The organism is Leucobacter sp. cx-328, assembly GCF_014530035.1.
In the GTDB taxonomy this organism is placed as follows: Bacteria; Actinomycetota; Actinomycetes; order Actinomycetales; family Microbacteriaceae; genus Leucobacter.
On the sequence record NZ_JACVMX010000001.1, the window covers coordinates 346,028 to 576,713 of the forward strand.

At 61.4% G+C, this 230,686-nt stretch carries 196 protein-coding genes, 2 tRNA genes and 1 riboswitch (2 of these 199 cut by a window edge); of the genes, 125 read left to right on the forward strand and 73 right to left on the reverse strand.

Translation table 11 applies throughout. The features are described from left to right. Positions 1 to 476, forward strand: partial view of an AAA family ATPase gene (locus ICL81_RS01415; RefSeq protein WP_188033196.1) — the end only. The gene continues 1,870 nt to the left of window position 1, outside the view; only the last 476 of its 2,346 coding nucleotides appear in the window; its start codon lies off the left edge, out of view; it ends in the stop codon at positions 474 to 476. Positions 477 to 1,111: 635 nt separating this feature from the next. Here the strand turns inward: ICL81_RS01415 and ICL81_RS01420 are convergent. Beyond that, complete coding sequence (locus ICL81_RS01420; RefSeq protein WP_188033197.1) at positions 1,112 to 2,755, reverse strand: thiamine pyrophosphate-binding protein; 1,644 nt, start codon at positions 2,753 to 2,755, stop codon at positions 1,112 to 1,114. 99 nt (positions 2,756 to 2,854) lie between these two features. After that, positions 2,855 to 3,760: a LysR family transcriptional regulator gene (locus ICL81_RS01425; protein ID WP_188033198.1), complete on the reverse strand. Its 906-nt coding sequence runs from the start codon at positions 3,758 to 3,760 to the stop codon at positions 2,855 to 2,857. A gap of 122 nt (positions 3,761 to 3,882) precedes the next feature. Here ICL81_RS01425 and ICL81_RS01430 point away from each other — a divergent pair, with 122 nt between their 5' ends. Both ICL81_RS01430 and ICL81_RS01435 read left to right on the forward strand, forming a co-directional pair. Further along, positions 3,883 to 5,232 carry an MFS transporter gene (locus ICL81_RS01430; protein ID WP_188033199.1) on the forward strand — a complete coding sequence of 450 codons (1,350 nt, stop codon included), beginning with the start codon at positions 3,883 to 3,885 and terminating at the stop codon, positions 5,230 to 5,232. Positions 5,233 to 5,261: 29 nt separating this feature from the next. Continuing rightward, entirely contained in the window at positions 5,262 to 6,893 is a 1,632-nt protein-coding gene (locus tag ICL81_RS01435) for an amidohydrolase (protein WP_188033200.1), read from the forward strand. A gap of 140 nt (positions 6,894 to 7,033) precedes the next feature. On the opposite strand, the gene ICL81_RS01440 is transcribed toward ICL81_RS01435, so the two are convergent. Beyond that, positions 7,034 to 8,521, reverse strand: coding sequence for a 2-isopropylmalate synthase (locus ICL81_RS01440; RefSeq protein WP_188033201.1), 1,488 nt, complete (start codon positions 8,519 to 8,521; stop codon positions 7,034 to 7,036). A 186-nt stretch (positions 8,522 to 8,707) separates the two neighbouring features. On the opposite strand from ICL81_RS01440, the gene ICL81_RS01445 reads away from it, so the two are divergent. Beyond that, a complete protein-coding gene (locus tag ICL81_RS01445; RefSeq protein WP_188033202.1) occupies positions 8,708 to 9,400 on the forward strand; it encodes a FadR/GntR family transcriptional regulator in 693 nt (230 codons plus the stop codon). Positions 9,401 to 9,415: 15 nt separating this feature from the next. Here ICL81_RS01445 and ICL81_RS01450 read toward each other — a convergent pair whose 3' ends face one another. The 5 genes from ICL81_RS01450 to ICL81_RS01470 form a co-directional block, all read right to left on the reverse strand. Beyond that, positions 9,416 to 11,074: a zinc-dependent metalloprotease family protein gene (locus ICL81_RS01450; RefSeq protein ID WP_188033203.1), complete on the reverse strand. Its 1,659-nt coding sequence runs from the start codon at positions 11,072 to 11,074 to the stop codon at positions 9,416 to 9,418. 227 nt (positions 11,075 to 11,301) lie between these two features. After that, a complete protein-coding gene (locus tag ICL81_RS01455) occupies positions 11,302 to 12,744 on the reverse strand; it encodes an ABC transporter ATP-binding protein (RefSeq protein ID WP_188033204.1) in 1,443 nt (480 codons plus the stop codon). Further along, positions 12,741 to 13,589, reverse strand: coding sequence for an ABC transporter permease (locus tag ICL81_RS01460; protein ID WP_188033205.1), 849 nt, complete (start codon positions 13,587 to 13,589; stop codon positions 12,741 to 12,743). Before ICL81_RS01460 ends, ICL81_RS01455 begins: the two co-directional genes overlap by 4 nt. Further along, on the reverse strand, positions 13,586 to 14,557 hold the full coding sequence (locus ICL81_RS01465) for an ABC transporter permease (RefSeq protein ID WP_251381607.1): 972 nt from the start codon (positions 14,555 to 14,557) through the stop codon (positions 13,586 to 13,588). Before ICL81_RS01465 ends, ICL81_RS01460 begins: the two co-directional genes overlap by 4 nt. Further along, positions 14,558 to 16,213: an ABC transporter substrate-binding protein gene (locus ICL81_RS01470; RefSeq protein WP_188033206.1), complete on the reverse strand. Its 1,656-nt coding sequence runs from the start codon at positions 16,211 to 16,213 to the stop codon at positions 14,558 to 14,560. It lies immediately after the preceding gene. A gap of 113 nt (positions 16,214 to 16,326) precedes the next feature. Between ICL81_RS01470 and ICL81_RS01475 the strand changes: the two genes are divergently transcribed. The 3 genes from ICL81_RS01475 (at position 16,327) to ICL81_RS01485 (ending at position 20,276) form a co-directional block, all read left to right on the forward strand. After that, positions 16,327 to 16,902 carry a TetR/AcrR family transcriptional regulator gene (locus tag ICL81_RS01475; RefSeq protein WP_188033207.1) on the forward strand — a complete coding sequence of 192 codons (576 nt, stop codon included), beginning with the start codon at positions 16,327 to 16,329 and terminating at the stop codon, positions 16,900 to 16,902. 60 nt (positions 16,903 to 16,962) lie between these two features. After that, positions 16,963 to 17,748 carry an aspartate dehydrogenase domain-containing protein gene (locus ICL81_RS01480; protein WP_188033208.1) on the forward strand — a complete coding sequence of 262 codons (786 nt, stop codon included), beginning with the start codon at positions 16,963 to 16,965 and terminating at the stop codon, positions 17,746 to 17,748. A gap of 128 nt (positions 17,749 to 17,876) precedes the next feature. Next, on the forward strand, positions 17,877 to 20,276 hold the full coding sequence (locus tag ICL81_RS01485) for a hypothetical protein (RefSeq protein ID WP_188033209.1): 2,400 nt from the start codon (positions 17,877 to 17,879) through the stop codon (positions 20,274 to 20,276). A gap of 85 nt (positions 20,277 to 20,361) precedes the next feature. Here ICL81_RS01485 and ICL81_RS01490 read toward each other — a convergent pair whose 3' ends face one another. The 4 genes from ICL81_RS01490 to ICL81_RS01505 form a co-directional block, all read right to left on the reverse strand. Beyond that, complete coding sequence (locus ICL81_RS01490) at positions 20,362 to 21,597, reverse strand: DUF4192 family protein (protein WP_188033210.1); 1,236 nt, start codon at positions 21,595 to 21,597, stop codon at positions 20,362 to 20,364. Positions 21,598 to 21,715: 118 nt separating this feature from the next. After that, on the reverse strand, positions 21,716 to 22,189 hold the full coding sequence (gene sufU, locus ICL81_RS01495) for a Fe-S cluster assembly sulfur transfer protein SufU (protein WP_188033211.1): 474 nt from the start codon (positions 22,187 to 22,189) through the stop codon (positions 21,716 to 21,718). After that, positions 22,186 to 23,502: an aminotransferase class V-fold PLP-dependent enzyme gene (locus tag ICL81_RS01500; RefSeq protein WP_188033212.1), complete on the reverse strand. Its 1,317-nt coding sequence runs from the start codon at positions 23,500 to 23,502 to the stop codon at positions 22,186 to 22,188. The genes sufU and ICL81_RS01500 overlap by 4 nt, the downstream gene beginning before the upstream one ends. Positions 23,503 to 23,565: 63 nt before the next feature. Then, the gene (locus ICL81_RS01505) at positions 23,566 to 24,837 is read right to left on the reverse strand and encodes an MFS transporter (protein WP_188033213.1); all 1,272 of its coding nucleotides are present in this window, start codon (positions 24,835 to 24,837) and stop codon (positions 23,566 to 23,568) included. A gap of 33 nt (positions 24,838 to 24,870) precedes the next feature. Here ICL81_RS01505 and rsmI point away from each other — a divergent pair, with 33 nt between their 5' ends. From rsmI to ICL81_RS01540, 7 genes are all read left to right on the forward strand, one after another. Further along, complete coding sequence (gene rsmI, locus ICL81_RS01510; protein WP_188033214.1) at positions 24,871 to 25,719, forward strand: 16S rRNA (cytidine(1402)-2'-O)-methyltransferase; 849 nt, start codon at positions 24,871 to 24,873, stop codon at positions 25,717 to 25,719. Positions 25,720 to 25,803: 84 nt separating this feature from the next. Beyond that, complete coding sequence (locus tag ICL81_RS01515) at positions 25,804 to 26,319, forward strand: hypothetical protein (protein WP_215394725.1); 516 nt, start codon at positions 25,804 to 25,806, stop codon at positions 26,317 to 26,319. 91 nt (positions 26,320 to 26,410) lie between these two features. Next, positions 26,411 to 27,436, forward strand: coding sequence for an FKBP-type peptidyl-prolyl cis-trans isomerase (locus ICL81_RS01520; protein ID WP_188033215.1), 1,026 nt, complete (start codon positions 26,411 to 26,413; stop codon positions 27,434 to 27,436). Between the two features lie 64 nt (positions 27,437 to 27,500). Beyond that, positions 27,501 to 28,589 (forward strand): 1-deoxy-D-xylulose-5-phosphate reductoisomerase, encoded by a 1,089-nt coding sequence (dxr, locus tag ICL81_RS01525; RefSeq protein ID WP_188033216.1) that lies wholly within the window; start codon positions 27,501 to 27,503, stop codon positions 28,587 to 28,589. A 63-nt stretch (positions 28,590 to 28,652) separates the two neighbouring features. Continuing rightward, complete coding sequence (locus tag ICL81_RS01530) at positions 28,653 to 30,026, forward strand: RIP metalloprotease (protein ID WP_188033424.1); 1,374 nt, start codon at positions 28,653 to 28,655, stop codon at positions 30,024 to 30,026. 57 nt (positions 30,027 to 30,083) lie between these two features. Beyond that, positions 30,084 to 31,214 carry a flavodoxin-dependent (E)-4-hydroxy-3-methylbut-2-enyl-diphosphate synthase gene (gene ispG / locus ICL81_RS01535; protein WP_188033425.1) on the forward strand — a complete coding sequence of 377 codons (1,131 nt, stop codon included), beginning with the start codon at positions 30,084 to 30,086 and terminating at the stop codon, positions 31,212 to 31,214. Between the two features lie 77 nt (positions 31,215 to 31,291). Beyond that, on the forward strand, positions 31,292 to 32,341 hold the full coding sequence (locus ICL81_RS01540) for a TIGR00730 family Rossman fold protein (protein ID WP_188033217.1): 1,050 nt from the start codon (positions 31,292 to 31,294) through the stop codon (positions 32,339 to 32,341). Between the two features lie 3 nt (positions 32,342 to 32,344). Here the strand turns inward: ICL81_RS01540 and ICL81_RS01545 are convergent, their stop codons facing one another. Next, positions 32,345 to 34,711 carry an excinuclease ABC subunit UvrA gene (locus tag ICL81_RS01545; RefSeq protein ID WP_188033218.1) on the reverse strand — a complete coding sequence of 789 codons (2,367 nt, stop codon included), beginning with the start codon at positions 34,709 to 34,711 and terminating at the stop codon, positions 32,345 to 32,347. Between the two features lie 83 nt (positions 34,712 to 34,794). On the opposite strand from ICL81_RS01545, the gene ICL81_RS01550 reads away from it, so the two are divergent. Further along, positions 34,795 to 35,712 (forward strand): type II CAAX prenyl endopeptidase Rce1 family protein, encoded by a 918-nt coding sequence (locus tag ICL81_RS01550; protein ID WP_370566821.1) that lies wholly within the window; start codon positions 34,795 to 34,797, stop codon positions 35,710 to 35,712. A 27-nt stretch (positions 35,713 to 35,739) separates the two neighbouring features. On the opposite strand, the gene aroQ is transcribed toward ICL81_RS01550, so the two are convergent. After that, on the reverse strand, positions 35,740 to 36,183 hold the full coding sequence (aroQ, locus tag ICL81_RS01555) for a type II 3-dehydroquinate dehydratase (RefSeq protein WP_188022747.1): 444 nt from the start codon (positions 36,181 to 36,183) through the stop codon (positions 35,740 to 35,742). Between the two features lie 62 nt (positions 36,184 to 36,245). On the opposite strand from aroQ, the gene trmB reads away from it, so the two are divergent. Both trmB and ICL81_RS01565 read left to right on the forward strand, forming a co-directional pair. Then, on the forward strand, positions 36,246 to 37,016 hold the full coding sequence (gene trmB / locus ICL81_RS01560; protein WP_370566815.1) for a tRNA (guanosine(46)-N7)-methyltransferase TrmB: 771 nt from the start codon (positions 36,246 to 36,248) through the stop codon (positions 37,014 to 37,016). Between the two features lie 197 nt (positions 37,017 to 37,213). After that, positions 37,214 to 38,575 carry an MFS transporter gene (locus tag ICL81_RS01565; protein WP_188033219.1) on the forward strand — a complete coding sequence of 454 codons (1,362 nt, stop codon included), beginning with the start codon at positions 37,214 to 37,216 and terminating at the stop codon, positions 38,573 to 38,575. Between the two features lie 225 nt (positions 38,576 to 38,800). Here the strand turns inward: ICL81_RS01565 and trxA are convergent, their stop codons facing one another. Together trxA and ICL81_RS01575 are read right to left on the reverse strand one after the other, a co-directional pair. Continuing rightward, a complete protein-coding gene (trxA, locus tag ICL81_RS01570; RefSeq protein WP_188033220.1) occupies positions 38,801 to 39,184 on the reverse strand; it encodes a thioredoxin in 384 nt (127 codons plus the stop codon). 81 nt (positions 39,185 to 39,265) lie between these two features. Further along, the gene (locus tag ICL81_RS01575) at positions 39,266 to 39,451 is read right to left on the reverse strand and encodes a hypothetical protein (RefSeq protein WP_188022744.1); all 186 of its coding nucleotides are present in this window, start codon (positions 39,449 to 39,451) and stop codon (positions 39,266 to 39,268) included. A 178-nt stretch (positions 39,452 to 39,629) separates the two neighbouring features. Between ICL81_RS01575 and ICL81_RS01580 the strand changes: the two genes are divergently transcribed. Then, a tRNA-Arg gene (locus ICL81_RS01580) sits at positions 39,630 to 39,702 on the forward strand. 78 nt (positions 39,703 to 39,780) lie between these two features. Here ICL81_RS01580 and ICL81_RS01585 read toward each other — a convergent pair. The 3 genes from ICL81_RS01585 to ICL81_RS01595 form a co-directional block, all read right to left on the reverse strand. Next, positions 39,781 to 40,530: a site-specific integrase gene (locus ICL81_RS01585; RefSeq protein WP_188033221.1), complete on the reverse strand. Its 750-nt coding sequence runs from the start codon at positions 40,528 to 40,530 to the stop codon at positions 39,781 to 39,783. Positions 40,531 to 40,639: 109 nt separating this feature from the next. Then, entirely contained in the window at positions 40,640 to 40,819 is a 180-nt protein-coding gene (locus ICL81_RS01590; RefSeq protein WP_188033222.1) for a hypothetical protein, read from the reverse strand. A 2,095-nt stretch (positions 40,820 to 42,914) separates the two neighbouring features. Beyond that, the gene (locus tag ICL81_RS01595) at positions 42,915 to 43,667 is read right to left on the reverse strand and encodes a DUF4238 domain-containing protein (protein WP_188033223.1); all 753 of its coding nucleotides are present in this window, start codon (positions 43,665 to 43,667) and stop codon (positions 42,915 to 42,917) included. Between the two features lie 159 nt (positions 43,668 to 43,826). Between ICL81_RS01595 and ICL81_RS01600 the strand changes: the two genes are divergently transcribed. Together ICL81_RS01600 and ICL81_RS01605 are read left to right on the forward strand one after the other, a co-directional pair. Next, positions 43,827 to 44,405, forward strand: coding sequence for a DUF1643 domain-containing protein (locus tag ICL81_RS01600; RefSeq protein WP_188033224.1), 579 nt, complete (start codon positions 43,827 to 43,829; stop codon positions 44,403 to 44,405). A 176-nt stretch (positions 44,406 to 44,581) separates the two neighbouring features. Next, positions 44,582 to 45,082 (forward strand): hypothetical protein, encoded by a 501-nt coding sequence (locus tag ICL81_RS01605; RefSeq protein WP_188033225.1) that lies wholly within the window; start codon positions 44,582 to 44,584, stop codon positions 45,080 to 45,082. Between the two features lie 245 nt (positions 45,083 to 45,327). Here ICL81_RS01605 and ICL81_RS01610 read toward each other — a convergent pair whose 3' ends face one another. Both ICL81_RS01610 and ICL81_RS01615 read right to left on the reverse strand, forming a co-directional pair. Then, positions 45,328 to 45,576, reverse strand: coding sequence for a hypothetical protein (locus ICL81_RS01610; RefSeq protein ID WP_188033226.1), 249 nt, complete (start codon positions 45,574 to 45,576; stop codon positions 45,328 to 45,330). Between the two features lie 81 nt (positions 45,577 to 45,657). After that, positions 45,658 to 46,014 (reverse strand): hypothetical protein, encoded by a 357-nt coding sequence (locus ICL81_RS01615; protein WP_188033227.1) that lies wholly within the window; start codon positions 46,012 to 46,014, stop codon positions 45,658 to 45,660. A gap of 521 nt (positions 46,015 to 46,535) precedes the next feature. Between ICL81_RS01615 and ICL81_RS01620 the strand changes: the two genes are divergently transcribed. Together ICL81_RS01620 and ICL81_RS01625 are read left to right on the forward strand one after the other, a co-directional pair. Then, on the forward strand, positions 46,536 to 48,326 hold the full coding sequence (locus ICL81_RS01620; protein WP_188033228.1) for an integrin alpha: 1,791 nt from the start codon (positions 46,536 to 46,538) through the stop codon (positions 48,324 to 48,326). Further along, positions 48,323 to 49,534, forward strand: coding sequence for a hypothetical protein (locus tag ICL81_RS01625; RefSeq protein ID WP_188033229.1), 1,212 nt, complete (start codon positions 48,323 to 48,325; stop codon positions 49,532 to 49,534). The genes ICL81_RS01620 and ICL81_RS01625 overlap by 4 nt, the downstream gene beginning before the upstream one ends. A gap of 91 nt (positions 49,535 to 49,625) precedes the next feature. Here ICL81_RS01625 and ICL81_RS12115 read toward each other — a convergent pair whose 3' ends face one another. Then, positions 49,626 to 49,922, reverse strand: coding sequence for a lactococcin 972 family bacteriocin (locus ICL81_RS12115; RefSeq protein ID WP_188022679.1), 297 nt, complete (start codon positions 49,920 to 49,922; stop codon positions 49,626 to 49,628). A gap of 279 nt (positions 49,923 to 50,201) precedes the next feature. On the opposite strand from ICL81_RS12115, the gene ICL81_RS01635 reads away from it, so the two are divergent. Continuing rightward, entirely contained in the window at positions 50,202 to 50,825 is a 624-nt protein-coding gene (locus ICL81_RS01635; RefSeq protein ID WP_188033230.1) for a hypothetical protein, read from the forward strand. An 11-nt stretch (positions 50,826 to 50,836) separates the two neighbouring features. Here the strand turns inward: ICL81_RS01635 and ICL81_RS12120 are convergent, their stop codons facing one another. Further along, entirely contained in the window at positions 50,837 to 51,031 is a 195-nt protein-coding gene (locus ICL81_RS12120; protein WP_353055381.1) for an OsmC family protein, read from the reverse strand. Further along, on the reverse strand, positions 51,028 to 51,519 hold the full coding sequence (locus ICL81_RS12125) for a hypothetical protein (RefSeq protein WP_353055382.1): 492 nt from the start codon (positions 51,517 to 51,519) through the stop codon (positions 51,028 to 51,030). Before ICL81_RS12125 ends, ICL81_RS12120 begins: the two co-directional genes overlap by 4 nt. A gap of 525 nt (positions 51,520 to 52,044) precedes the next feature. Between ICL81_RS12125 and ICL81_RS01645 the strand changes: the two genes are divergently transcribed. After that, a complete protein-coding gene (locus ICL81_RS01645; RefSeq protein WP_188033231.1) occupies positions 52,045 to 53,421 on the forward strand; it encodes an NAD(P)-binding domain-containing protein in 1,377 nt (458 codons plus the stop codon). Between the two features lie 74 nt (positions 53,422 to 53,495). Here the strand turns inward: ICL81_RS01645 and ICL81_RS01650 are convergent, their stop codons facing one another. Then, positions 53,496 to 53,969, reverse strand: coding sequence for a DUF3817 domain-containing protein (locus ICL81_RS01650; RefSeq protein WP_188033232.1), 474 nt, complete (start codon positions 53,967 to 53,969; stop codon positions 53,496 to 53,498). 95 nt (positions 53,970 to 54,064) lie between these two features. Between ICL81_RS01650 and argS the strand changes: the two genes are divergently transcribed. From argS to ICL81_RS01690, 8 genes are all read left to right on the forward strand, one after another. Beyond that, complete coding sequence (argS, locus tag ICL81_RS01655) at positions 54,065 to 55,726, forward strand: arginine--tRNA ligase (RefSeq protein WP_188033233.1); 1,662 nt, start codon at positions 54,065 to 54,067, stop codon at positions 55,724 to 55,726. Continuing rightward, positions 55,723 to 56,490 carry a DUF2993 domain-containing protein gene (locus ICL81_RS01660; RefSeq protein ID WP_188033234.1) on the forward strand — a complete coding sequence of 256 codons (768 nt, stop codon included), beginning with the start codon at positions 55,723 to 55,725 and terminating at the stop codon, positions 56,488 to 56,490. Before argS ends, ICL81_RS01660 begins: the two co-directional genes overlap by 4 nt. Positions 56,491 to 56,713: 223 nt before the next feature. After that, on the forward strand, positions 56,714 to 58,159 hold the full coding sequence (locus ICL81_RS01665; RefSeq protein ID WP_188033235.1) for a diaminopimelate decarboxylase: 1,446 nt from the start codon (positions 56,714 to 56,716) through the stop codon (positions 58,157 to 58,159). 29 nt (positions 58,160 to 58,188) lie between these two features. Then, the gene (locus ICL81_RS01670; RefSeq protein ID WP_188033236.1) at positions 58,189 to 59,499 is read left to right on the forward strand and encodes a homoserine dehydrogenase; all 1,311 of its coding nucleotides are present in this window, start codon (positions 58,189 to 58,191) and stop codon (positions 59,497 to 59,499) included. Beyond that, the gene (gene thrB, locus ICL81_RS01675; RefSeq protein WP_188033237.1) at positions 59,496 to 60,452 is read left to right on the forward strand and encodes a homoserine kinase; all 957 of its coding nucleotides are present in this window, start codon (positions 59,496 to 59,498) and stop codon (positions 60,450 to 60,452) included. Before ICL81_RS01670 ends, thrB begins: the two co-directional genes overlap by 4 nt. 144 nt (positions 60,453 to 60,596) lie before the next feature. Next, complete coding sequence (locus ICL81_RS12130) at positions 60,597 to 62,642, forward strand: hypothetical protein (protein ID WP_188033238.1); 2,046 nt, start codon at positions 60,597 to 60,599, stop codon at positions 62,640 to 62,642. Positions 62,643 to 62,690: 48 nt separating this feature from the next. Further along, the gene (gene prfA, locus ICL81_RS01685) at positions 62,691 to 63,758 is read left to right on the forward strand and encodes a peptide chain release factor 1 (RefSeq protein ID WP_188033239.1); all 1,068 of its coding nucleotides are present in this window, start codon (positions 62,691 to 62,693) and stop codon (positions 63,756 to 63,758) included. A 79-nt stretch (positions 63,759 to 63,837) separates the two neighbouring features. Further along, positions 63,838 to 65,217, forward strand: a complete 1,380-nt coding sequence (locus ICL81_RS01690; RefSeq protein WP_188033240.1) for a nitrate/nitrite transporter — start codon at positions 63,838 to 63,840, stop codon at positions 65,215 to 65,217. Here ICL81_RS01690 and ICL81_RS01695 read toward each other — a convergent pair. Continuing rightward, the gene (locus tag ICL81_RS01695; protein WP_188033241.1) at positions 65,214 to 65,663 is read right to left on the reverse strand and encodes a MarR family winged helix-turn-helix transcriptional regulator; all 450 of its coding nucleotides are present in this window, start codon (positions 65,661 to 65,663) and stop codon (positions 65,214 to 65,216) included. The two genes, ICL81_RS01690 and ICL81_RS01695, sit on opposite strands and share 4 nt — an antisense overlap. A gap of 101 nt (positions 65,664 to 65,764) precedes the next feature. Between ICL81_RS01695 and ICL81_RS01700 the strand changes: the two genes are divergently transcribed. Beyond that, positions 65,765 to 67,180: an MFS transporter gene (locus ICL81_RS01700; RefSeq protein WP_188033242.1), complete on the forward strand. Its 1,416-nt coding sequence runs from the start codon at positions 65,765 to 65,767 to the stop codon at positions 67,178 to 67,180. A gap of 73 nt (positions 67,181 to 67,253) precedes the next feature. On the opposite strand, the gene epsC is transcribed toward ICL81_RS01700, so the two are convergent. Both epsC and cysK read right to left on the reverse strand, forming a co-directional pair. Then, the gene (gene epsC, locus ICL81_RS01705) at positions 67,254 to 67,823 is read right to left on the reverse strand and encodes a serine O-acetyltransferase EpsC (RefSeq protein ID WP_188033243.1); all 570 of its coding nucleotides are present in this window, start codon (positions 67,821 to 67,823) and stop codon (positions 67,254 to 67,256) included. Positions 67,824 to 67,946: 123 nt separating this feature from the next. After that, positions 67,947 to 68,882, reverse strand: coding sequence for a cysteine synthase A (gene cysK / locus ICL81_RS01710; RefSeq protein WP_188033244.1), 936 nt, complete (start codon positions 68,880 to 68,882; stop codon positions 67,947 to 67,949). 135 nt (positions 68,883 to 69,017) lie between these two features. Here cysK and prmC point away from each other — a divergent pair, with 135 nt between their 5' ends. From prmC to ICL81_RS01785, 15 genes are all read left to right on the forward strand, one after another. Continuing rightward, entirely contained in the window at positions 69,018 to 69,923 is a 906-nt protein-coding gene (prmC, locus tag ICL81_RS01715; RefSeq protein WP_188033245.1) for a peptide chain release factor N(5)-glutamine methyltransferase, read from the forward strand. 56 nt (positions 69,924 to 69,979) lie between these two features. Continuing rightward, positions 69,980 to 70,795, forward strand: a complete 816-nt coding sequence (locus ICL81_RS01720) for an L-threonylcarbamoyladenylate synthase (RefSeq protein ID WP_188033246.1) — start codon at positions 69,980 to 69,982, stop codon at positions 70,793 to 70,795. A gap of 3 nt (positions 70,796 to 70,798) precedes the next feature. Further along, complete coding sequence (locus ICL81_RS01725; protein WP_188033247.1) at positions 70,799 to 72,013, forward strand: MraY family glycosyltransferase; 1,215 nt, start codon at positions 70,799 to 70,801, stop codon at positions 72,011 to 72,013. Next, the gene (locus ICL81_RS01730; protein ID WP_353055383.1) at positions 72,010 to 72,489 is read left to right on the forward strand and encodes a 3-oxoacyl-ACP reductase; all 480 of its coding nucleotides are present in this window, start codon (positions 72,010 to 72,012) and stop codon (positions 72,487 to 72,489) included. The genes ICL81_RS01725 and ICL81_RS01730 overlap by 4 nt, the downstream gene beginning before the upstream one ends. 192 nt (positions 72,490 to 72,681) lie before the next feature. After that, on the forward strand, positions 72,682 to 73,506 hold the full coding sequence (gene atpB, locus ICL81_RS01735; protein ID WP_251381609.1) for a F0F1 ATP synthase subunit A: 825 nt from the start codon (positions 72,682 to 72,684) through the stop codon (positions 73,504 to 73,506). A 53-nt stretch (positions 73,507 to 73,559) separates the two neighbouring features. Continuing rightward, positions 73,560 to 73,784, forward strand: a complete 225-nt coding sequence (gene atpE, locus ICL81_RS01740; RefSeq protein ID WP_025133963.1) for an ATP synthase F0 subunit C — start codon at positions 73,560 to 73,562, stop codon at positions 73,782 to 73,784. Between the two features lie 37 nt (positions 73,785 to 73,821). Beyond that, complete coding sequence (locus ICL81_RS01745; protein ID WP_188022653.1) at positions 73,822 to 74,370, forward strand: F0F1 ATP synthase subunit B; 549 nt, start codon at positions 73,822 to 73,824, stop codon at positions 74,368 to 74,370. Then, positions 74,370 to 75,146, forward strand: coding sequence for an ATP synthase F1 subunit delta (gene atpH / locus ICL81_RS01750; protein WP_188033248.1), 777 nt, complete (start codon positions 74,370 to 74,372; stop codon positions 75,144 to 75,146). Before ICL81_RS01745 ends, atpH begins: the two co-directional genes overlap by 1 nt. A gap of 55 nt (positions 75,147 to 75,201) precedes the next feature. Then, the gene (gene atpA / locus ICL81_RS01755; protein WP_188033249.1) at positions 75,202 to 76,827 is read left to right on the forward strand and encodes a F0F1 ATP synthase subunit alpha; all 1,626 of its coding nucleotides are present in this window, start codon (positions 75,202 to 75,204) and stop codon (positions 76,825 to 76,827) included. A 78-nt stretch (positions 76,828 to 76,905) separates the two neighbouring features. Then, positions 76,906 to 77,793: a F0F1 ATP synthase subunit gamma gene (locus tag ICL81_RS01760; RefSeq protein WP_188033250.1), complete on the forward strand. Its 888-nt coding sequence runs from the start codon at positions 76,906 to 76,908 to the stop codon at positions 77,791 to 77,793. Positions 77,794 to 77,817: 24 nt separating this feature from the next. Next, positions 77,818 to 79,275, forward strand: a complete 1,458-nt coding sequence (gene atpD, locus ICL81_RS01765; protein WP_188033251.1) for a F0F1 ATP synthase subunit beta — start codon at positions 77,818 to 77,820, stop codon at positions 79,273 to 79,275. 3 nt (positions 79,276 to 79,278) lie between these two features. Next, a complete protein-coding gene (locus ICL81_RS01770; protein WP_188022648.1) occupies positions 79,279 to 79,539 on the forward strand; it encodes a F0F1 ATP synthase subunit epsilon in 261 nt (86 codons plus the stop codon). Positions 79,540 to 79,612: 73 nt separating this feature from the next. After that, positions 79,613 to 80,386 carry a YaaA family protein gene (locus tag ICL81_RS01775; RefSeq protein ID WP_188033252.1) on the forward strand — a complete coding sequence of 258 codons (774 nt, stop codon included), beginning with the start codon at positions 79,613 to 79,615 and terminating at the stop codon, positions 80,384 to 80,386. 52 nt (positions 80,387 to 80,438) lie between these two features. Then, complete coding sequence (locus ICL81_RS01780) at positions 80,439 to 81,284, forward strand: protein phosphatase 2C domain-containing protein (RefSeq protein WP_188033253.1); 846 nt, start codon at positions 80,439 to 80,441, stop codon at positions 81,282 to 81,284. 119 nt (positions 81,285 to 81,403) lie between these two features. Further along, a complete protein-coding gene (locus ICL81_RS01785; RefSeq protein WP_188033254.1) occupies positions 81,404 to 84,172 on the forward strand; it encodes a hypothetical protein in 2,769 nt (922 codons plus the stop codon). 75 nt (positions 84,173 to 84,247) lie between these two features. Here the strand turns inward: ICL81_RS01785 and ICL81_RS01790 are convergent, their stop codons facing one another. Beyond that, positions 84,248 to 85,588 carry an aminotransferase class III-fold pyridoxal phosphate-dependent enzyme gene (locus tag ICL81_RS01790; RefSeq protein WP_188033255.1) on the reverse strand — a complete coding sequence of 447 codons (1,341 nt, stop codon included), beginning with the start codon at positions 85,586 to 85,588 and terminating at the stop codon, positions 84,248 to 84,250. Between the two features lie 109 nt (positions 85,589 to 85,697). Between ICL81_RS01790 and metG the strand changes: the two genes are divergently transcribed. The 7 genes from metG to ICL81_RS01825 all read left to right on the forward strand — a co-directional run bounded on the left by metG (position 85,698) and on the right by ICL81_RS01825 (position 92,856). Continuing rightward, positions 85,698 to 87,284, forward strand: coding sequence for a methionine--tRNA ligase (gene metG, locus ICL81_RS01795; protein ID WP_188033256.1), 1,587 nt, complete (start codon positions 85,698 to 85,700; stop codon positions 87,282 to 87,284). Then, positions 87,281 to 88,150 carry a TatD family hydrolase gene (locus ICL81_RS01800; RefSeq protein WP_188033257.1) on the forward strand — a complete coding sequence of 290 codons (870 nt, stop codon included), beginning with the start codon at positions 87,281 to 87,283 and terminating at the stop codon, positions 88,148 to 88,150. Before metG ends, ICL81_RS01800 begins: the two co-directional genes overlap by 4 nt. Beyond that, a complete protein-coding gene (gene rsmA, locus ICL81_RS01805) occupies positions 88,143 to 89,024 on the forward strand; it encodes a 16S rRNA (adenine(1518)-N(6)/adenine(1519)-N(6))-dimethyltransferase RsmA (protein WP_188033258.1) in 882 nt (293 codons plus the stop codon). Before ICL81_RS01800 ends, rsmA begins: the two co-directional genes overlap by 8 nt. A 30-nt stretch (positions 89,025 to 89,054) precedes the next feature. After that, positions 89,055 to 89,984 carry a 4-(cytidine 5'-diphospho)-2-C-methyl-D-erythritol kinase gene (locus ICL81_RS01810; RefSeq protein WP_188033259.1) on the forward strand — a complete coding sequence of 310 codons (930 nt, stop codon included), beginning with the start codon at positions 89,055 to 89,057 and terminating at the stop codon, positions 89,982 to 89,984. A 42-nt stretch (positions 89,985 to 90,026) separates the two neighbouring features. Beyond that, positions 90,027 to 90,695 carry a DsbA family oxidoreductase gene (locus ICL81_RS01815; protein ID WP_188033260.1) on the forward strand — a complete coding sequence of 223 codons (669 nt, stop codon included), beginning with the start codon at positions 90,027 to 90,029 and terminating at the stop codon, positions 90,693 to 90,695. 32 nt (positions 90,696 to 90,727) lie between these two features. Next, on the forward strand, positions 90,728 to 90,913 hold the full coding sequence (locus tag ICL81_RS01820) for a hypothetical protein (RefSeq protein WP_188033261.1): 186 nt from the start codon (positions 90,728 to 90,730) through the stop codon (positions 90,911 to 90,913). Positions 90,914 to 90,999: 86 nt separating this feature from the next. Further along, complete coding sequence (locus tag ICL81_RS01825; RefSeq protein WP_188033262.1) at positions 91,000 to 92,856, forward strand: ABC-F family ATP-binding cassette domain-containing protein; 1,857 nt, start codon at positions 91,000 to 91,002, stop codon at positions 92,854 to 92,856. Positions 92,857 to 93,147: 291 nt separating this feature from the next. Here the strand turns inward: ICL81_RS01825 and ICL81_RS01830 are convergent, their stop codons facing one another. The 3 genes from ICL81_RS01830 to ICL81_RS01840 all read right to left on the reverse strand — a co-directional run bounded on the left by ICL81_RS01830 (position 93,148) and on the right by ICL81_RS01840 (position 96,800). Next, positions 93,148 to 93,462 carry a hypothetical protein gene (locus ICL81_RS01830; RefSeq protein ID WP_188033263.1) on the reverse strand — a complete coding sequence of 105 codons (315 nt, stop codon included), beginning with the start codon at positions 93,460 to 93,462 and terminating at the stop codon, positions 93,148 to 93,150. Between the two features lie 273 nt (positions 93,463 to 93,735). Beyond that, complete coding sequence (locus ICL81_RS01835) at positions 93,736 to 95,208, reverse strand: amino acid permease (RefSeq protein WP_188033264.1); 1,473 nt, start codon at positions 95,206 to 95,208, stop codon at positions 93,736 to 93,738. Between the two features lie 77 nt (positions 95,209 to 95,285). After that, entirely contained in the window at positions 95,286 to 96,800 is a 1,515-nt protein-coding gene (locus tag ICL81_RS01840) for an aminotransferase class I/II-fold pyridoxal phosphate-dependent enzyme (RefSeq protein ID WP_188022635.1), read from the reverse strand. A gap of 90 nt (positions 96,801 to 96,890) precedes the next feature. Between ICL81_RS01840 and ICL81_RS01845 the strand changes: the two genes are divergently transcribed. Both ICL81_RS01845 and ICL81_RS01850 read left to right on the forward strand, forming a co-directional pair. Beyond that, positions 96,891 to 97,826 carry a LysR family transcriptional regulator gene (locus ICL81_RS01845; RefSeq protein WP_223160544.1) on the forward strand — a complete coding sequence of 312 codons (936 nt, stop codon included), beginning with the start codon at positions 96,891 to 96,893 and terminating at the stop codon, positions 97,824 to 97,826. 82 nt (positions 97,827 to 97,908) lie between these two features. Beyond that, on the forward strand, positions 97,909 to 99,576 hold the full coding sequence (locus ICL81_RS01850) for an amidase (protein WP_188033266.1): 1,668 nt from the start codon (positions 97,909 to 97,911) through the stop codon (positions 99,574 to 99,576). 108 nt (positions 99,577 to 99,684) lie between these two features. On the opposite strand, the gene ICL81_RS01855 is transcribed toward ICL81_RS01850, so the two are convergent. Beyond that, positions 99,685 to 100,221 (reverse strand): MarR family winged helix-turn-helix transcriptional regulator, encoded by a 537-nt coding sequence (locus ICL81_RS01855; protein WP_188033267.1) that lies wholly within the window; start codon positions 100,219 to 100,221, stop codon positions 99,685 to 99,687. Between the two features lie 77 nt (positions 100,222 to 100,298). Between ICL81_RS01855 and ICL81_RS01860 the strand changes: the two genes are divergently transcribed. The 8 genes from ICL81_RS01860 to mfd all read left to right on the forward strand — a co-directional run bounded on the left by ICL81_RS01860 (position 100,299) and on the right by mfd (position 109,558). Next, a tRNA-Gln gene (locus tag ICL81_RS01860) sits at positions 100,299 to 100,370 on the forward strand. 102 nt (positions 100,371 to 100,472) lie between these two features. After that, positions 100,473 to 101,915, forward strand: coding sequence for a bifunctional UDP-N-acetylglucosamine diphosphorylase/glucosamine-1-phosphate N-acetyltransferase GlmU (gene glmU, locus ICL81_RS01865; RefSeq protein ID WP_188033268.1), 1,443 nt, complete (start codon positions 100,473 to 100,475; stop codon positions 101,913 to 101,915). A 5-nt stretch (positions 101,916 to 101,920) separates the two neighbouring features. Then, positions 101,921 to 102,898, forward strand: a complete 978-nt coding sequence (locus ICL81_RS01870; RefSeq protein WP_188033269.1) for a ribose-phosphate diphosphokinase — start codon at positions 101,921 to 101,923, stop codon at positions 102,896 to 102,898. A 226-nt stretch (positions 102,899 to 103,124) separates the two neighbouring features. Continuing rightward, positions 103,125 to 103,580 (forward strand): MarR family winged helix-turn-helix transcriptional regulator, encoded by a 456-nt coding sequence (locus tag ICL81_RS01875; protein WP_188033270.1) that lies wholly within the window; start codon positions 103,125 to 103,127, stop codon positions 103,578 to 103,580. Positions 103,581 to 103,670: 90 nt separating this feature from the next. Then, positions 103,671 to 104,465, forward strand: a complete 795-nt coding sequence (locus ICL81_RS01880) for an SDR family oxidoreductase (protein WP_188033271.1) — start codon at positions 103,671 to 103,673, stop codon at positions 104,463 to 104,465. 158 nt (positions 104,466 to 104,623) lie between these two features. Next, positions 104,624 to 105,196 carry a 50S ribosomal protein L25/general stress protein Ctc gene (locus tag ICL81_RS01885; RefSeq protein ID WP_188033272.1) on the forward strand — a complete coding sequence of 191 codons (573 nt, stop codon included), beginning with the start codon at positions 104,624 to 104,626 and terminating at the stop codon, positions 105,194 to 105,196. Positions 105,197 to 105,296: 100 nt separating this feature from the next. Next, the gene (gene pth, locus ICL81_RS01890) at positions 105,297 to 105,926 is read left to right on the forward strand and encodes an aminoacyl-tRNA hydrolase (protein WP_188033273.1); all 630 of its coding nucleotides are present in this window, start codon (positions 105,297 to 105,299) and stop codon (positions 105,924 to 105,926) included. Next, the gene (mfd, locus tag ICL81_RS01895) at positions 105,923 to 109,558 is read left to right on the forward strand and encodes a transcription-repair coupling factor (protein ID WP_188033274.1); all 3,636 of its coding nucleotides are present in this window, start codon (positions 105,923 to 105,925) and stop codon (positions 109,556 to 109,558) included. Before pth ends, mfd begins: the two co-directional genes overlap by 4 nt. Positions 109,559 to 109,644: 86 nt before the next feature. Here mfd and ICL81_RS01900 read toward each other — a convergent pair whose 3' ends face one another. After that, on the reverse strand, positions 109,645 to 110,172 hold the full coding sequence (locus ICL81_RS01900) for a hypothetical protein (protein ID WP_188033275.1): 528 nt from the start codon (positions 110,170 to 110,172) through the stop codon (positions 109,645 to 109,647). A 133-nt stretch (positions 110,173 to 110,305) separates the two neighbouring features. Here ICL81_RS01900 and ICL81_RS01905 point away from each other — a divergent pair, with 133 nt between their 5' ends. Beyond that, on the forward strand, positions 110,306 to 111,004 hold the full coding sequence (locus tag ICL81_RS01905; RefSeq protein WP_188033276.1) for a MazG nucleotide pyrophosphohydrolase domain-containing protein: 699 nt from the start codon (positions 110,306 to 110,308) through the stop codon (positions 111,002 to 111,004). Here the strand turns inward: ICL81_RS01905 and ICL81_RS01910 are convergent. Beyond that, the gene (locus ICL81_RS01910; RefSeq protein ID WP_188033277.1) at positions 110,994 to 111,845 is read right to left on the reverse strand and encodes a response regulator transcription factor; all 852 of its coding nucleotides are present in this window, start codon (positions 111,843 to 111,845) and stop codon (positions 110,994 to 110,996) included. The genes ICL81_RS01905 and ICL81_RS01910 overlap by 11 nt on opposite strands. 105 nt (positions 111,846 to 111,950) lie before the next feature. Here ICL81_RS01910 and hisS point away from each other — a divergent pair, with 105 nt between their 5' ends. The 6 genes from hisS (at position 111,951) to ICL81_RS01940 (ending at position 118,321) form a co-directional block, all read left to right on the forward strand. Next, on the forward strand, positions 111,951 to 113,261 hold the full coding sequence (gene hisS / locus ICL81_RS01915; protein ID WP_188033278.1) for a histidine--tRNA ligase: 1,311 nt from the start codon (positions 111,951 to 111,953) through the stop codon (positions 113,259 to 113,261). A 123-nt stretch (positions 113,262 to 113,384) separates the two neighbouring features. After that, the gene (gene eno / locus ICL81_RS01920; protein ID WP_215394736.1) at positions 113,385 to 114,665 is read left to right on the forward strand and encodes a phosphopyruvate hydratase; all 1,281 of its coding nucleotides are present in this window, start codon (positions 113,385 to 113,387) and stop codon (positions 114,663 to 114,665) included. 25 nt (positions 114,666 to 114,690) lie between these two features. Further along, a complete protein-coding gene (locus ICL81_RS01925) occupies positions 114,691 to 115,182 on the forward strand; it encodes a septum formation initiator family protein (RefSeq protein ID WP_188033280.1) in 492 nt (163 codons plus the stop codon). A 72-nt stretch (positions 115,183 to 115,254) separates the two neighbouring features. Then, entirely contained in the window at positions 115,255 to 115,737 is a 483-nt protein-coding gene (locus ICL81_RS01930) for a DUF501 domain-containing protein (protein WP_188033281.1), read from the forward strand. Between the two features lie 228 nt (positions 115,738 to 115,965). Continuing rightward, positions 115,966 to 117,309, forward strand: a complete 1,344-nt coding sequence (locus ICL81_RS01935; RefSeq protein WP_188033282.1) for an FAD-dependent oxidoreductase — start codon at positions 115,966 to 115,968, stop codon at positions 117,307 to 117,309. A 10-nt stretch (positions 117,310 to 117,319) separates the two neighbouring features. After that, positions 117,320 to 118,321 (forward strand): glycerophosphodiester phosphodiesterase family protein, encoded by a 1,002-nt coding sequence (locus ICL81_RS01940; RefSeq protein ID WP_188033283.1) that lies wholly within the window; start codon positions 117,320 to 117,322, stop codon positions 118,319 to 118,321. Here ICL81_RS01940 and ICL81_RS01945 read toward each other — a convergent pair. Next, entirely contained in the window at positions 118,311 to 119,315 is a 1,005-nt protein-coding gene (locus ICL81_RS01945) for an asparaginase domain-containing protein (protein ID WP_223160510.1), read from the reverse strand. The two genes, ICL81_RS01940 and ICL81_RS01945, sit on opposite strands and share 11 nt — an antisense overlap. A 94-nt stretch (positions 119,316 to 119,409) precedes the next feature. On the opposite strand from ICL81_RS01945, the gene ICL81_RS01950 reads away from it, so the two are divergent. The 11 genes from ICL81_RS01950 (at position 119,410) to ICL81_RS02000 (ending at position 133,514) form a co-directional block, all read left to right on the forward strand. Beyond that, complete coding sequence (locus ICL81_RS01950; RefSeq protein ID WP_188033284.1) at positions 119,410 to 121,983, forward strand: ATP-dependent helicase; 2,574 nt, start codon at positions 119,410 to 119,412, stop codon at positions 121,981 to 121,983. A 121-nt stretch (positions 121,984 to 122,104) separates the two neighbouring features. Further along, the gene (gene sucC / locus ICL81_RS01955; RefSeq protein WP_188033285.1) at positions 122,105 to 123,289 is read left to right on the forward strand and encodes an ADP-forming succinate--CoA ligase subunit beta; all 1,185 of its coding nucleotides are present in this window, start codon (positions 122,105 to 122,107) and stop codon (positions 123,287 to 123,289) included. 33 nt (positions 123,290 to 123,322) lie between these two features. Next, a complete protein-coding gene (sucD, locus tag ICL81_RS01960) occupies positions 123,323 to 124,231 on the forward strand; it encodes a succinate--CoA ligase subunit alpha (protein WP_188033286.1) in 909 nt (302 codons plus the stop codon). A gap of 113 nt (positions 124,232 to 124,344) precedes the next feature. Further along, positions 124,345 to 126,426 carry a DUF6350 family protein gene (locus ICL81_RS01965; protein ID WP_188033287.1) on the forward strand — a complete coding sequence of 694 codons (2,082 nt, stop codon included), beginning with the start codon at positions 124,345 to 124,347 and terminating at the stop codon, positions 126,424 to 126,426. Positions 126,427 to 126,433: 7 nt separating this feature from the next. Continuing rightward, a riboswitch (TPP riboswitch) is annotated at positions 126,434 to 126,543 on the forward strand. After that, the gene (locus ICL81_RS01970) at positions 126,540 to 127,631 is read left to right on the forward strand and encodes a thiamine ABC transporter substrate binding subunit (protein ID WP_188033288.1); all 1,092 of its coding nucleotides are present in this window, start codon (positions 126,540 to 126,542) and stop codon (positions 127,629 to 127,631) included. It overlaps the preceding riboswitch by 4 nt. Beyond that, complete coding sequence (locus tag ICL81_RS01975; protein WP_353055384.1) at positions 127,628 to 129,325, forward strand: iron ABC transporter permease; 1,698 nt, start codon at positions 127,628 to 127,630, stop codon at positions 129,323 to 129,325. Before ICL81_RS01970 ends, ICL81_RS01975 begins: the two co-directional genes overlap by 4 nt. Then, entirely contained in the window at positions 129,319 to 130,035 is a 717-nt protein-coding gene (locus tag ICL81_RS01980) for an ABC transporter ATP-binding protein (protein ID WP_353055385.1), read from the forward strand. The genes ICL81_RS01975 and ICL81_RS01980 overlap by 7 nt, the downstream gene beginning before the upstream one ends. Next, positions 130,032 to 130,595, forward strand: coding sequence for a hypothetical protein (locus ICL81_RS01985; protein WP_353055386.1), 564 nt, complete (start codon positions 130,032 to 130,034; stop codon positions 130,593 to 130,595). The genes ICL81_RS01980 and ICL81_RS01985 overlap by 4 nt, the downstream gene beginning before the upstream one ends. A 77-nt stretch (positions 130,596 to 130,672) precedes the next feature. Beyond that, complete coding sequence (gene purN / locus ICL81_RS01990; RefSeq protein WP_188033289.1) at positions 130,673 to 131,269, forward strand: phosphoribosylglycinamide formyltransferase; 597 nt, start codon at positions 130,673 to 130,675, stop codon at positions 131,267 to 131,269. Between the two features lie 28 nt (positions 131,270 to 131,297). Further along, positions 131,298 to 132,977: a bifunctional phosphoribosylaminoimidazolecarboxamide formyltransferase/IMP cyclohydrolase gene (gene purH, locus ICL81_RS01995; RefSeq protein ID WP_188033290.1), complete on the forward strand. Its 1,680-nt coding sequence runs from the start codon at positions 131,298 to 131,300 to the stop codon at positions 132,975 to 132,977. 186 nt (positions 132,978 to 133,163) lie between these two features. After that, on the forward strand, positions 133,164 to 133,514 hold the full coding sequence (locus ICL81_RS02000) for a hypothetical protein (RefSeq protein ID WP_188033291.1): 351 nt from the start codon (positions 133,164 to 133,166) through the stop codon (positions 133,512 to 133,514). Positions 133,515 to 133,761: 247 nt separating this feature from the next. Here the strand turns inward: ICL81_RS02000 and ICL81_RS02005 are convergent, their stop codons facing one another. Both ICL81_RS02005 and ICL81_RS02010 read right to left on the reverse strand, forming a co-directional pair. Further along, positions 133,762 to 134,151: an META domain-containing protein gene (locus ICL81_RS02005; RefSeq protein WP_188033292.1), complete on the reverse strand. Its 390-nt coding sequence runs from the start codon at positions 134,149 to 134,151 to the stop codon at positions 133,762 to 133,764. Positions 134,152 to 134,248: 97 nt separating this feature from the next. Then, on the reverse strand, positions 134,249 to 135,280 hold the full coding sequence (locus ICL81_RS02010; RefSeq protein WP_188033293.1) for an agmatine/peptidylarginine deiminase: 1,032 nt from the start codon (positions 135,278 to 135,280) through the stop codon (positions 134,249 to 134,251). 223 nt (positions 135,281 to 135,503) lie between these two features. On the opposite strand from ICL81_RS02010, the gene ICL81_RS02015 reads away from it, so the two are divergent. The 3 genes from ICL81_RS02015 to ICL81_RS02025 all read left to right on the forward strand — a co-directional run bounded on the left by ICL81_RS02015 (position 135,504) and on the right by ICL81_RS02025 (position 138,460). Then, entirely contained in the window at positions 135,504 to 135,860 is a 357-nt protein-coding gene (locus ICL81_RS02015; protein WP_215394726.1) for a cupin domain-containing protein, read from the forward strand. Positions 135,861 to 136,096: 236 nt separating this feature from the next. Next, the gene (locus ICL81_RS02020; RefSeq protein ID WP_188033294.1) at positions 136,097 to 137,599 is read left to right on the forward strand and encodes an APC family permease; all 1,503 of its coding nucleotides are present in this window, start codon (positions 136,097 to 136,099) and stop codon (positions 137,597 to 137,599) included. An 81-nt stretch (positions 137,600 to 137,680) separates the two neighbouring features. Continuing rightward, a complete protein-coding gene (locus tag ICL81_RS02025) occupies positions 137,681 to 138,460 on the forward strand; it encodes a gamma-glutamyl-gamma-aminobutyrate hydrolase family protein (RefSeq protein ID WP_188033295.1) in 780 nt (259 codons plus the stop codon). On the opposite strand, the gene ICL81_RS02030 is transcribed toward ICL81_RS02025, so the two are convergent. Next, positions 138,457 to 140,223, reverse strand: coding sequence for a GAF domain-containing protein (locus ICL81_RS02030; RefSeq protein WP_188033296.1), 1,767 nt, complete (start codon positions 140,221 to 140,223; stop codon positions 138,457 to 138,459). The genes ICL81_RS02025 and ICL81_RS02030 overlap by 4 nt on opposite strands. Before the next feature lie 147 nt (positions 140,224 to 140,370). Here ICL81_RS02030 and ICL81_RS02035 point away from each other — a divergent pair, with 147 nt between their 5' ends. Genes ICL81_RS02035 through ICL81_RS02045 form a run of 3 tightly spaced genes read left to right on the forward strand, consistent with a single transcriptional unit; the run spans position 140,371 to position 144,019 of the window. After that, entirely contained in the window at positions 140,371 to 141,510 is a 1,140-nt protein-coding gene (locus ICL81_RS02035) for an alcohol dehydrogenase catalytic domain-containing protein (protein ID WP_188033297.1), read from the forward strand. Positions 141,511 to 141,557: 47 nt separating this feature from the next. Next, the gene (locus ICL81_RS02040; protein WP_188033298.1) at positions 141,558 to 143,042 is read left to right on the forward strand and encodes an NAD(P)/FAD-dependent oxidoreductase; all 1,485 of its coding nucleotides are present in this window, start codon (positions 141,558 to 141,560) and stop codon (positions 143,040 to 143,042) included. Then, entirely contained in the window at positions 143,042 to 144,019 is a 978-nt protein-coding gene (locus tag ICL81_RS02045; RefSeq protein ID WP_188033299.1) for an alpha/beta hydrolase, read from the forward strand. The genes ICL81_RS02040 and ICL81_RS02045 overlap by 1 nt, the downstream gene beginning before the upstream one ends. 79 nt (positions 144,020 to 144,098) lie before the next feature. On the opposite strand, the gene ICL81_RS02050 is transcribed toward ICL81_RS02045, so the two are convergent. Then, on the reverse strand, positions 144,099 to 144,566 hold the full coding sequence (locus tag ICL81_RS02050) for a flavodoxin domain-containing protein (protein ID WP_188033300.1): 468 nt from the start codon (positions 144,564 to 144,566) through the stop codon (positions 144,099 to 144,101). A 40-nt stretch (positions 144,567 to 144,606) separates the two neighbouring features. After that, complete coding sequence (locus ICL81_RS02055; RefSeq protein ID WP_188033301.1) at positions 144,607 to 145,869, reverse strand: FAD-dependent oxidoreductase; 1,263 nt, start codon at positions 145,867 to 145,869, stop codon at positions 144,607 to 144,609. A gap of 213 nt (positions 145,870 to 146,082) precedes the next feature. Between ICL81_RS02055 and ICL81_RS02060 the strand changes: the two genes are divergently transcribed. Genes ICL81_RS02060 through ICL81_RS02080 form a run of 5 tightly spaced genes read left to right on the forward strand, consistent with a single transcriptional unit; the run spans position 146,083 to position 150,961 of the window. Further along, positions 146,083 to 147,303 carry a cytochrome P450 gene (locus ICL81_RS02060; protein WP_188033302.1) on the forward strand — a complete coding sequence of 407 codons (1,221 nt, stop codon included), beginning with the start codon at positions 146,083 to 146,085 and terminating at the stop codon, positions 147,301 to 147,303. A 46-nt stretch (positions 147,304 to 147,349) separates the two neighbouring features. After that, entirely contained in the window at positions 147,350 to 148,786 is a 1,437-nt protein-coding gene (locus ICL81_RS02065; protein WP_188033303.1) for a glutamine synthetase family protein, read from the forward strand. Next, positions 148,783 to 149,511 carry an ABC transporter substrate-binding protein gene (locus ICL81_RS02070; protein WP_188033304.1) on the forward strand — a complete coding sequence of 243 codons (729 nt, stop codon included), beginning with the start codon at positions 148,783 to 148,785 and terminating at the stop codon, positions 149,509 to 149,511. The genes ICL81_RS02065 and ICL81_RS02070 overlap by 4 nt, the downstream gene beginning before the upstream one ends. Next, positions 149,511 to 150,242 carry a gamma-glutamyl-gamma-aminobutyrate hydrolase family protein gene (locus tag ICL81_RS02075; protein WP_188033305.1) on the forward strand — a complete coding sequence of 244 codons (732 nt, stop codon included), beginning with the start codon at positions 149,511 to 149,513 and terminating at the stop codon, positions 150,240 to 150,242. Before ICL81_RS02070 ends, ICL81_RS02075 begins: the two co-directional genes overlap by 1 nt. Then, the gene (locus ICL81_RS02080; protein ID WP_188033306.1) at positions 150,239 to 150,961 is read left to right on the forward strand and encodes a type 1 glutamine amidotransferase; all 723 of its coding nucleotides are present in this window, start codon (positions 150,239 to 150,241) and stop codon (positions 150,959 to 150,961) included. Before ICL81_RS02075 ends, ICL81_RS02080 begins: the two co-directional genes overlap by 4 nt. Positions 150,962 to 151,008: 47 nt before the next feature. Here ICL81_RS02080 and ICL81_RS02085 read toward each other — a convergent pair whose 3' ends face one another. Genes ICL81_RS02085 through ICL81_RS02095 form a run of 3 tightly spaced genes read right to left on the reverse strand, consistent with a single transcriptional unit; the run spans position 151,009 to position 156,282 of the window. Further along, positions 151,009 to 151,716, reverse strand: a complete 708-nt coding sequence (locus tag ICL81_RS02085) for a cache domain-containing protein (RefSeq protein WP_188033307.1) — start codon at positions 151,714 to 151,716, stop codon at positions 151,009 to 151,011. Further along, a complete protein-coding gene (locus ICL81_RS02090) occupies positions 151,713 to 152,534 on the reverse strand; it encodes a GntR family transcriptional regulator (RefSeq protein WP_188033308.1) in 822 nt (273 codons plus the stop codon). The genes ICL81_RS02085 and ICL81_RS02090 overlap by 4 nt, the downstream gene beginning before the upstream one ends. Positions 152,535 to 152,541: 7 nt before the next feature. After that, positions 152,542 to 156,282, reverse strand: coding sequence for a multifunctional oxoglutarate decarboxylase/oxoglutarate dehydrogenase thiamine pyrophosphate-binding subunit/dihydrolipoyllysine-residue succinyltransferase subunit (locus ICL81_RS02095; protein ID WP_188033309.1), 3,741 nt, complete (start codon positions 156,280 to 156,282; stop codon positions 152,542 to 152,544). Between the two features lie 248 nt (positions 156,283 to 156,530). Between ICL81_RS02095 and ICL81_RS02100 the strand changes: the two genes are divergently transcribed. Further along, positions 156,531 to 157,880 carry a hemolysin family protein gene (locus ICL81_RS02100; protein WP_188033310.1) on the forward strand — a complete coding sequence of 450 codons (1,350 nt, stop codon included), beginning with the start codon at positions 156,531 to 156,533 and terminating at the stop codon, positions 157,878 to 157,880. Continuing rightward, on the forward strand, positions 157,877 to 158,926 hold the full coding sequence (locus tag ICL81_RS02105; protein ID WP_188033311.1) for a hemolysin family protein: 1,050 nt from the start codon (positions 157,877 to 157,879) through the stop codon (positions 158,924 to 158,926). Before ICL81_RS02100 ends, ICL81_RS02105 begins: the two co-directional genes overlap by 4 nt. A 213-nt stretch (positions 158,927 to 159,139) precedes the next feature. Here ICL81_RS02105 and ICL81_RS02110 read toward each other — a convergent pair whose 3' ends face one another. Together ICL81_RS02110 and ICL81_RS02115 are read right to left on the reverse strand one after the other, a co-directional pair. Further along, positions 159,140 to 160,351 carry a homoserine O-acetyltransferase gene (locus tag ICL81_RS02110; protein ID WP_188033312.1) on the reverse strand — a complete coding sequence of 404 codons (1,212 nt, stop codon included), beginning with the start codon at positions 160,349 to 160,351 and terminating at the stop codon, positions 159,140 to 159,142. A gap of 166 nt (positions 160,352 to 160,517) precedes the next feature. Further along, a complete protein-coding gene (locus ICL81_RS02115; RefSeq protein WP_188033313.1) occupies positions 160,518 to 161,837 on the reverse strand; it encodes a bifunctional o-acetylhomoserine/o-acetylserine sulfhydrylase in 1,320 nt (439 codons plus the stop codon). 151 nt (positions 161,838 to 161,988) lie between these two features. Here ICL81_RS02115 and ICL81_RS02120 point away from each other — a divergent pair, with 151 nt between their 5' ends. Beyond that, a complete protein-coding gene (locus ICL81_RS02120; RefSeq protein ID WP_188033314.1) occupies positions 161,989 to 162,798 on the forward strand; it encodes an SDR family NAD(P)-dependent oxidoreductase in 810 nt (269 codons plus the stop codon). A 5-nt stretch (positions 162,799 to 162,803) separates the two neighbouring features. Beyond that, the gene (locus ICL81_RS02125; RefSeq protein ID WP_188033315.1) at positions 162,804 to 163,520 is read left to right on the forward strand and encodes a uracil-DNA glycosylase; all 717 of its coding nucleotides are present in this window, start codon (positions 162,804 to 162,806) and stop codon (positions 163,518 to 163,520) included. 11 nt (positions 163,521 to 163,531) lie between these two features. Here ICL81_RS02125 and ICL81_RS02130 read toward each other — a convergent pair whose 3' ends face one another. Further along, complete coding sequence (locus ICL81_RS02130; RefSeq protein ID WP_188033316.1) at positions 163,532 to 163,993, reverse strand: Lrp/AsnC family transcriptional regulator; 462 nt, start codon at positions 163,991 to 163,993, stop codon at positions 163,532 to 163,534. Positions 163,994 to 164,135: 142 nt separating this feature from the next. Between ICL81_RS02130 and ICL81_RS02135 the strand changes: the two genes are divergently transcribed. The 3 genes from ICL81_RS02135 (at position 164,136) to ICL81_RS02145 (ending at position 167,649) form a co-directional block, all read left to right on the forward strand. Continuing rightward, complete coding sequence (locus ICL81_RS02135) at positions 164,136 to 164,828, forward strand: cyclase family protein (protein ID WP_188033317.1); 693 nt, start codon at positions 164,136 to 164,138, stop codon at positions 164,826 to 164,828. A gap of 84 nt (positions 164,829 to 164,912) precedes the next feature. Next, positions 164,913 to 166,178, forward strand: a complete 1,266-nt coding sequence (gene kynU / locus ICL81_RS02140; RefSeq protein ID WP_215394728.1) for a kynureninase — start codon at positions 164,913 to 164,915, stop codon at positions 166,176 to 166,178. A 61-nt stretch (positions 166,179 to 166,239) separates the two neighbouring features. Then, entirely contained in the window at positions 166,240 to 167,649 is a 1,410-nt protein-coding gene (locus tag ICL81_RS02145; RefSeq protein ID WP_188033318.1) for an amino acid permease, read from the forward strand. A 100-nt stretch (positions 167,650 to 167,749) separates the two neighbouring features. On the opposite strand, the gene ICL81_RS02150 is transcribed toward ICL81_RS02145, so the two are convergent. Beyond that, a complete protein-coding gene (locus tag ICL81_RS02150; RefSeq protein WP_188033319.1) occupies positions 167,750 to 169,234 on the reverse strand; it encodes an amino acid permease in 1,485 nt (494 codons plus the stop codon). Positions 169,235 to 169,245: 11 nt separating this feature from the next. After that, positions 169,246 to 170,205 (reverse strand): arginase family protein, encoded by a 960-nt coding sequence (locus ICL81_RS02155; protein WP_188033320.1) that lies wholly within the window; start codon positions 170,203 to 170,205, stop codon positions 169,246 to 169,248. A gap of 203 nt (positions 170,206 to 170,408) precedes the next feature. Here ICL81_RS02155 and hutH point away from each other — a divergent pair, with 203 nt between their 5' ends. Beyond that, positions 170,409 to 171,983 carry a histidine ammonia-lyase gene (gene hutH / locus ICL81_RS02160; RefSeq protein ID WP_188033321.1) on the forward strand — a complete coding sequence of 525 codons (1,575 nt, stop codon included), beginning with the start codon at positions 170,409 to 170,411 and terminating at the stop codon, positions 171,981 to 171,983. A 79-nt stretch (positions 171,984 to 172,062) separates the two neighbouring features. Beyond that, entirely contained in the window at positions 172,063 to 172,905 is an 843-nt protein-coding gene (locus ICL81_RS02165; protein WP_188033322.1) for an IclR family transcriptional regulator, read from the forward strand. A gap of 23 nt (positions 172,906 to 172,928) precedes the next feature. Here ICL81_RS02165 and hutI read toward each other — a convergent pair whose 3' ends face one another. Together hutI and hutU are read right to left on the reverse strand one after the other, a co-directional pair. Beyond that, a complete protein-coding gene (hutI, locus tag ICL81_RS02170) occupies positions 172,929 to 174,140 on the reverse strand; it encodes an imidazolonepropionase (protein WP_188033323.1) in 1,212 nt (403 codons plus the stop codon). 18 nt (positions 174,141 to 174,158) lie between these two features. Beyond that, a complete protein-coding gene (gene hutU, locus ICL81_RS02175; RefSeq protein WP_188033324.1) occupies positions 174,159 to 175,856 on the reverse strand; it encodes a urocanate hydratase in 1,698 nt (565 codons plus the stop codon). A 203-nt stretch (positions 175,857 to 176,059) separates the two neighbouring features. Here hutU and ICL81_RS02180 point away from each other — a divergent pair, with 203 nt between their 5' ends. Continuing rightward, positions 176,060 to 178,087 (forward strand): DEAD/DEAH box helicase, encoded by a 2,028-nt coding sequence (locus ICL81_RS02180; protein ID WP_188033325.1) that lies wholly within the window; start codon positions 176,060 to 176,062, stop codon positions 178,085 to 178,087. Between the two features lie 147 nt (positions 178,088 to 178,234). On the opposite strand, the gene ICL81_RS02185 is transcribed toward ICL81_RS02180, so the two are convergent. Beyond that, a complete protein-coding gene (locus ICL81_RS02185; RefSeq protein ID WP_188033326.1) occupies positions 178,235 to 178,921 on the reverse strand; it encodes a TetR/AcrR family transcriptional regulator in 687 nt (228 codons plus the stop codon). A 150-nt stretch (positions 178,922 to 179,071) separates the two neighbouring features. Between ICL81_RS02185 and ICL81_RS02190 the strand changes: the two genes are divergently transcribed. The 5 genes from ICL81_RS02190 to ICL81_RS02210 are packed head-to-tail and all read left to right on the forward strand — an operon-like array spanning position 179,072 to position 185,915. Next, complete coding sequence (locus tag ICL81_RS02190; RefSeq protein WP_188033327.1) at positions 179,072 to 180,727, forward strand: amidohydrolase; 1,656 nt, start codon at positions 179,072 to 179,074, stop codon at positions 180,725 to 180,727. 60 nt (positions 180,728 to 180,787) lie between these two features. Then, on the forward strand, positions 180,788 to 182,437 hold the full coding sequence (locus ICL81_RS02195; RefSeq protein WP_188033328.1) for an ABC transporter substrate-binding protein: 1,650 nt from the start codon (positions 180,788 to 180,790) through the stop codon (positions 182,435 to 182,437). A gap of 12 nt (positions 182,438 to 182,449) precedes the next feature. After that, positions 182,450 to 183,406 (forward strand): ABC transporter permease, encoded by a 957-nt coding sequence (locus ICL81_RS02200; protein ID WP_188022569.1) that lies wholly within the window; start codon positions 182,450 to 182,452, stop codon positions 183,404 to 183,406. Continuing rightward, the gene (locus ICL81_RS02205) at positions 183,403 to 184,269 is read left to right on the forward strand and encodes an ABC transporter permease (RefSeq protein WP_188033329.1); all 867 of its coding nucleotides are present in this window, start codon (positions 183,403 to 183,405) and stop codon (positions 184,267 to 184,269) included. The genes ICL81_RS02200 and ICL81_RS02205 overlap by 4 nt, the downstream gene beginning before the upstream one ends. After that, positions 184,266 to 185,915, forward strand: coding sequence for an ABC transporter ATP-binding protein (locus tag ICL81_RS02210; RefSeq protein WP_188033330.1), 1,650 nt, complete (start codon positions 184,266 to 184,268; stop codon positions 185,913 to 185,915). The genes ICL81_RS02205 and ICL81_RS02210 overlap by 4 nt, the downstream gene beginning before the upstream one ends. Before the next feature lie 600 nt (positions 185,916 to 186,515). Here the strand turns inward: ICL81_RS02210 and ICL81_RS02215 are convergent. The 4 genes from ICL81_RS02215 to hrpA form a co-directional block, all read right to left on the reverse strand. Continuing rightward, positions 186,516 to 188,285, reverse strand: a complete 1,770-nt coding sequence (locus ICL81_RS02215) for a thiamine pyrophosphate-binding protein (RefSeq protein ID WP_188033331.1) — start codon at positions 188,283 to 188,285, stop codon at positions 186,516 to 186,518. A 115-nt stretch (positions 188,286 to 188,400) separates the two neighbouring features. Next, positions 188,401 to 189,759, reverse strand: coding sequence for an NAD-dependent succinate-semialdehyde dehydrogenase (locus tag ICL81_RS02220; protein WP_188033332.1), 1,359 nt, complete (start codon positions 189,757 to 189,759; stop codon positions 188,401 to 188,403). A gap of 200 nt (positions 189,760 to 189,959) precedes the next feature. Then, the gene (locus tag ICL81_RS02225) at positions 189,960 to 191,153 is read right to left on the reverse strand and encodes an MFS transporter (protein ID WP_353055387.1); all 1,194 of its coding nucleotides are present in this window, start codon (positions 191,151 to 191,153) and stop codon (positions 189,960 to 189,962) included. A gap of 83 nt (positions 191,154 to 191,236) precedes the next feature. Further along, positions 191,237 to 195,160: an ATP-dependent RNA helicase HrpA gene (gene hrpA / locus ICL81_RS02230; protein WP_188033334.1), complete on the reverse strand. Its 3,924-nt coding sequence runs from the start codon at positions 195,158 to 195,160 to the stop codon at positions 191,237 to 191,239. Positions 195,161 to 195,259: 99 nt separating this feature from the next. Here hrpA and argG point away from each other — a divergent pair, with 99 nt between their 5' ends. After that, positions 195,260 to 196,681 carry an argininosuccinate synthase gene (gene argG / locus ICL81_RS02235; protein WP_188033335.1) on the forward strand — a complete coding sequence of 474 codons (1,422 nt, stop codon included), beginning with the start codon at positions 195,260 to 195,262 and terminating at the stop codon, positions 196,679 to 196,681. A gap of 661 nt (positions 196,682 to 197,342) precedes the next feature. Here argG and ICL81_RS02240 read toward each other — a convergent pair. Then, positions 197,343 to 197,591, reverse strand: coding sequence for a WhiB family transcriptional regulator (locus ICL81_RS02240; protein WP_188022561.1), 249 nt, complete (start codon positions 197,589 to 197,591; stop codon positions 197,343 to 197,345). Between the two features lie 201 nt (positions 197,592 to 197,792). On the opposite strand from ICL81_RS02240, the gene ICL81_RS02245 reads away from it, so the two are divergent. Continuing rightward, the gene (locus ICL81_RS02245) at positions 197,793 to 198,236 is read left to right on the forward strand and encodes a hypothetical protein (protein ID WP_188033336.1); all 444 of its coding nucleotides are present in this window, start codon (positions 197,793 to 197,795) and stop codon (positions 198,234 to 198,236) included. A 414-nt stretch (positions 198,237 to 198,650) separates the two neighbouring features. On the opposite strand, the gene bcp is transcribed toward ICL81_RS02245, so the two are convergent. Genes bcp through aroA form a run of 3 tightly spaced genes read right to left on the reverse strand, consistent with a single transcriptional unit; the run spans position 198,651 to position 201,659 of the window. Further along, positions 198,651 to 199,124 carry a thioredoxin-dependent thiol peroxidase gene (gene bcp, locus ICL81_RS02250; protein ID WP_188033337.1) on the reverse strand — a complete coding sequence of 158 codons (474 nt, stop codon included), beginning with the start codon at positions 199,122 to 199,124 and terminating at the stop codon, positions 198,651 to 198,653. 10 nt (positions 199,125 to 199,134) lie between these two features. Further along, on the reverse strand, positions 199,135 to 200,232 hold the full coding sequence (gene rsgA / locus ICL81_RS02255) for a ribosome small subunit-dependent GTPase A (protein WP_188033338.1): 1,098 nt from the start codon (positions 200,230 to 200,232) through the stop codon (positions 199,135 to 199,137). Continuing rightward, the gene (gene aroA, locus ICL81_RS02260) at positions 200,229 to 201,659 is read right to left on the reverse strand and encodes a 3-phosphoshikimate 1-carboxyvinyltransferase (RefSeq protein WP_188033339.1); all 1,431 of its coding nucleotides are present in this window, start codon (positions 201,657 to 201,659) and stop codon (positions 200,229 to 200,231) included. Before aroA ends, rsgA begins: the two co-directional genes overlap by 4 nt. Before the next feature lie 99 nt (positions 201,660 to 201,758). On the opposite strand from aroA, the gene ICL81_RS02265 reads away from it, so the two are divergent. Both ICL81_RS02265 and ICL81_RS02270 read left to right on the forward strand, forming a co-directional pair. After that, the gene (locus ICL81_RS02265) at positions 201,759 to 202,364 is read left to right on the forward strand and encodes a sigma-70 family RNA polymerase sigma factor (protein ID WP_188033340.1); all 606 of its coding nucleotides are present in this window, start codon (positions 201,759 to 201,761) and stop codon (positions 202,362 to 202,364) included. After that, complete coding sequence (locus ICL81_RS02270; protein ID WP_251381612.1) at positions 202,361 to 202,621, forward strand: zf-HC2 domain-containing protein; 261 nt, start codon at positions 202,361 to 202,363, stop codon at positions 202,619 to 202,621. The genes ICL81_RS02265 and ICL81_RS02270 overlap by 4 nt, the downstream gene beginning before the upstream one ends. 13 nt (positions 202,622 to 202,634) lie before the next feature. Here ICL81_RS02270 and ICL81_RS02275 read toward each other — a convergent pair whose 3' ends face one another. The 9 genes from ICL81_RS02275 to ICL81_RS02315 all read right to left on the reverse strand — a co-directional run bounded on the left by ICL81_RS02275 (position 202,635) and on the right by ICL81_RS02315 (position 210,882). After that, positions 202,635 to 203,456 carry an ABC transporter ATP-binding protein gene (locus ICL81_RS02275; RefSeq protein ID WP_188033341.1) on the reverse strand — a complete coding sequence of 274 codons (822 nt, stop codon included), beginning with the start codon at positions 203,454 to 203,456 and terminating at the stop codon, positions 202,635 to 202,637. Next, positions 203,453 to 204,250 carry an ATP-binding cassette domain-containing protein gene (locus ICL81_RS02280; protein ID WP_188033342.1) on the reverse strand — a complete coding sequence of 266 codons (798 nt, stop codon included), beginning with the start codon at positions 204,248 to 204,250 and terminating at the stop codon, positions 203,453 to 203,455. The genes ICL81_RS02275 and ICL81_RS02280 overlap by 4 nt, the downstream gene beginning before the upstream one ends. Beyond that, positions 204,247 to 205,101 (reverse strand): ABC transporter permease, encoded by an 855-nt coding sequence (locus ICL81_RS02285; RefSeq protein WP_188033343.1) that lies wholly within the window; start codon positions 205,099 to 205,101, stop codon positions 204,247 to 204,249. The genes ICL81_RS02280 and ICL81_RS02285 overlap by 4 nt, the downstream gene beginning before the upstream one ends. Next, the gene (locus ICL81_RS02290; RefSeq protein ID WP_188033344.1) at positions 205,098 to 206,051 is read right to left on the reverse strand and encodes an ABC transporter permease; all 954 of its coding nucleotides are present in this window, start codon (positions 206,049 to 206,051) and stop codon (positions 205,098 to 205,100) included. Before ICL81_RS02290 ends, ICL81_RS02285 begins: the two co-directional genes overlap by 4 nt. 29 nt (positions 206,052 to 206,080) lie before the next feature. Next, positions 206,081 to 207,613: an ABC transporter substrate-binding protein gene (locus tag ICL81_RS02295; protein ID WP_188033345.1), complete on the reverse strand. Its 1,533-nt coding sequence runs from the start codon at positions 207,611 to 207,613 to the stop codon at positions 206,081 to 206,083. A gap of 153 nt (positions 207,614 to 207,766) precedes the next feature. After that, complete coding sequence (locus ICL81_RS02300) at positions 207,767 to 208,750, reverse strand: alpha/beta fold hydrolase (RefSeq protein WP_188033346.1); 984 nt, start codon at positions 208,748 to 208,750, stop codon at positions 207,767 to 207,769. 30 nt (positions 208,751 to 208,780) lie between these two features. Continuing rightward, a complete protein-coding gene (locus tag ICL81_RS02305) occupies positions 208,781 to 209,131 on the reverse strand; it encodes a Fe-S oxidoreductase (RefSeq protein ID WP_188033347.1) in 351 nt (116 codons plus the stop codon). Then, positions 209,128 to 209,982, reverse strand: coding sequence for an arginase family protein (locus tag ICL81_RS02310; RefSeq protein ID WP_188033348.1), 855 nt, complete (start codon positions 209,980 to 209,982; stop codon positions 209,128 to 209,130). The genes ICL81_RS02305 and ICL81_RS02310 overlap by 4 nt, the downstream gene beginning before the upstream one ends. A 54-nt stretch (positions 209,983 to 210,036) precedes the next feature. Continuing rightward, positions 210,037 to 210,882, reverse strand: a complete 846-nt coding sequence (locus ICL81_RS02315; protein ID WP_188033349.1) for a DUF3097 domain-containing protein — start codon at positions 210,880 to 210,882, stop codon at positions 210,037 to 210,039. Between the two features lie 67 nt (positions 210,883 to 210,949). Between ICL81_RS02315 and ICL81_RS02320 the strand changes: the two genes are divergently transcribed. The 5 genes from ICL81_RS02320 to ICL81_RS02340 all read left to right on the forward strand — a co-directional run bounded on the left by ICL81_RS02320 (position 210,950) and on the right by ICL81_RS02340 (position 216,393). Next, entirely contained in the window at positions 210,950 to 212,281 is a 1,332-nt protein-coding gene (locus ICL81_RS02320) for an MFS transporter (protein ID WP_370566817.1), read from the forward strand. Positions 212,282 to 212,346: 65 nt separating this feature from the next. Then, positions 212,347 to 213,435: a 3-hydroxyisobutyryl-CoA hydrolase gene (locus ICL81_RS02325; RefSeq protein WP_188033350.1), complete on the forward strand. Its 1,089-nt coding sequence runs from the start codon at positions 212,347 to 212,349 to the stop codon at positions 213,433 to 213,435. Then, on the forward strand, positions 213,420 to 214,925 hold the full coding sequence (locus ICL81_RS02330) for a PLP-dependent aminotransferase family protein (protein WP_188033351.1): 1,506 nt from the start codon (positions 213,420 to 213,422) through the stop codon (positions 214,923 to 214,925). Before ICL81_RS02325 ends, ICL81_RS02330 begins: the two co-directional genes overlap by 16 nt. 51 nt (positions 214,926 to 214,976) lie before the next feature. After that, positions 214,977 to 215,645, forward strand: a complete 669-nt coding sequence (locus ICL81_RS02335) for a metal-dependent transcriptional regulator (protein ID WP_353055388.1) — start codon at positions 214,977 to 214,979, stop codon at positions 215,643 to 215,645. Positions 215,646 to 215,721: 76 nt separating this feature from the next. Next, positions 215,722 to 216,393, forward strand: a complete 672-nt coding sequence (locus ICL81_RS02340; protein WP_353055389.1) for an asparagine synthase — start codon at positions 215,722 to 215,724, stop codon at positions 216,391 to 216,393. On the opposite strand, the gene ICL81_RS02345 is transcribed toward ICL81_RS02340, so the two are convergent. Next, positions 216,390 to 216,728 (reverse strand): GNAT family N-acetyltransferase, encoded by a 339-nt coding sequence (locus ICL81_RS02345; protein WP_188033352.1) that lies wholly within the window; start codon positions 216,726 to 216,728, stop codon positions 216,390 to 216,392. The genes ICL81_RS02340 and ICL81_RS02345 overlap by 4 nt on opposite strands. A 32-nt stretch (positions 216,729 to 216,760) precedes the next feature. On the opposite strand from ICL81_RS02345, the gene ICL81_RS02350 reads away from it, so the two are divergent. Together ICL81_RS02350 and ICL81_RS02355 are read left to right on the forward strand one after the other, a co-directional pair. Then, a complete protein-coding gene (locus ICL81_RS02350) occupies positions 216,761 to 217,387 on the forward strand; it encodes a hypothetical protein (RefSeq protein ID WP_188033353.1) in 627 nt (208 codons plus the stop codon). A gap of 137 nt (positions 217,388 to 217,524) precedes the next feature. Then, on the forward strand, positions 217,525 to 218,994 hold the full coding sequence (locus tag ICL81_RS02355) for an MDR family MFS transporter (RefSeq protein ID WP_188033354.1): 1,470 nt from the start codon (positions 217,525 to 217,527) through the stop codon (positions 218,992 to 218,994). A 43-nt stretch (positions 218,995 to 219,037) separates the two neighbouring features. Here the strand turns inward: ICL81_RS02355 and ICL81_RS02360 are convergent, their stop codons facing one another. Then, positions 219,038 to 219,946, reverse strand: a complete 909-nt coding sequence (locus ICL81_RS02360; RefSeq protein ID WP_188033355.1) for a LysR family transcriptional regulator — start codon at positions 219,944 to 219,946, stop codon at positions 219,038 to 219,040. Between the two features lie 77 nt (positions 219,947 to 220,023). Between ICL81_RS02360 and ICL81_RS02365 the strand changes: the two genes are divergently transcribed. Continuing rightward, a complete protein-coding gene (locus ICL81_RS02365) occupies positions 220,024 to 221,598 on the forward strand; it encodes an aminotransferase class I/II-fold pyridoxal phosphate-dependent enzyme (RefSeq protein ID WP_251381614.1) in 1,575 nt (524 codons plus the stop codon). Between the two features lie 198 nt (positions 221,599 to 221,796). Here the strand turns inward: ICL81_RS02365 and ICL81_RS02370 are convergent, their stop codons facing one another. Next, positions 221,797 to 222,036, reverse strand: coding sequence for a hypothetical protein (locus ICL81_RS02370; RefSeq protein WP_188033356.1), 240 nt, complete (start codon positions 222,034 to 222,036; stop codon positions 221,797 to 221,799). A 102-nt stretch (positions 222,037 to 222,138) separates the two neighbouring features. Here ICL81_RS02370 and ICL81_RS02375 point away from each other — a divergent pair, with 102 nt between their 5' ends. Further along, entirely contained in the window at positions 222,139 to 222,543 is a 405-nt protein-coding gene (locus ICL81_RS02375) for a YchJ family protein (RefSeq protein WP_188033357.1), read from the forward strand. 215 nt (positions 222,544 to 222,758) lie between these two features. On the opposite strand, the gene ICL81_RS02380 is transcribed toward ICL81_RS02375, so the two are convergent. Next, a complete protein-coding gene (locus ICL81_RS02380; protein ID WP_188033358.1) occupies positions 222,759 to 224,351 on the reverse strand; it encodes a DEAD/DEAH box helicase in 1,593 nt (530 codons plus the stop codon). A gap of 362 nt (positions 224,352 to 224,713) precedes the next feature. Here ICL81_RS02380 and ICL81_RS02385 point away from each other — a divergent pair, with 362 nt between their 5' ends. The 3 genes in view from ICL81_RS02385 to ICL81_RS02395 are tightly spaced (each overlapping or abutting the next) and all read left to right on the forward strand, a layout consistent with a single transcriptional unit that may run on beyond the window. Then, on the forward strand, positions 224,714 to 228,376 hold the full coding sequence (locus ICL81_RS02385) for a TM0106 family RecB-like putative nuclease (protein WP_353055390.1): 3,663 nt from the start codon (positions 224,714 to 224,716) through the stop codon (positions 228,374 to 228,376). Further along, the gene (locus ICL81_RS02390) at positions 228,373 to 229,524 is read left to right on the forward strand and encodes a hypothetical protein (protein ID WP_188033360.1); all 1,152 of its coding nucleotides are present in this window, start codon (positions 228,373 to 228,375) and stop codon (positions 229,522 to 229,524) included. Before ICL81_RS02385 ends, ICL81_RS02390 begins: the two co-directional genes overlap by 4 nt. After that, positions 229,521 to 230,686, forward strand: partial view of an aminotransferase class I/II-fold pyridoxal phosphate-dependent enzyme gene (locus ICL81_RS02395; protein WP_188033361.1) — the 5' portion only. Its footprint extends 70 nt past the window's final position; the window shows 1,166 of its 1,236 coding nt (coding positions 1-1,166); its start codon is at positions 229,521 to 229,523; its stop codon lies off the right edge, out of view. Before ICL81_RS02390 ends, ICL81_RS02395 begins: the two co-directional genes overlap by 4 nt.

Consider the following 230,686-nt stretch of genomic DNA (forward strand, 5'->3'; position numbering starts at 1 on the left):
TCTCGCAGGATGCGAACTCGCGACATGGAGAGGTGCGAGAACTTCCTCGAAGCCTGGTGCAACACCCTAGTGAATACCACTTCTTGTTCTTTCACGTGGCAGAAACATCTGTGGGAACTTCGCAAGAGTATCTACCGTTGGTCGGAAATGCGGCTCGGCGACTTCTTGAGGGTTTCCTCTCCTTTCGCGCCCCGGACAAAATCAATTTCCAGGAGAAGGTCAACGCTGTCGCAGCGAACGCGTCTATTGATGGAGCGTTGAAGGAGCGCGTCGTCAAGTTCCTCCATAGTCAATCCCATCGAGAAGAACCCCGGCCTTCGTCAGCGCTCGACTTTCCTTCGATTGAGGCGGAACTAGCCGCTACGTTGAAGTTCATCCATGCTGCAGACGGCCCCCATTTCGAAGCGATGTGCAAGTCAGTGGACCTCGACCCGGTCGCGATCCTTCAAAATTTAGCCGCGCAGCAGGTGGCGTAGACACGGAGAAACCTGCGTCGGCCCAAGCGATGTGGGCCACGGGAAACCCATGCCAATCAACCGTGACGAGTCAGAAATGACCGGGTACACTCGGAAGTGGCGTAGCGCCAATTCCCTAGATAACACCAGGGAACCGTTGCTATTCGCATGGTCTCGAAACTATTCGTGACCAGGGGTTTTAAGAGACGGGGTCGCAGGTTCAAATCCTGTCATCCCGACTGCTAACCCCCGGAACTTCATTGAAGTTCCGGGGGTTTTCTAGTTGGGAGCATACGTCCCAATTGTGCGGCGGCCTGCGCTGGCGAGGCGCCTCAGCACGTCCGTCCGTGAAGAGAGTGCACTTTGCGGGAGCCGGCGCCTCCGGGTATGAGCACGAGGTCAACCGCACTCGCCCCGTGCCCCGGTTTTCACGACCTAGGATGAGGGTGAAGTGGAATCCTCGGCGCTCGAATCTGCCAGCTGCGTGGGGCCGCCATGTGTATCTGGCAGGGCTCGCGTTTCAGGCCGTTCAGAAGGCACAGCGCCGCACGGCCACCAGTCAGGGCTGCAGCAGCAGCTGCGGTTCGAACACAGAGAACGGCTCCCCTCTCGAAAGAGGGGAGCCGTTCATGTATCAGGCGAGGGAAGTTGCCAGCTTACTCGGGGAGCAATACCGCAGGGTCGACGTGCACGTGCAGCAGGGCAACGCGGCCAGCCTCGACAGCAGCGATCGCACGGGTCACAGCGCCCGAGATCTGGTCGTCAGCCGAGATGTCTTCGGCGTGTGCGCCGTACGCTGCCGCAAGACCAGCGAAGTCTGGGCTCGTCACCTGCGTACCGGAGACGCGGCCGGGATATTCGCGTTCCTGATGGACGCGGATCGTGCCAAACTGCTGGTTGTCCATCACGACAGCGAGGAACGCGGCACCCTCCTGGACCGCGGTAGCAAGCTCCTGGCCGTTCATGAGGAACTCGCCATCACCCGCGAGCGCGAGGACGTTGCGGTTCGGGCGGGCGAGCGCCGCCGCGGTCGCCGCGGGAATCGAGTAGCCCATGGAGCCATTGCGGGGACCGAGCTCCGACTGGGGGCTCGTCGTATGTACGAGTGCACCCCATGCGCCGTGGTTGCCAGCGCCCATGGTCACGATGGGGTCGGCGAACTGCGCAGCGACCTGTGAGATCACGCGGGTCATGCTTGCGTAGCCATCGGGTGCAGCGGGGGCCTGTACTTCGCGGCTTGCGAGGTAGGCGGTGCGGAGCGAAGCGGACCAAGCCGTGCGCGACTCAGATGCGGCGATGCCGAGCGCCGAGATACCTGCAAGTGCCGCGGGCAGGACCTCTGGGGTTGCGAGGTAGTGGCGGTTGACACGTCCCATGTGACCGCGCAGCGCCGCGTCACCGCTGATGACGATCGTCTGTGAGCCGGCCGCGCGGGTGATGCGGAACGAGTCGGTTGGCGTATCGGTGAGCGTGCCACCGAAGCACACGATGAGGTCTGCCTCTTCGAGCGCCTTGGTCGCGTGGGGAGCTGTGCCGAAGGCGCTCTGGCCGATGCACGCCGGCGAGGTCGTGGGGATGCGCCAGGTGCCATGCCAATCGTTGATGACGGGCAGCTCATGCCGCTCAGCAAAGGTTCGTACGGCGGTCGCCGACGCGTCAGTCCAGCCTTCGCCTGCGAGGAACAGCAGCGGTCGCTCGGCGCCAGCGATGCTCGCTTGGAGCTCGGCGATGTGTTCGGGTGCGATTGCTCCGGTTGCTGTGGCGTACGGCTCAACGAGCCCGCCAGCGAAACCGCTTGCGACGACGTCCTCCGGCAGGCCGACGATGACGGGGCCTGGACGGCCGCTCCGGGCCGCGTGGAATGCCTCTGCGACGACTTCGCTTGCGCGATCCGCGTTGTCCAGAATCAGCACCCGCTTGGCCTGGCTACCAAACCAGGCGCGCGGATCAAATTCCTGGAACGCTTCGCGGTCACGGTCAGGTACGGGAACCAGGCCGACGAATAGTACGAGCGGAGACGCATCCTGCCATGCAGTGTGCACCGCGACAAACGCATTAGCTGCGCCCGGTCCGCGCGTCACCATTGCAACGCCAACCGAGCTTGTTGCGCGGCCGTAGGCGTCGGCCATGTATGCGGCGCCACCTTCCTGGCGGCAGACGACGTTGCGAATTCCTGTGTCGCGGAGTCCGTCGAGTACTGCGAGGTAGCTTTCACCGGGAACGGTGAAGACCCGATCTACCCCGTGCAGTTCGAGTGAGCGAGCAATCGCCAAGCCAACATGGCCCTCGTGAGTCGACATCCTTGTCCTTCCAGTCGATCAGTGGGCACAGATTCGTGCCATCGATCAGGAGCTTAGACCGACAGAACTATGACAACAACGACCAGAAAGGTCGACCCACTATGCGCTTTTGTTATGCCAGGGAAGGATGTAGTTTCGCATGAAGTGCGCGAGTCGGGTGGCGAGGCCCGCGAGCTGATCGGCCGCATAGTGTTCACGTTGCCAGCAGGCATACAGTGTGATGCGTAGTTCGGCGCCATCGGCTGTGGTGACCGGCGCAACCCAGAGTGGGGCGTCGAGCACCGAGGTGGTGATGACCACGCCGCGCCCCGAAGTAGCGAGCGCCAGCGCGGTCATATCTGAGGCTTCGACAGTATGGTTGCCGAGTGAGATGCCGTCCCGGCGATAGGCCCGGTCAAGCTCTTGTCTGCTCATGCTCGTGCTTGGCGGCAAGATGAGAAGTTCCTTGGTGAGATCCGAGATGCGGATCGAGCCGGGGTTTCCCTTGGCAATCGGGTGATCTGGGTGCGCGGCGGCGATCACCGGGAACGAGCCGAGGGGGAGCGACGCCACTTGGCTGGATGGCGGTGCGGGCGAGACCGCCAGATCCGCCCCCTTGAATAGCGCGCTCTCAACTTCCGCGTGGTCGACTTCTCTGCAGAGGAAGATCGGGTCATCTGCCTCGAGGGACTCAATGAATGGGGCGAGCAAGCTGTCTGCGGTGGCGCGAGCACTGGAACACACGAGCTGTTCTAGGTGGCCCGCGCGAAGGCTCTTGGTGGCGCGTTCCGCAAGACTTGCCTGGTCGAGCAGGGTGCGGGCGATCGTCTCCAGGCGATGTGCCGAAGGGGTTGGCTGGAGGCGGCCACGCTCGCGGTTGAAGAGCGCAAGCCCGAGCTCATCTTCAAGCGTGCGAATCTGGCGACTCAATGCTGGCTGCGCCACATGCAGTGCATCTGCAGCAGCCATGAGGGTGCCATGATCAATGACTGCCAAGAAATAGGTCAGGCGTCGCAAGTGCAGCATAACTATCACAATTCGGTATAGAGACCATGCGTTAATGGTCGTAGACAGTATGGGGTGTAGCAGGAATTCTAGTCTGGAACACTGGCGACGTCGCCAGCGCAAGACACCCAATGGAGGGAAACATGGGGAAAACCGAGATTACCGCCGATCAGCGGCGACGCAGAGCCGTCGTGGGAGCGTTCGTTGGCACCGCAATTGAGTGGTACGACTTCTTCATCTTTGGCACCGCAGCCGCACTGGTATTTGGGCCGGTGTTCTTCCCGGTAGCTGACCCAGCCATCGGCGTGCTCGCGAGCTTTGCCACCTTCTGGGTTGGCTTCCTCGCGCGTCCCATCGGCGGAATTCTCTTCGGCCACTTGGGCGACAAGATTGGGCGTAAGAAGGTCCTGGTGACCACCCTGTTCTTGATGGGTATTGGCACGACCGCGATTGGCCTGCTGCCCACCTACGCGCAGGTCGGAATGCTCGCGCCGATCCTGCTTATTCTCCTGCGCGCAATGCAGGGCCTCGCTGTAGGTGGCGAATGGGCGGGCGCAACGGTTATGGCGACCGAGAGCGCTGAAGGTGGCAAGCGAACTGGTGCAGGCATGTGGGTACAGCAGGGGTCGCCCGCTGGCTCGATCCTCGCAACGCTCGTCTTCCTGCTCGTTGGAAATCTGCCTGACGAAGCGTTCATGAGCTGGGGCTGGCGCGTGCCGTTCCTGCTCTCAGCTGCGCTCCTCGTGGTCGCGCTCGTGATCCGCTCACGCGTGGAAGAATCGGAAGACTTCACGAAGACCCAACAGCAGAAGCAGGTTGTGAAGGTGCCGCTGTTCGAAGTATTCCGCGAGATGCCTGGGATCGTCATCTTCGGTATCTTCGCCAGCGCACTCGGTATCTCGGCGGCGTTCTTCCAGAACACCTTCCTGGTTTCGTGGTGGACAAACGAGCTTCAGGGCGATCGCCAGACAATTCTGCTGCTCGTCTTTATTATGGCCGTCGGCCAGTTCATCTGGCAGCCCATCTCGTCGCTCATCGCGACCAAGATCGGCCGTGACCGCGTCATGTACTACGGCGTTCTACTTTCGATTGCCATCACGATTCCCTACTTCTTCGCGATCCTCAGCGGAAACATGGTGTTCCTCGTCATCACGATGTTCATCCTCATGATGGGTGGCGCGGCATACTACGCAATGCTCGCCGGCTTCCTCTCGTCGATGTTCCCACCGAACGTTCGATACACCGGCGTCGCGCTGGCGAACGGCCTCTGTGCAGTGCTCATCGGTGGCGCAACTCCCGTCATCGCCCAGGCCATTCTCACCGCCTCCGGTCCGTGGGGAGTCGCAGCGTTCTACATTGGCATTTCGGTGCTCACGATCATCGGCATCTGGGGCGCGACCCGGTCGCTTGCTCGCTACCAGGCCCGCGTCGGAGCCGCGGCTGATGCAGACGACGCCAAAGCAACCCACCCAGCGCAGCCTGCTGCCCGGTAACCCCTCCGCCACACTGAAAGGACATCAACATGCGCGTAGATGCGATTTATGAAAACGGACGAATCTGGACCGGTGACGCGGATCGCCCAGAGGTCACCGAACTCGGTGTGCTGCACGGTCGACTCGTATGCGTGGGAGACGTGTCGGAGCTTGTATCTGACGTGCGGATCGACTTGGAAGGCAAACGCGTCATTCCTGGTCTGCACGACGCGCACCATCACCTCGGTCTGACCGGTCGCCGACTGCTCAATGTCAACGTGCGACCTACCGCGATTTCTTCACTCGCAGAACTGTACGAGCGGATCGCGGAGCGTGCGGCCGAGACCCCCGCTGATGGTTGGGTCTTTGCGAGTGGGTACGACCAGAACTTCCTGGGTGGGGAGCATCCCACTGCTGAGGGCCTCGACCGAGTTGCCGGTGGTCGTCCGGTGCTGCTCGAGCACGTATCTGGCCACATGATCGTCGCAAACACTGCCGCGTTCGAGCGTGCAGGATACCCCGGTCGCGAGAACTACCCTGAGATTCCCGGTGGACGAGTCTTCCGTGACGCGGATGGCCTTCCCGAAGGACTGCTGCAGGAAACTGCAATGGACCCCGTGCGTTCGGCCGGTGCTGCAGCCTCTCGTGACCCCGAGGTGGTCGCTGAAGCGCTCCGTCTCGCGAGCGAGCAAGCCGTGCGCTATGGCTTGACGAGTATCACCGAGCCCGGCGTCGCAATCGATGGCGCGATTGGCGCCGGCACTATTGAGATGGATCACTATCTCCGGGCCGTGGCGAATGACACGATTTTGCCGCGCATGACGGTCATGCCGTTCCACACCGCGCTGCACTCGATCCCCGAGGCTCCTGAAGGCATGAAGTCGTTCGACTGGGGGATCCGCACCGGACTCGGCGATGATCGTCTGCGCATCGGTCCCGTCAAGATCGTGTCTGATGGCTCTCTCATTGGTCGTTCCGCGGCTGTGCACGAGTGCTACTGTGGCGAACCTGACAACTACGGCGTACTGCAGGTAACGCCTGAGGAACTGCACGACGCGATCCTCGCGTATCACCGCGCAGGTTGGACGGTCGCGACCCACGCGATCGGCGACCGTGCGATCGACAACGTGCTTGATGCTGTGGCTGAAGCCCAGGCAGCAGTGCCGCGTGAGGTGCGTCACCGCATCGAGCACTTCGCGATCGCGACCGACGAACAGGTCGCTCGCGGTGCGGAGCTCGGGCTCATTCCCGTACCGCAGGGCGTATTCATCTCTGACTTCGACGATGGCATTCTCGAGGCGATTGGTGAAGAACGTTCGGCGGGTACTTACCGCATGCGTTCGTTCCTCGACGCTGGCATGGTGGTGCCTGGATCAACTGACTCACCCGTTTCAGACGCGAATCCATTCGTATCGATTCACGATCTCGTGAACCGAGTGACGAGCGGAGGCAAGCCGTTTGGTCAGCACGAGTGCGTCACTGTCGAAGAAGCTGTGGTTGCCTACACCTACGGTTCGGCGTACGCGGTTGATGCTGATCACGAGCGCGGCCGAATCATGGATGGTCAGCTTGCTGACTTCATCGCCCTGAGTGATGACATCTTCGCAATTGACCAGACTACGATCCGCGACCTGACGGTCGAAACCACCGTCATCGGTGGCAAGGTCGTCTACGCGGCCTAACGCCAAAACCGCAAGCGCAGGAGGGGCTGGTTCCGTGTTCTGGAACCAGCCCCTCCTGCGCTATGTGAGAGGTTGATCTGCGGAAACTGGATTCGCATATGACGTACCTGGCCTCCTCGACACCGTCGCGCGTGAGGTCGCTAGTCTGCGCCGGTGACCGTCGTTGGGTTCTCGGCGTCGGCGAAGTTCGCTTCGGAACCGGGGGGCGCGAATGCCTCCTGATAGATCCGCCAAATGTCGGCCGCGCTTGCTTCGGCGCCGGATGCTTCGGTAGACGCCTGCACCGCGAGTGCCAGTCGCACCTGTTCATCGCGCGAGAGTGCGACACCGTATTCGGTCTCGAGTAGATACGCGATGCCGCCCTTGCCTGATTGTGAATTCACGCGGATCACGGCATCGTAGCTCCGCCCAATATCTGCGGGATCAATGGGGAGATAGGGAACGCGCCATGCGGTCTCCTGCTCTGAGGTGCCGAGTGCTTGTGCGCGCGCTCGGTGCTCGCTAAAACCCTTCTTGATCGCGTCCTGATGGGTGCCGCTGAAAGCGGTGTGCACGAGTGAGCCAACGTATGGGTGTCGCGCGTGCACTTCCAACTGATTGCAATACTCAACAGTGCGGCGTACCTCGTCAATGTCAGAAAAATCGATCATCGGATCCACACCCTGTGCGTGCAAATTCAGCGCGAGCACCGCGAGGTCCACATTGCCAGTGCGCTCGCCGTTGCCAAAGATGCAGCCCTCGACCCGCTGTGCGCCGGCGAGCACGGCGAGCTCGGCACAAGCAATTCCTGTACCGCGATCGTTGTGCGGATGTACCGACAAGATCACGCTCTCGCGACGAGCGAGGTGCTTGTGCATGTATTCGATCTGATCCGCATAGACGTTAGGCGTCGCGATCTCGACGGTCGCCGGGAGATTGAGAATCACCGGGCGCTCCGGTCGCGCATCCCACAGGTCCGTCATGGCATCACAGACGTCGAGTACATAACCGGGCTCGGTGAGATTGAACACCTCCGGCGAGAATTCAAATCGCACGTTTGGCATATCTTCTGCGAGATCGAGCACGTCGCGACCGCCGTTGAGAATGAGCCCGTGCAGACTCTCGCGGCTGTGGCCGAGTACGTGCTCACGCCAGGTTGGGGCGGTCGCGGTGTACAGGTGAATGACGACGTTGTTGCGGATCCCCTGAATCGACGCCACCGTTCGCTCGATGAGGTCCCGGCGGGCGGCCGTGAAGACGACGATCGTGACGTCCGGGGGAGCGATGCCGGTATCGGCAATCAACCGCACGAAATCGAAATCTGTTCTCGATGCCGATGGGTAGCCGACCTCGATCTCCTTGTAGCCCATGGCGACCATGAGTTCGAAGAATCGACGCTTGCGCGCGGGATCCATTGGCTCGGCCAGCGCCTGGTTGCCATCGCGCAGGTCGACCGGCACCCAGAGCGGGGCGGAGGTGAGCGTGTGGCGTGGCCAATCCCGTTCAGTGAGCGGAACGTCGACGCGGGAGAACGCATCGGTGTACCGGTATGACGGCATCTGTGACTGGCGCTGGGTGTTCCAGCGCGGTGCATCGGCCGGCACCGGGCCCGCTGGGGTGGAAATCGTGGGGAATATGTTGGTGTGCATTGTGAGTCCTTTGTGCGCGGATCGCCAGACCGGCCCATGGCTCAACCCCACGACGGGGAGCCGGTCTTGGCTACGCCCCGCCGTGGCGGCGAAGAAGAAGGAAACTCAAGCGGATCATGTGAACACCGTATCACAACTCCTCAGACAAGTAGACAGGTGGACAAGCTGACAAGTTATGCTGGACGCATGGCACAGGTAACGCGCGTCTCGCTCGCTGATCAGGCAGCCGAGCTGCTCCTCGAACGCATCCGGAGCGGCGAATGGGAAATCGGTGCAAAACTCCCGAGCGAAATGACGCTGGTCCCTGAACTTGGCGTCGGCCGATCCACGGTGCGCGAGGCGATCCGCCAGCTTGCTGGCCGCGGAATCCTCACTTCTCGCCAAGGGGCCGGCGTCTTTGTCACCGCGTTCGAGGCGTCGGAAGATCTTTCCGATGTGCTACGCCGTGCAGACATCGCTGCCGTGCTTGAGGCGCGGATCGCGATCGAGACCGAAGCCGCCGCGCTCGCCGCAGCACGACGCACGGGCGCGGATCTCGATGACTTGCGTGCGGCCCTCGCCGAACGCGAACGTGACTTCCCAGACGTGGTGAGCCTTGTCGCTGCCGACACGGCGTTCCATAGGGCCGTGATTGTTGCCTCGCACAACCCCGTTCTTGTGGAACTCTTTGACAGCTTCGCTCCCCGGCTGCGCGACGCGATGGTCGAGATGCTTGAGCTGCCGCGCGCAGGCGGGGTTGGCAGCGCTGACCGGGGCCACGAGATTGAACCAGACAATGAGGCCCACGAAGCGTTGATCAAGGCAATTATCGAGCGTGATGCCCAGACTGCGGCGCGAGAGAGTCGCTCGCACCTTGAGGAGTTGAAGGTTCGCCTATAGCGCTAGCGGGGTTACTCAGGGCGATCCAACGCACGCAGACTCCAGCGGCGCGCTCCCCGGATCCACCTCGTGTGTCACCTGTGCGATCAAGGTGTAGTTGCCAATGCTCCCGTAATCGCTGTATGCGTTCGCAGCCCCTCGTGTGACTTGAGAAGGATCCCCATAGCCAATTCCCTCGACTGTCAGGAAATAGGTTCCGGCTCGCAAGGCAACGGTGATGTCTGAGTTGAGGTCCTCTGAATGTCCTTCAGCTAGCACCTGGCCACACGCATTGATGAGTGCGAGCTTCGAGTGTAGGTTGGGGCCAATCGCTGCGACCTGGGCAAGCGCGGTGAGTGTGCCACCAGAAGTCTCGAACCTGTAGACATCGACATCGTCGCGGGTAATGATGACTCCCTTCTGCACCTTTTGTTCAGCGATGTCACCCAGGAGCCACGCCGTCGACGCATTGTTTCCCACTTCGTCAGTGATGAAATCTGCCCGGTCAAGGTAATGCCAGACAGGGAAGACCCGTTCGCCTGTGTCGTCGCAGCGAACGCTTGCATTCGGGAGATAAAGCTTTTGTCCGCTCTTTGGTGGCCAAGGGTCTTGTGGCTTGTCCCTGCACACACCGCCCAGTACCGGGGTGCCATCCGCTAGCTCAAGCGCCATGAGGCCACGTCGAATGGCCGTGCTGTCCGTGATGAGTGCGAGGTCATCCTCGTGATTTGTTGCGTGCGCATACTCGCCATTTGACCATTGAGTGATTGGCTGTGGGTAGGCGGAACCCATGATTGGTGCCCAGACTCCACCGCGACCTCTGTAGTACTCGTCTTCCTTGAAACCATCGTGCATCACGCCGAAGTTGTGACCGATCTCATGAGATACCAGCTCTGCAACGTTCTTTGCCGCGGTGGCTCGTGACATACCGCCGTATATCGCACCCTTGGTAAATACCAGCGCCCCTGTAAGCATTCGTGAACCGGCGCCGCCAAGGAAGGCGAGGCCGCCAGTGCCTTTCGCGTGGGGGAATGTGTCGGTGTACGTGTCTGTGATGACCGCCTGAGCGCCATATCGGTCGTCGGTGACTGACGTCTTGAATAGATCGTCATCGCTTGGTCGGGTGGTTGTGACATTGACGTTAAAGGGTGCGTAGTCCTCTGCCACACGGGCCCACACCAGGTATCGGAATTCTGTGGTGGCCATGCTGGCAGGTTCGAACCAGATACGCTCGATGTTGCTCAGCAGATTCCACTGTTGACGTTCGAAATACGCGCCATCGAAATTGAGAAAAATCGTGACGGGTGCATCTGGTCGAGACCCGGTCTCAGGGGTGCCGGGAATATCCGCCACGGCAACCGCCCCGTCTGCAGGGGCACCGTCTGCTTCGATTACGTCTGCGAACTCTTGCGATTGCAGTACCTCGGGCGACAACGCAGGGTCAATCGCAAACACAAAACCGTCAGGCATGACCTCAATCACGCCATCTTCTTCAAGTGCTTTAAGCTCTTCGCGCGTTCTATCTACGTTTGCGGCGGCAACTTCAAAACGGTCTTCGTTGTCGGTGGCGGCCGACGCCCGCGTGGTCTGCAGCGCCATTAGTGGAGGTCCGGGCAAAGCGCTGCCAGTGGCGCAGGCGACAATGACCCCGATCGCCAGTACCTGAGAGATTCGTCGTGCAATGATGTGATTCATGGCTTCCCAAGGTTGAAGTTCAAAATCCTTCGAAGCGCTGCCCTTTCAAGCCGGTAACGCACCGCGCGACGAAGGAACCAAGATGAGGCACCCCACAGGTGCGTCATATGCTGCATCATCGGCCCTGAAAGGGCGCTGCCGATGGGCGTGTAGGAAGCCTAGTTTCTTCGAAATGCGCGTGGCCGAATTGCGTCAATCCGGCGCTCGAAACCAATCACGTCGCGGGACTAGCGCTCGGAAACCACCCCACCACTCACCCGCACTTCGCGATCGCACAGTGCCTGCACAGCCTCGCGGTCGTGCGAGATAAACACAATCCCGTGGTCGTTGCGCAGCCCCGCGAGCAGCGCGAGCACGCTCGCCCGATGGTGCGGATCAAGCGCCGAAACCGGCTCATCACACACCAGCACGTCCGGCGAAGCCGCCAGCGCCCGAGCAATCGCCACTCGCTGACGCTCACCGCCAGACAACGTATTGGGGGAGCGCTTGAGCAACCCAGGCGTCAAACCAACGCGAGCCAGCAGAGACACCACTGTGTCAGTCGAACCGGGTCGCAGGGAGGTCCGGATGATCCGCGCAACACTCCAGCGCGGGTCGAACGTCGCACGTGGGTCCTGCGGAATTAATCGCACCCGCACCTGCCCGCCTGGTGTCGAGACGGTGCCGCTGTCGATCTTTTCCGCGCCAGCAATGATCCGCCCGAGCGTGGTTTTGCCGGCGCCAGAGGGGCCGGTGAGTCCGATGATCTCACCGCGGTGAATGTTGAGTGACGCGTCATGCAGGCCAATCGGCCGACCGTCGCGCTTTCCAAACTCACGAGTCACCCGATCGAGCGACATGAGCGGCACGGAACCGGCCTCACCGCGCGCACCCTCGCCTGAACCGCCTCGTAGCTCAGGCATTCGCAACCTCGTCATCAGCTTTGCCGCGGGCCGGGACCGCGCATCGGCCAAGACTCGGGCGGTTGGCCCGCTGTCGACGATCCGCCCCCGTGCGAGCACGGCGACGCGGTCAGCGATGCGAGCGACCGCGGCAAGGTCGTGGCTCACGATGATGAGCGCGGTTCCAGCGTCGCGCAGCCGTGCGAACTCGTCGAGCACCTCGACCGCGGTGTCACTGTCGAGCGAGGCAGTGGGCTCGTCAGCAATGAGTAGCGGCGGCTTGCCAATCATTGCCGAAGCGATGAGCGCCCGCTGTCGCATGCCGCCCGAGAGCTGCGGTGATCGCAGTCCAAGCAGCGCCTCGGGCTCGGGGAGCCCCGCGCGGGAAAGCGCATCGATGATGGCGGATCGGCGATCCGCACCACGTGGCCCGCCGTGAATGGCGAGCGTCTCGCCGACCTCATGCTCGATGGTGCGCAACGGATCGAGCGACTGGAGCGCGTCCTGGAGTACGAGGCCAACCTCGCGGCCGCGGATACTGCGCCAGGTGCGCTCTGAAGCGGCTGACACATCTTGTCCGCCAATGCGGAACGCCTGCGAAGTCTGTCGCCATGCCCCGTGCCGCGGAGTGAAGCCGAGCAGGGTGCGGGTAAGGAGTGACTTGCCCGCACCAGATTCGCCGATGATTGCGAGACATTCGCCAGGGGAGACCGCGAGTGACACGTCATCCACCAGCGGTACGCCGTGCAAACGGACAGAGAGGTTTTCGATGTGGAGGGCGTGGGTCATGACGGGTTCCGTTCGGCAAGGCGACGGCCGAGTACGGTCAGCGTCGTAGCGGTGAGCACGATCGCGAGGCCGGGGAAGACTGTCATCCACCAGGCCGAGCCGAGGTAGACACGGCCGGCGTCGAGCATCGCACCCCACTCTGGCGCTGGCGGCGCTGCGCCGAGGCCAAGGAAGCCGAGCGCCGAAACCCACACGATGGCCTGGCCGACACCGAGCGTCGCCGCCGAGGCGAGCGGCCAGAGCGAGTTTGGTGCAATGTGGCGGACGAAGACCGTGAGCCGCGGGACCTCATCGAGGAGTGCCCATTCCACGTAACCGCTCGCGGCGATCTCTCGCACGCGAGCCCGAAGCATGCGCGCGTATCCGGGAATGGTGGCGATGCCGATGGCGAGGATCGCGGGCGCGGATCCGCCCCCAAACACCGCAATAAACAACAGCGCGAGCACGAGCGTTGGCATGGCGAACATGACCTCGAACAGTCGGGAGAGCACGAGATCGAGCCAGGCTGGGCTCAGCGCAGCAGCGAAGCCAAGTGCGGCCCCGATGCCCACGCCGATTGCGGTTGCCGCGACACCGATACCCACGGAGTCGCGGGCGCCATGGACCACGCGGGTGAAGATGTCTCGTCCCGACTCGTCCGTGCCAAACCAGTGTTCGAAGGATGGCGGTTGCAAGCCGGCGGCAGGGTTGATGCTAAGCGGGTCACCTGGCGCAACAATGCTCGGCCAAGCCAAGACGAAAGCAACGACGCCGAGAACGGCAAGCGCAATCCACTCGACCACAGAGAACCTGGCCTGCGGAGCCACAGCAAGTAGACGCGTCGACTGGGATTCAGCCTGGCTCATGCGATCACCTCCCGTGGACGAACGATCCACTCGGCCACATCAGCGAGGATCATCACCGCAACGTAGAACAACGCGATCACCACGACCGCGCCAACGACGACGGGCACATCCCGCACGGTTGCGGCCTCCTGCAGTAAGCGTCCAAGGCCTGGTCGCGCGAACAGTACTTCAACGACGACCGCACCGCTGAGCAGTGAGCCGTATGCCCAGCCCGATAATGCAATTGCTGGCAACGCAGCGTGCCGCAACGTGTGTGAGAAAAGTACCCGCGTCTCGGAAGCGCCGCGCGCTCGCGCAGTGGTGGCAAATGGTGAGTTCGTTGCTTCGGTGAGCGGGCCGTAGAGCACGTGCGCGAGATATCCCGCGACCGGAACGGCGAGCGTCACCGTTGGCAACACGAGCCCGCCAGGTCCGGTACCCGTTGCTGGTAGCACTTTCCAGGTCATGGCGAACGCCAAGATGAGGAGTGCCCCGAGGAAGAACTGTGGGGTGACGCTCGCAATCGTTTCGATCGCGGTGAGCACGGCGCGGATCGCCCCACCAAACCGACCCCGCGCGTTCACCGCAATGACGACGCTGACAAGCGCCAAGGCCCAGGCCAACACAAAGCTCAGTGAAGCCAGGACGAGCGTGGGTGGAACGTGTGCGGTGAGGAGATCAGCGACTGGCTGCTTGCGGGCATACGAGTCGCCAAAATCGAGGGTCGCGATCCGCCACAACTGCAGGAAGTACTGCACGAAGATCGAACGGTCGAGACCGTATTCGGCTCGCGCCTGTGCGGTGGCCTCGGCTGATGCTTGCGAGCCGGGCCCACCCATGATCGCCTCGAGGGGGTCGCCCGCCGCGCGGAGCGCGAAGAACACGATGGTCGCGGTTGCCCAAACGACGAGCACAGCCGAGAGCAGACGGCGAATCACCGCGCGAACAACACGGTGTTCGCGCGGTGAAGCTGCCAGCTGACTAGTCAATTACTGAGTGAACTCCGTGTTGATGAACGTCGGCGTACTGATGGTGCCGAGCGTGGTGACTCCCTCGACCCCGTTGGTGAGGAAGTGGTTCTGCTGATCATAGAGCGGCAGAACGGCGAATGACTCGAGCACGCGCTGCTGTGCATCTGCATAGATTGCTGCGCGCTCGGCTTCGTCCTGAGTTGCTGCGGCCCGTTCGAGGAGCGCGTCGACTTCTGGGTCTGTGATTTCTGCGAGGTTTGAGAAGTAGCCGGAGGGTGCCGGGACAGTGTTGCTTGAGTGGAAGATCGTGCGCAGCACGTCAGGTCCGACCTTCGTGTACGGTGCGCTCACGGCCTCGTACTCGTGCGCGGCAAGCTTGCCGTACCAGGTCGACAGATCGACCGGCTCGAGCACAACGTTGAAGCCGACCGCTCCTGCGTTCGCCTGGATCTGTTCGAACAGCGACTGTTCTGCCGCGGTCGACTGGTTCGTGCTGACCGGGAATCGGACGGTGAGTTCCTTGCCATCCTTGGCGCGGATCCCTGCTGCTCCGGCGGGCTTCCAGCCTGCATCGTCGAGCAGCTTGGCAGCCTTGGTCGCATCGGTCTTGAAGAGCTCGGGCAGTGAAAGGCCTGCGGGTTCAACACTCGACAGTGCCGAGTATGAGCGGGTGGCCGTGCCCTGGAAGAGGGATTCGATGCCGGGTGACGGATCCGCCGCCAAGACGAACGCCTCACGGACTCGAATGTCATCGAACGGCGCCTGCGCCGAGTTGAGCTCGATGCGGTTCGATGCGCCGGGGCGAGGCGCATCGATGTGACCGAAGTCTGCGGCCTTCGCAGCGACGATGTCTGCTGGGAGCGGGTTGTCAATGACCTGCACTTCGCCAGACGTAAGGGCAGCGTAGCGGGTCGCGGCATCGGGGATGAAGCGCCAAACGATCTTCTCGAGCTTGGCAGCGCCGTCGTGGGTTGCCTCGGGGATGGTCGAGACATAGTCGTCATTGCGCACGAGCGTGATGCTCTCCTGCGGTTCCCAGCTTGAGACCTTGAACGGACCAGTGCCTACTGGCTCAGCGCAGTTCACGTCTTTACCGCGCTCCATGCCCGCGGGCGACTGCATTGCGGTCCACTGCTGGCTGAGCGACTCGAGCAGTGCCGAGTCTGGGGACGAAAGCGTGAAGCGAACGTGAGTGGCATCGACGGCCTCAGCCTTCACAATCTTCTGTACCGCGAGGTAGCCGGTTGAGGAGCCGGTGTCTGGGTCTTGCAGGTGTGCAATGTTCGCGATGACGGCTTTTGCGTCGAACGGGGTGCCGTCGGTGAAGGTGATGCCACTCTGCAGCGTGAAGTCCCAAACGAGGCCGTCTTCGCTCGTGGTCCAGCTCTTCGCGAGCCACGGGGTGATCTTGCCATCAGCGGTGCGGCCAGTGAGCGGCTCGAGGTACTGCGTCGAGATGAGCGCCTGCGGGTAGTTGCCGCCAACGTGGGGGTCAAGGCAGGTCGGCTCCGCGTCGCCGGTCGCGTAGGTCAGGGTTGAAGTGCTGGTCGCGGTTGACGTACCGCCTGCGCAACCTGTGAGCAGTAGCGCGGGGATCGCAATCAGGGCAGCGGCGCTGGTGCGGACCGCATTGCCCGGACGGCGTGACGCAGAATGGAGAACATTGTGAAGCATTTGGTGGGCACGCTTTTCATATTGTTGGACTGAGTGCAATTAAGTAGCTTACGGGATCCGTGAGAGAACACAAATTGGTGCGGAAATCTGATTGCTCGCTAAGCTCAAGCACTATGAGTGCACCAGTTTCTCGAGGCCGCCCGCAGGCTTCCACCCGTGAGGTTCTCGCAGAGGCGGCGTGTGAACTGTTTCTTGAACGTGGGTACGATGCCACCTCGGTTACTGATCTCGCGAAGCGTGTGGGGGTAAGCCGCTCAAGCTTTTTCAACTACTTTGATGGCAAAGATGCGATTCTCTGGTTTGCACTCGACGAGCGCATCACGCACCTGCTTGATGCCCTTGCTGATGATGCTGGCACGCTTGATGATGCACTTGGAATGTTCGGTACTGGCGCAGCCCCCGAGAGTCTGCTCATTGCGATCGTGAATGCTGACGCAATGGGGGTTGGGAATGAGCTTGCGCAGGGACGCGCGGTGCGGCAAATGCGCATCGCCGATGCGCTCGTAAGCAAGCTCAGGCGTACGGGAGTCGAAGGTCGAAAGGCTGAAATTATTGGTGCCGGAATTGCCGGCGCCCTGCTAGCTGCTGTCTGGGAATGGGCGAAAAGTGGATCCGCGCGCCGTGGGCTTGATGAAGTACTGGCCGAGTCTTTGAAGATCGTGCGCGAGATATTCGCTGGAGCAATCTGATTTCTTCTCTACAGCGTACGGATTTCCGGCTAGCCTGAATGGAAACCTCAGGAGGAACCAATGAGTCTTCGCGTAGCCGTATTTGGACATGGCGCAATCGGTGGCCGCATCGCTTCCGAACTCGCCGCTGGTAACGTTCCCGGCGTTGAACTGGCTGGAGTCATCGTGCGACGTTCGGGCTCAGGCGGTGGGCACCTCGAGATCACGCTTGACGATGCGCTCGCCGCGGGTGATCTGATCGTAGAAAGCGCAGGAATCCCCGCGGTGGAGGAGTATGGTGAGCGCATCATCGCCGCTGGAGGCGACCTTCTCCTCGTGTCTCTTGGCGCGCTCGCGGACCCAGCGCTCCGGACGGCGCTCTACGCGGGTCCAGGCGAGCTGTATCTCAGTACCGGTGCGATTGGTGGACTCGATTTGCTTGTCGCTGCGAGCCGTGATGGCGGTGTGAGTGAGGCAAGCATCACCTCTACGAAGAAATCATCAACCCTTGCTCAGCCTTGGATGAGCAATATGGAGCGCACACGTCTCGCAACTGCGACCGAACCATTCACGCTTTTCGAGGGCAGTGTTGCAGAGGCAGTGCAGCTCTTTCCGACCTCGCTCAACGTTGCGTGTGCACTCGCCACTGCCGTTGACATGTGGGACACAGTATCGGTGAGATTGGTTGCGGATCCGCAGGCCAAACTCACCCGGCACTCGATTGCAGCGCGTGGCTCAGCGGGCTCCTACTCTTTCGATATCGTCAATGAGCCGTCGCCCGCAACGCCGACGACGAGCGGTGTGGTTGCGGAGGCGATGCTTGCTGGAATCCGGCGGCTTGCTGGCCAGAACGGCACATTCATTTAGGGAAAGCGTTCGATTTCTTGTGAAAAACCTGTGTGTTGCGCGACACTTCGTCTTGGTATTTGTAGAGCCTGGCGTTTAAGCTTTTCTCACAGGGGGGCATTCATTTCACTCGAAAGATGGTGAACGCCTTGAAGAACACATCAGGTCGGTTTGGGAAGAAACCGACCAATTCCGCTCTGCGCGCGACCGCAACGACACTTGCTGTCACGCTGTCATGCAGCGCATTCGGGCTTATGGCCGCAGCAACACCCGCACAAGCGTCCGTCTATGGCGAACGACTTGTCACAACCATTGGTTCTTGGGGTGCTACGCCCGGTTTTGGCCCCGAAAACTCCAATGGACAAGTGCGTGCCGGACGCGACCAGCCCAACGCATTGTTTGAAATTCCGGCAATTGATAAGACGGGTCCCATCACGTACAGCGATGCCCACCGTTCTCGCACGTACTGTCTCGCAGCGGATCAGACTGCTGTGGGCGTCGAACTCACTTGGGCTGAAGTTGGCACTCGCAAGTGTGAGAATGTGAAAACCGTCCGCCGCGGCAAGCTCAATCAGTTTGGTTTCGTTGGCGCGGTCGGCTCGAACTGGGGTAAGAAGCTCGGGGTGCTGCCGGGCAGCGATGGAATCGGTTGGACCGGCAACCAGCAGTACTTCAATATTGAGGCTGTATCTGACCCGAAGACTGTGACTATTCAGGGCCCGGTCTCCACGAGTCTGTCGCAGAAGCCGGAGATCTTTGGCCGCGGGACGATACGCGCAACGATTCAAGTGTGGAACTCGACGACTGGTGTGCTGCTTGGCACGACGACAGTGCGCGATGACGGCTATTGGTTCCTTGATGCTGGGACGGTGTTCCAATCAGGACAGACCGTCGAAATTACGGCGAAGCAGGTTGCTCGATACAGCGTCAAAGCCTCTGAAGCTCACGCCACCTTTACCGTGTCGCAGCCCGTGACGATTCGGCTACGTTCTATTAGCACCCAGAAACAGCAAGCGGTGGTCTTTGGCACGGCGACACCGAATGCAAAGGTGCATGTGCGCGCAGACTCGACGGGCGAGGAAGCCTTTATTCTGGCGGACGCCCAAGGAAAATGGCGGGACCACACCTTTACTGGCCTGCCAAGCGGCAAGACCACCTTTACGGTTGTGCAGTACATCGATACGGTGAGGCCGGTACAGGGCGGATCGGCATCGATTGGGTTCAGCATTGAGGTGCCTGCTGTCGCAGAAAAGCCGGTGACGCCTGTTGTGCCAGAGAAGCCGGTTGAGCCGGTGACGCCTGTTGAGCCAGAAAAGCCGGTCGATCCTGTCGATCCGGTCGTCCCAGACTCGTCCGTTGTTGAAACGTTTGATCACGATCCAGGCGATATCACCACGGAGACAAGCGAGGAAGACGAATCCAGCGTCGAAGCAGTGACTGACGATGCGGTAGAACAGTTGCCGCTCGGCCCCTCCGCCAAAGCTGTGGAGGAAGCTCGCCTTGAAGAGGCGCGTCTCGCGGCGCTCGCCGAGCTTGAGGAAAAGCGCCTGGCCGCCGCACGGGAGGCCGAAGCGAAGCTTGCCGCTGAGCGGCGCGAACTTGAACAGAAGCAGCGCGAGCTTGAGAAGCTACAGCGAGAACTTGCCGAAAAGAAGCCCGAGACCGAGCTTGATCAACCGGCCGAAAGCGAGACGAAGCAAGACGTTGAGATCGGGTCTCATGCTGCCATTCAACCGGAGCCAGATGCCTCGCCAGAGACTGAGGACTCAAAGGCTGCCACTGGCGTGACTGCTGATGTTTCTGCCGAGGCAGATCGCCTTGAAGAGGCGAAACGAGTGCTTGAAGCCGAAAAGCGTGCCCTTGAAGAGCGCGCGGCTGCTGAAGCAGCCCAGCAAGAGGAGGGTGAGCAACCGCACGATATTGCACAAGCCGTCGCAGAAATCGATGTTGTGGCAGAAGCGGAGCTTGTCGCTGAAACGCTGCCAGCCGCTGAGAACGCTGAGGCCGCTGAGCCTGTGCCTGCTGAGCCTGTGCCCGCGCAGGTCCCAGCGAACGACGTGGCCGAAGCAGTACCCGGAGTAGACAAGCCAGTGTATTCGCCTGACAATACAACATTGCCGGCAGTAGGTCGCGTAGAGCTAACAGCCCCCTTGGAGCAGGCCGGTGGACGAGTCACGATAAACGTTCAACCGGCAAGGGCTCAGAATGTCGCTCCCGCGCCCCAGCCAGTCACCACGCTTGTGCGAGCTCAGGCTGAAGCAGCGCCGGTTGCCGCGGTACATACACGCGAATCGGCACGATCGGTGGCTTTGCCGATAGCAGCCTCGGCCCCGACCGCTCCGAAACCCGCGGCGGTTCCGATGAAATCTGTTGTCGCAGACAAAAGCGCCGCAATCGCGAGTGTTCGAGAGTCTGAAAGCGTGAACATGGGCGGTATTTACGTGCTCGGCTTCGGAGTGCTTGCAGCGGCTGGTGCGGCCGCATGCTCGCGCGAGGTGCTACGTCGACGCAATACTGCCGTGAACCAGGATGATGTCTCAGCCGCATAGCGTCGATTCGCGTGAAAGGTGGAAGGTGGGCAGGCGCAATCCTGCCCACCTTTCATCTTGAGCTATCGATTCTGAGCAGTTGAGCTCAAGCCACCCGACAGTCGCTCGCCTCAGCCTCAACTGAGGCATACGACTCGCGGCCAAACAGCGGTACGTCTACGAGCTCTTGCACCATTTGACTGACCTTGTGCTCCGGCTCGATTCGAAGCGCCTCAGAAATGTGCTGAAGTGCAATTGACTGCAACCCCGACGTCCACCAAATCCAGCTACTGAGTGCGAGCACCCGCGGCCGATCAGCTTCGGCGATTGAGGGGAGTACTTCAGTCATGCGTTTTCGCAGGTTCACGAAGATGTGTGGGTGCTCACACTCAGGTGAGAAGCTCGCCAGTATGGCGAACACGGTCCATCGATGGTTATCAACATCGTGTGGTTCATCTTGGCTGCCCAGTGGTACAAAGTCGAATGAGGTGTGGCCCCCGCCACGTACGATCTCCTCAGGGGATTCTGGCCGGGTGAGTAGCGCGAGCGCGAGTGCAAACCATAGGTCGGAGTCAGCTGAGAGCCGCAGCAAACGAGCGATCATGCGCGGCGGCATTGGGGTATCAAACTGCAGAAGCGCTCTGGTGACAGCGCATACTTCGCGCATGCGGCGATGAGCCTCGGGCACTGACCCGTGCTGTGAGCCAGCGGCCGGTAGCTCCTTGAGCTCGCGCCTGACTGAGGCAACCAACGCGACCTTTGACTCATTCGGTGCTGGAATGTCGCCCATATCTGTGAGGCTTGGCGGCGAAGAATCGCATGACGCGCGTTGCGAACTACCTGGCCCGCCAGTGCCAGTGTTGTGCGCCGACCCACGCAAATCGTCGCGCACTTCAATGGCTGAAAGTGGTCGACCACTGAGCGGGAGCTTCGGGTCGTCATACGCGCCCCAGCCATCGGCAGCAACGACGCACAGGTCACGCAGTACTACTCCGTCTCGCATGAGGCAACGCTGCAGGCGGTTCGCGAAACCGCGGTGCGGAGCACCCCCGCTGCCAGCGAAGGTCGCCGTAGTTGAAACGACGAGAACCGGTTCAGACGTTGCGTCAAAGCGGCTGCTGAGCTCGCGAATCATGTCGCTCACCCCTTCAACATATGATCGCTCAATGGCGCCGCCGAATGACTCTGGGAGATCAAGCCGTGCTGATCGCTTTGCGCGCTTCCCGGAGAAAAAGACAATGAACAAGCAGTTTGTTGCGGTGAACCCTGTGAGCTGGGGGAGTACTCGAAGGAAATCTGCGGTGCTACTGCACCTGATGGTTTCTGAACTGTTGGATGTCATGCACTGATCATTGCGAGCTCGATGAGGTGGCGATCAGTTGTGCACAGCGCGAAGGCGAGAAACGACAAAATCGGCGCCCACAGAAGCCTGTGAGCGCCGATAGTCGGAAAAGCGAAACCTATGCGGCTTGCTGCGCCTCAACCTTGGTGAGGTCAGCTTCGAGCGCAACCCAACCAAGCATCGCGCACTTCACACGCATGACGAACTTTGAGACGCCCTGCAGTGCAACGGCGTCGCCGAGCAGGTCTTCATCGGGCTCACCTTCGCCGCGCGCCTGGATCATCTCGCGGAATGCAGCAATGCGGGTGCGCGCCTCGTCCATGGTGAGCTTCTCGTCGCGCACGAGCTGCGCGAGAATCGAGACCGAAGCCATTGAGATTGAGCAGCCCTGGCCTTCCCAGGAGAGCTGCGAGATGTGGCCAGTCTCGGGATCGACCGCGATTGCGAGGTCGAGTTCGTCGCCACAGCTCGGGTTGAACTCGTGGTGCGACGCCGTAAGCGCCCCCTCAGCCGGCGTTAGCTCGCCCTTACCGATGGGTCGCTTCGAATGATCGAGAATGACCTCTTGGTACAGTCCGTCGAGCGAATTCACGCGGACACCTCCACTCCAAAGTACCGCTGAGCGCCGCGGAGCGCGTCAAGGAAACGATCGACCTCGTCCTTGGTAGTTGTCATGTGCACGCTCGCACGCGTCGATGACGCAATGCCGAACGCGCGGTGCAGAGGCTGTGCGCAGTGGTGGCCGACGCGCACAACAACGCCCTCCTGATCGAGGAACTGGCCTACGTCGTGAGCGTGCAAGTTCTCGACGGAAACTGCTGCGAGCGAGGTGCGCTGCGCAGTCGAGTTCGATGCTGGGCCGAGTAGGCTCACGCCGGGGATCTCTTCGATGCCTGCGACGAGGTGTTCGACGAGCAGATCCTCGGTCGCGGCGATTCGCTCCATGTCAGCAGCAACCAGGTAGTCGACAGCCGCACCGAGCGCCACGATCTGAGAGACAGGCTGCGTGCCGGGCTCGAAGCGGAGGGGCGGAGGCATGAACTCGGCACGCTCCATGGTGACGCGGGTGATGGCGGATCCGCCAGTGCGCGACGGGGGAAGCGCTGCGAGCATCTCTGGGCGACCGTACAAAACGCCAATGCCGTTCGGGCCGAGCATCTTGTGGCCGGAGAACGCCGCGAAGTCGACGCCGAGCTCTTCGAAGTTGACGGGGATGTGGGGGACCGCCTGGCAGGAGTCGAGCACGGTGACCGCACCAACCGCGCGTGCGAGCTCGACGAGCTCTGCGACGGGCACAATATAACCGGTGACGTTCGAGACGTGGCCGAATGCGAAGACGCGAGTGCGCTCGTTCAGGGCCTCGCGGGCGTCATCGACTGTCCAAGTGCCGTCGGGGCGAACCGGGATGTACTTGAGCGTTGCACCCGTCTTTGCCGCAAGTCGCTGCCACGGGATGAGGTTTGCGTGGTGCTCTGCCTCAGTCACGAGGATCTCGTCACCCGCGCCCAGCGCGAAGCGCTCGCTGCCCTCGGTGAGCGCGCCGAGCGCGGTGCTCGCCTCACCCATGCCCAAGGCCACGGTATTGAGTGCGCCAGTCGCATTGCCGGTCCACACGATCTGCTCGGGAGTAGCCGCACCAACGAACGCGGCAACCTTCGCACGTGCGCCCTCGAACGCCTCGGTCGCGGCACCAACGGCACCGCTCGTGCCGCGGTGAACCGCAGCATTGAGTTTCTCGAGGAAGTAGCGCTCGGTATCAAGAACCTGCGTCGGACGATGCGACGTCGCTACGGAATCGAGGTACGCAGCGCCGCCCTCGCGGTCCTGCGTAACAAAGTACGGGAAGTCAGCACGGAAGCCGGCGACCTCTGCTGGCGAAAAAGGCTCTCTGGACATGTTCTCCATTCTTCCATTGAACCCAACCACGGGGAAACAGTTTCTATTCCCTCCGTCACGGTTGGTAAAAACCTAGTCGTTGGTACCCGCACGGGAAGGGGCAGGCGTCAGGAACCAGTTCACCGCGCCGAGGATTAGGCCGAACACCCCTGCGAAGAGCGGCAGCATGAGCGAGAGACGCACCTCACCAGTGGCCTGCAGCTCACTCTCTGAGATTGTGCCGGTGAACGCGGCAGCGAGCGACTGGCCGAGGATGATGCCCGAACCGAGCATTGTCATAACGGTTGCCGAGCGACCGTGCGGACTGCGGGCGGTGCCAAAGGTGTAGAGCGTCACGAGCAATGGGCCGACACCGATACCCATGATGGTGAGTGCGAGGATGATCCGCGGCATACCTGCGTCGTGCGCGGTAGCGAGAATGACCCCGCCCACGGTGACAAAGACCGAGAATACGAGCCAGCGCATACGGAGCGTGAAGCGGGGTGAGAAGAGCGAGACCGCGAGGGCGAGAACGGCGGATCCGACGCCCATCGCGCCATATACGAGACCCGCGGCTTCAGGGTCGCTGTGCTCCTGCATATACGCGGTGAGCGAGGTAAGGGTGGTACCAAAGACCAAGCCAACACTGGCGATGCCAAGCACAATCACGATGAGACGTGGGCGGAACAGCTCGCTGACGGGTGCAGCCGGCTCTTTCTCGGAGCTTGTGGTCGGTGCGAGCTTGGCAGATGGGTGCAGCGCGAATGCCGTGACGCAGAGCAGTGTGAGTACTGCAGCGGCAATGATCGGCGCACCAGCGTTGAAGGTCGTTGCGAGCAGGCCAACGATGACGGGCCCGAACACGAACACGACCTCATCTGCCGCTGACTCGTACGCGAGTGTGCTCGACGTGACTTTGCCCTGGCGGTCAACCGGGAGGAACCGGCGGATGATCGCAACCAGGCGCGCACGCGACATCGGGGAAGTTTGAGGGCTTGTCGCGCCAACGGCGAAAGCCGCAGCGAAGACAGCAAGATTTGGCAGCTCGCTGTATGCCACCCACACCAGCGAGACGAGGGCAGCGCTGTGGAGAACAGCAGTAATGAGGAGTACCGGGCGCTGGCCGTAGCGATCCGCTGCCGCACCAATGAGTGGCCCGATCGCGGCAGAACCGATGCCGACCATTGCGGAGCCGAGACCACCAAGCTGCATCGATCCGCGCGCGGAAACGACGATCGTCAGCACACCGATCACCATCATGGCGAACGGCAGACGTGCAATGAGCGCGAGCGGGAAGTATGTGAAGCCGGTCTGAGCGATCAGGCCGGGACCCTGAGACGACGAGGAAGCGTTGGTGTTGGGCATAGCCTGCCCAGACTAACAGCGTACGATGGGAGCATGATCGTCCTTGCTGCGACCCCTATTGGAAACCTCGGGGACGCCTCCCTCCGTTTGCGCGAGACCCTGTCGAACGCGCGGGTGATCGCTGCTGAAGATACTCGGAAGACGATTCATCTCATGCGCCTGCTCGAGATCGAGAACCGACCCGAGCTCATCGCGCTGCACGACCACAATGAGCATGAGCGCGCTGCGTCGCTTGTGGAGCGTGCCCGCACCGAGGAAATCGTCCTCGTAAGTGATGCCGGTATGCCGACTGTCTCGGATCCCGGATTCCGCGTCGTCCAGCTCGCCGCTGAACAGGGCGTCGATGTCACCGTGATCCCCGGACCTTCGGCTGTCGTCTCCGCGCTCGCAATCGCGGGCCTGCCGACCGACCGCTTCGCCTTCGAGGGCTTCCTGCCCCGCAAGGCCGGCGAGCGCGAGCGCATGATCGCCGAGCTCGCTGGCGAACGTCGCACTCTCGTCTTCTTTGAATCACCGAACCGCATCGCGAAGTCGCTCGCTGACCTTGCGACCGGTTTTGGCGCGGATCGTCCAGCAGCGGTCTGCCGCGAACTCACGAAGATGCACGAAGAGGTTCGCCGTGGTGGCCTCGCAGAGCTCGCCACCTGGGCAGAAGACGGCGTGCGCGGCGAGATCGTGCTCGTTGTCGGTGGCGCCCCCGAGACGATCATCGACGAAGCTTCGGCGCTCGACGCCGTGCTCGCACGCGCAGATGCCGGTATGCGGTTGAAAGACGCAACCCGCGAGGTCGCTGCTGAGACCGGCCGCTCCGCCAGAGAGCTCTACGAAGCAGCGCTCGCAGCGAAGCCCGCTGGCAGCAAGCCAGGTAAAGCACGTAAGTAGTGTGCGGGGCGCGGATTTCACATCGAGCCTGGGCCCGTCTACAAGGAAACCGCAAGACCAATAGCCGCAGGAGGCACGAAACACATGGGACGCAATTCACGGCAGCAGACACCCAAGGCACCCGCTGTTCCGGTTGGGCTGATCCGCACGGAACTGTGGCGCTTCGCTATTCCCATTCTGTGGCTCGGCATGGTGCTCGCGATCTCATTCCTCGAAGCGCCGCTGAAATTCCAGGCGGACGGCATCACGATTCCGCTCGGGCTTGGTATCGGCCGCTTGGTCTTCGCAGCTCTCAATACCGCTGAGGGCATCCTGCTGCTCGCGTACACCGTGCTCGCGTTCTGGCCAGCGGCCTACCGCGCCGTCGGCGTACGCGTCTGGGTCTGGCTCGCGCTCGCCGCCGTGTTCGTGTTCAAGGTATCGGTCGTTCGTCCGCCGCTCAACGCCCGCACCGATCAGGTCATCGCAGGTGCCGCGCCAGGCGAGTCGCCCTGGCACTACATCTATATCGGCGCTGACATTGTGACCGTGCTGCTCTTGCTGCTGCTCACCGCGCTGTCAGGAAAAGCGCTCATGCAGCGCGTGACCCGGGCCGCATAGAGGTTTCTTAAGTTTCCCAGCCACTTCGCCACTCAACTACGAGAGAATAGCGAAGGCGCCCAATTCTCTACGAGTAAGGACACTCAATACTGTGAAGCGCAAACACGTCATCGTTCCCGCTGTGGTTGCGACCGCGGCACTTCTGCTGACCGGCTGCTCGTCGTCGAACGGCCCGAGCAAGGATGCACGCGGCGAAGCCTGCATCGCGTCAGGTTCCGTCAGTGACTCGATCAAGGTCAAGACGAGCGAAGATACTCCGTCGCTCGAAACCAAGACCCCGATCAAGGCCACTTCGGTAGAACGCACGGTTCTCAAGGCAGGCAAGGGTGATGTCGTCGAAGACGGCGCATCGATCAACATCTCGTTCCTCGTGTACAACGGTGCTGACGGTGCGGCAATCAACGGTGCGAGCGAGACGCCCGTGCAGAACACCCCCGGTCTCTACACCGGCACCGAGTGGGTAGATGACCTCATCCGCTGCGCCGTTCCCGGCCAGCAGGCGGCACTCACCATGCCCGCAACAGACTTCTTCGGTGAAGACCTCGCAGCAGCAGGTGCACCCGAGGGCGTGAAGAAGGACACCGCGATCGTGGTCGTCGCCGATTTCACCGCAGCAGCAGACACCGAGCCCGACACCGGTGGCAGCTCGGACTCGCTGAGCCCCGATCAGTTGCTCAAGAAGGCAGAAGGCACCGCAAAGGCGGCGCCCGAGGGCTTCCCCAAGGTTGAGCTCGCAGAAGATGGCGAACCCACCATTACCATGCCTGAGGGCGTAGCCGCTCCCACCAAGCTCGAGATCGCAACGATCATCGAGGGTGAGGGAGACGTCGTCAACCCCGGCGACACCGTATACGTCAACTACAAGGGTGTCATCTGGAGCACCGGCGAAGAGTTCGACTCGAGCTGGAGCCGTGGCGAGCCCACCCCGTTCCCGACGACCGGCGTCATCCCCGGCTTCCAGAAGGCGCTCGAAGGCCAGAAGGTCGGCTCGCAGATCATCTCGATCGTTCCTCCCTCGGAAGGCTACGGCGCAGACGGCCTCCAGCAGATGGGCCACGCGCCTGACGCGGTCATGGTCTTCGTCCTCGACATCGTCGGATTGCTTCCCGCGAAGTAGTCAGGTCTGACCCCGCCAAGGCGGGCGTCACGCAGACGAGAGACGCGCCTCATACAATTGCTGTATGAGGCGCGTCGTTATTTTGGGGTCAACTGGTTCGATCGGTGTGCAGGGGCTCGATGTGATTCGGGCGAACCCTGACAAGTACGAGGTCGTTGGCCTCGCGGTCGGCAACAACGTCGAGCGCATGCGCGAGCAGGCCGCAGAGTTCGGCGTGCGTCACTCCGCGGTCGGCGCTGACGAAGCCGCCCAGCTGGTGCGCGATGTTGATGCCGATGTCGTGCTCAACGGCATCACGGGTTCGGTTGGCCTCGGCCCGACCCTCGCAGCGCTCGAGAGCGGTCGCACGCTCGCGCTCGCAAACAAGGAATCGCTCATCGTCGGTGGCGATCTCGTCACGAAGCTCGCGAAGCCGGGCCAGATCGTGCCCGTCGACTCAGAGCACTCAGCGATTGCGCAGGCGTTGCGCTCTGGCGAGAAGCACGAGGTGCGCCGCCTCGTGCTGACGGCGTCTGGCGGCCCCTTCCGTGGCCGCAGCCGCGCTGAGCTCGCTGACGTGACCCCCGCGCAGGCGCTCAACCACCCGACGTGGGACATGGGTCGCGTCGTCACGACAAACTCCGCCACGCTCGTGAACAAGGGTCTCGAGGTCATCGAGGCGCACCTGCTCTTCGACGTGCCGTTCTCGGCTATTGACGTCGTGGTGCATCCGCAGTCCATCGTGCACTCGATGGTCGAATTCGTCGACGGCTCCACCATCGCGCAGGCGTCGCCGCCCGACATGCGTCTTCCGATCGCGCTCGGACTCGAATGGCCGAACCGCGTTCCCGGAGTTGGCGCACCCCTCGACTGGACCAAAGCCACCTCATGGGACTTCCAGCCCCTCGACGCAGAAGCCTTCCCCGCCGTCGACCTCGCGAAGCACGTCGGTCAGGCACGACTGACCTATCCCGCGGTATTCAACGCGGCAAATGAAGAGGCCGTTGATGCATTCCATGATGGGCGGATCGGTTTCCTCGACATCGTCGACACCGTGCGTGAAGTTGTCGACCAGCACGAAGCACCCGCGACCCTCACGATTGAGACGCTTTCTGAAGCTGAACGTTGGGCACGTGAGCGTGCGCAGGGCGTCATTGCCGCTCGCGGGAAGTGAACGTAGGGAAAGATCCGCGCCACTCGGCGCAGCCACAGTGTTGAGCGGTAGCCTGACACGGTGATGGACATTCTGCTGTACGTGCTCGGCATGCTCATTCTGGTTGTCGGCCTCGCCCTCTCTATCGGGTTGCACGAAATCGGACACCTGCTTCCGGCGAAGCTGTTTGGGGTGCGGGTTTCGCAGTACATGCTGGGTTTCGGCAAGACGATCTGGTCGAAGCGCAAGGGTGAGACTGAGTATGGCGTCAAAATGATTCCGCTTGGTGGTTACGTCGCGATGAGCGGCATGTACCCGCCGAAGAAGCCTGGTGAGGCGCCGCGCGACTCAACAACCGGCTTCATGAACTCCGTCGCCGAAGAGGGCGCGACTGCGGTGCGCAGCAAGGGTATTGGTGCGCTCGTTGACGATGCGCGCGAGGCGAGTGCAGAGACGATCGTCGACGGTGAAGACCACCGCAGCTTCTACCAGCTTCCCGTCTGGAAGAAGATCGTCATCATGCTCGGCGGTCCGTTCATGAACCTCGTGATTGCATTCCTCTGCTTCACGGTGTTCCTCACCGCCTTCGGTCTGCCGCAGAACACGACGACGCTTGGCAGTGTCAGCGCATGTCTTGTGCCAGCGAACAGCTCAGCAACAGAGTGCACGAACGAGTCACCCGCGGCCCCCGCTGCCGCGGCCGGCCTGCAGCCGGGCGACCGCTTGCTCGCACTCGATGGCGTTGAAGTTACTGACTGGGCGCAGTTCCGTGACACGATCGGGGAAAAACCAAACCAGGCAATCGAAGTGCTCGTCGAACGCGACGGGAGCGAGCAGACGTTCACGCTCGTCCCCGCGTCGAATGAACGCACCATGACCGATGCCGAAGGCAACGTGTTGAAGGATGCAGACGGCAAGGCGCGTACCGAGCTCGTTGGCATGGTTGGTGTGACGCCAGCCAGCGAAATGGTTCCACAGAGCATCACCGAGGTGCCCGCGTACGTTGGCAACAACATCGTGCAGGTGGCAAACGTGATCGTACGCATGCCCGAGCGCATGGTCGCTGTCTGGAACGCGGCGTTCGGACCAGACGAGCGTGAGGTTGACGGCCCCATCAGCGTCGTCGGGGTTGGCCGCCTTGCAGGCGAGGTTGCGTCTCTCGATGCGCCGGTATCTGCACGCGTGCAGACGATGGTCGGCCTGGTCGGCTCGCTGAACGTTGCGCTCTTCGTCTTCAACCTGGTGCCACTCATGCCGCTCGACGGTGGCCACATCATCGGCGCGCTGTATGAGGGCGTGAAACGCCGTCTCGCAAAGCTCTTTGGCAAGCCAGATCCCGGCCCGATTGACACCGCCAAGATGGTCCCCATCACTATGGTCGTGGTGGTTGTGCTTGGCGCAATGACCGCGCTGCTTATCTACGCAGACCTCGTCAAGCCAGTCTCGCTCTTCGGTTAACACCTCAGACACAGCCCAGATCGCTAGACTAGTGATGTGGCAGCAGTAAATTTGGGAATGCCGAAGGTCCCCGAGGTGCTCGCACCCCGGCGAAAGTCGCGCGAGATTAACGTCGGTTCGGTCAAGGTCGGCGGCAACGCACCGATCTCGGTGCAGTCGATGACTACGACGCCGACGACCAACATCAACGCAACGCTTCAGCAGATCGCTGAGCTCACCGCAGCGGGTTGTGACATCGTTCGTGTCGCGTGCCCGTCGCGCGATGACGCAGACGTGTTGCCGATCATCGCGGCGAAGAGCCAGATTCCGGTGATCGCTGATATTCACTTCCAGCCGAACTACGTGTACGCGGCGATCGACGCGGGCTGCGCAGCAGTTCGCGTGAACCCCGGCAACATTCGTAAGTTCGATGATCAGGTGGGTGAGATCGCGCGTCGCGCGAAGGCAGCGGGTACCTCGCTGCGTATCGGCGTCAACGCCGGCTCGCTCGATCGTCGTCTCCTCGAGAAGTACGGCAAGCCGACCGCAGAAGCACTCGTCGAGAGCGCTGTCTGGGAGGCTTCGCTGTTCGAAGAGCACGACTTCCATGACTTCAAGATTTCGGTCAAGCACAATGACCCCATCGTGATGGTGAAGGCCTACCGCATGCTCGCCGAGCGCGGTGACTGGCCCCTCCACCTTGGCGTGACCGAGGCCGGTCCCGCATTCCAGGGCACGATCAAGAGCGCAACCGCGTTCGGTGCACTGCTCGCTGAGGGTATTGGCGACACGATCCGCGTATCGCTCTCAGCTCCTCCCGTTGAGGAGATCAAAGTCGGCCTGCAGATCCTGCAGTCGCTGAACCTACGTGAACGCAAGCTCGAGATCGTCTCCTGCCCCTCGTGTGGTCGTGCGCAGGTCGACGTCTACACGCTCGCTGAAGAGGTCACCAAGGGACTCGAAGGCATGACCGTGCCGCTGCGCGTTGCCGTCATGGGCTGCGTCGTGAACGGCCCCGGTGAGGCGCGTGAGGCAGACCTCGGCGTCGCGTCGGGCAACGGCAAGGGCCAGATCTTCGTGAAGGGTGAGGTCATCAAGACAGTTCCCGAGTCGGAGATCGTTGCGACCCTTATCGAAGAAGCGAACCGCATCGCAGAAGAGATCGGTCACAAGACCGAGTCGGGCGCGCCTGACGTCTTCCTCGGCTAAATGCTTTTCTCAGGCCCCCTCGCGCACACGCTGCGAGGGGGCCTGAGTCGTACCCGGGCAGCTGCTAGGGTGCGAATATGAGTAAGCGACGAATTGCGGATCTTGGTCTCCACGCTGTTCTGAACGAGGAGATTGATCGGATCTTGACCGACGCTGGCATCGAAGCTGACAAAGATTTGGTGGCGCGGATCATCGCATCCGGTCTCGGTCTCGGCCAGGACGAAGCGAGCCGCTTGAATCTCAAAATCTCGGCGGCTGCGCTTGAAGAAATGCGCAAGGCGTTTCGTCTCTTCTCACCGTTCGTGGACAAGCCCAAGGCGACGATCTTTGGTTCGGCACGAACGAGTCCGACTGACCCGCTCTCGCAGCAGGCGGAGGAAGTTGCGCGCCAACTTGCTGACGCCGGGTGGATGCTCGTGACCGGTGCTGGCCCCGGAATTATGGCGGCTGCAAACCTCGGCGCCGGGCTAGACAACTCGCTTGGTGTCTCGATCAGCCTGCCGTTTGAAGCGCCGTCTGAAACCGAGCGCGAAGATCTTCGTGTCACGATGAAGTACTTCTTCACGCGCAAACTCATGCTGGTGAAGGAATCAAGCGCGTTCGTGGCGCTGCCTGGTGGTTTCGGCACCATGGACGAAGTGTTCGAATTGCTCACGCTGCAGCAGACTGGCAAGGCAGAGCCCGCTCCGATCGTGCTGCTCGACAGCTTCGGCGGGAACTACTGGGAACACTTCCGAACGTTCATCATCGATGAGCTGGAAGGCGGCGGTTACACGACGCCTGGTGATCTCGACCGCGTCCTTATTACGCACTCCGCTGACGAGGCTATTGCTGAGGTGCTGCGGTTCTGGCGCAACTACGATTCGATCCGTTGGGTCGGCGATGTACTCGTGTTGCGTCTGCGTGCGATGCCGAGTGACGCCGAAATGGAGTCGCTCAATGCGCGTTTCGGCAACCTGTGCGCCACTGGCGGAATCGAGATCACTGAACCGTTGCCGCCTGAGGTACGTGATGCAGATCAGCTCCACCTTCCGCGGATCAAGCTCACGCTTGAACCACGAAAGGTGGGGGAGCTGCATCGCCTCATTCGAATGCTGAACGACCTGCCCTCGGCTATGAGCGCGTAGGCGCTACTTCACGTACTCGGCGAGGTGTTGGGCAGTGAGTGTCTTGCCCTCGGCGATCAGGTCGGCAGGCGAGCCCTCGAACACGATCTTGCCGCCGTGCGTGCCAGCACCGGGGCCGAGATCGATGATCCAGTCTGCGTGTGCCATGACGGCCTGGTGATGCTCAATAACAATGACACTCTTGCCAGCGTCAACCAGCCGATCGAGCAGCGCGAGGAGGTTCTCGACGTCTGCAAGGTGTAGACCGGTGGTCGGCTCATCGAGCACGTAGAGGTCTGCGTCTTCGAGCATGTGGATGGCGAGCTTCAGGCGCTGACGTTCCCCGCCTGACAGCGTTGAGAGCGGCTGGCCGAGCGAGAGATAGCCGAGGCCGACATCGACGAGCCGGTCGAGGATCTTGACGGCCTTGGGAACCTTGCTCTCAGCAGCGGCGAAGAAGTCTCGCGCATCGCTCATTGAGAGTTCGAATACCTCGGCGATGTTCTTACCGCCGAGCGTGTACTCGAGCACGTCTGCTTGAAAGCGCTTTCCCTCGCACACCTGGCACACGTTCTCGACGGTTGCCATCATGCCGAGATCGGTGACGGTCGTGCCGGTGCCCTTGCACTCGGGGCAGGCACCCTCTGAGTTTGCGCTGAAGAGCGCGGGCTTGACGCCGTTCGCCTTGGCGAATGCCGTGCGCACGGGATCGAGCAAGCCCGTGTAGGTTGCGGGGTTCGAACGCTTGGAACCCTTGATCGCGCCCTGGTCAACCGCGACGACCCCTTCTTGATTGGCGACATAGCCATTGATCAGGGTGCTCTTGCCAGAGCCAGCAACGCCAGTTACCACGCAGAGCACGCCGAGCGGAATGTTGACGTCGACCGATTGCAGGTTGTGGCGGTCTGCGCCACGCACCTCAAGCGCGCCAGTTGCCGAGCGCACCGACAGCTTGAGCGCCGCACGGTCGTCGAAGTGACGGCCGGTGAGGGTATCGGAGGAGCGAAGCTCTTCGACGGTGCCTTCGAAGCAGATTTCGCCGCCACGGGAGCCCGCACCGGGGCCAAGATCGACCACGTGATCGGCAATCTCCACCATTTCTGGTTTGTGCTCGACGACGAGCACGGTGTTGCCCTTGTCACGAAGCTTGAGGAGCAGGCCATTCATGCGCTGAATGTCGTGCGGGTGGAGGCCGATCGAGGGCTCGTCGAACACGTAGGTGGCGTCGGTGATGGGCGAACCTAGGTGACGAATCATCTTGGTTCGCTGCGACTCACCGCCCGAGAGTGTGCCTGCTGCACGGTCAAGGCTCAGATAGCCGAGACCAATTTGCACGAATGAGTCGAGCGTATCGAGGAGCTTCGCGAGCAGGGGAGCGAGCCCCGGCTCGTCAATCGAACGCACCCACTCTGCGAGGTCAGAGATTTGCATAGCGCAGGCGTCAGCGATGCTTTTTCCGTTGATTTTCGACGAGCGCGCGCCAGCGTTCAGGCGGGTGCCCTCGCACTCCGGGCACGTGCGGAAGACGATCGCGCGATCAACGAATGCGCGCACGTGCGACTGCATCGCCTCGCGGTCTTTTGCCAGCATCGACTTCTTGATACGGGGAATCATGCCCTCGTACGTGAGGTTGGTGCCGTCGACCTTGATCTTGGTGGGCTCTTTGTAGAGCAGATCATCGAGCTGCTCGGGCGTGAAGTCACGGATGGGGATTTCCATCGGGAGGACTCCGCCGAACACGCGGCCGTACCAGCCGTCCATGCTGAAACCGGGCACCTTGAGTGCACCGTCACTGAGCGACTTCGAGTCGTCGTACACCTCGGTGAGGTCAAAGTCACTGACCGAGCCGCGGCCTTCGCAGTGCGGGCACATGCCGCCGACGACCTCGAAGCTGCGGCGTTCCTTGACCTTCTTGCCGCCCTTTTCGAACGTCACCGCGCCGGCACCTGAGATTGAGGCAACGTTAAACGAGAACGCATTGGGGGAGCCCAGATGCGGCGTACCGAGGCGCGAGAAGATGATGCGCAGCATCGCGTTCACGTCGGTTGCCGTGCCGACGGTCGAGCGTGGGTTTGCACCCATGCGTTCTTGGTCAACAATGATCGCTGTGGTGAGACCTTCAAGCACGTCGACATCAGGTCGATCTTGGCTCGGCATGAAGCCCTGCACGAAGGCGCTGTAGGTCTCGTTCATGAGACGCTGCGACTCTGCCGCAATCGTCGCAAATACGAGTGAGCTCTTGCCTGAGCCTGAGACACCGGTAAACGCGGTGAGGCGCCGCTTCGGGAGCTCAATGCTCACATTCTTCAGGTTGTTCTCGCGGGCGCCACTCACGATGATGCGTGTGTGGCTGTCAGCAGGGTGCAGCTGGGATTCGGTGCGATCGGTCATGGAAATAGCGTACTTCGGACCACTGACATTGAGCGGTACGAATTCACGTTTTCCTCAAGGCACTGGGATAGCCTCAGAGAGTGATCGACCCCATTGCGTCTGCAGCGCCTAGCACGTTCGTGCCCAGCGTCAAGTCGTGGCACGTCATTGCTGCGGTGCTGACGGTGCTCGCTGCTCCCGCGTTCTATGTCTTCGGTGACATCTGGGCCGGTGTCATCTTGCTCGGGCTTGGCCTCGCCGCGGCCTGGTACGCCGACCGTGGCGGCTGCGTAGACACGGCGACCGGTGCGAGTTGCTCGGTGCCGCTGCCGCGATCCGCGCCCGGTGAAGCACGCCCGCCCAGCCTGTTGCGTGACCTGTCGCTCATTGCGATAGGGCTCGGGATTATCAGGCTGATCCCGCTCGCGGCGGAACTTGACAACTGGTCGATGGTGCGGTTCACCCTCGCGCTCGGTGGCGCGGTTCTGGTGCCGTACCTGGTCTCGCGGTTTGTCTATCTCGATCGCGCGACCGGATTTCCGTGGCGACCGGGTCTGCCCTGGGGGCGCCTGCACTGGACCTGGCTCGCGGCCGTGGTCGTGCTCGCGTGGCTCATCCTGCCGTGGTACTTCATCACGTCGGGGGTATACGTGAACTGGCCCGTCGCCGACGATGCGAACCTCATCACGCGCCTGTTTGTTGGCGTTGGCGCGGTCGGGATCTGGGACGAACTCTTCTTCATCTGCACGGTCTTCCACGTGCTGCTGCGCCACTTCCCGGTCTGGCTCGCGAACATGCTCCAGGCGGTGGTGTTCGTGTCGTTCCTGTGGGAGCTTGGCTACCGGTCTTGGGGGCCGTTGCTCACAATCCCGTTCGCGCTCGTGCAGGGAATTATTTTCGTCCGCACCCGCTCGCTCGGCTATGTGGTGACGGTGCACCTCATCTTTGACGCGATTGTGTTTGCAGTGCTGGTGCACGCTCACAATCCGGGTATGCTGAATATCTTCCCGCTCGTGGGGTAGCGGGTATTGGCGGATCAGCGCCAGTGGCTATTGGCCCGCGAGCAGCGCCGCGATCCGCCGAACAGCGAACTCGTAGCCCTGCACGCCGCAGCCCACGATCACGCACTTCGCGATGGGGGAGACGTAGGAGTGGTGACGGAACTCCTCGCGCGCGTGCACGTTTGAGATATGTACCTCTGCGACGGGCAGTTCTGCGGCGATGAGCGCGTCGAGAATCGCCACCGACGTGTGCGTGAACGCTGCCGGGTTGATGACGATCGCCTCGCAATCCGTGCGCGCGGCATGAATCGCGTCGATGATGTCGCCCTCGTGGTTTGACTGCATCGCGCGCACCTCGAGGCCGAATTCGGCAGCGGTGTTGGTGACGAGATCAACTACGTCTGCCAGGGTCTCGTGGCCGTAAATGGCAGGCTCACGCGTGCCGAGCATGTTGAGGTTCGGGCCATTCACGAGCAGGATGCGGCGAGTCATAATCCCCATGTTAGTGCGCTCGCTTTGCGGTGTCTCAGTAAGCCCGACTACCGTTGTTCTTTGTGAGTGAAGATCAGAACCAGAATGTGGCCGCAGAGAACGAACACTCGGCCCGCCACAACAACCCCGAAACGTTCCGCGATGCCCCGGTGTCGTTCGTGCGCCGTAACGGCCGGACGACCGATTCGCAGGAGCGTGCGTGGGAGGAACTGAGCCCCCGCTTCCTGCTCGACATCCCGCACGGCCCCGCAACCGCGAGCCTCGCTGAGGGTGTCACGGGCGACCCCGAAGAGCTGTACGGCCGCAAGTCTCCGCTCATCGTTGAGGTCGGCTCGGGTCAAGGCCACGCGATCCTGAACGCAGCAGAGAACAACCCTGAAACCAACTTCCTTGCGGTTGAGGTCTACACGGGTGGCCTTGCGCGCACGATGATTCGTGCTGAGCGCCTCGATCTCGACAACCTGCGCCTCGCAGAGGTCAACGCACCCGAGCTGCTCGAGCGTTACCTCCCTGAGTCGTCGGTTGACGAGGTGTGGGTCTTTTTCCCGGACCCCTGGCCCAAGACCAAGCACCACAAGCGCCGCCTCATTAGCCCTGAGTTCGCTGCGATTGTGCACCGTGCGCTGAAACCCGGTGGCATCCTGCGCACCGCGACTGACTGGCAGGAGTACGCGGACCACATGCGCGAGGTCATGGACGCAGTACCGCAGTTTGAGCGCGCATTTGCGGGCGAATGGGCCGAGCGCTTCGACGGTCGCATCCTCACCGCCTTCGAGCAGAAGGGTCTCGACAAGGGCCGAGATATTCGCGATCTCACTTATCGTGCGGTCTAAGCGCCACTGAATGCATGGGGGCGGATCCGCCCCAGCGAACGAAATCCCGCCCGGTTCCAGCACGTGGACCGGGCGGGATTTCGCGTCTTTTCGGGGTGCGCTATCCCTGACTGACAGCGTGGGTAACATGATCCGCCCACTATGAATGTCATTAATATGTCGGACATGCTTGTGAAATCTGGCTTATGTTTCCAGGTATGTCCGAACCACACCAGACGACTCCAGAGTCGGTCTCGCAGCGCCTTGACGCGCTGCCCTTCACCCGTAAGCACCGCAAGATTCTTGTCGGCTCCGGCATTGGCTGGGCGCTCGACGCGATGGATGTCGGTCTCATCTCGTTCATCGTCGCCGCGCTCATCGCGCAGTGGGAGATTACCAAGGGCGAGGCTGGCCTCGTCGCTTCGATCGGCTTTGCTGGCATGGCGATCGGCGCAAGCTTCGGTGGCCTGCTCGCTGACAAGATCGGTCGCCGCCAGGTGTTCGCGATCACGCTCCTTATCTACGGTCTCGCAACCGGTGCGAGTGCGCTCGTTGGCGGCATCGGCGTTCTGCTTGTCTTCCGCTTCTTCGTTGGCCTGGGACTCGGTGCCGAGCTCCCGGTCGCATCGACGTACGTCAGTGAGTTTGCGCCGGCACGAATCCGCGGCCGCATCATCGTCATCCTAGAAGCGTTCTGGGCTGTTGGCTGGACCGCATCGGCACTCATTGGTTACTTCGTAGTCCCCGCATCTGACAACGGCTGGCGCTGGGCCTTCGCGATCGGCGCGATTCCCGCGGTGTACGCCCTCATTGTGCGCTGGGCACTGCCTGAGTCGCCGCGCTGGCTCGCCGGCCGTGGCCGCCTCGACGAGGCTGAGAAGATCGTTGCTGACTTCGAGAAGTCGGCAGGCACCGCACGTATTGCACAGGCTGCTCCCGAGGTCGAAGAAAACCCCGCAGAGCAGATTGGTGCCCCGGGCAAGTCACGCGTTGGGGCGCTCTGGTCGAAGGAATTCCGTGGTCGCACCGCGGCGATCTGGACCGTCTGGTTCTGCGTGAACTTCGCCTATTACGGTGCGTTCATCTGGATCCCGAGCATCCTCGTTGATGCTGGCTTCCCGCTCGTGAAGTCGTTCGGCTTCACCCTCATCATTACCCTCGCTCAGCTGCCAGGCTACGCCGTCGCCGCATGGCTCATTGAAAAGTGGGGCCGCCGCCTGACGCTGTCGGTATTCCTTGTCGGATCGGCCGCCTCGGCGATCGCCTTCGGCACCGTGCACAGCGAGCCTGCGATCATCGCCTCTGGCATGGCGCTGTCGTTCTTCAACCTTGGCGCGTGGGGCGCGCTGTACGCGGTCACCCCCGAGCTGTACCCGACCTCACTGCGCGGCACCGGAGCTGGCTGGGCCGCAGGCGTCGGCCGTATCGCGTCGATCATTGCGCCGCTGCTCGTGCCTGTGCTGCTCGTGGCTGGCGGATCGGGCGTCACCTTCGGCGTCTTCGCTGTCTTCTTCTTCATTGCGGCCGCGGCCGCTTGGGGACTGGTGGAGCGCGGTGGTCGAGCGCTTGATGCGCGCTAGCGGATCCGCCCACACATAACGAGGAGGGGCAAGCACCTAGCGGTGCTTGCCCCTCCTCGTATTCCAGCAACGCAATTAGGCGTTGCAGCTGCAGCGATCTGCCTCAGCGACGCCCGCAAGCGCCTCCTCGATGTGGCTGCCGCAGCCAGCCCAGGTCGGCTTGTTGCAGTTCTCGCAGGTAACTCGTGCGCACATGGTGTGATTCCTTAAATATTGTGTGAGTGATTAGTTGGCGGAGTCGGCGTTTGCCGCTTCCTGCTCAGAAATCTGGCGACGGACATCGTCCATGTCGAGGTCGCGAGCGCCCTGAATGAGCTGCTCAAGCTGCGGGCCAGGCAGTGCGCCGGGCTGCGCGAAGACCAGAATGCCATCACGGAAAATCATCAGCGTCGGAATCGACGTGATCTGGAACTGAGCCGCGAGCTGCTGCTCAGCCTCGGTGTCGACCTTGCCGAACACGATGTCGGCGTGCGTCTCTGAAGCCTTCTCGTAGGTCGGCGCGAAGTTGCGGCACGGGCCGCACCATTCTGCCCAGAAGTCAACGAAGAGGATGCCCTCGGCGTCGACAGCTGCCTGGAAGTTCTCAGTGGTGAGCGTTTTCGTAGCCATAATGATGATCCTTGCAGAAAGAGATAGGAAAAGTCAGTGTAAAAGCGGGTCGGCCGCTCGAAAAGTGCCCGCTGGGGTGACTTAGCGGCCGAACAGGCGCGCGAAGAAACCGGGGCGGCTTTCCTTGGCCGCATTGATTTCGGCCTGGGTGTGCTTGCCGTTGCACCACTGTGCCGCGGGAACGCCGCGCTTGACGGACGAGATGTGCTGGCCACAGCCAGCCCAGGTGGTCTTATTGCAGGTGCGGCAGGTAGTCGCTCGGCACATAGTGGGCGGATCCTTTCGGGGATGGTTCCCGCGCGGTCGCGGGGGTCGGTGTTCGGTGAATTAATAATACCCCTGGGGGTATAAGTTGTGTCAAGTGGGATGGCGTCAATCGGGGGAGATTGTGTGCGGGTGGCGTGGCGGCTTCTTGAAATGCGGTAGGCTCGTTTTGCAAGTGTCCGCCTCCGTAGCTCAGGGGATAGAGCATCAGTTTCCGGTACTGAGGGTCGGGGGTTCGAATCCCTCCGGGGGCACGAGCAAGATAGAGGCTCTGGCCAGGTATTTATTGCCCATCCAGAGCCTTTTTCTATGTGCTTGTGCCGTTCTGTGCGCTAAGCCTCCCCGAACAGGGCCGCGAAGCGATCCACCGCGGTGCGCTGCATGGTTGCAGTGACGTGGCTGTACAGATCCATCGTGATCGCGATAGACCCATGCCCTAGACGTTCCTGTACGATATTTGGATGCTCGCCCAGTGCTAGCAAGATTGTTGCGTGCGAGTGCCTGAGCCCATGCAGCGGCATCTTTGGGAAGGTGTCTTCCTCGAGGGTTTTGTGAGCTTGAGTGATGCGCCGCGTCCTAGTGTCTGTAATGCGTTTAGAGTTGCGCAGCTCACCAGCCTCATTGCCGAAGATGTTCACGCCGGGGCGAACTAGCTCACGGGAGATTTCGGCCTTCGTAGCGCGTAGTACCTTGATTGCCACAAGCAGTGCCGCATCTGCGTCAACGATACGCGCTCGCCCGCTCTTGGTTGACTTCGCCTGACCGCGTTCGGCGCTATCGGCAGCGCGTCTGATCGAAATGCGTGCTGCCTTGTGGTCAACGTCGCTCCAACGCAGCGCCAGGGCTTCACCGCGCCTCATGCCCGTGCTCGCGAGGGCTAGCCAAAGGGGGTGAGATTGGTCTTTGTATGTGTCGCGGTTCCATTCCAGGAAAGCCTTGAGCTGCGGGGCTGTCCACGTCACCATTTCTTCGCGCTCAGCGCGAATGTCCCTACCGGTGGGAAGCTTCACAATCTTCTTGAGGCGTGCCGGGTTCTTGGTGAGAAACCCGTCTTCCATTGCTGCGTCAAGGCTCGCTGCCAACGTGATTGAAGTTTTGTTGACCGTATTTGCGCTGAGTGGTGCGCCGTCTTTGCCCCCGCGCTCACGAAGAATCTTGTAGAGCTTTCAGACTGAGGGGCCGGTGAGCTTGTCAATCGGCCTGCTGCCGATGCATTGGGGAGATGTAGTTGTTGAACTGGCGACGGTATCCAAGCATTGTTGCGGGCGCGAGCGTGAGTGAATCTAGCCACTCCGCGCCGTACTTCTCGGGCGTGGGAACAGCGCCGTGGAATTGCTCATAATTGCTTCGCTTGAGGATCGCCTTCTGCATGGCTTCATCGGCACTCTCCACGTCTGGGAAGCCGCCACGCACAAGCCGCTTCTGGCCTTGCGGATCATCGGATGGGTCAACCGGGACGTAAATCAGGAAGCGCCAACGCTAGCCAGCCTTTGTCATGTAGGGCAGTAGTGAGCCTTCGCCGCGGCGACATGATCGCTTCGTCCCAACATTCGTAAAGCAGGCGACACCGCAAACCTCAGCCCGGGCTCAGCAGAATACGTCGTCAACTAAGGCACAGCAGAATACGTCGAAGAGGGAGTAAGAGGGAGTAAGAGGGAGTAGGAGGGTGGGGCGGTAAGCAACTGAACTGCTCCTCTGAAATTGGAACTGATTTATTCAGTCCAACTCCAGGGGACTAGTTCACAATCGTCCAATCTTGAACCCAGGATGCTTTCGACTCAGAAGGAGGCCCCAATCTGAACGAAGACTAGTGAGATTGAGCGGACGGCGCCTCCCGCTGAATAGCTACATGATGCGCGGAGGAACCCTCAGGGTCGCCGGTCGGATCCTCATCCACGCGAACAAACTCAGGGGCCCGAAACGATTCTCCGGCCTCAAGCGATTCGGGATCGATCATCCAAGTTCGGGTCTTATCCTTCGAACGCTCCCAACCAGCTAGTTCCCCAAACCGGAATCCCGCACCTCTAAGCGAGGCAGAAAGCCGAAGTTCAACTGTGCCTTCAGGTACGGGAGCGGGATTCTTAACCCCTGCTATGTGGCGATTCAATCCATTTGCATGTAGGGACTTGCATCGGCTGCACTTGCAACCGCATCCAGATACGGGGTGGGCCGGTGGCTGACAATCCGAGCAAGCACAAGTGCAGTCACTGTGTTGTTGCTGCTGTTTTGAGCGCTTAAAATTGTCGAGTCTCATGAATCCAAGGACGCATGCGGCTGCAACTAATACAATTACAACGGACGCTAGCAGTGCAAGGCAGGGAGAGAGAGGGGTGTCCCCGAGCTTGATGTTCTTGGCCAAGCCTGGGCCGGCTGCAATGAGGGCAAACGCTCCGGTGATGACTGCGGTGACATCTAGAAACCGCTTCGCGATCGGATACTGCGCAAGGTCTGATGCTGATTGGAATAGTTTGATAGCTCCAGTCAGCGCTGCGAGCCCTAAGGCGATCATTCCAGAGACGTAAGTTAGCCATTCTGCTGAACTATGTACGGTAGCGCTGAGTATCATGTCTGGATCCTATCTTGAAAGCAGTGATCAGCTATGTAGTTGCGTGTTGCCTCGATTTGCCTTGAGATCAAGACTTCGCTGGCAAACACTCGTCGCGATCATTGGGAAAGTTGGGTTTCCCTAGTGCGGTGCCTTGTCCTGCATGCTTGGGCTTGGCTGGGTGGGGGTACCTCCCAGGGGCCAGGGGCAGCACCCGCCGGATAGCAAGTCTCATTCTGCATGCGCTCTGTCGGTGTTTTTCAGCGCGGTTTTGAGCGCGCGCAGGATCGTCTCTGGCGGCATTTTCGTAGGCTGGTTGAGGGTTTATGCCTCCCGGTCTTTTCTGTAGCGTCGTTGGTTTTCGGCATTGCCACCGTGCATGAACTTTCGCATGATTCCGCCACTTATCCGTTACAAATGGCGAGATTGTGGCATAGATAAGCGTTGCGGGTTCTGCTAAGGTGACCTGCATTTGATGCGCGCTGATGCTCGTTACTGTTCGGGCGCTTGCAGAGTCGCAGCGCACCGTAAAAAGCGTTTACATAGTGGACAGTTCCCGCCGAATGTAACGGCTACGAAGCGCTTTGTGTGCGCAAAAGGTAAGATTCCGCTGCAGATCACGGGCCGCATTGCCAGCTCCATCAACCCCGAGACGTGGGAGACAAGGGTCGAAGTCTTGGCCTCAAACGTGGGCAGAGGCGGGGCGACGCCTCGGTGTTGATGAAGTACAAACCCGTCAGCCTATTCAGGTGTTCGTAAACGCGGCGCCTGGTATGGATGAGCAGGGGTTGACGCGATGCATTGTGCGCGAGTTGGAAGACCGGCTCTGACAGTGACCCTATAGCGAGAAGCCCTCGCATCTACTCTTCGGAGCGGGTGCGAGGGCTCTTTGCGTGCTTCCGGAATGCTCTAGGTTTACAACTACCTACTATTTCTCTGCTTACGAGTTCGAGTCCTCTTGTCGTTGGCGTGCACCCATTCTGGAGCGTCCTGCGGACGTCCGATTATCCATCTACGTGAAACTTGGGCAATGTAATTGGTCACCGAAAAGCTGAGGTCGTGCTGTACTTCCCCGACTACCAGCAACATAAAAGGGGAGAGCGGAAAGACTACTGTCGTCAGGTGCTCGTCACGCTTGATACAGATCACAGCGCCGTCACCTGTCATCATCGGATGGGGCTGCTCGACTACCGCCCAATTCCAATTCTCGATTCCCGCATCCCGAAGCGTCACATCGCTAGCGTTCAGATCTTTATGAAGCGAGATCATATCTCCGAGGTTGAACTCGACCTCTTCGAATTCATCCGAATCAAACGATCCGCGTATCACGGAGACTGATAAGTCATTTTGGTCCGCGTAAAGGCCGCGTTCGATAAACATGTCCATAAAGTCCGTCAGGTCTCTACGGTCAGACTGACTGAACTCGGGGTTGGTGCATGCGGCTCGGATTGCCCGTATGCCCCTTGCCTCGATCTGGGAGTAGTGCGCTTCCCTATCGTGTTTCAACACGGCAGTTTGGTAGGCGTACTTCACTATCGTCGCATTTGAAGCGCGGAGGATTAAGGCTCTCTCGTTCTGAATGTCGGCCACATAGATATCCCCGTTCTTATCAGCCCAAGGCAACATGTACGACCTTGGAATGATGTGCGCACGTTTCACTTGACTGCTGCTCATGAAGACATGCTGTCAGATTCAGACACATCGTGACGGGCACGTCCCCCGGCCCGATTTTTCCACACTGGCGGAAACCTGCACTCTGCTGTGCTGTTCGTGTCAGTGAATGTCGCATATGAAGGGTTAAGCCCCAATCCTTGTACTTGCTATCGTCGAATCATGGACGAGTGGACACAGGTATCAAATCAAGATGATTCAGCTAGATTTGAGCTTCACGATGGGAGCTCGAACCCATTGATTTTCATCGGATATAACCCGAGCACGGCAACCCCTGAAAAGTTGGATAAGACACTTGAGAAGCTGCGTGGTCTTGCTTCAAGGTTTCAGTCCGAGGGGACAGCAAACGGGTTTGGTGTGATTGGCGGGCTTCGGATGTTTAACGTCTATCCCGAGCGATCACCGAAGCCTGACAAATTATCTGATCCGGTGATTTCTGAGCTTCACACGGAAAATATGGCCCATATCGCAAAGTCGGTTGACGGGAAAGAGCTCAAGGTGGTTGCTGCGTGGGGAGCGCTGATTGAGAAATACAGGAAGCCTTCCTTGATCCCGCAGTTGATTGAGATTCTTGATTTGGCTGAACTCTCTAATTGCAGTTGGTGGAGTTTGGGGCCGTTAACGAAAAATGGGCACCCGTGGCATCCACGTTTTCGCGATGAAAATGCGGAGCTAACTCCGTTCGACCTTGGCGCCTACAAGTTGGTACTGCGTCGGATCCTTAAGGAACGTGCGAAGTAATTGTGGGAGAGTGGTTGTGAAGGGTTTGGAGATACTTCGTCTGTTTCCAAGCCCTTCACCTGTTTCAGGTGCGTCCCTAAACATCGGCACCATTTTCGCGGCGTCTAATGAATGCCCCCGCCTGTTTTCCCAAACGGGCCTCTCCAATGTGGGAGCGTTGAGTGTAGCCTCCGAGTATGGAGTTAGAAGAGGTGTTTGGCGTTTTGATCTCGGCCTTTGCGGGCTCGCTAGCCGCCGTATTGGTGTCATTTTGGATAGAAGCAAATAGGCAACGGGGCAGGGCGAAGGCTGACCTCATCTATGCGATTAGTCGACACTGTGAGCGCCTTGGCCAGTATTCCTCCGAGTTTTGGGCAGCTGAGGCGTTTGCGCGAACGAAATTTCAAGGTTCGGTTATTCCAGGTGCGCCCGAAAAGCCTTCAATTCGTATTTTGGAGGCGGCGCTTCTTAGCGCAGGAAGCTCAATGGTAGGAGACGCGAAGATGGCTTTAGCGCAAATCGTGAAGCTCGCGAAAGAGGCCGAATCCCAATCGCCAGAAAATCGAGAAGTCATTGCTGAGTGGGAAGCTGAAGCATCCAGGCTTAACGATCTTGCGATCCTCATCGGCCAATGGGACGGGCGTAAGGCGGCGTTACCGACACCTGCGGATCTAGGTCATGCTGCTGTTATGTCCTGATCCCATGCGCTAAGTCATGCACTACCGGCCAAGTATTCGCATGTTTCTCGATGTCAGTTCGGCAGAACACGGGCGTTCGAATCGTTGATTTCATGCTGATTCTTGCTCTTCGGTGTTTTAGCTTGCCGCTATGCCGTCGGGGGTCGAATCCCTCCGGGGGCACGAGTAGGTGCAGAAAGGCCCCTCAACTTCGTTGAATATCAGCGAGAGTTGAGGGGCGTTTCTTTGTTTGGGAGCTTTGTGCCCTATGCGCCATTTGGTTGCGGGACGACTTTGAACATTGGGGCCACTACATCGAGGATCTCGGTGAGGATTTGTTCGCCGCGTTCGGCATTGCCACCGAAATTTCCGGAGGCAACGAGATAGGCGCCACTGGCGGCAACAGCGCGTCGGCAAGCCGAAGCCTGACCGTCGTCCCATGACTCGCAAACGAAGGAATCCTCCGCGTGGCCAGCGTCTGGGGCGACCTCGATCTCAATCAGCCCAGGGTGCACGTAGCCTTCGTACGAGGCGTAAGGTCTAGTGTCGTAGCCCCAGCACTGGAAAACGCCACCGCTGTTGATCTCCTTGAGATGCTATATTGCCTCTTCGCTCGCGTATCGAATGTGCCAGCCGGCGTCCTCTATTCGGATGGGAATTTGGTCGCTGCAAGTTCCCGAGTCCTTGGCCTCGGGCTGTTTTAGAAGCGTGTATTCGCCTACCTGTAGGGGAATGTTCCGGAGGCGGAGCAGTTCATCCTCCGAGTAGGACGGTGCTTCGACCTCTTGTGCTTCTTCCTGAGCAGGCGCAGTAACCTCCTCTGACGCTTCAGGGGAGACATTTTCTGGTTTCGGTGAAGCTTGACCGTCGTTTGCGGTGAGGAGTGAGCAGCCGGCGACTAATAGTGTCGCGCTGGCCGCAAGTGCGGCTGCGAGTAGAGCGGGCCTCTTCATTTGAGAGCTCCTTGTCTGGGTGCCAGTGTTGGATTGTCAAGCTCGAATGCCTGAATTGTAAGCGTCATCGACGGAATCCAAAAGGGTCTCAGTGGATGGGTTGAATCTCAATCACCTTCGGTGGTAGTTCTAATTCAAACGAGGCCTTGATCGGTGGGCTCAAACTTGCGCGTGCCGATCGCTAAGTGGTCGAGATGTGAGCGCGCAGCGCCAAGCGGGATCTGTCAACACCGCTGTGCCGGGGTATCCTCGCGCCCGCAAAACCGAAATTATTAGGCAACACTACTTAACGTCTGATGTATCTGATAGGCTTCATCTGATGAATCCAGATTTGGTGACCTCAATTTCGGAAAACACCAGATCGCAGTACGAAAATCCTCGACTCTCGATTTCGTTTTTAGGCAAGCTTTACCTTATGCTTGGCGTCGCCTGTGTATCTACTATGCGGGAATTGATGCCCGTGTCATGCGCGGGCCGCGAACGAAATGGACCTCATGAGACAACGACATTTGCGGGGCAAAATGAGCCCCGCACTCGCGCTCACAGTGTGCGCGGGACTCGTCGCAACCGCAGGGTTGACCACCGCGTCGGTGCTGGCAACCCCAACACCCAGTGCCGCAGCAGAAGCAGACTTGACCGAGCCTGAACTGCTCCGCGCATGGACAGGTGCGAAGAAGGGCGCCGTCGGCACCGGCCTCACCCCGGAGTCATGCGACTTCACCGGTGACGGCAAGGACGACATCATCGCGAGTGCCTGGCTGTGGAAGCGCGCACCCTTCGGTGACATCGGCGCCGTGTACGTCATCCCCAACGGCACCGACTCTGGTCAGCTCGACGACCCGACCACCGGCATCACCCGCATCGAGGGCCCGCAGAAGACCGACATTTCGGTCGGCTTCCGCGTCTCATGCGGTGGCGACGTGAACGGTGACGGCTTCGACGACCTCCTCATCGACGAAGGCGAAAGCTCACGCGTCTGGGTGGTCTACGGCAACGGTGAACCAGAGAACATCTCGCTCGAATTCCTCGGCGACCGCGGATTCATCATCGACCGCGACGTCGACGTCGACGCCGGTTACGACACTCAGCTCGCTGCCGTTGGCGATCTTGACGGTGACGGCTTCGATGACATCGGCATTCTCTCGCCCCGTGCAAACGGTGGCGTAGGCCAGGTGACCATCGTCAAGGGTCGCGACGGTATCGCAACCGTCCACACGGAGAATGATGACGAGGTGCTCATGCGCCTGAACAACTCCGGCGTCAAGATGATGCGTCTCGCGTTGGCTGGCGATGTAGATGGCGATGGCACGGACGATCTCATCGTCGGCGCACCTGATGCGGCAACGGAAGCTGCCGGCCGTACCTACACCGGTGTCACCTGGATGGTGTCGGGCACGAGCCGCGGTGACGTCGACCTCACCGGCGACTTCGACGGCTTCAAGGTCGAATGCCCAGCGCTCGTCCGCAACCGACTCGGTATGTCGCTCGCGACCGTGGGCGATGTGAACGGCGACGGTTTCGATGACTTCATGATCGGTGGCCCCGGAATGAGCGTGCAGGGCGGATCAGCGATCGTGCTCGGCAGCGATTCGCACGACACCGTCTACACAGACCCCGAATCAACCAACAAGTTCTCGGTCTACAGCGGATCAGCCGACGAGCTGACCGACCGCGGCTGGTGGATCCAGGACACTGCCACAGGAGCATCGAACCTGCTCGGTTTCTCTGTCGCCGCGGATCCCGCACGCGAAGACTATGTCGGCACGCTGGTGGTCGGTGAGTTTATCAAGCACCAGGCATTCGCGCTTCCGACCACCGCACTTGGCGACGACAAGGTTATCGACCTTGCGCAGCTCGGCGAGGACGAAAAGGTCGTCTACAACGACGGCCAGAAGTACCTGGGCCGCACGATCAGCATCGTGCACCAGTTTGGAGCCGACACCTGCACGCAAATCGCGCTCGGCGGTGACGGCAAGGACGGCAATGGATCTTACAACCTCTTCACCGTGCCGTGGGCACAGGATGCAAACTGCCAGGCCACCGAGGAGCCAGGTGAAGAACCCGGTGAGGAACCTGGTGAAGGCGGCAGTAACGGCGGCACCAATGGTGGCGGCGACCAGGGCGGCGGATCCACGCCAAACGACAGCACCAACAACGAAGCTGGCGGATCCGCCAATACCAACAACAACGCAACCACTGGCGCACTGAGCAACACCGGTGCCGAGCTCGGTGGTTGGCTTACGGCTGGCGCCGCACTGCTGCTGATCGGTGGAGCAGTGCTCGCTATCCAGATCCGGAGGAAGACCCGATGAGTATTTCACTACGCAAGACTGGCAAGGTCGCGGCGCTTGCCGTGACCGCGGTCCTCATCGGTGGCGCGCTCGGTGCGACCACGGTTCCGATGGCGGCGACTGCGGTCGAAGGATCCGCGCTCCCGACCTGCTCCACCACCTTCCACGACTCGTTCCAGGCGACCGCCCAGGACGGATCGAAGTACCCCACCTGGCACCCCGCGACTGCGACCGATCCCGCCACCGGCGTCGAGTGTTCCTTCGGCCACGAACACGGTGACGATCCAAGCACGTCAAACATCGCTGCGTGGACGATCGAGAAATTGGGCGGATCGGCAACCGGCATCACCTTCGGTTTCGCTGCACACATGTCGATGATGATCGAGGGATCTCCGCATCGGCACGAGGATCATTACGGGCACAAAGTGTTTGTGTTGAACGACGTCAATCTCGTGCGCGAAGATCGTGAAGGGTACGTAACTTCGTCTGCAGGCACGCCGGTCACCTGCGACTACCTGATCTACACGCATCAGGGATCACACTCAAAAGATGCGCTGAGTAACAACCAGCACGAGATGCTGTATTCGACGAAATGCAACGATGGCACCGAAATGGTCGTGAACACGCTCACGGGATACGGCAACGCGAACGAATACACCGCGAACTGTGACCTTCGCACAGTCACAACTGGCGGATCCGCGCTCCCCAACGGCACCGGCGGCGGCCGCGAGATTCCCGATGCGCAGTGCGTGCAGCAGACGGCTGGGCAGTTCTGGGGTCCGTACGAACTCTGGAAGTCGGATCACACCATCGCGGCCGAGAACGGTGAGGCGCTCGTACGCTTCGATCCCTGGTTCGGCGTGCGCAACCCGTCACGTGTGGGTGGCGGGAGCGAAGCGCTTGCGACCGTGTCACTCTCGGACGCAAGCTGGACAACCTGGCCCTGGAACACCGTGACCGAGGGCGTACAGAAGGAAGACCCCGCGTCGCCCTTCGATGGCGCGCAGCGCGACGTCTACGTGCAGCACTCAACGCTGAACAATGCCGGCGGATCAACCACGGTTTACACCGATGCGTACGGCCAGCGGGCTTCTTCGACGCCGTTCGACGGTGCGATCACGCAGTACGTTGGCGCGGTCTCGAACGCGGATCAGGCCGAGAGCGAGCGCGTAGCTTCGGGCTTCTCGACTGACTACGGCAGCGGCAACGGGGTGCACGCCTCGAACTAAGCTTCGACGAAAAGTGAGAGCCCCCTGCAATGCAGTCTGAGCGTCATGTTGTAGGGGGCCCGCTCGTGCGCTGGAGTGTTAACGATGTCGCTTAGCTCCTATGGAAGTAGGCGGTGTTTCCTGTCTTTGTTCTCGCTACGGATGCGTGGGACCATCTTCCTCGACTGATACCCCATGCCTTTTCGGTCATTCCATACCCATTGCGTGCAGTTGACCCGTGGCGCTCACGTGGATGGTAATAGTCAGAATAAGTGGAAAGCCGGCCTACCCCATACGACCAGGTGCCTCCTTCGGCACCTCTAGTGACCGCATTTGCGGCGCTGCCGCCGGTGAGAGCAGCGCCTCCAATCGCGAGTACAAGGATCATGGCCTTCGTTTTGGTGTTCATTGCTTCACTTTCTGCGATGTGACTGCTTTAACGGAATGGCGCAGCTGGGACCTCTTCCAGGGAAGCACTGCTTTTGGTTCAGCGGTGAAAAGCCGTGAAATGTGCGCCAGTTCTCAGCGAGTATAGGTTTCCGCTTTCGGCGTGAATGGCAGGGCGAGCAACGCTTTCACCTGTCTTGGGAATGCTGTTTTTTGGCGTTCAGATTGCATCATCTGGGTGGAAGGCACGGTCTAGCTATTACTTTCTTGTAGTCACACGCACCAGACCGTGAGGAACACAATGAATGTTATGAACTATGCCAAAATGCCCGTCTTCATTGGCGTTCTTGGGATATCTGTTGCGTTCTTGGTCGGTTGTAGTTCGGTGGCTTCAAATACAGATTCAAGTGAAGTAGTCGCGCGTGATGGGACGACCTTTGAAGGGGCCTGGGCAGCGGAATTTGCAAGAGAATACGAACGCACTTCGGGTCAGGAAGTACGCGAAATTCTGAGTGATGGTCAGATTGCCGATGCTGAGCTGCAGTCGACAACAGAATCGTTTCGTTCCTGCCTAGAACAACTTGGAATAACCATTGTTGATTTCAGCAGTCCAACTGAAATCACCTACAAAGCTCCAAAGAGCCTGGGTGGTGCGGCACGTGAAGATGAACTTGTCACAGCTTGCCTGGATGAGACAGGGCAGGAGGTGGTCTCGTATCTTTACAAGGCGACCAGGGAGAACCCCACTAACAAGGACGAGCAGGAAGACTACGTCGCCTGCCTCATTCGGCTCGGAGCAGTCAGCCCAGATTTCACCGTTCGCGATTATCAATCTGCGTTACCACGTGACTGGTATACGGTGCCTGAAGAAGAGGGTGATGTGGCGCTCGATAAGTGCTACGCGGACCCGAAAGGCGCCAGATGACGAGCCGCCGCTCAGGCTACTTGCGCCTGGACGATCGTGACCTCGTGATGGACTGGCGTGTTCACTGAGCGGGCGATGAAACAGTAGTCAGCGACGCGAGCGTGAAGTTCCTCGGCGAGCTCGGGGTCGCTTTCGGCGGTGATCGTCACGGTCGGGTTGAGCGTGACGCTCTCAAACTGTCCCGCACCAGACATCTCTTCGATCATGACGCCAGTGGGTGATCTTCGTAGGCAGTTACAACCACGCCTGCCTGCGCGGCGAGGCCGAGGTGCCAGAGCATGTGGCACTGCGACAGGGCTGCGATGAAGAGCTGTTCGGGGTTCCATCGATCCGCGTCCCCTCTGAATGCTGGATCAGCCGAAGCTGCGATGGGTGGGAGGCCGAACGCCGAAATATCGTGATTACGCGAGTAGCCGCGGTGCTGCTTTGTGCCTTCTCCGGTGTTACCCGTCCACGTGATGGCGATTTCGTAGTTGTGGGTGCGCATGGTGTCCTTCTTAAATTCCAGTGAGAGCGTCGCGAGTTGCGAGAATGTGAAGCTCGGCAGCTTTGCGGGCTTCGCCTGGTTTGCCGGCGTTAAGCGCGTTGAGCATGGCGCGGTGTTCGCGGTCGACACTGGTGTCGAGCTCGGGGTGCCAAGTGTGTGCTGTGTGCTCACGGTGATGCGATCCCACCATCCCTCGAGAGTGCGCATGATCGCGGAGACCTGCGACGCTGAGCCGCGAGGTAGACGGCCCAGCCTTCAAGTCCAGCTCTGGCAGCCAGGTGCTCGGCCATCTCAGCCGAATCCATGATGCGCACACGAACACCCTTACCCTATGCGGTTACCAGGCCGGCACCTTCGAGGAGTTGCAGAGCTGCGGAGCTTCGATAACGACCGTCGTGACATGCCTTACATATAGGGGTGTTGCGGCGCCGTTCTGTGCATAAAACGACACGTGTTTTTCCACGAGCGGCGTAAGTCTTTCATGACTTGCGCGTCACGTCAATGGCGATACTCGCAAAAAGTGGCTGATCAGCGCAGATATTGCCAAAAACGTATCAACTGATACGGTGGAGAGGTTGCCAGTGTGTGAACGGTTGAGACTTCGCGCGTCTCCCGAACGCTGAGCGCTTCCCGTTTCGAACCTCCTTCGATCATCTCGCTGTTGTTTTGGACCGGGTGGCAGCTCGCGCTGCACTGGCGGCAGCTACGAATGAATGTGAGTGAGGTAGATAAATGCAAAGGAAGAAAGTAGCTATTATTGGCGCAGGTCCGAGCGGTATGGCTCAGATGCGTGCGTTTGAAGCAGCGGAAAAGCAGGGTGAGGCTATCCCCGATTTCGTGTGCTTCGAAAAGCAGTCCGACTGGGGCGGTCAGTGGAACTACACTTGGCGCACCGGCGTTGACGAGTTCGGTGAGCCGGTGCACTCCAGCATGTACCGCAACCTGTGGTCGAACGGCCCGAAGGAGGGCCTTGAATTCTCCGACTACACCTTCGACGAGCACTTCGGTCGCCCGATCTCGTCGTACCCGCCACGCACGGTGCTGTGGGATTACATCGCAGGTCGTCTCTCGAAGACCAACCTGCGGGACCACGTGCGATTTGAAACCATCGTGCGCCATGTTTCATGGGATGACGACACCCAGTTGTTCACGGTGCATTCCGAGCACCTGCCTACGGGAGACACCAAGGCGGAGACGTTTGACAACGTGATTGTTGCGAGCGGACACTTCTCGTTCCCGAACATGCCAGAGATTGAGGGCGTTGAGACGTTCCCAGGCGTCTTGAGCCATGCGCATGATTTCCGCGGTGCAGAGGGCTTCGATGGCCTCGATGTGCTGGTCATCGGCTCGAGCTATTCGGCTGAAGATATTGGCACGCAGTGCTTCAAGATGGGCGCAAAGTCTGTCACCGCGAGCTACCGTACCCAGGCAATGGGCTACGAGTGGCCGAAGGGCTTCGAAGAGCGTCCGCTCGTGCAGCGATTTGATGGATCGATCGCGCACTTCGCAGACGGCTCAACGAAGCGGTTTGACGTCGTGATCTTCTGCACTGGCTACGTGCATAAGTACCCGTACCTGCCGACTGAGCTCGCGCTCTCGGGCCCGAACACCGTGTATCCGGCGGGCCTCTACCGTGGTGTGGTCTGGGACAAGAACCCGAACCTGTTCTACGTTGGCGCGCAGGATCAGTGGTTCACGTTCAACATGTTCGACGCGCAGGCGTGGTTTGTGCGTGACGTGATTCTCGGTCGTCGCGAGCTTCCCACCGCGAGCGAGCGAGCGCAATCGATTACTGACTGGACGACTCGCTTCGAAGCAATTGGCGGCGACGTTGAGAGCATCGAGTTCCAGGGTTCGTACGTGCGTGACCTCATTGATGCCTCCGACTACCCAGATTTCAACGTCGAAGACGCTGCTGAGATCTTCATCAGTTGGAAGGGCCACAAGGCAAAGAACATCATGGGCTACCGTGACCTGACGTACCGCTCGGTCATCACGGGTACTCATGCGGCGAAGCATCACACCGCGTGGATGGATGAGCTCGACGACAGCGTCGAGCGCTACCTTGCCACCGATGTGGAGGCTGCCCGCGAGGCACGCAGCGCCTAAACCACGTAACGAGGGCGGCGGATCGGCGCTGACAAGCGAAATGTCAGCCGCGATCCGCCGCCCTGAAAACGTGTCTAGCTGAGCTGTACGGGAGGGCCGAGGAAGAGGAGCACGCTAAAGACGACGGCGAGCAGCACAACGACGAGGCAGATTGCAAGGATCGGGCGACGTAGTACCCACGCCTGGATGTGTTCGAAGAAGCCGACGGGATCTTCGCCGCCCTTGGCGAGACGCCAATCGCCTGCGAGCTTGCCCTTCTTGTCGATGGTGAGCTCGAGTGGCAATGTCGCGAACGGAATGATCGAGAGCGTGAGAGCCAGAATGCCGAGGCCAGCGCTCCACTTCTGGTTGATCCAGACGAATACGGTCACTGCGCAGTACGACAGGAACACGAAGCCGTGAATGCCGCCTGCGACGGAAACCGCCTCCTCAGTGACGCCTGTTGCGCGCAAGATGAGTGCGGCAATCAGTCCTGCCCAGGTCACCACCTCCGCCGTGGCAAAAATACGAAACAGGGCGCGGGGAGTCACAGCGACGCGAACAGACATGATGCCTAAGTTACTTGAGTATTTCTGTGGATGTTTTCAGTTCGTTTTGATCACACGGAAAGAATGGCGCGAGAGTGGCGGTAGACTGTGTGTTTGTGACGCCACAAGAACTCTCTGCAGTAATCGCCCGTATTCTCGCCGACATCGTCTCCGCAGGCGATAGCGGAATCGAGGTGACGGAAGCAGACACCCAGGTCGAGCGTCCGAAGAACCGAGATCACGGTGACTGGGCTTCGAACGCGGCAATGAAGTTTGCCAAGCGGATCGGCCAGAACCCCCGCGAGCTCGCTGAGCAGATCATCGCTCGTGTTGCCGAGGTAGAAGGCATCGCAAAGGCTGAGGTTGCAGGCCCCGGCTTCATCAACATCACGCTCGACGCTGCGAGTGCGGGCGAGACCGCGCGTCGCGTCGTTGAGCAGGGTGCGGCATACGGCACGAGCGATACGCTCGCTGGCCAGCACATCAACCTTGAATACGTGAGTGCAAACCCCACCGGCCCCCTGCACATGGGTCACACCCGTTGGGCAGCACTTGGTGACTCGACCGCCCGCGTGCTTCGTGCTGCTGGCGCAGACGTCACGACCGAGTACTACATTAACGATGCTGGCTCGCAGATGGACAAGTTCGCGCGCTCGGTGCTCGCGGCTGCCCTTGGCGAAGAGGCGCCCGAAGATGCGTACCCGGGTGAATACATCCAGGCCCTCGGTAAGAAGGTCGCTGAGAAGGTTCCGAACCTCGCAGAGCTGCCGCGCGAAGAGGCGCAGCACATCGCGCAGGAGCTCGGCTACGAGCAGCAGCTCGCAGAGATCAAAGACTCGCTTGAGCGCTTCAACGTGCATTTCGACGTCTTCTTCTCGGAGCGCACCCTGCACGCCAAAGGCGAGAACGGTGAGCCCAGCCCGATTGAGCTCGCTATCGATCGCCTGCGCGAGCAGGGCCACGTCTACGAAGACGATGGCGCTATCTGGGTTCGCACCACGACTTTCGGTGATGACAAGGACCGCGTCTTCACGCGCGGCAACGGCATCTACACCTACTTCGCTGCTGACGCTGCGTACTACCTGTCGAAGAAGGATCGCGGCTTCGGCGAGAAGATCTACCTCCTTGGTGCAGATCACCACGGCTACATCGGCCGTCTGACCGCAATCGCTGGCGCTGCTGGCGACAACACCGAGACCGATGTCACCGTCCTGATTGGCCAGCTTGTGAACCTCAACGGTGCGCGTCTGTCGAAGCGCGCCGGCAACATCATTGAGCTCGACGATCTGCTCGAGTGGCTCGGCAGTGACGCGCTTCGTTACTGGCTCGCACGCTACCCGGCTGATTCGCCGCTCGCGCTCGAGGGCGAAAAGCTTCGGAGCCGCACCAACGACAACCCGGTCTTCTACGTGCAGTACGCACACGCTCGTACCTGCGCAGTTGACCGCAACGCGGCAGCGGCAGGTGTCGACCGCAGCGCATTCGCACCCGAGCTGCTCACTCACGAGACCGAGACCGATCTCCTCGGCAAACTGCAGCAGTACCCCGGTATTGTCGCGGGCGCAGCAGAGCTGCGTGAGCCTCACCGTATTGCGCGCTTCCTTGAAGAGTTCGCAGCTGCGTACCACCGCTGGTACGACCAGTGCCGCGTGCTTCCCATGGGCGAAGAGCCTGTTGAAGACCTGCACCGTACCCGCCTGTGGCTCAACGACGCTGCTGGCCAGGTGCTGCGCAACGGTCTTGACCTGCTCGGCGTAACCGCTCCCGAACGACTGTGAGCGAGCGCAAGAAGCTGAAGCGCGGTACCAGGGTAGCCATTGGCGCCGCGGTTGGCGTTGTGCTTCTTGCTGGCATCGGCGAGGGCGCACTTCGCATGATTATTCCGGGAGTGCTTGAGGGCATCGTGCGCGATGAACTCTCACTCCCGACTGATCAGGAAGTTGCCGTAGATCTCGGCGGATCCGCACTCTGGAACGCCATTCGCGGCGGCGTTGGCGACGTCACTGTTGCGATCGACGATGCTCCTATCGCTGAGGGAACTCCGATGAGCGCGATCGCGCACGCGGATTTCGTGCCGTTCAACCCTGAGAAGGGCGAGATCACGGGCGGTACCGCACAGCTCACCGTCAAGCGCGACAACCTTGGCAGCATCATCAGCCTCGCTACCTCAGGTCTGGTTGATGACGGCCGCGTCGAAGACGGCGTGCTCGAGCTGAGTAAATCAGCGCCGGTGTTTGGTCAGGACGTCACCGTTTCTGCATCGATCCGCCTGTCAATCGACAACGGTGACCTGCACGTCGAGCCAGTGAGCGTGCAGGCAGCTGGCTTTGATTTCAATGCCGCTGAGCTGAAGCGTGCGACAGGCTCGCTCTTCGAACCCGTCATCGAGCCTCAGACGATCTGTGTTGGCGAGTACCTGCCCGCAGGTATCAAGCTCACTGATCTGGAGTTCGCGAAGTCGGGCGATGTCACGCTCAGCACGCGTTTTTCGCCTGACATTTTGGCGGATCCCGCAGCGCTCCAGCCGGGCACCTGCCCGTAACGCGCGCCGACACGCAACGCGGTCGCAAGTCATATTTCAACACCATGCGAGATCGGCATCTGCCATCCCGCTAAACTAAGAAAGTTCGTTCTGAGCATCCGCTCCGTTCGCACGGCTTCAGGGGCCAATCCGGGTCCGCTCGCCAACCACCGCAGATGGTGGTGTGTGAGCGTTGGAACGAAGAAAAAATCCCTAAAGCCTTCCGAACACAAAGGAGCGAACGATGACAGAGACCGCGGTCACCCAGACCCCAGCCTTCAATGCCAACGCAATTGATGCGCGAGTGTTCCCTCCTTCTTCACGACGGGGTTCGCAGTGCGAACAGCTGAAGATCGGCGAGATCCGCGCCACCGTGCTCACTGAGCGGTTCGGTTCCCCGCTCTATGTTGTTGATGAGCAGGCGGCTCGGTCGAAGGCGCGCGCCGTGCGCGAGGCACTGCAGCGTGAGGCAGAGCGCGTCGGCACTGAAGCAACCGTGTACTACGCAACCAAGGCGTTCCTCTGTGTAGAGGTCGCGAAGTGGATGATCGAAGAGGGCCTCGCCCTCGACGTCGCTTCGGGCGGCGAGCTACTCGTCGCGCTTGCGGCTGGCGCAGATCCCGCAAAGATCGGCTTCCACGGCAACAACAAGTCCGTGGCTGAGATTGCACGCGCGGTTGAGGTTGGCGTTGGCACGATCATCCTCGACAGCGAGATCGAGATCGAACGCGTGGCAGCCGCAGCGAAGGCTGCTGGCAAGGTGCAGCGCGTTCGTCTGCGCGTGAACAGTGGTGTCCACGCATCGACCCACGACTTCCTTGCGACCTCGCACGAAGACCAGAAGTTCGGCCAGCCGCTCGCTGCAGCGACTCGTATCGTTGGCCAGATTCTTACCCACGACAGCCTGGACTTCGTTGGCCTGCACTGCCACATTGGTTCGCAGATCTTCGCAACCGACGGCTTCCGTGAGTCAGCTCGTCGTCTTCTCGGTGTATACGCCGAGCTTGCTAAGCTCGCTGGTCGTCCGATTCCTGAACTCAACCTCGGTGGCGGCTTCGGTATCGCATACACGAGCGAAGACGCAGACGCTGCTCCCGATGTTGCGAAGATCGCAGCCGAGCTCGCAGACATCGTCGCCGCTGGCGCCAAGGAATACGGTCTCCAGATTCCCAAGCTCGCTTTCGAGCCCGGTCGATCGGTCATCGGCCAGGCAGGCGTGACGCTGTACACCGTAGGCACGACCAAGGCGGTCCAGCTCGGTGGTTCTGACGCAGAAGCAAACCCCGCCGACGTGGCCCTCGCGCCCAAGCTCGGCATCACAGGCGCACCATCAGAGCGCCTGTACGTGAGCGTTGATGGTGGCATGAGTGACAACGCTCGCCCCGCGCTCTACGGCTCGGATTATCACGTGCGGATCGCTAACCGCGTGAGCACCGCTGCCCCCGCGCTCGTGCGCGTCGTGGGCAAGCACTGTGAGTCCGGCGACATTGTTGTGCAGCGCGACGTGCTGCCTGGCGATGTGAAGCCGGGGGACACCCTGGCAGTTGCAGTGACGGGCGCTTATTGCTGGGCGCTGTCGAGCAACTACAACTATGTTCCGCGGCCGCCGGTCGTCGCAGTGCGCGACGGAGAAGCACGCATGATCGTGCGCGGTGAGACCGAAGAAGAATTGCTCGCCAAGAGCGTGTAACACCCCTTACGAATACACAGGAGTAATAAGTGAACGAGTACCGTGACCTTCGTGTCGCGCTGCTGGGCTGCGGCTCAGTAGGTGCACAGGTGGCCAGGCTTCTTCTCGAACACGGCGACGAGCTCACTGCTCGCGTCGGCGCAAAGCTGACGCTTGCAGGCATTGCCGTTCGAGACGTGAATTCGAAGCGTGACGTCGATCTTCCCATTGAGTTGTTTACGACTGACGCTGAGCGTCTCGTGCAGGGCGCCGACATCGTCGTCGAGCTCATGGGTGGAATTGAGCCTGCAAAGTCACTCATTACGCTCGCTCTGCAGGGTGGTGCTGATGTCATCACCGCAAACAAGGCACTCATCGCAGCGCACGGCAAGGAGCTCTCAGCGACCGCTGAGCAGGTGGGCGCACAGTTGCTCTTCGAAGCTTCCGTTGCAGCAGCAATTCCCATTCTGCGTCCGCTGAGCGAGAGCCTTGCTGGCGACCACATCACCCGCGTCATGGGTATCGTGAACGGCTCGACCAACTACATCCTCGACCGCATGGATCGCTTCGGCGACTCGGCGGAGGCTGCAGCAAAGGTTGCGAGCGATCTTGGCTTCCTCGAAGCAGATCCAACGCTCGATGTCGAGGGCTTTGACGCTGCGCAGAAGGCGACGATCCTCGCGAGCATTGCGTTCCACACCGAGGTTCCTGAGTCGGCAGTGCACCGCGAAGGCATCACCAAGATCACCGCTGAGCAGATCGAAGCTGCGAAGCACGCTGGTCTCGTCATCAAGCTGCTCGCGATTGCAGAGCGCCTCACCGGCACCGACGGTACCGAGGGTGTCTCGGTTCGTGTGTACCCGGCGCTGTTGCGTCGCGATCACCCGCTCGCGACGGTCTATGAGGGCAAGAATGCTGTATTCGTAGAGGCTGAAGCAGCTGGTGAACTGATGTTCTACGGCGCAGGCGCAGGCGGTGCTGAGACGGCCTCTGCCGTGCTCGGTGATCTTGTCTCGGCGGCTCGTCGACATGTCGTCGGTGGTCCTGGCATTATCGGCTCACTGCACGCTGATCTCCCGGTGTTGCCGGTGGGTGAAGTAATCACCGCGTATCAAATCATGCTCGAGGTTCGCGATGAGCCCGGCGTACTTGCGAAAGTCGCGACCATTCTTGCAGAGAATGGTGTCTCGGCAGCTAGCGTCGAGCAGAACACGAGTAAGGGCGCGGCAGGTCACGCAGCCCTCATCATCGGCACGCACTCGGCGCGCGAGGCAGATCTCGCAGCAACAGTCGCAGCACTTGCAGATGATTCGGCAGTATCCCAGGTACTCAGCGTACTTCGCATGGAGGGCGCAGCATGAGCGTAACTGCAGCAACCAACTCTCAGCTCTCACTACGCGTGCGTGTGCCTGCAACGAGCGCTAACCTCGGCCCTGGTTTCGACACGCTTGGACTCGGCCTCGCGTACGGTGACGAACTTGTCGTCACCACGCGTGAGACACCTGGCGCAACCGTCGAGGTGCACGGTGTTGGTGAGGGCGAAGTTGCCACCGACGAGTCGAACCTCGTGGTGCGCTCGGTTGCCTACGTTTTCGAGCAGGTCGGCCGTGAAATGCCTGGCCTGAACATCGTGGCAAACAACCGCATCCCGCACGGCCGCGGTATGGGATCTTCGGGTTCTGCAATTGTTGCTGGCGTGATGATCGCCGCAGGCATTCTTGAGCACGACGCGGTTTCGCCACTCCTGCTCACCGAAGATCAGCTGCTCAGCTTTGCGACCGCACTTGAAGGCCACCCAGATAACGTGGCACCAGCGCTGTTCGGTGGGCTCACCATCGCGTGGACCAACGATGCAGGACCGCGCTTCAAGCGACTGCTCGTGCATCGCGGTGTCGCGCCACTCGTGCTTGTCCCGTCGTTCAAGATGTCGACCGAAGAGGCGCGTAGCTTGCAGCCGAAGCAGGTGCCGCACGAGGATGCAGTGTTCAATGTCTCGCGATCCGCGCTCCTCATCGCAGCGCTGACGCAAAGCCCTGAACTCTTGTTTGAAGCTACCGAAGACCGATTGCACCAGAACTACCGCGGCCCCGCAATGCCCGCGACACGCGACCTCATTGGCGCGCTTCGTGACGCGGGATACCCTGCGGTGGTTTCTGGCGCTGGCCCTTCGGTGCTCGTGCTTGCGAATGGTCCGGCAGAGCGGCTTGCCGCTGCAGATCTGGTGGCGAAAGTCGCACCAGACTGGCAGGTTCTGACGCTCGCTGTCGATATTAAGGGTGCTACAGTTGAGGTGATCCCGGCAGATCTCGCGTAATATGCGCTTGTGTTTACGGTTCTCCCGTCAGTCCGTGGGTCGTTCATACCAGAGCGATTTTTGCTCTGAGTTTCCTCGCATGAATATGCACATTGGAGGCAGAGCCATGGGCCGCCTCCGCGATAACGTTCCGAAAGGAAGAACGTGGAAGAGAACACCGTAGACACTGCTGTCACTGTCGAAACAACAGCAAATGAAACCACTGAAGCGGCTGAGAAGCCGGTTCGCCGCCGTGCGTCGCGTCGCGTCTCTGCAGCTGCTGGTGCAGCTGCAGAGGTCGCGCCCGCGGCCGACGCGGCACCAGCTGAGGCAGCTCCGGCTGGATCAGCTACCGATGAGGCTCCGGCCGAACCAAAGAAGCGTGTGAGCCGTGCTCGCAAGAAGGTCGAGCCTGAGGCTGAGACCGCGACCGAGACCGCCGCGCCCGCAGCGAAGGCAGCACCTGCAGAGGCTCCCGCAGCATCTGAAGCTTCGGCACCCGCTGCTGATGAGGTTCCGGCCGAACCGAAGAAGCGTGTGAGCCGTGCTCGCAAGAAGGTCGAGCCTGAGGCTGAAGCAGCCGTTGAGTCGGCTGAAGCTGCGGCTCCCGCAGCGAAAGCCGAGGCAAAGACCGCAGCTCCCGTTGCAGACGCAGAGGCCCCTGCGGCTGAAGAGAAGCCAAAGCGTACTCGTCGCCGCCCAACCAAGGCCGATGCAGCTACCGAGGCACCCACTGCCGAAAACGAAGTAGCTGCTGAAAAGCCCGCTACCGAAAAGGCAGTGAAGAACGGTCGCGCCAAGCAGACTGCACAGCCCGCAGAAGCCACCCCCGCAGCAGCTGAGGTTGGCGAGCAGGCTACCGCTGCCGAGGGCGACGATAAGCCCGCGGAAGAGACAACTGGGCGTAACCGCCAGCGTCGCAACCGTAACCGCGACAACGCTGAGCAGACTGCAAACGAGTCGAACGAGAACAACGAAGACTCGAAGCAGCGCCAGAACAAGAACTCGAAGAACGACAACGCGAAGAGCGATAAGAACGACAACTCGCGTTCGAGTCGCACTCGTCAGCGTGACCGCAAGCGCCGTGGTAACGACGACATTGAGCTCGAGATCGCAGAAGACGATGTGCTGCTGCCGATCGCGGGTATCCTCGATATCCTCGACAACTACGCCTTCGTTCGCACCAGCGGTTACCTCCCCGGTGTGAGCGACGTGTACGTCTCGCTTGGCCAGGTCAAGAAGTACAGCCTGCGTCGTGGTGACGCAGTCGTTGGTGCGATCCGCCAGCCCCGCGAGGGTGACAACGGCAGCCGCCAGAAGTACAACGCGATCGTCAAGATCGATTCGGTCAATGGCCGTGCCGTTGACGAAGAGGCGAAGCGTGAAGACATCACCGAGATGACTCCGATCTTCCCGACCCAGCGCATCGCGCTCGAGGTTGGCGCAGATCGACTGCTCAGCCGCACGATTGATGCCGTCGCTCCCATCGGCCTTGGCCAGCGTGCGATCATCACCGTTCCCAAGAAGCAGTCGGGTGTTCAGGTGATTTCTGAGCTCGCAGCCGATATCTCGGCAGCAGCACCCGAGGCGCACCTCATGGTCGTCCTCGCAGACGCGCAGCCCGAGGCAGCCACTGCGCTGCAGCGTTCGATCCGCGGTGAGGTTGTAGCCGCAACATTCGATCGCGGTGCGGAAGACCAGGCGACAGTCGCAGAGCTCACCATCGATCGCGCACGCCGCCTCGTTGAGCTGGGCCACGACGTCATCGTGCTCGTTGACTCGCTCAATCGCCTTGCACGTGGCTACGCACAGGCACAGCCTGCAAATCACCGCCCGGCGCTCGACGTTATTGATGAGCAGACTCTGTCGCAGCTGAAGAAGCTGCTTTCTGCCGCACGCAACCTCGAGAACGCTGGCTCGCTGACGCTCATCGCGACGCTGCAGGCAAAGGCTGAGACCGCACTGGACGCGACGCTCCTGCGCGAACTCACGCCGCTTGCAAACTCGGTCATCACGCTCGCAAAGGACGCACCCTACGGTGTCGCAATTGCGAACGCGAAGAAGTCACACACGCAGAACATCGGCGCGATGCTGTCCGCTGAGGAGATCCGCGTACGTGACGCGATCCGCGCAAAGCTTGCCGACGCAGACGCAGACGACGTGATTGCACGTCTGCGCAAGGCGAAGACGAACTCGGCACTCACCGCCTAACACCGCATACGCGGCGGTACAGACGGTAACCCAATACGGAGAGGCAACATGTTTGAACAGGTTGCGGGGCTTCTCGCAGAACACGAGGAACTCCAGGAACAGCTCGCTGATCCCGCGCTGCACGCAGACGCGGTACGCGCAAAGCGAGTAAACCGACGCTACGCTGAGCTGAGCAAGATCAAGACTGCCCACGAGCAGTGGATTCAGATTGCTGAAGATCTTGAGGCAGCGCGCGAGCTTGCGAAGGAAGATGACGCCTTCGCTGAGGAAGTGCCCGTGCTCGAAGAGGCACTTGCAGCTGGCCAGGAGAAGGTGCGCCGTCTCTTGATTCCGCGCGATCCCGACGACGCTCGTGATGTCATTCTTGAGATCAAGGGTGGCGAGGGCGGCGCTGAGTCGGCGCTCTTCGGGGCTGACCTGCTGCGCATGTACATGCACTACGCAGAGTCCAAGGGTTGGAAGACTGAGATCATCGAGGCTGACGAGAGCGATCTCGGCGGCTACAAGAATGTTCAGGTCGCAATCAAGGCGAACCCCTCCGACCCCTCGCAGGGCGCATGGGCACACCTCAAGTACGAAGGTGGCGTGCACCGCGTGCAGCGCGTGCCTGTCACTGAGTCGCAGGGCCGCATCCACACTTCGACCACCGGCGTGCTCGTGTACCCCGAGGCCGACGCGCCTGAAGAGGTCGAGATGCACCAGAACGATCTCAAGATCGATGTCTACCGTTCCTCGGGTCCCGGCGGTCAGTCGGTCAACACGACCGACTCAGCTGTGCGTATTACGCACGTTCCGACCGGCATCGTTGTGGCAATGCAGAACGAGAAGTCGCAGCTGCAGAACCGTGAAGCGGCAATGCGCGTCTTGCGTGCCCGCCTGCTCGCGCGTCAGCAGGAGGAAGCGGCGGCCGAGGCCTCGGCGCACCGTTCGACTCAGATCCGCACCATGGATCGCTCCGAGCGCATTCGCACCTACAACTACCCGGAGAACCGCATCGCGGATCACCGCACCGGCTTCAAGGCATACAACCTTGACGCGGTGATGGATGGCGCGCTCGAACCGATCATCGAGTCTTGCATTCGCATGGACGAGGAGCAGCGACTCGCAGATCTCTAACGAGATTTCCCATTTGAACGGCGCATGATTGCTCGTCGTGCTCCTCCGGCTCACAGTTCGGAGGAGTACGATGAAGGTCATGCGCCGTTCGAATACCCTCTTACCTTGGGTGGTGTGGGGCGTAGCAGTATTCAGTTATGTCGTCGCCGTCGTTAACCGTTCGTCACTAGCTGCCCTCGGGCCGCAGGCCCAGTCTCACTTCGGCATTGACGCAACAACGCTCGCAATGTTCCCGGTGATCCAGCTCGCGGTATACGCGGGCATGCAGATTCCCGTGGGAATGCTTCTTGACCGTTTTGGATCGAGCCTGATGGTTCTCCTCGGCGGCGCATTCATGTTCATCGGCCAGACACTGATGGCCACGGTCACTGATCTTCCACTTGTCGTCGTGGCTCGTATCCTCGTCGGAGCGGGTGACGCGTGCGTGTTCGTAAGCGTCATGAAGATTCTTCCTGAGTGGTTCCCCATTCGGCAGATTCCGGTTGTGAGCCAGTTGACCGGCCTCCTTGGCCAGGCGGGCCAGCTCGTTTCGGTGATCCCGCTCGCGCTCGCAGTGGATCGGTTTGGCTGGCGTGCTGGCTTCCTCGGAATCGCAGCCGTTGCTTTGATCGCGATGATCTTGATCGTTGTTGTCATGCGCGATTCGCCGTATTCGCAGACTATCGGTGAGCGGATCATTGGCAAGGAACGGGTTCTGCCTGACTCAGCGCACACCAAGGCGCCACTCACAGGTGTCGTCGCGGCGCCGCCGGCGACGTCGATGCTCCCTGTTGTGCGTCAGCGCTTCGATCTCTTCAAAATGGTGCAACGGTCTCGTCAGATTGTGTCAATGCCCGGTGTGCGCCTCGCGTTTTGGATGCATTTCACCTCGCCATTCGCGATGAACGTCTTTGTGCTTCTTTGGGGCACGCCGTTCCTCGTCGGTGGACTTGGCGTGGAGCCTGCAACCGCCAAGGGCATGTTGAGTCTGACCATCGTTGCGTCGTCGTTTGCGTCGCTCGTACTCGGACCCGTGAGCTCGCGGTTCATGGAACGTCGCGTGGCAATCTATACCGGCATTACGATTGCGATTATTGCTGTGTGGACTGCCGTCATCCTGTGGCCGGGCAACCCGCCGATGCTGCTGGTCTTCGCCTTGCTCGTTATTATGCCTATCGGTGGCCCAGCTTCGATGCTTGCCTTCGAGGTGCAACGTTCGCACACCCCAAAGAGCTTTGTCGGCTTCGGTACTGGCTTGGTGAACACGGGTGGCTTCATCGCCAGCCTCATCGCTATTTACCTTGTCGGGCTCGTGCTTGATTTGGAGGGTGCTGGCACCCCCGAAACCTATTCGCTTGACGCGTTCAAGCTTGCGTTCGCAGTCCAGATACCCATCTGGTTGTTCGGTCTCGGCATGGTATTCCTTGAAGCTCGACGTACCAAGGGCTGGATGCGCCGCCACGACCGCAAGCTTCGCTAGCGTTCTTCCTTGCGTGCGCTCGCGTGCGCCTCAACGAACTCTTCGAGGAGTTCGACGAGTAGCCGTGCTCGATCCGCGCCCATCAGACTGAACGCAGTGTGGTACTCCTGGTAAAAGTACCCAAGGCTCTCCTCGAACTTGGCCTTGCCCAGGTCGGAAACGGTGAAGACGTACGCTGGACCGACCTCTCCTCGGCTCCGACTGAGGTACTCATGTTGCAGTGCCGCGTTTGCCTGTCGGTTAATCGTTGACTGCTCGAGGTGTAGCTCATCTGCGATTTGCTTGAGTGTTCGGGGGATTCCGTCAATGAGTAACGCAATGATGCGGAGCTCTGCAGCGCCGAGTGGCAGATGTGAGACGGCGACGCGGCGTTCACGCTCGTATCGGGTCGTTGCTGCGGCGAATCGCTCGGCGCTTTCCTGTAGGTGCTCTGGGGAATGTGGCATGGCGGAGTCCCTTCGATGGTCATTGCGACAATACCAGGTGTGTAGAATACATAATCTATCCATTATGTAGCTTACACAATGGTGTGATTTCGAAAGGACCTATGTCTTCCACGCATAACATCGAGACTGAGGAAGCGTATTCAACGGCGCGTTCGCGCCTCATTATCCTGGTGCTGGGCTTCTCAAGCCTGTGTGCATCGCTCATGCAGTCACTGGTTATCCCGGTGCAGAGCCAGCTCCCTGAACTGCTCCATACGTCGGCAGCAAATGCGTCGTGGGTGGTCACTGCAACGCTGCTTGGTGGAGCGGTGGTCATGCCAGTCGCAGGTCGCCTCGCAGACCTCATTGGCAAGCGACCCGTGCTCATTGCAACTGCATCGCTCATGCTGCTCGGCTCGGTGCTCTGCGCCGTGAGTGACGTGTTCGGTATTGTCATCGTTGGCCGTGTGTTGCAGGGCTTTGCGATGGGATACATCCCTGTAGCGATCAGCCTGGTGCGTGATGTCACCCCACCGCGGCTCGTGAACGGTGCCATCTCAGGTATCTCTGCGACGCTCGGTGTTGGTGGCGCCCTGGGGCTGCCAATTGCTGCGTGGATGGTGCAGTACTACAGCTGGAACATGCTGTTCTGGCTCGCTGCGACCCTCGCAGCGATTATGGTGGTGCTCGCGGCCACGCTCATTCCGGGCGTTAAGCCGGCGAAGAGCGGTCGGTTCGACTACCTCGGGGCTATTGGTCTTGCGGCCGCACTCGTTGCGATTCTCGTTGGCGTCACCAAGGGCAACGAGTGGGGCTGGGCTTCAATCTCGACACTCGGCCTTATCGGCCTTGGAGTCCTCTTGCTCCTCGCGTGGGGCTTCTTTGAACTCAAGCAAGACGAGCCTCTCGTCGACCTGCACACGACCGTACAGCTCCCGGTGCTCTTCACGAATCTTGCTGCACTGCTCGTTGGCTTCGGCATGATGGCGCAGACAATCGTGATGCCACAGTTGCTTCAGTTGCCGACTGAAACGGGATATGGCCTGGGTCAGAGCATGCTGCAAACCGGCCTCTGGATGGCGCCATCTGGCCTCATGATGCTGCTCTTTTCACCGATTTCGAGCAGGATGCTCACCCGTTGGGGCGGTCGAGTAACGCTTATTATCGGCGCGATCGTGCTTGCCGCTGGCTATGTGTCTGGCTTCTTCTTCCTCGAGCAGCCGTGGCAGTTGACGCTCGCAGGGTGTATTGCGTGTGCCGGTGTCGGTATCGCCTACGCATCCATGCCGACGCTCATTTTGGCAAACGTGCCGCGGCACGAGGCAGCGTCGAGCGTGGGCGTGAACTCGCTGATGCGTTCGATGGGTGGCGCGGTAGCCGGCGCAGTAATGGCCATCGTGTTGACGAGTCAGCTCAGTGAGCTTGGCGCGCCGACGGAGTGGGGGTTCAAGCTGTGCTTCCTCATCGGTGCGGGGGCGGCGCTCGGTGGCGCGCTCCTTACTTCGTTTGTGCCGCGCGGAAATCCTGCGCAGCACTAGGTCGGCGCGGATCCATACAGCAGCGGCCCCCGGTTCAATCGAACCGGGGGCCGCTGCTGTATGCGGGGGATCGCTAGATCACGTAGAAATCGGCTTCGTCTGGGCGCGGCACGAGTGGCGATCCGCGCCTCCGTCGTGGCTGGGCAGGAATGCCAGTAAGCGTCGTCCAGGGTTCCGAAGATCGCACGACGACCGCGTTCGACCCGATCGCCGAATCGTGCCCGATCTCAATGTTGCCGAGGAGCTTTGCGCCCGCCCCGATCACGACCCGATCGCCGACGGTTGGGTGGCGCTTGCCTCGATCGTGACCAGTGCCGCCAAGAGTGACACCGTGGTAGATGATGACGTCATCGCCGATAATCGCGGTTTCACCGATCACCACGCCCATGCCATGGTCAATGAAGAGCCGGCGACCGATCGTTGCGCCAGGGTGAATCTCGACGCCTGTGAAGAATCGTGCGATCTGCGAGATCGTGCGGGGGAGTGTGCGTGCCCCGCGGCGCCACAGGCCGTGTGCGGCGCGGTGCCACCAGACTGCGTGGAGCGTCGAGTAGAGGAAGAAGATGGAAACTGACCCACGCGCGGCAGGGTCGCCGACCTTTGCCGCGTTGATGTCTTCGCGAATGCGCGAGAAGAAGGCCATCGGAATCTCCTGGGGGGGTAGTGCTGACTTACGCACGAAATCGCAAGGCCAGTCACCTCGTGGTGAAGACCTTGCGATTCGTGGTTGAATTGCGATCATTCAGGGCGCGGATCGCCCCGCAGATTACGCGTTCAGGTGGTCGTACAGAGGGGTCGAGAAGTAGCGCTCACCGAAGTCTGGAATGATAACCACGACGGTCTTGCCTGCGTTCTCGGGGCGCTTCGCAACTTCGACAGCGGCCCAGACGGCTGCGCCGCCCGAGATGCCAGCGAGGATGCCCTCGCTGGTGCCGAGTGCGCGGCCCTTTGCGATTGCGTCTGCGAGTTCGACATCGATGACCTCGTCGTAAATCTCGCGGTCAAGGATTCCGGGAACGAAGTTTGCGCCAAGGCCCTGAATCTTGTGCGGACCAGCGGTGCCCTTGCTCAGGAGCGGCGAGTCGATCGGCTCGACAGCGATGACCTTGATCTCGGGGTTCTGCTCCTTGAGGTAGCCACCGGTGCCCGAGATGGTGCCGCCGGTACCGATGCCTGCGACGAAGATATCGACCTTACCGTCGGTGTCGTTCCAGATCTCGGGGCCCGTAGTTGCGCGGTGAATCGCAGGGTTTGCGGGGTTGTTGAACTGGCGAGCGAGCACTGCGCCGGGAGTCTCCGCGGCGATTTCTTCCGCCTTTGCAACTGCGCCCTTCATGCCGAGGGGGCCCTCAGTGAGTACGATCTCTGCGCCGTATGCTGCGAGCATCTTGCGGCGCTCGATGCTCATGGTCTCGGGCATCGTGAGGATGACTCGGTAGCCACGCGCTGCCCCGACGAATGCGAGAGCGATACCAGTGTTTCCGCTGGTTGCTTCGACAATGGTGCCGCCAGCGGGCAGCTCGCCCGAAGCCTCAGCTGCGTCGATGATGGCGATGCCGATACGGTCCTTGACCGAGCCTGCGGGGTTGTAGAACTCAAGCTTTGCGAAGACCTGTGCGCCTGCGTCTTCGGTGACGCGGTTGAGTCGCACCAGGGGGGTATTGCCAAACGCCTGGGTGATGTTCTCGTAAGTACGTGACATGTGGGTCGAACCTCTTCTGAATTGATAACGCGAAGCTACTGTAACTATATCCAAAACTAATGTCATCTTTTACGTCTCGTTATGGATGAGTCGAAAAGTTACAGGTGGCTCAAAGCTTGTGGGAAAGTTGTACCCATGACTAATGCCGCGGCTCCCTCCCTTGATTCCCTGTTGCATGAGGTTGCAGATCAGCTCGCCGCAGCCGGAATCGACCAGGCACGAATCGATGCCGAGGTGATGCTCGCCCACGTGCTGGGTGAATCACGCGGTCGACTGCAGGCGCTCGCAATTATGGGCAAGCGAACCACCCCTGAACAGGTCGCGCGCATTCGTGCGATGGCTGATGAGCGCGCGGATCGCGTCCCCCTCCAGCACCTCACCGGCAGGGCGCCGTTCCGCCGCATCGAGCTGTCGGTAGGCCCAGGCGTCTTTGTGCCCAGACCTGAGACGGAAACTGTCGTTGATTGTGCTCTTGCTGAGCTCGAACGCGCACTTGCGCTCCCTGAACGCGCCGGAACAGGAGCGCCAATTGTCGTCGATTTCTGCACGGGAAGCGGAACGATTGCGCTCGCGATTGCGAATGAGGTCTCTGACGCCCGCGTTTGGGCGGTGGAAAAAAGTGTGGAAGCGCATGCATGGGCGACGCGAAACGTTGCGGAATGGGGCGATGGACGTGTCACTCTCGTGCAGGGTGACATTGCGGCACTGGATCCTGAGGTCGTCGAATCGCTCACGGGGCGCGTCGATCTTCTGGTATCGAATCCGCCATATGTGCCCTCCGGCATGATCCCGAAAGATCCTGAAGTTCGCGACCACGACCCGGAGCTTGCACTCTATAGCGGGGAGGATGGCCTCGATCTCATCCGTATCATTGCGCGCGTTGGTCTTGGTCTGGTGCATGACGGCGGATCGCTCGTGCTCGAACATGCAGAGCATCAGGGGGAGGCGATCCGCGCCATTCTCACCGCAGCTGGCTGGCAAGATGCCGCAACATATGAAGATCTGACCGGCCGTGACCGGACAACGCTCGCACGGCGATAGCGTCCCGGTTGCAGACGTGGCGCGCGGTCAGGTACGCGCGAGTAGAATGAGTAGTTATGGCTGACCTCTTTGACTGCTCCGAACCCTCACAGCTCCTGAGTGGCGTGCGTGCCGCGCGTCAGGCAATTGGGCGCGGCGAGCTCGTGGTCCTGCCGACCGATACTGTCTACGGTGTTGGCGCAGACGCGTTTTCGCCAGAGGCCGTTGAGCGTCTACTCGCGGCGAAGGGCCGTGGTCGACAGTCGCCGCCACCCGTGTTGATTCCGAACACCGATACGCTCGCTGCGCTGGCCCGTGAAGTGACCGAGCCCCTTATGGCGCTCGCTGATGCTTTCTGGCCGGGCGCGCTCACGATCATTACGCACGCGAACCCCGCTCTTGACTGGGATCTCGGCGATACCGGTGGCACCGTTGCGCTGCGTATCCCGGCGCGCGACCTCACTATTGAACTGCTGCGGGAGACCGGTCCACTCGCGGTTTCGTCGGCGAACCTCACCGGTGAGCCGGCAGCTACCAACGCTGATGAAGCACAAGCAATGCTCGAAGACTCTGTCGCCGTGTACCTCGAAGGGGGAGTGGCTGATGGGCTTTCCTCGACGATTATCGACGCTACTGGCCTGAAGAGCGACGGAACTGGGGCAGTGCGTGTGCTGCGTGTGGGTGCAGTCTCTCCCGAAGCGATCAGCGACGTCCTCGAACTCGCTGACGTGCAGGTGGTCATCGCGAAGAAGGCGCAGCGCGTCGCACCTGCGGATTCCGCGAACACAGCTGATGCCCCTGCAGCTGATGCCCCCGCTGCTGACGCATCTGTGGCTGATGCATCTGTGGCTGATGCCGCTGCTGACGCAGCAGGCGAGGCGGCTGAAGGCTAAATTATGACCCCGTATCTTGTCGTTGCAGGCGTCGCGATTTTCGTGACGTTTGTAATGTCGTACGTGGTATTGCGACTCAGTCGTCGCTTTAACCTAGCCCCGGAGATCCGTGCGCGAGACGTGCATGCGACGCCGACGCCGAGGCTCGGCGGCATTGCGATGTACATTGGCTTGCTCGCGGCGTTCGGTGCCGCATACTTCCAGCCAGAGTTTTCCCCGCTTTTCACGCAAACGTCGATGGTTTATGCACTCCTCGGCGCGTGCACGCTCATCGCTGCGGTCGGAGTGCTTGATGATTTGCTCGAGCTTGACTGGATGGTCAAGCTCGGTGCCCAGTTCGTGGCCACCGGGCTCTTGGCCTGGAGCGGCGTTCAGATTGTCTCGCTGCCTTTCGGCGACACGCTCATCGTTGGCTCGCCGACAATGAACTTCGTAATCACGGTGTTCCTTATGACGCTGGTGATGAATGCGGTGAACTTCATCGACGGTCTCGACGGTCTCGTCGCAGGCGTAGCGCTCATTGCGAGCACGGCGTTCTTCATCTACACGCGCTTGCTCAACGCACAGCAGGGGCACGTCGATTCGATCATCTTTGCCGGCCTCATTGCGCTCATCATTATGGGTATCTGCGCCGGATTCCTGCCGTATAACTGGAATGGCGCCAAGATGTTCATGGGCGATACCGGCGCGCTGCTTGTTGGTCTGCTGATGGCAAGTTCAACGGTTGCCGTGACTGGGCAGGTAAATCCTGCGGCGCTCGATATCAAACTTGTTATCGCGAGCTATATTCCGATCATTCTGCCCGTCGCGGTGCTCGCACTGCCGCTCGCTGACTTCACCATGGCGGTGTTGCGCCGACTCCGGGCTGGAAAGAGCCCATTCGAGGCGGATCGAAAGCATCTCCATCATCGCCTGCTGGATATGGGGCATTCACCCGTTCAGGCGGTACTGGTTTTTTACCTCGGCACGGCAGTCGTTTCAGTCGCTGTGCTCTTAGTGTTTACGCTGCAGAGCTATGTGATTCCTAGCATTGTTGCAGTGGTTGGCACCGCAGCCTGCCTGGTGCTGCTGATGTTCCCCGTACAACGCTTGCGGGACGGCGCGGTGCGCCGAGGCTTGATACCTTGGAAACCTAGCGCCCACAAAGCGCCTGACCATACTTCCGTCATTTCTGCGGCTCCCGCAGCATCAATGACGAACGAAAGGACTCCAGAGTGAGCTCACCATTGCAGCCCGGTGCCGCAGAACAGGGTGCATCAGAGTACCCCATGCCGACGTCACAGCCGATGCTGTTGCGAGGTATTCGCTGGGGCATCATCACGACGATCGCCGCGATGGTCGTATTCGCTGGAGTTGGCTTCCTGGTCTCAGACACGCGCGGACTCTACGGCGGTCTGATCGGCGCTGCGATTGGCGGCGTCATGTTGTTGATGACTGTCGGAAGTATCGCATTCGGCAATCGCTTCGTTGCGAGCCCAATGTATCTCCAAATCTTCTTCATGATCGTGCTTGGTGCATGGATCGTGAAGCTCATCGGCTTCGTCGTTGCGGCGTTGCTGTTGAAGAACCAGCCCTGGCTGGATCCAAAGATGCTCTTTATCTCACTGGTCGTAACGGTGCTCGTTTCGATTGTGCTTGATGCGATCATCGTGGCGCGCGCACGCGTGCCCTATGGCGTATCACTCCCTGAGTAAGACAAAAACACCAATATTTCGCGTTTTGTTTGTGCAAAACGCGGTAAGTCCAAGCCCCGAGTTTCACCCGGGGCGAAATATTGCTAGGATATGTTCGTTCCCTGCCGGGCTTTGACGCTGTAGAGCGCGAGTCGCGGGCCGGGGCACGATCATCGTTCGAGCCGTGCGGTCAAGCCGCACCGAATCAGGAGAATGGCGCTGTTCGCTAAGGCTATGCACCTCGTTGCCCCCGGTCCTTTCAGTCTCGCAGAGGGTGGCTTCCACGGACCATCCCTGGATGACTTCTTCCCCCCAGCGGTTCTCTTCGAAGGTACCCCCTTCGAGATGAACCGCATCATGATCATTCGAATGATCATGGTTGTAGTACTGCTGGTCCTTTTCTGGCTGGGCACCCGTAACCTTCGAGTAATCCCGGGCCGCGGCCAGGGCGTACTCGAGTTCGCTCTCGACTTCGTTCGTAAGAACGTCATTGAGGAGCAGCTTGGTATCAAGGAGGGTCGCCGTTTCGCGCCCTTGCTGATGTCAATCTTCTTCCTGACGTTTGCGTTCAACGTCACGGGCATCATCCCGGGCTTCAACATTGCCGCATCGTCGGTTGTTGGTTTCCCGATCTTCATGGCACTCGTCGCGTACGTTGCCTTCATTTACGCGGGTCTCAAGAAGCACCCGGGTAAGTTCCTCAAGAACTCGCTCTTCCCCGCAGGCGTGCCCAAGGTTATGTACATCCTTGTCACCCCGGTTGAGTTCCTGTCGACGTTCATCATGCGTCCGGTCACTCTTGCACTGCGACTCCTCATGAACATGCTCGTCGGCCACATGATCTTGGTTCTGCTCTTCGCAGCTACCAACTTCTTCATCCTGAATGCTGGCGGTCTGTTCCCGCTGCTGGGTGTTGGTACTTTCGCCTTCGGCTTCGCGTTCACGCTCTTCGAGCTGTTCGTTGCTGGCCTTCAGGCGTACGTCTTTACTCTGCTCACCGCTCTTTACATCCAGCTCGCGCTGGCTGACGAGCACTAATAAACCCCTGAGTTCGGCTCCCGCCGCACTCATAACGGAAGGAAACACTTAACGTGTCTGTTCTCGCTGAAATCTCGGGCAACATCGCAACCGTTGGCTACGGCCTCGCAGCAATCGGCCCCGCAATTGGTGTGGCAATCGTTGTTGGCAAGACCATCGAAAGCACCGCTCGCCAGCCTGAGCTCGCTGGCAAGCTCCAGGGCATGATGTGGATCGGTATCGCATTCACCGAGATGCTCGCGCTTATCGGTGTTGCAACCTACTTCATCTTCGCTTAATCACCCCACCTTTCCCTAGTCTCGAAAGGGAGGCAAGATGAATCAGGCAGTGCAGTTTGCTGCAGAAGGCGCGGCTCAGAACCCGCTTCTGCCCGCAACGTACGATATCGTCTGGTCGGCGATTGCGTTCATCATCATCCTCGTCGCTTTCTGGAAGGTCTTCCTCCCGAAGGTGCAGGTCATGCTTGACGCACGCGCTGAGGCTATTGAGGGCAACATCGCGAAGGCTGATGAAGCTCAGGCCCAGGCTGAGGCGGCTCTTCAGGAGTACACCGCTCAGCTTGCAAGCGCACGACAGGAAGCAGGCGACATTCGCGAGTCTGCTCGCGTCGATGCAACCAAGATTGTTGCAAAGGCCAAGGACGACGCAGTTGCTGAGGCAACCCGTGTAACCCAGGCTGCTCAGGTTCAGATCGAAGCAGAGCGCCAGAGCGCAGTCGTTTCGCTCCGCAAGGACGTTGGCTCGCTCGCAATCGACCTCGCTTCTGGCGTGGTTGGCGAGTCGCTCACTGACGACCAGAAGGCTTCGGCTCTGGTTGATCGCTTCCTCGCTGAGCTCGAGGCTTCTGAGAAGGCGGCTAACTAATGGGAAGCGCGTCACGCGAAAGCCTCGCGGCACTGCGCGCGAACCTTGGTTCGGCAGCCGATCAGGGCGTCGGAACGTCGCTGCTCGTAGCAGCTGGTGAGCTTGAAAAGGCTCCCGCTCTCGTTGCAGCACTCGTCGATGCTTCTGCTTCGGCAGCTGCGAAGTCGGCGCTGGTTGCTCGCGTGTTCGCGCAGCTTCCCGCTGGCTCGCAGTCGATCCTCAGCGCCGCCTCGGCGCTTGGGTGGTCGAACAACGACGAGTTCGTAGCGGGCATTGAAGAGCTCGGCCTTCGCGCCGCAGCTCAGTCCTCGAACGAGATCGTCGACGAGCTGCTCGCTATCGCGGGCGTCATCGACAGCGATCACGAACTCGAGCTCAACCTCGGTAGCAAGCTCGCTCCTGCAGCAGACAAGGTTGCGCTTCTGCGTCGCCTTGTCGAGGGCAAGGTCAGCGAAACCGCTATCGCAGTTGCAACGCATCTCGCAGCATTCCCTCGCGGTCGTCGCCTTGGTGCGGCACTCCGTGAGGCAGCGCGCATCGCGGCAGATCAGGCGGGCTTCGAGCTCGCTACGGTCACCGTCGCCGGTGCGCTCAGCTCCGCGCAGCAGTCACGACTTGCTTCGATTCTCGAAGCAACCGCAGGCCGTCCGGTAAAGGTCACCACGGTGACCGATGCGACCATCATCGGTGGTATTCGCATCCAGATGGCTGACGACATCATTGACGGCAGCGTTCAGGCACGCCTGGACGATCTTCGTCAGCGTCTCGCAGCGTAGAGCACAATATACCTAACCCGGGGGCGGCGCTTCCGGACCAGACAGAGGAAACGAAATGGCAGAACTCTCAATCAGCCCGGATGAGATCCGCGACGCGCTGAAGGATTTCGCAGCGTCGTACGAGCCGGCTCAGGCAGGTAAGACCGAGGTCGGAACGGTCATCGACGCCGCCGACGGTATTGCTCACGTCGAGGGCCTCCCCGGCGTTATGGCAAACGAACTCATCCGCTTTGCGGATGGCACCCTGGGCCTTGCTCAGAACCTTGAAGAGAACGAGATCGGCGTTGTCGTTCTCGGTGAATTCGGCGGCATCGAAGAGGGCATGCAGGTCACTCGCACCGGCGAAGTTCTCTCGGTACCCGTCGGCGAGGGCTACCTCGGCCGCGTGGTGAACCCGCTGGGTGAGCCCATCGACGGTCTCGGTGAGATCGCTGGCATCGAGGGCCGTCGTGCGCTCGAGCTCCAGGCTCCCGGCGTTATGCAGCGTAAGTCGGTTCACGAGCCGCTGCAGACCGGTATCAAGGCGATCGATGCGATGATCCCCGTTGGCCGTGGCCAGCGTCAGCTCATCATTGGTGACCGCCAGACCGGTAAGACCGCAATCGCGATCGACACCATCATCAACCAGAAGGCTAACTGGGCTACCGGCGACAAGTCGAAGCAGGTTCGCTGCATCTACGTCGCGATCGGCCAGAAGGGCTCGACCATTGCTTCGGTAAAGGGCGCGCTCGAGGACGCAGGCGCAATGGAGTACACCACCATTGTTGCTTCGCCCGCATCTGACCCCGCAGGCTTCAAGTACCTCGCACCCTACACCGGTTCGGCTATCGGCCAGCACTGGATGTACGACGGCAAGCACGTTCTCATCATCTTTGATGATCTGTCGAAGCAGGCTGAGGCATACCGTGCCGTTTCGCTTCTCCTCCGTCGTCCGCCGGGGCGCGAGGCATACCCCGGTGACGTCTTCTACTTGCACTCGCGCCTCCTGGAGCGTTGTGCAAAGCTCTCGGACGAGCTCGGTGCAGGTTCGATGACCGGTCTTCCGATCATCGAGACCAAGGCAAACGACGTTTCGGCATACATTCCGACCAACGTGATCTCGATCACCGACGGCCAGATCTTCCTCCAGTCGGACCTCTTCAACGCTAACCAGCGTCCCGCAGTTGACGTGGGCATCTCGGTTTCGCGTGTTGGCGGCGACGCACAGGTGAAGTCGATCAAGAAGGTCTCGGGTACCTTGAAGCTTGAGCTCGCTCAGTACCGTGCACTCGAGGCGTTCGCAATGTTCGCTTCGGATCTCGATGCAGCAAGCCGCAAGCAGCTCGAGCGTGGCGCACGCCTCACCGAGCTCCTCAAGCAGCCCCAGTACTCGCCGTACGCTGTTGAAGAGCAGACCGTTTCGATCTGGGCTGGCACCAAGGGCTTCCTTGATGACGTCCCCGTTGAGGACATCCTCCGCTTTGAGCGCGAGTTCCTCGACTTCCTCGGCCGTAACTCGGACGCGCTTTCGAACCTCGCTTCGACGAACGTCCTCTCGGACGAGATCGTTGCAGAGCTCACCGCGAAGATCGAGAAGTTCAAGAGCGAGTTCCGCACTGCTGAGGGCAAGACCCTCGCAGAGCAGTTCAACGCCCTTGACGAGTCCGAGATCAAGCAGGAGCAGCTGGTCGTCAAGAAGTAGTTGCTGACAGGGTGGGGGCTTCGGCCCCCACCCGTCACCTCAACTTTTAGACACTAGCCTCAAGCAAACAGGAGAGACATGGGAGCGCAACTTCGGGTCTACCGGCAGCGAATTAAGTCTGCCCAGACGACCAAGAAGATCACCCGTGCGATGGAGTTGATCGCGGCTTCGCGCATTCAAAAGGCACGAGCCCGCGTCGACGCATCGAACCCCTACACCGACGCGATCACTCGCGCGGTGTCGGCGGTCGCCACGCACGCGAAGACCGATCACCCGCTGCTCACGGAGGCCGACAAGGTCACCCGCGCCGCTGTGGTGATTTTCACCTCCGACCGCGGACTCGCTGGCGCGTTCAACTCGCAGGTTCTCCGGGAAGCCGAAGAGCTCAGCGAGCTGCTTCGCTCAGAGGGCAAGGAAGTTAGCTACTACCTCGTTGGCAACAAGGCCAGGGGATACTTTAACTTCCGCCGTCGTTCTTCGGAGCGCATCTGGGCCGGCGATACCGAGAACCCCACATTCGAGACTGCACAGGAAATCTCTGAGGCTGTCATCGAGGCGTTCCTTCGCCCCGCAGAAGAGGGTGGCGTCCAGGAAATTCACCTGGTCTTCAACCGCTTCATCAGCATGGTGACTCAGGCCCCGCAGGTTACCCGCCTGCTCCCGCTGCAGATTGTTGACGGCGTCGACGAGAGCGTAGAGGCTCAGCCTCTGTACTCGTTCGAGCCCGAGGCAGACGTCGTTCTCGACAAGCTGCTCCCTGACTACATCGAGTCGCGTATCTTCAATGCGCTCCTTGAGTCGGCAGCTTCGAAGCATGCGGCGACGCAGAAGGCGATGAAGGCGGCAAGTGATAACGCGGATTCGTTGATCCGTGATTACACCCGCCTCGCGAACAACGCTCGCCAGGCTGAGATCACCCAGCAGATTTCTGAGATTGTGGGCGGCGCTGACGCGCTGTCCAACTAAGACACGCACGAAGAGAGAAGAGACATGACCGAAACCGCCGCAGTGGCGAATGAGGCCAAGGTTGTCGGGCGTATTGCTCGCGTAACCGGCCCCGTCGTCGACATCGAGTTCCCGCACGACGCAATTCCCGGCGTGTACAACGCGCTCGAGACCACCGTCGACATGGGCGAGGGCGCAACGCCTTTCACGCTCGTGCTCGAGGTTGCTCAGCACCTCGGTGACAATCTCGTTCGCGCGATTGCACTGAAGCCGACTGACGGCCTCGTTCGTGGCCAGGAAGTTGCTGACACCGGTGCACCGATCTCGGTTCCCGTTGGCGACATCACCAAGGGTAAGGTCTTTGACGTTGCAGGCAACGTCCTCAACCTGCCCGATGGCGAAACCATCGAGATCACCGAGCGTTGGGGCATCCACCGCACTCCTCCTGCATTCGACCAGCTCGAGTCGAAGACTCAGCTCTTCGAAACCGGCATCAAGTCGATCGACCTTTTGACCCCCTACGTTCAGGGCGGCAAGATTGGTCTGTTCGGTGGTGCAGGCGTTGGTAAGACCGTCCTCATCCAGGAGATGATCCAGCGTGTGGCTCAGGACCACGGTGGTGTTTCGGTCTTCGCAGGTGTCGGCGAGCGTACCCGTGAGGGTAACGACCTGATTCACGAGATGGAAGAAGCAGGCGTCTTCGACAAGACCGCACTTGTTTTCGGCCAGATGGATGAGCCCCCCGGGACGCGTCTTCGCGTTGCACTCTCGGCTCTGACCATGGCTGAGTACTTCCGTGATGTTCAGAAGCAGGACGTTCTCCTCTTCATCGATAACATCTTCCGCTTCACGCAGGCTGGCTCGGAGGTTTCGACTCTTCTCGGCCGCATGCCTTCGGCAGTGGGCTACCAGCCGAACCTCGCGGACGAGATGGGCATCCTCCAGGAGCGCATCACCTCGACCCGTGGTCACTCGATTACGTCGCTTCAGGCAATTTACGTGCCTGCGGATGACTACACCGACCCGGCTCCGGCAACCACCTTCGCGCACCTCGATGCAACCACCGAGCTGTCGCGTGAGATCGCTTCGAAGGGTCTGTACCCCGCGATCGATCCGCTGACCTCGTCGTCGCGCATCATGGATCCCCGTTACTTGGGCGAGGATCACTACCGCGTGGCTACCACCGTCAAGCAGATCCTGCAGAAGAACAAGGAACTTCAGGAGATCATCGCCATCCTCGGTGTCGACGAGCTCTCGGAAGAAGACAAGATTACGGTTGCACGCGCACGCCGTATCCAGCAGTTCCTCTCGCAGAACACCTACATGGCGAAGAAGTTCACCGGTGTTGAGGGCTCGACTGTTCCCCTCAAGGAGACCATCGAGTCGTTCGATGCAATCGCAAAGGGCGAGTTCGACCACGTTGCAGAGCAGGCGTTCTTCAACGTTGGTGGTATCGGCGATGTCGAGGAGAACTGGGCACGTATGCAGAAGGAAATGGCTTAGTCCATGGCTGCACTCAACGTCAGCGTGGTCTCCGCAACCAGCAAGCTCTGGTCGGGAGAAGCCACCCAGGTGGTCGCGCGGACCGTCGAAGGCGAGATCGGCATCCTTGCTGGTCACGAGCCCTTCCTCGCACTGCTCGCTCAGGGCGAGGTGCGTGTGAAGACTGTTGCAGGCGAGACCATTACGGTCAACGCTGAAGACGGTTTCTTCTCGGTCGACAACGACAACGTGACCGTGGTCGCGGGTACGGCAGTTCTGGCCTAACCCTCCCACGCGGTTACCGCAGGGCCGGTTCGCTTTACGCGACCGGCCCTGCGCCATTTCTAAGGAAAAATGTATGCGAGTTCTTCTGCCACCGTCTGAGACGAAACGTCTTGGCGGATCGGGTCTCTCGGAGACCCTGTCCTTTGCAGAAGATCTCTCGGCAGCACGCGCTGCCGTGCGTTCGGCGCTCATCGACTTGAGTGGCGATGAAGATGCGGCGATCCGCGTCCTAAAACTCGGCGTGAAAAACCGTGGCGAAGCCGCGCTCAATCTCGCCCTCAGCTCGGGGGAGCTACTTCCGGCGATTGAGCGCTACACCGGGGTGCTCTATGACGCGCTCGATGTCGACTCGCTGGCTCCAGGGGCGCGAACATGGGTTGACGCGCACGTGTTTGTGCAGTCGGCGCTCTTTGGGCTTATCGCGGCGACTGATGCGGTCCCAAGCTACCGGCTTTCGGCATCAACGCGGTTGCCGGCGCTCACAAAGCCGCTCAAGCGCACCTGGCAGGACGCTCACGCCAATATCTGGGACGAGGCTCCGTACGTACTCGATCTCAGAGCAAAGGATTACGCTGCGCTCGCTCCGCTTCCTGTGGGCGTTGGTGACATGGTTGAGGTGCTGAGTCGTGCCGAAGACGGCACGCTTCGCGCACTCAATCACTTCAATAAGGCTGGTAAGGGCTCGCTCGTGCGGGAACTTGCCCAATCGCAGGTTGACGTTCACTCCCGTGGCGAGCTGCTCAGTTGGGCTGCTGAGCGCGGGATTGAACTCAGTGAGGCTGAGGATGATCCGAAATCATCACCGCTTCGCCTCATTACCAACATTGGCGCGCCAGGTGTTCGGTAGCGCGAGATTCACAGAGAATAGAATGACAGTCCAGAATTCAGGAGGAGAACCGGTGATCGGTCGTGGAGAGAACGCTGTAAGACGGAGGCTTCAGGTCTCGGCGTCGAGCGAACTCGAAGTCGAACTATCATGGTTCTCGCTCACCGACGTTGGGCGCCGCCGCGAGGTAAATCAGGACAGCTATGTTGTGGCACCGCCGGTGTTTGCAGTGGCAGACGGCATGGGCGGTCACTCTGCTGGCGAAGTTGCTTCGGCAGCCGTAGTGAACCGACTTGCTGAGCTCAAGGACGATTGGGACGCAGGGGAGTCGAACATTGAAGCGCTCCTCACCCAAGCAGTGAGTGACATTCAGGTTGACGCTGGTGACACTGACCTCGGTGCAGGCACGACCGTCACCGGCGCACTGCTGTCGAGCGAAGATGACATGCCGGTTTGGCGTGTCTTTAACATCGGTGATTCCCGGGTCTACCAGTATTTCAAGGGTGCGCTGAGCCAGATCACTGTGGATCACTCCGTTGTACAGCACCTCATTGATACAGGAGCTATTACTGAGGAAGAAGCTGAGACGCACCCGCATGCCAACGTGATCACGCGTGCAGTTGGATTCAACGAACCTCCCGTTCCTGATTACACCTCGCTTGCAGCGATCGCTGGACAGCGTCTTCTGCTGTGCTCTGACGGTCTCGTAAAAGAGCTCACCGATCTCGGCATTCAGTATTTCCTCGCAAACACGAGCACGGCTGAGGCTGCGGCGCAGGCACTCGTGAAGGAAGCGCTTGACAACTCGGGCCGCGACAACGTCACGGTCGTTGTGATCGATATTCATTCTGTGGGTGACGTGGTTGACACCGGCAGCTTCATTCTCGAGGACGAGGCCGAGACTGAGGAAAACGCCTAGTCATCAATTGTCTACGCGCGAGCAATGTGAAACATATTGCCCCGGAAGTGACATGTTAGCCTGAAAGTTCCATCTCTGTCAGAAAATTGACAGATTGCAGCGACACTCAGGAGCGTGGCATGACAAGTCTCGAAGCACCAACCGGTCAGTATCTGAAGCGGATCTTCGAGAAATCAGGGTTGGTGACGGTCGCCTGGATCATGCTCATCGTCTTTGGTGTCGCACTCGTGATGTCGTTCATGATCGTAGGTGCGCTGCTCTCACAGGGGAGTAGTGGCATATTCACTGGTGGACTCGGCACGATCCTTGGAATGATCGCGACCGGCATGGCCGGCGTGCTCGGTGCGGGCTGGACCGGTGAGGGCGGCGTATCTGCGTTCTTTGCTGACGTTGATGGCTCGATCACTGTTTCGTTGTTCTCACTGACCACGCTTGCGCTCGTGGCTACCGGCGTTGTGCTTGTGCTTCGTAAGCGAGCACGCGGCGATGTGCCTGCACCCAATGTTGGTTTTGCTGCGATCCGCGCTGGTATTGAAGGCTTTGCGATTAGCATTATATTCACGCTCGCGCTCAGTCTTATTCGCGTGAACCTTGTGAATGTGCCCGGTGTCTCGGGTCAGATGCACGGCCGGCCGATTGCAATGCTCTTTACGCTCGGGGCTGTTCTCACGGTGACGACCCTCATCGCGCGCGAGGTGTTTAACCCTGCGAGTAAGTTGCGTCCGCTGCTTGCAAACCCGTTCGTGCGTGAGACTCACGTGTTCCTTGCCGCGACCGCAGCTACGTTCGTGCCGCTTACCCTCGCACTGCTCGTTGTTGCAATGGTGAAAACCAGCCCTATCGTGGTGCTGCTCGCGATTCCGTATCTCTTGAATCTTCTGCTCGCAGCCGTCTCATTTGGCTACCTCGGCGGCGCGGTTGCAGAGGTGCCGATGGCAGGCGGCGAGCTGCTCATGGTGTGGGACCTTGGTGTCTGGCCGACCGTGCTCGTATACCTGTCCCTAGTGTTGAGCATTTTCATCAGTGCCGTCGCAGTTGGCCTGCGTCGTCAACGCGCAGTGACCCTGCGTGCTTCACACATCTGGCAGCTTCCGGTCGGCGCGGTTGTCTCCTGGCTCGTGATTGTGTTGTTCATGCTCCCGATCTCGTTGACCGCGGGCGTCTCGATGTTCGGTTCGATGCGCACCGTGATTACGGTCACCTGGTGGGTGCCGTTTACCGCTGCGCTCGCTTCCTTTATCGTGGCGCTGCTCGCTGAGGTTGCTCCGCGTTGGGTGTACCTTGTGAACCCGACGATGCTGCGGTTGTTTGCGCCGCTTGTGACCGTGAATCACTGGCTCTCGGGGGCGCCGGTTGCTTCCGCGGCTGCGCCGCAGCAGGGCGCTCCGTATGCGCCGGCCGAGCCGGCAGCTCCCGTGGCTCCATATGCACCGGCTGCTCCGTACGCTGCGCCCATGCAGCCTACGGCTTACCCGTCGCCGGGGGCATACCCGCCAGCTGGCTACGACCCGAACGCATTACAGTATCCGCCACAGGTGGGCCACTCTGCCCCACCTGTGGCTCCTGTGGTGCACACAGTGCCGGTTGCTCCTCAGCTGCCAGTGGCGCCCACTGTGCAGGTACCGCCTGGTATGCCCACTGCTGATCAGGCTGAGACCACTCCGCTGCCCGAGGACCTTGCGGCCACGTTCACCGAGCAAGCAGCCGCACCAGCCCCAGGCGACCCGCTACCGCCGATCGACCAACAGCAGCAACTCACGCAGCCGCTCCCGCCACTTGGCGCGGCTCCCGGCCAGTCCTACGTTGACGCAACGCCGACGCTCGACCTCCCAGACCGCCAACCGATGACGCCAAAGAAGAAGCTTGGCCTGATTCTTGGCCTGGCTGGCGCGGTCGCACTCGTACTCATCATTGTCGCGAGCGTCGTGACGCTCAACGTGATCAACTCGAGCCGCAGCCCCGAAGCGGCGGTCAAGAGCTACCTGACGGATATCGCGAAGGGTGACGTTGAGGCAGCGACGCGAACGGTAGACCCCGGTATTCGCACTGCCGACCGAGGGCTGCTGACCAATGCGGTTGCCAACTCGGCGGATCACCGTATCGAGGTCATTGACGTGTCTCGCAACGAGTATGGCTCTTCCGAGAACGGTGCCTCGCACGTAGTTGATGCCGAGCTCAGTATTGATGGCGAACGCCAGAACGTGCAGTTTGCGGTGACCCGCGCAGGTAACTCCTTCGGCTTCCTGCAGAACTGGACGGTCACTACGCCGTTCATCCAGAAAGTGCGATTCGAGTCAGACGTGGAATTCTCTGCACTTGAGATCGGCGAGAAGAAGCTCGAAGTTCAGGCAGAGCCAAAAGGGGATGAGTGGCTGGATCACTACGTCTTCGAGACCTACCTGTACCCAGGTGAGTACACGATTAGTATCCCCGATACCGAGTTCACTGATTTCAGTGCGGAAACGGTGACGGTGATTCCAGAGAGCATGGAGCTCTACGAGTTGGATTACTACGAGCCAATGGATGTGTCCATTGAGGCGACCGGAAGCAAAGCGCTGCAGGCTGCCGTGCTTGAGCTCGCCAACGCTGAGTTCAAGAAGTGCGTGACGATCCCGACCAACATGGAAGACTACTGCCCGTACGATGTACGCAACAAGGACCTCGCCGTGCTTGAGCTGGGCTCATTGCCCGATGGGATCGAGGAGTTCACGCTCAACGAGTTCATGACGACCAAGGGGGTCATGCGCACTCAGCAGAACAAATCGATGTGGAACGATCCACTACTCGAAGAGCACGAGATCGTGATCTCTGGCAGCTACAAGATCGTCGACGGCAAAGTTGTCATCGACGACGTTCGTGCCCTGAGCAATTCCTATTGGGATTGGTAGGTCACTAGCCAGGTGAAATAGGTGTGGCCCCTGAGATCAATGTTCTCAGGGGCCACACCTATTTGCGCGTATGAGTTACGCAGCTGCGAGGGCCTCGTCCATAACGGTGATGACCTCTGCAATGAGCTCGTCGGTCATCTTGAGCGACGGCAGCAGGCGGATCGCCTGGTTGTAGACACCGGTCGAGAGCAGCAGTACGCCGTTCTTTGCCGCGTAGTCGACAACGTGTGCAACGAGATCAGCGTCGGGAGTCGTGGTGCCTGGCTTCGAGAACTCGATAGCGAGCATCGCGCCGTGACCGCGTACGTCTGAGACAGCTTCGTACTTCTCCTGGAGGCCACGCAGGCCAGCCATGAACGAAGCTTCGATGCGCTGAGCCTCTGCAAGGAGGTTCTGTGCCTCGATCTGCTCGAACACTGCAACGGCAGCTGCGCACGAGACGGGGTTACCGCCGAAGGTGCCGCCGAGGCCGCCGGGCTGCGACTTGTCCATGATTTCTGCACGGCCAGTGACGCCAGCGAGGGGGAGACCACCCGCGATGCCCTTTGCGGTGAGAATTAGGTCGGGCTGCACACCGAAGTGCTGGAACGAGAACATCTTGCCCGAACGAGCGATACCCGCCTGCACCTCATCAGCGATGAAGACGATGCCGTTTTCGCGGCACCACTCAGCGAGTGCGGGGAGGTAGCCGTCTGCGGGAACGACGAAGCCGCCCTCGCCCTGGATGGGCTCGAAGACCAGGCAAGCGAGGTCTTCAGCGCCGGCTGCCTTCTCGAGGTAAGCGATGGTGCGTGCTGCAGCTTCTGCGCCGGTCAGACCGTCGTGAAGCGGGTACGAGTTGGGAGCCTTGTAGATGTTGCCTGCGCGGGGGCCGTAACCCTGTGCGTAGGGTGCACCCTTGTGGTTCATGCTCGAGGTGAGGAGCGTACGGCCGTGGAATGCGTGCTCAAGCACAGCAACGCCGGGGCGGCCGGTGTGCTTACGAGCGATCTTCACGCCGTTCTCGACTGCCTCGGAACCCGAGTTCACGAGGACGGTCTTGTACTTCTCGTCTGCCGAAGCGTACTTTGCGAGGTACTCAGCGACCTGCACGTACTGCTCGTACGGGGTCATGGTGAAGAGCGTGTGGGTGACCTTACCCATCTGCTCGCGTGCCGCAGCGACGACAGCGTCGTCGGTGTGGCCGATGGTGGTGACGCCGATGCCGCCACACACGTCGATGATGCTGTTGCCATCAACGTCGATGATGATCGAGTCGTGTGCACGCTCGATGTAGACGGGAAGGAGGCTGTGAACGCCGGGCGGAACTACTTCCTGGCGACGTGCGTGCAGCTCCTGCGAACGGGGGCCGGGGATATCGGTCACGACGTTGCGCTTCTGGGGGATGGTGTTTTCCGTAACGATGGCTTCGCTCATGCGCCTAATCTTACTCCTGCGACCCGAAATTCCAGTGCGTTACGGGCGCGATCGTAAAGAACCGGTGCGTAAATGTGTGGTGTCGGACGCAGACGATAGAATGGTCGGTATGTCCAACGCTTCATCGTTCTTCTTGACGACGCCCATTTTCTACGTGAATGACGCCCCTCATATCGGGCACGCCTACACGGAGGTCGCTGCGGACGTCCTCGCGCGCTGGCACCGCCAGTCTGGCGATGACACCTGGTTCCTCACGGGTACCGATGAGCACGGCCAGAAGATCCTGCGCACGGCAACCGCAAACGGTGTTGAGCCCAAGGAGTGGGCGGATCGCCTGGTGGAGTCGGCATGGAAGCCGCTCCTTGACACGATCAACATCTCGAACGATGACTTCATTCGCACGACCGATAAGCGCCACGAAGAGGGCGTCGCGAAGTTCCTGCAGAAGCTGTACGACGACGGCCACGTGTACGCTGGCGAGTTTGAGGCGTTGTACTGCGTTGGCTGTGAAGAGTTCAAGCCTAAGAGCGAGATCGTCGACGGCGAAGGCGCATTCGAAGGCGAGAAGGTGTGTGCAATTCACTCCAAGCCTCTCGAGCTGCTCCAGGAGAAGAACTACTTCTTCAAGATGAGCGCATTCCAGGACCGCCTGCTTGCGCTCTACGAAGAGCGCCCCGACTTTGTCCAGCCTGCAAGCGCACGCAACGAGGTCATCGCATTCGTGCAGCAGGGCCTTGAAGACCTTTCAATCTCGCGTACCTCTTTCGACTGGGGTATCCCCATTCCCTGGGACTCGTCGCACGTCACCTACGTCTGGTTTGACGCACTCCTTAACTACGTCACCGCGACCGGCTATGGCGTAGATGAGGCAGAGTTCAACCGCCGCTGGCCCGCAACTCACATCGTGGGTAAAGACATCCTGCGTTTCCATGCCGTGATCTGGCCCGCGATGCTCATGGCTGCTGGCCTCGAGGTCCCCGCAAACGTGTTTGCTCACGGCTGGCTCCTCGTTGGTGGCGAGAAGATGTCGAAGTCGAAGCTCACCGGTATCGCACCGAATGAGATCACCGACACCTTTGGTGCTGACGCGTTCCGTTACTACTTCATGCGTGCGATCTCGTTCGGCCACGACGGCTCGTTCAGCTGGGAAGACCTTGACGCTCGCTACCATGCAGAGCTCGCAAACGGTTTCGGCAACCTTGCCAGCCGCACCCTTGCGATGAACCGCAAGTACTTCGGCGGAGTTGTGCCAGAGGCCGGCCCAGAAGAGGCAGCAGACGTCGCGATCCGCGAGCTTGCCGCACGCGTTGCTGGCGAAGCAGACGCTGCGATCGAGAAGTTCATGATCCATGACGCACTGTCGTCGGTCTGGCAGCTGGTTGATGAGCTCAACGGCTACATCACCCTGCAGGAGCCCTGGGTGCTTGCAAAGGACGAGGCAAAGCGCGACCGTCTCGGCCGCGTGCTGTACACCGTCAACGAGGGCCTGCGAGCACTCGCTGTGCTCCTCTCACCGGTCATTCCTGAAGCAACTACGAAGCTCTGGACTGCACTCGGCGCTGAAGCGACCCTCGGAGCGCTCGCTGAGCAGCCACTCCGTGAGGCAGGCACTTGGGGTCAGCTCAAGCCCGGCACCGAGCAGCATCAGCTTGCAGTTCTGTTCCCACGTATCGAAACGGACGCAGCGGGCGAGTGAGTCAGGCTACTTCCGGTTCTCGGGGCGAGCTGCCAGCGATTCCTGAATCGCTGCCGCTCCCGGTATACGACAACCACACCCATCTTGAGTTCGAGTACGGGTTCACCGTGCTCGAACCTGAGGACGCCCTCGCACGTGCGGCTCAGGCTGGCGTGCGAGGCATTGTCCAGGTCGGCACCGACCTGGAATCCAGCCGCTGGAGCGCGGCGCTTGCGGCGCGTGATCCGCGCGTTCTTGCTGCCGTTGCGCTGCATCCGAACGAGGCTCCCGAGCTGGCTTCACAGGGTGAGCTGTGCACACACCTTTCAGAGATCTCGCGGCTGGCGAGCGAACCACGCGTGCGGGCGGTCGGCGAGACCGGCCTCGACTTCTTCCGCACGGGAGAAGACGGTCGCGCCGCGCAGTACGAGTCGTTTGAAGCGCACATTGATATCGCGAAGGCGAACAAGATCGCGATGCAGATTCACGATCGTGATGCGCATGACGAGGTCGTTGCAACTCTGAAGCGTGTGAGCGCTCCCGCTGGCACGGTCTTTCACTGCTTCTCTGGTGATGCCGAACTCGCAAAGATCTGCAACGACAACGGCTGGTACATGTCGTTTTCGGGCACGATGACGTTTAAGAACGCGCCAGCGCTGCGCGAGGCGCTCGCGATCGCAGATCCAAAGCTTGTGCTCGTGGAGACGGATGCTCCGTTCCTCACGCCCGAACCGTTCCGCGGCCGTCAGAATGCGCCGTATCTTATGCCGCACACGGTGCGACGCATGGCAGACGTCCTTGCGCAGCCCCTCGATGAGCTGTGTGCACAACTGGTAGCGAATACCGAGCGAGTCTATGGCTCGTGGGAAGAGACTGAAGATGAGTGAGCGACTGCTCGGCCCCGCTGAGGTGCGTGAACTGGCTGAACGCCTCGACGTTTCGCCCACGAAGAAGCTCGGACAGAACTTTGTGATCGACCCGAACACGGTTCGTAAGATTGTCCGTCTTGCCGGGGTAGAAGCTGGTGATCGCGTGATTGAGATCGGCCCTGGCCTCGGCTCGCTGACCCTTGGCATCACCGAAGCTGGCGCAGACGTGACCGCAGTGGAGATCGATCCGCGACTTGCTGCAGAGCTTGGCGCCACGATCCGCACCATGCAGCCTGAGGTCTTCGAAGACCCAGAGGCGCCGCGCTTCCGCGTGATCCGCAGCGATGCGCTTGACGTGACCGCTGAGACGTTTGCTGAACTGCCCGCGCTCGAGCGTTTGGTCGCGAACCTGCCGTACAACGTGTCGGTGCCGATTCTCATGCACTTGCTTGAACTGATCCCGACACTGCGCTCCGGCCTCGTCATGGTGCAGGCAGAAGTCGGCTACCGCATCGCTGCAAAGCCCGGCTCGAAGGAGTACGGCGCACCGAGCGCGAAGGCTGCGTGGTACGGCGACTGGGGCATTGCCGGCACCGTGAGCCGTCGTATCTTCTGGCCAGTTCCCGGCGTTGATTCGGTATTGGTCGGTTACGAAAAGGCCGCTGAATCGATGGGCACCGAGGCTGAGCGCGTGCTCACCTTCTCGCTCATCAACGCCGCATTCGGTCAGCGCCGCAAGATGATCCGTCAGTCATTGCAGGCAGTGCTCGGCAACATGGAAGCGACCACGGCTGTCATTGAACGCGCCGGAATCGCTCCGACTATCCGCGCTGAACAGCTCAGCACGACTGATTTCCTCGCTATTGCACGCTCGGTTACAGTCGATGCATGACATGAGCCCGTCGTGCGCTACGGTGGCCATATGTTGACCACTCAGCGACGGTCTATCACCGTACGAGCTCCGGGAAAGATTAACGTCTTCTTCCGGGTTGGCTGCCTGCAGAAGGACGGCTACCACGACGTAGCTTCGCTGTATCAGGCCGTATCTTTGTTTGAAGAAGTCACCGCAACGCACGCAGACGATTTTTCGGTCACCTTTGGGGGCCCGATTGATGTCCAGGCACTCGAAGTAGATGACTCGAACCTTGCGATCCGCGCGGCGAAATTGCTCGCCGAACGTACCGGCTACACCGGTGGCGTCAGACTCGCGATTATCAAGCGCGTCCCCATTGCGGGCGGTATGGGTGGCGGATCCGCTGACGCGGCAGCAACCCTGCTCGCCTGTGACGAGCTCTGGGGCACCGGCCTCGGTCGTTCTGGGCTACTTGAACTTGCTGCCGAGCTCGGAGCCGACGTCCCGTTCGCGCTCGAGGGCGGCACCGCGGTCGGTACTGGCCGCGGCGACCAGCTCAGCCCCGCACTCGCGCAGGGCAGCTTCCACTGGGTACTCGCGCTCTCTGACCTCGGTCTCAGCACGCCTGAGGTGTACCGCATGCTTGATACTCACCGTGATGATCACTTGAGTGCACTCGGCCCGCAGCCTGAGTATGTCAAGGTCGAGACCGCGGTGCTGCAGGCAGTGCGTATCGGTGACCCCGAGTCTCTCGCTGACTCGATGCACAACGATTTGCAGGCAGCAGCGCTTCGGCTTGCACCTGAGCTCACCGAGCTTCTCGAACTCGGCGAATCGCACGGCGCCCTCGCAGGCATCGTTTCTGGTTCAGGGCCGACCATTGCGTTCCTTGCACACGATGCGCAGTCGGCCGCCGAACTGTGTGGCGTGTTGACGCGCCGCGGGATCCGCGCACTGACCGCCACCGGTCCCGTGCCTGGCGCTCGCGTAATCGAGTAAATACTTGGGAATAGATCGCGGCACATGCACGTTGGAGCAGATGTGAGCGAAAAGATTCGTGTAGACATTTGGTCCGACATTGCATGCCCCTGGTGCTACGTAGGTAAGCACCGTTTTGAGGCGGGTGTTGCGGCTTTCCAAGCAAGCAACCCTGACGTGGCGTTCGAAGTTGAATCGCACAGCTTTGAGTTGGCCCCAGATACGCCCCTCGATTTCGTTGGAAACGAGATCGACTTCCTCGTGAAGCACAAGGGCATGCCGCGTGAGTCTGTCGAGGGAATGCTCGGTCAGATGACCGGCCTCGGCGAAGACGAAGGCATCACCTTCAACTTCGGCGATATCCAGCACGTGAACACTGCCCGCGCACACCGTGCGCTGCACTTCGCGAAAGAGAACGGTCTGCAGCACGAGTTGCTCGAGCGTCTGTTCCGCGCGTACTTCACAGACGGTGAAAACCTGTCAGACGTTGACGTCATCGCGCGTCTTGCGAGCGAGGTTGGCCTCGACGCAGACGGGGTGCGTGCGGCGCTGAACGATGAGACGTACGCTGAAAAGGTAGAAGCCGACATCACTCGTGCCCGCATGCTCGGTGCGAACGGTGTTCCGTTCTTCCTCATCAACCAGAAGTACGGCATCTCTGGCGCGCAGGCGGCAGACGCATTCGCAGGCGCATTCGAGCAGGTCGTGCAGCTTGAGCGCGACGCTCAGTAGCGTTCACTAACGTTCAGTAAAAGGAGACACCAATGAGTGACACCAAGAATTTCATTGCAGCACCAGAGGCTTCGGCACCTGTTGCAGAGGAGACCACCGAGGCAGCGAATTTCGGCGCGGCAGGCTTTGCCGACGCTGAGACCCGCGAGATTCTCAACCTCCTCGGCACCGACGTTGAGAACGCCGGCTCGTGCTGCGGCGGATCCTGCTGCAGTTAATTATTTCCGCACCGAAGTTGCCGCACGAGCCGATCCTGGCTCGTGCGGCATTTTCATTGCCGCGACCGGCCTAAACTGGAGGAGCTATGGCACATCTTTTGGGGGCCGAGGCCCTACACCTCGAAGTACCGACCAAGGTTATTTTTGACTCGGTGACGCTTGGCGTCGCTGAGGGCGACCGCATCGGCATCGTCGGACGCAACGGTGACGGTAAATCATCGCTGCTCATGATGCTCGCCGGTCGTCGCAAACCTGACTCGGGCCAGGTGACGATGCGTGGCGGCACGACTATCGGAGTGCTCGACCAGGCTGACCAGTTCCCGGCTGACGAGACGGTCGGTCATGCGATCGTCGGTGACCGTCCGGAGTACGAGTGGGCAGGCGATCCGCGCGCCCGCGAGGTCATTGCCGGCTTGGTCGCGGATCTGCCGTGGGAAGCCCCCATCTCCTCGTTGTCTGGTGGCCAGAGCCGCCGCGTCGCGCTCGCGCGCTTGCTCGTCGGTGATCACGAGATGCTGTTCCTTGATGAGCCGACGAACCACCTCGATGTCGAGGGCATTGCTTGGTTGGCGGATCACCTCAAGCGCCGCTGGCCTCGCGGCCAGGGTGCGCTCCTCGTCGTGACCCACGATCGCTGGTTCCTCGATGAAGTCTGCACTGCGACCTGGGAGGTGCACGACCGTCTCGTCGAGCCCTTCGAGGGTGGCTATGCGGCCTATATTCTGCAGCGCGTTGAGCGTGACCGCCAGGCGGCAGTCGTCGAGCAGAAGCGTCAGAACCTCGCGCGCAAGGAGCTCGCGTGGCTTCGTCGCGGTGCCCCAGCGCGTACTGCGAAGCCAAAGTTCCGCATTGATGCGGCGAACGAGCTGATTGCTGACGTCCCCGAGATCCGCGACAAGGTGTCGCTGCAGTCGATGGCGGTGAACCGCCTCGGCAAGGAGGTCGTGAACCTCCTCGACGCTGGCGTCTCGTACGACGATGTGATGACGGGTGACGAGCGCGTCATTCTGAAGGACATCGAGTGGCGCCTCGCTCCCGGTGAGCGCACCGGCATCCTCGGTGTGAACGGAGCTGGCAAGTCAACCCTGCTCGGTCTGATTTCGGGCACGGTCGAACCGACCGAGGGCACTGTCAAGCGCGGCAAGACCGTGCAGGTCGCGACGCTCACCCAGCGCCTCGATGAACTGGTGGATCACCAGAACGAGCCCGTACGTGAAGTCATCGGTCGCCTGCGCTCGAACTTCACCGTGGGCAGCGGATCGAAAGCCCAGGAGCTTTCGCCTGGCCAACTGCTTGAGCGCATGGGCTTCACCAACGCTCAGCTGTCGACCCCCGTCAAGGACCTGTCGGGCGGACAGAAGCGCCGTCTGCAGCTGCTCATCATTTTGCTCGAGCAGCCGAACGTGCTCATCCTCGATGAGCCGACGAACGATCTCGACACGGACATGCTTGCCGCGATGGAAGACCTTCTCGATTCGTGGCCAGGCACCCTGCTCGTCGTCTCGCACGACCGTTACTTCCTCGAGCGCGTGACCGACCAGCAGTACGCGATCTTTGACCAGACGCTGCGCCACCTGCCCGGTGGCGTCGAGCAGTACCTTGAGTTGCGCGCGGCTGAGGATGCACGCGCAGAGGCTGGTTCTGCCGGTGGTTCGTCGGCGTCGTCGTCGAGTGGCGGATCGGCTGCTTCCTCTGCTTCGGCCTCGGCTGAGCCCGCGCTCTCGGGCGCGGAGCGTCGCGCCGCCGAGAAGGAGCTCAGCTCGATCGAGCGCAAGATGGAGCGCCTGCAGAAGGACATCGTGAAGACCCGAGACGGCCTCGCGACCCTCGACCAGGCGAACTACTCACTGCTGAATGCTGAGATGGCTAAGATTACTGCGGTTGAGGCTGAGGTTGAAGAGCTCGAAATGCGCTGGCTCGAGCTGAGCGAGCAGCTCGGCTAGTCTCCCTGCGCTTTTGCGCTTTTGCGCCTTTGCGCCTTGCGCCTTTGCGGGTCAACCCCGCGAGATCGATAGTTTCTCCCGAGAAGGATAGTTTCTGCCCGCAGAAACCCCTGTTTTCGAGAGAAAGTGGTCATCTCGCGGGGTTGACTTGTCTGTACAGCCCGCAACGACTTTGGCCCTGTGAAATAACGCAGGCCGCCCTGTGGACAGCCCATGCGGTTTCTTGTCAACGGCCTGTTTTGAGATGCTGTGGGCGCCGAGGCAGGTCACAGCATGCGAAGTGGGGGAGCGTTACGCCTGAAGCCGTGCCTCGAGTGCAGCGGCGATCTGCTCAGCGGTAGGCGCTCCCTTGAGGCCAGCTTCGGTTGGGTAGACCCGGCAGGCGAGCTGGTCGGTGCGCCCGCCTGACTCGAACAGATCGCTGCCATCGACGATGATAGTGGGTGAGCCAGCGAAACTGTGCGCTGCAGCACCTTCGGGTGTGCGGATGGTCACGTCAGCCACGACGACATCACTCAGGCCGATGGCCTCGAGCGCGCTTCGCGTGTGGGCAAGTGCTGCCTCTGCGCTTGGGCAGCCGTCGATGGAGAGAACCTGAACCTTCATGCTCCGAGTGTAACCCTGCGTGGGTGAGGCAACACCAAGAAAGCGTCACCGTCGAATCGAGACGGTGACGCTTTCTTGGGCCGCGTCGAATGCTGTGAATCTCAGCTACCTTACAGATGTATTCGTTCAGAGAAGGTCACACGCCCTGACGGGCATTCCCGCAACGCGATGGTCAGGCGAACGGCGACTGCAAAGGTGCGGGCGGATCTGCCAAAACACAAAACCCCCGGGCCTCATGCGAGGCGCCGGGGGCAGTGGTGATGCGAAGCAGGATTAGCGGTTTGCGTCCGCGTCCTCGTCGTCAGCTTCAGCCGCATCGAGCGGGTGAACCTGCGTCGGGATCGCGGCGGTCAGCGGACGGTTCTCCTTGATGAGCTTGCGCTTGCGCAGCTGCCACAGGATGGTGAGTAGCAAGAACCAGAACGGTGTCGCGAGGAACGGCGCGCGGGTGTCAGCGCCGTAGAGCAACGTGCCAGCGATGAAGACGAAGAATGCGAGCACGAGCCAGGGGGTCACGAGTCCGAACGGCATCTTGAACTGTGAAGCCTCATGACGTTCAGGGAACTTGCGGCGGTAAACGATGTAACTCACGACAATCGAGCCCCAGGTGAAGAGCACGAGGGTTGCGCACATCGACGAGACGAAGGTGAAGGCCTGCACGACGTTGTCTCCTGCGAAGAGCAGCGGCACTGCCGAGAAGAGGAACACCGAAGTGAAGAAGACCGCCTTCGACGGGACGCCTCGGTTATTCACCCAAGCAAAGCCGCGTGGTGCGTGACCATCCTTTGACAGGCCGAAGAGCATGCGAGTACCGGAGTAGAGTCCCGAGTTTGCACTCGATGCAGCCGAGGTGAGTACGACGAGCTGAATAGCAAAGGCCGCCATGCCGAAGCCTGCAAGTGACAGCGTCGACACGAAGGGACTCTTTTCAGGGTCGATCTGGTCCCACGGGGTGATGCTCATGATGACGCCAAGCGCGAGCACGTAGAAGAGCATAATGCGCATGACGATCGAGTTGATCGCCTTCGGGAGGTTCTTGCGCGGGTTCTCGGTCTCAGCGGCTGCGGTGCCGACGAGCTCAACGCCGATGAAGGAGAAGATACCCATCTGGAAGCCGAGCACGAAGCCGCTTGCGCCCATCGGGAACATGCCGCCGTGCGCCCACAGGTTGGTGACCGACGCAGTGTTACCCGAGGGAGACTGGAAACCAATGGCGATGAGGATGATGCCGACAGCAATGAGGGCAAGAATCGCGACAATCTTAATGATTGCGAACCAGAACTCGGTCTCGCCGAAGAACTTCACGGGTTGCAGGTTCAGTAGCAGCAGCACGCCAGCAGCAATGAGCGCTGGCAGCCAGGCTGGGATAGCGGCGTTGAACCACTGCACGTAGGCCGTAATCGCAATGATGTCTGCGACGCAGGCGATGACCCACGAGAACCAGTAGTTCCATGAGACGAAGAAGCCAGCCCACGGGCCGAGCAGATCCTTCGCAATGTCACCGAACGTGTGATAGTGGAGGTTTGACAGCAGCAGCTCGCCGAGTGCGCGCATGATGAAGAAGACGAAGAAGCCGATAATCATGTAGACGAAGATGATCGACGGGCCGCTGACACTGATGAGCTTGCCAGAGCCGAGGAACAGGCCGGTGCCGATGGCGCCGCCAATTGCGATGAGCTGCAGGTGGCGGTTCTTCAGCCCGCGCTGCATCTCTGTTGGTTGGGTGGTCGAGTGTGAGGTATTCATGACACTCCTTTGTGTTAAGTCAGAAAAAATTAAGGAGTCTGGGGTTGCCGCAGCCAGCGCAGGCAACCCCAGCTCAATCACACGACGACGCGGAATGTGTCGAGTGCAGGGTCGTTTGCGCCCCGGACATAACCGGAGGCTGCGGCAGCGGTGGCGCGCAGGAAGTCCACGGCAGCCTGACTGAGGATTTCACCCGGGAGCACATTCGGTACTCCGGGGGGATACGCCGCGAGCGGGTCAGCCGAAACTCGACCAACCGCGTCCTGATAGGAAACGGTCTCTACGCTACCAAAGAATGCCTCGCCAAGCCCCATCGCGCGCTCGCAGCTGGGCGGCAGGGTGAAGGGACGTTCCGGCTCGATCTCTGCTTCGGGGAGTGCCTGCAGCGAGTTCCAGAACCGATCAACATCGAGCGGCGACGTTGCGCCGATGAGCAGCAGCAGTGCTGACGGAGTGGAAAGTTCGCAGTAGATACGGTGATCGCTGAGCAGGAGTGAGTGTGCGTCATCGCCACGAATGCCGGCGCCGCGGGTGTCGATTGCGACCTTCAGGGGGTCAATCGCGATCGTGCCGGGGCTTGCCAGGATGTCTGCCGTGGCGTCGCGGTAGCGGCGATCGTTCTTGATCCGCGCCCGAATCTCGTTCGCCGATGCGACCGCAAGGCCGACGCGCTCCTGGTTCATGACGATGTGGCGGCGTGCTTCGTCGATCGAGGCGAGCAGCAGTGCGCTCGTGCTCGTCGACTGGTGCGAACGTACCACGCGATCGGTGAGTGATTCGAGCTTTTCAGCGAACGGGCCGTGGCCGAGCTGCAGCATTGCCGACTGCGTGAGCGAGCCTGCAGCCTTGTGGGTGCTCGAAACAACGAGGTCGGCACCGAGGCGCGCGGCATTGACCGGCAACTCTGGGTGCAAGCCGAAGTGTGAACCCCACGACTCGTCGACGATGAGCGGGACACCGTGCTTGTGTGCCACCTCAGAGATCGCCGCGACGTCAGAGACCGCACCGAAGTAGCTCGGAGACACGATGAATACTGACGACGCCTGCGGGTTCTCGGTCAGTGCGGTGTCGACCTGCTCAGCGGTGACGCCGTGGTTCGAACCGAGGCCGGTATCAACGAAGCCGTGCACGAAGTGCGGGGTGATGCCCACGCGCGCGATGCCGTCAATCACGCTGGAGTGCATGCTGCGCTGCACCACGATGTCGGTGCCGAGGCCGCGCGCGACGCTTGTCGCGATGTGGTTGCCGCCGGAAGCGCCGGTCGTGATGAACCAGGTGCGCGATGCGCCCCAGGCCTCAGCGGCGAGATCCTGGGCCTCCATGATCGGGGTGACGCGACCGGGGGTGGTGAGGCGCCAGGTCTCCTGATCGATGCTGCTGAAAAGCATCGGGAAATCAAGCGTGAGAGCGTGTTCGCCAACGAGCGAAGCTACGCCGGGCGCATTTTCTGCCTTCGCCTGGTGGCCGGGTACGTGAATACGCTGCCAGTCCTGCTGCGCGAGCGAGCGCAGCGCATCTGCGTAGGGGGTAACCGAGTGACGTTCAAGGAACGCGGATCGGTCACCTGGGGTGTCTGAGTCTTGCATTGCCATGCAAGCAGATTCTCACCAATGTTCAACGTACGGAATATCAGACACCCCGAGGGGCGTGTAATACACCGTATGTCATACGATAGGAGTGTGATGAATCTTCAACAGTTTCGTGTGCTGCTCGCGGTGCGCGATACCGGCAGCCTGACCCGTGCAGCGGAGTCGCTGCACTACGGCGTGCCCACGGTTGCCCACCATCTCCGCACACTCGAGGCGCACCTCCAAGCGCCGCTTGTTGAGCGCACCAGGGGTGGCACGACGCTCACGCCCATTGGCGAGTTCTTCGCAACGGAAATGGCTTCCGTGCTTGATCGCCTCGATGCGGCAGAGCGCGCAGTGGCGGATCGCCGTGACGCCGGCGTCGTCACCCTGCGCGTCGGCACGTTCGCCTCGATCGGTTCCCGGCTCCTGCCGCCGGCCATGGCCGAACTGCAGCAGCAGACCTCGGTGCGGATCGAGATTACTGAGGGTGAGCCGACCGAGATCGTGCGCCTGCTTCGCGCGGGCGACCTGCACGCCGGGATCATCTACGACACCTCGGATGAGCCGGCATTCGAGAGCCCGGATCTCAGCTCGTTGCCTTTGCTCTCTGAACCCTATCGCGTGCTCGTTGGCGAGGGGAGCGAGTGGGCAAAGCGTGGCATGCTCGATCTCACTGAACTCACCGATGTCGGATGGATGACAAGCCGTGCAGGTGATGAAGCATCAGATCGCGTACTCAAGCGTGTGTTCGGTGGAATCGGCAGCGAGGTCCGTGCACTCGTACGCACGGACGATGCATACATGATCCATGGCCTTGTTGAATCGGGTCTCGGCCTTGCCCTCACCACCAGAGCGGCAGTAGATCTCGACTTCGACGTCGACCTGCGCGCCACGGTTCAGCCGCTTGGCGATCGACGCGTGTCTTTCGTCACGCGCAGCGAAGGTGCCCCGCCTGCGACCCAGTGGCTTGGTGAGATTATGCAGCGGATCGCGGCAGCGCGATCCGCGCCCCCTGAAATGCACCCAGCGCATGGCAGAGCGCAGTGAACACGCGAAAATGAACGCGATTCGCCACAATTTCGCAACTGTGGAACACTTGTCCCAATCTCACCGTCGAGTAGGAGGCGAAATGACCAAGTTCGAGATTGTCGAAGCGTCGATCGAGGATGTGCTGGGTGCGCTCAGTGCAGGAAATACCACCAGTGTGGAACTCGTTCGCGCATCGTTATCGCGAATTGAGGCGTACGACACCGGCGCTGATGGCCTCCACGCGGTCGTGGTCATGAACCCCGATGCGCTCGCTCAGGCAGAAGAATCTGACCGCCGCTGGGCGGCAGGCACTGCGCGCGCGCTCGAAGGCGTCCCCTTCACCGTCAAAGACTCGTACATGGTTAAGGGTCTGACCGTCGCATCGGGTTCGCCTGCGTTCGAGCACCTCACCGCGCAGTGGAATGCCTTCTCTGTTGAGAAGCTCCTGGAGGCAGGTGCAGTGCTCATCGGCAAGACCAACATGCCTCCCATGGCAGACGGTGGCATGCAGCGTGGCGTCTACGGCCGTGCGGAAAACCCGTACAACCGCGACTACCTCGCCGCGGCATACGCGTCGGGTTCGTCGAACGGTTCTGGCGTCGCAACGACCACGAGCATGGGCGTCTTCGGCATGGGTGAAGAGACCGTATCGTCAGGCCGTAGCCCCGCTTCGAACACAGGCCTCTGTGCCTACACTCCGTCGTGGGGCGTGCTATCGATCCGCGGCAACTGGCCGCTGTTCCCTGCGCGCGACGTCGTCGTACCGCACACCCGCTCGATGCCGGACATGCTCCGCCTCCTCGACGTCCTCGTGCAAGACGACGAGAACACCCGCGGCGATTTTTGGCGCAACCAGTCGGTAGTGACCCTGCCCAAGCCGAGCGAGCACCGCCCCGAGAGCTACCTCGCGCTCGCCGCAGATGCGTCGCTCGCTGGTAAGCGCTTTGCGATCCCGAAGATGTACCTCGGCAAAGACCCGAACTTCCCAATCGAGGTTCGCCCCTCGGTCATCGCGCTCTGGGAGACCGCGCGTGCGCGCTTCGAGGAGCTCGGTGCGACCGTCGTCGAAACCGACTTCCCGCTCATCGAGCGCTACGAAGGTAACCGTCCAGGTCAGGAAAACGTTGGCGAGCTCGGCGTGCTGCCCGAGGGCTGGATGGACACCGAGTTCACTGACTTCCTCGCGTTCGGGTGGGACGACTTCCTCCGCGCGAATGGTGACCCGACGATCCCGAACCTCGGTGAAGTAGATCCTGACACCATCTTCCCGCAGCCGCCAGGCACCTTGCCGGATCGCTACGAAGAGGTTGCGGACTACGAGAACCGTTACCGCGCGACTGTCGCGTACGCACGTGCCGGCATCCCGGATCCGCGCACACGCGACGACTTCGCCGATGGCCTCCGCGCGCTCGTCCAGCTGCGCGAAGATCTCTTCGAGAAGTGGCTCACTGAGAACGACCTCGACGGCGTGGTGTTCCCCGCAAACGCTGACGCTGGTCGAGAGAACGCAGAGCGTGACATCGATGCCGCTGATCACGCGTGGTCAAACGGCGTCTTTTTCTCGAACGGCAACTACGCGATTCGCCACCTCGGCGTGCCGACGGTGACCGTCGCGATGGGCATCATGTCTGACATCGGCGTTCCCGTCGGCTTGACCTTCGCTGGTCGCGCGTACTCGGACCCCGAGCTGCTCGCATACGCTGCCGCATTTGAAGCTGGCGGATCGGGCTCGCTCCGCCAGGCGCCGGCAGCAACCCCCGCCCTGTAACACCGGGCGACCTCATTGCACGAAAGTGGGGGCTGATCGTAGAAAATTACGATCAGCCCCCACTTTCATGTCTGGAAGTGAGAACCAGAACACGTCACCACTGAGGGGTCAGACGCCCTCGACAATCTTGATTGGTTCGGTGATTGGTTCATAACGGTCAATGCTCTGCCCGAGCTTGCGAAGCAGCGCGGCGAGGCGCTCACGTTCACCGCGTGACACGCCGCCGAGCATCTGTTCCTCAGCATTGGTGAGTCGGGTCATTGCGGCGTCAACGAGGGTGAGTCCATCAACCGTCATTTCGACGAGAACGCCGCGGCCGTCGTTGGGGTCGGTGAGGCGGCGAACAAGCCCGCGCTCAGCCATGCGGTCAATACGATTCGTCATCGTTCCGCTCGACACCATGGTCGCGCGCACGAGATGCTTCGGACTTTGGCGGAACGGCGCGCCGCTGCGGCGCAGCACAGAAAGTACATCAAATTCCCACGAACTCAAACCCGAACGCTCAAACGCCTGAGCGCGAGCTCGATCGAGGTGTTTAGCAACGCGGGAAAGGCGGGAAAACACCGCGAGCGGACCGAAATCGAGGTCTGGGCGAGCGTCCGTCCAGGCTGTGATGATTCCTGAAACTTCGTCCTGTGCGTGCATGATCTCTATTATCCCCGCAACACGTCACACGCGCATGTGCGTTTTCTGGCAGACTGTAACGCGTGCATTTCGCACGGTCCGCCTTAGTGTAATGGCAGCACGACAGCCTTTGGAGCTGTGAGGTTCAGGTTCGAATCCTGGAGGCGGAGCAACCAGGGGTAAACTGGTGGGTGCAGTTTGGCGCTCAGTAGGCATCAAACAGCTGCAACAACACGTTGAACGGCATTCCGGTTAGGGAAGGACCAATCAGTATGGCAGAGCACTCGCTCGCGGTCATTATCCTTGCAGCGGGTCAGGGTACCCGCATGAAGTCGACGCTTCCGAAGGTGCTGCACCCGATTGGCGGTCGTTCGCTGATCGCTCACGTGCTTGACACTGCTGCTGGTCTCGCACCCGAGCAGGTCATCGCAGTCGTTCGTCACGAACGTGAACGTGTGGCGGGCGCGATTCTCGAGCACGCTGATGCAACGGTGATTGTCGATCAGGACGAGATTCCTGGCACCGGCCGCGCCGTTGAGCAGGCGCTCGCTGCGCTTCCAGGTGATTTTGACGGCACTGTTGTGGTGCTCTCAGGCGACGTTCCCCTCATCGACGTGGCAACGCTTGAGTCGCTCGTTGCGGGTCACCGCGACGAGGGTCGTGAGATGACGATTCTCTCTGCGATCTTCAACAACCCGACTGGCCTCGGCCGCATCCTCCGTGACGAGACCGGTTCGATGACCGGCATCGTTGAAGAAAAAGACGCGACAGACGCGCAGCGCAAGATCACCGAGATTAACGGTGGAATCTACGTATTTGCGCGGCGCTCGCTTGAGGCTGCCCTCGCTCAGATCGATACGAACAATGCGCAGGCTGAGAAATACCTCACCGACGCAGCGAGCCGCATCCTTGCTGGTGGCGGTCGTGTTGACGCGGTTTCAACTCATGATCACTGGCTCATCGCCGGTGTCAATGATCGCGTGCAGCTGTCGGCTGTCGGTCGTGAGCTCAATGCTCGTACCGTCGAGGCGCACCAGCGCGCTGGCGTTACAATTCAAGACCCGACGACGACGTGGATCGATGCAGACGTGTCGATCGCGCCTGACGTCGTCGTGCTTCCGAACACCCACCTGCAGGGCGCGACGACGATCGCCACCGGTGCGCAGATCGGGCCAGACACCACTCTCGTTGATTGCGAGGTTGGTGAGGGTGCGAAGATCCGTCGGAGCGAAGCAACGCTCGCAGTGATCGGCGCTGGCGCAGAGGTTGGTCCCTTTAGCTTCATTCGCCCTGGCACCGAACTTGGTGCGAAGGGCAAGATCGGCGCATTCGTTGAGGTGAAGAACTCGCAGATCGGTGACGGCAGCAAGGTACCGCACCTGAGCTACATCGGCGATACCGAGATCGGTACCGGCAGTAATGTCGGTGCCGGCACGATCGTCGCAAACTACGACGGAGTCAATAAGCACCGCACGGTCATCGGAGACGCAGTGCGCATCGGCTCCAAGAATGTACTTATCGCGCCGGTAACGGTCGAGGACGGCGTGTATACCGCTGCCGGTACAGTAGTGCGTAAGGGAGTGCCGGCTGGTTCTCTCGCGATGAGTGTCTCCCCGCAGCGAAACATCGTTGGCTGGGTAGCCGAAAATAGGTCAGGTACCGCTTCCGCAGAAGCGGCGGAGCGAGCAGAACATGCGAAGGGCAGCGTAGAGTAACTCACATGAGCAAAATCGAGATGGCGGGTCAGAAGAAGCTCGTCTTGATTACGGGACGGGCATACCCCGAGCTCGCGGAACAAGTTGCCGCAGAGCTGGGAGCCGAGCTTGTTCCCACCGACGCGCGTACCTTCGCCAATGGCGAGCTGTATGCACGTTTCGATGAGAGTGTCCGCGGCGCTGATGCGTTTGTGATTCAGTCACACACGAACCCCATCAATGAGTGGCTGATGGAGCAGCTCATCATGGTTGATGCCCTGAAGCGTGCTTCGGCAAAGCGCGTCACCGTGGTAGCGCCGTTCTACCCGTACTCGCGTCAGGACAAGAAGGGCCGCGGCCGCGAGCCGATCTCGGCACGTCTCGTTGCTGACCTCTTCAAGGCTGCAGGCGCTGACCGAATCATGTCGGTAGATCTGCACGCTTCGCAGATCCAGGGCTTCTTCGATGGCCCCGTTGACCACCTCTTCGCGATGCCCGTTCTTCTCGAGCACTTCAAGAAGACCATCGACCGCGATGATCTGTGTGTGGTTTCACCCGATATGGGTCGTGTTCGCGTTGCTGACGTATGGAGCGACAAGCTCGATGCGCCGCTTGCGATCATCCACAAGCGCCGTGATCCGCTCGTTCCAAACCAGGTCACCGTTCACGACATCGTTGGTGATGTCAAGGACAAGTGGTGCGTGGTTGTTGATGACATGATCGACACCGGTGGCACGATTGCAAAGGCTGCTGGTGCTCTCAAGGCGAACGGCGCTCGTGGCGTCACCATCGCTTGCACACACGCAATCTTCTCGGGCAAGGCTACTGAGTACCTCTCGCAGGACTTCATTGACCAGGTTGTTGTCACCGACACCCTCCCGGTTCCTGAAGAGAAGCGCTTTGAGAAGCTCACGGTCCTCCCGATCGCTCCGCTGCTCGCAAAGGCGATTCACGAAGTCTTCGAGGACGGCTCAGTGACGTCGATGTTCGAGGGCGCTGCGTAAGGTTTCCTGAATGACACAGACCCGGTACACCACATGGTGTGCCGGGTCTGTGTTGTTTTCTGGGGCGAAATCATCATGGCGTCGGAAACGGTCTGCGCACGGATCCGTTGCGCAGCATAGTTTTTCGATGTCAAAACATCTATCGGGTGAAAGTGTTTCGGTATCGAGACATTCCCGAGCGAAAATAGTAGTTGCTTTTGGCAACTATCGGAGTAATCTTATGGCTATGGAAACCGGATCGCGCGACCAATCAGTTCGAGAACTTCTCGAAGCTGTTGTTGCTCTCGTGCGACAGTGGACATCAGACAACACCCAGCTTGCGTATGCACGTGAGCTGGGTTTTGACGTTTCAGCGAACGATGTTCGGGCGCTCTACTCAATGGGTCTCGCTGGGGGAGAGTTGCGCCCTGCTGAGTGCGCAACGTACCTCGGACTCACTCGGCCAACAACGAGCAAGCTGCTCGCACGGCTCGAGTCGGCGGGCCTGGTGGAGCGTGCTCGCTCATCTCAGGATGGTCGCTCAATCGTCGTTTCGCTTACTGAGGCTGGCGCGGCAATGTATGCCGCTTTGGTTGAGGCAGGTGTTGAACACGTTGCGCGAGCTACTGAAGATATGACTTCCGCAGAGATCACACGGGTCACTGCGGCTGCAAGCAACCTCGTGCAGAGGTTGCGCGAATAAACCAGATGGCCACATGGCGGTCTGGGGCCCCAGCCGGGGGCAAGGAAGAACGTTCGCCACAAGCAAGCGTTATTTACTAAGGAGAAAATCATGGCTCGTACATATGTTGTGACCGGTTCGGCTTCGGGTATCGGTGCGGCTACGGCAAAGACTCTTCGCGATCGCGGTGACCGCGTGATTGGTATCGACCTTCGTGACGTTGAGATCGAGGCTGACCTTTCTACCGCAGCGGGCCGCAAGGACGCAGCCACCCGTGCAATGGAGCTCGCAGATGGCGTCATCGACGGTGTCATCGCGTGCGCTGGCATCTCGGCGCCCATCGCCAAGACCGTTTCCATTAACTATTTCGGTGTGACCGAGCTGCTTGAGCACCTCGTTCCCGCACTCAAGAAGTCGGACGCTCCCCGCGCTGCGGTTGTTTCGTCGATGGCGTCGCTTCAGGCAAACTCGGCCGAGCTCGTCGAAGCCCAGCTCGCTGGCGATGAGGCGCGGGCGCTTGAGATTGCTGAGACCTACGTGGCAAAGGGCCCCGAGGCTGGCTACACCACCTACCCTTCATCGAAGCGTGCACTCGCTCGCTGGGTGCGCCGTGAGTCGATCACCCCGACCTGGGCTGGTAATGGGATTGCGCTCAACGCGGTTGCTCCCGGCACCGTGATCACCCCGATGACCGAGAAGCTCCTCGCTACGCCTGAGGGTCGCGCGATGGTTGACGCAAACGTTCCGATGCCCCTGAACTACCACCAGCCGGCTCAGTCAATCGTTGATGTGCTCGTGTGGCTCACCAATGTAGAGAACACTCATATGGCTGGCCAGGTCATTTACTGCGATGGTGGCGCTGATGCGTCGCTTCGCGGGGACGACATTTGGTCGTGGAACGACTAACTTTCAAAGTCGTGTAAGATTGGTTGCTGTACTTCGGCGAGGGGCGTTCGCGCCCGTTATCGACGCGGTCACGGACCCTTCTGGGCCTGCTGCGTGTACACCACCGGCGGGTTACCGTCAGAGACACTGGGCATTGCGCCCATAAGGAAGGAAGTCCCATGACTGAGACGAACAAGCTTGTTGCAGAGCTCCGCGAGAAGTTCGGTAAGGGTGCTGCTCGTCAGCTCCGCGCTGCAAAGCGTACCCCCGTTGTCGTTTACGGCCACGGCACCGATCCCGTTCACGCTTCGGTTGATACTCACCCGCTGAGCCTCATCATCCGTCAGGCAAACTCGATCATCGAGCTCGACGTGAACGGCAAGTCGACTCTCGTTCTCGTAAAGGATGTCCAGAAGGACGCAGTTACGCAGATCATCGAGCACGTTGACCTCCTCATCGTGAAGAAGGGTGAGACCGTCGAGGTAGAGGTTCCCCTCCACATGGTTGGCGAGCCCTTCTCGGGCAACAGCGCCCTCCAGGACCTCAACACCATCCGCCTGAGCGTTCCCGCAACCGCTATCCCTGACGCAGTTCAGGTCAGCGTTGAGGGCCTCGAGGGTGGCGCACAGGTTCTCGCAGGCGATGTTGAGCTCCCCAAGGGCGCAACCCTCCTCGACCCCGCAGACCAGCTCGTTGCTCACGTTTCCGCACCCCGCGGTGGCGCAGCAGGCGACGAAGAGGCTGCAGAGTAATTTCACACACTTCGGTGTGTGAGTGAACCCGTTGAGTGGGCGCTAGCCCACTCAACGGGTTCTTCTCGTATCTGAACCGACTCGAGAAAGATGACGCAAAATGTGGTGGAGACGCCGGAAAGTGACTGCAGACGTGGCGACAGACAACTGGCTGGTCGTAGGGCTCGGTAATCCGGGCGCGAAGTACGAGGCAACGCGACACAACGTGGGGCAAATGGCCCTTGACGTTCTCGCGAACCGTATGAGCGCAAAGTTCTCCCCGCACAAGACCAACTCTCGAGTGGCAGAAGGGCGACTTGTCCCGGGTGGGCCGAAGCTCATTCTTGCGAAGTCGAACGGGTACATGAACACTTCTGGTGGCCCGGTTTCGGCGCTCGCGAAGTACTTTGACATCGCGCCTGATCGTCTCATTGTGCTGCACGATGAGCTCGACATTCCATTTGACACCATCAAGCTCAAGACCGGTGGCGGTCACGGTGGCCACAATGGTCTGCGTGATATCGCGAAGGCGCTCGGCACTCCCGAGTTCACTCGCGTGCGTATTGGCATCGGTCGCCCGCCGGGGCAGCAGGACGTCGCCGACTTCGTGCTCAAGCCATTCGGTTCGTCTGAAAAAACCTCGCTCGCCGTGCTCCTTGAAGACGCGGCAGACGCCACCGAGCGCGTCATCACCGACGGCTTGCTCGCTGCACAGCAGCGTTACCACGGTGCAACCGGGGGAGCGAAGTGAGTCTCGCAGGGATCGAAGGCCTCCTCGAGGCATCGCCATCGTTTGCGCGTGCGCTTGAGGAGCACTCGACCGATGCCGAGTTTTCTGCGCTGGAGGGATTGCGCGCGCCGTTGCTCGCTGGACTCCTGCGCAAGCGTCGCGCTGCAGGCGACACCGGGGCCCTGTTGGTGCTTGCGGCGACAAGCCGCGAGGCCGACTCGCTGCGGAGCGCGCTCGCATCACTCGTCCCCGAGGCGATCACCGCTGAGTTCCCCGCATGGGAGACTCTTCCGCACGAGCGCCTGAGCCCGTCAGCCGAGACGGTCGGCAAGCGGTCGGAGGCATTGCGCGTCCTGCAGTCAGCGGGCGCGGATCAGCCAGTCATCCTCGTCGCTTCAGTACGTGCGGCACTGCAGCCGATCTCGCCCCACCTGAGTAACGCGCTGCCGATCGAACTTCGTGCTGGCCAGGACTCCGTCGGCCTGGACGTCATCGCTGCAGAACTCGTGCAGTACGCGTACACGCGTGTTGACATGGTCACCCGTCGCGGTGAGTTCGCAGTGCGCGGCGGCATTCTTGACGTCTTCCCACCGACGGCTGAGCACGCGGTCCGCGTTGATTTCTTCGGCGATGAGGTTGATCAGATTCACCGCTTCGCAGTTTCGGATCAGCGTAGTGCAGGCGATCCGCTGCCCGGCATTGATCTGTGGCCCGCACGCGAGCTTTTGCTCACCGACGAGGTGCGCGAGCGCGCTGCTGAGCTGTTGCCAAAGTTCCCCGCACTCTCGACGCTGCTAGAGAAAATGGCACAGGGCATCGCGGTTGAGGGTATGGAGAGCCTGCTCCCGAACCTGGTTCCCGGACTCATTCCGCTGACCGAACTGCTACCAGCCGGTGGCGCAGTAGTGGTTGCGGCGCCGGAGCGCGTTGCGTTGCGCGCTGTGAGCCTTGCAGAGACAAACCGCGAGTTCCTCGAGGCGGCATGGCACGCAGCAACGGCGGGCGGCGAGGCCCCGGTCGATACTGATAACTCTGGCCTTCTCACGATGCAGCAGCTCCGCGCGGCATCGACTGGTCGCCCCTGGTGGACGATCTCGACCTTCATGCAAGACGAGGCAGAAGACCTCGGCGGAGCAGTCGAAAGCGACGCCGCGATTGCCGTGCACGGCGCGCTGATTCCGCGCCCTGCTCCCGGCGTTGAGCCGACCGCTGCCATGATGCAGCGCCTGAGCGCGCGACTCAGCGAAGGCTGGGGTGCGGTTGTTGCCGCGCAGGGCATCGGCCTGGTTGAGCGCGCACGCGACCTGTTGAGCGAGGCCGGCGCAGCGGCGCGGATCGTCGAGACCCTGCCAGAGGTCCTGGACCCTGGCGTGGTCCATCTCGTGACCGGCACCGCGTGGCAGGGCTTTGAGAGCCCCGAAGCGAAGCTGCTGTTCGCGACCGAGGCAGAGTTCTTCGGCCGCGCAGCTGCCACCGCCGCGGTCAACAGCCTGAAATTGCCGCGTCGCCGTGCGAAGAACGTCGTCGATCCGCTCAAGCTCGTCGCTGGCGACTTCGTCGTGCACGAAACCCACGGCATTGGCCAGTTCGTCGAGCTTACGCAGCGCATGGTGCCGAGCGGCGTCGGCCGCGACGCAACCAAGGCGCTGCGCGAGTACCTGGTGCTCGAATATGCATCGTCGAAGCGTGGCATGCCCAAGGACAAGCTGTACGTCCCGACTGATCAGCTCGATCAGCTCTCGCGCTACGTAGGTGGCGAGGCTCCCGCGCTCTCGAAGATGGGCGGCAGTGACTGGTCGAACGCGAAGAAGAAGGCGCGCAAGGCCGTCCGCGATATCGCGGTCGAGCTTGTGAAACTCTACTCCGCACGAATGGCGGCCCCCGGCTTCGCGTTCTCGCCAGATACCCCATGGCAGCGTGAGCTTGAAGAGGCGTTCCCGTATGCGGAGACCCTTGACCAACTCACCACCATTGACGAGGTGAAGCGCGACATGGAACGGTCGATCCCCATGGATCGCCTGCTCGCGGGTGACGTTGGGTTTGGTAAGACTGAGGTCGCGATCCGCGCCGCATTCAAAGCAGTGCAAGATGGCAAGCAAGTCGCGATGCTCGTGCCGACGACGCTACTCGCGAACCAGCACTTCGAGACGTTCCAGGATCGCTTCGCTGGCTTCCCAGTACAGTTGCGTGCGCTCAGCCGTTTCCAGACTGACGCCGAGGCGAAGGAAACCCTCGAAGGTCTCGCCGCCGGCACGGTCGACGTCGTGGTCGGCACGCATCGGCTGCTCTCAGGCAAGGTCAACTACAAGGACCTCGGCCTCCTCATCATTGATGAGGAACAGCGCTTCGGCGTCGAACACAAAGACGCGATGAAGAAGCTAAAAACGAACGTCGATATTCTCGCGATGAGTGCGACGCCGATTCCGCGAACGCTTGAGATGGCAGTGACCGGTATCCGTGAAATGTCGACACTTGCGACCCCGCCGGAGGATCGTCACCCGATCCTCACGTTCGTTGGCCCCCGTAGTGACAAGCAGATCACGGCAGCGATCCGCCGCGAGCTGTTGCGCGAGGGCCAGGTGTTCTTCGTGCACAACCGCGTCTCATCGATTGGCCGGACCGCGGCGAAGATCCAGGAACTCGTGCCAGAGGCACGCGTCGCGATCGCGCACGGCAAACTGTCTGAGCACCAGCTCGAGCAGGTCGTGCAAGATTTCTGGGAACGCAAGTTTGATGTGCTGGTCTCAACGACCATCGTGGAGACCGGTCTCGACATCGCAAACGCGAACACGATCATCATCGACCAGGCAGACAAATACGGCCTGAGCCAGCTGCACCAGCTGCGCGGCCGCGTTGGCCGCAGCCGCGAGCGTGCGTACGCCTACTTCCTCTTCGACCCAGACAAGCCGCTCACCGAGCACGCACACGAGCGCCTGGAAACGCTTGCGACGAACAACGAACTCGGTTCTGGCATGCAGGTCGCGCTGAAAGACTTGGAACTGCGCGGCGCTGGCAATCTGCTCGGTGGCGAGCAGTCGGGTCACATCGCTGGTGTCGGATTCGACCTCTACCTGCGCATGATCGGCGAGGCCGTGAACACGTTTAAGGGGGAGGACGTCACCGGGCCTACCGAGCTCGTGCTCGAGCTTCCCGTTGACGCGCACATTCCCGAGGACTATATCGAGAGTGAACGCTTGCGTCTCGAGGCGTACCAGAAGTTCTCTGCCGCCTCGCATCCGCAGGCGCCGGAGGAACACGTGAGCGTCGTTATGGACGAGCTCATCGACCGATACGGTAAGCCGCCGGTTGAGGTCGAGCGCCTTGCGACGGTCTCGAGCCTGCGTCGCCGGGCCGCACGTCTCGGTCTTTCGAAGGTCATCGCTGCGGGTACCACCTTGCGTATCGAACCGGTCGAACTGCCCGGTTCACGTCAGATGCGCATGCGTCGTATGTACCCCGACGGAAAGTACACCGAATCGACCAAGCTGTTGCAGATCCCGCTGCCTGGGGCGACCGCGTCTGCGCGGAGTCCGCTCGCGGGCGTTGGCCAGCGCAAGTTTGGTGACGAGCACGACATCGCTGCGTGGACGGGTCGCGTCTTTGCGACGCTGCTGGAGGCGGATCCGCCCCCTACCGACGCGCCCGCAGCGTAGGGCGCGAGCGCCGCACGCCGGGAACGCAGAAGGCCCGGGACTGACGTGAATCAGTCCCGGGCCTTCGTTGCGTTTGCGCTGTGAAATTAGCCTGCGTTGCAGAGCTTCCCGAGCTGATCTGCAGCGGTCTGCAGCTTTGTGGAGTGGTCGTTGACCTTCTCCGAAAGCGCGAGGCTCTGTTCCTGAGCCTTGGCTGCCTTGTCCTGCAGCTCCTGGACTGCAGCTGCATCGGACATGTCGAGGTTGCTCGTGTCGCCAAGACCAGCGAGCACCGAGAAGTCAAACTCGCCGAAGAGGTCAGTGACGGCGCCGAACTCGGTGACGAAGTCGTCGAGGGGAGCCTTGACCTCTTCGTTGGTGATCTTGCTCTGCGCGTCCTTGAGCGAGGCGAGCATGGGGTCGAACGCTGCCTTGATGTCGACGTCCTTGCCGGCGACTGCGTCGGTCATGAACGACTGTGACTCGGTCGCGAGGTCAGCCGATGCGTCGGTGAGCGTCACCTCAGCGATCTTGCATGCCTCTGCGACGCTCTGGCCGCCTGCACACGAAACGAGTCCGAGTGAAAGGCCTACAGCTGCGACCGCGAGGGTGGTGCGACGAATCGAAAAAGTCATGAAATCAGTTCCCTTCAGCGCACGGCAGATAAGTTCTGGTGCCGTACGTATTCAGCTTAGAGGGCAGACCATTTCTGGCAGTGGGACGCAAAAATATCGAGTCTTGTCTTTAGCGGAGAGATACAGTCTTTATATGGTGACTCACTCCGAAACTCCTGCAAACCCAACAAATGTAGTAGAAGCATTGCTTGGTGCATACGAGACTGTGCGCACCATGGTGCGCCCGGGTGGTTGTGCCTGGCACGCGGATCAGAGCCATGAGTCACTGACCCCATTCCTCATTGAAGAGACGGCTGAGTTTGTTGACGCGATCGAGCGCGAGCTTCCCGCTGCCGAAGTCGCTTCGGAGCTCGGAGACGTGCTCTATCAAGTGCTGTTCCACTCGGTGCTCGCGGAGCGTGACGGTGAGGGGTATGACCTCGCCGCCGTTGCGGCGGGTCTCAACGCGAAACTCATTGCACGTCACCCGCACGTCTTTGCAGACCGTGGCTATATGTCTGTTGACGAGCTTAACGCTGAGTGGGAACGACTGAAAGAGGATGCGGCTGGCGAAGCTCGTGGTAGCAGGGGAGTACTTGACGGCATCCCCGCAGGTATGCCGACTCTCGCCCGTAGCGCCAAGGTCATCGAACGCCTCAAGCGCGCAGGAGCGTTGATCACCGGCGGATCCGCGCCCAGCGAGCGCAGCGAAGCCGAGATCGGTGCTGATCTCCTCGCCCTCGTACGTGAGGCGAACCGTGCCGGCGTTGATCCGGACCGGGCCCTGCGCATTGCGACCAACGTATTTGCCGCGGAACACCTCGCTGCAGCAGCAGAACCCGCTACAGAATAAGCCCGAGCCGCCGCGCCTCAGCGACCGCAGCATGCCTGGTTGATGCGTCAAGCTTGCCCATCGCCGTATTGAGGTAGCTCTTGACCGTGCTCTCAGCGAGATCGAGCGAGAGCCCAATCTCGGCGTTGGTCTGGCCGAGCGCGGCATGCGCGACAACATCGGTCTCACGGCGAGAGAGGTGGATCGGTGCCTCACCAATCTCGGGCGGCCGACCGATCGCGGTCAACTGCGTCTCAATTGCGGCAAGCCGCGCACGCAGCAGTGGATCGGTGATATCAGAAGCCAGCCCGCGCAGATCTGCGTGCACACGGCGAAGATCTTCCTGCACGTGCCCGGGAAGCGCTGTCGGGTTCGCCCCACCCTCACGCATCTCCCCGAGCCGCACTAAGACCCGATCCTGGACACGGATCTCGGTCGCGAACTCAGCTGCAATCGAAGCTGCAGCCTGCACAAACGAGGACGATGGTGGCGCCTCGCCGCGGGTGCCGCCATACAGTACGGCCCGCGCGGTCTCCCCAAGCACGACCGGCATCGCAAACAGGGTGACAATGCCCTCACCGAGAATCTGTGGGTCGTAGTCGTGCGTGATGTTCCTGGCCGCGGCATAATTTACCGTAAAGCGCGGTCGCAGTTCGCTCATTGCACGGCCGCCGAGACCTCGTTGCAACTGCACACGCATCCCTTGGATATCAGGGGTGCGATGACCAGTCACTGCCGTGACGGTCGTGCCGCCGTCATGCTCGTACCCGCCGAAGGCGATCGGGAAACGTGTAGCGTCGGCAAACGCCGCCACGGCGTCTTCGAGCGTGCGTTGTGTGGCGGAATCAGTGAGTCGCGTCATCGGAACTCCCAACTTACGGAGGTACCTCATGGTAACGCCATGCATCCTGCGGAAGGAAGACCCGCCGTGCGCGAATTATCCCGAGAACGTGAAAGAATGGCAGGCATGGCAGCACAGGTGAACCCCCCGCGCGGCATGCGCGACTTCCTCCCCACCGATAAGGCCCGACGCGAGCATGCGCTCAGCGTCATCAAGGGTGTGTATCGCGCGCACGGCTTCGACGAGATCGAAACGCCCGTGATGGAAGACTGGGCGCGCCTGCATGCTGGCCTCGGCGGCGACAACGAAAAGCTCAGCTTCTCCATTATGAAGCGCGCCATCAAGCCTGAGGCGCTCGCCGCAGCGGCTGAAGCTGGTGACCCCGATCAGCTCGCAGATCTTGGCATGCGTTTCGATCTCACGGTCCCGCTCACGCGCTTCTACGCGAGCCACCGCGCTGAGCTTCCCCCGGTGTTCCGCTCGATCCAGATCGCTCCGGTCTGGCGTGCAGAACGCCCGCAGAAGGGCCGCTATCGTCAGTTCGTGCAGGCAGACATCGACATCATCGGTGAAGCCGGTCAGCTCGCAGAGATCGAACTCGTGACTGCGACCTCGCAGGCGCTCGCAGCGCTCGGCCTTGAGGGCTGCATCATTCGTGTGAACGATCGCCGAATTCTGTTTGGTCTGCTCGAGTTCTGCGGTTTTGCGGCAGAAACGCACGATCGTGCACTCATCACGATCGACAAGCTCGACAAAATCGGTGCAACTGGTGTCGTCGAAGAGCTCCGCGAGATTGACGCCACCGCTGCAGAACGCATCGGTGCGGTACTGGCCGCAGTCGAACCGGCGCTTGAGGGTGACGGTATTACACTGTCACGATCCGCCATCGAAGCAGTACTTCCCGGGGTCGCAGCCAACGAGCGCGCAGCATCTGGCATCGACAACCTCGCCGATCTTGGCGATGCGCTCGACGGTGGCCTACCGGCTGGGGTTGAGGTTCGCTTCGACCCGACCCTCGTGCGTGGCATGGGCTATTACACCGGCACCATCTTCGAGGTCGCCCACCCCGGCTCTGGCAGCTCGGTCGGTGGCGGCGGTCGCTACGACGGCATGGTTGGCCGATTCCTTGGACAGGACGTGCCGGCGGTTGGTTTCTCGATCGGCTTCGAGCGCGTGGTAGACCTCATCTCGCTTCCCGCACAGGTTGGTCCCGCGGCTCTCGTACTCGTGTACGACGCTGATGTGGACTTCGCAGACCTGGTTGCGCTCAAGCGCGAGCTCGTCGCGCGCGGCCACCGCGTCCGTCTCGAGAAGCGTCAGAAGAACATGAAGACGCTGCTCGCTCGGGTCGTTGACGAGGGCTTCGCAAGCATGGCAAATGTGCGCGCTGGCGTCACGAACGTCGATGATCTCGAGATCCGCTCTCTCGGCGAGTAACGACTTCTCGCGAGACACCGTAAACTGTTTCCCGTGGGCTTACGCCCGCACATACTTTCCGCGTCGCCCAGCTCATCTGGGCGACGCATCCCACGCACCGGCACACATTACGAGGAGTACATGGTGGCATACATCGACGCAGTGATTGCGCGCGAGATTCTGGATTCGCGCGGCAACCCGACTGTTGAGGTTGAGGTTGGTCTCACCGACGATTCGGTCGGCCGCGCAGCGGTTCCGTCCGGCGCATCGACCGGTGCGTTCGAAGCATACGAACTGCGCGATGGCGACAAGGATCGCTACCTTGGCAAGGGTGTGCTCAAGGCTGTTGACGCAGTCTTCGAGGAGCTTGCGCCCGCAGTTGAGGGCATCCCCGCTGATGATCAGCGTCTCGTAGACGCTGCCCTCATGGAGGCAGACGGCACTGACAACAAGAGCCGCGTTGGCGCGAACGCTATCCTCGGCGTCAGCCTCGCAGTTGCGCACGCTGCAGCTGACTCGGCACAGCTTCCCCTGTACCGCTACCTCGGTGGCCCGACCGCGTGCACCCTCCCCGTTCCCATGATGAACATCATCAACGGTGGCGCACACGCTGACACCGGTGTTGACATCCAGGAGTTCATGGCAGTGCCCCTCGGCGCTGAGAGCTTCTCGGAAGGCCTGCGCTGGGGCGTCGAGGTCTACCACTCGCTCAAGGCACTGCTCAAGGAGAAGGGCCTGAACACCGCACTCGGAGACGAGGGTGGCTTCGCTCCCGATCTCCCCAGCAACGCAATCGCGCTTGACCTCATCCTCGAGGCAATCAAGCGTGCAGGCTTCGAGCCCGGCCGCGACATTGCGCTCGCGCTCGACGTTGCGTCGACCGAATTCTACGCAGACGGCGTCTACACCTTCGAGGGCAAGACCCGTACCGCGGCTGAGATGTCGGCGTACTACGCAGACCTCATGGCAAACTACCCCCTCGTGTCAATCGAGGACCCCCTGGCAGAGGACGACTGGGAGGGTTGGAAGACCCTCACCGACGATCTCGGTGACAAGGTGCAGCTCGTTGGTGACGACCTCTTCGTCACGAACCCCGCACGCCTCGCAGAAGGAATCGAGAAGGGCACCGCTAACTCGATCCTCGTGAAGGTCAACCAGATTGGTACTCTCACCGAGACCTTCGACGCAGTGCAGATGGCGCAGCGCGCTGGCTACACCGCTGTGATGTCGCACCGTTCGGGTGAGACTGAAGACGTCACGATTGCTGACCTTGCTGTCGCAACCGACTGCGGCCAGATCAAGACGGGTGCACCGGCTCGTTCGGACCGTGTTGCAAAGTACAACCAGCTCCTTCGTATCGAAGAAGAGCTCGGCGACGCAGCTCGTTACGCAGGCCGCGCGGCATTCCCGCGTTTCCAGGCGTAAGTAGCGCTAGATAAGGGCGAGCACGGTGAAACGCTGGACCGCAGATTTTTCGGCTTGGGTGTCGAGTCTGCGTGTGAGCGGTGTCACCGTGCTCGCCGTTGTCGTGTTGGTGCTTGGTGCGTTGATGCTGAGTCCCAACATTTCGACGTTTGTGCAGCAACAGCGGGAGCTCTCGCAGTTGCGCGCAAGTGTCGAGGAGCACCGCGCAGCCGTCGAAGAGATCGACGCTGAGCGTGCACGCTGGAAGGATCCGGCGTACGTCCGATCGCAGGCGCGTGATCGCCTGCTGTACGTGATGCCGGGGGAGACCCAGCTGAGCATCATTGATGACGTGCTCATCCCCGCAGAGTCAGACGAAGAAACCGAGTCGACTTTGACGGAAACCGAGACGAACTGGGCCCGTGAATTCGGCGCCACGTTCCTCATCGCTGGCATGTCTGAGCACCCAGATAAGGCCGCAGCTGCTGAAGAGGCTCCCATTGAGGAAGCGCCGGCAGCGGAGACGCCGGTCGAGTAGCGGCTCTCGCCACACCTGGCGCACGTGCGCAGCGTGTTTGCCCCAAGACTTTTATGACACAGGAGAAGCCACATGCCTCGCCCCCCTTACGAAGCTCCCACTGCTGAAGAAATCGCGATCGTCAGCGAGCAGCTCGGCCGCGAGGCACGTGGAGTCGTCGGTATCGCTGCGCGCACGGCAGACGGCACGCCCGCTGTTGTGGCGACCTCGCCGCGTCTGCCTGACGGTTCGCCGTTCCCGACGTTCTACTACCTGTGCCACCCCGAGATCGTTGCCGCTGCGTCGCGTCTTGAAGCTGCCGGTGTCATGAACGAGTACAACGAGATGCTCGCTGAAGATGAGGAGCTGCGTGCCGCCTACCAGCGTGCACATGAGCAGTTCGTGGCGGATCGCGACAGCATCGGTGAGGTCCCCGAAATTGCAGGCATCAGCTCAGGCGGCATGCCCGTTCGGGTGAAGTGCTTGCACGCGCTCATGGGCCACGCGCTTGCAGCCGGCCCCGGTGTCAACCCCATCGGTGATCTCGCTCTCGAACGTTCGGGAATCTCGCACTAATACGCGATCGAGTTCTTGCCGCAATAATTGCGGAAACAACTGTATTCGGGTATTAATTTCGTAGAATCGTCCGTTTTCCCCAGTAATTCTGAGGAATACGCTCCTCTGTGTATTTTTACGGGTACAGTTGATTGTGTTGGGCGTATTATTGCGCCCGCTTCGTCTGGATAAATTACCCGCGTGAGAGCGCGGGTTTGAACGTGCTCACAGCATCAAGGAGACTGCTTCGTGTCGAAGAAGATTCTGATCGTTGGCGGTGGCTACGCCGGTTTTTACACTGCATGGAAGCTCGAAGGGCTTCTGCGCGCCGGTGAAGCTGAGGTCGCGATTGTCGATCCGCTGCCGTACATGGCATACCTGCCCTTCCTCCCCGAGGTAGCGGCTGGTTCGATCGAGCCGCGTCACGCGGTTGTCGCTCGCCGTCGTCACCTGAAGAAGACTCAGGAAATCGCGGGCAAGGTTACAGCAATCTCGCACGCAACGAAGACCGCAACGATCACCCCGAACATTGGTGAAGCGTACGACTTCGAGTACGACGAAATCGTTATCACCACCGGTTCGGTGTCGCGTACCTTCCCGATCCCGGGCATCGCTGACAACGCAATCGGCATGAAGACCATTGAAGAGGCTGTTTACGTTCGCGACCGCATGGTACGCAACTTCAACCTCGCAGCTCAGCTTCCCAAGGACTCGGCAGAGCGCGCACGCCTCCTGACCGTTACTGTGGTTGGCGGCGGCTTCGCTGGTATCGAGAGTGTTTCGGAGCTTCGCTCTTTCGCAACCTCGCTGCTGCGTCGTTTCCCCGAGATCTCGTTCGACGAGACCAAGTTCCACCTCGTTGAGGCAATGGGTCGCATCATGCCCGAGGTCACCGAGAAGCTCGCTGACTGGGTAGTCAAGGACCAGACCCGTCGCGGTGTTGATATTCACCTCAACACGCAGCTTCAGTCGGCAGAGGGCGGCAACATGCAGCTCTCGACTGGCGAGAACTACGAGTCGGACCTTATCGTTTGGACCGCAGGCGTTATGCCCCGTCCGTTCCTCCGCGGCACCGATCTTCCCATCGGCGCGCGTGGCCACGTCATCGGCAGCCCCACCCTTCAGGTCACCACCGAAGAGGGCGAGATCGTTGCTGGCGCATGGACCGCAGGCGATACCTCGCAGACCCCCGACATCTCGTCGACCCCTGGCCCCGGCGGCTTCTGCGTTCCGAACGCACAGCACGCAGTTCGCCAGGGTCGCCTGCTCGCGAAGAACATTGTTGCTTCGCTCCGCGGCGAGGGCGTACGCGAGTACAACCACAAGAACGCAGGCGCAGTTGCAGGCCTCGGCATGAACGCTGGTGTGTTCAAGTCGGGTGGCAACTTCGCAATGAAGGGCTACTTCGCGTGGCTCGCACACCGTTTCTACCACGGCCTCGCAATCCCGACCTGGGAGCGCAAGTGGCGTGTATTCGGTGGCTGGATCGGCCACTTCTTCCTCGGCCGTGACATCGTTTCGCTCGATGCTACGCAGGAGCCCCGTGCGATCTTCGAGGAGTTCGCAAGCCGCCCCAAGCCCGCTGCTGAGTAAGTAGTACGCCATGATGACCAGTCCGATGGTGATCGGTCATCGTGGCGCCCCCGGCTACCGCCCCGAGCACACTGAGTCGTCGTATCGACTCGCCTGTGAGCTCGGGGCGGACGCCGTTGAACCAGACGTCGTCGCGACTAGCGACGGCGTCTTGGTCGTTCGTCACGAGAACGAGATCTCTGGCACCACTGATGTCGCCTCGCACCCTGCCTTCGCAGATCGGAAGCGCACGAAGACCGTTGATGGCGTGCGCCTCACCGGCTGGTTCACCGAAGACTTCACCTGGGACGAGTTGCGCACCCTTCGCTGCACCGAACGGTTGCCGCGGGTGCGCTCGGCCAACCGCCGTTTCGATGGTACTGAACCCATTCTCCGCTTGCGTGACGTGCTTCGTATCGCCGATCAGGAGAGCTCTCGTCGCGGTCGGTACGTCGACCTTGTGATCGAGATTAAGCACGCTGCGTACTTCCGTACCCTTGGTTACGATCTTGGAGCGCTCGTGCGCTCAGAGCTGACGGTGACCGGGTGGGCGGATCGTCTCCACCGCGTCACCATCGAGTGCTTTGAGCTGGGTGTGCTGCGTGATCTCGCTGATCTGCGGGCACAGGGAGCGAAGCTTGTGTTCCTCGCGGAGGCAAAAGGCACCCCTGCGGATGATCTGCGGGGGAAGTCGTTCCGGTGGTATTCCACCAACCGTGGCTTGCGGTATCTGCGTCAGCATGTTGACGGCATTAGCCTGGACAAGCGGGCGCTCCTGCAGCGCGCAGCCTTCGGCCGTGTTCGTGTGAGTTCGGTGGTGCGCCGCGCACACCGGAAGGGCCTGCTCGTCTTTACCTGGACGTTGCGGCCTGAGAACCGATACCTGCACCGCCGCTTCACTGGCCGCGGGGGACAAACGGCACATGGGCAGTGGGCACGCGAGTTTCGTCTGCTCATGCGGTCAGGACTTGACGGGGTATTCGCCGATCATCCTGACCTTGCCATCGCGGTTCGCGAATCGATTACGCGCTAGCGCTCATTTCGCCCGCGAGGTTTACCGGCATGAGCGTCTTCACCTCAGCCGCAGCGTAGCCTGCGTCGATGAGGTAGCCAAGCTTCGCGACCGCAGCTTCGACCGTGAGATCTCCACCGTCGATGACGCCGGCATTCGCGAGTTCCGATCCGACCGCATACCGGCCAAGCTGCGCGGAACCCTGCGCACACTGCGTGATCGCGACAACCGGCATGAGATCAGCAATGGCGCGGATCGCGTCTCGCATACCGTGGCGCGACGTCGGAGCGTTGCCTGCGCCATAGCACTCGAGCACGAGCGCTGCCGGATCCGCGCCCACTGCAGCAGTGAGGTCAGCCGGAGTGACCGCGGGCGTGAAACGGTAGGTCAGCACACGGGCTGCTTCGCGGCCGTCGGCCTCTGGGCGCAGCGGTGGGACGCCTGCGGTGTTGGGATCGAGGGCACGCTCGGCGCGGAACGCCTTGAACGCATCAGCGTCCGCCTTCGTCGCGCGCACCGCGGGAAGAATCTCGCCGCCAAACGCGATTGTTACGGGTGCGTGGCGGCCTGCCTTAGCCGCGACGCGGATCGCGAGACGCAAGTTGTCAGCCGCGTCGGTATCGTCGGCAGCATGGGGGAGCTGGCTGCCAGTGAGCACCACAGGAGTGCCGAGATCGGCGAGTTCGAATGCGAGGCGAGATGCCGTATATGCGAGCGTGTCAGTGCCATGTGTCACGACGACGCCGCGCGGCTTCATCGCACCGACCCGGGCGCGCACCGCACGCGCGATCTTCGGGGCGGTCTCGGCGTCGGCGTTGGCGCTGTCGATTGCGGGTTGCAGGTGATTGATGCGGATCTGAATCCCGAGTGGCGTCGCGATGTCCCGCGCGAGCTCCTCGAGAATCTCAGGGAACTCAGGATCGGGCGCGAGGCCAGAAGAGGTCTCCCGCATCCCGATGGTTCCGCCGGTGGCAAAGATCAGAATCGTCGGAGGTTCTTCAGGCGCGATGTGCATGCCCCCTATTCTCTCGTATTCGGAGGGACGTGTGAGGGGTGTGTTGGCGCCCTCCAACCCAATGTCAGTGGTGCGGCCTAAACTGAGAACCACAATGAGTGAATTTGAGCTGCTTGATCCGTCCGGTCTGCCGTTTGGCTCGTCTTCTGCACAGGGGGCGGGTGCAGGTGTTGACGCGCTGCTTGACGGGCTAAACCCTGAGCAGAAGCGCGCGGTCATCGCGCGCGGTCCCGCGCTGCTTATCGTTGCGGGTGCCGGTTCAGGCAAGACGCGCGTGCTTACGCATCGCATTGCGCACCTCATTCGCGAGCGCGAAGCCTGGCCGAGCCAGATTCTCGCAATCACATTCACCAACAAGGCGGCGGCCGAGATGCGCGAGCGCATCGAGTCGTTGCTTGGTGAGGGTGCCCAGGGTATGTGGGTCTCAACGTTCCACTCGGCATGCGTGCGTATTTTGCGGCGTGAGGCAGAGCACTTCGGGTATGTCTCGGGCTTCACGATTTACGACTCTGCAGATTCCCGCGCACTGCTCAAGCGCATTATTAAAGAGCTCGACGCCGATACGTACGGGTTCACGCCCGCAAACGCTGGCTCGAAGATTTCGCGACTGAAGAACGAGCTGTCTGACGCTCGCGCCTACGGTGCGACGGCGAACATGAGTGATCCGCGCGATCGCATTTTTACCGAGATTTTTACGGCCTATGAGAACGCGCTGCGCAAGGCGAATGCGTTCGACTTTGACGATCTCATCGGGCAGACGGTGCAGCTGTTCCGCTCGCACCCTGAGATTGCTGCGATCTACCAGCGTCGGTTCCGACACATTCTCGTCGATGAGTACCAGGACACGAACCATGCGCAGTACTCGCTCATTCGTGAGCTCACGAAGCCGGTCTCGCCCGAGCTTGTGCAGCGTCTTGCGCCGCCTGCGCGTGCGGCAGAGGTGGACGGCACTGGCCAGATTCCTGCGGCAAGCCTCACCGTCGTTGGTGACTCTGATCAGTCGATCTATGCCTTCCGAGGCGCAGATATTCGGAACATCGTTGAGTTCGAGCGCGACTATCTCGGCGCAGAAGTCGTCAAGCTTGAGCAGAACTACCGTTCTACCCAGAACATCCTCTCGGCAGCAAACGCGGTGATCGGTAACAACTTCGACCGACAAGAGAAGCGACTCTGGACGGCCGAGGGCGATGGCCCGAAGATTATCGGTTTTACCGGGTACTCGCAGCACGATGAGGCGCGCTTCGTCGCCGATGAGATTGAGACGCTGCGCGGTGAAGGTCACGCGTACGGCGACATTGCGGTCTTCTATCGAACCAACTCCCAGACACGTGCGTTGGAGGAGCTGTTCATTCGCTCTGCGATTCCATATCGCATTCTCGGTGGCACCAAGTTCTACGAGCGCGCTGAGATTAAAGACGCGATGGCCTACCTGACGACCGTCGCAAACCCGTATGATCCGATCGCATGGTCGCGTATGCTCGGTGCGCCAAAGCGCGGAATTGGTCCGATGGCCGAAGCGCACCTCGCAAACTTCCAGGAAGACAACGGGCTGAACTTCCACGAGGCGATGCAACATGCCGACGAAGTGCCAGGTCTCGGCCCGAAGCTGCGTGGCACGATTGTGTCCCTCGCCGAACTATTGCAGCGGGCAAAGCGTATGGCGCTCGGCGGCGGAGCTACCGATAACCCTGAGGAAGAAGCGAAGCCTGCTCCCGTGGGCGACGTACTGAAGCTCATCCTTGATGAGACACAGATGATCGAGAAGCTGCGCTCGAAGCGCGATCCGCAAGATGACGCGCGTGCAGAAAACCTTGAAGAGCTCATTGCCGTTGCGCGAGAGTTCGATGTTCAGCAGCCGGGTGCGGGGCTCCTCGCATTCCTCACGGAGGTGAGTCTCGTAGCGGCTGCAGACGACCTTGACGATCAGAGCGGCACAGTTTCCCTCATGACGCTGCACACTGCAAAGGGTCTCGAGTTTCCCGCCGTTTTCATTACCGGTGTCGAAGAAGGCCTGCTCCCGCACCAAATGTCGGTCGACGAGGTCGGTGGTATCAACGAAGAGCGTCGATTGATGTATGTCGGCATAACACGAGCTCGAAAGCAGCTGTACATCACGCTCGCTTCCACTCGCGCGACCTTCGGCGACATCGCGGTGGCGATGCCCTCGCGCTTCCTGCAAGAGATCCCTGAGGGGCTCATCGAATGGCGCCAGTCGCCAGGGGAAGTGACCGGTCGAGGTGGCACCGAATCACGAGCGCTGAACGCCCCGCGCGCCGCTGGCGGTGCAGCTGGATGGAGTCGATCACGGAACACCGACTCGAACGTTACCTTCGGCCAGAGTGGCCGTGGGGGCACGGGCGCAGCCGCGATTTCTGAGCCAGCGAGCGGAAACATGCAGTCGGCGCTCGACAAGTGGCGTGAGCGCAAAGCACAAGCGAAGGCAGCGCAGGAGGCCGGGGGCGGGTTCCCCAATATGATCGGTGGCTCGAGCCACGACAACGGCGACCTCGTGCTGGAGATTGGCGATCGCGTCAAGCATGCGAAGTACGGTGAGGGCCGTGTCGTGAGCATGAGTGGCGCCGGTTCAAAACGGATCGCTCACGTCGATTTTCCAACGGTTGGCGAGAAAAAACTCCTCGTCAAGCTCGCGCCAATCGAGAAATTGTAGGTTTCATTTAAGTATGTGATCTGCGGGTTCATCGCTGCTAGGCTGGCCGAAGTCGAGCCTTTCGACGTCGAAGCAAAGACGCCTCGAAAAGCTGTTTTTCGAACGACCTAAGGACAGTTACGTGGATCTGTATGAGTACCAGGCACGAGACCTCTTTGAGCGATATGGGGTGCCGGTACTTGCCGGTATTGTCGCCGACACCGCTGAGGAGGCTCGTGCAGCTGCTGAAAAGCTTGGCGGCGTTGTTGTCGTCAAAGCCCAGGTGAAGATCGGTGGCCGCGGCAAGGCCGGTGGCGTGAAGGTCGCACGCACCCCCGACGAAGCATACGAGGCGGCGCAGGCCATCCTCGGCCTCGACATTAAGGGTCATCGAGTAGACCGTGTCATGGTTGCCGCTGGTGCAGACATCGTCGAGGAGTACTACTTCTCGGTGCTGCTCGACCGTGCAAACCGGTCTTACCTCGCGCTGTGCAGCGTTGAAGGCGGCATGGACATTGAGCAGCTCGCCGAGACGAAGCCTGAGGCGCTCGCTCGTATCGAGGTGTGTCCGATCGATGGTATCAACGAGGCAAAGGCGCTCGAGATCGCCCGCGCAGCGAACTTCCCTGAAGAGCTCGTACCTCAGGTCGCGCAGGTATTTGAGAAGCTTTACGCCGTGTACTCCGGTGAAGACGCTACGCTCGTCGAAGTCAACCCGCTCGTCCGTACGAGCGCTGGTGACATCATCGCGCTCGATGGCAAGGTATCCATTGACGAGAACGCAGAGTTCCGACAGCCAGATCACGCTGGGTATGTCGACAAGGCCGCTGAAAACCCGCTTGAGTGCAAGGCAAAAGAGCTTGACCTGAACTACGTGAAGCTCGACGGTGAAGTTGGCATCATCGGTAACGGCGCTGGCCTGGTCATGTCAACGCTCGACGTCGTCGCATATGCAGGCGAGAACTACGGCAACGTGAAGCCGGCAAACTTCCTCGACATCGGCGGTGGGGCTTCAGCTGAGGTCATGGCGAATGGCCTCGACGTCATCCTCGGAGATCCGCAGGTTCGGTCGGTGTTTGTCAACGTGTTCGGCGGCATTACCGCGTGCGATGCCGTGGCGAATGGCATCGTTGGCGCCCTGGAGAAGCTTGGCGATTCAGCGAACAAGCCGCTCGTGGTCCGTCTTGACGGAAACAACGTTGAAGAGGGCCGGCGCATTCTCAACGAAGCACATCACCCGCTGGTCATTCAGGCAGCGACGATGGACGAGGGCGCAGCAAAGGCTGCAGAGCTCGCCAACGTTGCCGAACTCACCAACGCTCGCTGATCCGCCGACGAACGTACCGAAAGAGGCAACACTATGTCGATTTTTCTGAACAAAGATTCAAAGGTCATCGTCCAGGGCATCACCGGCGGCGAAGGCACAAAGCATGCGGCTCGCATGCTCAAAGCGGGCACCAACATTGTCGGCGGCGTGAATGCGCGCAAGGCTGGCACCACGGTAAAGCACACCTACGCAGAGGGCTGCGAGATTGAGCTCCAGGTCTACGGCACCGTCGCCGAAGCGATGGCCGAGACTGGCGCCGACGTCTCGGTCGCGTTCGTGCCACCCGCGTTTATGCGCGAGGCAGCGTTTGAGGCGATCGATGCTGGTATCGGCATGCTCGTGATCATCACTGAGGGCGTGCCAATTAAAGACACGGCTGAGCTTTGGGCGCATGCGAAAGCAACGGGAAGTAAGACGAAGATCATTGGCCCGAACTGCCCTGGTGTGATTACCCCAGGTGAATCGCTCGCGGGCATCATCCCTGCAACGATCACAGGCAAGGGGCCGATTGGCCTCGTCTCGAAGTCGGGCACGCTCACCTATCAGATGATGTACGAGCTGCGTGATCTTGGGTTCTCGACCGCGATTGGCATCGGCGGCGACCCCATCATTGGTACGACTCACATTGATGCGCTCGCAGCGTTTGAGGCAGATCCTGAGACGGAAGCGATCGTGATGATCGGTGAGATTGGCGGTGATGCGGAAGAACGTGCCGCAGAATTCATCAAGGCCAATGTGACGAAGCCGGTTGTTGGGTACGTTGCCGGTTTCACCGCTCCCGAGGGCAAAACTATGGGGCACGCGGGCGCGATTGTGTCGGGCTCACGAGGCACCGCACAGGCCAAGAAAGAAGCGCTTGAAGCGGCTGGTGTGAAGGTTGGTAAGACGCCAACCGAAACCGCACACCTCCTTCGCGAGGTATACGCAGCGGTCGCCCGCTGAAAACTTTTGATGCGGTGTGAGCCCGGGTTCTCTCCTGAGAACCCGGGCTCACACTGTTTTCCGCGGCGCGTATCAACTGTGATGTCAGAGGCCGCGGATAGACTCAACGCACAATGATGAGAAGCATCCTGACGGCCGTGGTTTCGGCGATCGAGGCGTGTGCCGTAGGGCTTGCCGCGTTCGTCGTGATTGTTTTGGGCGCGCTCCTGGTCTGGTGGCAGGCGTTTGACCTTGCCGCAGATCCTGGTGTCGTCTTCGAGGGAGCCGCATCACTGTGGTCTCTTGCGTTCTTCGTGCCGCTTGGCTTCGAAGTGCCTATTGAAACAATGGCGGCTCTTGGGCTCCCGCACGAGGCGATCACCGTGATCTTCTCTCTTGCGCCACTCGGCGTCACATTTGGTGTCGTGGCGTTAGCAATTCGTGCCGGGTGGCGCTGGGCCGGCCGTGGCCTGGAAGCCGGCCTTGGCGGCGTCGTGGGTAGCGGCCTTGGTATCGGGGTGTTTGCGACGGTCATGGCACAGTTCTCGGTGAGCTCGATGTGGCCGATGGCCGGGCGCATCCTCATGCCAGTCATGGTGTACCTCGTCAGTGTCGCGGTAGGTTCGCTTGCCTATGTGCTGACGAAACGTCCCGCGACGTGGCAGGCAATACTCCGTCGAACCGAGAAACAGCTTGCAGAGTTCAACGTGCCCAACGCGGCATCGTTCGGTGCACGGTTTAACGAGACGATCTTTATCTCTGCGCTGCTGTTCGTCGGCTTCGCTGGCCTCGCGGCCTGTGGGGTTGGCATCTCACTCTTTGGTCAGTTTGCCGAGGCGATCGCCATCACCCAGGGGCTGCAGCTCGATGGGTGGGGAGTTGTCAGTATTTGGATCGCAGAGCTCTTGTACCTGCCGGTCGCTTGGATCTGGGGAGGCGCATGGCTGACAGGTGCGAGTGTCGACCTCGGCGGTGGAGGCTTCTCTGCCTTTGGCAGCCCTGATGCGCTACTTCCTGCGTTCCCGCTGTTTGCTGCGTTGCCTGAGGGCTGGGGTGCGCTCGGGCTGCTTGTGCCGCTCGGCGTAGTACTCCTCGGTGTCATCGCCGGGCACGCGGTTACCCGCCGTTTCGAAGGTCGCTCACCGCTCTCGCTGCTTGGCCCCGTGCTCAGCGCGTCTGCGCTGGTCGGTCTGGCGTGGGTGCTGCTCTCGGTGATGTCTGCGGGCTCACTTGGCCCAGGCACCCTCGCTGAAGCAGGTCCGAACGGCTGGGCTGTGGGCGGGTTGCTTGCTGGCGAACTCGCGTTTGGCGGTGTCATCGGCCTGTACACGGCCCAGGCTGGCATTCTCAGCGGCCGCACCGACTCACAACATGAACACGCCCCTCTGGGGGCCGTTTCCCCTCATCCAGACGGTGAAGACGCGACGGTGCAGGCAGCTCGTGCAGAACGTAGCCGCACCCCCTGGTGGACGCTCGGTGATCGTGCGGGCCAGCCGGAGACCGGGCCGATTACGACTGAACCCGGTGACCGACCAGCTGGCAATCTCACGGGTGGCACCGACGACAAAGACACCGATGACGAAGGCGTGACTGCGGCGGTGACCGATGTGGTTGTCGACGCGTCACGAACGACGACGGGCCAGGCAAGCTCGGCAGACATGGGCGTAACCGCGGCGAAGGATGCCGAGGCCACCGACCCCGAAATGCGGGACACGGGTGATTTACCAGCACCGATCTCGCTGAGTGCATTCGCAGAGCGGCAAGCCACAGAAGCAGCGGAAGCCGCAGAAGCTGCTGAAGCAGCCGCTGAGGAAGCTGCTCTGGCCGATGCCGCGTTTGCCGGCATGGACTACCACGACAGTGGTGCAACGGCTCCCGGTGATGATCACTACGAAACCGAGACCCTCGGGACGGCAGACTTCGGCACCTCGTTCTTCGGTGGAGGAGACGACACCGTTGATGCGACAGAAGGCCTCGATACGTCGGACGAACAGCGAGAGACGCCACTGTACGACCGCGAGGCTGAGGCCCGTGCCGAGGCCGCGGCTGCAGCCGAGCGAGAACTTGAGCGTCAGCGCGCAGCTGCCGGGCCAGCACAGAAAGCCGCAGAAGAAGAAGCTGCGATCGCCGCATACTCGTGGGACAGCGAGCCTGATTCGCCGCAGCCTGACGAAGGGTCGCATCGGGGTTGGCGAAAGGGTCCAAAGAAGCGCTAGGGTAAGAGGCGTTATCCACGGGAATCCTGACGCGCAGGGTTGAGAGGAAGCTCGCGAGCTTCGACCGTTCAACCTGATCTGGTTCATACCAGCGGAGGAAGGAAGCCATAACTATGCGCGCCTACAACCCCATCGTTCGTCGCTCGCTCACCGCATCTGTTGCGGCTCTTGCACTGATCTCACTCAGTGCGTGCTCGAGCGCTCCCGAAGCCAAAAGCAACGATGTCACGATTATCGTGCACGACAGCTTTGTCGATGGTCCCGAGTTCGAAGCAGCCGCAAGCGCGGCAACCGGCTACGACGTGAAGGTCGTCACCGCGGGTGACGGTGGCGAGCTCACGAACAAGCTCGTACTCACGAAGAACGCTCCCATCGCAGATGCTTTCTTCGGCGTCGACAACACCTTCGCATCTCGCCTCGTCGAAAACGAGGTCGTTGACGCCTACGAGCCGCAGGACATGCCCGCATCGGCAATTCAGCACGCCCTCGCGACAGACGGCGCTCCAGCCGGCAACGCAGACCGCCAGTTCGCGATGGTCGGTATCGATCGCGGCGCGACCTGCATGAACATTGACCCCGCCTGGTTCGCCGAGAAGCAGCTCGCTGAGCCTGTCACCTTCGAAGACCTCGCGAAGCCCGAGTACCAGGGCCTCACCGTGCTCATCGATCCGCTCTCGTCGTCGACCGGTGCATCGTTCCTTGCTAGCACAGTCGCAGCGTTTGGCGAGGACGGCTACAACGCTTATTGGCAGAGCCTCGTTGACAATGACGCCCGCGTCGCGCAGGGCTGGGACGAGGCGTATTACGGTCAATTCACCCAGGGGGGCGAGGGCACGTACCCGATCGTGCTTTCGTACAGCTCGTCGCCCGCTTGGACCGTGACCGAAGATGGCAAGGCCACCACGACCAAGGCCCTCCTCGAGACCTGCTCCACGCAGGTCGAGTACGCGGGCGTGCTGAACGGCGCAGCGAACAAGGAAGGCGCAGAGGCCGTCGTTGACTACCTGCTGTCGTTCGAGTTCCAGCAGCAGATCCCCGATGCAATGTACATGTACCCGGTTGATGAGGCCGTCGAAATGCCTGAGGCATGGGCGTCCTTCGCGCCGATGCCCACGGCTGAGCAGTCACATGACCTGCTCCCCGCTGAGATTGAGGCTGGCCGCGAGACCTGGCTGAAGCAGATCAGCGCAACGCTCGGCCTGTGACAAGGAACCCCTGGCGAGCAGCGGGGTGGGCGATCGCGGTTGCAATTCCGCTCGCCTTCCTCGCACTCTTCTTCCTCTGGCCGGTCGTCGCACTCATCGCGACGGGCCTCGTCGAAGATGGTCGGGTATCGCTTGCGGCGTTCGGTGACGCGGCGGCGGATCCGCGCACCTGGCGCGTGCTCGGCAACACCCTCGCGCAGGCCAGCAGCGCTACCGCGATCGCGCTGCTGCTCGGCTTGCCGGCAGCGTACGTGCTGTACCGCCTGGAGTTCCGCGGCCGCGGGCTCCTGCGCGGGTTCCTCACGGTGCCGTTCGTTCTTCCGACCGTTGTCGTCGGCATCGCATTTACCTCGCTGTTCGGACCGGGCGGATCGCTGAATTGGCTCGGCCTTGACGGATCGTTTCTCGCGATCGTCCTCGCGCTCGTGTTCTTCAATATCACGGTCGTCGCGCGCACCGTCGGTGGTTTCTGGTCGCAGCTCGACACCCGCAGCGCTGAGGCCGCCCGGATGCTCGGCGCGAGTCCCGCGCGCGCGTTCGCAACGATCACGCTGCCGGCGCTCGCGCCCGCGATCGCATCGGCCGCGGCGCTCGTATTTCTCTTCTGCGCAACGTCGTTCGGCGTCGTCTTGATTCTCGGTGGCCGCGAGTTCGCAAATATCGAGACTGAGATCTACCGACTGACGGTGCAGTTCCTCGATCTGCGCGGAGCGGCCGTGCTGTCAATTACCCAGTTCGTCATCATCGTGCTGGTGCTCTGGGTGTCGGCACGTCTGAAGCGAGCGGGCAGCCGCTCGGGCGAGCAATCGGCGAGCATTCGCCGCGAGCGGGCAGGTGCACGCAGGGCGCGGATCACCGACCTCCCCGTCATCCTCATCTTTACGGCGACCGTGCTCTTCGTGCATCTCGCGCCACTCCTGTCGCTGCTGCTGCGCTCGTTGCGCGCGCCAGACGGGAGCTGGAGCTTCGCGGGGTACGTATCACTCGTGAAGCCGCACGAGACCTCGCCGTTGCGGGGGAGCGTTTTCGACGCGATGGGACTGTCGATTGGCATTGCGCTTATCGCGACCGCGATTGCGGTGCTGCTCGGCTCTCTCGTCGCCCTCGTACTCTCGCGCAAGCCGCGCGCCCCCGGGCTCAAGCGGGCGATCTCGCTGTATGACGGCGCCATGATGCTGCCGCTCGGCATCTCAGCTGTGACGCTCGGTTTTGGCCTGCTACTTACGATGCACCGGCCGCTCGGCATCGGCATCGACCTGCGTACGTCGACCGTGCTCATCCCGATCGCGCAGGCACTTGTTGCGTTGCCGCTCGTGGTGCGCACCATCCTGCCGGTACTGAACAGCATTGATCAGCGCACGCGCGAGGCGGCGATGATGCTTGGTGCGACACCGATGCACGTGCTCCGCACGATTGATGTGCCGCTGCTCGGGCGATCCGCTGGCCTTGCCGTTGGCTTTGCATTCGCTGCATCGCTCGGTGAGTTTGGGGCGACGTCGTTCCTCGTGCGTCCGGACGCCCAGACGCTTCCCGTCGCGATCGCGGCCCTTGCATCGCATCCGGATCCTGCGAGCTACGCATCAGCACTCGCTGCCGCGGTCGTGCTTGGCGTGGTGACTGCAACGATCATGCTCCTCGCGGAGCGCATGAGATTTGATACTGTCGCCGCAGGCGGAACAGGAGGCGAGTGGTGATAACCCAACCGCGCAACAGCAACACCGGCCTCGCGGTCGAAAACGTCACCGTGGGTTACTCCCGCGACATTGATGTCGTGAGCAACGCTTCGTTCACTGTGCCGCAGGGCGAGGTTGTCGCGTTGCTCGGCGCATCTGGCAGCGGCAAGTCGACCCTGCTACGCGCGATCGCCGGGCTCGAACCCGTGCGTGCCGGGCGAATCACCTGGCACGGCACAGACCTCGCCGATGTCGCCCCGCACAAGCGAGGCTTTGGGCTCGTCTTCCAAGATGGCCAGCTCTTCACCCACCGCACGGTCGCGGAGAACGTCGCGTATGGTCTGCGTGTGCAGCGCATGCCAAAAGAGGAGCGCGAGGCGCGCGTCACCGAGCTGCTTGAGCTTGTCGGTTTGCCCGGCACCCACGCCCGTCGGGTGACCGAACTGTCGGGCGGCGAGCGACAGCGGATCGCGCTCGCGCGTTCCCTCGCCCCCAGGCCAGGGCTCCTGCTCCTCGACGAGCCCCTCTCAGCGCTCGACCGCGAACTGCGCGAGCGCCTTGCGACCGACCTCGCTGCGATGCTCCGCGCGACGCACACGACCGCGATTCTTGTCACACATGATGAGGGCGAGGCCGACGTGATCGCCGATCGCGTGCTCCGCGTGCGCGCGGGCGCCGTCACTGAAGCGGCGCCCGAGGCTGGCGCTGCAGCGGTGGGGGAGCAGGCGTGAGCCGCGGGCAGGCCGTGAGCGCTGCGGTAGCCGAGCGGGTGCTGCGATCCGCGCCCCGTGACATGCGCGCGGGGATCGTTTTCATCGATGGCCATTCGGGCGCAGGCAAGACCACACTCGCGCGCGAAGTGCAGGACGCGCTCGCGACTCGCACGGGTGTCGCTCCGCAGATCGTGAGTATGGACGAGCTGTACCCGGGTTGGGATGGCCTCTCAGCCGGTAGCGCGAGCCTCGCCAGGGTCATCACCGACGGCGCTTATCAGCGTTACGACTGGCACGCCGCCGCCTTCGCAGAGACGCGGGCGCTCGCGACCGACCGGCTCGTGATCTTTGAAGGGTGCGGATCCATTTCGCCCGACGCCATCGAAGCCGCAGCCGCTCGGGGCTGGTCGTATGCGCTGTGGCTCGCACTTCCGCAGAAGACCAGGAAAGCGCGCGCGCTCGCCCGGGACGGCGAAATGTTCGCTCCGCACTGGGATGCGTGGGCCGCACAGGAAGCTGAGCTCTTCGCGCGCACGCAGCCGCTCGCAGTTGCCGACGAAGTGATCCATCCCGCGTGACCCGATACGTACGAGCGACCGCACAGTGCACGCATTGGGCGCGGATCGCCCTGGGCCACACAAGGTAGACTGTCCCCGTGCTGAAAATCGCCGTGCTTATCTCTGGAAGTGGCAGTAACCTCAAGTCACTCATCGACGCCACCAATGATCCCGCGTACCCCGTGCAGATCGTGTGCGTCGGTGCAGACACCGATGCCGCTGGCCTGGCCTACGCAGCGGAAGCTGGGATTCCGAACTTCATCGTTCGCCCTGCCGACTTTGCGAGCCGTGCAGACTGGGGCACCGCGTTTGCTGAGGCGATCCGCGCCCACGATGCTGACCTCGTGGTGAGCGCAGGTCTCATGCGCATTCTGCCAGCGAACTTCGTCAACGAGTTCTCGCCAGCGCTTATCAATACGCACCCCGCACTTCTCCCGCTGTACCCGGGGGCGCATGCGGTGCGCGACGCGCTTGCCGCGGGTGCGACCGAGACCGGCGTCACCGTGCACATCATCGACGAAGGCGTCGACACTGGCCCCGTGCTGCGACAGGCAGCCGTGCAGATCGCTCCTGGTGAGATCGAAGCCGACCTCCACGAGCGCATCAAGCAGGTCGAGCGACCACTGCTTGCCGACACCATTCGTGCGATCGCGGAGGGCGAGATTCGCCTTGCCGAGGTCGCAGCAGCCCACTAGACGCCCGTTACCGACCGTAAGGAATCACATGGCAGTTCAGAGCCAGGACCCGAGCCTCTACGAACACCGCGACCGCATTGAGGTGCGCCGCGCGCTCATCTCGGTGAGCGACAAGACCCGCCTCACCGAGCTGGCAGCAGCACTCAACGACGCTGGCGTTGAGATTGTTTCGACCGGTTCGACCGCGTCGACCATCCGCGACACCGGCATCCCCGTGACCGACGTCAAGGACGTCACCGGCTTCGCCGAGGCACTCGACGGCCGCGTGAAGACCCTGCACCCCGCTGTGCACTCGGGCCTGCTCGCTGACCTCCGTCTCGCGGATCACCGCAACCAGATGGAAGAGCTCGGCTTCAAGCCTTTCGAGCTCGTCATCGTGAACCTCTACCCGTTCGAGCAGACCGTTGCAGCAGGCAAGCCCGCAGCTGACGTCATCGAGAACGTGGACATCGGAGGCCCCGCAATGGTTCGCGCAACCGCGAAGAACCACGCGAACGCGGCAATCGTTGTCTCGCCGACCCGCTACGACGAGGTCATCGCAGCAGTCAAGGAGGGTGGCACCACCCTCGAGCTGCGTCGCTCGCTCGCAACCGAGGCGTTCATTCACACCGCAAACTACGACGGTGCGGTTGCAAACTGGTTCCTTGAGCAGGAAGAAGCAGGCTGGAATGCCGATGCTGCTGCCGCAGCCGCTGCTGACTTCATCGACGACGAGGGCGAAGAGTCGCTCGACGCAATCTTCGAGTTCGACGAAGAGACCGGCGCAAAGGGCACCGTTGGCTTCGAGGTCTTCGGCCTCCGCGAGTCGGTGCTCCGCTACGGCGAGAACAGCCACCAGCGCGCAGCACTCTTCGCAGAGCACGACGGCGTTGGCATCGCACAGGCGACCCAGCTGCACGGCAAGCCCATGTCGTACAACAACTACGTTGACGCAGACGCAGCGCTCCGCGCAGCATACGACCACGAGCTGCCTGCAGTAGCGATCATCAAGCACGCGAACCCCTGTGGCATTGCGGTCTCGGCTGAGGGCATCGCTGCGGCACACAAGCTTGCACACGAATGCGACTCGGTGTCGGCATTCGGTGGCGTTATTGCTGCGAACCGCACCGTCACCAAGGAAATGGCAGAGACCGTTTCGGGTATCTTCACCGAGGTCGTCATCGCACCGGGCTTCGAGCCCGAGGCGCTTGCGATCCTCACCAAGAAGCCGAGCATCCGCCTGCTGGCACTGCCCGCAGACTTCTCGCAGAACCCCCTCGAGATGCGCCAGGTTTCGGGCGGCTTCCTGCTGCAGGACGCTGACCGTGACTTCAAGCCCGCATCGGACTGGGAGCTCGCAACCGGCGACGCAGTCGACGCTGCAATGCTCGCTGAACTCGAGTTCGCATGGCGCGCATGCCGCGCAGTGAAGTCGAACGGCATCCTCCTTGCACAGGCTGGCGCATCGGTCGGCGTTGGCATGGGCCAGGTCAACCGCGTTGACTCGTGCCGCCTCGCAGTCGAGCGCGCAGGCGAGCGTGCCAAGGGCTCGGTTGCAGCTTCGGATGCGTTCTTCCCGTTCGCAGACGGTCTCCAGGTACTCATCGATGCGGGCGTTCGCGCGGTCGTACAGCCCGGTGGCTCGGTTCGCGACGAAGAGGTCATCGCTGCTGCGAAGGCAGCTGGCATCACCATGTACTTCACGGGTGAGCGTCACTTCTTCCACTAAGCCGTGCGCTGGTGCTGAGCGCTAGCGCTCAGGAATGAGGCGGTCGTCGGGGGTTCCCGGCGGCCGCCTTTGTGCGTGGCTTGTGCGTGGGCGTGCTGCGTGCGTATCACGGCTCGAGTGCATCACCACAGCAGCTACTCAGGGGTTCGGGAGGAACCCCATGCAATTTGGACATACGATGTGAGTATGGAAATTATCAGGAACATCCTTCTCGTCCTGCACATCATTGCGTTCGCTGGCGTTGTTGCTGGCACTGTTGGCCAGCTCCCCAAGGTTAAGGAAGGCACCGCTCGCATCAGCGGCGGCATCCTCCACAGCAGCCTGCTGCTCCTCATCACCGGTCTTGGTCTCGTCGGCATGTTCTATGCACGTGATCTCGAGCCGAACAACGCGAAGATTGGCGTGAAGACCCTCGTGCTTCTCGCAATCATCGTTGTGACGCTCGTCAACAAGAAGAAGGAAAAGGTTTCGGGTGCCGTCATCGGCACCATCCTTGGCCTCGCTGTGGTCAACGTCGCGCTGGCGGTCGCCTGGTAATCACGCATAACCGTGCGCTGCTTGCTGGCGCGAGCAGCGCAATAGCGTACCAATGCATTGAGGGCCTGTCCTGGAGAAATCCGGGACAGGCCCTCAAGCGTGTGTGGGATGTGGCGCTGCGATCCGCCGCCATGCTCTTCCCGTATATATGCGATCTGCGCTACATCTGCGAAAAATAGGCGCAAACATCATATTGACGGCCGATCACATATGAACGGCAAGTCCGGGGTAAAGCCAACCTAAGCACTTACTGGCGCTCGAGCGAGCCAACTTCATTCAGCTGATCGTCAACGAAGACCAGCTTGCCGTCTTTCACGATGGCCGTGAGGTCGGGAGTATTCGACAGCCAGGTGTCGACACCTTCGCAGTACATGCGAGTCGACATCATGTCCTCAAGGGTGATCGTGCCGTCGTCGTGGAGTGTGTATTCGCCCGAGACTCGATTACAGCCGTCGGTACCTTGATAGGTGCCCGTTCCGCCTGAAGCCTTTGCGATCTCGAGTCCCGGTGTGCCCTCGCCCTCGGGGGTACCCCAGGTGCCAGACACATCAGACGCGCTCGCCGAGCACGCGGTGAGCGTGAGGAGCGCAGCAGCGCTTGCCGCGAGTGCGAGGGTGGTGAGCTTACGGTTCGTCATGTCTCAGAGCCTAGCTCGCCCACCCCCGCCCGCGCAGTAATTCAATGTGAATTAGTTGCTGATCATCAGTAAGCGCAAAAGAAAGCGCGAGCGCGAGTTATGCGTTCGTCGACTTCGGCTGCTGCTGAGTGATGCAGTGGATGCCGCCGCCGCGTTCGAAGAGCGGGCGGGCATCGATACCGATGACCTCACGGCCGGGGTAGACCTCACGCAGCACGCCGAGCGCCTGGTCGTCAGCTGGGTCGCCGAACGAACACGCGAGCACAGCTCCATTGATCACGACGTGGTTGATGTAGCTGTAGTCGACCCAGCCCTCTGCGTCCTTGAGCGTGGAGGGCGCGGGGAGATCGATGATTTCGAAGCTAGCCGAAGTGTCGTCGCGGTACTTCTCAGCGGCGAGGCGGTTTGCCTGCGCGATGATGTGGTCGGGGTGGTTCGCCGAGTCTTGACGGTGCATGAGCAGTGCGTCGGGAGTCGTGAACGCTGCGAGGATGTCAGAGTGACCGCGCGTGCCAAACGTATCGTGGTCGCGGGTGAGGCCGCGGGGGAGCCACAGCGCCGACGTCGTGCCGATAGTGCGGTTGAGCTCTGCCTCAACCTGGGCCTTTGTGTAGCCGGGGTTGCGGTGCGGGTCGAGCTGGACGGTTTCGGTAAGCACGACGCGACCGGTGCCATCGACCTGGATGCCGCCGCCCTCGTTCACCATCTCAGAGTTGATGAGTTCTGCGCCTGCTGCCTCGGCGACGATGCGGCCGATGTGCTGATCCTTGTCCCACTCGGCCCAGTCCTGGGCGCCCCAGCCGTTGAACACAAAGTTCACTGCGCCGAGCTTGCCATTCTCATCGAGCACAAAGCTGGGGCCGATGTCGCGCATCCATGCGTCGTTCAACGGAGCTGCGAGCAGCGTGATCTGTGAGGACAAATGCTTCTTGGCGATTGCCCCATCTGCAGGGTCGACAACGACCGTGACATTCTGGAACTCGCTTGCCGCGTTGGCGACCGACGCCCACGTCGCGCGTGCTTCATCAGCTTCGACTTCGGTCTCACCGAGCGTGTATCCACTCGAGGGCCATGCCAACCAAAGGCGTTCCTGTTCGTTCCCCTCAATGGGCATCTTCCAGGTAGTCATGTGGTGTTCTCCTTGGAGTCTCGCGGCGCCACCTCAAAGTAGGCAAGCAGGCCGCTGAAAGACAGTGTAGTCATTCCAAAACGAATGCGATTCGAATACGATCGACGTGCGTTGCAAATGAAAGGCTAGGTTTCTTTAAACATCTACGTCATAATCTTTTATGCACCATGCGTGCGAGGTTTCAGCGACGAAGCCTTATCCGCCAAAGATGATGGAGAAAAGCGTGACGAAGAATGTTGCCGTTGAAGAAGTTTTTGCCCGCATCCCCGCTGCCGGCGATCTCGCAGCGCCGCTGGGGGTGTCAACGACCGGCCCGACGCAGACGTGGCTTGAAGAGTTCACTTCGGATGCGGAGAAAGGGGTTCACACCGGTTTTTGGCGCTGTGATCCGGGAGTTTCAGAGTGGAACTTCGTCGACATGGGTGAGGTGATTCACGTGCTTTCAGGTGCCATGGTGGTCACTGAAGCGGGCGGTGAGCCTGTCACTCTCGGTCCCGGTGATGTTGCGTCGTTCCCAGTCGGCTGGCGTGGAACGTGGGAGATCACTGCGCCGCTCGAGAAGTTCTATGTGATGCTCTAGTGAGCTCGTAGTGGGAAAGTCGGGATGCAACGCGAGTTGGATCTCGGCTTTTCTGCGTCAACGGGCATAAATATTCATGCACAACTGCATGATTGACTGCGACCGTGACCAGATCGTATCCCGATTATTCAATTCATCACTAGCCAAACAAAACATCTAGATGTAGGTTGTACCTGTGATTCCAATGGCGGAATCGCGCTTAACTGACGAAGCCGTACAAGGGAGTACCAAAGACTATGTCAGAGAAAAACGCTGTGGTGACGGAGCACCACGACGAGGACGCCGCGCATCTCGCGTCTCTCGGTTATTCGTACGACGCGAAGTTTAAACGAGACATGACCTTCTGGGGCAACGTCTCGCTCGGCTTCACGTACCTGTCGCCGATTGCTGGCGTCTACTCGATGTTTGCCATCTCGCTTGGCACGGCCGGCCCGCCAATGGCTTGGGCTGTCGTTATCGCCCTTATTGGCCAGTTCTTCGTGGCGCTCGTGTTTGGCGAGGTTGTCTCAAACTACCCGGTCTCTGGTGGCGTCTACCCCTGGTCACGCAGGCTTTGGGGTCGCAAATGGGCATGGATGAATGGTTGGATCTACGTTGTCGCACTCGTCGGCACGATCGCCGCTGTTTCTTACGGTGCTGCGCCATTCGTGAGCGCTGTGTTCGGTGCCGAAGCGACGACACCGGCAATGGTGCTTATTGCTCTTGGCACACTCGTTATCGCGACACTGCTGAACTTCTCGGGCACCAAGGTACTGAGCTGGGCAGCGCTCGTCGGCCTCATCGCCGAAATGATCGGCGCCCTGGTGATCGGTGGCTACCTCCTCATCTTTGGTCGCCAGTGGGACTTCTCGATCTTCTTTGACAACTTCGGCATTGGTCTTGACGCACCTGGTGGATACCTCGGTGCCTTCGCTGCGGCTGCGCTTATTGGTATGTACGCCTACTACGGCTTCGAGGCCAACGGCGACGTTGCTGAGGAAATCAAGAACCCGAGCTACGTAGTTCCCCGTGCGATGCGAGTCACGCTTTACATTGGTGGCTTTGCGACCATCCTTCTGACGTTCTCACTCACCATGGCGGTACCGAACTTCCTCGCGGTAGCCGATGGCACTGTTGCGGACCCGATCGCCGTACTGTTGCAGGAAGCATTCGGTCCGGTGTATCCCGTCGCCATGATGGTGATCGTTATCGCCTTCATCTCGTGTCTCACGAGTCTGCAGGCTGCGGCAACCCGTCTGATTTACTCGATGAGCCGTGACCACTTCCTGCCGGCATCGAACTTCCTCTCGAAGTTCAACGAGAAGCGCGCGGTGCCTACCCGCTCGCTGCTCATGGCCGCACTGTTCCCTGCGATCATCCTCGTACTCTCGCTCTTCCTTGAGGATGCGCTGACCGCGATGGTGAGCTTCGGTACGGTCGGTATTTACATCGGCTTCCAAATGGTGGTGTTTGCGGCTCTGAGAGCTCGAATTCTTGGTTGGAAGCCAGCGGGCAAGTTCCGTCTTGGTGCCTGGGCGCACATCGTCAACATCATCGCGTTGATTTGGGGCGTCGCTGCAGTTGCCAACATCCTCTGGCCGCGGCCGACAGGCGGCGGTTGGGCAGAGGACTATCTCCTCATCATCACTACCGTTTGCGTGATCGGTTTTGGTTGGATCTACATGCTCGTCTCGAAGGCACACACCAAGGGTGATGCGCCAGCTGGCGACGCAAGTGGGCCGATCAAGGTCGTCGTCTAACGTTTTCTCCTCATGGCATGGGTGCGCCCAGCAGTCTTGCGCTGCTGGGCGCACCCATGCCCGCTCCACTCGAAAGGCACCATGCACCAGCTCGCAATCGACCCAGCTCAGTTCGATCACCCGGAACACGAACGACTGAATGGCCCGGTCGTGGCCATGATCGTGTCGCTCGGGTTCCCCGGAATGAATGCCGCTGCCGCACAGATTCAGACCGCCACAACCGCTCTTGCATTCGATGCGGTACGAGCCGCAGGTGGTCGTCCGCGACTCGTGACCTATACGACCGGAGCGCAACTGCAGCCAATCGCAGAGGTGTGCGAGCAGGCAGATGCGCTGGTGTTCCTCGGCGGATCCGACGTCGACCCCAGCTGCTACGGCTATGCGGGTGCCCTGCCTGACAACCTCTACGGGGTCGATGGTCGTGGGGACGAATACTGCATAGATTTGTTGCGGGAGGCCGCCACCAGAGACCTCCCAACGCTCGCAATTTGCAAGGGATCGCAGCTCATGAACGTCGCCTTCGGTGGCACGCTGTACCCAGATCTCGCGGAGTGGCACCTGCACAAGGGGGATGGAAATCCGCTGTTCATTGATGAAGAGGTGATCCTAGAGCCGGATTCAGTGTTGGCACAGATCTACGGTCGCGACCGCCTCATCGTCCGCAATGGCCACCACCAGGCCGTTGCTGAGGTGGCACCCGCGCTCGCCGTCATGGCACGCGCGCACGATGGCCTCGTTGAGGCGACGAGGCATCGCGAGGCCACCTGGATGGTTGGGGTGCAGTGGCACCCAGAAGAGCCGGGTGGCAACGTGGCAGATCGTGACCTCATCTTCGCCGAGCTCGTCTCGCAGGCCCGCTAGTCACCGATGAGTCGGTTCGCTGCGAACATGATGTGGGAGTCGAGTACGCGATGACCTGCTGCCCAGTCGTCACCGAGGAGGCTGCCCACGCGGTCGATCCGCTGGCGCACGGTGTTCTCATGCACGTGCATCGTACGCGCGGTCTCTGACACTGAGCGTCCGGAATCAAGGAACACCGTCGCCGTATTCACGAGGGCGGTGCCGTGGGTACGGTCGTATTCGATGACCGGCCCGATGAAGTCTTGAATTGCCAATCGCGTTGGCTCGATCGTGACCTTTGAGAGGAACGCGCCGATTGCCCCAAAGGTGAGCAACGAGACAAGGGTTCGCGGGTGGTTTGATCGGCGTGCTGCCTCGAGCACGCGATTGAGCAGCGCAAACTCGTCTGGCACGACTTCAAACATATGCAGTGCGGGGGAGTGCCCGACGAGCATCGAACCCCAGTGTCGCGCACCGCGAGACTCAAGTTCGGCCTGCACCCGTGCAAAGGCAGCTTCTGGCGCAAGCGCCACGATTTGCTCACCGATTTGTGCGTGTAGCAGCGTCACGCCGAAGTTGAGTTCCAGGCGGTGCTGGAAATCCCGGAGCGACGACTCTGCGCCATCAGCGATGAGGATTCGGTACGGGTGACCCGTTGTGATGCCGAGTTCGCTGAGCTGCGTCACGACGGTCACATCGAGTCCGCCGGGGGGCGGCGACAGTACCTGTTGAATGAGTTCTTTCCTGCGGCGCGCGAGGTCGCCGCGTTCGCGATCCTGCGCGCTCAAGAAGACACCAAGCACGTGGGCGCAACGACGTAGGACGAGTTCGTCGCTGTCGGAGATGGCGCCATCAACCATGACCGCACCGACGAGCTCGCCTCTTCGGGTCGCGGCCATGATGGTTTGTTCGGTGCCGCCCTCACGCATCACGCTCATGGGGTCGCCGGTTTTCGCTGAAAGGGCGAATAGTGGGCGCTCGCTGTCACCAATTTCCGCGGCGGCCTCGCGCATATCGAATCGGACTGTCATGTCAACGAGTTGCGTCTCGCGGCCAATCGCGCGTTCCATGCCTGAGCGGAGCGAGGCAAGACCGCCGCCGCCAGCAATCGCGTCCATCAGTGATTCGTCTGCACTCGTAATTCTGCGCTGTGTTTCCAGTTCGCGTTCGCGGTCTGAAGCCGAGCCGCGGAGCTCGGAAAGTGAGGCGGTGAGCGAATCGACGCGATGCATGTTGTCGATCGCAACGGTGGCAATATTTGCTAGCGTCTCAGCGATAAAGACCTGTTCATCAGTGAACTTTTTTGCGAACCGGTTCGCGACGAGCAGTGCGCCGATGACCTTGCCACGCGACTTCATTGGCGCACCAAGAATGGCCTTGACGCCCTCTGCCTCAACGACACGGTCGACCTCGCTGTCATGCGTGAGGACGGTGTCACTGGCGTAGTCGCTCGTCTGCGCCGGGCTGCCCGACTCTGCAACGCGACCCAGCACGCCAGCGCCAAGTGGCATGCGGAGCGTGCGGTACGCGTCGGTGCGCACGCCCGCGGTTTCCACGATGTGAGTGAAGCCGCTGCCGTCGGTGCCGTTCAAGCTGATGTACGCCATATCGACATCAAGAAGCGAGCGGGTGCGGGCAACGAGCTGTTGCAGTGCGGCTGAATCATCACGAATCGCTGTGATTGCGATAGCAAATTCAGAAATTGAGCTTGTGAGTCGCTGCTGGCGCCGAGCCCATTCGACGAGCGAGTCGTAATCAGCGGGTGGCGTGTCGGCGGTGATCATGTAGAAAACTCTACATTCGATCAAAAAGAATAGATAGTTACACACATGATTTGCGAAAAGTGGGCGGCATTCTCGTAAGTGTTAACGGCGACGCGGTCGTCGTTCTCAACACGAAGCACAACATGAATCAACAATTAGGAGGCGACGATGAGCAGCACAACGACGAAGCGCACCATTCGTGGCGCAGTGTTGAACCAGTTGGGCGCAGAAGCTCCGTACACCGCAAGCCGACCCATCACTATCGATGAGGTTGAGCTCACCGGTCCTGCAGCTGGAGAGGTCCTCGTTCGCATCGAAGCGGCGAGCATCTGCCACTCGGACCTGTCGGTTGTTAACGGCTCGCGTCCCCGTCCCGTTCCCATGCTTCTCGGCCACGAGGCAGCCGGCATCGTAGAAGAGATCGGCGACGGCGTCACCGACGTTCAGCTCGGCCAGCGCGTTGTCCTGACATTCCTGCCCCGCTGTGGCGAGTGCGCAGAGTGCCTGACCGACGGCCGCCTGCCGTGCTCGGCAGGCTCGAAGACCAACGAGGTCGGCACGCTCCTCAGCGGCAGCGAGCACCTCACCCGCAACGGCGAGAGCGTCAAGCACCACCTCGGTTGCTCTGGCTTCGCTGAGTACGCGGTTGTTGACCGTCGCTCGATCGTTCCGGTCGGCAGTGACGTTCCCGCAGACATCGCAGCTGTTCTCGGCTGTGCGGTGCTCACCGGTGGCGGTGCGGTACTGAACGCGGCGAAGCTCACCTCAAATCAGTCGATCGCAATCGTTGGTCTCGGCGGCGTGGGCATGGCCGCACTCCTCACTGCTCTCGCAGTGAAGCCGAGCAAGGTCATTGCTGTTGACGCGAACGAGCAGAAGCTCGAGCTCGCGAAGGAGTGGGGCGCCGATGAGGCGTACACCCCGCAGCAGGCAGCAGAGCAGGGCATCATCGCTGACGTCGTGATCGAAGCAGTGGGCCACCCCCGCGCATTCGAGACCGCGTACAAGATGATCGGCTTCGGCGGCACGCTCGTGACTGTTGGTCTCCCGGCTCCCGGCGCGATGAGCGAGATCGAGCCCCTGAAGCTCACCGCTCGCGCACAGTCGGTCATTGGCTGCTACCTCGGCTCGGCCGTACCTAGCCGCGACATTCCCAAGTTCGAAGAGCTCTGGCGTGCAGGCGACCTGCCGCTTGAGCGCCTCATTAGCGGCACCATCGAACTCGACGAAATGAACGAGGGTATGGACGCTCTCGCTTCAGGCAACGTGCTGCGACAGATTATTCGCATGCCGGCAGCCACCGCATAACTTTTCAATTTTTCTCTTCATCACGTAGTACCTCAAAGGAAATAATCATGAGCACTCCTCAGCACTTCCGCGTAGCAATCCTCGGCTCCGGTTTCGGTGGCCTCGGCATGGCAGCACAGCTCGTTCGCGCAGGCGAGAACGATTTCGCAGTCTTCGAGAAGGCCGACGGAGTCGGCGGCGTATGGCGCGACAACACCTACCCCGGCGCAGCTTGCGATACTCAGGCACACGTCTACTGCTTCACCTTCTTCCCGCACACCCGCGTTTCGAAGATGTTCGCAGGCCAGGACGAGATGCTCTCGTACCAGGAGCAGCTCCGTGACGCGTTCGGCATCGAGAAGCACATGAAGTACAACTCGGAGATCACCGAGGCTCGTTGGATCGAAGAAGAGGCACACTGGCTCATCTCGCTCGCAAACGGCGAGCAGTACACCTCGGACTTCTTCGTACCGGCTTGGGGTCAGCTCAACGCACCCAAGATCCCGAACTGGAAGGGCCGCGAAGACTTCAAGGGCGAGCAGTTCCACTCGGCTAACTGGCGCCACGACCTCGACCTGACCGGCAAGAAGGTCATCTCGATCGGTTCGGCAGCTTCGGCAGTGCAGTACGTTCCCTTCGTTGCAGAAGAGGCTGGCCAGCTCGAGGTATTCGCTCGTTCGGCAAACTACATCCTGCCCCGCGACCAGATTGAATTCACCGAGGAGCAGCTCGACGCGTTCGAGGCTAACCCTGAGATCTTCGAAGAGTCGCGTCGTGCGATCCACGATCTGCGTGAAGCAGGCTTCGAGCGCACCCGCCTGAACACCGGCGGCCAGGCTGAGGGCGCGAAGGAGTCGCTCGACTACCTCGCATCGGTCATCGAGGATCCCGAGCTCCGCGAGAAGCTCACCCCGACCTTCGAGTTCGGTTGCAAGCGCATCCTCCGCACCTCGGCGTACTACCCGACCTTCCTCCGTGACAACGTTTCGCTCGTCACCGAGGGCATCGATCACTTCACCGAGAACGGCATCGTCACCACCGATGGTGTCGAGCACGAAGCAGACGTCGTCATCTACGGCACCGGCTTCTACTCGCAGAACTTCCAGGGCAACATCCAGATCATCGGCCGCGACGGCGTAAGCCTCGCTGACCGCTGGGGCACCGAGGACGCTGAGGCGTACGTTGGCCTCACCGTTGACGGCTTCCCGAACATGTTCCTCATGTACGGCCCGAACACCAACCTGAACCACAACTCGGTTGTCACCATGCTCGAGATCCAGCAGGCATACGTCAACGACGCGCTTGCAAAGACCGCTGACATCGAAAAGGTCTCGGTTGACGTTCGCCGCGAACGCCTCGACCAGTTCAACGAGGCAATGCAGGAAGAGATGAACGGTTCGGCGTTCTCGAGCGATTGCTCGAGCTGGTACAAGAACTCGAAGGGCAAGGTCATCAACAACTGGTCTGGCACCGTTGAGGAGTACCGCTCGCTCGCTGGTGAGTTCAACATGGATGATTACCTCGTTCGTTCGGCAGTTCCGGCAGCGAACTAATGACGATCGTTCCGATCAACGTGGTGGCCGCGGACCAGCGAGAGCTGGTCGCGGCCTTCCGCGCATCCGGGGGCAAGTCGTTCCAGGACGCAGAGACGATGGCAATCTCGCGCCAGAACTATGAGGTCTCGAGCAAGGCAAATGGTCTTGCACCTGACCCCATCGCGCACATCGAAGATGTGACGGTTGGTGCTGGCGACGACGCGTTCAAAGTGCGGGTCTACGATCCGCGCCCCGAACGCAACGCAGCTGACGGCGTGATCGTATTCGCGCACGGTGGTGGCTGGGTTATCGGCTCGCTCGAGACTCACGACACTGCTTGCCGCCGACTTGCGAGCCTCACCGGCCTGCCCGTCGTGGCGATCGACTACCGCCTCGGCCCGGAATTCCCGTTCCCTGCGGCGCACATCGATTCCGCGCTTGCGGTCGAGTGGATCCGTGACGCGGCAGCCGAGCGCGGTTGGGACGCCCAGCGGATTGTGACCTGCGGCGACAGCGCCGGCGGTGGCATCGCGACCGCACTTGCATTCGAACCTTCGATGCAGGTTGAGGGCACGACGATCGCGGCTCAGGTGCTGTTGTACCCGGTGCTTGATCTGTCAGCTGAGTCTGCTGGCTACGCACGTATCACCGAGGGCTTCCCGCTCACGGCAAACACGATGCGTTGGTTTGCGCAGGAGTTCCTTGACCCGTCGACGGCAGACGCGGATCGCGCAGACCACCGCGTCTCGCCGCTGCTCGCAGCGCGCGAACCCGGTGCAAAGGCACAGCCGCCAGCGTGGATCATCACGCTCGGGCTCGATCCGCTCGCGGATGAGGCGCTTGAGTACACGCAGCTCCTCGCGACCTCGGGTACGCACGTCGAACTCACGCACCTGCCGGGTAACGCGCACGGCATCTTCACCTCGGCCGGTAAGATCCAGGCCGGTGAAGAGCAGCTTGCTCGCGCAGCGGAGTTCATCACTCGCATGGTGTGATGCGCGCCGCGTGTGTGGCATGAACGAGTGAGGGGGTGGGTACCTGCAGGTACCCACCCCCTCACTCGTGTGGTGCGGATTATGCCGCCGCCCGGAGTTCCTCGAGCGCTGCAAGCACGCTGGGAAGCCATGCGATTGCTACGTCACTTCCCATGTCCCACGATGATGCATCATGTCGGCCGTATTCGCCGACGCGTGTGGCGCCCTGAGCGGTGAAGCGACGGTCGATATGTTCGCTACCCTGGCTATAGGTTTCTTCGTAGAAGGTGTCGCCGAGACCAAACATCGCGTACTGCAGCCCGGTGAGATCTGGCAGCACCTGGTCGAATGCTTCAGCGAAGGGAATCGCGGTGTTGGGAAGGTCGCCCTCGCCGTGTGTTGAGCAGATGACGATGGTGAACCGGTCTGGTGTGAGATCGGCTGGGTCAAAGTTCTGGAGATCGTGGACCACAACATCGTCGTTGGAGTCACGCAGATGCGCACCGAGGTCTTCGGCGATGAGTTCTGAGTTTCCGGACTCGGTGCCGTAAAGAACAGTGAATTTCATGACTGGTTGGTTCCTTTCGAGGAGACGTGAGATGTCTGAATTACCCGCGGGCAATCTTGACCATGTGCGTGTGATCGGGAAGCTTGTGGCGCACGCGATTCGCGAGCGCGGTGCTGCGTTCGTGTGCATCCAGGCGAAGCCAGTCGTCGTAACTGACGGCGCGGTCGCGAACGGTGCTTGGCAGTCCGGCGAAGCCGGTCTTGCCAACTGGGCTGAGTGTCCCGCTCGCGATGTCGGCGAGAACCTCGTCAGCGACGCTCTTCGCGCAGGCGCGGTTTTCGGGAATGGCGCCGTTTGGGCCGCGCTTGGCCCAGCCGGTTCGGTACAGGCCAGCAGCCAGGCGGCCGCTCGTCGCCGGCGTTGCCGTGAGCGCGCTCAATGGGTTATCGGGGTCAGAAGCAAAACCGACCGCGGTGATGACAGATGTTGCTGGGACAACTGTGGTCTCGTTGCCGACGGCAAACTCGACACCGGTCACGTGATCCGCGCCCAGGATGCGTGTGGGGATCGCACCGAAAAGTACCTGCACCTCGGGGCCAGGCGCCTGCGCGCGATCGGGGGAGAACAGGTCGGCAAAGGCGGCGGAGCGGGCAACCGCTGTGCGATCTGCTGTGGGATCTGCGGCAGTGGCCGTTGCCGACGAGTAGCGCGCACGGGGGAGTGCGCCGAGTTCCTTGATCATCTGCGGATCTCCCTTGGAGTCAGCTGCACGAGACCTGCTCGCGAGCGTCACGCGATGCGCGGGAGAAGACAGATAAGCGCTGAGATAGGTGTCGTTGATGTCACTCGCGTCGTAGCCGGTGGCATCCTTGACCAGGAAGCGCAGAATATCGAGGGCAACATTACCCGCCCCAATAATGACAACGTCTGTCCCGAAATCTGGTTGGAGCTCTGCCGATTCTGGGTGCGAATTCAGAGCGCGCGTGATTTCGCCTGCGCCGTGTACACCTGGGAGGTCGGCACCTGGAATATCCAGCTGGCGATCAATTGTCAGGCCGGAAGCCAGGATGACCGCATCGAAGTGCTCTTGCAGATCGGCGAGCGTGAGGTCCCTGCCGATTTCGATGTCTCCGGCAAAGTGTGCGGCGCCGCTCGTGAAGAGTCGTTCAAACTGGCGCGTGATGGCTTTTGTGTGCTGATGGTCCGCAGCTACGCCGTAGCGAATGAGCCCGAATGGCGAGGCGAGGCGATCAAAGATGGTGATGCTGCTTTCTGGCAGGCCGCGCGAGAGCGCTTGGGCGAGGTAGCAGCCGGAGGGGCCTGCTCCAATAATCGCGATGTGCAGGTTCGCAGGTGACGACATCTCTAGCTCCTTTGCTTGAGTGGTTCGCGTGCAATGGCACTAGTGTACCCATAAAGATTCGTTCAATGAATGTTTTATTGATCAAAATTCTTGAAAGGTAAAAGTTTCGTTGAATTTGCTTGCAATCTAAAACATTCATGGATAGCTTATTGCTGACCGGCCGCAATGATGCGACGGCGGCCGAAGCATGATTTATTCGACAAAGGAGTACGAATGACTGGCCAAGATACCCACACAGACGTGCCGTATTTGGACATCGCTTCACCAGCATTTGCGATGAACTCTGAAGAGGTCCGAGATGCACGTGAGCAGAGTTGGTATGCAAAGACCAACTACGGGTACGGCATCCTCCGGTACAAGGAAGTGACCGAGCTACTGAAGCACCCGAGCCTGAACCAGGGCAGTGCAAAATGGCCGGAGCATCACGGGGTGCACACCGGTATCTTCTACGAGTGGTGGGCGAAGAACCTCCTAGTGCTTGAAGGGGATGAGCATCACCGCATTCGCCGACTCCTGAACCCTGCTTTCTCGCCTGCTGTTGCGCGCCGACTTGAGCCTGAGTTCGCTGACATTGCGAACGAGCTGATCGCCGAGATGAAGGCGCTGCACGCTGCCGGGAATGAAGTTGACTTTGTCGCTGCGTTCTCTGAGCCGTTTGCGACACGTGCGCTCTGCGCAATGATGGGACTCGATCACAAGCACTGGAAGTTCATTGCTTCTCGCGCGAACACCGTCGGTTACGCGCTGAGCGTTTCTATTAAGGAAGATATTGAGGCGATCGATGAGGCAGTGAAGGAGCTCTATGACTTCGTTGATGAGCTCATCGAGGAACGCCGGGCGAACCCTGGCGAAGATGTCGTCTCCCGACTCGTGCAGTTCTCACAGGCCGATGACAAGCTCACGACCGAAGAACTGCGAAACGCGCTCGTACTTATGCTGTTCGGTGGCATGGACACCACCCGTAACCAGATCGGCCTGCTCCTGCAGACGTTCATGCGCAACCCCGACCAGTGGGAATTGCTGGCAGCGGATCCCGCAAAGTACGCCAAGCCAGCGCTCGAAGAGGGGCTCCGCGTAAACCCCACCACTCGCTGGGTGACGCGCGAGGCAAACGAAGACTTCGAATTCAAGGGGCTGCAGATCGCAAACGGCACCACGGTGCATCTTTTCACGATGTCGAGTGGAACCGACCCCGAAGCGTACCCGGATCCTGATATCGACCTCAATGCGACTGACCGGAAGCAGCATCACACCTTTGGTGGCGGTGTGCATCACTGCCTCGGCCACTACATCGCGCGCGCAGACATGAGCGTTGCGCTTCCGCTACTTGCTCAGGCCTTCACCGATATCACCTGCCCCGGCGGCGATGAGTGGCTTCCCGATTCGGGAAACCACGGTCCAGTAAAACTCCCCATCACATTCACCGTACGCTAACGACGCGACACGGCATTACGAACCTTCCAAAGACGAAAGGGACCTCATGTCTGATCTGAAAACGGGTGGCAGCTTCGGCGCTGCCATGCGTGAAATTCTCGCGGATGACACCGCGTTCGCGCGACATCAAGCCGCCAACCTCCGACCAGAGGTCGTGCAGGCGCTCAGCGACAAGATCCGCGAATCCGGGGTGAAGTACATCTACTACATGCTCCCGACGCTTGGCGCACGCACGGTCGCGAAGGTGGTGCCAGCAGAACTCTACGAGCGCATGCTGAAGAAAGGCATCGCCTTCCACCGCACCGCACTGACAGATCTGCAGACGAGCCGTGAGGGCGAACTCATCGGCGGCGGCGTAGACGCACACGAGTTTTGGGGTCTCCCTGAACCAGAGACCTTCCAGGTGCTGCCGTGGGATACCGAGGTCGCTCGTATCTTCTGCACCGCATACGATCCGCCCCATCTTGGTGCGGGCGGTGGCCGGCTCGTGGCGCTCGATACTCGTGCGCTCCTCAAGGCAGCGATGCGTGGCTTCACCGAGCGCACCGGTCTGGAACTTCGCTCGGGACTCGAACCCGAGATGACCTGGATCGGCCCCGGTATTGAGCCAGTCTCGAAGGAAGACCAGAGCCCTGCGTACCAGGTGGAGAACCTGGAAAAGATGCGCCCGGTATTCAAGAAGGTGTACGGCTACGGCAAGGCCCTCGACTTCACGATGATTCAGGGTGATTACGAAGACGACGGCCAGATTGAGCTCAACTGGGACTATGACCGTGCAGACCTCACCGCAGAGCGCATGACCACCTACCGCCAGATCTGCAAGCAGACGGCACGTGAACTCGGACTCCAAGCGAGCTTCATGGCGAAGCCGTACAACGGCAAGATGGGTAATGGCTGCCACCACAACCTCAGCCTGTGGAAGGTCGACGGCGACGGCCCAGCCGAAAACGTCGTTGAAGACGGCCGTGTCGAACTGCACGCGACGGAGCTTGCGCGGCACGCGATGGGCGGCATGCTTCGGCACACCCCCGGTTCGATGTTGGTGATGGCATCGACTGTGAACTCGTACAAGCGCTTCTGGGACGCTGGTCAGTTCGCGCCGTCGGGAGCCGATTGGGGCCTCGATACCCGTGGCGTTGCGATCCGCATTTCTGCCAACGGCCGTATGGAATACCGCCTGCCAGACGCGAGCGTGAACCCGTATCTCTCGCACCTGTACTTGCTGGCCGCAATTGAGCACGGTCTGGAGTCGCGGATCGATCCCGGCGAACCGGGCCAACTCAGCGACGAAGCAAATGGTGGTCTCGTGCCGAACACGCTCGGCATGGCAATCGAGGCGTTCGAGGCAGATGAGTACCTCATGAACGCAATGCCAGAAGAGCTGACGCGCATCTTTGTGCAGCTCAAGCGTGACGAATGGGCCCGCTACTGCGGCGTCATTACACAGTGGGAATTTGATCAGTACTGGGAGGCAATTCCGTGAGCACCAACAACGAACGAATCATCAAGCTGGCATGCATCGATTCAGAGGCACTGCCGCTGTTCTCGAAGAGCCAGGACGGCAAGACCCGTGGCGGCTACGAGCCGGAGGCTGCCGCGCTGGTCATGTCGCGGCTCGCGGGCGGCGCGGCCAGCGTCGAGTGGATCATGGTCCCGTGGGACGACATGATCCCGACCGTACGTGCCGGCGGCGCAGACGCGGTCTGGTGTGGCCAGGGCATGACGGCAGAGCGCGCAGCGCTCGTCGATTTCACCCATCCGTACGCCGTGTTCAATGAGACCTTGATCGTGCGCGCAGATGACCCTGCACGCTCGGCCGATGATCTTGCCGGGTACAAGATCGGTGCAATTACCGGATCGACGAACATGAAGCTCGCTGAAACCTTCCCCGGCGTCGAGCTTGTCCACTTCGGCGCGAGTGACGACGTCTTCAAAGACATGATCGAGGCGACCCGTTCGGGCGAGGTCGACGGCTTCGTTGACGACGACGTCGTCATGATTCCGCTCGGGCAGGAAGACCCCGACTTCGTCGAAGCATTCACCGTACTCACGGGGAACCGTTGGGGCATCGGTGTCGCACCAGGCAACGACGAGCTGCGAACCGAAATCAACGCAGCCATCGAGTCGGCCATCGCAGATGGCTCACTCGAAGCCGTCTGGAAGAAGTGGATGCCGCTTCTGCCATTCCCGCTGAAGAACGCGGCGTAATGGTACAGCACACACAGACGCAGGCGGTGCCGCGAATCGGGGTGACCGGCATGTGGTCGAACCAGGTGCACGGACTCCGATTCGACGGCAGCGCCGTCGCCGGCGCGGTCCTGAAATCAGTGATCCGCGCCGGCGGTGAGCCGCACACGCTCTTTGCGCTGAGCAGTCTCGAACCCGCGGAGCGCCTCGTCGGCCTCGACGCATTGCTCGTGCCGGGTGGGGCAGACGTCGCACCTGCCCGCTATGGCGAGGCAGTTGGTGAAGCCACGCTCACCGCTGACTTTGCGGAGCAGGATGAGTTCGAAGCCGGACTCCTTGCCGCAGCAATCGAGATGGGGCTTCCCGTGCTCGCGATCTGCCGCGGATTCCAGCTCCTTAACGTCGAGCAGGGCGGCAGCCTAGTCCAAGACGTTGCACCAGACAGCATGCATCGCAACTCGGTGCACGACGTCACACTCGAACCCGATTCACGCATGGCAGACGTCCTCGCCGCGACGCAGCTGCCGGTGTCGTCCTATCACCACCAGGCGATTGGGCGGATCGGTGCCGATCTGCGCGTGGTCGGTCGCGCACCCGATGGCGTGGTCGAGGCATTTGAGCATGTGGCTGCACCAGTTTTGGCAATGCAGTGGCATCCTGAAGACACCGCAGCTGAAGACGGGCGCCAGCAAGCGCTCTTTGACTGGCTCGTGACCAGCGCACAGCGCTACCGAGAGGAACAGGGACGATGACCGCACGCGTACTCGTTGTCGAGCATCAGAAGAACGCTGGCCTTGGTCAGCTCGCACCGCGCCTGCGCGCAAACGGACTCGAGCTCGTCACCGTTGGACCAGACACCGGGGAGTCTGTGCCCGGCTCGCTCGATGGATTTGACGCGCTCATCGTGCTCGGTGGTGCCATGGGACCGACCGAAGACGAACGGGCTCCTTGGCTCCCCGCCACTCGCAGTCTCATCACTGAGGCGATCGACAGTGAGACCCCGATGCTCGGCATCTGCCTCGGCGCGCAACTGCTCGCGACGGCGGCCGGCGGTCATGTCCGCACGATGCCTGCTGGTCCAGAAGTCGGCCTGTGCAAGGTCGAATTCGCTGAGTCTGCAAGCGCGGATCCCGTGTTCGGTGGCATTGCAAGCTCATCACTTCCGGTTGTGCAATGGCACTGGCTCGAAGCTGACACCTTGCCGCTGAACACCGAGGTCCTGGCCTCAAGCGATGCGTGTGCGAACCAGGCATTCCGCGTGGGATCGAAGGCATGGGGCGTGCAGTTTCACCCAGAAGCGCTTGGCCCAACCGCAAGCGACTGGGTCGATGAGGATCCTGACAGCCTCGATGAACTGGGGCTTGATCCGCGCCAGATCATCGCAGCGGTCACTGATGCCGAACCGCGGCTCGGAGCGGCATGGTTGCCGATCGCGGATCGCTTTGCCGCGGTCGTCACGCAGGCGAGCTAGACGGCGTCACAGAACATCGCTAAACCAGCACAACACGTGCTCATCAGCTACTCGGCGAGCAGCAGCTCAAGCCCGATACTCAGCGGTTCTACCGGTACCCGGCGGAACCCAACGAGATCGTGGGGGATCTGCGTACCTGGCAGGTAATTCGCCGAATTGCTGATGAGCACGTTGTTGTGCGTGCCGATAAGAATTGCGTCGGTGGGGCAACCGAGCAGCAGCGGCAGCAGGCTCTTTTCGAGGTCTGCGAGCTGAATGTCATTTCCGATGACGCCGATGCGAGTGCCGTTGAGCGTCGCCGGCAGGGTCAGCGTGGTCACGTATGCTTCCACACCGAGGTAGTCGAGGTACGGACCCACAAACACCGGGACGTCTTCGTGGAACGCGCGAATAAACCACTCGTGGTGTTCGTAATCGTAGTAGCGGTCACCGCCAGGCACGACGCCAAACGAGTAGCGAGCAAACCGCTGCTCATCCTCTCGCACCCACCACTCGATGTGCCCGTTCTCGGTTCCCATTGCAGATCGTGAGAAGATGAGCCCACAGCCGTCTACTGATGCGTTGTCTTCAAGGTACTGTTCAGCGATGAGGCGAAGCTGACGCTGCATCCTTGCCGTCACATCGATCAGGCCATCGGTGTTCAGCTCGATCTTCGCGAGGAAACGATCTGACAGATCTGCCAGGCGTGAGAATCGATCGGTGAACCAAGCGTTTACCGCATCGACGGTTCCCTGGGTGCGCAGTGAAGCGGTCATTGCTTCCCCTTCGTGCCAGAACGGACATCCCCGGCTGCTGGGGGCACTACCTCGCCACCATCAAGCTGTTTGCGGTTGAGAGCAAGCTTGCCGTTGATGATGAGGTGCATGTTGCCGTGCACATGCTCGACGGCGAGCCGCTCTGCAGTCTGCGCGTCCTGCTGTTCGATTGCCATGACCATCGCGAGGTGCTCAGTGAACGCGAGGTGCGTGGACGCGCTGCAGACCTCGTCGCACCAGAGGAACGGGGAAAGCTCAGACTGAAGTCGCTGTTCGGACGCAAGGAGTCGCGCCGACTGGCTCAGCACCGCGATTTCAAAGTGGAAGCGGCTGTCAGCCATCGCACGGTCACGCATGGTGCGCGCATCGCGGGCCTGAAATGCAAACTCTGCGAGGCGCGTACGCTGTCCGAGTTGTGTGCGCTCTGCCGCGAGCCGTGCGGCCATTCCAGAGATCGCAGCGTGCTCATCAAAAAAGTCGCGGAGCGCGATCACGCTCGTGCGCACAAGCGACGCGCACAGTTCTTCTGGCTTGGGAAACGGGGTCTGCACGATGAACGTGCCGCCACTGCGCCCGCGACGCGTTTCAACGACGCCCTGCTCACGGAGCTGGGCGAGCGCCTTCCGTAGGGTCGCCACAGCGATCCCAAACTGATGCGCAAGATCAATCTCAGGTGGCAGCCGTTCACCCACGCTGAGCATGCCCATCGAGATCGCCGATGAGATGCTCTGCGTCACCGCGGCGACGCTCGACGACTGAGCATCAGCGTCGAGCGAAGCCGCGGTCTGACCGAGTGACGGTTGCCCCCAAGCGTTCACCTGAGAATCAGTCCTCGAAGCGAGTAGCTTGCTCGATAATCTGAGCCTGCTCAAGCGCGTGGATCTTTGCCGAACCGGTAGACGGTGCCGCCGAAGCACGGCGTGACACGACCGAGAACGAACGCTGATCCGTCATGTGGCGGGGGTACCACTGTGCGATGAAGGGCCATGCGCCCTGGTTCTGGGGCTCGTCCTGTACCCACACCAGCTCAGCGTTCGGGTACTTCGCCAGGATCTGCGACAGTTCTGCACCGGGAATGGGGAAGAACTGTTCAAGGCGCACGACTGCGATGCGAGGATCGGGGTGCTTCTCAAGTTCGCCGAGGATATCGTAGGTGACCTTGCCAGAAGTGAGAACCACGCGCTCTACGGCTGCGGGATCGGTGATCCGCGCATCATCAATGACCGGCTGGAAAGCGCCGGTCGTGAAGTCTTCAACGCTTGAGGTCGCATTGCGCAGGCGCAGCATTGACTTCGGGGTGAAGACGACGAGCGGTTTGCGCGGTCGAGCGTACGCCTGGCGGCGCAGCAGATGGAAGTAGTTCGCTGGCGTCGACGGATGGCAAACCGTCATGTTGTCCTCAGCGCAGAGCTGGAGGAAACGCTCAATGCGTCCTGACGAGTGGTCGGGCCCCTGACCTTCGAAGCCGTGGGGGAGCAGCATGACGACCGACGAACGCTGACCCCACTTCTGCTCTGCAGACGAGATGAACTCATCGACCACCGACTGGGCGCCGTTGACGAAGTCACCGAACTGCGCTTCCCAGGCGACGAGTGCGTCTTCACGCTGCAGCGAGTAGCCGTACTCGTACGCGAGAGCTGCGTACTCAGAGAGGAGGGAGTCGTAGATCCAGAAGCGTGCCTGCTCTTCTGAGAGGTTGAGCAGCGGGATCCATTCTTGGCCGTTTGCGCGGTCATGGAAGACCGCGTGACGCTGCGCAAAGGTGCCGCGTCGTGCGTCCTGGCCAGCGAAGCGTACCGGGGTGCCCTCGATGAGGAGCGACCCGAGCGCGAGCAGCTCGCCGAAGCCCCAGTCAATACCGCCGTTTCGGCTCATCTCGTGACGCTTCGTCAGCAGGCGCTGCAGCTTCTTGTGCACGGTGAAGCCCTGTGGCGGGTTGATGTGCGCGTCGCCGATCCGCTCAACGATCGAACGATCGACGGCCGTATCAAGTACCACCGGGGGAGTGACGGGCTCCGGTGTGAGGTTCGTCTCGGGGACGATTGTCTCAATGATCGGAATCGAGCCGGTCTGTGCCGCATGCGTCTCCATGAACGCAAGCTCGAGTCGGTTCTGGAAGTCTTGCTTTGCCTTCTCGTACTCTTCTTCAGTGATGTCACCACGGCCGACGAGGCCTGAGGTGTACAGACGACGCGTCGAGCGCTTCGCCTCGATGAGGTCGGTCATGAGCGGCTGGGTCATCGACGGATCGTCACCCTCATTGTGGCCGCGACGGCGGTAGCAGATGAGGTCGATGATGACGTCGACGTGGAAGCGCTGGCGGAACTCGTACGCGAGGCGCGCAACGCGAACAACCGACTCGGGGTCATCACCGTTGACGTGGAAGATCGGCGACTGCACAACCTTTCCGACGTCTGACGCGTACACTGCCGATCGCGAATCGCTTGGCAGTGTGGTGAAGCCCACCTGGTTGTTGATGATGATGTGGATCGTGCCACCGGTACGGTAACCGCGCAGCTGCGACATTTGCAGGGTCTCGTAGACCACGCCCTGACCCGCCATGGCGGCATCGCCGTGAATGAGGATCGGGAGAGTGGTGAATGAACCGATCGGCTTGAGATCTTGCTTCGCGCGAACGATACCTTCGAGGACACCGTTCACCGTCTCGAGGTGCGAGGGGTTCGCAGCAAGGTGAATCGGAACCTGGGTGCCGTTTGGAGCTGTGAAGACACCGGTTGTGCCGAGGTGGTACTTCACATCGCCAGAGCCGGTCGAGGCTTGTGCACCCTCGAACTCACGGAAGATCTGGCCGTACGTCTTGCCCGCAATGTTTGAAAGCACGTTCAGGCGACCACGGTGCGCCATGCCGATATCGACGCTGTCGACACCGTCTTCTGCGGCGTCAATGAGCATGGCATCGAGGAACGGAATGACCGACTCTCCACCCTCGAGACTGAACCGCTTCTGGCCGACGTATTTCGTCTGGAGGAAGGTCTCAAAGGCCTCAGCCTCGTTGAGCTTCTCGAGGATACGCATTTGCTCGTCGTGATCGGGCTTCGCGTAGGGAACCTCGAGCTGCTCGCGGATCCACATGCGCTGGGCCGGGTCCTGGATATGCATGTACTCGACGCCGATCTTGCGGCAGTACGAATCACGGAGCACACCAAGAATGTCGCGGAGCTTCATCGAACGCTTGCCGCCGATTCCGCCGGTGACGAACTCACGGTCGAGGTCCCAGAAAGTCAGGCCGTGTGACTCGATCTCAAGGTCGGGGTGTGTGCGCTGTACGTACTCGAGCGGATCGGTATCAGCCATCAGGTGGCCACGAACGCGGAACGAGTTGATCAGCTCCTGCACGCGTGCCGACTTGTCGACCGCGCCCGAGATATCAACGTGGATGTCCTGGCCCCACTGTACGGGCTTGTACGGAATACGGAGCGCTGCGAAGACCTCTTCATAGAAGTCGTGACCGCCTGTGAGTCGTTCATGAATGAGCTTCAGGAACTCACCAGAACCAGCGCCCTGAATGACGCGGTGGTCGTAGGTACTCGTGAGCGTGATGGTCTTGCCAATGCCAAGGTTGTTCAGGATCTCTGGCGAAGAGCCCTGGAACTCAGCCGGGTATTCAAGGGCGCCTGCGCCGATGATGCTGCCCTGGCCGGGCATGAGGCGGGGGACCGAGTGTACGGTGCCGATACCGCCAGGGTTGGTGAGCGAGATCGTGGTGCCCTGGAAATCAGCTGCGCCAAGCTTGCCGCCGCGAGCGCGCTGCACGAGGTCTTCGTACGCATCAAGGAATGCGTTGAACGTAAGCGTTTCTGCGCGCTTGATTGACGGGACGAGGAGGGCCCGGTCGCCGTTGGCTTGGGGCACGTCGATCGCAATGCCGAGACCGATGTGAGCCGGCGAGATGACGGCAGGCTTGCCATCTACCTCACCGTAGGCGACGTTTTGCGCGGGGAAGTTCTTGAGCGACTGGATGATTGCCCAGCCGATCAGGTGAGTGAAGGACACCTTGCCACCACGGCTGCGACGCATGTGGTTGTTGATGACAATGCGGTTGTCAATCAGCAGCTTCGCGGGAACCGTACGAACGCTCGTTGCGGTCGGGACCGAAAGGCTTTGGTCCATGTTCTTTGCGAGGGTGCGTGACATTCCACGGAGCGGCGTCGTCACAGGGGCCGAGTCTGCTGCGGTCTCGGTGGGCGCTGCGGCGCTCGCGCCGCGATGCGGGGCATCCGCCGGGATCGGGGTGAGGCGGGGTGCCGTGTTCGTTGTGCGAGCAGGCGTTGCCTGCTGCGTCGGAATCGGCGTTGTCGCTGTGGGAACCGCTGCAGCTGCGGGCGCAGGAGGCGCGGGCGGTGCAGGAGGTGCGGCGGCTGCGGGCGCGGCAGCAGAAGCCGCGGTCTCCTCAGCTGTCAATGCTTCAAGAACCGGCCACCACGATGCATCTACGGAGTGTTTGTCGACGATGAACTTCTTGTACATCTCATCGACAAGCCAAGCGTTTGCGCCGAAGTCCTCGGCGGATCCGTCGTGATCAGTCGTGCTCGTGTGCTCAGCCACAGCTACTTCCTCTCATGTCGCGCTCGTAACAGGGCGCGTCTTTGATGCCACAGAAGGAGCTACGGCGCTCCTTCGCGTCTCTAGCCTACGGGGTTTTGGGGTGGAAAAAGTTTGGAAACACCCATCTATTTTCAGGATCTGACTGGTAATGTTTTTTGAATCATGGACGCAGGCCCTCGAAGATCGTCAGACCCCCCGAGTAGTAGCCGTGCATTTGCACGGCATCAGTTCCCCCATTGGGGGTGGCGATGAACGAGTGGTGGCTCCTTCTCGTCGGAATCCTCCTCACCCTCGGAACAGGCGTGTTTGTTGCCGCCGAGTTTGCGATGGTTGGCCTGGATCGGCACGACCTCGAACGGCGCAGAGACGCAGGCGAGACCGGTCTCGACCGAGTCATTCGTGCGCTTGCGCACACGTCTACAAACCTTTCTGCGGCTCAGCTTGGCATCACGCTGACCACGCTGCTCGCTGGTTACACGCTCGAGCCAGCGGTCAGTACATTGCTGCAGGTGCCCCTGACCGCCATGGGCGTCTCGACATCCTTCCAGAGCGTGATCACGGTGCCCATTTCGGTTGCGATTGCGACCGTCTTCTCGATGATTATCGGCGAACTCGTTCCCAAAAACTTTGCAATCGCCATGCCGTTGGCAACAGCGCGACTGGTGGTTCCGCTACAGAGCGCATTTACTGCAGTGTTTCGGCCAGCGATTGCTGTGCTGAACGGCAGTGCGAACGCGCTGTTGCGTTCCGTTGGTATCGAGCCAGTCGAAGAGTTGAGTGGTAGTCGCAGTGCTGAGGAGCTCTCATCACTCGTGCGTCATTCAGCGAGCGCAGGTCTGCTCGAAGCTGACACCGCGACGCTGCTTGATCGCACCCTGCGATTTGCCGAGCTGACCGCGGCAGACGTGATGACTCCGCGACTCAAAATGGAGAGCATTCAGCGTCTTGAGCCTGCAAGCGCGGTGCTTGAGCTGTCTGGCCGCACTGGTTTTTCACGCTTCCCCGTCATTGACGAGGATCGCGATGACGTCGTCGGTATCGTGCATGTGAAGCAGGCTGTCGCCGTTCCCCGCGAGAAGCGTGCCGACGTCCCGGTTGCTGCACTTGCTGAAGACGAACTGCGCGTACCCGAGACCATGCGTCTCGACCAGCTGCTCGGCGAGCTTCGTGAGCAGGGCTACCAGACCGCCATTGTCGTTGACGAATACGGTGGCACCGCCGGCTTGGTCACCCTCGAAGACCTTGTCGAGGAGATCATCGGCGAGGTCGCCGACGAACACGACCGAGCATCGGCTGGCGTAGTCGGATCCGCAGAAGAAATGACCTTCCCCGCCGACCTGCGTCCTGACGAAGTTCTCGCACAGACCGGCATCGAAATCCCTGACGACGGTGAGTACGACACGGCCGCTGGCTGGGTGCTCCAGGAACTGGGGCGGATCCCCGAAATCGGCGACGAGGCACACCTGCCGAGCGGAGCAACGCTCCGGGTCGAACGCATGGAAGGCCATCGCATCGCGCGTCTTCGCTACATCGCGGCTCCGCTGCCAAAGGAATACGAAGACGAACTGGTGACTGAGCGAGAGGAGGAACGACGATGAACGACTGGGCCGGAATTATGTGGCTCGTGGTGCTGCTCGCCGCGAACGCATTCTTTGTTGCCGCGGAATTCGCTGTGATCTCTGCGCGTCGCTCGCAGATCGAACCGAAGGCTGAGGCCGGTTCGAAGCGAGCCATCACCGCGCTCTACGCGATGGAGCATGCGACGCTGATGCTCGCGACAAGCCAGCTTGGCATTACCGTGTGTTCGCTGCTCATTCTGAACGTGTCTGAGCCGGCAATTCACCACCTGCTGCAGGGCCCGCTCGCATGGACTGGCATGTCGGTAGCGACCGTGAACATTGTTGCCTTCGTTCTGACGCTCACCCTCGTGTCATACCTGCACGTCGTGCTCGGCGAAATGGTGCCGAAAAACGCGGCGTTCTCGATGCCTGACAAGGCCGTGTTGCTGCTCGCTCCGCCGCTCGTGTTGGTATCGAAGGTGTTTAAGCCGCTCATTGCCGGCCTGAACGCGATCGCGAACGGTGTGCTGCGCCTATTCAAGGTTGAGCCGAAATCAGAGACCAACAGCACGTTTACGCTCGAGGAAGTCGCGAATATCGTGAGTCACTCGACGCGCGAAGGAGTGCTGGAAGATCGAAGCGGCGCGTTGTCTGCGGCATTCGAATTCACGGCAAAGCATGCGGGCGATGTGCTGGTGCCGCGTACGGAGCTTGTGACGATGCCGCTGGACGCGACGCCAGCTGATGTTGAAGCTGCGGTTGTGAAGCAGGGCTTTTCCCGATACCCGATCGCTGACGAGAGTGGTGCGTTGCACGGCTACGTGCACATCAAGGACCTTGTGCGCATCCAGGATTCGCGTATCAACGATCCAATTCCCGCAAAGCGTATTCGTGACATGATGCGGGTTCCCGCGTCGATGGATCTCGAAGATCTCCTCGCTGAGATGCAGGCGAGCGGCATTCACGTTGCCCGCGTGCAAGACGTGGCCACCGCCGAAGACCTTGGTGTGGTCTTCTTGGAAGACGTCATTGAAGAACTCGTTGGTGAGGTGCACGACGCGACGCGTCGCCAGAAGTACGCCTAGTTTCTGCCGCCGCTTGCGGAGTGGGTCAACCCCGCGAAAAGGGGTGTTTCTCCCGAAAAGGCCACTTTCATGCGTTTGAAAGACCCTATCTCGACAGAAACACCCCATTTCGCGGGGTTGGCGCAAGAAACTTTTCGCGGGGCGAGCGCAAGAAGCGTTTCGCGGGGTTGGCGCAAGAAGCGTTTCGCGGGGTTGGCGCAAGAAATGCGGATCCTAAACCGCAACCCCGAGCAACCGTGTGAGCTGCGCGCCAACAAACTCGAACTCAATCAAGAACGCATCGTGACCGAAGGGTGAGTCCAACCGCACGGCTCGATCGCCGTCGAGGGCGCCCGGTACGTGCAACGCGATCTCATCTTGACCGTCGAGCGTGAACAAGCGGTCGCTCGGAATGCCGATCACCAGCGTGGGAACCGTGATCGTGGTGAGCGCAGCACGCACACCACCACGTCCGCGACCGACATCGTGTGAACTCATGGCCTGCACGAGTGTGAGGTAGCTGTTCGCGTCGAAACGGCGGGTGAACTTATTGCCGTGGAAGTCGAGGTACGACTCAACGGCGAAGCGCCCACCCTTGCCAAGTGGACTCACAGCAGACTGCCATGACCGGCCGAATCGCTCGTCAAGTTCGCGGTTACTGCGGTAGTTGAGCAGCGCGAGGCGGCGCGCGGTAGCGAGACCGTGGTGTGGGCCGATGCCGTCTGGGGCGTCGTAGTAGTTGCCGCCGCGGTAAGCAGGGTCAGAACGAATGGCTTCGAGCTGTACGAGGTTGAGGCCGATCTGATCCGCCGTGGTGACGGGCGGTGACGCGATCACCGCGAGGCGATCTGCGCGTTCGGGGTACATGATGGCCCACTCAAGGGCGTGCATGCCGCCCATAGATCCGCCAATTACTGCAGCGAATTTCGGTACACCGAGCGCTTCGGTGAAGCGGGCTGCCGCGTGTACTTGGTCACGAACGGTGAGGTACGGGAAGCGGCCTCCCCACTCGCGGTTGTCAGATGCGAGCGAGCCTGGTCCGGTCGATCCTTGACAGCCGCCAAGCACGTTGGGTGCGATGATGCAGTACTTGTCGGTGTCGAGGTGCTTGCCAGGGCCGACGATTTCTTCCCACCAGCCGCTTGTCGCGTGGCCGGAGCTTGCGGGGCCAACGAGGTGACTGTCACCGGTCAGCGCATGAAACACGAGGATTGCGTTGTCTCGCGCCTCGTTGAGCTCGCCGAAGGTCTCGTACGCAATGCGCACGTGAGGGATCGTCTCGCCCGCCTCGGTATCGAGCGCTCCAATGTTCAGGAACTGACGATCGCCAACGGGGTCGCCGTCCCGCCAGCCGCCGGAAATCGGCGGACGACCCATGAGCGCGCGCAACTGCGCGTCGGTGATGAAGTCTGTGGGAAATGAATCCTCGGGTGTCTGCCAGTCCATACTCCCTATTGTGGACTGGTTCAGAAATTCGCGTGACATTGTTACGGAACCGGGTTGGGGCAGTGGTGGCGGATCCGCACACCCCACCACACACAACGACGCGGGCGCTGCCCGGGCCCCAAATGGAGCTCAGGCAGCGCCCGCGTGCAGCGTGCGTAGCCGAAGGTTACGCGTTGTTTGCGACGACCGCGCGAGCGGCTGCGAAGCCCTGCTCGAGGTCTGCCGTGATGTCGTCGATGTGCTCGAGGCCGACCGAGAGCCGGATCAGACCGGGGGTCACGCCGCCCGACAGCTGCTGCTCAGGGGTGAGCTGCGAGTGGGTCGTCGACGCGGGGTGGATGACGAGCGAACGCACGTCGCCGATGTTCGCGACGTGGCTGAAGAGCTCAAGCGAGTTCACGAACGCCTTGCCCGCTTCAACGCCGCCCTTGAGCTCGAACGAGAGCACTGCGCCGACGCCCTTGGGTGCGTAGGTGTTTGCGGCTGCGTAGCTCGGGTCGGTCGGGAGACCTGCGTAGTAGACAGTTGCAACGTCAGCGTGCGAATCGAGCCACTCAGCGGTGTCCTGAGCGTTCTGGGTGTGGCGCTCCATGCGCAGCGACAGGGTCTCGACGCCCTGCAAAAGCTGCCATGCGCTGAGGGGAGCGATTGATGAACCGAGGTCACGAAGGAGCTGAACGCGTGCCTTGATGATGTAGGCGATGCCGTCGCCGACAGCGCCGGTGTAGCTCACACCGTTGTACGAAGCGTCAGGCTCAGTGAGATCGGGGTAGCGCTCGACGTGCTGTGACCAGGGGAACTTGCCGCCGTCGATGATCGCGCCACCGAGGGTGGTGCCGTGGCCGCCGAGGAACTTGGTGACCGAGTGGAGCACGATGTCAGCGCCGTGCTCCAGCGGGCGAATGAGGAAGGGGCTCGCCACGGTGTTGTCGACGATGAGGGGCAGGCCGTTTTCGTGTGCAACGTCAGAGACGGTGCGGATGTCGAGCACCTTGGTGCGCGGGTTCGCGATCGACTCTGCGAAGAAGAGCTTCGTGTTCGGGCGAACTGCGCGCTGCCACTCTGCGGGATCGTCCTGGTTCTCGACGAAGGTGACCTCAATGCCGAGCTTGCCCAGCGTGTACTTGAAGAGGTTGTAGGTGCCACCGTAGATCGAAGCCGACGATACGATGTGATCGCCTGCACTCGCGATGTTCAGAACCGCGAAGGTCGAAGCTGCCTGGCCGCTCGACAGCAGGAGTGCCGCGGTGCCGCCCTCGAGTGCAGCAAGGCGCTGCTCGGCAACGTCCTGCGTGGGGTTGGTGATGCGCGTGTAGATCGGGCCGAACTCAGCGAGTGCGAAGCGGTTTGCTGCCTGCTCGGTGCTGTCGAACACGAATGCGGTCGTCTGGTGAATCGGCAGCGCGCGCGAGCCCGTCGTTGGGTCGGGCTGCTGGCCAGCGTGGATCTGCTTGGTCTCAAAGCTCCAGGCGGTCTGTTCAGTCATGTTGGATCCCCCGATAGTGAAAAGATGTGGGCGGTGTAGGTCTGAGTAAGACACTATGAGGTTCCCACACAACCGGCAACGCAATACGACACGAAGTGTAACCTTGAGCCAGAATCCCGACCGGGTGCTGTTTTGCACGAATGGAGTCCCCATGCACAATCGCGTTGTTGTCACAGGAGCTAGCTCAGGAATTGGCGCTGCAACGGTGCGTCGTTTCGCCGAGTTGGGATGGGAAACGGTTGCCGTTGCGCGCCGCGCAGACCGGCTGCAGGCGCTCGCTGTAGAGACTGGTGCGCACGTCATCGTCTGTGATGTGACTGACGAGGCCCAGGTTGCTGCGATGGCTGCTGAGGTCGCGCGCACGGGCGGCGCGAACGCACTCGTGAACAACGCCGGTGGTGCGCTCGGCACGGAGCGGGTTGAGGATGCCTCAAACGATGACTGGCGCGCAATGTTCGAGGTCAATGTGATCGGTTTGCGTACGGTGACTGCCGCCATGCTGCCGATCCTCCGCGCTGCGACGGAGCAGGCGGATCCCGATGCCACCGGCGTCGATGCCGGGCACGGGTGGGCCTCCATTTTGAACCTCACCTCGACTGCTGGTCACAGCGCGTACCCCGGTGGCGGTGGCTACAACGCGGCGAAGTATGCTGCCCACGCGGTCACCGAGGTGCTGCGACACGAGCTTGCTGGCGAGCCGATCCGCGTCATGGAGCTGGCCCCCGGTCTCGTGCACACGGAGGAGTTCACGCTCAACCGGCTGCGCGGCGACGCCGCAGCTGCAGAGCGGCCCTATGCTGACGTCACCCCGCTGCAGCCGGAAGATGTCGCGCGCGTGCTCGTGAACGCATTCGAACAGCCGCCTCACGTCAACCAGGACCTCATCGTGATCCGCCCGGTCGCTCAGTCGAGTGTCTTCCACACGCGTCGCGGCCCGCTCGCCGCACGCATCGCAGAGTGACGCAGATGGCAGCAACACTCACTGATCTCGTCGCCACCGGCCGCATGGCGCCAGACTGGGCCGAGGCACTCGCCCCGGTCGAGGCTGAAATCGCGGCTGCGCTCGAATTTCAGGCTGCCGAGCGGGCGGCGGGAGCAGTGGTGCTCCCGGAAGAGGCGCGGATCTTCGCCGCCTTCACCCAACCTCTCGCAGACGTGCGAGTGCTCATTGTTGGCCAAGACCCGTACCCGACACCTGGCCACGCGATCGGACTGTCATTTTCCACTGCGCAGGAGGTGCGGCCGCTGCCGCGCAGCCTTGCGAACATCTATCGTGAGCTCGCGACTGACTTGGAGATTGCACCGGCGGATCACGGCAACCTCACGTCCTGGGCTGATCAGGGCGTGCTGCTCCTCAACCGCGTGCTCACTGTGCGCGCGGGAGACGCAGGCTCGCACCGCGGCCACGGCTGGGAGGCAGTGACTGAGGCCGCGATCCGCGCCCTCGCGAAGCGTGGCGGCCCGCTCGTTGCCGTGCTGTGGGGCGCTGATGCGCGCAAGCTCGCACCGTTGCTCACAGGCGTCGAGATCGTCGAGAGTGCGCACCCGTCGCCGCTGTCGGCGTCGCGCGGGTTCTTCGGCTCGCGACCGTTCAGTCGCGTGAATGCAGCGCTCAGTGCGCAGGGGAGTGACACGATCGACTGGCGCGTGCCGCAGGCGACGCTGTGGGACGACTGGGCGTAGCTCGTCACTGACTAGACCGGCTGCAGACCGGAAAGATGCTCGAACACGATCTGCGTTTGCGTTTGTGCGAGCGCAGGACGGTTGCTCAGGTGTTCGGCGATAAGCGCGCGCAACGCTGAGACGCTCTCGCACGACACATGGAGCACGAGATCCTTTTCGCCGCCGATGAGGAACACTTGCTGTACCCCAGGCACCGAGCGCAGGTCTTCTGCGAGTACCGGGACCTGGTCGCGCTGATCCGCGCGCACGGCCACGAGAATGAGCGCGCTCACCGCACGGCCGAGGGCTTCTGGGTCAATGTCGGCTTGGTATCCGCGGATCACGCCGCGCTCCTCGAGCGCTTGCACTCGGCCGTGGCAGGTGGACGTAGGGATTCCCACCTGCGCAGCGAGCTCTTTGTACGGCATACGTCCGTGGCGAGCGAGTGCGGTCACAATCTTGCGGTCGATGTCCGTGAGGTGAACTGTGCTCAAGATCGACTCCTTATCCACGTCATGTACTGAAATTTTTACGAATTCTTGCTAGTTTTCCGGAATCCTTCCGAAATGGCCAGACCTAATTCGGACATACTGGCAAACTAAGGCAACCAACTCGAACCGCAACGGAGGGAATTCGGTGCCACTCTACGATCTCAGTCCCATCGTGACACCGGAGACCCCGCATTGGCCGGGCGACCAGGACTTCACCCGTGCCGAGCGGTGGCGCATTGCCGATGGCTCATCGGTCAACGTTGGTACCGTCACGACCACGACTCACATCGGCGCTCACATCGACGCCCCAGCCCACGTCGTCGATGGCGCAGCGACGGCCGAGAACATTCCACTCGATGCGTGCATCGGTGACTGCCTGGTGATCGATGTCGCCGATCTCGTCGACCTTACGGTTACACCGCACAGCCCGGCACCGGTGGCTGCGATCCGAGTGCGGATGGCACAGCTCCTACACCGCACACAGCAGATGCAGCCCACTGCGGCGAGCGCGGTACCGATGACGGTCGAGCGGGTGCTGCTGCGGCACCGATCCGCACCGGGAAACGAGTGGTTGATTGCATCTCCTGGTCTCGACCCTGAGTTCGTGGCCTGGTTTGCGGAGCAAGGCGGGCGCCTGATCGGCATCGACCTTGATTCGTTTGATCCGCTCACCTCGAAAGACTTGCCAGCGCATCGCGCGGCCATCGCTGGTGGCGTCGTCATGCTCGAGGGGCTTGCGCTCGCCGCAGTTCCTGAGGGCGTTGGCGATCTTGCGGCACTTCCGGTCGCGTGGGCTGGCGCCGACGCTGCCCCGGTGCGCGCCGTATTGCGCACGTAGCACGAACCGATGCTGTTTCAGCTGTAGACCTACTTCTTGGCCGTCACACGGCCGACTCACCCACCCCAGACGAAGGAGTCATCCATGACCGTTTCGACAATTGTTACCCGCGAGGACTGCGTTGCTGCTGACGCGACCGATCCGCTCGCGCAGTACCGCGACAAGTTCACGCTGCCCGAGGGCGTTATCTACCTCGATGGCAACTCTCTCGGCGTGCTTCCGAATGACGCGAGTGCGCGGGCGAACGACGTGATCTCGCGTGAGTGGGGCACTGACCTCATTGCAAGCTGGAACACGAATGACTGGTTCGATCTCCCCGTCCGTATTGGCGGGAAGATCGCAGGTCTCCTCGGCGGCACGGCCGGTGCCTGCGTGGCGACTGACACCACCTCGATCAACGTCTTCAAAGCCGTTGGTGCTGCGCTCGACATCCAGGCGCAGGATGCACCGGCCAGGAAGGTCATCATCTCGGAGCGTGAAAACTTCCCGACTGATCTCTACATGGTGGAGGGGCTCATCAAGTTCCTCGACCGTGGTTACGAACTCCGTCTTATCGACGACGAGGCGTCACTTGATGCCGCACTCGGTGACGACGTCGCCGCGGTGCTTTTGACTCAGGTAAACTACCGCTCGGGTCGCCTGTGGGACATGGCGCGCGTGACTCGCAAGATCCAGGACGCTGGCGCGCTTTCGATCTGGGATCTCTGCCACTCTGCTGGCGCGGTCCCCATTCGACTCGATGCAGCGAACGCCGACTTCGCTGTCGGCTGCACATACAAGTACCTCAACGGTGGCCCCGGCTCACCCGCCTTCATCTGGGTCGCGGATCGCCACGTTAATCGCGCATGGCAGCCACTCGCGGGCTGGTGGGGCCATTCGAAGCCCTTCGATATGTCGGTGTCGTACGAGCCGAGTCAGGGGATCCGCCGATTCCTTGTGGGCACGCAGCCGATCATTTCGCTCGCAACCATGGAGGTCGGCGTCGATATTGCGCTCAGCGTCGACGAGGCGGAGCTGCGCAAGAAGTCTCTCGCACTCACGTCGCTCTTCATCAAGCTGGTCAAAGAGCGGATCCCGAACCACCCACTCACACTGGTGACGCCGCTCGACGAGGACGAACGTGGCAGCCACGTGAGTCTGCGTCACCCCGAGGGATTCGCGGTGATGAAGGCACTCATTGCAAATGGTGTTATCGGTGACTACCGCGAACCTGAGGTGCTGCGTTTCGGTATCACCCCGTTGTACATCGGGTATGCAGATGTGTGGGACTCGGTGGAGACCCTGCGTCGCGTGCTTGACGAGGAACTCTGGCGGGCGCCCGAGTTCCAAATCCGCGGCGCGGTGACCTAAGCCGTATCCCTAGCTGTGTGTTCGGCCGCAATGGTGCGGTCGAACACGAATGGAGAAAAACATGCAGGAATTCAAAGACATTCAAACGCGCGAGATCGGTCTCGCGAAAAGCCTGACCTCAGGTCAGCTGGGTATGATCGCGCTGGGCGGCGCGATTGGTACCGGACTGTTCCTTGGCAGTAAGTTCGCGATCGGGTTTGCCGGTCCGAGCGTCATCATCAGTTACCTCATCGGCGGCTTCATCGCGCTCATGCTTATGGGTGTGCTCGCTGAGATGACGGTGAAGCACCCCACCTCAGGATCGTTCGGCGCCTACGCCGAGTATTACCTTGGCCCAATCTGGGGCTTCCTCACCCGTTACATGTACTGGCTGTGCATTGTGCTCGCTGTTGGTACCGAGGTGACTGCCATTGGCGAGTACATGCAGTTGTGGTTCCCTGGTGTTCCACCGTGGATCTGGGTGGTGGTTTTCTCGGCCGCGCTCATCCTCGTGAACGCGATGAACGTGAAGAGCTTCGGCACCCTGGAGTACTGGTTCTCGACGATTAAGGTGTTTGCGATTCTCGCGTTCATCATCATCGGAATCTGGCTGGTCTTCTTTGCCGGCAAGCAGGAGGAGTACGGTTTCCAGAACTGGACCTCCGACGGTGGCTTCATGCCCAACGGGTTTACGGGCACCTGGTTCGCGGTGATCGTGGCGATCTTCAGCTACCTGAGCATTGAGATGATCGCGGTGGCCGCTGGCGAGGCGAAAGAACCTGAGAAGGCCGTGAAGAAAGCGTTCCGCTCGACGATCTTCCGTCTTGTGATCTTCTACTTCCTCACGCTCGCACTCATTGTGTCGATTGCACCGATGCACGAAATCCTTGAGGGTGGCAGCCCCTTCGTGACGGTCATGCAGGTCGTTGGTATCCCGTTCGCGGACTCGATCCTGAACTTCGTGGTCATTGTCGCGGCGCTTTCGGCGATGAACAGTCAGCTGTACATCTCGACGCGCATGATGTTCTCGCTTGCTCGCGCTGGTGAAGCACCCAAGGCATTCGGCAAGGTGGCCAAGAATGGCAGCCCACTGAACGCGCTCGCGCTCTCCACGGCCGGTATTGCAGTCGCAACCATCATCTACGTGCTCGTTCCTGACCAGGCGTTCACGCTCATGTTCGCGATCTCGATGTTTGGTGCGATGTTCACGTGGTGTCTCATCTTCATCACGCACATCGCGTTCCGTCGCTACCACGCGAAGCGCGGCGAGACGCTCGACTACAAGATGAGCTTTACGAAGATCGGCGCCTGGGTAGGCGCGCTCATGATGATTGCTGTCGCAGTCTCGACCGCGTTCACCCAGGAGTTCTGGGCGACCCTGCCTTTCGGTGCGGGTAGCCTCGCGCTCACGATCATTGCCTACTTCGTACTTCGGAAGAACCGGAAGACCACCCCGATCACCGTGGCGCGCGGATCGGCGCCCACCGAGTAACGTTGGTCAGTTGCTGGCAGGGATCAGCCAGCGGTTTCGATCCCAACAGAAGGGCCGCCTCGAGCAAATCGAGGCGGCCCTTCTCCTGTGTGCGGTGCAGTTATTCCTTGTCAGAAGCGGCGTCTGCCGCAGCGCGCTCAGCGATATCGGCTGCTGATGGCTGCACCACATCGATGCGTTCGGTCTGGTCAACGAGCTGGAAAGGCAGACGGCCTCGCGCAGGCACGAAAAGCTTGTAGCAGACCGCGAGGAGTGCGATCCAGACGAGGCCGACCCACAGGGCAGGGCGTGACTCGGGCACTATGCCGACCATCACGATGACGAACAGGATGAACGCCACGGCAAGGTACGAGCCGACTGGCCAGAGCGGCACGGGGAATTCGCTCGGCAGGCGATGCTCTCGTTCGACCTCGCGCTTCATGCGAATGTGCGCGATGAGAATCACGAGCCACACGAGCACCGTTGCAAAGGTGGCGAGTGCTCCGAGCAAGAACAGTACCTGATCGGGGTAGAGGAAGTTGAGCACGACGCCAATGAGGAGCGCGATGATCATCGCGAGCACGGTCATGATGGGCACGCCGTTACGGGTCGTGCGCATGAACCCCCGAGGCGCGTGGCCCTGCTCGGCAAGGCCGTGAATCATGCGACCAGCACCATAAACATCTGCGTTCATTGCCGAGAGCGCGGCCGTAATCAGAATGACGTTGAAGACCGCTGCTGCTGCCTGGAACCCGATCGACTCGAAAATCGACACAAACGGGCTTGTGTCACCCGTGATGTCGACCCACGGCTGGATGCACATGATGACGCCGAGCGTGAGCACGTAGAAGAGCAGAATCCGCACGGGGACCGAGTTGATCGCCTTCGGCAGCACCTGCTTGGGGTTCTGCGCCTCACCAGCCGTGATGCCGATGATCTCGATGCCACCGAACGCGAACATCACGATGGTGAAGGACGCGAGGAAGCCGCCGATGCCGTGCGGCATGAAGCCGCCGTGGTCGACAAGATTGTGCAGACCCATGTTCGAATTCTCTGCGCTGCCAAAGCCGAACAATATGATGCCGATGCCTGCGGCGATAAAGACGACGATGGCAGTGACTTTGAGGAGTGAGAACCAGAATTCAAGCTCGCCAAAGACCTTCACGCTAACGAGGTTGATGGCCGCGAGGAAGAAGATGACCGCGAGTACCCAGATCCATTGCGAGACATCTGGGAACCAGAACCTCATGTAGACGCCGACGGCCGTGGCATCGAAGACCGCGACAAGAAACATCTCAAACGCGAAGCTCCAGCCAACGAGGAACCCCGCGAACGGGTGGATATAGCGCGAGGCGTACTGACCGAATGAGCCAGAGACCGGGTAGCGTACGACCATCTCGCCGAGGGCGCGCATGACCATGAAGACCGCGGCACCGCCGATGATGTAGGCGAGCAGTACTGAGGGGCCTGCCGTTTGAATCGCGCTTGACGATCCCATGAACAGGCCCGTGCCGATGGCTGAGCCGAGTGCCATGAACCGAATGTGACGTGCGGTGAGACCGCGCTTCAGTGTTGCTTCCTGAGCTGGGGTGTCTGTGTGACCCATGTTGCTTCCTACTATTTGCCGAGGCGCTCGGCGAGACCGGCTGCTGCTTCGAGGACGCACAGGGCGGCGAGCCGCACGGTGCGCTGATCCGCGCTATCGGCAGTGGCATCAACCTCAGCGAGATCGATACCACGCACGCGAGCATCGGCCGCGAGCAGTCGGGTGATGCTGCGGAGTTCGTGTGCTTGGATTCCGCCGGGAATCGAGGCCGGACAACCAGGTGCGACCGAACGATCGCAGACGTCCACGTCAAGGTCAACGTGAATCGGGCCACCTGCCGAGCCCGCGATGCTGAGAGCCTCTTCGACGATAGCCGAGATTGGGCGTTCGAAAAGTTCAGTGCGGTGAATCACGGTAATTCCGAGCTGCTGCGCTCGTTCTCGGTACGCTCGGGAATTCGCAAAGTCGGCGATGCCAATCTGCACGATGCGCGTGGGGTCGAGACCTGCTTCAACCAGGCGGCGCACGGGTGAACCGTTGGAGCGACCATCACGAAGGTCGTGGTGTGCGTCGAGGGTGATGAGCCCTGCGGTTGCGAGTTGGCCGCCAGCGACGCCGAGTGCTGCGGGCACGGTGAGGGCGTTATCGCCGCCAAGCGCGACGACGAGCTCTGACCTTGCAGCGAGCGCTTGGACAATCGCCGCTGCGGCGATCTCGCCTTCCTCCGTATCGGGGGAGTCGACGTCACCGGCATCGAGAATTCGGAGCGCTTCGTCGAGCACGAGCTCTCGTTCTGCACCGCGAGTGTCTGGTGCGCCTGCGGCGACAACGTGGCTGGAGTAGCGCTGCAGGGCGGCGCGGATAGCAGCTGGCGTCTCGTGCGCGTTCGTGGGAGATAGGGAGGTCGCCGAGGTCGGAATTCCGACGACGATGAGGTCTGCTGGTGCGGTTTCGGCACTGGCCCAGTTGCCCGTGCGGGGCCACGCGGGATCATGGGACAGGGGCTTCGGAATTACGGCATCGTTGCTCATGCTTGTGACCGTAGCATCGGCGTGCTGTGGTCGAACAAGGGGGCGAATCCCGCTTTCGTCTGGGATCCCAGACGTATCGAATCGGCGGGGGCGTAACGCATAGCCTCAATTCTAGGGAGCTAAACGCCTTGTGTCTGGGATCCCAGACACAAGGCGGGAGTTTCTTGTGGAATAGGGGCTCGCACGCGCTCACAATCAGACGTATGAACAATCACACCGAAGCTGTCGTCCTTGGCGCCGCCCCCTTGACCATTGCAGACGTCGTGAGCGTCGCCCGCGCAGACGCGCGAGTTGAGATCGCCGCGGCAGGCCTCGCTCGCGTTGCCGCGAGCCGTCAGGTCATCGAAGACCTTGCGAACGATAGTCGTCCGCACTACGGCGTCTCGACCGGCTTCGGTGCACTCGCAAAGGTGCAGATTCCCGTTGAGAAGCGTCAGCAGCTCCAGCGCAGCCTCATTCGCTCGCACGCAGCTGGCACCGGTGCAGAGGTTGAGCGTGAGGTCGTTCGCGCGCTCATGCTGCTGCGCCTCAACACCCTTGCCTCAGGCCGCACGGGTGTGCGCCCGGTCGTGGTCGACACCTACGCCGCGATCATCAACGCTGGTATCACACCGGTCGTGCACGAGTACGGCTCACTTGGCTGCTCGGGAGACCTCAGCCCGCTCGCGCACTGTGCACTCACACTGATGGGTGAGGGTGACGTTCGAGTGAGTCGCGATCCGCACACCGCCCCGATCCCCGCAGCCGAAGCGCTCGCCGCAGCTGGCATTGAGCCATTGGTGCTTGCTGAGAAGGAAGGTCTGGCGCTCATCAACGGCACGGACGGCATGCTTGGCATGCTGTGCCTTGCGCTCCACGACCTTTCGACGCTGTTCGTGACCGCTGACATCGCGGCCGCAGCAAGCGTCGAGGCGTTGACTGGCACTGACGCAGTATTCGCGGCGGATCTGCACGAGCTCCGCCCGCACCCCGGTCAGGGGCGCGCAGCTGCGAACATGCTCCGCGTGCTCGAAGACTCGACCCTTGTGCAGCGCCCGACCGAGGGCGAGTTCACCCGCGTGCAAGATGCCTACTCGCTCCGCTGCTCACCCCAGGTGCACGGCGCCGCTCGCGACACCGCTGAGCACGCTGCGCGCGTCGCAGCGATCGAGCTCCGCTCAGCGATTGACAACCCCGTGGTGCTGCCCGACGGTCGCGTCGAATCGAACGGCAACTTCCATGGCGCGCCAGTGGCATACGTCCTCGACTTTCTCGCGATCGCTGTTGCTGACGTCGCAAGCATCTCGGAGCGTCGCACCGACCGCTTCCTCGACGTGGCTCGCAACCACGGCCTGCCGCCGTTCCTCGCGGCAGACGCCGGCCTCGACTCTGGCCTCATGATCGCGCAGTACACCGCTGCCGGCATAGTGTCGGAACTCAAGCGCCTCGCGGTTCCCGCCTCGGTTGATTCGATCCCGTCATCGGCCATGCAAGAAGACCACGTGTCAATGGGATGGCATGCAGCGCGCAAGCTGCGCCGCGGTGTCGACGGGCTGTCACGCGTGCTCGGTATCGAACTCCTCGCATCGACACGAGCGCTCGACTTCCGTGCGCAGGCTGAGGGAGCCGGTAATCCCGCGGCAGTGACACAGGCGATCCACGCTCTGTTCCGCACCGAGATCAGTGCGCCCGACACCGATTCGTTCCTGTCGCCCACTATCGAGGCGGCGTACTCCTTCGTCGCGACCGGTGCCGTGCGCAACACTGCAGAACAGGTCATTGCTGGCCAGTTCGCCTAGCCTGCTGGTTCCCGTTGGGTGCCCTGTGATTAACTCACAGGGCACCCAACGCATTCAGTGCCGAACACAAAGCGAGAGCATGAACGAGCAACACCCCACCGCGGCAACCCGACGAAACGGAGACCCGGCGGCTCAGCTGGTGGCGACGTCGAAGGTCCCTGCCGCCGACCAGACGCTTCGAATCTTGAGCTTGCTTGCGACCTCACGCGGACCGATGGCCGCAACGATGATCGCGTCACAACTCGACATTCCACGCTCGACCGTCTATCACCTGCTCGGCACACTCCAAGAACACGGCTACGTCTTGCACCTGCCAGAAGAACGGCGCTACGGCCTTGGTATCGCCGCGGTTGCGCTGAGTTCTGCGTACGAACGTCAAGAGCCCCTCACACGCATCGGCCGGCCGCTGCTCGCCGCACTCGTCGACCGCGTTGGCGTGAGCGGTCACCTCGCCGTGCCGCACGGGCGAGACGTGCTCTATGTGATTGAGGAACGCGCGGCTGGGTCACCCCCGCTCGTCACCGACGTTGACGTGCGGTTGCCCATGCATCTCACCGCCAGTGGTCGTGCGATCCTCTCGATGATGTCGAAGGCGCAGGTGCGAGCGCTCTACCCGAGCAGTGACGCGTTTGTGAGCCGGAGTGGCTCACCTGGGCAGATCGATCGGTATTCTCGGCTCCGCTCAGTTCTCGATGACACGCTGAACCGAGGCTACGCGCTTGAGCGAGGAGACATCACTGACGGCCTTGCCTCAGTCGGGCTCCCTGTCCTTGATCATCGCGGCTGGCCCGTCGCGGCAATCGCGGTGACGTTTCCCGAGCAGCGCCTCACCGAGGCGCAAGTCACCGCGCTCGCTGCAGACGTGCGAACGACCGCGGAGGCGCTGTCAGCGCGCATCCACGGTCGTCGAGTTGCCTCGTAGCGCAGGTTCTGAGTCGTGCAGGGCTAAATGATTCGTTCGCCCGCGCGCCAGACACCAGCGGTGAGCGGCATGCCAGGGCGATACGCGAGGTGCGTCACCGATGGGGCGTTGATGAGGTGGAGATCAGCGCGCGCGCCGGGCGCAATCACGCCGACCCGCGGCTGTGCGACACCGCGCGGATCGAGCCACCCATCTTCGTGCATTCCCAGCGCGATTGCGCCACCGAGGGTCGCTGCGCGCACTGCCTCCTGCACAGTGAGGCGCATCTGCAGCACGGCCGTCGTGACGCAGAACGCCATCGAGCTCGTGTACGAGGTGCCCGGGTTGCAGTTCGACGCGAGCGCGATCACGGCGCCGGCATCGACGAGCTCGCGAGCCGGCGCGAGCGGCATGCGCGTCGACAGGTCACACGCGGGCAGGACCGTCGCGACCGTCCCGCGTGATCCGCCGGTCCACGAGTCAGCAAGCGCGTCGATATCGCCAGGCGTGAGAAACGCGACGTGATCGACGCTGAGTGAGCTGTGTTCGACCGCGAGCTGCACGCCGGGGCCATGCCCGAGCTGGTTGCCGTGCACGCGGGTTGCGAGTCCGTGCGCCTGCGCAGCTGCGAGCACCTCACGAGACGCGTCGCCGTCGAATGCACCGGTCTCGCAGAATACGTCAACGGCGCTCACATGGGGTGCGACCGCGGTCATCATCTCGCCAGTGACGAGGGAGAGGTAGGCGAGCGGATCCGCCCCAGCAGGAACCAGGTGCGCTCCCAAGAACGTCACCGCGTCGGCAACCGTTCCCGCGACTCGTGCGGATCGCAGCTCGTCAGCGACCGTCAGACCGTAGCCAGTCTTCGTCTCGAGCGTGGTGGTGCCGCCGCGCCTGGCTTCATCGACCAGGCGGGTGAGGTTCGCGGTGAGCTCGGCGTCGGTCGCAGCGCGGGTGGCGTCAACAGTGACGTTGATGCCACCCGCGGCGTAGGAGTCACCTGCCATCCGGGCCTCGAACTCAGCCGTGCGGTCGCCAGCAAAGACCATGTGGGTGTGCGAATCTACCCAGCCAGGGAGCACCGCGCGACCGGCGGCATCAACGTGCGTATCTGCCGCCGGGGCGTGTGGCGCCTGCCCGGTCCAGGCGATCCGCCCACCTTCGATGACGACGGCGGCGTCGTGCAGCCGGCCGCTGTTCGCATCATCGTTGGTGGTCAGCTCGCCGATATTTGTAATGAGGATGGAGTCAGACATCGTGCCTTCTTCGGTGAGTTACCAGCTCTGATCAGTGTTGCGGATCACGGGCTCCATGGGAACCCTGACGCCGCGCTCTTTCGCGACATCGACCGCGCGCTGATAACCGGCATCGACGTGGCGGATCACGCCCATACCCGGGTCATTCGTGAGTAGGCGCTCGAGCTTCTGTGCCGCGAGCTCGGTGCCGTCAGCGACCGAGACCTGGCCTGAATGGATCGAACGGCCGATGCCGACGCCACCTCCGTGGTGCAGCGAGACCCAGGTCGCGCCGGAGGAGGTTGCGGTGAGAGCGTTGAGGAGGGGCCAGTCGGCGATCGCGTCTGAGCCGTCGGCCATGGCCTCGGTTTCTCGGTAGGGCGATGCGACCGAGCCGGAATCGAGGTGGTCGCGTCCGATGACGATTGGTGCCTTGAGTTTGCCCTCAGCGACGAGTTCGTTGAACCGGACGGCTGCGCGGGCGCGATCGCCGTAACCCAGCCAGCAGATGCGAGCGGGCAGGCCCTCGAATTCGACGCGCTCCTGAGCGGCGCGGATCCAGCGGTGCAGGTGCGCGTTCTCAGGGAAGAGTTCGAGGATTGCCTCGTCGGTGACGCGGATGTCTTCTGGGTCACCCGAGAGTGCTGCCCAGCGGAACGGGCCAAGGCCCTCGCAGAAGAGCGGACGGATGTATGCCGGAACGAAGCCAGGGAATTCGAAGGCGCGGTCGTAGCCGCCCTTGCGAGCTTCGTCGCGGATCGAGTTGCCGTAGTCGAAGACCTCTGCGCCAGCGTCTTGGAATTCAACCATCGCGCGAACGTGTGCGGCCATCGCGGACTGCGCATCGGCGGTGAAGGTCTTGGGGTCGGCTGCCGCGCGCTCCTGCCAATCGGCGACGTCGTACCCGACAGGAAGGTATGAGAGCGGATCGTGCGCCGAGGTCTGGTCAGTCACGATGTCGATCGTGATTTCGCCAGCCCGGTGGCGGCGGAGAATCTCGGGGAAGACCTCCGCTGCGTTGCCAACGAGGCCGACAGACCAGCCACGCTTTTCGTCCTTCGCCTGCTGCACCTTGGCGAGCGCTTCGTCGATATCGGTGACGACCTCGTCGAGGTAGCGCTTGCCAGCGCGGCGCTGCAGGCGCGTCTCGTCGACATCGACGATGAGGCATGCGCCGTCATTCAGGGTGACGGAGAGTGGCTGGGCGCCGCCCATGCCGCCGCAGCCACCCGTGAGGGTGATGGTGCCTGCGAGTGATCCGCCATACTTCTTGCGCGCGATCGCGGCAAACGTCTCGAAGGTGCCCTGCAGGATGCCCTGGGTACCGATGTAGATCCATGAGCCGGCCGTCATCTGGCCGTACATCATGAGGCCCTCTGCCTCGAGCTTGCGGAACTCTGGCCACGTTGCCCAGTCGCCGACAAGGTTGGAGTTCGCGAGAATAACGCGTGGTGCCCACACATTCGTGCGGAACACGCCGACGGGCTTTCCTGACTGTACGAGAAGTGTCTCGTCTTCCTCGAGGTCGCGAAGGGTGTCGACGATAGCGTCGAATGCCTCCCAGCTACGAGCTGCCCGGCCAGTGCCACCGTAGACGACGAGATCGTCAGGACGCTCTGCCACCTCGGGGTCAAGATTGTTCATGAGCATACGAAGCGGGGCTTCGGTCTGCCAGCTCTTTGCGCTGATGTTGGTGCCTCGCGGGCTCCTCACTGAGCGTGCGCCGGGGAGTGTCATGGTGTTCCTTTCCTGGGAATGTGACTGCTTCCATGACACCGTGCTTCTTCGCCTTAAACAACGGGGGAGTGGCCGTAGTTGTCTGGGATCCCAGACGCTTGAGGCCTCAAAGTTGCTGAATTCGAGCCGAATTTTGGCTGAAAACGAGCCGAATAAAACACTGACATGCTGAATGCTCGATATTTTCGCGGTAAGCTAATATGATGACCTCTTCTGAGAACGCCGCGACTGAAGCCGGCGAAACTGCTGCTGCCCCCGAGAGCGAGCGCATGACCTTTGCAGACTTGGGCCTCGAGCCCAACGTTCTGCAGGCTATTACCGATGTGGGATACGAAACTCCCTCCGCCATTCAGGCCGCGACGATTCCAGTGCTCCTTGAGGGCCGCGATGTCGTCGGACTTGCCCAGACGGGTACCGGTAAGACCGCTGCATTTGCACTCCCGATCCTTTCCCGAATCCAGCCTGGTGAAGGCGCACCGCAGGCGATTGTGCTTGCCCCGACCCGTGAGCTCGCGCTCCAGGTGTGCGAAGCTTTCGAAAGCTACGCAACTCACCTCCCGAAGGTAAAGCTCCTTCCCGTCTACGGTGGCCAGGCATACGGCCAGCAGCTGTCGGCACTGCGCCGCGGCGTTGACATCGTCGTGGGTACCCCCGGCCGTGTCATGGACCACATGAAGCGCGGTTCGCTCGATCTCTCGCAGATCAAGTACCTCGTGCTTGATGAGGCTGATGAGATGCTGAAGATGGGCTTCGCTGAAGACGTCGAGACGATCCTCGCTGACACCCCGACTGAGAAGCAGGTTGCTCTCTTCTCGGCGACGATGCCCGCTCAGATTCGCCGCATCTCGCAGAAGTACCTGAACGACCCGCAAGAGGTCAAGATCGCTGGTAAGACCCAGACGAGCTCGACCATCACGCAGCGTTACACCGTGGTGTCGTACATGCAGAAGCTTGACGCGCTGACCCGCGTGCTCGAGGTTGAGAACTTCGACGGCCTCATTGTCTTCACCCGTACCCGTGGCGACTCGGAGCAGGTGGCTGAGAAGCTGCGCGCTCGCGGTTACTCGGCAGCGGCGATCAACGGTGACATCCAGCAGGCGCAGCGTGAGCGTACCGTTCAGGCGCTGAAGGATGGCAAGCTCGATATCCTCGTTGCGACCGACGTTGCAGCTCGTGGTCTTGACGTTGAGCGCATCAGCCACGTCATCAACTACGACCTCCCGATCGACACCGAGTCGTACGTTCACCGTATTGGCCGTACCGGCCGTGCGGGCCGTACCGGCGACGCGATCAGCTTCGTTACTCCTCGCGAGCAGCGTATGCTCAAGGCAATCGAGCGCGCTACCAAGCAGCCGCTCACCCAGATGCCGCTTCCTCGTATCGAAGAGGTCAATGCAACGCGTCTGACCCGCTTCGATGATGAGATCACGACGGCTCTCGGCGAGACCGCTCGTATCAGCCGCTTCCGCGAGATCATCGAGCACTACGTGCGTAACCACGACGTTGCTGAGGCAGACGTTGCTGCAGCACTCGCTGTTGTTGCACAGGGTGACACCCCGCTCCTCCTCACCGAGGCAGATGACGCAAAGTTCGATCGCGATCGCAAGCAGGCGAGCCGCTTCCTGGAGGACACGGGTCGCGACGACAACCGTGCACCTCGTCAGGACCGTGGTCCCCGCCAGCGCCGTGACGATCTCAAGACCTACCGCATCGAGGTTGGCCGTCGCCAGCGCGTGCAGCCCGGTCAGATCGTCGGCGCCATTGCGAACGAGGGTGGTCTGAGCCGCGATGACTTCGGACGCATCCAGGTGCGCGATGACTTCTCGCTCGTCGAGCTCCCCGCAAACATTTCGGAAAGCGCACTCGAGTCGCTCAAGTCGACCAAGATCGGTGGCAAGGCCATCGAGATCCGCGAAGATTCAGGCCCCAGCCCGCGCGGCAAGGGTTGGGACTTCAAGGGTGATCGTGACCGTAACGATCGCGGTGGCGACCGTGGTGGTTACCGTGGTGGCGATCGCAATGACCGTGGTGGTTACCGCGGTGGCGACCGTAACGATCGCGGCGGTGACCGTGGTGGTTACCGCGGTGGCGATCGCAATGACCGTGGTGGTTACCGCGGTGGCGATCGCGACAACCGTGGTGGCGGCAACAGTTGGGATCGCGACAACCGTGGCGGCGGCCGTGACTTCGGTAACGACCGCGCAGACGGCAAGCGCAAGCCGCGCTGGTAAGGCGTTCAGCGTCGCTCACTGAGCGATGACTTCAAGCGGCGGGTGAGCTTCGGCTCCCCGCCGCTTTTGCATGCCCGGGCAACCGTCGAGCGCACCCGCGCTTGGCAGCGCAAGCCAAGTGCGTACATGCAAAGCGTGCTGGCTTCGTTACCGAGCGTCGCGCTCTGCCGCGTCCAGCAGCGCGTTGATGCCCGCGAGGAAGATCGCCTGGTCATCGAGTTCGGTCAGTCTCGAGGAGTAGTGGGCAATGTGCGGATAGGTGCGCGGATCAGCGTGCAGCGGTCCCTCGACCCAGCGCTCCGGCCCACTCGGTTCGCCGGATGTGCCGCCATCATCGGCGCGTGCGCGCGCGATGCCCGACGACATGGAGAGTGTGTATGAAGAGATGAGTGAATAATGCTGGAGTACACCGACTTCGTCAAGGCCACATGTGGAAAGCGCGCTAAGGATGAGCTCCATTGCGCCGAACTCACCGGGGCCGTGCGTGGTGAGCGTCATCGCCTCTGCTGCGATCGCCGGATGCTCGCAGTACTCGCGAAGGGTGCCATCTGCGAGTCCCTGGATGCGACCGCGCCAATCGTCTGGCGTGGCGGTAATGCTCGCGAGCGCGCGTACGTGGAGCTCATCGAGCAGCGCCTCCATGAGGTGGCTCTTGCTGCGGAAATGACGGTAGACCGCTGACGGATCAACTCCAAGCTCAGCGCCAAGGTGTTTGGCGGAGAACGTCGAGGAACGCTGCTCTGTGGCGACTTTCAGGCCTGCAGCGATGATCTTTTGTGTGTCGAGGCGAACCTTTCGCGGCCCAGTGCGCACGGTTCGTGTTGCGGTCGTCATGTCACCCCTTTGTCTTTCTGCCAGCGTAGAGCATCTCACGCATGCGAACTAAACCTATCAATGTCAGAAAGGTTGTCAATGCCTTTGACAAAAAGAATGTTTCCCGAATAAGCTCCGAATCAACCTGATTTCAGAGTCGAAAGAGGAAGCATGAACGTTGACGTTCTGTTCACCGGCGGAGCCGTGTTTACTGGTGAGGGAGATCCGCGAACGGATCTCGCAATTGGTATCAGCGGCGACCGTATTACCGCGATCGTTGCCGCGAACGATGCCACACGCATTACCGGGCCAGACACCAAGGTCATCGACCTGGCTGGCGCCCTGCTCTCACCCGGGTTCCAGGACGCGCACATTCACCCGATCGGCGGCGGCGTTGAAGCGCTGCAGTGCGATCTAACCGAGTCGGAGAACGCGGGTGATAGCGTGCGCCTCATCTCGGAGTACGCAGTCGCGAACCCAGATGAAGTCTGGATCCTTGGCGCGGGCTGGTCGATGGACCACTTCGAAGGTGGTGCCCCCACACGTGATCTCATCGATGCGATCGTGAGTGACCGACCAGTGGTGTTGTCGAGTCGCGATCACCACAGTGTCTGGGCTAATACTCGCGCAATTGAGCTTGCCGGCCTGACCGCGCAAACTGCAGACCCAAAGGACGGTCGTATCGAGCGCGAGTCGGACGGATTCCCCGCAGGTACCTTCCACGAAGGGGCAATGAATCTCTTCAATGAGGTCAAACCCGAATCGTCTGCGGATCTCACCTACCGAGGCCTCCTGCATGCACAAACGGAACTCATTGCGCAGGGCGTGACCGGTTGGCAAGATGCGTGGGTGGGTTCGGACGGACCTGGCACTGGCACACTTGAGGCGTATGAGCGCGCGGTCGCGGAAGGCACCCTGCGCGTGCACGTGACCGGCTCACAGTGGTGGGAGCGCGATCGCGGTCTCGACCAGATCCCCGAGATCATCGCTCGCCGCGACGCGAGCGTCGCAAGCGGCACCTCGAACCGTTTCAACCTCGGCACGGTCAAGATGATGGTCGACGGTGTTGCAGAGAACTTCACCGCGTCAATGCTCGACCCATACCTCGACGAACACGGCGAACACACCTGCAATCACGGCATCGCCTTTATCCCCGCAGAGATTCTCACCGACGCGGTACAGCAAATCGACGCGGCCGGTATGCAGGTGCACTTCCACGCCCTCGGCGACCGCGCGGTTCGTAACGCACTCGACGCAGTCGAGGCGGCACGAAAGGTGAACGGCCCGAGTGATGGCCGTCACCACCTCGCCCATCTCCAGGTGATCGCTGCCGAAGATACTGCGCGCTTTGCCGAAGTCGACGCCGTTGCCAACCTGCAGATGCTGTGGGCAACCCACGAAGACCAGCTCGACACACTTACGTTGCCTTTCATGAGCGAGCGCGCGGCAACTCGCCAGTACCCGTTCGGCGATCTTGTCCGTGACGGTGCGCGGCTCGCTGCGGGCAGCGATTGGCCGGTTTCGACGGCGGATCCGCTTGCCGCGATCCACATTGGTGTGACGCGCGTTGGCCCCGGAATCACCGCTGGCCCGCTCGGTGGCGCGGAACAGTGCCTCGCGCTGTCGACCGCATTTGCCGCATACACCTCGGGCACAGCATACGTAAACCACCGTGACCACGACACCGGCTGGATCCGTGAGGGCTACCTCGCGAATCTCGTCGTGATCGAACCTAACCCGTTCGCGCTCGCGCCGGCTGACATCGCAGATGCCGCCGTCACGCAGACCTGGATCGAAGGCTCCCAGGCCTTCGCCCGCGCCCAGTAGGGCACCCCACTTTCAACGCATTGGCACAGTGGAGTGCCGCAGTTTTCGAAGGAGAAAACAATGTCAGTTTCAGCATTTACCCGCGGGCGCCGCGGCGCTGCGGTGATCGGTGCAGCGATTACCGTCGTTGCGCTCACTGCGTGTTCTGGTTCGGGCTCGGGCGGTGGGAACAGCGAGCCAGTCGACTGGAAGCTCACCGAGCAAACGGCAGCGCCGTCGGGTGAAATCGATCAGATCACCTGGGCGAGCTACGCGGAGCCGTTCTCGCTCGATAACGCGTACGCCTTCGATTACTCAGATAACCAGGTTCTTGCGAACGTGTGTGAATCGCTGTTGCGGTTGAACCCCGATTTCAGCCTGACTCCCGGTCTGGCTGAGTCGTTCTCAAACCCAGAGCCGACGAAGTGGGTGTATCAGATTCGACAGGGTGTGAAGTTCCATGACGGAACTGAAATGACTGCTGATGATGTCGTGGCAACGATGTCCCGTCACATTGATCCAGAGGTCGGGTCGTCGTGGTTTAGCGTCTACCAGTACGTCACCTCTATTGAGAAGACCGGCGACTGGGAGGTGACGGTCACCACGTCAAAGCCTGACTCACAGTTCAACCTCGGTATGGGCGGATCCGCAGGTGTCGTCGAGTCTGCGGCGACACTCGCCGAACTCGGTAGCGACTACGGAAACTCCACGGGCGGCGTGAATTGCACCGGCCCATTCAAGTTCGACAGCTGGAAATCAGGAGAGAAGATCTCGCTGAGTCGCTTCGATGACTATTGGAATGAAGAACTCAAGGCGAAGTCTGAAAAGTTTGACTTCGTATTCATGGGGGACGCAAACGCGCGAACCAACGCTTTGAAGGCTGGCGACGTAGATGGCACGTGGCTCCTCCCAATGGATTCGATCCGTGAGCTGCAAGCGAAGGGCTCGGGAGACGTCCTCTTCGGTATGAACACCTCTGTCGCAAACATGGTGGTCTCAAACCTCGACGGGCCCCTTGGTGACGTGAACGTGCGTAAGGCACTGCTCATGGCGCTCGACCGCCAGGGAATTCTCGACGCGGCATACAGCGGCGTTGGTGAAGTGACTGATGTGTACACCACCGAGTCGGTGTGGAATGATGCTGACCCTGCGGCCCGCGAGCGGGCGTTCACCGACATTGAGTCGTACGGTTTTGACGTTGAAGCGGCGAAGAAGCTCGTTCAGGACGCAGGGTTCGAGGGTGCAGAACTCACTATCGTGAGTGCTCCAATCAGCCAAGAATTCACCGTCATCTCGCAGGCAACTGTTGCTGCAGCCAAATCAATCGGCCTGAACGCCAAGATCGACACGGTGACCCCGGCGGCCTACACCACGCTGTTCGCTGACCCTGCTGCGCGTGAGGGCGTGGACCTCTTCTACACGAACTGGTACCTATCGAGCCCGGATCCCGCGGAAATGTTCGGCATCCTCCGTACCGGCGAATTCAGCAACTATGGCAACTGGTCGAACCCAGAGTATGACGCACTCGTCGAACAGGCTGTCACCACCATGGACGTGAAGGAACGCAGCAAGGTAAACGCAGACATGCAGCAGCTGGCAAACGCTGAGCTTCCGTGGTTGCCGCTTGTTGAAGTACCGAATGCCATGTACATGGGCGAACGCGTCACCGGACTCTCACCCTCGATCAACTTCCTGTACTACCCCTGGGCGGCAACGCTCGGCGCACGCTAACGAGGACTCCGAATGGCATACGCACGCCGCATCGCCTCGAAACTCGGGGCGTTGCTCTTGACGCTGTTCCTAGCGTCGCTCCTGGTCTTCTTTTCCAGGTTCTTAGTACCTGGTGACCCCGTCCGCTTCCTCCTCCGTGGCCGCAAGCCAAGCCCGGAGGCGGTTGCGGCCGTCACTGAACAGTTCGGCCTGGACCTGCCGCCGTGGCAGCAGTACATCAATTGGCTTTTCGGAATGTTCCGGGGCGACTTCGGCCGCTCCCTGCAGTTCCGACAGGACGTAGCGGTCGTCGTCGGCGACCGACTCCCGGTCACCCTCGGCCTCGTCGCTATGTCGGCAATCATGATCGCGATCATCGGCATCACGGCCGGCGTCATTGCCGCATTAAACAAGGGCAAGTTCGCGGATCGCGCGACGCTCATCTTCCTCACCGTACTTGGCGCGATCCCATCGTTCGTCGGGTCGATCGTGCTCATCGCGGTCTTCGCGGTGACCCTCGGCTGGTTCCCGACGTTCGGTTCAGGCGAGGGGTTCTGGGACACGGTCTATCACCTGATCTTGCCCTCCTTCGCGCTTGCGATCACCTTCGTGGTGCTCGTCGGTAAGGTCACTCGCTCGTCGATGATCGAGCAGGTTGGCAAAGAGCACGTGGAGGTCGCGACGAGTCGTGGTCTGAAGCGTGGTGTCGTGATCCGCCGCCACGTGTTCAGGAACTCGATCGGCCCGATCGTGACCGTGAGTGGTTTGCTCGTTGCGGGCCTCCTCGTCGCGAGCACGATCGTCGAGACGGCGTTCGGCGTTGCGGGCCTCGGCTCGCTGCTCGTACAGTCGGTCGATCGTCTCGACTTCCCGGTCGTGCAGGCGATCACACTCTTCGTGGTGACCGCGTTCGTCGTAGTGAACGCAATCGTCGATCTCTGCGAACCCCTCATTGACCCCCGAGCTGCGGCAGGAGCTGATGCACGATGACCGTCCCGAATGCAACAACTGCCGTTCGCGTGATGCGTGCCCCACGGGTACGCCGAGCGAACTGGCTCTTCACTGGCAGCGTCGTCGTGCTTGCGGTATTCACGCTCGCGGCGATCTTCGCGCCGATCGTGGCACCGTATGACCCGGACGAAGTCGACTTCCTCGCGTTCTATTCCGGCCCGTCAGTCGCGCACTGGCTCGGCACCGACGGCCTTGGCCGCGACATCCTCAGCCGCATGGCGTTCGGTGCTCGCACCGCGCTCCTCGGTCCGTTGCTTGTCGTGATCTTCTCGACGATCTTCGGCATCCTGCTCGGCCTCCTCGCAGGCTGGCGCGGGGGCCGGATCGACGCCGTGCTCGGCCGCATCTTTGACGTGATCTTCGCGTTCCCCGCGCTGCTCATCGCGATCATGGCGGTTGCGCTGTTCGGCAAGGGCTTCGTCGCTCCGGTCACCGCAATGGTGATCGCGTACATCCCGTATGTTGCGCGACTCACCCGCTCGCTCATCGCGGCTGAGCGTCACCGCCCATACGTTGCCGCGTACCGCGTCGCCGGCTTCGGCGGGGCATGGATCGCGCTGCGCCGCGTGCTCCCGAACATTACGCCGATCGTTGGCGCGCAGTCGACCCTGAACTTCGGATACGTGCTCGCCGAGCTCGCTGGCCTGTCGTTCCTTGGCCTTGGAGTGCAAGCGCCGATGTCTGACTGGGGTGCGATGATCAACGAGGCGCAGGCCGGTATCGTTGGCGGGCACTTCCTGCCCGCCCTCGTTCCCGCCATCGCGGTTGTCCTCGTCGTCGTTGCCGTGAACATTATCGGTGAAGAACTGTCCGAACGTATCGGAGGAGGTGTGGTCGCATGACCCTGCTCGAAATTTCAGGTCTCACGCTCGACCTGCCCACTGGCAAGCGCTTGCTTGATGACATCTCAATCTCGGTTGCGCCGGGGGAGACGGTCGGCCTCGTTGGCGAGTCTGGCTCTGGCAAATCGCTCACTGCACGTTCGGTGCTCGGCCTGCTGCCGCAGAACGCTCGCCTGGGCGGCAGTGTGCGGATCGACGGCCACGAAGTGCTCGGCTCCTCCCGTGCCACGCTGCTGGACGTGCGACGGCACAGCGCATCGATGGTGTTTCAAGATCCGCGCTCAGGCATCAACCCCATGCGCACGATCGGTGACTTTATGACCGAGTCACTTCGCCTGTGCCAGAGAGTACCTGCCGCCGAAGCGCGGGCACAAGCGATCGAACTCCTGCGCGCAGTGCGGCTGCCGCGCCCCGAGGAACACCTCGACCAGTATCCACACGAGTTCTCTGGCGGAATGCTGCAGCGCGTCATGATCGCGGGTGCGCTCACGAGCTCGCCGAAGCTCCTCATTTGCGATGAGCCGACTACCGCACTCGACGTCACAACCCAGGCAGAGATCATCGATGTGCTGCGCGAGCAGCGCGATGCGCGCGGCATGGGCATGCTATTCATTACGCACGACCTCAACCTGGCCGCATCCATCTGCGACCGCGTGACCGTCATGCAAAAGGGGCGGATCGAGGAGCGCGGTACCGCGCGACAGATCTTCCTTGACCCGACAACCGAGTACACCAAGCGACTGATCGCTGCGACACCGAGCATTGCGGTCGACGGTGTGGGGTCTGCCGGAGAAGCGGCTGCGGTACTGACTGACGCTGGTGCGGTTGGCGCGCATGGTGCTGGTTCTGCGGATGGTGGTGCGAGTGAGCCCATGGTCTTCGCTGACAAACTCACGAAGACCTACTACCCGCGTGGCAAGGCTCCAGTGACCGCGGTCGCTGAGGCCTCCATCGCGATTCCGCGCGGTGGCGCACTCGGCGTCGTGGGGGAGTCTGGCTCTGGCAAGTCCACCCTGGCGCGCATGATCATCGGACTCGAGCAGCCGGACGGCGGCGAACTCCGCATCGCTGGTGCATCGCGCACGGCGGTCCCGCGCAACCGGGCTGAGCGGCTCCAACGGGCGCGAAGTGCGCAGATGGTGTTCCAGGATCCGTACCTGTCGCTCGATCCGCGAATCCCTGCCGGCAAGGCAGTCGAGGACGCGATCACGCTGCACACCGGAGTGAGGGGCGCGGCCGCGCGGCAGCGTGCGATCGAACTGCTTGACGCGGTTGGGCTTGGTGAGGAGTTTGCTGCGGCACATCCGCGCACACTTTCCGGTGGTCAGCGGCAACGCGTGGCAATTGCGCGCGCAATTGCGATTGATCCCGACGTGCTTGTGCTCGATGAAGCGACGAGTGCGCTCGACGTATCCGTGCAGGCTCAGGTGCTCGATCTCCTGGCGCGTGTTCGGGAGGAGCGCGGGCTGACGATCCTCTTCATCAGCCACGACCTCGGCGTTGTGCGCCGCGTGTGCGACGAGACCGTCGTTATGCGACGCGGTGAGATCGTGGAATACGGCGCGACCGAGGGGATTCTGACCGACCCGCAGCACGAATACACGCGGGCGCTGTTGGCGTCTGTGCCGCAGCCGGTCTGGGACTAGTCCCGGCGCCCGGGTCGTCCTTCGTAAGGGCTTTCTTGCGAGGGTCGTCTCTGCGAGGCGTCTGGTATCCCGGAATTGTGTGGTGCATGAGCGGTGGTTGGTGGCCGGTGGCGGTCGCCAACCACCGCTCATTTGTTGAGCTCGCGCTTCTTGGGCTCGAACTGAAGTTCACACCGGAGCTCGACGTCGAAGGCGCACAGCACAGTGGGGCCGCTACCTATCAAGCACATTGCCAGCTACTGGCCCTTGCGTAGCGCTCCACGAACTATTGCGTTCTCACTGGTGTGGGCTTTGTGGCGCATACTGCGCCGCTGTCGAGAAAAGAGGGCGCGGCCAGTGGCCGCACCGAACATCCACAGTCTGAGGGAAAGTGGCGCGGGGCTGGGTTGTGGTGGCTGCTCGCCACGCCGAGACCCCTGCGTCACCACGACGAAAAAGGCCGTTTCTCACTTAGGAGGCACTTTCATGCGTATGAAAGGCCCTGTTTCGGGAGAAACAGTCGATCTCGCGGGGTTGAAACGCAAGGGTTGCGAAGCGAGCGGCGCGGGGTTCGGACGAGACACCGAGGGCCGCGGCCCACGGCCCCCAGAAGCCGTGACCCTACAGCGCAGTGAACCGCGACTGTGGCACGATGTCGCGCGAGATTCGGCAGTCGAGCAGGATGGTGCCCGTCGCGCCGGCGGCAATCCAGTGCTCCAGCGCGGTCAGATCAAGCAAGGTGCGCACCGTCACTCCGCGGGCACCAAACGCGTTTGCGATGCTCGCGAAGTCTACGTCGGGGATGAGCATGGGAGCTTCATCGAGCCCAAGCGCACCGTAGTGCGCGACCTCAGCACCGTAAGCGCCATCGTTCCAGACGACAATGACGGAACTCTGAGAGTTGCGCACGGCTGTTTCGAGGTCAGCGAGTGCCATCAGCCCACCGCCATCACCAGTGCTGAGCACCGTCGTCGTGGCGGGCGCAGCGGCAGCAACGCCGGCAATGGTGGAGATGCCAAGGCCAATCGTGTGAAATGTTGAGCCCACCATGATGAGCCGCTCGGGCGAACCGACAGGCCAGTACATGTTCGGCCAAGTCGAGGAGCGGTTGCCATCGACCGTGATGTGGATGTTCTCTGGGAGGATGTCGCCTATGCGTGCCGCGACCGAGCGAGGATCGAGCTTGCCGTCAGCGCAGATACCGTCGGGATGCGCATCGAGGCCATTCTCACGCACGCGGAGCGCGCCGCCAGGTTCGAGTCCCTCGACGGTTTCGCGCCAGCCCTTGGACGTGCCACCAGCGGTGGCGTAAGCGCCAGTAAGGGTCTGAAGGGTCGCCTTGGCGTCTCCCTGGAGCATCATGTGGCGCTGGTCATGCACCCCAGGAGGGGCAGCGAGCTGCTGCTCATCGATGCGAATGATCTTGGCGGCTGAGCCAAAGATTGAACGGAAGCGAGCTGAGACGCGCTCGAAGCTGGCACCAACAATAATCACAACGTCTGCAGACGCGATGTACTCACCAGCATTTGGCTGGGCAAAACCACCAGAGACGCCGAGATCAAACTCGGGACGTGGGAATACGTTGCGTGCGAGTGCGGTCGTGGCGGTGAGTGCGCCGAGGCGGTCCGCGATGACACCGAGCTCTTGCTGAGCGCACGCGAGGACAGCGCCATGACCGGCAAGTACGAGCGGCCGCTCTGCTGCGAGCAATGCGGAAACCGCGTTGTCGACCTGTAGCTTTGTCGGTGCGATCTTGGTGGGAGCAGTAGAGATCGACGGCTTGGTCGGAGCGGCTGCCACCGAGGCGAGCAAGCTGGCGAGCACCGCGGGGTCGTTTGCATCGATTGCCTCAGACGGCATGCGCTGAATATCGACGGGGCCAGTGGTGCTGCGCGTCGGGGCGACGACGAGATCGCAGGGAACTGCGAGCACGACCGGGCGACGAGCCCGAAGCGCGTACGAGACGGCGCGGTCGACGATCTCGTCAATGCCGCGTACCTTGAGCTCGTACGTGCGCACGCCGAGTGCTGCTGCAAGCATCTCCTGGTCGACATCCCATGGACGACGGCCGTCTGTCGGTGCATCACCGACCACCATAAGTAGCGGGGTGCGTGCGTGTGCTGCCTCAGCCAGTGACGTCAAAGCGTTGGTGAAGCCGGGGCCGTAGGCAGTCGTGGCGATGGCGAGGCGGCCACTGATCCGCGTGTACGCGTCTGCAGCTGCGACCGCGCCAGCCTCATGGCGTACCGCGGTATACGGGACGCCGAGGTCAACGAGCCCTTGGACAAGATGTGCATTGCCGGTTCCCATCAGGCCGAAGCTGCGACCGGCGTGCCGTGCGAGGGCAGACGCGAGTGCACTGGAGAGGGAAATAGAAGAGGAATGCGACATCGTCATCCTTTGTAAAACTGCGTGTTGCTACGAAGTGTAGCGGGCTGAATATGCGGAGAGGGGCTCAAAATCCGAAACGGATCTCGAGCCCCTCATTCGCTATGCGGGAAAGCGCTTACTTCGCTGCGAAGCGGAAGAGCTTCTTGTTTGCGAACTCAAGCATGCCGACGCGGCCAAGCTCGCGGCCGTAGCCCGACTTCTTGACGCCACCGAAGGGAACGTCTGCACCTTCGAGGCCTGCGCCGCCGATGAAGACCATGCCTACGTCGAGCTGGTTACCAACCTGCTCAGCGCGGTCGAGGTCGTCACAGATGATGACCGAACCGAGGCCGTAGGGCGACGAGTTAGCGAGCTCGATTGCCTCTGCATCGCTCGATACGCGGTAGAGCTGCGCAACCGGGCCGAAGAGCTCCTGGCTGTACACGTCCATTGCGGGAGTGATGTTGGTGAGTACGGTCGGGGTGTAGAGGTTGCCCTCGGGGGTGTTGTTGCCCACGAGAACGTCTGCGCCCTGATCGAGTGCGCCCTGAACCTGTGCGGTGAGACCCTTGGTCGCAGCAGCCGACGACATGGGACCGAAGTCGCCTGCCTCGTACGACTGGCCTGCAATTGCAGCCTTGAACTTCTCGGTGAACTCGTCGAAGTACTTGTCCATAACGACGATGCGCTTCGAGCCGTTGCATGCCTGGCCGGTGTTCTCCATGCGGCCGCCAACAGCGTGCTCAACTGCGTGATCGAGATCATCGGTGTCGAGAACGAGGAAGACGTCCGAACCGCCGAGCTCGAGAACGCACTTCTTGAGCTCGCGGCCTGCCTGCTCAGCAACGATTGCGCCTGCGCGCTCCGAGCCGGTCAGCGAGATGCCCTGGACGCGATCGTCTGCAATGATGTCAGCGATCTGGTCGTGGGTTGCGAACACGTTGACGTATGCGCCCTTGGGGAAGCCTGCGTCAAGGAACAGCTGCTCGAGCGCGAGAGCCGATTCGGGGCACTGTGCAGCGTGCTTGAGCACGATGGTGTTGCCGAGAATGAGGTTCGGCACTGCGAAACGTGCAACCTGGTAGTAAGGGTAGTTCCAGGGCATGATGCCGAGGATGACGCCGGTGCCCTGGAAGCGGAAGAAGGTCTTGAGACCGTCTTCTACCTGGAGCTCCTCGTCAGCGAGCCATGCCTCAGCGTTGTCTGCGAATGCAGCGGTGATTGCACCAGAGAACTCAGCCTCGCCAACTGCCTGCTCGAGGGGCTTGCCCATCTCGCGGTTGATGATTGCGCCGAGCTCGTCCTTGCGCTCGTCGAACAGCTCTGCTGCGCGCTTTGCGAGTGCTGCACGCTCGGCAACAGTCGTCTTGCGTGCCCAGTTCTGGTATGCGTCCTGTGCCGAGGCGAGAGCTGCCTCGATCTCGACTGCGGTTGCTTCCGGGTATTCCGAAATAGTTTCGCCCGTGGCCGGGTTAATGACGGCAAAAGTGCCCATACTTGACTCACTCCTTAGTGACTCGTCGGTGGCTTCGGTGAAGCAAGTCTCCCATACTTCGGAGGGTGATGCTAGGCACCGCGCCTTGCCTTTTCGGGGAGGATCAAGCTTGTGTCTGGATGTTATCAGTCGAATCGATGGGTTTTTACAACTGAATCCGAAGAAGGCGACCAAATCTGGTGATTTGGTCGCCTTCGCGGCTAATTGAGAGGAATCGGAATTGTCAATGTTCCGGTCTCGGCTGGTGGTTCGATGTCGCGTCCGAGCATGTCTGGGATCCACTTCATCGTGCACGCGGCAACAACCGCGCTGATCAGGAGAAGTGTCGCAGAGACGAGGATTGCGCCGATTGCGCCACTCGAGTCGATGGCAATGCCGGCAATTGCCGAACCGATTGCGACACCAACGAGCTGACCGGTGCCGATCCAGCCGTACGCCTCAGCGGTTTCTGAGAATTTCACGGTTGTTCCGATGACACTCGAGATTGCTGCAAACACGGGCGCGGTACCCATGCCACCAATAAAGAGGACTACGCACAGGAACCACATTTCCTGGCTGATGAGCGTCGCGAGGGTGCCAGTGAGCACGATGCAGATGCGAAGCAGCATCGACCAGGGGCGCATCTGGCGGTGGCCGAAGAGCAAGCCGCCGACAAGCGAACCGCCAGCGAAGCAAGCGAGCACGATGCCTGATTCGATGCTGCTGCCGTGGGAGCCTGCATCACCGGGTGGCGTGAACGCGGCAATGATGCCAGCCTCGATTGCCGCGAAGGACGCGACAAAGAAGAAGCCAATGACCGTCGTGATGATGACGGTGGGGCGCCGCAGTACGGCGCCGAAGCCACGCTTTGCGCGCGGCAGCTTGACGGTGCCGAGGGCGGGACTGGAAATGAACCAGGCGCCGCCGAGCAGCATGAAGCCAGCAGCCGTGCACAAGCCAACGGTCGTGCCGAGCTGGGAGGTGATAAAGACTGCAACGACCGGACCGAGGACCCAGATGAGCTCCTGCGCAGCTGCGTCAAGCGAGAACAGGCCAGCAATTTGATTGTTCGGCACGAGTCTGGGGTAAATCGTGCGCACGGCCGGTGTCACGGGCGGCGTGAAGAGGCCGGTGAGTACTGCGAGCGCCGTCAGAATTAGCAGGGGCAGATGCACAAACGCCATGACGGCAAGCGCCGCAGCGCACAGCAGCGTAGTGATCGACAATACGGGTCGCATGCCCCAGCGGCCCATAAATCGACTCGCGAGCGGTCCAGAGACCGCCTGACCGACACTCGCCGCAGCCAGCACGATGCCTGCAGACGTATAGTCGCCGTACATCTGTTGCACATGCAGCAGCAAGATGATCGACAGCATTCCGAAAGGGAACCTCGCGGTGAGCTGGGAAACGATCACACGGTAAACTCCCGGATTCCGTCCGAGATCGCGATAGATGCCCATCACAGAATCCTACCGCTCCGCGGGAGCGTTTTTCGCCACTATGCCGACTCGGCAAGCACCTTTCTGATGCGCTGCAATGAAACTGATTCAGAAGTTCGCAACTGCTGCGCGAAGAGACTAATACGGAGTTCCTCGACCAACCAACGGGTATGCACAATTTGCGGGAGTGCGCGCGGGCCGAGTGGAATGGTACCGCCTGCATCCGCGAACATCGCAAGCGCCCGATCCACATCGTTCTGCCAGGCCCTGTCGCGCCCGGGATTCTCGCGGAGCCCCTGCATACGAATCTGCACACCCTCCAGATACACGGGAAGACGTTCGAGCTGGGCGAGCCCGGTCTGCGAGACAAACCCGTCGAAGACGAGCCCATCAACCTGCTTTGCGGCATCGGCCACCTGACTCAGTACCTGAATCGCCTTCGCGCCGTCGATCGCCTTGCGCGCGAGCCGCGCGCCGTCGAGCACGCGGGCCGTGAGCGCAATTGCGCCGTAGATCTCGTCGAGCAGGCTGCGCGCGTAGTCGTTCGCGATTGCTTCGAAATCTTCGGCTCGCCACACGAGGCCATCAGGGCAGTGGCGGCGGATCACGCGGTCTGCGACCGCGAGCGAGACATCGGCGATCGCGGCGTCGAGCGTGCGGTACGGGCCAGCACCGAGCAGCAGCTTCTCCTGGTTCGAGAGGTGCTCGCGGACGTAGCTTGCTGGTGACGGCGAGCTGAGCACGAGCAGGCGGCGGATGCCGCGGCGCGACAGGCGTACCTGCTCCGACTCGTCTGCCACGAGACCGAGATCGACGCTCGTGCGGCGATCGACGATCGCCGGGTACGCGCGAACGACGCCTGCGCCCGATCCACGCCCCTTGGCGAAGCCAGTGTCAACGTACTTCGGAAGATCTCCGAAGTCCCAGGTGGTAGCTCCGCGTTTATCGAGCGTACTCGTCGGCATCGCGGCAGCTGCGACCTTGGCTACACCCTGGTTCGCTTGCTGCTTGTGCGCTGCCTTCAGCTCTGCAAGATCCTTGCCAGCACCGATCGTGCGACCGCGCGCATCAATGACGCGGAACGTTGGGGTCAAGTGAGCAGGCAGCCGCTCAGTATCGAAGTCCTTCGGCGACACCTGCATGCTCGCGCGACGACGAATCTCGTCAGCGAGCAGCTGGGTCAGTGAGGCCTCACCGGCATCGAGCTTGGGGCCCACTGCTTCAAGTAGCGTGCGCGCCCAATCCGCTGCGGGCACGACATGGCGGCGGATCCCCTTCGGGAGCGTCTTAATGAGCGCCGTCACTAGCTCCTGGCGGAGTCCAGGCACGAGCTTCTCAAAGTCTTCGCCGTCGAGGCGGGGGAGCAACGGCAGCGGGACGTTAACGGTCACACCATCGTCTTCGGCTGTTGGGTCGAAGCGGTACTTCAACTTGAGCGTCTGATCGCCGTGACGCCACTGGCGCGGGAACTCGGTCTCGTCGACGACCTCGGCATCGTCCTCAACCAGGTCTTCGCGGCTGAGGTGCAGGAAGTTCGGGTCAGTCGTGCGCTTCTTTTTCCACCAGCCCTCGAAGCTGCGGGTTGACGTGACGTCCGCGGGGATGCGAGCGTCGTAGAACTCGAAGATTGCCTCGTCGTCTGAGACGATGTCGCGGCGGCGCGAGCGCTCCTCGAGTTGCTCGAGCTCGCGGCGCAACTGACGGTTCGCGCGGTCAAATGCCTGCGGTGAATCCCACTCGCCTTCGACGAGTGCGTGGCGAATGAAGAGTTCGCGTGCGTGCTCCTGATCGAAGCGAGCCAGCTGCACGCGGCGGCGATCGACGATGGGAACACCGAACAGTGTGACGCGTTCATAGGCGACGGCCGCACCCTGGTTTTTCTCCCAGTGCGGCTCGGACAGGTTGCGTTTCGCGAGCGGGCCAGCGAGCTCCTCAGCCCATGCCGGGTCGACGACCGCGTTCGAGCGTGCGAACAGGCGTGAGGTCTCGACGAGCTCGACGCTCATGATGACCTCGGGTGGGTTCTTTGCGAGCACCGAACCCGGATAGAGCACGAACTTCGTCCCACGCGAACCCAGGTATTCCTGCGCTGGCTTGCGCTTGCCGGTGCCGGCCACATTGCGACCACCACGGCCTGGCACGCTGCGATCCTGCTTGTCATCGCGCACACCGAGCTGCGAGAGCAGGCCAGCGAGCACGGAACGGTGGATAGCTTCGCCTGATCCGCCCTCAGTCTGTGCGCTCGGAGTGAGCTTGCCGCGTGGTACTCCAGCGATACGGGCGATCTGGCGGTACAGATCCATCCATTCGCGCACGCGCAGGAAGTTGAAGAACTCTGCCTTGCACAAGCGGCGGAAGGCACTCGATGAGAGTTCTTCCTGCTGTTCAAGGAGGTAGTTCCAGACGTTCAGGAGCGTCATGAGATCGCCCTGCGGATCCGAGAACCGACCGTGCAGCTCATCTGCCTTGCCGCGCTGTTCCTGCGGGCGCTCGCGTACGTCTTGAATTGTCAGGCCGGCAACAATCGCGAGGACGGCCGGCACGACGTCGTGCTTGCGCGCTTCGACCACCATGCGAGCGAAGCGTGGCTCAATTGGCAGGCGTGATAGTTCGCGACCGATCTGGGTGATCTTGTGTGAGGCGCCGCCACGACCACGGCCGCGGGAGTTCTTCCCAATCGCTTCGACCGCACCGAGTTCAGCAAGCAGACCAAGGCCGTCCGCGATACCGCGCTGATCGGGCGGCGTGAGGAACGGGAACTTCGCAATGTCGCCGAGGCCGAGCGACAGCATTTGCAGAATGACCGATGCGAGACCTGTTCGGCGAACCTCTGGCTCAGTAAATTCTGGACGCGCGAGGAAGTCTTCTTCTGAATAGAGGCGGATCGCGATACCCGCGCTGGTGCGGCCAGAACGGCCGGAGCGCTGATTTGCGCTCGCCTGCGAGATCGCCTCGATGGGGAGACGCTGCACCTTGCTGCGCGCTGAGTAGCGCGAGATGCGCGCAGTACCTGCGTCGACCACATAGCGGATGCCGGGAACCGTCAGCGAGGTTTCGGCGACGTTGGTTGCGAGCACGATACGGCGGGTGCCACCCTGCCCACGCTCGAAGACGCGGTGCTGTTCTGCTGCAGAGAGTCGACCATATAGGGGGAGGATCTCGCTGGGCCGAGCGCGGTTGTTGCCGACCCTGCCACGGAGCGCATCGCTTGCGTCGCGGATCTCGGCCTCACCCGACAGGAACACGAGGACGTCGCCGGGCGACTCCTTGCCGAGCTCTTCGACCGCGTCGCCAATTGCGTCGAACATGTCGCGCTCGACGGTCACCACAGTGGGAGCACCACCCTTGGGGTTCGGGCGCTCAACCTTCTCGACGAGCGGCCGATACCGCACCTCAACCGGGAACGTACGACCGGAGACCTCAATAATGGGAGCCGGTTCGCCCGTCTGCACGTCAGCGAAGTGCTTCGCGAACGACTCCGGATCGATCGTCGCCGACGTGATGATGACCTTGAGGTCAGGACGACGGGGGAGCAGCGTCTTCAAATACCCGAGCAGGAAGTCAATATTCAGCGACCGCTCGTGCGCCTCGTCAATGATGATCGTGTCATAGGCCTTGAGATCGCGATCGCGGTGGATTGCGTTGAGCAAGATGCCGTCAGTCATGAGGCGGATCTTGGTATCGGCCGACACTTGATCGGTGAAGCGAACTTGGTAGCCGACGAGACCACCCAGCTCAGAGCCGAGCTCCTCTGCGATGCGTTCTGCAATGGTGCGTGCAGCGATCCGCCTCGGCTGTGTGTGCGCGATGCGCTCACGGCCGAGCGACAGGGCGATCTTGGGAAGCTGGGTCGTTTTACCCGAGCCGGTTTCGCCAGCGACGATCACAACCTGGTGATCGCGGATGGCGTCGGCAATTTCGTCTCGCATCTGCGATACGGGAAGCTCAGATGGAAACTCAATGCGGGGCGCGGGAAGTGTCATGACAGTGTCCATTATTCCAGGTGTCCCGGTTTACTGTCTGAAGCGGGATATTACGTCGGCGCGCCAAGATCCGCCTGGGAATCTAATAGGATGGGTCGCATGTCCAAGGTTCTTTCTTCTCTTCCCGTAGGCGAGCGCGTCGGCATCGCCTTCTCCGGTGGTCTCGACACCTCGTGTGCTGTGGCATGGATGCGCGAAAATGGCGCGATTCCCTGCACCTACACCGCTGACATTGGTCAGTACGACGAGCCCGACCTTGATGGTGTCGCAGCGCGCGCCAAGGAGTACGGTGCAGAGATTGCCCGACACGTTGACGCGAAGCGTGCACTCGTCGAGGAGGGCTTCGTCGCGCTCCAGACCGGTGCTTTCAACGTCCGTTCGGGCGGCAAGACCTACTTCAACACCACCCCGGTTGGTCGTGCTGTCACCGGCACCCTCCTCGTGCGTGCAATGAAGGAAGATGACGTCGACATTTGGGGCGACGGCTCGACCTACAAGGGCAACGACATCGAGCGTTTCTACCGCTACGGTCTCATGGCAAACCCGAGCCTGCGCATCTACAAGCCATGGCTGGACAGCCAGTTCGTTGAGGAGCTCGGCGGCCGCGCAGAGATGAGCGAGTGGCTCGTTGCAAACGGCTACCCGTACCGTGACTCGACCGAGAAGGCATACTCGACCGACGCAAACATCTGGGGAGCGAGCCACGAGGCAAAGCACCTCGAATTCCTCAACAACGGCCTGGACATCGTCGAGCCCATCATGGGTGTTGCAGCATGGCGTGAAGACGTCGAGGTTCTCACCGAAGAGGTCTCGGTTCGCTTCGAAGCAGGTCGCCCGGTTGCGATCAACGGAGTTGAGTACGACGATCCCGTAGCGCTTGTGTACGAGGCAAATGCAATCGGTGGCCGTCACGGCCTCGGTATCTCGGATCAGATCGAGAACCGCATCATCGAAGCGAAGTCGCGTGGCATCTACGAGGCTCCGGGTATGGCTCTGCTGCACATCACCTACGAGCGCCTCGTCAACGCAATCCACAATGAGAACACCCTCGCTTCGTACCACAACGATGGTCGCAAGCTTGGTCGCCTCATGTACGAGGGCCGCTGGCTCGATCCCGAGTCGCTCATGCTTCGCGAGGCACTGCAGCGCTGGGTTGGCTCGGCAGTGACCGGTGAGGTCACCCTGCGCCTCCGCCGTGGCGACGACTACACGATCCTCAACACCGAGGGCCCGAACCTCAGCTACCATCCCGAAAAGCTCTCGATGGAGCGCACCGTGGGTGCCGCGTTCGGTCCCCAGGACCGTATCGGTCAGCTCACCATGCGTAACCTCGACATCGCTGACTCGCGTCAGCGTCTCGAGCAGTACGCGGCACTCGGCCTCGTCGGCGGCGCTACGGCAGCACTCGTTGGCAAGCTCGAAGCAGGCGGCGCATCGGAGATCGCGAACGCTGTTGGTGGGATCGACCAGGAGGCCGACACCCTCGGCCTCTCGGCTGCGTTCGATGCAGGCACCGACTAAGCCTTAGCTGCTTTTACGGGCAAACCCCTCGAAACGGGGCCTTTCTCTCGAAAACGATAGTTTCAACCCGTTGAAACTATCTGTCTCGGCAGAAACGGCCCTTTTTGAGGGGTTTACTCGTGTTTGGGGTGTGCGTGAGTGGCCCCTCCCGCCCTTGCTCGGACTCAGCTAGGAGCGGTCAACGAGCTTGCGCAAGCTTCAGCCGGTGTCGGCTAGGTCAGCGGTGTGAGGCGGAGCCACTTTGACCCGCATGGCGGACAAACCTCCCCATCCCCAGCCTTCGCCGGGGAAAGAATGGGCCGGCCTCGCGGCCGGGCGGCCTTATTGAATCCACCAGGCCCTCTGTGGGGTGAGGGCGTGCGTGTTTTGCCCTCGCAGCTCGCGGTTTCCGCGGCCGCCGGGCCAACCCCTCGAAACAGGGTGTTTCTGCCGAGAACTATAGTTTCAGCCGGCTGAAACTAGCCATCTCGGCAGAAAGCGCCCATCTCGCGGGGTTGACCCAGGCAAAGCAGACAAACCGCACCCACACCGCCCCAAACACCAACCCGCGCCACGCGCACCGCACCCGCCGGCGCAAAAAAATATTCGCAACAGCCCACCCGGTTATTGCGAATACTTTTACCCCTTGTTGCTGGGGTGTCACCCTTGAAGAGGGAGGAGCTTAGGAAGCTCGGCGTGCACGTGCCGCACGACGCTTCAGTGCGCGACGCTCGTCCTCGCTCAGGCCGCCCCAGACGCCCGAGTCCTGACCAGTGTCCATTGCGTACTGGAGGCACATCTCGGTGACCGAGCAACGTGCGCAAACTGCCTTTGCGCGTTCGATCTGATCTACTGCCGGGCCGGTGTTACCGACCGGGAAGAAGAGCTCGGGGTCTACGGTGAGACAAGCGGCCTTCTCGCGCCAATCCATACTTATTTCCTCCTGTTTGGTTTTCGCACAGGCACGGAACAGGAGAGGCAGATAGCCTTACAGTTGCGCGCTGCACGTGAACACGTGAATGAGCATGCTCACGTCAGTGTGCGCGGAACTCGATGATGTATATATCGTTGCATGTAAATGAACAGTAATCAATAGTTTATTTCTCGTAATTTTCGCCAGGAGTATTTTTCAATGTCTGAAGACGTCACCCCCAGCGACTACGAGGTCGCGCTGAACGCCTCAAAGTCCCCGAAATCACGTCTCGGGTGGACCATTTTGCGGCTCATCCTCGTACTCGAGTCGCTCGCTGGACTGGTTGTCCTCTGGCAGACTTTCAGCGGTGTTCTTGGCGATACCGGTGCCCCGGCCGGCCTCCGTGCCAGCATCATTATTTCGGTCGTTCTTAGCTGGATCTGGGTGGCAGTGACCGCCTACGGTGCAGTGAAGGGGACGCCGAGTTGGGCGCGCGGATCTGCCATCACGATCCACATTCTGATGTTTTCAGCGGCGGTCGGCATTCTGCAGGGAATCCTTGGCACCGTGGCCGTCGGCATAGCACTGCTTCTCGTTGCCATCATTGCGATCATCGGTACTGTCATTGCGCGCCCGACGCCGCCCGAGCCACTTGACGAGTAACTGTCGCCATAACTCGCAGCCTGCTCCGCAGGAGTTACTGTTTGCGATTCTGTGTAAGCACGGCCCTGCGCGAAAGCTCGATTGACCAGGCACCGCCTGCCAAGACCGTTGGCGCGAAGCACAACACGAGTATCTCGCAGAGTGCTGGCATGAGTTGCATGCCCACCCAAATCGCAACGGCTGCGACGGCTGTGGACACGGCCGCGGGGAATGCCGCTGCTCGGGCCAGCCTAAAACGCGCCCGATCGGGGCGACCGTCGTGGTAAACAGCGGGAAGCAGGCGCAGCCCGAACAGCGCTATAAGCACGCCTATGCAGAGTGGCGTGAGCCACTCTGCCAGGACGTTGACTAGGGTGTCAACGCTCAACGCTCAACGCTCAACGCTCATTGCTTCCCTTGCGGACAAGGCGCGGCTTACACCTCGACGATCTTGCGAATGCGCGCAACGTGGCCGGTGGCCTTGACGTTATACAGCGCCTGCTCAATCTTGCCATCGGCGTCGATGATGAAAGTCGAACGAATGACGCCCTTCAGGAGGCGTCCGTACGAGTTCTTCTCACCGTACGCACCGTACGCGACGAGCGTTTCCTTCGAGGGATCGCTCAGCAGTGGGTAGTCGAGTGCATCGCGCTCTGCGAACTTTGCCTGCTTCTCGACGGTATCGGGAGAGAGCCCGAGTACCTGGAAGCCTGCGGCTTCAAGCGGTGCTGTCGAATCACGGAAATCGCATGCCTCTTTCGTGCAACCCGGCGTCATTGCGGCCGGGTACACGAAGATGATGACGCGCTTACCGCGGAACTCTGTGAGGGTGCGAACGTTGCCGTCCTGATCCTGCAGCGAAAAGTCGGGTGCCGCCTGGCCTGGCTCGAGAATGATGCGATCGGTCATGCTTTCCACTCTATGGCAAAAGGCGGCGAAGCGACTCGACGCGCAACGCGCCCATCGCGTCGAGTCGCTCGTCTGCGATCGCGAGGTCGAGCTCGCAGTCAGGAGCGTCCTCGCGGTGCGTACAGCCGCGGGGGCAGCTGTCAATGAGCGTCGCGAGGTCGACAAAGCCGCTCAGAATGCCCTCAGCGGTCACGTGGCCAAGGCCGAACGAGCGCACACCTGGCGTGTCGACGACCCAGCCGGGATCCACGTCTGCGTCCTCGCTCGAACCGACGCCGCCGCGCGGCATCCGGAACGCCACCGACGATGACGAGGTGTGGCGGCCGCGGCCGGTCACTTCGTTCACGTGTCCGGTCGCACGATCCGCCTCGGGTACGAGCGCGTTGATGAGCGTTGACTTGCCGACTCCTGAGTGGCCGACGAAGACGGTCGTCTTGTCTTCGAGCTGGGCACGAATCGCGGCGAGCACGCCGTCGGGTGCGTCCTCTTCCCAGTCAGCTGGCGAGCTGCGGAATACGGGCACCTCAAGGCCAGCAAAGTGCGCGAGGAACGGCTCTGGGTCAGCAAGGTCGCACTTGGTGATGCACAGGATCGGTGAGATGCCTGCGTCGTACGCTGCGACGAGGTAGCGGTCAACGAGGCGCACGCGCGGTTCGGGGTTTGCCGCTGCGATGACAATGAGCATCTGATCGACGTTCGCGACCATGACGCGCTCGACGGTGTCGCTGTCGTCCGCGCTACGGCGCAGTAGAGTCTTGCGATCTTCGAGACCGACGATGCGCGAGAGCGACCCCTCTTCGCCGGAGATGTCGCCGACGAGCTGCACACGGTCACCGATGACGATCGGGGTGCGGCGCAGCTCACGGGCGCGTGCCGCCGTGATGGAGCGTTCGGTGGGGTCGTGCGGATCCGCGTCCTTCGGCACAAGCGTGGTGTACCGGCCGCGGTCAACCGCGGTGACCATGCCGATGACGGCGTCTGCGTGTTCCGGGCGACGCTTCGTGCGGGGCCGGTTTGCCTTCGGGTTCGGTCGGCTACGAATGCGGTGATCCGCATACTCCGCGTAGGGGCCGTCGAGATCGTCGTCGTCAGAAGTCAGCCAGCTCATACGGTCAGTCCATTGCCGAGGTCGAAGAACATGGGTTCGGCTGGCTCCTCCGAGGACGCGTCGATAACGGTCCCGGTTGCGAGCGCGGTCCAGAGCTCGGGGAACTCCGGCAGCGTCTTTGACGTGCAGGCGATGTCGTCGATCATGACGCCGGGTACGCGCAGACCGATGAGCGCACCAGCCTGTGCCATGCGGTGATCAGCGTATGCGCGCCAGGGGCCACCGGTGATGGGAGCCGGGGTAATCGCGATGCCGTCTTCAAGTTCTTCAGCATCGCCACCGAGTGCGCGGATCTCTGCCACGAGGGCGGCAATTCGGTCAGTCTCGTGATGGCGGATGTGACCAATGCCGGTAATCTTGCTCGGCGAATCAGCGAGCGCTGCGAGCGCCACGAGAACGGGAGCGAGCTCGCCAGCCTCGGGAACGTGCAGCTCAACACCGGAGATCTTGCCCGTGCCGGAGACCGTCAAGCGGTCGCCATCCAGGCTCACCGATGCGCCAAACTTCGGCAATAGCTCGCGCAGGTGATCGCCGACCTGGGTCGTCACGGCGGGCCAGTGTGGCACGGTCACGGAGCCACCAACGACGAGCGCAGCGGCAAGGAACGGCGCCGCGTTCGACAGATCAGGTTCGATCGTGAGATCGAGGGAGCGGATCGGTCCAGGTGCCACACGCCATTCACCCGTCGCGGGGGAGCCAGCGTCGACACCACGAGCGCGCAGCGCTTCAAGGGTCATCTCGATGTGCGGGACGCTCGGCAGGCGGTCTCCGGTGTGGACCACGTGAACGCCCTCATCGAAGCGTGCGCCAGAGAGCAGCAGGCCAGAAACAAACTGGCTCGAGAGTGAGGCGTCGAGCTCGACGCGGCCGCCTCGGAGGCTGCCGGTGCCGTGCACGGTAAAGGGAAGTGCGCCGCGGCCATCGTCTGCAATGTCAGCACCGAGGGCCGAGAGTGCCTCGAGAATGGCACGCATTGGGCGCTTGCGGGCGTACGGGTCCCCGTCAAACGAGGTGGGGCCGAGCGCGAGGGCTGCGACCGCGGGAACGAAGCGCATGACCGTGCCGGCGAGTCCGCACTCGACCGAGGTCGATCCGCGCAACTCTGCAACCGGGGTGATGCGTAGATCGGGGCCATAGGGGCCGCTGCCAGGCAACTCCTCGATCACGGTGCCGAACGAGCGAAGCGCCTCAACCATGAGGTTTGTGTCGCGCGAATGGAGCGGGGCACGCAAGGTGCCAGTGCTGTCAGCGAGTGCCGAGAGGATAAGTTCGCGGCCCGTCAGCGACTTTGAGCCGGGAAGCGGTACGACCGCCGCGAGCTCGTGAGCCGCAACCGGTGCAGCCCATGCCTGATCGCCACCGTCGAGTGCATCGCTTGAGCGCGCCTCGTCGCCGTCATTGCCTGAGTTCATTTTTCCGACCAACATCACTGCCGAGTCTATCCCGCGGGCCGATGCTGAAGCCATTGCGCACGCATACGTGACGGTTTGCAGCAAGATCCGGGTAAACCGCAATAGGATCGGAATGTGAGTGAAACCGAGACCCTCAAAGCGCGATTCGCCGAAGATGCGCTGCCGTTGCTCGACCAGCTCTATGGTGCAGCGATGAAGATGACGCGAAACCCAGCCGACGCGCAAGACCTGGTGCAAGAGACCTATCTCAAGGCATTCGCGGCGTTTGCCCGCTTTGAACCGGGCACGAACCTCAAGGCCTGGCTCTACCGCATCATGACGAACACCTATATCAACAGCTATCGCAAGAAGCAGCGAGAGCCGCACCTGGGAGTCGTTGAAGAGCTCGAAGAGTGGCAGCTTGGTGGAGCCGAATCGACTACCGCAGCACCCACATCGACTCAGTCGGCAGAAGCAGAAGCGATTGATCGGACACCAGCGAGCGTGGTGACTGACGCGCTTGCTTCGTTGAAGGAAGACTTCCGCATCGCGGTCTACCTCGCCGATGTTGAGGGCTTTAGCTATCAGGAGATTGCGGAGATCGTTGGCGTTCCGATTGGCACGGTCATGAGCCGCCTCCATCGCGGGCGCGCCAAGCTTCGTCAGCTGCTTGGGGAATACGCGAGCGAGCAGGGCGTTGGACTCAGTAAGAACACAAACACATCAGCGAAGGGAGTATGACGATGCAGAACGACACCGTCAACGACTGCGGCTGTGAGACGGCTCGCGCCAAGCTCTATGACTGGCTACGCGGCGAGCTGTGCACCGAAGACTCGGCACCTATCCGTGAGCATCTCACGAACTGCGCGAACTGTCGGAGCGAGCAGTCAGTGTGCGAGAGCCTCACCGAGGTCATTAAGCGCGTCTGCGAAGACGAGCGTGCAGATTGTGCGCCCGCTGACCTGCGTGACGCAATCCTGCGAGGGCTCCAGGCTTAGCGCCTCCGCTCGCCTAGCCGCGCCAGGTAGTTGGCGGCAGCTCGAGTCGTGCCGCGAGCAGCTCTTGGGTGTAGGGGTGCTCGGGCTGTGTGAGGATCTGCGCGGTCGGGCCGTCCTCCACAATGAGACCGTTGCTCATGACGACCGTGCGTTCCGCGAGCTGCGGCACGATGCTGAGGTCGTGCGTGATCGTGATCATCGTGAGGCCGAGCTCCGCCCGCAGCTGCGCGAGCAGCTCAAGCACGTGTGCCCGCACGAGCACGTCGAGCGCGCTCACTGGCTCGTCACCGACGAGGAGCTCTGGGTGGTGGATGAGGGCGCGAGCTATCGCGATCCGCTGCCGCTGGCCGCCGGAAAATGCGCGCGGCAAGCGATCAACGGCGTCTGCCGGGAGGCCAACGCGTACGAGCATCGCGCGCGCCATCTCCAGCTGTTCTTCGCGACTGCACGGCTCCGCTGCCGACTCCAGCGGCTCGGCTACTGAGTCACCAATCGTGCGTCGCGGATTGAACGACGAGTAGGGGTCCTGGAACACGAGCCCGGTTCGGCGCCGCAACCACACGAGGTCGTCGGTGCGCGGATCGACCTTCCGCCCGTCGAAGGCAACCTCGCCACTCGTGGGCTTGCTCAAGCCAAGCAACTGACGCGACAGCGTCGTCTTGCCCGAACCTGATTCGCCAACGATCGCGACGCTCTGGCCGCGAGGCACCTCAAGCGTGACGCCAGCGAGCGCGTGCACCCGATTGCGCTTGCCGAACAGGGTGTGCGCAGGCGTACGGTACACCTTGGTGACGTCGCGTGCAGCGACGAGCGGCTGAACACCGTTCTCGGTCATGCGGGAGCACCTCCTGCCGCAGCGATGAGCGCGCGAGTGATCGCGTGCGCCGGCCGTTCCAAGATTTCGAGAGTGGATCCAGACTCAACCACCCGGCCAGCGTCGAACACGAGGATGCGGTCAGACACGAGCTGGATCGCCGCGATATCGTGCGAGATGCACAGGAGCGAGCAGTCGCCGCGATCAACGATGGTGTTGAAGAGGTCGAGCACGCCGCGCTGCACCGAGACATCGAGTGCGGTGGTGGGCTCATCAGCGAGTAACAGACCTGGTGAGGCTGAGATCGCAGCGGCGATGGCCGCGCGTTGGCGCTGGCCACCAGAAACTTCATGCGGGTAGGCGTTGACCATCCGAGCGGGATCCTTGAGACTCACCTGGGTCGCGAGGCGGACTGCAGCGGCCTGACGTTCACTTCGACTCAAACGGTAGTGCAGGGCGAGTGCATCGGTCATTTGCGTACCAAGGGTCTGAAACGGGCTGAGCGCCGTCTTGGGTTCCTGGAACACCATGCCGATCTGGTCGCCGCGCAATTTCGCGAGCTCTCGCTCTGACAGCGAGAGCAGCTCGGTCGTTGTGCCATCGGGCTGCCCGATCTGCACCGAACCGGTGGCCGTCGCCTCATCGGGAAGCAGCCCGGCGATGGCGAGCGCGGTGAGGGTCTTGCCCGAGCCTGATCCGCCGATAATACCGACGCGCTCACCAGCTGCGACCTCGAAGGAAACGTCGTGCACAACGTCTGTGCCGGCGATCGAGATTGAGAGGTTTTGCACACGCAAGGTGAGTGACTGAGTCATTGTCGTGCCTCCTGCTGGTCTGCGTCACGGCCGCCCTTTTCGAGCGCGTCACGCAGCGCGTCACCGAGCAGAAAGAATGCGAGCACCGTGATCGTAATTGCGAGGCCTGGCCACAAGACCGACAGCGGATGCACTGAAATGTAGCGCTCCATGTCAGCGAGCATGCGGCCCCACGATGGGACATGGTTTGGTGCACCGAACCCGAGGAAGGACAGGCTCGATTCCGCGAGGACCGCGAGGCCCATGGAGAGGGAGAGCTGCACGAGGAATACCGGTCGCACGCCAGGCAAGAGGTGGCGCGTGAGGATTTTGCGGCGGGGGAGACCCGCTGCGCGCGCGGCGAGCACATAGTCCTCGCGGGCGATTTGGTGCAGATCGGCGCGGAGCACGCGACCGATGGAGACGCCAAACGCGATACCGAGCGCGGCGATCACGATGGGGATGCCGCTGCCGAAGACCGCGCTGAGCATCGCCGTCAGCAGGATCGTGGGGAACGCGACCGCAACATCGATGAGAACTGCGACGACCTCGCGAACGGGGCGCTTGCCGAGCCCGCCAGGGACGGCGAGCAAGAAGCCGATAGCACTCGCGACGACACCTGTGCCGAGCGCGACACCGAGTGAGACCTTGCTGCCGGCCATCAGGCGCGCGAAGATGTCACGGCCGCTGCCATCAGTGCCGAGCGGGTGCGCGGCAGAGGGCTGCTGCCAGATCTGCGAGGCGCTCGCGAAATTTGGACCTGCCGGGAGCCAAAACAGCGAGATGATCGCCACGAGCACCACGAGCGAGAGCACAATCACTCCCGCGCACCCGGCCGGGTTGCGCAGTATTGACTTCAGAGTGCGGATCATTCGCCTGCCCCCTTCAGTCGCGGGTCGAGCATGCGATGCACGACGTCGACGATCGCGCCGATCACGAGGATGAGGCCCGTGAGCACGAGCAGAATGCCCTGCACCTGCGGGAAGTCTCGGTCGCCGACATCAGTGAGGAGCATGCTGCCGAGGCCGGGAAGAGAGAAGAGCTTCTCGATGACGACCGCACCAACGATGAGCGCCGCAACCTGCAGCCCGAGCATCGAGACGACGGAGAGCCCGACACCTGGCAGGCCGTACTCGAGGAGGGCGCGGAGGCGCGTGCGACCCCGGGCCATAGCCGCGCGTACGTGCTCTGCCTCGAGCGCGCGAAGTGTCGCGCTGCGCACGAAGCGGAAGAGGATCGCGCCCTCCATGAGACCAATTGTCAGTGCGGGAAGGATAAGTGCTCGCAGCGCGGCGAGTGGATCGCTCCAGCCCTCACGCGGGAAACCCTGGGAGGGGAGCCAGCCGAGCCACTGCGACAGCACGAGAATTCCGAGCAGACCAGCCCAGACAACGGGTATCGCTGAGGCAAACGTGCTCGAGACGGTCACGATCTTGCCTGCTGCAGTGTTCGCGCGATACGCGGCAAACACGCCAAGCGGCAACGCCACGATGAGCATGACGATAAGTGAAAGGGCGGTGAGGGGAAGCGTTACTTCGGCCTTCTCCACCAAGCTCGCAGCGACGGGCTGGCCCGTCAGTGCGGAGGTGCCGAGATCACCGCGCAGTACGCCTCCCATCCAGGAGGCGTACTGCGTCATGAGCGGTTGGTTCAAACCGAGTTGCTCACGCAGCTCTGCGATGCGCTCAGGTGAAGCGTTCGTGCCACCGATCACCTGGGCAACGTCGCCTGGCAGCACGCGCAGTGTCGCAAAAATTACGACGCTGGCGAGTAGCCAAGCGAGGACGAGGAGTCCTGCTCTGGTGAGGATGAAACGAGTCACTCTACGAGAGTACCGGGCGATGCCCGTGGCTAGTTGACGGTGACCTCAGCAAGGTTCACACGGCTGTTGGTGTTCACCTCGGGGAAGCCAGTGACCTCGGTGCTCACGACGTTGGTCGGCGTGTAGTTAAAGAGCCACTTTGCGGGAGCATCCTGCGCGACCATCGTTGCTGCTTCCTGCAGCAACTCGTCTGACTTGTCTGCGTCCGTCGAGGCGAGTGCCTCTGCGTAGAGCTTCTGCACGTCAGCGTTGTTGTACCCGAAGTAGTAGTCGGGATTCGCGTAGTTTGCGAAGTCACGAGCTTCGGCGTGGTCAACGTAGCTGAGCTGGTAGTCACGGTTCTGGTAGACCTCGGACAGCCAGGTCGCAAACTCGACCGACTTGACCTTGACCGAAACGCCTACTGCCGCGAGCTGGCTTGTGACGAGATCGAGCGAGGTCGTGTCGTAGTGATTCGGTGCGGTGATGGTGAGGCTGAGGTTCGGGTGGCCTGCCTCGAGCAGCAGGGCACGTGCACCTTCTGGATCAAAGGCGTTGACGTCAGTCAGATCTGTGTAGCCGGGCTCGAGTTCGGTGATCGGACTGCCGATGACCTTCGCGTCACCGTTCTGGGTGCCGAGGAGCGCGTCGCTGTCGATCGCCATGCTGAGGGCCTGACGAACCTTCGGATCGTTCAGGGGAGCCTGCTGCGAATTGTAGGCGAGTGTGAAGACATCGGAGCTGTCAGCACGGACGAGGGTGAAGTTCGAGTTATTTTCGAACTCAGCGCGCAGCGGCGGGAGCAACGCAGTGTGGACGTCGAGGTCGCCTTCCTTCAGTGCGTTGACCGCAGCACGGCCCTCAGGGAAGAAGCGGAACACGGCGCGGTCAAGCGTTGCTGCCTCGCCCCAGTAGTCTGCGTTGCGAGCGAGGGTCAGGCTGTCGCCCTTCTTCCACTGCTCGAACGTGTAAGGGCCGGTGCCGTTTGCAGAGCTCTGCAGGTTGTTGGTCGCTGCGGTCTCGAGGATGAGGCCGGACTGGTTCGCGAGAACCCACAGGAGCATGCTGTTCGGCTCGGCAAGGGTAATCTTCACTGTCTGCTCATCAATCTTGGTGATCGTCGGGGTGAAACCAACGGTCGTGTCCAAGAGTGAAGCGGTCAGCGAGTCAACCACGTCGTCGGCAGTCATGACGTTGCCAGAGTGGAACTTGACGCCCTGCTGCAATGAGAAGGTGTACTCGCGGCCATCGTCGCTGACCTGGGGCATCTCAGTTGCGAGAACCGGAACGATTTCTGCGACGGAGCCAGGCTTGATGCCGACGAGGCCCTGATAGACGTTGTCGATGAGGATCTGGCCGGTGGCAACACCAGTGTTCTCTCGAACGTCAAGACTCGAGGGCTCGAGTACGAGCCCGATGGTGATTTCGTTGTCTGCTGCGTTCTTTGTGCCGTCTGGCTTGCTGAAGAAGAACACTGCTGCGCCGATGATGAGGGCAATAACTACGATTGCGATGATGATGATCGGCGTGCGCGACTTGCCACGCTTGGCGTAGCTAGGCGCTGCGGGAGTGGTTTCACTCACGTCTGGTCTCCTTGGAACATGATTGCTTACGACCGAGCGGCCGCAGACAGGGATATGACTGTGCACGGCGCTTCACTGCGCGAGTGGATAACAGCAGACATTACGCGTCAGACTGTCTCGCTGCCAGTGTGAAGTCGCAGTGTTGCAGTGTTGTTATCTCGGATCGAGCTCTTGGATGTGGTTCGCAAGGTCACGCGGAACCGCTTCGTGAAGGTTGTGAGGGCCCTCGATGGTGGCAATTGACGCGAGTGGCAAGCGCTCCGTCCACTCTCGTGCAAGCTCCTGCGAGACCATGCCCGCAGTTGCGGGAAATAGGACTACGCGACACGTCAATGCTTCGAGTGCGTCCCATGCGCCTGCGTAGGGGCGCGGATCGGCCTGCGCGGCAGCTGCCGGCGCTGCATCGGCCGTATCTGCGTTCCCGGGGTCTGCCGCGGGAGCAGAGGGCAGACCTGCGAGATGCGCAAAGTGGTGCGTCCATTCGAGACGACCGTCCTCGCGGAGACGCGTGTTCAGTGTGACGCCGCGGGTAAGCGTGGTGCGGTCGGACCCAATGCCGAATGCGATCGCGCGGTCTACAGCTTCGTCAACGTTCGTGAACGAACGCTGGCCCGTAATGAATTCCGCGACACCCGCGCCATCGGTGCTCGGAGAGACACTTGGCGTAATGTCGACGATCATGAGTTCGCGCAGCATGCCGGGGCGTAGCTTCTCGAACTCAGCCGCTGCATAGGTGGCAGCGAGCCCGCCGAGTGAGTGGCCGAGGAGCTTGAACGGGGTGTCAGGCTGATCATCTGCGAGTGCCACGAGGAACTCGACGATTGCCGGCGCGATGATCTCGGGGCGATAGTCGGCGTCTGCTCGCCAGCTGCTCCGGCCGTGGCCAGGCAAATCTACCGAGATTGCTGGCCGGTCAAGCGCGAGCAGCATGGGGTCAAAGCTGTGCGCATTGAGTCCTGCGCCGTGGAGTACGACGAGCTGTGCGGGCTGCTCAGGGGAGAAGCGGAGGGCGCTGAGCGATCCGCGCCCATCGGCAAGCTGGAATTCCGTGCGAACAACCGCGGGAAGAGCAGTGGTGCGCTCGACCCGAGCTGCGTCGCCTGCGAGGAACCGAAACTCTGAAGCATCATTGGACATTCCATGAGCGTACCGGAGCGTCAGCTCGAACTACCGGATGTAACCGCCGTCTTCCAGACCAGCCTCAATCTCGAAGCGGTTCTTGAGCGGATCGCTCCCCGCAAGCGCATACAAGACTGGCATGGCGAGTCCATAGTGGCGCCACTGTTCCTGGTGGACGCGCTCATGGCGCAGCACCGCGGGGGAGACGTTGCGACCCGTGAGATAGCAGCCGCCGACGCATACTCCGCCGCGTTTGTACGCCCACTGTGGCAGCCCCTGGAATACCCACAGGCCGTCGATCTTGCGTACTTTGCCGGTAGACATGAGGAACCCCCATGTAAAGCCGACAGCGGTGGCATAGGCATAACCGAACTTAGCGAGCGGGAGCGGCTTACTCATGCGCCGCCACCTGCGGTGAGCGCACCGAGGATGCGAAGCACCGTTCCCTGATCATCGGCAGCCTGTTCTGCGCTCGCAGGAGCAAACCCGCAGATCGCGGCGCTCACGAGCGGGGCAACCTCACGTGCGGCGCGGATCGTAGAAACGACGTCGGCAACGCTCAGCCCGAATGGCACCCCTGAGGTGACGGAGTCGAATTCGGCGGGATCGAGGACGTCGAGATCGACGTGCACGTACAGTTGGCTCGGCTGCACATCGCGCAGCCAGTCGGTCACCTGAACCGCCAGCGGCAGATCAGGATCGAGCATGAGGTCGGCCGCGGTGATTTGGCTGAGACCGGCAGCTTCAATCGCCGCAAACTCGGCTTCGTCCGTGTCTCGAGTGCCAACGAGAAGTGTGCGCTCGCCAGCAACTGGCGACGTGAACGCAAGGTCGGGTGCGCCGTCACCGAGTGCGTGTCGCAGGGTCATACCAGCGGCTGAGCCGGTCTGTGTGGTGTCTGGGTGCTGCATGTCTGGGTGCGCGTCAAACCAGATGACTGCGAGGCGCTCGTGAGTCGCGGCGGTGTGCTCGAGCACGCCAAGCGCAGAAGCGCAGTCTCCACCGAGCGCGATAACAGGTGCAGACGCATGTCGCATCGCATCGCGCGTTGCATCACGAGTCGCGATAATGCTGCTGAGGCGTGAGATGCTCGTTCCGAGCGCATCACCGGCCTTGTCTTGAACAGACACCTCGGTGATCGCGCTCGAAGGCAGATCTTCACGGAGCGAACGCGCCCCATCAACGATGCGGAGCGCGCGCGACGCTCCAGAACCTTGCCACTCTGGGATAAGGAGGAAACTCGCTGACATCGTCGTACCTCGTTGTTGCAGCTGACTGTGTGAACACAATCGTACGCCCGGCTCCTACGAATTTGCTCCGTCCACCGTAACGAAATCGATGAGGTGTTCGACGCGACCGACGAGTTCGGGTTCGAGATCGCGCCAGTCTCGGACACGGCCGCGGATACGCTGCCACGCCTCCGCGGTATCCGCGATGTCGTCCGAAGGCCAGCCGAGGGCGCGGCAGATGCCGGTCTTCCAGTCGGTACCGCGCGGAATATGCGGCCATGCCTGTAAGCCGACACGAGCAGGCTTGACCGCGGCCCAAATGTCGATGTACGGATGGCCAACGATGAGAACGTGCGCGCCGTGCGGGCCGCGGGCGATGGCTTCCGCGATCCGCGTCTCTTTGCTGCCAGTGACGAGGTGGTCCAGGAGGACGCCAGCGCGGCGACCCTTTCCAGGCGCGAAGTCACGCAGCACCTCTTCGAGATTGTCTGCACCGTCGAGCAGCTCGACAACCACACCCTCAACGCGGAGGTCGTCGCCCCAGACCTGCTCGACAAGCTCGGCGTCGTGCTTGCCCTCGACGAAGATGCGGCTCGGCATTGCGACGCGAGCTCGTGCCTGAGGCGCTGCGAATGAGCCTGAGGCAGTGCGCGCGCGGGATGCCTGCTTTTGCGGCATCACCAGCGTGACGGGCTTGCCCTCAATCATGAAGCCGTCCTGCATCGAGAAGGTACGCACCTTCCCACGGAAGTCCTCAAGCTGCACATAACCATCGCGTGCGCCTACGACGGCGCCGCACCACTCGGTCTCACTGTGTTCCACAATGAGACCCTTCGCGAGGGGCACCACCTGGCGCTGTACGGGGCCACGGCGGGCCTTCATAGCTGCGACTGGGTCGAGGTCATAGCGTTCGTCAAACATCACCCCCCAGCCTACGGCTTCGATGCGTCCTCGCAATGGAGACACAGGTCGGGTATAGCCTGGGGCTGTGGTCGACGAGGAACAGCGCGTAAAACGTACATCAATGTTTGTTGATGTGAGCCCCCTGCGCGAGAGTCCGGCGTTCGCTCGACTGTGGATCGGAAGCTCGGTCGCACACATTGGTTCGCAGGTTACGATCGTTGCCGTTGGCCTACACATCTACCAGCTCACTGGTTCAACGCTTGCGGTCTCACTGGTTGCGCTGTGGTCACTTGGGCCCATGATCGTCGCCGGCCTCGTTGGCGGCGCGCTCGCTGACCGCTACGACCGGCGACTCGTCGCGCTCGTGACCGCGATCCTTGCCTGGACGAGTATCGGCACCATGACGGTCATCGCGTTCCTCGGCGTCGAGGTGACCTGGCCGTACTATGCGCTCGCTGCGGTGAATGCGGCCTCCGCCACGATTCTTGGTGCGACTCGCGGTGCCATCCTCCCGCGCCTGCTTCGCCCACAAACACTGCCAGCCGCCGCAGCACTCAACGGGATCACGATGGGACTGTCCGTCACCGTCGGCCCAGCAGTAGCAGGTGTGCTCGTTGCCACGGTCGGAGTGCCGTGGACCTATCTCCTTGACGTTGTCCTCTTCACCGCGGCCTTCCTCGGGATCGTTGGCTTGCCAAATATTGCTCCGGAAGGCGACCGATCCGCGCCGGTATTCCAATCGATGCGCGAGAGCCTACGGTTCCTGAAGCGCGCGCCCAACGTCCGCGCCACGTTTATCTTCGACATCATTGCGATGACCTTCGGCAGCCCCCGCGTTGTCTTCCCCGCGGCTGGCGCGCTCATCCTCGGTGGCGGCCCCATTACGGTCGGTGCTCTTACGGCAAGCTTCGCGGTCGGTGCGCTCGTGAGTTCGCTCCTGTCTGGCCGGCTGGGTGGCGTACGGCGCCAGGGCCGTGCGGTCACGGTCGCGATCGCAGTACACGGCATGTGCGTCGCGCTCTTCGGCCTCGTACTGCTCGTCTCAACCCTGACACTCGGCCTCGGTCTCACGGCGCCGGTCCACGAGCTCACTGAGCCGCGCATGGTTGCGATTGTGCTCGCGGGCCTTGCTCTTGCCGGTTCCGGCGCTGCAGACAACGTCAGCTCCATTTTCCGCACGACCATCCTGCAAACTGCAGCACCAGACGAGGTACGTGGCCGTATGCAGGGCATCTTCTTCGTCGTGGTCGCTGGTGGGCCCCGCGTTGGTGACCTCTTCGCCGGCGCGATCGCGACGGCTGCCGCAATCTGGGCGCCACCACTCTTCGGCGGACTTGTCATCATTACCCTCATGGCAATCCTCAGCCGGATGAGTCCAGGCTTCCAACGGTATGACGCGCGCTCGCCGCAGCCATGAGACACCCCGCCTCGTCTGGCGACGATCGCGAGAGAATATCGGTGGTAGCTGCTAGCGTGCAAGATATGGAACCCGCGATTGAAACTCCGGTGATTGTCCGACGCGATGGGGCGATCACTCGCATCACGCTGAACCGACCGCGGGCGATTAACGCGCTCAACTGTGAGACGCTCGAACTGCTGCGTGCCGCGGTGACAACGGCGAACGCAGACGGTTCCTCCGCAATCGTGCTCGATGGTGCTGGCGAGCGTGGGCTCTGCGGCGGCGGAGATATCAAGGAGATCCGCGCGACCGACCAGGCAGCGTTTTTCTCACTCGAGTATGGCGTTGACTATCTCATTCACACCTCCGCGGTTCCCGTGGTTGCGTTCATGGATGGCATCGTGATGGGTGGCGGCATCGGCATTTCTGGTCACGCTGCGCACCGCGTCGTGACCGAGCGCTCGCGACTCGCAATGCCCGAAGTGCGCATTGGTATCGTGCCAGACGTCGGCGGGCACCTGTTGTTGGCGAATGCACCAGATCGTCTCGGTGAGTACCTGGCGGTGACCGCGGGTGAGTTTGGTGCGGCCGATGCGATTGCGCTTGGCTTCGCTGATGCATGCGTGCCGAGCGAGCAGCTCGAAGCACTTGCAAGCGATCTTGCGAGTGGGACCGACCCAGCCGCCGCGATCGCAGCGCTCAGCATTGACCCTGGGGCGCGCCCGCTTGCCGCGATCGCTGAGTGGTGGTGTCCGCTGGTTGAAGACGTGCTCGTCGCGCACGATCCGCTCAGCGATCCTGTGCTCGCCGCGCAGGCGCTCCTCGCAGCGCTTGACGCAAACCCATGCGAGGTTGCCCGCGAGACAGCCGATGTCATGCGTGGGATGTGCCCGACATCCCTTGCGATCACGCTTGCCCAACTCGCCCGAACACGAGCTGAATCGCTGGACCTGGCTGCGGTGCTGCGCGACGATTTCCGCGTGCTGACGCGTATCGGGAGTCGGTATGACTTCATTGAGGGCGTGCGGGCGCAGGTTATTCACAAGGACCGCAATCCGGCATGGCAACCGAGCTCTCTTGACGAACTTGACGCAGACGAGGTGCGTTCACACCTTTCACCAGCTTCCGCCACCGAGGCAGAACTCGAACTCATTCCATGCAGCACACGCTAAATTCGGCTGGCCTGCCCATTTCATTAGACCGAGAGGCAGAGGCTCCGCTTCCCGTGCAGCTCGCCGCAGCTTTGCGTGATGCGATTGACCGCGCGCTCGTGCTGCCTGGCGAAAGCCTGCCTGCGACGCGTGCGCTCGCGACCCGACTCGGTATTGCCCGTGGCGTCGTCGTTGCCGCATACGAGCAGCTCATCGGCGAGGGCTACCTCGCTGCACACCGTGGGAGAGGCACCGTGGTGAACCCCGATCTCGCGGGCGGGCCAGGTTCGGTCGAACGCGTTGTGCGAGAGCGATCCACGCCGGGTGATCATGGGGGAGCAGCGGCAGTCAGCGCGCCAGGCATGCTCCTGGCTGCGCCGCTCCCACTCGCGCCTGGCAACCCGATTGCGAGCGCGATCGAGAGCCCGGCCTGGCGTGCGGCCTGGCGTGATGCTGCCGCCGAGGCGCTTATGATCGCGCCAGCGCTCGGCGATGAGGGGCTGCGGGCAGAGGTGTCCGATCACCTGCGACGCATGCGTGCCACCGTGCGTTCACCGGAAGAAGTGATCATTACGGCGGGTACGCGTGATGGCCTCGGGTTGCTGCTGACGGCGCTCGGTTCAACGCGCGGTCGTGACCTCGTGGTGGGCGTTGAAGATCCCGGCCTCCCAACGCTGCGCGGAGTGGCTTCGCGCTATGGTGCGCGTGTGGTGGGGCTGCCAACCGATGCTGAGGGCCTCGACACCGCTCGGCTGCCCGAGGGCATTCTCGATGTGCTGATTGTGACGCCGAGCCATCAATACCCGCTCGGCGGTTCGCTGTCGCTTCCGCGTCGCCGTGACCTCCTTGCATGGGCAAAGCGCACGGGCGTCGTCATTGTGGAGGACGACTTTGACTCAGAGTTGCGCTTCACCGGTAGCCCGTTGCCGGCGCTCGCTGCGCTCGATGATCCGGTGAACGGCTCGGTCGTGCTTCTTGGCACGTTCTCGCGTACGGTCGCGCCAGCGATTTCGGCAGGCTACCTGGTCGCCCCTTCGCACCTGCGGAGTCAGATCGCCGCGGTGCGCAATGATCTCGGTGGCCCAGTTTCCGCTGTCGTGCAGCGAGCGCTCGCTCGCTACCTTGCGAGCGGCGAGCTTCGTCGTCATACCGCGCGCCTCCTGCGACGGTATGCGGATCGCAGAGACCGCGTCTCCGATCTACTCGCCGGCATCCCAGGGGTGCGCGTGCGCCCGATGGACGGCGGGCTCCACGCAGTCATTGAATTTCTTCCGCACTCGGCCGCTGCGACGGGACATTCGCTTGCTGAACTTGAGCGCTTGGCGCTCGATGGTGCTGCAGATCAAGGACTCGGAGTCGCTCCGCTCGGTGCGTATTGGCAGCGCGCAGGCGCGGGACGATCTGGTCTCGTGATCGGGATGGGTGGCTCAGATGACAGCACCTTTGTTGCCGGGCTCGCAGCACTGCGGATGTTGCTCACCGAACTCTTCCCCCGCACTGCGCGAAACTGATGCTCGGAACGCCGCAACCGAAAAAGGGGCTGCAGCGAGTAGCCTAGAGGGGTGCGCGTCGATGATCTCTCACCCAGTATGCAGAACTACCTCAAGGTTATTTGGAGCCTTGAGGAGTGGTCTGACGATCCCGTCACGAACTCGGCGATCTCAGAAGCTGCTGGTGTGCGGTTGTCGACCGTGTCAGACGCTCTGAAAAAGCTCTCTGACCTCGAACTCATCGACCATAAGCGATATGGCTCGGTCTCTCTCACTGACCTGGGGCGGCAGCATGCGGTGTCGATGATCCGCCGTCATCGCTTGCTCGAAACGTTCCTTGTTCGCATGCTCGAATACACGTGGGACGAAGTCCATGACGAAGCTGACAGGCTTGAACACGCGGTTTCAGACGAGCTGATCGACCGCGTCGATCGAGTGCTTGGCTGGCCCACTCGTGATCCACACGGCGATCCGATTCCTGGTGCTGACGGCTCGGTACATCGTCCGGACGCGGTGCAGCTCGGTGACGCGCCTGCGCCGTGCCGGGTGCGCGTCGAACGCATCTCAGATGCTGATAACGCCATGCTCCAGTTTTTCCAGTCACGCGGCATCGTCGTTGACGCAGAACTTGAGATGCTGCCTGGCGAACCCTTCTCGGAAACCGTCACCGTGATCGTTGGCGGCGTGCCCGTGAGTCTTGGAACGGCGGCAGCAAGTGCCGTTTGGGCGTCGGTCTTGTAACCAGAACCGGTGAATAGGGAATAATCTAAGCAGTACGGCGTCGTAGTAGCGCCGGCAGTCTCAGGAGAGGGGCAGCGTGTTCGGTATCTTTTCGAAGCGCCAGAATGGCAAGCGTGGTGGTTCCGCAAAAAAACCACCGCGTCGTTTGCCGCGCCGTGTCCTTGCGCCCGTAGAAGAGATTGTTGAGCAGGGCCTGCTCGTCGCTGATGTCGCCGTTCGCATGGAAGTGAAGAACAGCATCATCATGAACGCGTTGAAGCGTCATGAAGATTACGACAAAGAGCGGATCCGTACGCTGGTGCACGATGCCGCAATCGAGCTCGCTGAAGAGCGCGAGAAGGACGCACGACACATCGCTCGGATGCGCGATGAGATCCGTGACACCGGCCGCAGTGCGTGGATCGAGTCGGAGTACGGAAACGAAGACAACCGTACCCTCCGTCACCGCCAGGAAGTCTACGAGCGCGTCGCAGAAGAACTACGTAAGCGCGCCGCCGACGAGAACTATCTCAATGACACCTCAGAGCGTGCGCGATCCCTCGCTTGGGACGAGGTAGGTGACTCGCTCAAGGAGCGTGCATCGCACCCGTACTACGCGGGCGGCGGCAGCGCCGATTACCAGGAGCACCGCGACGAGCGCATCCAGCAGCTCATCGACAAAGACCTGACCGAGTTGCTCCACGACCACGCGCCAAAGCCTGAGAAGGTGCGACGCGCGTTCCGCCGCAGCGCAAAAGACGACGCCTAGGCTCGTCGGTACTCGGGGTGCTTCTTGAGGTACCCGTCGATGAACCAGCACGATGCCAGGGTGCGGCGATCCGCGGCGATCTCGGAGGAGACTGCTGCGTGTGCGAGCAAGCCAGACAGGCCGGTGCCGCGCAACTGGGGATCAACGAATGTGTGATCGAAGTCGATCGTGGCCTCCGGTGTTCCGGCCTCGCCCGCGAGGGAGTAGTGCGCTTCCCCGAGTTTGCGGGTCTTCGTGCCGTCATTGGCGTACAGGGCAAACTCGGACTTTGCGGGCTCATGGACTATCGTGAATCCGTCGGCTGCCGCAGCTTCTTCTGTGAGGTATCTGGCCATGCGCCAAGCATAGCCCGCGCTAACCTAGCTGTATGAAGCGTTTCACTCAGGCTCTCGTTATTGGTTCGGCCGTTGCGTTGAGTCTCGGGTTGGCGGGATGCACGAAGTCTGAACCAGAGCCTCAGGTCAAGCTATCTGTTTCGGAGGCCGCGGCTGAATATCTCGATGCTGTGTGTCCGGTGAATTCTGCGTGGGACGCTGCCGACGCTGAAATTGATCGTCTGCGGATCGCGGTCGCACGCGGTGAGGACGGCATTGATACGCGCCTGTACGCCGACGCAATCACGAAGGTTGGCGAGGCGAGTAGCACGGCCGCGACGCAGCTTACATCAGCCGACACTGTGTGGCCAGGTGCGGCGGGACCGCTCGTGGCGAAGGTCTCGTCTTCGTTAGTAGCTGATGCGAAATCGGCGCCAGGAGCGGCAAAGCTTGAGGCAGAGCAAGTCATCGTCTACGAATGGCCTGGTGCGGAACGTGCCGGCGCCGCAGCAGCTACCGTGCGTGAGGCGCTGGGCTTGCCTGACGATGCCGTCGCCGCGTGCGATGCGCGTGCGGAACAGATCGCCGAGGAACGTGCCGCGGAAAAGGCAAAGAAGGCCGAGGCGGCTGACACTGGCACGAAACCTGAGGCGCACAAGGGCGAGCCGAAAAAGCCGTAACTCACAGGTGTGACACGAACTCGGCTTGCGCGCGAGAACCGTGTCGCGCCCAAAAGAGTGCGACACGCCTGAAGGCTGCGGGCTGTTCGAACAAGAATTCGACTCGACACCCGAATTTATCGTAAGGTTAAAGACTTATGTCTGAAACCTCCGAACCAACGTTTGGCCCGGTCGAGCGCCTCGCAGTGTGGCTGCTCCTGGGTTCTTCATTTGTCGTAATTCTCAATGAAACCGTCATGGGTGTCGCGCTGCCAGTGCTCATGGCTGACCTAGGAATCTCTGCTGCGGCTGGCCAGTGGCTTACCACGGCATTCCTCCTGACCATGAGCGTCGTGATCCCGATCACGGGCATGCTCATTCAGCGCGTGCGCACCCGCACGCTCTTCGCTGTCGCAATGTCGCTCTTCACGCTCGGCACGCTGCTCGGTGCGCTCGCACCCGGCTTCGGTGTGCTGCTCGTGGCGCGCGTCGTGCAGGCGAGCGGCACGGCAATCATGATGCCGCTGCTCATGACGACCGTCGTGACCCTCGTTCCCGAGCGCCAGCGCGGCGCAATCATGGGGCGGATCGCAATCGTCATGTCCGTCGCACCCGCACTCGGCCCGACCCTGTCTGGCATTGTGCTCCAGTCGCTGAGCTGGCGCTGGCTGTTCATCATTATGTTGCCGATCGCGATCGTTGCGCTCATCATCGGCGCCCTCCGGATGCCGAACGTTGGCATCTCGCGAAAGGCCCCGATCGACATCCTCTCGGTCATCCTGTCTGCGCTCGCATTCGGTGGCCTCGTTTACGGCCTGAGCGCTGTCGGCGCGGCCGCCAACGGCGCAGAAGGACTGAACCCGCTCATCCCCGTTGGCGTTGGAGTCGTTGCGCTCGCACTCTTCGTGTGGCGCCAGCTATCGCTGCAGCGCGAGGACCGTGCGTTGCTCGACCTACGCACCTTCAAGAGCCGCCCGTTCGCGCTGTCAGTCGTGCTGTTCGTGGTGAGCTCGATGGCACTCTTCGGCTCGCTCATTCTGCTTCCGATTTACGTGCAGAACGTGCTCGGCTTTGCGCCGCTCGAGACCGGACTCGTCATGTTGCCCGGCGGTCTGGTGATGGGCATGCTCGGCCCGATCGTTGGTCGCATTGTTGATACACGTGGCCCCCGTGTTGCACTTGTTCCCGGCATGATCGTCACCGCTGGTGCGATGTGGGCCATGGGACTCTTCACTGACACGACCAGTATCTGGACCGTTCTCGTGGTCTATCTTGTGCTCAGCATTGGGTTGGCCGGGGTCTTCACGCCGCTGTTTGCAGTGTCGCTTGGCTCGATCCCGATGCAGCTTGCATCGCACGGCAGCGCGATGATTTCGACGCTGCAGCAGGTCGCCGGTGCTGCCGGCACTGCGCTGTTCATCACCGTCATGACGCTCGTGTCGGTTTCAGCTAGCAAGCAGGCGGGCGCGACCGCAACCTCCGCTCTCGCGCAGGGCACGCAGACGGCGTTTGTGATTGGTGGCGCAATCGCGACCATCGGTGTGGTGATCGCGTGCTTCGTGCGCCCGGCTACACCGTCAGCGGCTGTGGCAACTTCGACCGGCAATATCCCGGTGAGCGGCGAGTAGAGTTCGCTCGTCTGACCCTGCGTGATCCGCGCCTCTGATGTGACTAATCAAGGTCGTGGATCGCGCGCCGCACCGCCTCGGAGAGGTGCATGATCGGAGCATCAGCACCCTTCGGGGCAGGTGCGGCAAGTACCAACTCGCGCGTGAAGCGTGTGGAGTTGATGGGGCGCAACACGACGCCCTCGGGTGGGTTTGCCCGCATGAGGCTTGGAATAAGGGCAACGCCCATTCCGGCAGCAATCAGGCCAAGGACGACCGCGTAGTCGTCACTGCGTACCGCAGTAGCAAGTGACCGTCCCGCACCGACGACCTCGCGCACGATCTCGTCGACTGCGTCGCCAGGAGTGGAGCCCAGTACCCAGCGTTCGCTCGCGAGCTGGGGGAGATCCGCTTCATCGATTGACTCGGCCGCAGCGAGTGGATGTGCCGTCGGCAACGCGAGAAGTAGCGGATCCGTGAGTACGTGCAATGAGCGCACGTCCGCGCGGAACGGTACCTCGAAGCCCGGGATGCGGTAGAGCAGCGCAGCGTCGAGCTCGCGCCGGTTCACCTGCTCGACAAGGTTCGGCACCTCGGCGAGGGTCGTATCGATTTCAATTCCACGATTGCTGAGCAACGCGGCGATGCCCGGAAGCAGCCGCGCGGCCGCGGTTGGGAACGTTCCGAAGCGAACCTTCGTGCGCCCAACAGCCGCGAGATCGCGGACGTCGGTGAGGGCGCGATCTGCGAGGTTGAGAATTTCTTCACCGCGCTCTCGCATCAGGTGACCGGGTGCTGTCAGCTGGCTCCCGCGACTGCTGCGCGTGGTAAGTGGAATGCCAGCGAGGCGATCCAGATTCTTGAGATGGTAGTCAACTGTCGGCTGGCTCCAACCAAGGCGAGTCGCGGCGCGCGCGACCGACCCTTCCTCAGCAACGGCGATGAGGGCTTGGATCTGACGGAGATCGATCATAGTGCTCCATATCTTATATGGTGCTCGCCAGGAAAATCACGCTTCCGTGGGTAGAAAAACTTGGCCACTCTGGAAGCATGAAGACTTCGATGAATGCTGCTGGATTTCGTGCGAGTGAGGGTGCTCGCATGGACGCTGTAGCGCAGCAAGAAATGCCGTACGTTCGCGCGATCGAGCGATACGCAGCATCTCACCCGGAAAACGTGATGGTACCTGGCCATGGCTGCGATCCCAACGTTGGTGGCGCGCACCTCGCAGAGGTATTTGGATCGCGCATCGTTGCGCTTGATGTCCCGCTCATGCTCGAGGGCATCGACCTCGGTGAAAACTCGCCCCTCGAGCAGGCGCGTGAGCTTGCCGCTGACGCGTGGGGAGCAAAGCGCACCTGGTTCTTGACCAACGGCGCATCGCAGGGCAACCGTACTGCGGCGTTTGCTGTGCGGTCACTCGGCGAGCGCGTGCTCATGCAGCGCAGCTCGCACTCGAGCTTCACCGACGGCGTGCTCCTCGCAGGTCTGCTTCCTGCGTTCGTTAAGCCAAACGTTGACGAAGAACACGGCATTGCTCATGGCCTTACGCCTGCAGCCCTCGACGAGGCGCTCCGTGAAGAACAGGCTGCCGGCCGCGAGGTATCGAGCGTCTACGTTGTCTCGCCGAGCTACTTCGGTTCGACCGCTGACGTAGCGGGACTCTCAGCCGTCGCGCACTCCTACGGTGCCGCCCTCATCGTCGACGGTGCTTGGGGCGCACACTTTGGATTCCACCCTGAGCTTCCTGACTCACCGGCACGTCTTGGCGCAGACCTGGTGATCTCGAGCACGCACAAGCTGGCTGGCTCGCTGACCCAGTCTGCGATGCTGCACCTCGGCGATACCGAGTTCGCGGATCGTCTCCTCCCGTTCGTAGACCGCGCCTTCACGATGACCGCGTCGACCTCCTCGAGCGGTATCTTGACCGGATCACTCGACGCAGCCCGGCACGCACTTGCCAACGGTGAAGCAGCGGTTGGCGAGTCGATCCGCCTGGCTGGTGAATTCCGTGAGCGGCTTCGTGCAAGCGGCCACTACACGGTGATCAGCGACCACTTTGATCGTTTCGATGACATCGTGGAGATTGATCCGCTCCGAATCCCGATCGACGTTTCGGCGCTTGGTCAGAGCGGACACTGGGTACGTGACCGGCTCACCAACGAGCACCAGGTGTACTTCGAGATGTCGACTGCGACTTCGATCGTCGCCGTATTCGGTGCGCTCGCTGCGCCAAACCTTAACCGGATCATGGCGGCACTCGAAGCAGTTGCGGCTGAAGCGATCGCGTTGCGAGACGCCGCAGGTTCGGAAGCCGTAGCTCCCGAGAAATTCCCGTCGCTGCCTGATGCGGGCACCCTGCGTATGCTGCCCCGCGCCGCATTCTTCAGCGAGGCGGAGCTAGTACCAGCAGCTGAGGCAGTTGGCCGTGTCTCGGCTGACACCCTCGCCGCGTACCCGCCCGGCATTCCTAACCTCGTGCCAGGCGAAGAAATTACGCCAGAAACCATTGGGTTCCTGCAGGCAGTCGCAGCGTCACCCACCGGCTACGTGCGTGGTGCAGCTGATGCGAACGTGAGTATGTTCCGCGTCGTGCGCGACCCGCTTACCGCGACTGCGAACTAAGTAACTGTTGCGGAAAGGCCCCGACTCTTTGTGAGCCGGGGCCTTTTTGTGCGTTGGGCTGGGGGCGCGTTGCGTGGGGCGCGGATCGGTGGCGGTTCGCGGATCGGTGGCGGTTCGCGCTGTGCGAATCTGGCGCCTGGAAACAACAGAGCGGGCGGTCAGCTTATGCCGACCGCCCGCTCTATTACCGCGGAAAACTTAGTTCTGCTTCTTCTTCTCGAAGAGGTTACCGAGACCGGTCGACGCGAGCAGTACAACAGCGAGGAGTACGAGCATCACGATCGAGATCGCGACCATGTTGTGCGCGTTACCAGCGGTCGAGTACATCGCGTGGAAATCGATCTTCTCGCCCTCGGTCGAAGCGAATGCGGGAGCTGCGATGAACACCGAGGCGATTGCGGCGGTGACAGCAGTGGCGATGCGGGTGAAAATCTTCACAGTATCTCCTCGTAAATCTTTAAGCCGACGAGAATGTCGACACCTTACTATTCTGCCCTGAACTCGCCCAGTTTGCGAACTGCCACGCATAGGCTGTTCGGTATGTCTGAAACTTCAGCGCCAGAAAGCGCGCTTCGCTGCCCATGCCGAAGCGGATCCGGCTACGCAGAATGCTGCGAGCCGATCCACCAGGGTAGTAGTGAGGCGCCATCGGCGGAACGCTTGATGCGCTCACGCTACTCTGCCTTCGCGCTTGAGCTCGCGTCGTACCTGCTGCACTCGTGGCACCCAGACACTCGCCCCGCTTCGCTCGAACTCGACGAGGGCGTGAAGTGGCTCGGCCTCGTCATCGAAGACACCGTTGCCGGTGGCCCCTTCGACGCTGAGGGCATCGTCGAGTTCACTGCGATCGGGCGCGACGCCGACGGCCGGTTCGAGCAGCGCGAGCGGAGCCGCTTCTCGCGTGTTGACGGGCGATGGATGTATGTCGACGGGATTGGGGCGTAGGTTTTCCCCGCCCTAACCCCGCGAGACCGGGCCTTTGCCCGCTAACCCCGCGAAACAGGCACTTTCTCCCGAGATGACCCGTTTCATGCGCAAGTAACTAGGGTTTTCGGCAACAACGGTCGATGTCGACGGGTTGGCGGCCGAGAACAGCTCAAACACAAAAGCGCGGGTGCACACCGATTCAACGGTGCACACCCGCGCTTTGCTAACTGAACTTAGTTGCCGGAGGGGCGCTGAGCGCGGCGCTGGCCGCCGCCCTGACGCGACTGGCCACTCTGGCCGCCGTTGCCGCCCTGCGAGGAACGACCGCCGCCACCCTGGCTACCCTGGCGAGAGCCCTGGCCACGACCCTGGCCGCGCTGCTCGGATCCGCCCTGCGCCGAGCGACCCTGCGAGGAACGGCCGCCCTGACCCTGGCGCTGACCGCCCTGGCCCGATCCGCCCCCCTGACGCTGGCCACCCTGGCCGCCGCCACCGCTACGAGCGCGCTTGCGCTTCGCGTTGGCTCCCTGGGACTTGCCTGCACCCGCGGGGGCGTGGCCTGCTGCGCGCTGCTGTTCGGCCTGAGCCTCTGCGCGGCGACGCTCGGTCTCCTTGGGGTTCACGCGGGGAGCGACCTCGCCGATGAGGGCGAGGATCTCGGGGTCAATGTTCTTCGCGAGGGTGTCGACCTGCTTCGGCGTGACGCGGATCTTCGCTGCGCGCATGATCGACTTCATCTCGCCGCGCTGCTCGGGGAGCACAATCGTGACGACGTCACCCTCGTTGCCCGCACGTGCGGTACGACCCGAGCGGTGGAGGTACGCCTTGTGCTCGACCGGGGGGTCGATGTGTACGACGAGCTCAACACCGTCAACGTGAACGCCACGAGCTGCGACGTCAGTTGCGACGAGCACCTTCGCGTCGCCCGAGACGAACTCTGCGAGGTTACGGTCACGTGCGTTCTGTGACAGGTTGCCCTGCAGCTCGACTGCGGGAATGCCCGCCGAGGTGAGCTGCTTCGCGAGCTTCTTTGCCTGATGCTTCATGCGAGTGAAGAAGATGCGGCGCGCAGTGCCCGAGGCGAGTGCCTCGATAAGCGCTTCCTTCTGGCCCTTGCCTGAGACCTCAAATACGTGGTGCGTGAGGAGGGGAACAGGGCTCTCAGCAGAATCGACCGAGTGCAGGATCGGCTCGTGGAGGTACTTCTTCACGAGATTGTCTACGCCGTTATCAAGCGTTGCCGAGAAGAGGAGACGCTGACCCTGCTTGGGGGTCTTGTTCATGATGCGCGTGACGACGGGCAGGAAGCCCATGTCTGCCATGTGATCCGCCTCATCGAGGACAGTGATCTCAACGCCCGAAAGATCGACGAGGTTCTGGCGCATGAGGTCGTCAAGACGGCCTGGGGCTGCGACGACGATATCGACGCCGGCCTCGAGCGCTGCCTCCTGGCGGCGCTGGGGAATGCCACCGAAGATGGTCGTGACCTTGACGCCAACCGGATCGGCGAGCATCTTCACGGTCTCAGCGATCTGGGTGACGAGCTCACGGGTCGGCGCGAGCACGATCGCGCGGGGGCGGCTCGGCTTGCGCTTCTTCGCAGCGTCATCTGCGAGGTTTGCGACCAGCGGGATGCCGAACGCAATGGTCTTGCCCGAGCCGGTGCGACCGCGGCCGAGCACGTCGCGGCCTGCGAGCGTGTCGGGAAGTGTGTCGCGCTGAATCGGGAACGGCTCCGTCTTGCCATTCTTCTCAAGTGCGGCCGCGATAGGCGCGGGAACACCGAGATCGATGAATGAGGGAGTGTTGGGGGTCTGTTCGGTCACAGAAACCTTTCAAAAGGGCAGCGTGTAAAAGCCTAAGACAAAGTAAGGCCTGCAGGAGGCCGAGCGATCGCTGCTGGGTCGGCGAGTGCGCGGAACTGCGCATCCGTTCGCCGCGGAGGAAGTTGCACCCGATCGGGCGCCCACGCGTTACCAATGAGGCAACTGCGCGTATAACATCAGCGACGATAGGGGCCGTCAACGGACGCCCCGTGCCCTCAAGCCTACGTCATTGCTCTCGTTGGCGCGATGCCTATGCTGAATTTGGGGTGCGGATCGCGTTCGCTCGTCGTGCTCAACCAGCAATGTCGGTGGTACCCGGTAACGTCGACAGCATCGACTCAACCGAAGGAGCTGACATGTTCATGCAGCGGCGAAATGACGGCGGAACGCGCATCATGACGAGTGCCAGCGATCTCACCGCTGCGAGCATGTGTGAGTTCGCGTTTCTGCGGCGGGTCGACGCGAAGCTCGGTCGTGCGGTCATTGTTCCCGCTGATGATGATCCAATGCTTGCGCGTGCCGCTGGCCTTGGAGACGCCCATGAAGAGCGAGTGCTCGAGCAGTATCGGGTTGCGCTTGGTGCCGGCAGTGCCGGTTCAGCGGGCGGCGTGGTCGAGATTGAACGGTGTGATCCGCGCGATGAAGATGCGCTTGCCGCGGCGGCTGCGGTGACCTATCGGGCCCTTGCCGGCAAGGCTGAGGTGGTGTTCCAAGCCACCTTTTTCGACCCTGCTCAGAAAGTTGTGACTGCTGAGTTAAGCGAAGAGAGCGACTCAGCCGGTGATCTTGAGCTCGGCTTTCTCGGCTTTGCAGACTTCTTGCGTCTGACTCCGGTCGGTGAGTATGAGGTGCAAGACACCAAACTTGCTCGAAAAGCGAAAGTCACCGCGCTCATGCAGCTTGCTGCCTACGCTGAGCAGCTTGAACGCATCGGCATTCCGGTGTCGTCTGAAGCGGTGTTGATCCTGGGTGACGGGGCAGAATCACGGCATAAGATCGCCGACATTGCGCCGGTGTTCCGCGCGCGACGGGACCGTTTGCATCGGCTGCTCTTCGAACGCGTGCTCGCGGTGGGTCCAGACGGTGAACGGGCGAGCGCTGCAGCGATTCAATGGGGCGACCCTGAGATATCTACGTGTGGTCGATGCGAGGTGTGCGAGCCTGAGGTGCAGGCCTCACGCGATCCGCTCCTCATCGCGGGTATCACCCGCCGACAGCGTGACCTGCTTGTCGCCGCGGGCTTCCGCACGATCAATGATGTGGCTGCGCTCGAAGGTCACATTCCTGATATTGATGGCATCACGCGCGGGCCACTCGAGCGCACGGTCGCCCAGGCTGCCGTGCAGATCGCGCCGACGGTCAACGGCCGTCCAGCGGTTCGCGTGGTTGATGCGAATGCTTTCGCGAGCATCCCCGCACCAAACCCTGGTGACCTCTTCTTTGACTTCGAGGGTGACCCGCTCTACCGCGAGCCCAATGGGGACCGCTGGGGTCTTGACTATCTGTTCGGTCTGATCGACGTGAACGAACAGTTCACTCCGCTGTGGGCTCACTCTATGGCGGCTGAAAAGCAAGCACTCTTGGATTTCCTTGAGCTGGTTCGCGAACGCCGCACACAGTGGCCTGGAATGAAGATTTACCACTATGCGGCATACGAAAAATCGCACCTCCTCTCAATTGCCGCGCGGCACGGCGTGGGGGAAGCTGAGGTGGACCAGCTGCTTCGTGAGCAGGTTCTCGTAGACCTGTACCCAATCGTCCGCAGCGCACTGCGTGTTGGTTCGCGCTCCTACTCGATCAAGAAGCTTGAACCGCTGTACATGGGTGATGAGCTGAGAGATCAAGATGGCGTCACCTCAGGCGCGCAATCGGTGTCCGAGTACGCAGAGGCGAGTGCACAGCTTGAGTCTGCCGAAGAGGCAGTTCGTGCGGAAGGGCAGCGGCGGCTCGACGGTATCGCAGACTACAACCGCTACGACTGCGTCTCGACCCTCCGCCTGCGCGACTGGCTACTCTCCCTTGCAGCTGAGCACGGCGTCATGCCGTTTCTTGAACCAGAACTGTTCGAACATGACGCGCCTCCTGTCGTTGAACTCAGCGAGGTAGGCAGCGACCTGCTCGAACTCGCTGAGGCTGAGCGCGACCCTGCGCGTGCGCAGGCACTACGACTCGCCTCGAGCGCGATCGACTACCACCAGCGTGAGCAAAAGTCGTTTTGGTGGTCACACTACGCCCGCCTCACCGACTCCATCGATGACTGGGCAGACACTCGTGATGTGGTCGTCGCTGAGCGATCACTGAGCTATGTTGACGAAGATTGGCACATGCCAGAAGGCAAGCGCTCGAATCGACGACACGTTCGACTCCGAGGGCACGTCGCTCCCGGCAGCTCTCTGAAGCCAGGCGCCACCATGTTCGCGCTGTACGAGTACCCTGCGCCGTTCCCGCAAAAGGGAGGTAGGCCCGGCCAACGCGTCGCTCGCAACGTGACAGTGCTCGAGCGTCACCTCGACGGTGTCACCATCGAAGAGATGCTCGGTCGTGATACCGAGCCATACAGTGGGCTTCCGGTTGCCCTTACTCCGGGCGCACCTCCTCATCCGGGGCGTCAGAAGGGTGCCATTGAAGAGTGGGGTCGATCTCTCATCGAGGCTGCCAAGCTCGGTAACGAAATTCTCGACCCCGTCTTTGGCTTGCTCTGCCGCAAGGCGCCGAAGATGCTCGGAGGGCAGTCACTTGTGGCAGCCAACTCGATGGCTGCGCTCGCCGCGGTTGATGGTGACGAAGGGCACCGAATGATTGGTGCGGTCACAGCTTCCATTCGCTTGCTTGACCGTGCTGCGCTCGCGGTGCAGGGCCCACCGGGCACTGGCAAAACCTATCTCGCAGCGCGCGTCATCAAGCGACTTGTGGAAGAAGACGGCTGGCGCATCGGAGTCGTTGCTCAGTCACACAAAGTCGTAGAGAACGTGTTGGCTGGAGTCGTGAAAGCGGGGGTGAACCCGGAAGTCGTTGCTAAGGTGCCACAAACCGGGGCCTCACCCGAAGCGAATGCGGCAGCACCGTTCACATTGCTGCCGAAGAATGGGCATGGGCGATTCCTCTCCGATCTGCGTGCATCGCAGCGAGGAGGCGTGGTTGGCGGCACCGCATGGGACTTCTCGAACGAAGATCGCATCGAACGGCGTTCGCTCGACCTGCTGGTCATCGATGAGGCGGGCCAGTTCTCGCTCGCGCCAACAATTGCAGCTTCGGTGTCTGCTCAGCGTCTTCTGATGCTTGGCGACCCACAACAACTGCCACAGGTCTCTCAGGGAAGTCATCCAGAGCCCGTAGACACGTCTGCGCTCGGTTGGCTCCTTGGCGATCAGGGTACCTTGTCTGCCGACCGTGGGTACTTCCTAGCCGAAACTCGACGAATGCGGCCAGAACTCACCGCGGTGGTTTCTGAACTGTCCTATGAGAACAGGTTGGTCGCCCACGAAAGCGCAAGCGACCGCGTTGCAGACGGCGTCGGTGACGCCGGCCTCATGCGTGTTACGGTTCGGCATCACGGTAACGCTACGCACTCGCCAGAAGAAGCGGAGGCGGTTGAGCGCGTCATCCAGAAACTCTTGGCTGGAGAAATCACCGAAGCGGAACATCCCCGGCGAGGCGTAACACAAGACGACGTTATTGTTGTTGCAGCCTATAACGCCCAGGTTGAATGCATTTCAGATCGGTTGGTGGCGGCCGGTCTGACTAAGGTACGTGTCGGAACCGTGGACAAATTCCAGGGCCAAGAAGCAGCATTTGCGGTGGTCTCGTTGGCTGCGTCAAGTCCCGAGGACGTGCCTCGCGGCCTCGAATTTCTCCTTATGCGTAACCGGCTCAACGTGGCAATGAGCCGCGCGCAGTGGGCAGCGTATCTCGTGGTCTCAGACAGGCTCGGTGACGGGTTGCCAACAACAGCAGAGTCGCTTGCGGCGCTCTCGGGGTATCTTCGTCTCATTGAGCGCTCCGCTCGCCTAGACTTGGCCGCATGAGCAGGGCAACGGAGGCTGTCCACCGTGCGACAGATCTCATTTTCAGGCTGTTGTATCCGGGCGAAGACGCATCGCGTGAAAACGCACAGATGCGGCGCGAGGTACGAGCGCTCACCGCAGCATTCTGGGCATGTATTGCTGGGGCCATCGCCGGTGTTTTCCTGTTTGAGGGTCCAGTTTCTGCCTGGGGGCTGGTGTCTGCCGGCAGTATCGGGCTCGTCGCTGCGAGTATTTGCGCAGGTCTTGCATCGGCAAGTGAGTACGCCAGAACGACTCGGTCGGTGCGGCAAACCTATACGCGAGGTCGCAAGCTGCAGCGGTGCTTTGACACTGTAGTTATTGGCCTCGCCCACGCAGGCATCGCGGCACTGGTGATGATGCTCCTCACTGCAGTAGTCGTGCAAGGATTCATCGGAATGAAGCTCGACATTCTTACGAGCACCCTGATTGTTGGATTATCTGCGGGGGCGGCGTCATACACGGGAACGATCTCTGGCGGCAACATCACGATGAAATCCCTCTCGACGTTGCTCGCTATCTTCATGGGAGGAGGAATCATCGTTGCAATGCTCACAACCTCAGAAGCCGAATGGTGGCAGCTTCACTTCAGTGAGCTTGGCACCGGTGATGACTTTAGTAGCAGAGTGTTCAATGCGACGTTCTTCGTAGGCGGCTTCCTCTTTGCTTCGCTCGCTTCACTCATTCACAACGAATTGTCCATGTGGGCTGCTGCCGCCACACCGAGTGGGTACCGAAACGTCACCTACGTGACCTGGCTCTTTGTCGGAATCGGGTTCTGTATTGCTGGCGTTGGTCTGGTGCCCGTCAATGTCAGTCTGTTGATGCACAACACGTTTGCCACTGGCATGGCCGTGCTTTTCGGCGCGCTCCTCATCGGTCTTCGGTGGTGGCTCGACGGCTTCGCGAAGCCGTTCTTACTGTTCTCGGACGGTGTGATGATCGCTATCATCGTGGCAGCGCTGTTCTTCTGGCCAATCGGCTCGTATAACTTGGCCGCCTTTGAAGTCATCGCTGCTGGCGCAATCGCACTGTGGCTGGTCATTTTCCTGCGACACCTTGCCGCCTCCACCTCACTGGCTGGAACTACGCAGAGTTTCGCCCAACATTATCCAAAGGAGTCGCGATGAGACACGCAATCCCTTTCAAAACGCCGCCAGTCAACGCCACACGTGGGCTCGACATACCTGGGAAGGCGCTCGGTGGTTCGCGACGCTCGGAGATACCTCACTTCGAAGTAATGCGGATTACCGATGAGATCGCACGTCGTCGACTCGCAGGAGAAGACATTGTCTCGTTGTGCGCGGGCGAGCCTAGCGCGCGCCCCGCACCTGGCACGCTGAAGGCAGCCGGCTATACCGGTCCGCTCGGTACGATGCCGCTGCGCGAAGCGATTGCGCAGCATTACGCCGATTGGTACGACGTGAATCTTGCCCCAGAGGCAGTGGCAGTGACTACCGGATCGTCTGGCGCATTCCAACTCGTCTTCTTGGCGGCATTCGACCCTGGCGATCGGGTCGCGCTCGTGTCGCCCGGTTATCCGGCATACCGGAACATTTTGCGCACCCTGGGTGTCGAAGTCGTTGAGATTCCTACCGGAGCGGAGACTCGGTACCAGCCCACGCCAGAACTCTTAGATGCGGCAGTGAGTGAGTTTGGCGAGCTGGCCGGCTTGATTGTCGCCTCTCCAGCGAACCCAACTGGAACGATGCTGAATCGAGCCGAGCTTACAGATCTTGTGGTATGGTGCAAGCGCAACGGGACACGTCTCATCAGTGATGAGATTTATCACGGGATCACGTTCCCCGAGCCCGGCGCCCAAGATCCACGTGGCGTTTCTGTGGCAGCTCTCGATCCGAGTGCGGTGGTCATTAACTCGTTCTCGAAGTACTGGGGAATGACAGGTTGGCGTCTCGGCTGGGCGATCCTGCCAGAAGACCTGCGTGCACCAGTCGAAGCGCTGGCTTCAAACTTCGCGCTCTCGCCGCCTTCACCAGCGCAGGAGCTGGCGCTCTCGGCATTCACCTCAGAGTCTTATGCCGAACGAGATGCGATCGTGAGTGGCTTCGGACGCGCGCGAGCACTTATCCTCGATGCAGCCCCTGAACTCGGCTGGGGCGCAGCTGCGCCCTCAGATGGCGCGTTTTACTACTACTCTGAGCTTGGCCCCTGGCTCGAACAATTTGGTAGCTCGACGGCGTACGCGCAGGCGCTACTCGAGGAAGCGAGCGTCGCAGTTGTTCCCGGTGTAGATTTCGACACGGTGACCGGTGACCGTGCTGTCCGACTGTC

Excerpts from the sequence above, each read along its gene's own strand:
- ICL81_RS01420 (WP_188033197.1), bottom strand. The coding sequence starts at position 2,755 with ATGTCGACTCACGAGGGCCATGTTGGCTTGGCGATTGCTCGCTCACTC.
- ICL81_RS01425 (WP_188033198.1), bottom strand. The coding sequence starts at position 3,760 with ATGCTGCACTTGCGACGCCTGACCTATTTCTTGGCAGTCATTGATCAT.
- ICL81_RS01430 (WP_188033199.1), top strand. The coding sequence starts at position 3,883 with ATGGGGAAAACCGAGATTACCGCCGATCAGCGGCGACGCAGAGCCGTC.
- ICL81_RS01435 (WP_188033200.1), top strand. The coding sequence starts at position 5,262 with ATGCGCGTAGATGCGATTTATGAAAACGGACGAATCTGGACCGGTGAC.
- ICL81_RS01440 (WP_188033201.1), bottom strand. The coding sequence starts at position 8,521 with ATGCACACCAACATATTCCCCACGATTTCCACCCCAGCGGGCCCGGTG.
- ICL81_RS01445 (WP_188033202.1), top strand. The coding sequence starts at position 8,708 with ATGGCACAGGTAACGCGCGTCTCGCTCGCTGATCAGGCAGCCGAGCTG.
- ICL81_RS01450 (WP_188033203.1), bottom strand. The coding sequence starts at position 11,074 with ATGAATCACATCATTGCACGACGAATCTCTCAGGTACTGGCGATCGGG.
- ICL81_RS01455 (WP_188033204.1), bottom strand. The coding sequence starts at position 12,744 with ATGACCCACGCCCTCCACATCGAAAACCTCTCTGTCCGTTTGCACGGC.
- ICL81_RS01460 (WP_188033205.1), bottom strand. The coding sequence starts at position 13,589 with ATGAGCCAGGCTGAATCCCAGTCGACGCGTCTACTTGCTGTGGCTCCG.
- ICL81_RS01470 (WP_188033206.1), bottom strand. The coding sequence starts at position 16,213 with ATGCTTCACAATGTTCTCCATTCTGCGTCACGCCGTCCGGGCAATGCG.
- ICL81_RS01475 (WP_188033207.1), top strand. The coding sequence starts at position 16,327 with ATGAGTGCACCAGTTTCTCGAGGCCGCCCGCAGGCTTCCACCCGTGAG.
- ICL81_RS01480 (WP_188033208.1), top strand. The coding sequence starts at position 16,963 with ATGAGTCTTCGCGTAGCCGTATTTGGACATGGCGCAATCGGTGGCCGC.
- ICL81_RS01490 (WP_188033210.1), bottom strand. The coding sequence starts at position 21,597 with ATGACATCCAACAGTTCAGAAACCATCAGGTGCAGTAGCACCGCAGAT.
- ICL81_RS01500 (WP_188033212.1), bottom strand. The coding sequence starts at position 23,502 with ATGGAGAACATGTCCAGAGAGCCTTTTTCGCCAGCAGAGGTCGCCGGC.
- ICL81_RS01505 (WP_188033213.1), bottom strand. The coding sequence starts at position 24,837 with ATGCCCAACACCAACGCTTCCTCGTCGTCTCAGGGTCCCGGCCTGATC.
- rsmI (WP_188033214.1), top strand. The coding sequence starts at position 24,871 with ATGATCGTCCTTGCTGCGACCCCTATTGGAAACCTCGGGGACGCCTCC.
- ICL81_RS01515 (WP_215394725.1), top strand. The coding sequence starts at position 25,804 with ATGGGACGCAATTCACGGCAGCAGACACCCAAGGCACCCGCTGTTCCG.
- dxr (WP_188033216.1), top strand. The coding sequence starts at position 27,501 with ATGAGGCGCGTCGTTATTTTGGGGTCAACTGGTTCGATCGGTGTGCAG.
- ICL81_RS01530 (WP_188033424.1), top strand. The coding sequence starts at position 28,653 with ATGGACATTCTGCTGTACGTGCTCGGCATGCTCATTCTGGTTGTCGGC.
- ispG (WP_188033425.1), top strand. The coding sequence starts at position 30,084 with ATGCCGAAGGTCCCCGAGGTGCTCGCACCCCGGCGAAAGTCGCGCGAG.
- ICL81_RS01540 (WP_188033217.1), top strand. The coding sequence starts at position 31,292 with ATGAGTAAGCGACGAATTGCGGATCTTGGTCTCCACGCTGTTCTGAAC.
- ICL81_RS01545 (WP_188033218.1), bottom strand. The coding sequence starts at position 34,711 with ATGACCGATCGCACCGAATCCCAGCTGCACCCTGCTGACAGCCACACA.
- aroQ (WP_188022747.1), bottom strand. The coding sequence starts at position 36,183 with ATGACTCGCCGCATCCTGCTCGTGAATGGCCCGAACCTCAACATGCTC.
- ICL81_RS01565 (WP_188033219.1), top strand. The coding sequence starts at position 37,214 with ATGTCCGAACCACACCAGACGACTCCAGAGTCGGTCTCGCAGCGCCTT.
- trxA (WP_188033220.1), bottom strand. The coding sequence starts at position 39,184 with ATGGCTACGAAAACGCTCACCACTGAGAACTTCCAGGCAGCTGTCGAC.
- ICL81_RS01575 (WP_188022744.1), bottom strand. The coding sequence starts at position 39,451 with ATGTGCCGAGCGACTACCTGCCGCACCTGCAATAAGACCACCTGGGCT.
- ICL81_RS01590 (WP_188033222.1), bottom strand. The coding sequence starts at position 40,819 with ATGCAGAAGGCGATCCTCAAGCGAAGCAATTATGAGCAATTCCACGGC.
- ICL81_RS01595 (WP_188033223.1), bottom strand. The coding sequence starts at position 43,667 with ATGAGCAGCAGTCAAGTGAAACGTGCGCACATCATTCCAAGGTCGTAC.
- ICL81_RS01600 (WP_188033224.1), top strand. The coding sequence starts at position 43,827 with ATGGACGAGTGGACACAGGTATCAAATCAAGATGATTCAGCTAGATTT.
- ICL81_RS01605 (WP_188033225.1), top strand. The coding sequence starts at position 44,582 with ATGGAGTTAGAAGAGGTGTTTGGCGTTTTGATCTCGGCCTTTGCGGGC.
- ICL81_RS01615 (WP_188033227.1), bottom strand. The coding sequence starts at position 46,014 with ATGAAGAGGCCCGCTCTACTCGCAGCCGCACTTGCGGCCAGCGCGACA.
- ICL81_RS01620 (WP_188033228.1), top strand. The coding sequence starts at position 46,536 with ATGAGCCCCGCACTCGCGCTCACAGTGTGCGCGGGACTCGTCGCAACC.
- ICL81_RS01625 (WP_188033229.1), top strand. The coding sequence starts at position 48,323 with ATGAGTATTTCACTACGCAAGACTGGCAAGGTCGCGGCGCTTGCCGTG.
- ICL81_RS12115 (WP_188022679.1), bottom strand. The coding sequence starts at position 49,922 with ATGAACACCAAAACGAAGGCCATGATCCTTGTACTCGCGATTGGAGGC.
- ICL81_RS01635 (WP_188033230.1), top strand. The coding sequence starts at position 50,202 with ATGAATGTTATGAACTATGCCAAAATGCCCGTCTTCATTGGCGTTCTT.
- ICL81_RS12120 (WP_353055381.1), bottom strand. The coding sequence starts at position 51,031 with ATGATCGAAGAGATGTCTGGTGCGGGACAGTTTGAGAGCGTCACGCTC.
- ICL81_RS12125 (WP_353055382.1), bottom strand. The coding sequence starts at position 51,519 with ATGCGCACTCTCGAGGGATGGTGGGATCGCATCACCGTGAGCACACAG.
- ICL81_RS01645 (WP_188033231.1), top strand. The coding sequence starts at position 52,045 with ATGCAAAGGAAGAAAGTAGCTATTATTGGCGCAGGTCCGAGCGGTATG.
- ICL81_RS01650 (WP_188033232.1), bottom strand. The coding sequence starts at position 53,969 with ATGTCTGTTCGCGTCGCTGTGACTCCCCGCGCCCTGTTTCGTATTTTT.
- ICL81_RS01665 (WP_188033235.1), top strand. The coding sequence starts at position 56,714 with ATGACAGAGACCGCGGTCACCCAGACCCCAGCCTTCAATGCCAACGCA.
- thrB (WP_188033237.1), top strand. The coding sequence starts at position 59,496 with ATGAGCGTAACTGCAGCAACCAACTCTCAGCTCTCACTACGCGTGCGT.
- prfA (WP_188033239.1), top strand. The coding sequence starts at position 62,691 with ATGTTTGAACAGGTTGCGGGGCTTCTCGCAGAACACGAGGAACTCCAG.
- ICL81_RS01690 (WP_188033240.1), top strand. The coding sequence starts at position 63,838 with ATGCGCCGTTCGAATACCCTCTTACCTTGGGTGGTGTGGGGCGTAGCA.
- ICL81_RS01695 (WP_188033241.1), bottom strand. The coding sequence starts at position 65,663 with ATGCCACATTCCCCAGAGCACCTACAGGAAAGCGCCGAGCGATTCGCC.
- ICL81_RS01700 (WP_188033242.1), top strand. The coding sequence starts at position 65,765 with ATGTCTTCCACGCATAACATCGAGACTGAGGAAGCGTATTCAACGGCG.
- epsC (WP_188033243.1), bottom strand. The coding sequence starts at position 67,823 with ATGGCCTTCTTCTCGCGCATTCGCGAAGACATCAACGCGGCAAAGGTC.
- cysK (WP_188033244.1), bottom strand. The coding sequence starts at position 68,882 with ATGTCACGTACTTACGAGAACATCACCCAGGCGTTTGGCAATACCCCC.
- prmC (WP_188033245.1), top strand. The coding sequence starts at position 69,018 with ATGACTAATGCCGCGGCTCCCTCCCTTGATTCCCTGTTGCATGAGGTT.
- ICL81_RS01720 (WP_188033246.1), top strand. The coding sequence starts at position 69,980 with ATGGCTGACCTCTTTGACTGCTCCGAACCCTCACAGCTCCTGAGTGGC.
- ICL81_RS01725 (WP_188033247.1), top strand. The coding sequence starts at position 70,799 with ATGACCCCGTATCTTGTCGTTGCAGGCGTCGCGATTTTCGTGACGTTT.
- atpB (WP_251381609.1), top strand. The coding sequence starts at position 72,682 with ATGGCGCTGTTCGCTAAGGCTATGCACCTCGTTGCCCCCGGTCCTTTC.
- ICL81_RS01745 (WP_188022653.1), top strand. The coding sequence starts at position 73,822 with ATGAATCAGGCAGTGCAGTTTGCTGCAGAAGGCGCGGCTCAGAACCCG.
- atpH (WP_188033248.1), top strand. The coding sequence starts at position 74,370 with ATGGGAAGCGCGTCACGCGAAAGCCTCGCGGCACTGCGCGCGAACCTT.
- atpA (WP_188033249.1), top strand. The coding sequence starts at position 75,202 with ATGGCAGAACTCTCAATCAGCCCGGATGAGATCCGCGACGCGCTGAAG.
- ICL81_RS01760 (WP_188033250.1), top strand. The coding sequence starts at position 76,906 with ATGGGAGCGCAACTTCGGGTCTACCGGCAGCGAATTAAGTCTGCCCAG.
- atpD (WP_188033251.1), top strand. The coding sequence starts at position 77,818 with ATGACCGAAACCGCCGCAGTGGCGAATGAGGCCAAGGTTGTCGGGCGT.
- ICL81_RS01770 (WP_188022648.1), top strand. The coding sequence starts at position 79,279 with ATGGCTGCACTCAACGTCAGCGTGGTCTCCGCAACCAGCAAGCTCTGG.
- ICL81_RS01775 (WP_188033252.1), top strand. The coding sequence starts at position 79,613 with ATGCGAGTTCTTCTGCCACCGTCTGAGACGAAACGTCTTGGCGGATCG.
- ICL81_RS01785 (WP_188033254.1), top strand. The coding sequence starts at position 81,404 with ATGACAAGTCTCGAAGCACCAACCGGTCAGTATCTGAAGCGGATCTTC.
- ICL81_RS01790 (WP_188033255.1), bottom strand. The coding sequence starts at position 85,588 with ATGAGCGAAGCCATCGTTACGGAAAACACCATCCCCCAGAAGCGCAAC.
- metG (WP_188033256.1), top strand. The coding sequence starts at position 85,698 with ATGTCCAACGCTTCATCGTTCTTCTTGACGACGCCCATTTTCTACGTG.
- rsmA (WP_188033258.1), top strand. The coding sequence starts at position 88,143 with ATGAGTGAGCGACTGCTCGGCCCCGCTGAGGTGCGTGAACTGGCTGAA.
- ICL81_RS01810 (WP_188033259.1), top strand. The coding sequence starts at position 89,055 with ATGTTGACCACTCAGCGACGGTCTATCACCGTACGAGCTCCGGGAAAG.
- ICL81_RS01820 (WP_188033261.1), top strand. The coding sequence starts at position 90,728 with ATGAGTGACACCAAGAATTTCATTGCAGCACCAGAGGCTTCGGCACCT.
- ICL81_RS01825 (WP_188033262.1), top strand. The coding sequence starts at position 91,000 with ATGGCACATCTTTTGGGGGCCGAGGCCCTACACCTCGAAGTACCGACC.
- ICL81_RS01830 (WP_188033263.1), bottom strand. The coding sequence starts at position 93,462 with ATGAAGGTTCAGGTTCTCTCCATCGACGGCTGCCCAAGCGCAGAGGCA.
- ICL81_RS01835 (WP_188033264.1), bottom strand. The coding sequence starts at position 95,208 with ATGAATACCTCACACTCGACCACCCAACCAACAGAGATGCAGCGCGGG.
- ICL81_RS01840 (WP_188022635.1), bottom strand. The coding sequence starts at position 96,800 with ATGGCAATGCAAGACTCAGACACCCCAGGTGACCGATCCGCGTTCCTT.
- ICL81_RS01845 (WP_223160544.1), top strand. The coding sequence starts at position 96,891 with ATGAATCTTCAACAGTTTCGTGTGCTGCTCGCGGTGCGCGATACCGGC.
- ICL81_RS01850 (WP_188033266.1), top strand. The coding sequence starts at position 97,909 with ATGACCAAGTTCGAGATTGTCGAAGCGTCGATCGAGGATGTGCTGGGT.
- ICL81_RS01855 (WP_188033267.1), bottom strand. The coding sequence starts at position 100,221 with ATGCACGCACAGGACGAAGTTTCAGGAATCATCACAGCCTGGACGGAC.
- glmU (WP_188033268.1), top strand. The coding sequence starts at position 100,473 with ATGGCAGAGCACTCGCTCGCGGTCATTATCCTTGCAGCGGGTCAGGGT.
- ICL81_RS01870 (WP_188033269.1), top strand. The coding sequence starts at position 101,921 with ATGAGCAAAATCGAGATGGCGGGTCAGAAGAAGCTCGTCTTGATTACG.
- ICL81_RS01875 (WP_188033270.1), top strand. The coding sequence starts at position 103,125 with ATGGAAACCGGATCGCGCGACCAATCAGTTCGAGAACTTCTCGAAGCT.
- ICL81_RS01880 (WP_188033271.1), top strand. The coding sequence starts at position 103,671 with ATGGCTCGTACATATGTTGTGACCGGTTCGGCTTCGGGTATCGGTGCG.
- ICL81_RS01885 (WP_188033272.1), top strand. The coding sequence starts at position 104,624 with ATGACTGAGACGAACAAGCTTGTTGCAGAGCTCCGCGAGAAGTTCGGT.
- pth (WP_188033273.1), top strand. The coding sequence starts at position 105,297 with ATGTGGTGGAGACGCCGGAAAGTGACTGCAGACGTGGCGACAGACAAC.
- ICL81_RS01900 (WP_188033275.1), bottom strand. The coding sequence starts at position 110,172 with ATGACTTTTTCGATTCGTCGCACCACCCTCGCGGTCGCAGCTGTAGGC.
- ICL81_RS01905 (WP_188033276.1), top strand. The coding sequence starts at position 110,306 with ATGGTGACTCACTCCGAAACTCCTGCAAACCCAACAAATGTAGTAGAA.
- ICL81_RS01910 (WP_188033277.1), bottom strand. The coding sequence starts at position 111,845 with ATGACGCGACTCACTGATTCCGCCACACAACGCACGCTCGAAGACGCC.
- hisS (WP_188033278.1), top strand. The coding sequence starts at position 111,951 with ATGGCAGCACAGGTGAACCCCCCGCGCGGCATGCGCGACTTCCTCCCC.
- ICL81_RS01930 (WP_188033281.1), top strand. The coding sequence starts at position 115,255 with ATGCCTCGCCCCCCTTACGAAGCTCCCACTGCTGAAGAAATCGCGATC.
- ICL81_RS01940 (WP_188033283.1), top strand. The coding sequence starts at position 117,320 with ATGATGACCAGTCCGATGGTGATCGGTCATCGTGGCGCCCCCGGCTAC.
- ICL81_RS01945 (WP_223160510.1), bottom strand. The coding sequence starts at position 119,315 with ATGCACATCGCGCCTGAAGAACCTCCGACGATTCTGATCTTTGCCACC.
- ICL81_RS01950 (WP_188033284.1), top strand. The coding sequence starts at position 119,410 with ATGAGTGAATTTGAGCTGCTTGATCCGTCCGGTCTGCCGTTTGGCTCG.
- sucD (WP_188033286.1), top strand. The coding sequence starts at position 123,323 with ATGTCGATTTTTCTGAACAAAGATTCAAAGGTCATCGTCCAGGGCATC.
- ICL81_RS01965 (WP_188033287.1), top strand. The coding sequence starts at position 124,345 with ATGATGAGAAGCATCCTGACGGCCGTGGTTTCGGCGATCGAGGCGTGT.
- ICL81_RS01970 (WP_188033288.1), top strand. The coding sequence starts at position 126,540 with ATGCGCGCCTACAACCCCATCGTTCGTCGCTCGCTCACCGCATCTGTT.
- purH (WP_188033290.1), top strand. The coding sequence starts at position 131,298 with ATGGCAGTTCAGAGCCAGGACCCGAGCCTCTACGAACACCGCGACCGC.
- ICL81_RS02000 (WP_188033291.1), top strand. The coding sequence starts at position 133,164 with ATGGAAATTATCAGGAACATCCTTCTCGTCCTGCACATCATTGCGTTC.
- ICL81_RS02005 (WP_188033292.1), bottom strand. The coding sequence starts at position 134,151 with ATGACGAACCGTAAGCTCACCACCCTCGCACTCGCGGCAAGCGCTGCT.
- ICL81_RS02010 (WP_188033293.1), bottom strand. The coding sequence starts at position 135,280 with ATGACTACCTGGAAGATGCCCATTGAGGGGAACGAACAGGAACGCCTT.
- ICL81_RS02020 (WP_188033294.1), top strand. The coding sequence starts at position 136,097 with ATGTCAGAGAAAAACGCTGTGGTGACGGAGCACCACGACGAGGACGCC.
- ICL81_RS02025 (WP_188033295.1), top strand. The coding sequence starts at position 137,681 with ATGCACCAGCTCGCAATCGACCCAGCTCAGTTCGATCACCCGGAACAC.
- ICL81_RS02030 (WP_188033296.1), bottom strand. The coding sequence starts at position 140,223 with ATGATCACCGCCGACACGCCACCCGCTGATTACGACTCGCTCGTCGAA.
- ICL81_RS02035 (WP_188033297.1), top strand. The coding sequence starts at position 140,371 with ATGAGCAGCACAACGACGAAGCGCACCATTCGTGGCGCAGTGTTGAAC.
- ICL81_RS02040 (WP_188033298.1), top strand. The coding sequence starts at position 141,558 with ATGAGCACTCCTCAGCACTTCCGCGTAGCAATCCTCGGCTCCGGTTTC.
- ICL81_RS02045 (WP_188033299.1), top strand. The coding sequence starts at position 143,042 with ATGACGATCGTTCCGATCAACGTGGTGGCCGCGGACCAGCGAGAGCTG.
- ICL81_RS02050 (WP_188033300.1), bottom strand. The coding sequence starts at position 144,566 with ATGAAATTCACTGTTCTTTACGGCACCGAGTCCGGAAACTCAGAACTC.
- ICL81_RS02055 (WP_188033301.1), bottom strand. The coding sequence starts at position 145,869 with ATGTCGTCACCTGCGAACCTGCACATCGCGATTATTGGAGCAGGCCCC.
- ICL81_RS02060 (WP_188033302.1), top strand. The coding sequence starts at position 146,083 with ATGACTGGCCAAGATACCCACACAGACGTGCCGTATTTGGACATCGCT.
- ICL81_RS02065 (WP_188033303.1), top strand. The coding sequence starts at position 147,350 with ATGTCTGATCTGAAAACGGGTGGCAGCTTCGGCGCTGCCATGCGTGAA.
- ICL81_RS02075 (WP_188033305.1), top strand. The coding sequence starts at position 149,511 with ATGGTACAGCACACACAGACGCAGGCGGTGCCGCGAATCGGGGTGACC.
- ICL81_RS02080 (WP_188033306.1), top strand. The coding sequence starts at position 150,239 with ATGACCGCACGCGTACTCGTTGTCGAGCATCAGAAGAACGCTGGCCTT.
- ICL81_RS02085 (WP_188033307.1), bottom strand. The coding sequence starts at position 151,716 with ATGACCGCTTCACTGCGCACCCAGGGAACCGTCGATGCGGTAAACGCT.
- ICL81_RS02100 (WP_188033310.1), top strand. The coding sequence starts at position 156,531 with ATGAACGAGTGGTGGCTCCTTCTCGTCGGAATCCTCCTCACCCTCGGA.
- ICL81_RS02105 (WP_188033311.1), top strand. The coding sequence starts at position 157,877 with ATGAACGACTGGGCCGGAATTATGTGGCTCGTGGTGCTGCTCGCCGCG.
- ICL81_RS02110 (WP_188033312.1), bottom strand. The coding sequence starts at position 160,351 with ATGGACTGGCAGACACCCGAGGATTCATTTCCCACAGACTTCATCACC.
- ICL81_RS02115 (WP_188033313.1), bottom strand. The coding sequence starts at position 161,837 with ATGACTGAACAGACCGCCTGGAGCTTTGAGACCAAGCAGATCCACGCT.
- ICL81_RS02120 (WP_188033314.1), top strand. The coding sequence starts at position 161,989 with ATGCACAATCGCGTTGTTGTCACAGGAGCTAGCTCAGGAATTGGCGCT.
- ICL81_RS02125 (WP_188033315.1), top strand. The coding sequence starts at position 162,804 with ATGGCAGCAACACTCACTGATCTCGTCGCCACCGGCCGCATGGCGCCA.
- kynU (WP_215394728.1), top strand. The coding sequence starts at position 164,913 with ATGACCGTTTCGACAATTGTTACCCGCGAGGACTGCGTTGCTGCTGAC.
- ICL81_RS02145 (WP_188033318.1), top strand. The coding sequence starts at position 166,240 with ATGCAGGAATTCAAAGACATTCAAACGCGCGAGATCGGTCTCGCGAAA.
- ICL81_RS02150 (WP_188033319.1), bottom strand. The coding sequence starts at position 169,234 with ATGGGTCACACAGACACCCCAGCTCAGGAAGCAACACTGAAGCGCGGT.
- ICL81_RS02155 (WP_188033320.1), bottom strand. The coding sequence starts at position 170,205 with ATGAGCAACGATGCCGTAATTCCGAAGCCCCTGTCCCATGATCCCGCG.
- hutH (WP_188033321.1), top strand. The coding sequence starts at position 170,409 with ATGAACAATCACACCGAAGCTGTCGTCCTTGGCGCCGCCCCCTTGACC.
- ICL81_RS02165 (WP_188033322.1), top strand. The coding sequence starts at position 172,063 with ATGAACGAGCAACACCCCACCGCGGCAACCCGACGAAACGGAGACCCG.
- hutI (WP_188033323.1), bottom strand. The coding sequence starts at position 174,140 with ATGTCTGACTCCATCCTCATTACAAATATCGGCGAGCTGACCACCAAC.
- hutU (WP_188033324.1), bottom strand. The coding sequence starts at position 175,856 with ATGACACTCCCCGGCGCACGCTCAGTGAGGAGCCCGCGAGGCACCAAC.
- ICL81_RS02180 (WP_188033325.1), top strand. The coding sequence starts at position 176,060 with ATGACCTCTTCTGAGAACGCCGCGACTGAAGCCGGCGAAACTGCTGCT.
- ICL81_RS02185 (WP_188033326.1), bottom strand. The coding sequence starts at position 178,921 with ATGACGACCGCAACACGAACCGTGCGCACTGGGCCGCGAAAGGTTCGC.
- ICL81_RS02190 (WP_188033327.1), top strand. The coding sequence starts at position 179,072 with ATGAACGTTGACGTTCTGTTCACCGGCGGAGCCGTGTTTACTGGTGAG.
- ICL81_RS02195 (WP_188033328.1), top strand. The coding sequence starts at position 180,788 with ATGTCAGTTTCAGCATTTACCCGCGGGCGCCGCGGCGCTGCGGTGATC.
- ICL81_RS02200 (WP_188022569.1), top strand. The coding sequence starts at position 182,450 with ATGGCATACGCACGCCGCATCGCCTCGAAACTCGGGGCGTTGCTCTTG.
- ICL81_RS02205 (WP_188033329.1), top strand. The coding sequence starts at position 183,403 with ATGACCGTCCCGAATGCAACAACTGCCGTTCGCGTGATGCGTGCCCCA.
- ICL81_RS02210 (WP_188033330.1), top strand. The coding sequence starts at position 184,266 with ATGACCCTGCTCGAAATTTCAGGTCTCACGCTCGACCTGCCCACTGGC.
- ICL81_RS02215 (WP_188033331.1), bottom strand. The coding sequence starts at position 188,285 with ATGTCGCATTCCTCTTCTATTTCCCTCTCCAGTGCACTCGCGTCTGCC.
- ICL81_RS02220 (WP_188033332.1), bottom strand. The coding sequence starts at position 189,759 with ATGGGCACTTTTGCCGTCATTAACCCGGCCACGGGCGAAACTATTTCG.
- hrpA (WP_188033334.1), bottom strand. The coding sequence starts at position 195,160 with ATGACACTTCCCGCGCCCCGCATTGAGTTTCCATCTGAGCTTCCCGTA.
- argG (WP_188033335.1), top strand. The coding sequence starts at position 195,260 with ATGTCCAAGGTTCTTTCTTCTCTTCCCGTAGGCGAGCGCGTCGGCATC.
- ICL81_RS02240 (WP_188022561.1), bottom strand. The coding sequence starts at position 197,591 with ATGGATTGGCGCGAGAAGGCCGCTTGTCTCACCGTAGACCCCGAGCTC.
- ICL81_RS02245 (WP_188033336.1), top strand. The coding sequence starts at position 197,793 with ATGTCTGAAGACGTCACCCCCAGCGACTACGAGGTCGCGCTGAACGCC.
- bcp (WP_188033337.1), bottom strand. The coding sequence starts at position 199,124 with ATGACCGATCGCATCATTCTCGAGCCAGGCCAGGCGGCACCCGACTTT.
- rsgA (WP_188033338.1), bottom strand. The coding sequence starts at position 200,232 with ATGAGCTGGCTGACTTCTGACGACGACGATCTCGACGGCCCCTACGCG.
- aroA (WP_188033339.1), bottom strand. The coding sequence starts at position 201,659 with ATGTTGGTCGGAAAAATGAACTCAGGCAATGACGGCGACGAGGCGCGC.
- ICL81_RS02270 (WP_251381612.1), top strand. The coding sequence starts at position 202,361 with ATGACGATGCAGAACGACACCGTCAACGACTGCGGCTGTGAGACGGCT.
- ICL81_RS02275 (WP_188033341.1), bottom strand. The coding sequence starts at position 203,456 with ATGACCGAGAACGGTGTTCAGCCGCTCGTCGCTGCACGCGACGTCACC.
- ICL81_RS02280 (WP_188033342.1), bottom strand. The coding sequence starts at position 204,250 with ATGACTCAGTCACTCACCTTGCGTGTGCAAAACCTCTCAATCTCGATC.
- ICL81_RS02285 (WP_188033343.1), bottom strand. The coding sequence starts at position 205,101 with ATGATCCGCACTCTGAAGTCAATACTGCGCAACCCGGCCGGGTGCGCG.
- ICL81_RS02300 (WP_188033346.1), bottom strand. The coding sequence starts at position 208,750 with ATGTCCAATGATGCTTCAGAGTTTCGGTTCCTCGCAGGCGACGCAGCT.
- ICL81_RS02305 (WP_188033347.1), bottom strand. The coding sequence starts at position 209,131 with ATGAGTAAGCCGCTCCCGCTCGCTAAGTTCGGTTATGCCTATGCCACC.
- ICL81_RS02310 (WP_188033348.1), bottom strand. The coding sequence starts at position 209,982 with ATGTCAGCGAGTTTCCTCCTTATCCCAGAGTGGCAAGGTTCTGGAGCG.
- ICL81_RS02315 (WP_188033349.1), bottom strand. The coding sequence starts at position 210,882 with ATGTTTGACGAACGCTATGACCTCGACCCAGTCGCAGCTATGAAGGCC.
- ICL81_RS02325 (WP_188033350.1), top strand. The coding sequence starts at position 212,347 with ATGGAACCCGCGATTGAAACTCCGGTGATTGTCCGACGCGATGGGGCG.
- ICL81_RS02330 (WP_188033351.1), top strand. The coding sequence starts at position 213,420 with ATGCAGCACACGCTAAATTCGGCTGGCCTGCCCATTTCATTAGACCGA.
- ICL81_RS02345 (WP_188033352.1), bottom strand. The coding sequence starts at position 216,728 with ATGGCCAGATACCTCACAGAAGAAGCTGCGGCAGCCGACGGATTCACG.
- ICL81_RS02350 (WP_188033353.1), top strand. The coding sequence starts at position 216,761 with ATGAAGCGTTTCACTCAGGCTCTCGTTATTGGTTCGGCCGTTGCGTTG.
- ICL81_RS02355 (WP_188033354.1), top strand. The coding sequence starts at position 217,525 with ATGTCTGAAACCTCCGAACCAACGTTTGGCCCGGTCGAGCGCCTCGCA.
- ICL81_RS02360 (WP_188033355.1), bottom strand. The coding sequence starts at position 219,946 with ATGATCGATCTCCGTCAGATCCAAGCCCTCATCGCCGTTGCTGAGGAA.
- ICL81_RS02365 (WP_251381614.1), top strand. The coding sequence starts at position 220,024 with ATGAAGACTTCGATGAATGCTGCTGGATTTCGTGCGAGTGAGGGTGCT.
- ICL81_RS02375 (WP_188033357.1), top strand. The coding sequence starts at position 222,139 with ATGTCTGAAACTTCAGCGCCAGAAAGCGCGCTTCGCTGCCCATGCCGA.
- ICL81_RS02385 (WP_353055390.1), top strand. The coding sequence starts at position 224,714 with ATGCAGCGGCGAAATGACGGCGGAACGCGCATCATGACGAGTGCCAGC.
- ICL81_RS02390 (WP_188033360.1), top strand. The coding sequence starts at position 228,373 with ATGAGCAGGGCAACGGAGGCTGTCCACCGTGCGACAGATCTCATTTTC.